We start from the raw sequence: 227310 nt of genomic DNA, 5'->3' as shown, positions 1-227310 counted from the left end.
AATGACATCTACAAAGGGGCTCATCGGAGCCCCTTTATCCTTTCTTTAAGCGGCTAATGACCTTTTGCTGTACACAACGAGCAACCATACGTGGCATCTTCAGGCTGCGCCGCGGAGAATTGTGGTTGTTTGTGGCTTAGCTGAGTTTAATGGCAAAGATTCCGGATAACGATGGTTCGTTTCAGATAGACAGACACCGTTTTGGCTGGAATGCGTGAATGTTGATCAGTATGATTGCGAGCAGCATCGCCAGTTAAGATTTGCTGAGAGGACAATATGGATGTTACTGAAGAGGCTTTGTTGAGTTCTGGCTTTACGCGATCTGACTTGCAGAAGATTAAGAACAACGTTGAAAGCTATGGTGGAACATTGGGGGAAGCAATTCAGGATCTGGCTAATCGATTCAGGGTTGTTTTATGGATAACATCATCTTGCCTATTGGTTTTTATCATTCTTGTGTTGTTTTCATCGAAAGAAAATATAATTAGCGGTGGAATATCAATACTCATCACTGTCTTCATCGTTACATTTATTCAGCCGCCAGTCTTGTCTTACAAATCCTGGCGGTTCTGGACAAAACATAAAGTTTAACACTCTGCGTCCTGGACGACCCATCGTATTCACCTTGCTCCTTTTCTACGACCTGTTTTATCTCCTCGATAAATTTGATACGCGTCAGGGCATCATGTAAATAAAATGCTGACAACCGATTTGCTGTTTCGAACAGTTTTCGGGCTTCCAGATTCACCATCGTATCTGAACATGTTCTGTTACAGCCCCTGTTAAGCAGAGCAATATCCATCATGCATCCTTTTCCATAAATGTATGGTTGTTTTACGTACAGCATAGTCAGGGGCAACGGTAAATGCCTTGTCAGAGGCTGATTTTGCCCGAGTGAACCTGGTAGAGGGTGAAGTCGCATGCACTCAATGTCGGTTTTATCATGCTTGATGGTAAATTTCCGAACGGAGGACGGTCTATACCTCGACGAGGAGCTTGTCCGCTTTGTGCCAAGAGCGGACGTTGCTCCAGTATGGAGCAGGGCCGTATATCTTCAGACCTTAAATCAGAACAGTATCGTATTTCACATAGTTTAATTAAATACCTAAGCGATATCGCTGTTCATCCGATAGTGGATTTTTTATAGCCTCTTGATACGCGGCCTCACATTTGAGCCAAAATTCATGGTGGGATATACGTAACTCAGCTCCAACAAGTGCATCAAATCTAACCCAAAAAAGATATCTCACAGCACCCAAACTTAACAAGCTCTGGAAACATGTTGGATTGTGTGTTTTTGAGTCAAAAAGGACAATAAGTCCTCCATGTCTAGCAAAACCATGTTCTCCGCATGTATCTCGATAAGTCAGGTAGATTGGATCTACATCAATTTGTAGAAAGATAATGTTCCTACTCGTTTTTCCTATAGCAAATTCGCAAGCTTCTAATGGGCGAGGGCCGCCTGCTTCTGCAATTTGGCAGCATAAAATTTTGGAAAAGTATCTAAACACATTGAGGTAGGCTTCTGAGTCCAAATTATACTGTGGCATATTAAACACCTCAGAAGGGTCCCTGCCTTCTGATAACAGCGATGAAACTAAAGTGTGAAATCGATCAAATTCCTGATCTGCAGGCTGTGTACGAGAGCCATTGCATAAAGAGCACATTCGTGCCGAAAAATGGAAAGCCTTAGACTTAGGACCTTGTGCTGTACGAAGAATGCCGCCATCATCAAAATCTCCAATGACCATTGCATTACTTCCAAAAATTTTTCTCAACACCGAAGCTTTTATTTTGTGCTCTCCGGTGAGAGAACCACTAGACCCGCATAAGCAACAGCCTTCTGTCTGATATGAGTTGAAGAATATTTCCATTAAGACCACCAAATGTGTATGACATTCCTTAGAGGTAGAGGCTTAGTCAGCAACAAGATAAGTATCCCACAAAGTCGCGCTATTGACATTTAAATCCCCTTTTAATCTATGAGTTAACGTCCGCTCCTCGCTCATAGCAGCCATTTCCCAGCCCCAATCGCGAAAGCAACCTCAACGCAACCCTAAAAACCTCAAAGGGGCCCATCCAGCCCCTTTCCCTCACCACCCTCTAAGCAGCTAACCAAGCCTGCCCGCACTCAGTGCGCCACAATTCGCGGCTCCTTCACAAACTCCGCCAGTAGCCAGATCATATCGTGCAGCAGCCCCGTAAGCTCTTTCGCAACGTTCGCGGGCAATGTCCCCCCTTTAACGGCCTGGGTAAGTGCCAGCGCATAGTCTATCTGGGTAGCGGTGTCGTGCCAGCAGTCCGGCACGCAGGAGGTCATTTTTTCTCCCACAATCAACTGTTCAATAAGGTTCGGCGGGAGATCGGCATCGCAGAGTTCGCGCAGTCGATGAAGCGCTTGCAGCAGGCGCTCGCAGAGTGCAGTGCTAATCACGCTATCATCGCTTTCGACCAGCACGGTCACCAGCGCGGCGCAGTTATCAGCAACGTCAAAAAGATCGGCGTCAACCGGAAGGGGTCGGGTAATAAGCTGCTGAATAATGTTTTCGTCAGATTGCAGGTAAGACAGGGTTGGGATAGTAGCCATAAGGCATCCTCAGTGTATGAAATTGAATTAACCACCCGATGAGTTCCTACGCTCGAGGGGGCAGCGCTGACGGAGGTAGGAATACCGCCCACAGAGAAAACGGCCAGCCTTAACGGCTGCTCCGCCAGCGCCACCGTGATTTTAACGGCATATGCACTGTTGCGACAAAATAAAGTCGCACTGTGAGATCCGGGTTCCTACACCCGATTGCGGATGTGCCGCAACGCCGTCACTTTACGGCCCAGGTAACCGGAATAAAAGCATTAACCCTCATTTTCACCGGGTTACTTTTAGGTTTGCGAGGCTCCTTCCAGAAAGACGGTATCACTTCCCCAATCCAGCGCACTCACCACCCAATTTTGCCCCGACCTCTTTCACAAAACTGATGTATTGTTTTTAAACCATTCATTCCAGTGCAGGACACCTGACCCATGATCACCATCCTCGGCAAAACCACCTCCATCAACGTGCGTAAAGTCCTCTGGACCTGCGAAGAAGCCGGAATTGCATATCAGCAGGAAGATTACGGCAGTGGATTTGCCTCGACGGAAACGGACGCCTTCCGCGCCCTGAACCCCAACGCCATGGTGCCGGTGCTGATCGACGGCGATTTTGTGCTGTGGGAATCGAATTCAATCTGCCGCTACCTGGTGCGCAAAGCCGGACGCGATGACCTGCTGCCATCGCAGCCGCAGGCCTGCGCTAACATCGAGCGCTGGATGGACTGGCAGGCAACCGAATTCAACAACGCCTGGCGCTATGTCTTCCCGGCGCTGGGGCGCAAAAACCCGGACTATAACGATCCCGCGCGGATTGCCGCCGGGATAAAAGAGTGGAACCACTGCATCGGCATTCTGGAGCAGCAGTTGCAGCGCACCGGCGCCTTTACTGCGGGCGAAACGTTTACGCTTGCAGATGTAGTGTTGGGGCTGTCGGTGAACCGCTGGAAAATGACGCCTTTTGACAAACCCGCTGTGCCTGCCATTGATGCCTGGTTTGAACGTCTTAATCAGCGCCCGGCATTTTTGCGACACGGAAATAACGGCATGGTCTGAATTCCCCACGGCCCTATATTCAGCAAGGATATTTTATTTAATTACAAAACCCTGCATGTCGTCAGAGGGAATAATAATTAAGCCATATCCTGGACTGTCCGTTGTATCGCTTTGCTAGCCTGACGTTTCAGGCAAAGCTCACCCCGGAGGTATTCTTGCTGATTAAACTCAAAAAAGAACGAACGCATCAGGAGGATCGCCGGTTAGCCCTCTGGCTGGCGACATCCGCCGGCTTGCTCAACGCCATCGCCCTTGGGGCATTTGGCTTTTTCCCCTCTCACATGACCGGCAATACCTCACAATTATCCAGCGAAGTCTCTTCCACCGATCTTAACGATATTATTTTCTTTGGCTCCATTATTCTGGCGTTTGTCACGGGTGCCATTCTTGCGCGCATTATTGTTATCTGGGGCATTATCCATAATATCCGGCTGGTTTTTTGCCAGATCCTGTTTGTCGAAGGGTTATTACTGACCGGTATTTCGGTATACGAAATGTATTTCCATGCCCTCACCAGCAACCGCACGATTATTATCTTTCTCTGTGGTCTAATGGGGATCCACAATTCCACCTCCACCCAGCTTTCCAGCGGACGGGTGAGATCGACGCACATTACCGGAACGCTGACGGACGCGGGGATATCGCTGGCCTCGGTAGTCGTGGCGATACTGCGCCGGGACTACTCCAAAGATACAGCGGCGCAGAAAAGCCAGCTTAAAACCCACTTAACCACCCTGTTCTCGTTTATTACCGGCGGTATCGCAGGGTTGCTCCTGTTCCGGTGGATTGGGTTTAATGCGATGCTGGCGCTGGGTGTAATACTGGCGCTGGTATCCGTTTGTTCCATGATTACCATCGCGGTGCGCGTGCGCAAAGTTCGCGCAGCACTCGGCCGATAATCAAAACGCAGAGGGCAGAATGTCGCGACAATTGTGACACCGTCACTTTCATGAAGTCGCTTTAGGACTATTCTGCCCTCACTCAGCCAGCCCTTACCTCATAAGGCTTAATCAAGGTTGTCACTAGTTTCATAGGGTTACTGATTGTCCCCCTTCGCTGGAACCCTTCCCAAACGCTTGCTATAGGTCAACTACCCCTGCCGAAACATGGCATAACAACAGGCAACCGCTGATTGCGATAACGCATGCGCACAGGGAGACACACCGCAATGCATCCATTACTCAAACGCTCGCTGCTGTTTGTCGGCGCCATAATCGTGGTTCTGGCCCTCCTCACCTGGGGCATTGGGCTGGAGACGATCAAGGCGCGTCAGGTTGACCTGGTTTACCTCGGGCAACAGCATTTAATTCTCGTATTTTCCTCGATGTTCTTCGCACTGCTGGTTGGCATTCCGGCGGGTATCCTGCTCAGCCGCCCGGCGGCGCGTGGGGTAGCCGAATACGTGATGCAAATCTTCAACGTCGGCAACACCCTGCCGCCGCTGGCCGTTCTGGCGCTGGCGATGGTGGTGATTGGCATTGGCGATACGCCAGCCATCATCGCCCTGTTTCTTGCCTCGCTGCTGCCGATTGTGCGCAATACCTACGCCGGGCTGTGCTCGGTGCCTTCGTCGTTACTGGAAGCGGCCAACGGGATTGGGATGACCAAATGGCAGCGTCTGCGCCAGGTGGAGTTACCTAACGCCTGGCCGGTGATGCTCTCGGGCATCCGCATCGCCACCGCCATTAATGTGGGTACAGCTCCGCTGGCCTTCCTGATTGGCGCCAGCAGCTACGGCGAGCTGATTTTCCCCGGCATCTACCTGAACGACTTCCCGACGCTGATCCTGGGCGCGGCGGCCACCGCGCTGTTTGCCCTGATCCTCGACACCCTGCTGGCTGCGCTGGGTCGCGTGATGAGTCCCCATCTCGCTCGATAACAATAACAAGGAGCTTTCATGAGACTAATATCCGGCCTGACGGCGCTGTGTGCCGCGGCGCTCTTCACCAGCCAGGCAATAGCCGCCCCGCTGATTCTGGCGACCAAGAGCTTTACCGAGCAGCATATTCTCTCGGCCATGACCGTGCAGTACCTGCAAAAGAAAGGGTTCCAGGTGCAGCCGCAAACCAATATTGCGACCGTTATCTCCCGAAACGCGATGATCAACAAACAGATTGATATGACCTGGGAGTACACCGGTACGTCGTTGATCATCTTTAACCACATCAACAAGCGCATGTCGCCGCAGGAGTCTTACGAGACGGTTAAGCGTCTGGACGCGAAACACGGTCTGGTCTGGCTCAAACCCGCCGATATGAACAACACCTATGCCTTCGCCATGCAGCGTAAACGCGCCGAAGCGGAACATATCAACACCATGTCTGAGATGGTGGCGAAGATTGAGCAGGTGCGTAAAACCAACCCGGACAAAAACTGGCTGCTGGGACTGGATCTTGAGTTTGCCGGGCGCAGCGATGGGATGAAGCCGCTGCAGAAGGCCTACAACATGGAGCTGGACCGTCCGCAGATCCGCCAGATGGATCCCGGCCTGGTGTATAACGCGGTGCGCGACGGTTTTGTTGATGCCGGGCTGATCTACACCACCGACGGCCGCGTGAAAGGTTTCGACCTCAAAGTACTGGAAGATGATAAAGGCTTCTTCCCGAGCTATGCCGTCACCCCGGTGGTGCGTAAAGACACGCTGGAGGCGAACCCGGGGCTGGAAGAGGCGCTAAACACCCTCTCCGCCCAGCTCAACAACGACGTTATCACCGAGCTGAACAAGAAGGTGGATATCGATCATCAGTCACCGCAGCAGGTCGCCCGTGATTTCCTGCGTAGCAATAAGCTGTTGTAGGAGGCGCTATGGAGACGATTCACTACATTCTGGATAACTGGGATTACCTGTTAACCCTGACGCTGCAGCATCTGTGGCTGGTGGCGCTGGCGGTTGGCCTGGCCATTATTATCGGCGTTCCGCTCGGCATTTTAATTGTCCGTCACAAATGGCTGGCGACACCGGTGCTGGGCATCGCGACCATCGTGCTGACCATTCCGTCCATCGCCCTGTTTGGCCTGATGATCCCGCTGTTTTCGCTGATCGGTCAGGGCATTGGTGCCCTGCCCGCCATTACCGCGGTGTTTCTCTACTCGCTGCTGCCGATAGTACGCAACACCCATACCGCGCTGGACAGCCTGCCGCCGGGTCTGCGTGAGGCCGGACGCGGCATCGGCATGACCTTCTGGCAGCGGCTGCGCTGGGTTGAAATTCCCATGGCGCTACCGGTGATTTTCGGCGGCATCCGCACCGCCGTGGTGATGAACATCGGCGTAATGGCGATTGCCGCCGTGATTGGCGCGGGCGGCCTGGGCCTGCTGCTGCTTAACGGCATCGGCGGGAGCGATATCCGCATGTTGATTGCAGGGGCGCTGATGATTTGTCTTTTAGCGATTGTGCTCGACTGGCTGCTGCACCGTCTGCAGGTGGTACTGACTCCGAAGGGGATTCGATAATGATAAAACTGGAAAACCTCACCAAACATTTTTCACAGAAGCACGGCCAGACCTTTAAGGCCGTCGACAACGTCAACCTGAACGTGCCCGAAGGGGAAATGTGCGTCCTGCTCGGCCCGTCCGGCTGCGGGAAAACCACCACCCTTAAGATGATCAACCGCCTGATTACGCCAAGCAGCGGCACGATCCTGATTAACGGTGAAGACACCAGCGGGATGGATACGGTGACGCTGCGCCGCAACATCGGCTACGTGATTCAGCAAATTGGCCTGTTCCCGAACATGACCATCGAAGAGAACATTACCGTGGTGCCGCGCATGCTGGGCTGGGATAAAGCCCGGTGTAAAACCCGTGCCGAAGAGCTGATGGATATGGTGGCGCTGGATCCGCGTAAGTTTCTTCACCGCTATCCGCGCGAGATGTCCGGCGGCCAGCAGCAGCGTATCGGCGTGATCCGCGCGCTGGCGGCAGATCCGCCAGTGCTGCTGATGGATGAGCCCTTCGGCGCGGTGGACCCCATCAACCGTGAAGTGATCCAGAACCAGTTTCTGGAGATGCAGCGCAAGCTGAAGAAAACGGTGATGCTGGTCAGCCACGATATCGATGAAGCCCTGAAGCTGGGCGATCGTATCGCCGTTTTCCGTCAGGGGAAGATTGTCCAGTGCGCCAGCCCAGACGAGCTGCTGGCGAAGCCGGCGAACGAGTTTGTCGGCTCGTTTGTGGGTCAGGACCGCACCCTGAAGCGCCTGCTGCTGGTGTCGGCAGGCGACGTCACCGACCAGCAACCTACTATCACGGTACGCGGCTCTACCCCGCTTCCAGAGGCCTTTGCCACCATGGATGATAACGATATCCGCGCCATCACCGTGGTGGACGAACACGGTAAACCGCTGGGGTTTGTGAAACGCCGGGAAGCGCGCAACGCCAGCGGCACCTGTGCCGATATCCTGCATCCATTCCGTATGACCGGCAAAGCGGAAGATAACCTGCGCGTGGTGCTCTCCCGCCTGTATGAAAGCAACACCAGCTGGATGCCGATTGTGGATGAAGAGGGTCGCTATAACGGCGAGATTTCGCAGGACTATATCGCGGAGTACCTCAGCTCAGGGCGTACGCGCAGGGCGCTGAATATTCACAGTGAGAGTTGAGAATTATATTTTAATACAGACCAGAAAAGCCCCTTTCGGGGCTTATGTTGGCCTCACCAGCGAATTTCAGAAGTGAGAATAAAAGCGACATCTTTCACCATATCGTCAAGATCGTAATTTGCTGTCATTCGTATAACCCCACGTTACGATTCAATTCGTGAATTTTAACCGTGGCAGCTTCTATCTGGCTTTACGTTGCACTATGTATTTTTAATGCTGGCTTTATTGCATGTGAGCACAAAAAAGCCCCTTCCGGGGCTTCTGATAAGCATTACCAGCGAAGCTCTGACGTTGGCATGAAGGTTACAGACCTCACGCTATCCGCTACGTCATAGTTAATCTGCATGCTCGTAGGATTTACGTACCCTTTTGCCTCATAAAGATCCGTCCATCCAAAAGAACGCTTCATAATCACCTTAGGGGGAGTGCTTCTTAATGGCTCACCTATATTTTTATGTACCCATTTCCGGTTCATCTTTTTAGTTAAAGGCTTAGGCAAAGCGTTTGGAAACACCCAATCGGCGTTGCCATCTTCCTGAATGGTCAAAGTAAGTGCCTTTAGAATCCTCCCTTCTCGCCAAAAAGATAAAAACACGCCTTCTTTGGCCATATCCAAACTTAAAACAGGAGACCCGGACGCACCTTTTGGAGGCGACTTGTACAAGATTAATTCAGAACCAATCAGTTCTTTGTAGCTTTTCCCTAAATTCTCAATCAGCGCATTAACGTTTATAGTCATTTGTATAATCCCTGCTCACTGTTAAGTCTGTGCATTTTCGCCCTCGCCACCTCAATCTGGCTTTCTGTTGCACCATGTGCTTTTAGCGCTGGTTTGATAGCATCCAAATTGCGATCAAGTGCCGCGCGCAGATTTCTTGAATCAAGTTCGATTTGTGCCAGAGTATTACGGCCCCCATACGTTTCACTTATTTTTTGATGCACTTCTTTGGGAATCACTATTGCTGCAACATCATCAGCTAATTTGCAGATATCTCTTGGATCAACATCAGGATAGAGCGCCGTTAAATATGCTTCAACAGCCGCCCTTGACGGCATGTGATCCGCCTCATACATCCCCTGCCGCGAACGGCGTTTAAAGTCACTGTATAGCTCGACTTCCAGAAACTCCACCGGCGGTTTGCTCAGGTAGATATAAATCGGCGGCAGGTCAGGGAACGGCAGGATCAGAATGTAATCCGCGAAACGCTTTTCTTCCTGTGCCGGGCTGGTGGTCGCCGTTATGCCGGTGTTAACGGGCAGCGGGTCAACCACAACTGGGTTCGGTAGCACCGGCCGCGCCTGGTTGCCGGTATTCCACGGTTTTTTATCGTCTGTCCGGTCAGGCGTCCACACGATGGTGATGTGCGATTCTTCCTCCGTGGTGAACGTGTACGCCTGCACCCTGCTGTCGTACTCCATTTTTCTGACGCGCACACTGTCCCGGCCAGGCGGTGTGTGCCAGCCATGCGGCACCGGGTTCCCCCTGCTGTCGTTCTCCCACGTATAGCGAACACGGCTTGGGGCTTCACGCATCTGCGCGAGGCGCATACGGTCGATAAAATCCTGTTCGCCGTCGTTCAGCCTGCCGGGCATCATTCCCACCAGCAGCCCGGCCACAGGAGCACCCGCTCCCGCGGTGGCTATCTCACCCAGCCCGACGGCACCACGCACCGCCCATGTGCCGTAAGTCAGCGTCCTGCCGCTTATGATTTCCAGCAAGCTTGCACCCGTGGTGGCCGTCTGCACCCGCGCAGCAGTTGCAGCAGCCGCAACGGCGGCCTGATAGTCCATTTCCTCCTGGTTGCCGTTCCACCAGCGATAAAGGGCGCTGCGCTTTTTCGGTCTGGGGATATCCTCTGGCTTTTTCTTTCTGGCGGTCTGTGCGTGCTGCAGGGTGTCTGAATCGGTTGCCGGGTCGCTGGCGGGCATGGCCTGAAAAAATGCCATATCAGCAAAATTAGTATGGGGTTCGCGCTGGTCACCGGCATCATTGCAGCCATCCCCCCGCAGGCAGGATTTTGCAAATACCCGGTTGCGCCCCCTTTCTTCCTCTCTGCGGTTTTCTTCAGCCTGCTTTTCTGCTGCCAGCCTGGCGGCGTGTTCTTCCCTGGCAACATCAACCGGGTCTCGTCCACAGCCCAGCCACTGACCTGCCGGGGCAATCACCCGGTTCGTACCCGGTGGGCAATCACAGTGTACATTTGAACCGTGAACGGCGACGGGTACGCCGTGAAATGTCACCCGTTCCTCACCTGATACAATCACGCCCTTCCTGCCACATTTAGGACAGGGAGTGGTTTTATCACCTACCCTGAGAATTCTGCGTCCAAATTCGGTGCTGTCCGTAATAGACGCAATACACCTGGCACCGGTAGTCGTTTTATCATTCTCAAGCGCCTGTCCCCGGCCAAAATTATCGGTACGGTAACCCATGCGTTACGCTCCGGTAATTAGTAAATTGATTACTCATAAAGAATTCCCTTTTCCTTTTCGTTAATAAAAAAGGAATTTTACTATGAATATGAGTTAACCAGATTTATTCCGCACTTTTGGTTAATATTTAACAACCAAATAAATCACCACTAAAAATAAATAACTTAAATATTTAGAACACCCCTATAAACACTCATTTGCATACTGGTTGAGTTCCTATCACAATAGAATACCGATCTCGTTTACTCGCGACCCATGCAACGTCTTCATACTTACCCCGATATCCGCGCGATGTTTCGCCGGCTTCTGATTGCCACCGTCACGGGCGTACTGGCCGCGCTGGCCGTTGCCGTGTTTCGCCACAGCATGTATCTGCTGGAGTGGCTGTTTCTCAGTAACGACAGCGGCAGCCTGGTGAATGCCGCGGCGGCGTTGTCCCCCTGGCGTCGCATGCTCACGCCTGCTCTTGGCGGCCTGGCAGCCGGATTGTTGCTGTGGGGGTGGCAGCGGCTGACGGCGCAACGCCCGCATGCGCCAACGGATTATATGGAAGCGCTTGAAACGGGTGACGGGCAGTTCGATTACGGTGCCAGCCTGGTCAAATCCCTGGCGTCACTGCTGGTGGTTTCCAGCGGAAGCGCCATCGGGCGTGAAGGGGCGATGATCCTGCTCGCTGCCCTCGCCACCTCCTTGTTTGCGCAGCGCTTTACGCCGAAGTCCGAATGGAAATTATGGATAGCCTGCGGGGCGGCGGCGGGAATGGCCAGCGCCTACCACGCGCCGCTAGCCGGAAGCCTGTTTATTGCGGAAATCCTGTTCGGCACGCTGATGCTCGCCTCGCTCGGCCCGGTAGTCATTGCGGCCGTCGTAGCGCTGCTGACGACGCGTCTGTTAAGCCCCGGCGCCACCACGCTGTATGAGGTGCATCTCAGCGAAACGCTCACTGCGGGCGATTACGGATTAATCGTTATCATCGGTCTGCTGGCGGGCATCTGCGGCCCGCTGCTGATGTGGCTGATGACGGTTAGCCACGCGCTGTTTCTGCGTCTCAAACTCTCACCACCCTGGCAGCTGGCGCTCGGGGGGCTGATCGTCGGGCTGTTGTCGCTTCTCACGCCCAAAGTGTGGGGTAACGGCTATAGCGTGGTGCAGGCCTTTCTGCTCTCACCGCCGCTGCTGTCCGTCATTGCGGGCGTGTTTATCTGTAAGCTGCTGGCGGTACTGGCAAGCAGCGGTTCGGGCGCACCGGGCGGGGTCTTCACACCGACGCTGTTTGTCGGGCTGGCGACAGGAATGCTGTTTGCGCAGCTTTTTGCGCTGTGGCTACCGGGTTCTGAAACGGCGATTTTGCTGGGACTGGCGGGGATGGCGACGTTGCTCGCTGCCACGACGCATGCGCCTATTATGTCGGCGCTGATGGTGTGTGAAATGACCGGGCAGTATTTTCTGCTACCCGGCCTGCTGATTGCCTGCGTTGTTGCGTCCGTACTCTCGCGAACGTTACGCCACGACTCGATCTACGGCCAGCACACTGCCGAGAGCAGAGAGATCGATGTACTGCGCTAGTTCGCGCTGCTCGGCGCGCGGCAAATAAGGCAGTTCGCCCACCAGAGGGCCGGGCAGTTTTTTGCTCAGCACGTCGATGATTTCTGCATAGTGCGCAAGGCCTGGGTTGATGCGGTTTGCCACCCAGCCCACTAACGGCAGGCCGTCATTGGCGATCGCCTGCGCCGTCAGCAGCGCATGGTTGATACACCCTTCCTGGATGCCCACCACCATCACCACCGGCAGTTGCTCCTGCACCACCCACTCGGAAAGTGGACGCAAATCGTTCATCAGGCTGCGCCAGCCGCCCGTGCCTTCAACCACAACGTGATCAACCTTCTCGCTCAGGTTTGCCAGCCCATCCGACAGCAGGGTGTAATTGATCAGCCCGCTGTGCGCCACGCTGCTCTCCTCTTCGCTCAGGGCTATAGGATTGACCGCGTCATAAGGCAGCTCCAGGGATGAGACGCTTTGTAAAACCAGGGCATCTTTATTGCGCAGCCCCTCTGGCGTCTCTTTACTGCCTTTTGCGACCGGTTTGTACCCTGCAACACGTTTACCGCTTGCTGCCAGCGCCTGTAGCAACGCGCGCGATACAACAGTCTTGCCGACAGAGGTATCTGTACCAGTAACAAAGAAACGCTTAAGCATGACTCATTCCACCTCTTGGGTATGCTTCGAAAATATAAACCAGGTAAATAATTCAGTGGGGGAAGTCTACGGGAAGCGTGCGCTATCCGGCTTGAGATAGCGCAATTTTTAGTAAGTCTGTGGAAAAGAGTTAGCCCTGCAGCAGGCGGATCAGTAAGGAGCCGTTATACATTGCATCTTTCACCAGCGCAGCACCGGCCATGGTGCCCTGGTTCGAAAACTGCGTGCTTTCGACCACAATGTTTTTGCTGTAGGCGGGCAGCGCCTGCTGATTAATGCAGGCCGAGATCGCCGGGAAGAGGATATCCGCCGCCTGGCTGAGCGGGGAGCCGATCAGGATTTTTTGCGGGTTAAACAGATTCACCATAATGGCGAGAATGCGCCCGACGTTATTCCCTACGCCAGTAATGATGTCCTTAGCCAGCAGATCGCCCTGCCGCGCCGCTGTGCACAAGGAATCTACCGTCAGGGGTTGCCCGTGCAACGAGGAGCTCATGGACTGGCTGAGCCTCACCTGCGCCAGTTCAAGCACGCTTTCCACGCTGGCAATGGTCTCCAGGCAGCCGTGGTTGCCGCAGTAGCAGCGTTTCCCGTAGGGATCGACCTGCGTGTGGCCGATCTCCACCAGGCTACTGCTGCCCGCATGCAACAGGCGTCCGTCGGTGATGACGCCCGCCCCGACGTTATGGTCGATCACCACCTGAATGACATCCCGCGCCCCGCGTGACGCGCCAAACAGCGCCTCCGCCATAGTCCAGGCGCTGATGTCATGCTGAATGTAGACCGGTACGCCGGTATGGTTTTTCAGGACCTCACCCAGCGGCATCTCTTTAACGTCTTCATAAAACGGCATGCGGTGCACAATGCCGTTCTCGGTATCAATAATGCCCGGCATGGTGATGGCAATCGCCGTTAAGCGTTCAAGCTTCTGCTGGTGACGAATAAAGAAATGATCGATATGCGTGACAATCGCCTCAAGAAGCGGTTGATCAGCGTTAAGCGGCAGCTCCAGCCGGTCTTCCACCACCAGCTTGCTGCTGAGATCGCGCAGCGCAAGAAAGATCTCACCCCGGCTGATGCGCAGCGACAGGTAATGCCACGCTTCCGTCTCCACCACCAGCCCGACCGCCGGACGACCCCGGCTCCCCGGCTCCTGAATCTCCGTCTCCTGAACCAGGTGGGCTTCCAGCATTTCGCGAACAATCTTGGTAATACTGGCGGGAGCCAGTTGGGCCAGGCGCGACAAATCGATACGCGAAACCGGACCAAGCTGATCAATCAGGCGATATACCGCGCCAGCGTTGGTCTGCTTAATCTGATCAATATGCCCTGGCTGACTATCAGCAACCACCTCGTACTCCCTTATTTTCGAGCTTCGAAATAAACTTTGGGCTATGGTGAAGCACTTGCATGGCCGTCGTCAAATATTTACTTAGCCATGTGATTTACTGCACATTTTTGCCCATTTTTCCCTATAAATATCGCCCGGCAGAGGCGGTGATAAGCTGCTTTTTAAAACGCTGTGCCGCATTGCTCTGTTCATGATGTCTGGACCACACCAGCCACATCTCCGATACCGCATCGTCTTCGGCAAGCGGAACCCAGCACATTTCACGCAATTGTACCCGTTTAAAGGAGGCCGGGAGAATAGAAACCCCCAGCCCGGCGGCGACCAGGCCTATTATTGTCATCGCCTCTCCTACCTCCTGGGTAATGACCGGGGCGAGATCGTAGCGGCGCATCAGGCCCAGAATATCGTCATACAGACCGGTTCCCACCTGCGGGTCGAAAAAGACAAACGGCTCTTTCGCCAGCTCCGCCAGCGTGACGGCAGGTTTCGACGCCAGGGGGTGATCGCGCGGGATCATCGCCATCAGCGGCTCGCGCAGGATCACCTGCCACGCCAGCGAGTCCGGCAGTTGAGTGTTGCGCATCAACCCTAAATCCAGCGCCCCTTCATTCAGCGGAGCAATTTGTTCCCGGGTATTAATTTCGCGCGTCTGAATATGCACGTCCGGGAAGTCACGGCGAAACGACGACAGGGTTTGCGAGACGGCGCTGATAAACGGGGCAGACGAGGTAAACCCGATGCGCAATTCACCGGCTTCCCCCAGATAGAGCCGCTCTGCGCGGGCGGCGGCGTCGTCAACCATGCTCAGAATTTGTCGGCTGTCGGCCAGAAACTGCCTGCCTGCCGCCGTCAGGCTCACGCTACGGTTGGTGCGGGCGAGAAGACGGGCGCCAATCTGCTGCTCCAGGATCTGAATTTGCTGGCTGAGCGGCGGCTGCGAAATGTTCAGGCGCGCGGCGGCGCGGCCAAAATGGAGTTCTTCTGCCACCGCGACAAAGTAGCGTAAATGACGCAGTTCGATATTCATATTTTATAAGTATCATTTGAGATTATTAATATATTAGACAGAATATTTACATTTTCCTACCCTGAAGAGGTGGTCATACCCGTCACCAGAAACCACGGGGATGTTTAAGCAAGGAACATGTGTGAGTCGTACATCTACTGTTGATATCGAACCGGCACGCGATATCGATGATTTACCGGCAGCTTCTCAGCCGGCGCAGTTTATTAAACGTGGTACCTCCCAATTTATGCGCGTCACGCTGGCGCTGTTCTCAGCCGGTCTGGCAACCTTTGCCCTGCTCTACTGCGTTCAGCCTATCCTTCCCGTGCTGTCACATGAGTTTGGCGTCTCACCGGCCAGCAGCAGTATTTCTCTCTCTATTTCAACCGGGATGCTGGCTGTCGGCCTGCTTTTTACCGGCCCTCTCTCTGATGCCATTGGGCGTAAACAGGTGATGGTGACCGCGCTGATGCTGGCGTCGGTTTGTACGTTGCTCTCCACCATGATGACCAGCTGGCACGGGATCCTGATGATGCGCGCGCTCATCGGGTTATCCCTGAGCGGCGTGGCGGCGGTCGGGATGACCTATCTCAGCGAAGAGATCCACCCGAGCTTTGTCGCGTTCTCCATGGGGCTGTACATCAGCGGGAACTCCATTGGCGGTATGAGCGGACGCCTGCTGAGCGGCGTGTTTACAGACTTCTTTAACTGGCGCATTGCGCTGGCGGTGATTGGCTGCTTTGCACTGGCCTCTGCGCTGATGTTCTGGAAAATTCTGCCGGAATCACGCCACTTCCGCCCCACCTCCCTGCGTCCGAAAACGCTGTTTATCAACTTCCGCCTGCACTGGCGGGATAAAGGACTGCCGCGGCTGTTCCTGACCGGCTTCCTGCTGATGGGATCGTTCGTCACGCTGTTTAACTATATTGGCTATCGTCTGATGCTTTCGCCGTGGCATCTGAGCCAGGCGGTAGTCGGCCTGCTCTCCGTGGCGTATCTGACAGGGACCTGGAGCTCGCCAAAAGCCGGAGCGATGACCGCCCGCTATGGCCGTGGGCCGGTGATGCTGGTCTCAACCGCCGTGATGTTGCTGGGCCTGTTGCTGACGCTCTTCTCGTCCCTGTGGCTGATTTTCACCGGCATGCTGCTCTTCTCTGCCGGTTTCTTCGCCGCGCATTCCGTTGCCAGCAGCTGGATTGGCCCGCGCGCCCGTCGTGCCAAAGGCCAGGCATCCTCTTTGTATCTGTTTAGCTATTATCTTGGCTCCAGCTTCGCCGGGACGCTGGGCGGTGTGTTCTGGCACAACTACGGCTGGAACGGCGTGGGCGGGTTTATCGCGCTGATGCTCTGCGGGGCACTGCTGGTGGGCGCCAGTCTTCATAAACGTCTGAGATAATCCGCCTGCGGGCTGATATCCGGTAAGACGAGCGATCCAGATAAACGGCACCAGCGTACTGGTGCCGTTTTTACATTCAGGAATCCCAGGCCTGCTCTATCTTAGCGGCTTCAAACTGCGGAGGCGGTTTTCGGAAACGGCGCGTCAGCCATGTCAGATAAAGGACCCCCAGTGCCGCCCAGATGAGGCCAAGCGTCAGGGACGTCGCTTCGAGGTTTATCCACAGCACGCCGACCGTTACGGCACCAATGAGTGGTAGCAGGAGATAGTGGAACCGATCTTTCCACGTTTTGTTCAGCCCCTTACGCCGCCAGAAATGGTTGTACACCGAGAGATTAACAAACGTAAACGCCACCAGCGCGCCAAAGTTGATCAGCGCCGTCGCGGTCACGAGGTCAAAGTACAGGGCCGACAGCGCCACTATCCCTACCATAATGACGTTCAGGGCCGGAGTACGCCATTTCGGATGCACGTAGCCAAACACCCGCTCCGGAAAGACGTTGTCACGCCCCATCACATACAATAAGCGTGAGACGCTGGCGTGTGAGGCCAGGCCTGAAGCGAGCGTATTCACAAACGTGGTACACAGAAACACCGACTGGAAGAGCTTGCCACCCACGTACAGCGCAATTTCCGGCAGCGCGGCGTCCGGGTTCTTGAAGCGCGCAATCGTCGGGAAGAAGAGTTGCATGAAAAACGAGGCAACAATGAATATCAGCCCGCCATACAGTGCGGTCAGGAAAATGGCTTTGGGAATAACCCGCGCCGCGTTTGGCGTCTCTTCCGACAGCGTGGTGACCGCGTCAAACCCGAGGAAAGAGAAGCAGACGATAGTCGCGCCGGTAATAATCGGGATCAGATGTGCGTTCTCGCTGATAAACGGCTGCAGCGACCAGACGGTGCCCACGCCCTCCCCCTTGTGCAGGCCATGCACCACGAGTATGACAAACACCACCATGATGGCGATCTGCACCAGCACAAACAGGGTGTTAAAGTTGGCGACCAAATTAACACTCTTCAGGTTCGCCAGCGTCAGGATCGTCACAAACCCTACCACCCACACCCACGGTGGGACTTCCGGGAACAATGCGGAAAGGTAGATCTTCGCCAGCAGCACGTTGATCATCGGCAGGAAGAGATAGTCCAGCAGCGATGACCAGCCGACCATAAATCCCAGGTGGGGTCCGATCGATTTCTGCGTGTAGGTGTACGCAGAGCCCGCTTCCGGGAACTGTCGTACCAGTTTGCCGTAGCTGATGGCGGTAAACATAACGCCCGCCAGCGCCAGGAGATACGAGGCGGGCACGTGGCCATTGCTGATACCGGACACAATGCCGAAGGTATCAAACACGGTCATGGGGGTAAGGTAAGCCAGCCCCATCATCACCACCTGCCAGAGCTTGAGGGAACTGCGCAGCCGGGTTCTTCCGGCCATGCCCGGCGAATCAAGAGATGTGTTAGTCGCCATAGACCATCCCCCCCATGCTTACCGTGGTTTGCAATCGCGTTGACCTTAACGCAAACCTGCTTAGCAAAGGGGGAAGTTGTAAAGAACATACGCGATCGTACCAGCGCAGCGTCTCTCGCTCGCACTCACAGCAGGCGCCTGACTGGCCCCCTTCGCCCTGCGGATAGTTGAACATCTGCATCATTTCCTACCTCGTCACACAGTGTCGTTAAGAAAGTCCCTGTGCCGCCTGCGCTCCATAACGCGACTCCCGGGAGATAGCTGGCGTGCCAGCGAACAGTTCGGCCAGGCTCCGCGCAGGCCGTTTGGTGATACATATGCAATGAAACAAAGCGGCCCCTGACCGGGGCACGTCATCAGGCGTTTTTCAGCATCCACTCGATTTCAGTTTCGGTAATCAGGCGTTCGAACTGCAGTAACTCATCATTTTTGCAGGCGTGATAGACGTGGCAGAAACGTTCGCCCAGCCGCTCGCGAAGGTGATCGTTTTGCATAAACTCCCACAGCGCATCGCTCTGACGAATCGGGAACGGCAGTCCGTCCTGCTCCAGACCATTGCCTTCAACTTCTTCCTGCAGGGGTAAATCGTTATCCAGCCCGTGTAAAATGCCGGCAAAAATCGCCGCCATCACCAGATACGGATTCGCGTCTGCTCCCGCCACCCGGTATTCGACCCGATGGTTATGGCGATCGCCGCAGGGAATACGCAGGGCAACCGTACGATTATTGTGTCCCCATGACGCCTGCGTCGGCACGTACATTCCCGGCTGGAAACGGCGGTATGAGTTGACGTTCGGCGCCAGCAGCGCCATGGACGCTGGCATCAGATCGATCATCCCGGCCAGCGCGCGTTTCAGCAGCGTGGAATCCTCACCGCTGGCGTCTGCGAACACGTTTTCGCCTCTGTTGTTTTGCATGCTGATGTGGATATGCATCCCGCTGCCCGCATGTTCTTCATACGGCTTTGCCATAAACGTGGCGTGCATCTTGTGTTTTTCCGCCATCTGCCTGACGAGACGTTTTAGCGCCAGCGCATCATCGCAGGCATCCAGCACGTTTTCCGTATGGTGCAGGTTAATCTCAAACTGTCCCGGGGAGGCTTCAGCCACTGCCCCGTCGGCGGGGATCAACTGCAGTTGCGCCAGTTCGTCAATGTCATTCAGCACGTCAGCAAAGTGGTTGAGATTATCAACCGAGTAGACCTGACTCTGCGTGTTACGCACGTCGGTGCCCGGCGCGCAGGGTGGCTGCAGATAGCCGTCGGCATCGCGTTTACGGTCAAGTAAATAGAACTCCAGCTCTACCGCTACCACGGGGAACAGACCGCGCTGGCGCAGCTGCTGCCAGAGTCGGTTGAGTACGTTCCGCGGCTCAACGTCAAAGGGAGCGCCATCTTCATCGACCATGGTGAGCTGCACCTGACCAATGTACTCCGGGTCGGCGGCGGACGGTGTCAGGGTGCCCGGCACCGGCACACAGATACAGTCCGGCTCGCCCAGCTCCTGCCCCAGCCCTGCCTCTTCCACAACGTTACCCAGAATGTCCATGGCGAAAACCGATGCCGGGAAATAGCAGCCTTTTTCAAGTTTGCTCAGTCCGGCAACCGGGATGCGTTTGCCGCGAAAACAGCCGTTCAGGTCGGTCAGGAGGACATCAATAAACTGGGTGTCAGGATACTTTTCTAAATAGCGCTTCACTTCCTGCGTAAAGGCGCTGCCCCGCCTCTCATCCGTGTGCTGCACAAAGTTCTCAACTTCTACGATATTGGTTTCCATGATTTACCACCGTTTTTGGGATTTGCGTTCGCTGCTCTGGACTGTCAAATATAATGTCCACACTATCGAATCTGTATGCAAACAAATTGTTTGTCAAATGTTAAATTAAGTTTGCAAAAGGCAGATCTCATTGCTAGATTGAGAAAATATTGAACGAAAAGGCCGTTTCACAGGCGAGAATGGCCTAAATTTAGTCCACTTTGTGAGGGCGATCATGGAAAATATAATGAACAAGCCAGTTATTGGCGTGGTGATGTGCAGAAACAGGCTTAAGGGTCATGAGACCCAGACCCTGCAAGAAAAGTACCTGAATGCCATTATTAACGCGGGGGGCTTACCTGTTGCCTTACCGCATGCGCTGGCAGAGCCAGAGCTTATTACCGCTCTGCTGCCAACCCTGGACGGAATTTACCTGCCGGGCAGCCCAAGTAACGTGCAGCCGCACCTTTATGGTGAAAACGGCGATGAGCCTGACGCCGATCCCGGGCGAGATCTTCTGAGTATGGCGCTGATTGCTGCCGCGCTCGAAAGGCGCATCCCCATTTTCGCCATCTGCCGGGGGCTGCAGGAAATGGTTGTTGCCACGGGAGGGACGCTGTATCGCCGCCTGTTCGAGCAGAACGACCTGCTTGAGCACCGGGAAGATCCTGAACTGCCGGTTGAGCTACAATACGCCCCTTCTCATGAAGTTCAGGTTCAGGAGGGAGGGCTGCTGTCTCAATTAATACCAGGCTGTAACACATTTTGGGTAAACTCGTTACACGGGCAAGGTGCACGGACGTTAGGACCACGGCTTCGCGTGGAGGCCCGCTCGACGGACGGGCTCGTCGAAGCGGTCAGCGTTCATGACCACCCTTTTGCCCTCGGTGTGCAATGGCACCCCGAATGGAACAGCAGCGAGTACGCCCTGTCACGCATGTTGTTTGAAGGTTTTATCACCGCCTGTCAAAGCCACATTGCCGAGAAGCAACGGCTTTGACCACTACCGTAAAGGAAATGCAACTATGAGCGATGACGGACTGGCGCCAGGGAAACGTCTGTCTGAGATCCGTCAGCAATTGGGTCTCTCGCAGCGGCGTGCCGCCGAACTGTCTGGGTTAACACACAGTGCCATCAGCACCATTGAGCAGGACAAAGTCAGTCCTGCCATCAGTACGCTGCAAAAGCTGCTGAAAGTTTATGGGCTGTCGCTCTCGGAATTCTTTTTGGAACCGGAAAAACCTGATGAACCGCAGGTGGTTATTAATCAGGAAGACCTTATCGAAATAGGCAGTCAGGGGGTTTCGATGAAGCTGGTTCATAACGGAAATCCGAACCGTACGCTGGCGATGATTTTTGAAACTTACCAGCCAGGAACCACGACCGGAGAGAGGATCAAACACCAGGGTGAGGAGATCGGTACGATACTGGAAGGTGAAATAGTGCTGACCATTAATGGCCAGCCTTATCACCTGGTTGCGGGGCAAAGCTATGCCATTAATACCGGCATACCGCACAGCTTCAGCAACACCTCGGCAGGCATCTGCCGCATTATCAGTGCCCACACCCCCACCACGTTCTAATTACCACTCAGTCCCGGCGTAAGTGCGCTTACGCCGGGACAAATAAAAACGATCAATGTCGGCATTCAACGGGTTAATTCCCGGGATGCCCCACGGCTTCGTATTGCCTGAAACGGCCATGACCTTATTTATCTGATTGCGAAAGAAAGGAGTGAATATGCATTTTCAGCACCTGACTTACTGGCAGGATAAAGCAAAAAACAGCGCCATTGAGACCCGGTTATTTATTAACGGTGCCTATTGTGACGCCGCCGATAATGCCACGTTTGAAACCGTCAATCCCGCGACACAACAGACGCTGGCGAACGTGGCCCGGGGCAAGCAGGCGGACGTGGACCGTGCAGTTCAGGCGGCGCGTGAGGTATTTGAGCGCGGTGACTGGTCGCAGGCGTCTCCGGCGCAGCGCAAGGCCGTGCTCAATAAGCTCGCCGATTTAATGGAACGCCACGGCGAAGAGCTGGCCTTACTGGAAACACTGGACACCGGTAAACCCATCCGCCACAGCCTGCGCGACGATATTCCCGGCGCGGCGCGCGCCATTCGCTGGTACGCCGAAGCGGCGGATAAAGTCTACGGCGAAGTGGCACCTACGTGGCCGGGCGAACTGGCGATGATCGTGCGCGAGCCGATCGGGGTGGTTGCGGCCATCGTTCCCTGGAACTTCCCGCTGCTGCTGGCCTGCTGGAAGCTGGGCCCGGCACTGATCGCGGGCAACAGCGTGGTATTGAAACCGTCGGAGAAATCACCACTCACCGCCCTGCGGCTGGCCGGGCTGGCGAAAGAGGCAGGCCTGCCGGACGGCGTGCTGAATATGATAAGCGGTTACGGCCACGAAGCGGGCCAGGCACTGGCACTGCATCCAGAGGTCGAGGTGCTGACGTTTACCGGCTCTACCCGTACCGGCAAGCAGCTGTTGAAGGACGCGGGAGAAAGCAACATGAAGCGCGTCTGGCTGGAGGCGGGCGGCAAGAGCGCCAACATTATCTTTGCCGACTGTCCGGACCTCGACAAAGCCGTGAGCGCGACCGCCGCCGGGATTTTTTATAACCAGGGGCAAGTCTGTATCGCCGGTACCCGCCTGCTGCTCGAAGACAGCATCGCCGATGACTTTCTGGCAAAGCTAAAAGCGCAGGCCCGTCACTGGCAGCCGGGCGATCCGCTCGACCCTGACAGCACGATGGGCATGCTCATCGACGCTGCACATGCCGATACCGTCCACACGTTTATTCGCGAGGGAACCCGAAAAGGTACGCTGCTGCTTGACGGGCGGGAACAAGCATGGCCTTGCGCAGTTGGTCCCACCATTTTTGTCGACATCGATCCTGCCTCCCCGCTGTGTCGGGAAGAGATTTTCGGGCCGGTGCTGGTCGTCACCCGTTTTAAAACCGAAGAGGAAGCCTTAACGCTGGCCAACGACAGTGAATATGGGCTTGGCGCGGCGGTATGGACCCGCGATCTTTCCCGCGCGCACCGCATGAGCCGCCGCCTGAAAGCAGGCTCGGTCTTCGTCAATAACTATAACGACGGCGATATGACCGTACCCTTTGGCGGCTATAAGCAGAGCGGCAACGGTCGCGATAAGTCCCTGCATGCGCTGGAAAAATTTACTGAACTGAAAACCATCTGGATTGCCCTGGAGTCTCAATCATGACCGAACATACCACCAGCTACTACGCGGCCAGCGCGAACGCTTACGAACCTTTCCCGACGCTTAACGAGTCGATCAGCTGTGACGTGTGCGTGGTGGGCGGCGGCTATACCGGCCTCTCCTCCGCGCTGCATCTCGCCGAAATGGGCTACGCCGTGGTGCTCCTTGAAGGGGCGCGCATCGGCTTTGGCGCCAGCGGACGCAACGGCGGCCAGCTGGTTAACTCTTACAGCCGCGATATCGACGTGATTGAGAAAAACTACGGACCCGATGCCGCCAGAGTCCTCGGGAGCATGATGTTTGAAGGCGGGGAGATCATCCGGGAGCGTATCCAGCGCTATCAGATCCAGTGCGACTATCGTCCCGGCGGGCTGTTTGTGGCGCTAAACCATAAGCAACTTGAGACGCTGGAGGAGCAAAAAGCCAACTGGGAACGCTACGGCAACACGCAGCTGGAGTTGCTGGACGCCAGTGCCATCCGCCGGGAGGTCGACAGCGAACGCTATACCGGCGCGCTGCTGGACCGCAGCGGGGGGCATATTCATCCACTGAACCTGGCGATCGGCGAAGCGGACGCGATTCGCCTGAACGGCGGGCGGGTGTATGAACAGTCCCCGGTGACCGCCATTCAGCACACCAGCCCGGCTGTGGTAAGCACGCAGCATGGCCAGGTGACGGCTCGCTACGTGATCGTCGCCGGGAATGCCTACCTGGGCGACAAGATAGAACCGGAACTGGCAAAACGCAGCATGCCCTGCGGCACTCAGGTTGTGACCACCGCCCCGCTGCCGGAAGCGGTCGTCCGCACGCTGATCCCCAATAACTACTGCGTGGAAGATTGTAACTACCTGCTGGATTACTACCGTCTTACCGCCGACAACCGCCTGCTGTACGGCGGTGGCGTCGTCTATGGCGCGCGCGATCCGGACGATGTCGAGCGTCTGGTGATGCCAAAGCTACTGAAAACCTTCCCACAGCTGGCTGGCGTCAAAATCGACTACCGCTGGACGGGCAACTTCCTGCTGACCCTGTCGCGCATGCCGCAGTTTGGTCGTCTGGATAAAAACATCTATTACATGCAGGGCTACAGCGGCCACGGCGTCACCTGCACCCACCTGGCCGGACGGCTGATTTCGGAACTGTTGCGCGGTGACGCTGAGCGCTTTGATGCGTTTGCCAACCTTCCGCACTACCCCTTCCCGGGCGGTCGCAGCCTGCGGATTCCATTCACGGCGATGGGCGCGGCGTATTACAGCCTGCGCGATCGTCTTGGCGTATGAGCGTTTCGACAAAAGGGTATCTGACATGAGTAACCAGGAATTTCATCAGCGTAGACTTTCTGCCACCCCGCGCGGCGTAGGCGTAATGTGTGATTTCTTTGCCCGCACGGCGGAGAATGCCACGCTTACCGACGTGGAAGGCAACGACTATATTGATTTCGCCGCCGGGATCGCGGTACTGAATACCGGCCATCGGCATCCTGAACTGGTGGCCGCAGTGGAAAAACAGCTTCACCAGTTCACCCACACGGCCTACCAGATTGTGCCGTATGAAAGCTACGTTTCATTAGCCGAAAAACTTAACGAGCTGGCTCCGGTGCAGAGCCCGGCCAAAACGGCATTCTTCACAACGGGCGCGGAAGCGGTGGAAAATGCCATTAAAATCGCCCGGGCCCACACCGGCAGACCGGGCGTGATTGCCTTCGGAGGAGGCTTTCACGGTCGAACCTATATGACCATGGCCTTAACCGGCAAGGTCGCGCCTTATAAGCTGGGATTTGGCCCCTTCCCGGGGTCGGTTTATCACGTGCCCTATCCCTCGGAGCTGCACGGCATCACGACGCAGGATGCCATCACGGCGATAGAACGTCTGTTCAAAGCAGACATTGAGGCGAAACAGGTAGCGGCGATTATTTTTGAACCCATTCAGGGTGAAGGCGGCTTCAACGTCGCCCCGCCAGAGCTGGTGGCCGCCATCCGCCGTATCTGTGATGAACACGGGATCGTGATGATTGCCGACGAAGTACAGAGCGGTTTCGCCCGTACGGGGAAACTGTTTGCCATGGAACAATACGCCGACAAGCCCGACCTGATGACGATGGCGAAAAGCCTGGCAGGCGGAATGCCGCTGTCCGGCGTGGTGGGCCGCGCCGAAATCATGGACGCGCCGGCGCCCGGCGGTCTGGGGGGAACCTATGCAGGCAACCCGCTGGCGGTGGCCGCCGCGCACGCGGTGCTGAATATTATCGACAACGAGTCACTGTGCGCCCGCGCCCGGCATCTGGGCGATCGACTGAAAGCCACCCTGGAAGAGATTCAGGGTACCTTCCCTGCGCTCGTGGCGATAAGGGGAAGAGGATCGATGATTGCGGCGGAGTTTTTTGATCCCGAGAGCCGTGCACCTTCGGCCGCCATCGCGCAGGCGATCCAGCAAAAAGCACTCGCCCAGGGCCTGCTGTTATTGATCTGCGGCCAGTACGGCAACGTGATCCGCTTCCTTTATCCGCTGACCATTCCGGATGCCCAGTTCACCCAGGCGCTGGCGATCTTGCAACAGGTTATGCGTGATAAGACCTAAGTAACCACCGAAAACCGTCTCCCGGCATTCCGGAGACGGTTTCAGCGGAGGAGATCGGCTTAGATTTCCTCCGTGTGGGAAATGCTGGGGAATTTGGTCTGTTTCATTGTATGCTCCCTGAAACACATCCCTGGCAAGAGGAAATAAGAATTGCAAAAAACATCCGTCTATCAGTCACTTGTGAAAACCTTCCAGCGTCTCTCCCGCTTCTCGCACCTCTCCTCCATCGCCAGTTGGGACATGTTCACCATGATGCCGCCCGGCGGCAGCGCCGCGCGCGGTGAAGCACTGGCGGAGATGAGCGTCCTGCAACATCAGATCCTGACCGACAAAAAAGTGGGTGAATGGCTGGCTGCAGCGGCAGGTGAAGATTTGAATGACGTCGAACAGGCCAACCTGCGTGAAATGACGCGTCAATATCAGCAGGCCTCGCTGCTGCCGGAATCGCTGGTGGAAGCCAAATCGCTGGCGGGCAGCAAATGTGAGCACGCCTGGCGTACCCAGCGTCCGGCCAATGACTGGCAAGGCTTTTCCGCCAATCTGAAAGAGGTGGTAAAACTCAGCCGTGAAGAGGCGCGTCTGCGCGCGGAGGCAAAAGGTTGCTCACCTTACGATGCGCTGCTGGATATTTTTGAGCCAGACATGACCAGCGCGCGTCTGGACGTGCTCTTTGCCGACATGAAGTCGTGGCTGCCGGATCTGCTGGCAAACGTGGTCGACAAGCAGTCCAGGCAGACATTCGTTCCGCCGCAGGGCCCCTTCCCGACGGCAACGCAGCGTGAGCTGGGGCTGGAAGCCATGAAGATGCTCGGCTTCGATTTCAACGGCGGTCGTCTGGACGTGAGCGCGCACCCGTTCTGCGGCGGCGTGCCGGAAGATGTGCGCATTACCACGCGGTATGACGAAGATGAACTCCTCAGCGCCCTGTTTGGCGTGATCCACGAAACCGGACACGCGCGCTACGAACAGAACCTGCCGCGCGCGTGGGCCGGTCAGCCCGTTGCCCTGGCGCGTTCAACGGCAATCCACGAATCCCAGAGTCTGTTCTTTGAGATGCAGCTTGGCCGCAGCGAGGCGTTCCTGAAACATCTCCTCCCTGCCGTTCATGCCCGTTTTGGCAGCCAGGCGGCGTTTAGCGAAGAGAACTTTATCGCCTGGAACCAGCGCGTGAAGCCGGGCTATATCCGCGTCGATGCTGACGAGGTGAGCTACCCGGCACACGTAGTGCTGCGCTATGAGATTGAGCGGGCGCTGATCAATGGCGATATCGAGGTGGAGGACATCCCGGCCCTGTGGGATGAGAAAATGCAGGCGTGGCTCGGGTTATCCACCAAAGACAACTACCGCAACGGCTGTATGCAGGATATCCACTGGACCGACGGCGGATTCGGTTACTTCCCGTCTTATACGCTGGGGGCGATGTACGCCGCGCAGCTGTTCCATGCCGCGAAAACGGCGCTGCCAGGTCTGCAGGCCTCTATCGCTGACGGGGAGCTGTCGGCCCTGTTTGACTGGCTGCGCCAGAACGTCTGGCAACACGGCAGCCGGTTTACCACATCACAGCTGATCACCCAGGCGACGGGAGAAGATCTGAATATCCGCTACTTCCGTGAACACCTGACCTCGCGTTACCTGTAATGACCCACGCCGGGGAAAGCCCCCGGCGTTGTACAAACGGTTACACGCCGATACCAATCACTCACGGAAACCCCGAATTTACAGGGATATAGTTATTTCAACGGCCCCGCAGTGGGGTTAAATGAAAAACCAAATTCGAGGGTATGAACATGAATAAAGTATTAGCTCTGGTTGTTGCCGCTGCTATGGGTCTGTCTTCTGCTGCGTTCGCTGCTGAGACTACTGCAACTGCTCCTGCTGCCGCTGCACCTGCTGCAACCACCGCTGCACCGGCAAAAACGGTACACCACAAGAAACATCACAAAGCCGCTAAACCTGCTGCTGAGCAAAAAGCGCAGGCGGCTAAAAAGCACCACAAAAAAGCCGTAAAACAAGACGCCGCTAAACCTGCTGTTGAGCAGAAAGCACAGGCCGCCAAAAAGCACCACAAAAAAGCGACTAAACCCGCTGTAGAGCAGAAAGCTCAGGCCGCTAAAAAGCATCACAAAAAAGCAGTAAAACACGAAGCTGCTAAACCAGCTGCTCAGCCAGCTGCGTAAGAGTACAAGCTAAACCGTGCCCTTCGGGGCACGTTGGTAAACCGGCGCTGAACCTTTCAATACAGCGCCGTTTTTTTATCCGGAGGGCGTATGCTGCGACGCTATCGGTTTGAGTTGATCCTTATCCTGCTTATTTTATGCGCGCTCATCGCAAGCCAGTTTTATCTTTCCTGATCGTAGCACGCTGATTTTACTCCCACTTTAGCGCTGTCCCGTCTATAGTATTTTCATAGGGTTCACTTTTAATAATCATAATTACCCCCACCAGAGTGTGATATGCGTAAATCTGTTGTGTTATTACTGGGAACGTTTGCTCTTTTTTCTGGATTCGCGCATGCGGATGATGGCGATGATGACACCATTAGCGCGAAAGAGCTTAAAACGCTGTTTTTCGGTCATGATGATCGTACGCGTGTCGCCGATCCTACCCAGGCCCCGTGGGATGCCATCGGGCAACTGGAAACCGCCAGCGGTAACTTATGCACCGCCACGTTGATTACCCCTCAGCTTGCCCTGACCGCAGGCCATTGCCTGTTGACGCCGCCGGACGGCAAACCCGACAAAGCCGTGGTGCTGCGATTTGTGTCTCAGAAAGGGATGTGGCGCTATGAAATTCACGGGATTGAAGGCCGGGTTGACCCTTCGCTGGGTAAGCGCCTGAAACCGGACGGCGACGGCTGGATAGTCCCGCCCGCTGCGGCCTCCTGGGATTTCGGTCTCATCATTTTGCGCTACCCGCCTTCTGGAATCACTCCACTACCCCTGTTTGATGGCGATAAAGCCGCGCTGACCGCCGCGCTGAAAGCCGTCGATCGCAAGGTGACGCAATCCGGTTATCCGGTCGATCATCTGGATACGCTGTATACCCACACCGACTGCATTGTGACCGGCTGGGCGCAAAACAGCGTACTCTCTCACCAGTGCGATACGTTACCGGGCGACAGTGGCTCACCGCTGATGCTGAAAACGGATAACGGCTGGCAGTTGATTGGTGTGCAGAGTTCAGCCCCGGCGGCCAAAGACCGATGGCGCGCGGATAACCGTGCTCTCTCGGTGACCGGTTTTCGCGACAAGCTGGAAGCGCTGGCACAATAACAGGCCAGCGCCGCCTCGCCTGACGTCATCAGGCGAGTTTTATCATAATCATACCGGCCAGCAGCAATACCAGGCCGATCCAGCCTTTATTATTTAACCGTTGGCCGAAGAGCACCCACCCTGCTGCCAGGGTCGCGGCAATACCAAACCCGCCCCACAGGGCATAGGCTACAGACAGATCGATACCTTTGACCGCCTGAGACAGGGCGCTAAACGCCCCCAGCACAGCGGCAATCGACATCAGACCGTAAACTTTACGGCGAAAACCATCAGAGAATTTCAGAAACACGTTCGCCAGAATTTCCAGAACAATGGCGAACCCCAACCAGGCCGCGTGGATCCATTCAAACTGCTGCATGGGCCTGCTCCTTCTGCGGTTTTGTCGGTTTACGTGTACCCGATTTAATCAGCACAATCCCGACTACCAGCGTCGTCAATCCGGCGATCTTCATTGTTGATAAGGTTTCGTCAAATAACAAAACGCTGAACAGCGTAATCAACAAAATACCGATACCTTCCCAGAGGGCATAAGCCACCCCCAGCGCGATTTTCTTCACCGCAAACGAGAGGAAAATATAGGAAAGCGAAATCATCACCAGCATTAAAATAAAACCGGTGTTGCCATCGCTGACGCTTGCCCATTTCATAGACAGCGTGCCGGTAATTTCAGCGAGAATAGCCAGGGCTAATAAAATCCAGTAAAACATGTTTTTCTCCTGCTTGAGAATATAATCCATCGCGGCTCGCTGCGAACAGCAAACCCAAAAAAGGAAATTAAATCAGATAACTAAGCGCATGGCGCCAGCTCAGGCAGAAGACGTGACTATAGCGCGTTGCGCCAGTGTTGCTCACCGGACAGAAGGAAGAAAGAGGTGGAGAATACAGCAGTATGGTTTGAAGAATACGTCCTGAACAAATTGTCCATAAAATTACAATTATCCGCGGTGTTGCTTCTCGTCTTTGCGGATCAAAATTGTCCTCGGTAGTTAAACACGCTAAATTTGTACCATAAGCCAGGATTTTACTCAAAGTCTTTTCAATTCTTTACCGAGGCCGTTTGACTTCGGTTAGTTTATTAAACGTCTTTCGCCTTTATTATAAATAAAAAAATACGCAGGAATTGCCATGGCTAAACCCATCATTACCCTGAACGGCCTTAAGATTGTGATCATGCTCGGTATGCTGGTGATCATCCTGACGGGCGTTCGTTTTGCCGCCGATATTATCGTGCCTTTTATTCTGGCGCTGTTTATTGCAGTGATCCTTAACCCGCTGGTTCAGCGCATGGTGCGGATACGCATACCGCGCGTGCTGGCGATCACCCTGCTCATCAGCATCATTATTATCGCGATGGTGCTGCTGGTCGCTTATCTGGGCACATCCCTGAATGAACTGGCGCGCACGCTGCCGAAATACCGCTCGTCGCTGGTGATACCGCTGTTGCAGATTGAACCCTGGCTGCAGCGCGCGGGCATTGAGGTCTCCGTGGAGGAACTGCTGAAGTATATCGACCCCAACGCAGCCATGACCCTCGTCACCAGCCTGCTGGCGCAACTCTCCAACGCCATGACCTCTATTTTCCTGCTGTTTTTAACCGTGGTGTTTATGCTGCTGGAGGTGCCGCAACTGCCTGCCAAACTACAGCATATAATGGTTCGGCCGGTGGAAGGCATGGGCGCGATTCAGCGTGCACTGGACAGTGTTTCCCGCTATCTGGTGCTGAAAACGGCGATCAGTCTCGTCACCGGGTGCGTTGTCTGGGGCATGCTGGTTGCGCTGGATGTGCGGTTTGCGTTCGTCTGGGGACTGCTCGCCTTTGCGCTTAACTATATTCCCAACATCGGTTCCGTGCTGGCGGCCATCCCGCCTATTCTGCAGGTGCTGGTTTTCAGTGGTTTGTATGATGCCCTGATTCTGCTGGCCGGTTATCTGGTGATTAACCTGGTCTTCGGAAACATTCTTGAACCGCGCATGATGGGACGCGGGCTTGGGCTTTCGACCCTGGTGGTGTTTTTGTCCCTGATATTCTGGGGTTGGCTGCTCGGCCCCGTTGGCATGCTGCTCTCCGTGCCGCTGACCATCATCGTCAAGATTGCGCTTGAGCAGACGGCGGGCGGGCAAAGTATCGCCGTACTGCTGAGCGATATGAGCCACAGAGGCTGAGCAACCCGTCAGTTAACTTACTCGCGCCAGCCCATTGCTGGCGCCACATGTTTGAGGATCGACTCAATCACATGCGCGTTGTAGTCCACGCCAAGCTGATTCGGTACGGTCAGTAACAGGGTATCCGCTTCGGCTATCGCGTCGTCCTGCTTCAATTGTTCAACCAGCTTGTCGGGCTCTGCCGCATAGCTGCGCCCGAAAATCGCCCGCGTTTTTTCATCCAGATAGCCCACGCTATCGCTGTCGTTGCGGCTGGCCCCGAAATACATCCGGTCACGATCGTCCATCAGGGCAAAGATACTGCGGCTCACCGACACGCGCGGCTGACGGGTATGGCCCGCCTCAGCCCAGGCCTGACGATACGCGCGGATCTGTTTTGCCTGCTGAATATGGAACGGCTCGCCGGTTTCATCGTCTTTCAGCGTTGAGCTTTGCAGGTTCATGCCCAGTTTTGCGGCCCAGACCGCCGTTGCATTTGAACCGGCGCCCCACCAGATGCGGTCGCGTAAACCTTCGGAATGAGGCTCCAGGCGCAGCAGGCCCGGCGGGTTCGGGAACATCGGTTGCGGGTTTGGTTTCGCAAACCCTTCTCCGCGCAGCATCTCAAGCAGCACCTCGGTATGACGACGCGCCATATCCGATTCGTTTTCCCCTTCCTGCGGGACATAGCCAAAGTGACGCCAGCCATCAATCACCTGCTCCGGCGAGCCGCGGCTAATTCCCAGCTGCAAACGCCCGCCAGAGATCAGATCCGCCGCCCCGGCATCCTCCGCCATGTACATTGGGTTTTCATACCGCATGTCGATCACGCCGGTACCGATTTCGATGTTTTTGGTTTTTGCGCCTATCGCCGCAAGCAAGGGGAACGGCGAGCTGAGCTGGCGGGCAAAGTGGTGCACACGGAAATAAGCGCCATCGGCACCCAGCTCTTCAGCGGCCACGGCCAGGTCGATGGACTGCAGCAGCGTGTCCGCTGCGGTTCGGGTACCGGACTGTGGCGACGGCGTCCAGTGACCAAATGATAAAAATCCGATCTTTTTCATAAGGGGTAATCCTGAGAATGTGTTGCGTTTCTTCTACTCTACGCATTACCGGGCAACAATAAATGCCGTTTATTTAACGGAAAGCGTCAAATAAATTGACTGACCTGAGCAGATCGCTATTGCGTTCCATAATGGGATATAATTTCGCTCACTCTTTTCCTGGCAGGTAAAACCGGCAATGGCTCTGATCCCTAAAAACTACGCGCGGCTGGAAAGCGGCTACCGTGAAAAAGCATTAAAAATTTATCCATGGGTCTGTGGGCGCTGCTCACGGGAATTTGTCTATTCCAACCTTCGGGAACTGACGGTTCACCATATCGATCACGACCATACCAATAACCCGGAAGATGGCAGTAACTGGGAGCTGTTATGCCTGTTTTGCCACGATCATGAACACTCGAAGTACACCGAAGCGGATCAGTACGGCACCACCGTTGTCGCGGGAGAAGACGCGCAAAAAGATGTGGGTGTGGCCACCTTTAATCCGTTTGCTGATTTGAAAGCGATGATGAACAAGAAGAAATAATCTTCCAGGAATTTTCTCGCTCCGGCCAGCTCTGTTCACCCGTATACATAGACGTACCAGGTAATGACATAGATGGCCGTAATGATTACCCCGGCTACGCCGAGGAAGATCGCATCTCTCACCTCCACACTAGAATGTCCAGGTGATGGCGGCGGTGACAGCGCCTTCGTTACGTCGCGATACGATCGGACTGTTATTTGCATGCTCCCCAAGCCAGGTGTAGTCGGCACTCAGTACCGTGCCCCAATGGGTATCGAACTGATGACTCCATGTCAGGCTGCTGTCTATACCGTAGAATCCACCGGGCGCTGAATAACGGCTATAACCGGAGCGCTGACTCTGCTGCTGACTGACCCCATACCAGGTATTGAGGTAACGGCTGTCGCCAAACAGGGATGCAGACTGAAAAGCAATCGTGTCCTGACTGGTTTGTAGAGGGAGCAGCGTAACAGAGGCCTGGTAGTTTACCCCCTGACTGTCCGTTACAGGCAGGGTCGCTTTGCCTTCCACACTCAGCCAGGAAGTGATTTGCCAGCCGACCGCCAGCCCGGTATTCAGGCTGGTATCGATCTCTCCCATCCCTTTCAGATTATTCGCTCCCTCGCGCCAGCTGGCGTTTTCGTCCGCCCTCCCCAGGTCGTAACCCAGCGTATGTTCAAGGTACACGCCGCTGTCATTTTGCAGGTCATATCCAATGCCTTTCTGCGCATCAATAAAGAATGCACCTTTGCGCACCTGTAAAACAGGAACCCCTTGCCATACCTGCTTGTCAGAGCCTGAATAACGAGGCGCATAGCGTCCTCCTGCCCCAATCGTCAAATAGTCGGAAGACGTTTGTGCCTCATCGGCGTGTACGCCGGATGCTGCCGTCATCAGAAACGGAACGGTCATATACAGGGCTTTTTTTCTCGCTATCATACTGGTCTCCACTTCTACGTTGTGCGCAGTATGATTTGGCTAAATCAATGAATAGTCGGGATAGTGTTAAGAAACGGTCAAGGTGAACAGATGTTGTCCAGAAGAGTGCTGATTATTGAAGATGATGCCGATGCGGCTGGCGTACTTGAAGCCTATTTACGCCGTGAAAATTACGATGTGAACGTCACGGGGGACGGGCTGGCCGGGCTGGAGATGGCGCAACGCTGGAAACCCGATCTTGTCTTGCTGGATGTCATGCTTCCCGGACTCAACGGAACTGAGGTGCTGGCCAGCCTGCGTCGCAAAAGCGATGTGCCCGTTATCATGGTGACGGCTATGGGCGATACGCCCGATCGCATCGGCGCGTTGAGATACGGGGCTGATGACTATGTCGTTAAACCCTATCATCCAGGTGAAGTCGTGGCACGGGTGCAGGCGGTGCTGCGCCGGAGCAATAAAAACACGCGCGAAGAAGAGATCCTTCGCTGGCAGACGCTGGAGGTGGATGTCACGGCCATTGTGGCGAGCATCATCAATGATGACAACACGCCGCGGGTTCTGGATCTGACCCCAACGGAATTTTCGCTACTGACCACGCTGATGCGTTCACCTTCGCGTCCTTTTTCCCGTCAATATTTACTGGAGCACTGTTTGCCGGAAAGCGAGGCCCTGGAGCGGGTGGTGGATACCCATATTTATAACCTGCGTAAAAAACTCGAAGCCGCGGGTCTTTCCGGCGTGCTGGTTAACGTTCGCGGCGTGGGTTACAGGTTCAGACAGCCATGATAAAGACCCGTCATTCCTCCCTCTGGCGCTGGATTTGCGCGCGCATCCTGGCGCTGGCGATTGGCAGCGTGATTGTTATAGCAGCCTGTATGTGGCTGCGTTACGCCGTGCAGAACTACTGGATAATGGGCAAAATGCCCGCAGCGGTCCGGCAGGAGTTTCTCACGCTCAGCCAGAATCCGCAGTCAAACCCGGCCCGCTTTCACGATATTGTAGACAGCTGGTGGGGGCTCAGTTATTCCACCCCATCTATCGCCTCGGCTGACTGGGTCACCGTGGCTCTGCTGGTGCTGGTGATGATCCCCTTCATTGTGGTAATGGGACTTAAGCACGCACGTCCTCTGGCGCTGCAGTTCAGCTGTCTTCGTGATGCGGCCAAAGATGTGGCCGATGGACAGTTTGGCCGACAGGCAGAGCTGGTGAAAGATGCGCCCGCAGAAATGATCAGCTTTGCGGCTGACTTTAATACCATGACCGGACAACTGGCTCGCTATGAAAAGGAGCTGCGCGCCTCGCACGTTGCCATGGCACATGAGCTGCGCTCTCCCCTGACGGCAGCCATTGGGCGTTTGCAGGGTATGATGGACGGCGTGTTTGACGCCACCCCGGAGCAGTTGGGGATGGTGATGAAACAGCTCCAGCACCTCAACCGGCTGACCGATGAATTGCACCTTCTCTCTCTGGCTGATGCGGGAAATCTTGTGCTTGAAGACAGGCAATTCCGTCTGGATGAGCTGATTCAGGAGCGGGCAGACTGGATAACCCCGCAGGCCGATGCGCATAATTTTACGATAACGTTGCGTAACCCGCGCGCATGCCCCTTCAGAGGCGATGCGTTCCGTATGGGACAGGTATTTACGATCCTCATGGAGAATTCACTCCGCTACGGATGCGAGGGAGGCCATCTGGAGGTGGCCCTGCATTATGCCCAGGGGCAGTACACCCTCGAATTCGCCGATGACGGTCCGGGTGTATCAAAGCACTTTTTACCGGACATGTTTAAGCGATTTAGCCGCGAGGAACAATCACGCGCCCGGCACTCCGGTGGCAGCGGCCTCGGTTTATCAATTGCGCAGGCGATTTGTCAGGCGCATGGGGGAAGTATTAGCGCGTCATTACCAGAAACCGGAGGGCTTCTGGTGCGCATCCAACTGCCCTGGCGCGCTTGTGACGAGGAAAATTCCCGCTCTTGATAAACCCTTGACACAACATCGAATCTTTCTCGATGAACAGCCGATTAAATAACGCCATCCCTTTTCTGGAGCGGCGTTATGTCAGACGAATTCATTCTCTCCCTCCGCCACAGCCTGCATCATGTATACAGCGTGGCGCGCACCCTTTCCTGGCTACACTTTATTCCCCTGGTGATACTTGCCCTGGCTATCTTCCCGCTAACCGGTTGCGGCGATAAACACGAAAACACGCCGCCCCCCGTGCGGGCGGTACGCTACAGTGTGGTGGGTTCAGCGAAAACGCTGCCAGCACTGGAAAGAACCGGTGAGATCCATGCCCATGATGAGACGACGCTGAGTTTCCGTACCGGGGGCAGGATCCTCACGCGCGTCGTCGATATTGGCGATCGGGTTACCGCCGGGCAACTGCTGGCGACCCTCGACAATACCACCGGACAAAATCAGCTCGACGCGGCCACCGCTGACTATGAGGGTGCCAAAGCCTCAGCGCAGATTGCCGCGCTCAACGTCAACAGAATGCAAACGCTGATGTCCACCGGCGCTATAGCCCGCACACAACTCGACACAGCCCGTGCAGACTGGCTTGTCGCCAGCGCGCGTCTGAAAAGTAGCGAGGCGGCACTGCGCAACGCCCGGGAAAGCCTGGGCTGGACCCGCCTTCTCTCGCCGAAGGAAGGCATCATTACCGCGGTCAGCGCCTCTGCGGGCCAGATTGTCAGCGCAGGCCAGTCGGTGCTGACGCTGGCGACCGGTGAAGCCCGCGATGTGGTGTTTGATGTTGCCGCGCCTGATGAGATCCCCTCACCGGATAAGGCCGAATTCCGCGTCGCCTTGCTCAGCGACCCGACGGTCAATGCTTCAGCTCTGTTACGCGATATCACGCCTCAGGCCGATCCCCTGACCCGTACCTGGCGGGTCAGAGCCACCCTGAACAACTCGCCCGCCGCCATGGCACTGGGTGCCAGCGTCACCGTAACCCTGCCCTCCAGTGCCGCGTGCGGTTACGTCCTTCCTGCGTCGGCACTGAGTCGTTACGCAGACAAGCCCGCTGTGTTTGTAATCAACCGGCAATCTCAGGCGCAACTGCGCGTGGTTGTGCCTGCACGTTACACGGCCTCCTCCGTCATCATCGCCTCCGGTCTTGCGCCCGGTGACAGGGTGATTACGGCTGGCGTGAGCAAATTACGCTCAGGAGAACAGGTGATTGCCGGGGAGGAGCAGCCATGAACATGAGAAGCACAAAAGAGACATTTAACCTCTCCGCCTGGGCGCTTAAAAATCAGCAGATGGTCAGTTTCTTTATGCTGCTAGTGATGGCGATGGGCGTGTTCTGTTACGAGCGCCTGCCGCGCAACGAAGATCCGGCGTTTACCATCAAAACGGCCGTGGTCTCCGCGCAATGGCCGGGGGCATCGGTAGCGGACACGACTCGCCTACTGACGGATACGCTTGAGAAAAAGTTACAGGAGATCCCCTGGCTTGATTATATCGAAAGCGAAACCCGGGCAGGACGCACCGTTATTCATGTCAACCTGCGCGATGATACGCCGCCGCAAACGGTGCCGGATATCTGGTACCAGGTGCGGAAGAAAATGCAGGATATCGCCCCGTCCCTGCCAGAAGGCGTTCAGGGCCCTGATGTCAACGACGAATTTGACGACACGTTCGGCACAATTTATGGCTTCATCCCCGAAGGCTATACCCTGCGGGAGGTTCGGGATCGGGTGGAGACACTGCGTCGGGAGCTGATGTCCCTGCCGGATATCGGCAAAACCACCCTGCTGGGTGAACAGCAGGAACAGATGGTTCTGACCTTTTCCCCGGCCCGTCTGGCGGGGATGGGTCTGGATATTCAGCAGGTGGCGGAGGCGCTCAGGGCGCAGAATGCAGTCGTCCCGGCGGGCATCATACGCACGGGGCAGGAGAACATCGCACTCCACGTCAGCGGTGCGCTCAGCTCAGAGGAGAGTTTACGCGCGGTCACGCTGCATATTAACAATCGTTATATCCCCCTGACTGACATTGCCACCCTCACCCGGAAAAGCGCCGAACCGCCCTCACCGGCGTTCCGGGTTAACGGAAAACCGGCTATCGGGCTGGCGATTTCAATGGCGCCGACAGGCAATATGCTGCGCTTTGGCGCCGCGTTGAATCAAAGAGTGGCCGCCCTCAGCGCCGGGCTGCCGCACGGTATCGAGATGGTGAAGGTCGCCGATCAATCCGCGGTAGTCAGCGACGCGGTGAGTGGTTTTATCAGGGTTCTTATTGAAGCGGTGGTTATCGTCCTGGCCGTTTCATTTGTCTCTCTGGGGCTACGGGCGGGGCTGGTTGTGGCTGCGGCAATCCCGCTGGTTCTGGCCATGACCTTCGCCGGAATGATGCTGGCCGGGATTGGCTTGCAGCGCATCTCGCTCGGGGCACTGATTATTGCGCTGGGTCTGCTGGTGGATGACGCCATGATCACCGTGGAAACCATGGTTTCTCGTCTGGAAGCTGGCGATTCCCGTCGGCAAGCGGCAACCCGGGCGTTCACCACGACGGCATTCCCGATGCTCACCGGCACACTGGTGATGATCGCCGGATTTATTCCGGTCGGCTTTGCGGCATCCAGCGCGGGTGAATACTGCTTTTCTCTGTTTGCGGTCGTGCTGATTGCCCTGCTGTGTTCATGGGTGGTCGCGATCCTGTTTTCACCGCTGACCGGAACATGGCTGCTGCCGGAGAACGTCAGGCATCATGCCTCCGGCCCGGGGCGGCTCGCACGCGGGTATCACTGGCTGCTGCGTAAGGTATTGCGCCACCGACTCACCACCGTGCTTTGTGCCCTTGCCGCACTGGGTTTGTCCCTGTACGGGACGACGTTTATGCAAGGCGAGTTTTTTCCCGCTTCCGACAGACCAGAGCTGCTGGTGAGCCTGACGCTTCCGGCCAACGCCTCACAGTCGGAAACGCAAAGAGAGGCCGAAAAGCTGGAGAAGGCGCTGGCAGGCAATAGCAATATCGATCATTACTCAACATACGTGGGATCGGGCGCCATCCGTTTTTATCTGCCAATGGATGTGCTGCTGGAGAATGAAAACAGTGCCCAGTTGGTGGTGGTCGCGAAAAACCTCGCCGCCCGCGACCGTCTGCACGCACAGCTGAACAAGATACTGGCGACGCAATTTAGCGACATCATCACACGCGTATCGCCCCTGGAGCTCGGCCCCCCGGTCGGCTGGCCAATCAAATACCGGGTTAGCGGGCCGGACTATGTGAAGGTTCGGGCGCTGGCGAATCACCTGACGGAAGTGATTGGCCAGTCACCGCTCTCCCGTGAAGTCAACCAGACCGCCGGTGAACCGGAGAGAGTGATTACCCTTGAGGTGAATCAGACGGCAGCCCGGGCTGCGGGCGTGTCGTCAGAAAGTCTGGCCCGGACGCTGAATACGGTCTGGTCCGGCAGCGTCGTGACCTCAATACGGGATAATGACCGGCTGGTGGATGTGGTGCTCCGCGCCAGAGACAGTGAACGTCTTAATCTGGCCACACTGTCGTCACTGACCGTTGAGGGGAACGATGGCAAAAAAATTCCGCTCAGTGCTGTCGCAACGCCGGTCTGGGGTGTGGACGATCCGGTTGTCTGGCGTCGTCAGCGCCTGCCGTTTATCACCGTGCAAACTGACCTTGCGCCGGGACTCAGAGCTGAGGTCGTCTCCGCCGCGCTGCGCCCGGCAGTGGATAAACTGCGTGCCCGCTTGCCTGCGGGCTACAGTATTGAGGAAGGCGGCGCGGTTGCGGAATCCGATAAAGGAAACCGCTCTGTCTTTACCGTTCTTCCGGTGACGCTGGTTATTATGTTGTTATTGCTGATGCTTCAGCTACGCCGCTATTCCCGGATGTTTCTGGCCCTGTTCATGGCCCCGTTTGGCTTACCGGGCATCGTTCTGGCGATGCTGCCGGGCGGAACACCGATGGGGTTCGTCGCCCTGCTGGGCGTGATCGCGCTGGCGGGCATGATCATTCGTAACGCGGTGATCCTGATTGGCGAAGCTGACAGCAATCTGGCTCAGGGGATGACGAACGATGCCGCCATTATCGCAGCCGCAGAGCACCGGGCCAGACCTATCTGTCTGACCGCCTGTGCCGCCATTCTGGGCATGATCCCCATCTCGCACCAGGTATTCTGGGGACCTATGGCGTATGCCATTATCGGGGGGTTGCTGGTCGCGACGCTGGTCACACTCACGGTACTGCCCGCGTCGTTCAGTCTGTTATTACAGTGGGGGGACGGTTTACGCAACCGGCACAGCGTATAAAACCCGGTCTGTGCTGTAAGCGAAATTGTCCCCCGATCCGTTACGCGGCCGTCAGCGCAAAATGGGTTCTCAGGACCTCAGCAATATCCTCTTCCGCCAGTTGCTGTGTCTTTGTGCCATTTGCGGTGATGGTCTTCAGCATATTGCCCAGCAGGATCTGGTGTCCTCCTTCGTTGCCAGGAGGCCGAAGGTCTGATCAATGCGCTGGATGTGCATCGTCGCGATTTATCACGGGCTGGCGGGTACCGCGTTCAGAGCGTCGATGCGTTAATGGTTAGTGACTGGCTGGATCGTCTCTGAATGCCGCATGGTGGCATTCAGAAATTGAAAACGGAAAGATCTTTAATATCGGCGTGTGGATTGGCGTTTTTTACCGCTATCAAAAAAGCAGAGAAATTATGATTAAACATCGTTACGTTCGGGTAAAACTGCACCTGTTTTTCCCTTCCGTTTTCAACATAGCTTACTGACCAGATCCGACGATTATTGACCATCGTCGATCCCGGCTTAATGTTTACTATCCTGGCCAGTTCAACCTGAGTGGTTCTATCCTTCTGAATTTCATAAAAATATCGCTCATCATAAAAATAAACCTTGCGGGAAAAACAATCAAAAAACCACGGGTTAGTGGATATTTTCTTCTTGCCCTGGGCATCTGAAACGATGCGTTTTGGCTGGCGAAATGACCTCACTCCATTCCTTATCACCAGATATAACCCAATAACCGGCAGAGCCATTAATAAAACGCTGATTGCTTCCCGCATATTCACCAATCCCGTTGATCACAGTCATGAGCGAGTATAACGGGTTCGTTCCTGAGAACAACATCCCCCCTGTCAGGGAATAATGCGTGCCGCCCTGAGCTGTGCGAACAGGCTGAAAAACATTTCGTCGGTGGCCTGCATGGCGGTGAACCCGGCCCGACGCAGCTTGCTGCCATCGCCAAACATATCGTAATCCCAGCTAAACACGAAGTCGGCAAACTGTCCGTCGTTCAGCTGCAAAATATCGCTTTCCACCAGCCCGCGAGCTGCGGCGAGTTCGCGCCATACCGCGCGGTAGTCCGTAAACAGCTGCTGAAATGAGAGCCGGACCGGGGGGGCAGACTCCAGTTCAAACCATTGTGCAATGCGTGGCCACAGCTCGCTCCAGCGCCAGATGTCACCGTTATTCACATTGAATGCCTGGTTCTCTGCTACCGGCGACGTGGCGGCCCACACGGTCGCCTCTGCCAGCAATTCACCGTCTGTATGATCAACAATGCTGTGCCAGGTCTGTTCGGCGCCGGGAAAACGCAGCGGTAAATTCAGCGCCTTACACAGCGATGCGTACAGCGCGATGCTCAGGGCAAGATTCATGGCGTTACCCGGCACCGTGCTGCCCACCACGCCCGGCCGGATGGCGCTCCAGTGCCACGCTTTTCCCCGCTGAAAATCGCTAAGCCACCTGAGCTGGGCCGCGTTAAACTCCGCGCCCGGTACGCCGGGATCGCTTTCACGTGCCGGGGTTTTGAACGGGCCAAGATGCGCGCCGTAGACTTTGTAGCCCTGCATCAGGCTGACCGTCTCAAGGGGCGCCGTGTTTTCGAGGTTACTGACCAGATGGCGCAGCATGGTGACGTTCGGTTCAACCATCTCTGTCCAGTTCGCGGCATTGACCCAGGCGCTGTAAAACACATGAGTGATCCCGCTGAGCGATGACAGTGCCCGCGCGCTGTCCTGCGCATCCAGTAAATCAACATTAACCATCGCAATGCCTTCAGGGTGAGATACCGCCTGGCGGCTCAGGCCAATAACCTCCCACTGATTACGCAAAAGCGTTTTGACCAGCTGGTTGCCAACAATCCCGCTGGCGCCAGCGACCAGCGCGACCCTGTGTTGCTGCGTCGTATTCATGGTGTTTCTCCGAAAGGGGTGACAGACACAGTGTGATCTATTATTTTTTTCTGATATATCCCCAAAATCCGATGGCATTTATAAGCAGAATCACGAAATGAATAACAAGCTCAACGCCATTTCCACCTTTCTGCGCGTCGCCGAAGCGGGCTCCTTTTCCGCTGCCGCTCGCCTGGCCGGGATCAAGCAGTCCGCCGTCAGCCAGCAGATCGCCGCCCTTGAGGAAGAGCTCGGTGTGGTATTGCTGCATCGTACAACGCGCAGGATGAAGCTCACCGCGCAGGGTGAGCGTTACCGGCGGGATATGCAGCTTGTGCTGGAGGCCATGCAGGAAGCAGAGCGACGCCTGAACCCGGTTGAGCATCAATATCAGGGGGCCGTACATGTGCAGTTGCCGAGCGGCCTGGGCCAGATCGTGTTGCCGCGCCTGCTGACGCTACAGCGCATGAATCCTGAATTACATCTGCAGGTTTCGCTTGATGACCGCATCGCCGATCTGGTCACCGAAGGGGTGGATGTGGCGCTTCGGCTGAGCGCGGAGCCTCCGCAAACCCATGCCGCACGCGTACTGGCACGCATTGAAACGCCGCTCTTTGCCGCCCCGTCATTCCCGCCGGTCGAGTCCGTGTACGCGCTGGCGGCGCTTCCCCACGTGCGATTCAGCGGCATCCCGCTGGACGCTCCCTTACGCCTGGTTTCTGATGACGAAACGATTGATATAGCAGTGAATACCGTTTTCCGCGCCAATACCAGCGACGCCCTGTTACAGGCGCTGGAGGCAGGCATGGGTATTGGCGGTATGCAACTACCGCTCGCGGCACGGGCGTTGCAAACCGGCACGCTGGTGCAGGTACTCCCCGCGTGGCGGTTACCCGACCGCTTTCTCTATGCGGTTTATCCGGACGCTCGCTTTATTCCACACAGGGTCAGAAGCGTTGTGGGGGTTATAGAACAGCTACTGCCTGAAATAATTAAGAAAAATTAGACTTTCCAGGATGCATACTCGCCAGCGCGCCTTGTTGAACTAAAAATTTTCGACTTTCAACGAGTTCCGGAAAATTCCCCTCCCGTCTCTTGATCGTTCTGGTTAATCATGAATACTGTATATAAACACAGTAATATGAGTTAACCATTATGCAGTTGATCTCTCCTTTGGGGCCTGATGCCACGTTATTGCTTCCGTTGTTTATGGAGCGGGTGCCCTGTGGCTTCCCCAGCCCTGCTCAGGATTATGTCGAGGATAGCCTTGATCTGAACAAGCTGGTGATCAAACACCCCAGCGCGACCTATTTTGTCAGGGTGAGCGGTGATTCGATGATCGGCGCAGGCATCAGCCATGGTGACCTGCTGGTGGTTGACCGTTCGTTAAACGCCGTTCATGGCGATATTGTGATTGCGGCGGTCGCGGGCGAATTTACCGTGAAGGAGTTGCAAACGCATCCGCGTCTTCAGCTCATCCCCCATAATCCTGACTACGCGCCGGTCGTTTTTGCCGCAGAAGACGAGCTGGAGATCTTCGGCGTTGTGACGTTTACCCTGAAAGCTAACCGCCATGTTCGCGCTCGTTGACGTAAACAGTTTTTACACCTCCTGCGAGACGGCGTTTCGGCCCGACCTTAAGGGGAAACCCGTGGTGGTCGTTTCAAACAACGACGGCTGTATCATTTCACGTTCAGCAGAAGCAAAAGCATTGGGGATCGGCATGGCCGGTCCCTACTTCAAGCTGAAGGATGAGCTGAGACGCCAGAAGGTACACGTCTTTAGCTCCAATTATGCGCTGTATGCGGATATGAGCCGCCGGGTGATGACCATTCTCGAAGAGATGGCCCCGAGAGTGGAGATCTACTCGATTGATGAAGCCTTTCTGGATCTGACGGGCGTCAGCCAGTGTATGGCTCTGGAGGCGTTCGGTCAGGCTATCCGCCAGCGCCTGTACAAAGAGACCGGCCTGCTGGTCGGGGTCGGTATCGCGCCCACCAAAACCTTAGCCAAGCTGGCTAACCATGCCGCCAAAACCTGGAAGAAAACCAACGGTGTGGTGGATTTATCGAATATCGATCGTCAGCGTAAATTGCTGTCACTGGTACCGGTCAGCGAAGTGTGGGGCGTCGGGCGCAGGATCAGCAAAAAACTGAATCTGATGGGGATCGAGACTGCCCTGCATCTGGCGGAATGTTCAAGCTGGGTGATCCGTAAACACTTTAATGTCGTGCTGGAAAGAACCGCCCGCGAGTTACGCGGTGAACCGTGTCTGGCGCTGGAAGAGTTTTCGCCAACAAAGCAACAAATCATCTGCAGCCGCTCCTTCGGCAGCCGTATCACCCGGTATGACGATATGCACCAGGCGATCTGCGCCTATGCCGAACGCGCCGCCGAGAAGCTGCGCGAAGAGAAACAGTTTTGCTGCTATATCAGCGTCTTTATTCGCACCAGCCCGCATGCAGAGGACGAGGTTTTTTATGGTAACCAGGCCTCCGGCAAGCTGACGATCCCCACCAACGATACGCGGGATATTATCAGGGTAGCTATCGAGTCATTAAACCGAATCTGGAAAGAGGGACATCGCTATATGAAAGCGGGCGTCATGCTCAGTGACTTTTTTAGTCAGGGCGTGGCGCAACTTAGCCTGTTCGATGAACACCCACCGCGGCCAGACAGTACAGCCCTGATGCAGGTTATCGACCGCCTTAACCGTTCAGGCCGGGGGTCTGTGTGGTTTGCGGGCCAGGGGGCGGTGAAATCCTGGGCGATGAAGCGGGATATGCTGTCGCCCTGCTACACCACGCGCTATTCCGATCTGCCGATCGTTAAATAACAAAGCCCGGATCCCTCCGGGCTCTGTTTATACGTGGTTACACCAGCGCATTTAGCGTAGCCAGCGCGTCGGGCGGTAACACCAGCTCCCCTGCCGCGAGGTTTTGCCGCAGATGCGCCACGGAAGAGGTTCCCGGGATCAGCAGAATGTTCGGAGAACGTTGCAGCAGCCAGGCCAGCGCAACCTGCATCGGTGTCGCCCCCAGGTCGTCCGCCACCGCCTGCAGCCCGGAAGATTGCAGCGGCGTAAAACCGCCCAGCGGGAAGAACGGCACATAAGCAATCCCCTGCTGCGCAAGCGAATCCACCAGCGCATCGTCACTACGGTTCACGATGTTGTACATGTTTTGCACACACACCACGGGCACCATCTTCTGCGCCTCGGCAACCTGCGTGGCGGTGACATTGCTCAGACCAATATGTCGCACCAGCCCTTGCTGCTGTAGCTCTGCCAGGGTGGACAGCGGTTCAGCGATCGAGCCTTCCGCCGGTCCGTGTGCGCTAAACATAATCCGCAGGTTCACCACGTCCAGCACATCCAGCTGCAGATTGCGCAGGTTGTCGTGTACCGCCTGGGTCAGCTCCTGGGCGGAAAAGGCCGGCAACCAGGCGCCTTTATCATCGCGTCGCGCACCGATTTTGGTGACGAGGGTAAGATCGTCCCGGTACGGATGCAGCGCCTCGCGGATCAGCTGGTTAGTCACATGCGGACCATAAAAATCGCTGGTATCGATATGATTCACGCCCGCCGCCACGGCTTCCCGGAGCACCTCCAGCGCGGCATTTTTGTCCTTCGGTGGCCCAAAAACGCCCGGCCCGGCCAGCTGCATTGCGCCGTAACCCAGCCGTTTAACCGTGCGTGTGCCCAGCGCGTATGTCCCGCTTTTATCGATGCTGCTCATGTTCACCTTCCTCATAAAAAAGATCCGGATTTACAACAGGTTCCCGACCAGAACCCATAGTTAAGCGCGAGTTAAATTAAAGTTTAAATTTTAGACGACGATAGTATTTGTGTACCCCTGCACTTTCTTACGGACGACCGCTATGCTGAAAAATCTGCACGTGATTACCGGTATTATCTTTGCTCTCACCATATTCTGCCTGCTACAAGTTGTCACGGGAGGGTTGTTCTACTCTGCCGTCAGCAACGATCGCCATAACTTCCAGAACTCCGGGGTGCTTAATGCCCAGCAGGAGAGCCTGAGCGACAGCGTTAACACCCTCATCAAAACGCGCGTTACCGTGACGCGCGTGGCCATCCGCTATCTGAAAAATCAGCGCGATCCGGCGTCCCTTGAGGCGATCAACAAACTGCTTGGCACCGCGGGTAACTCTCTGGCTAAAGCAGAAGCCTATAACAAACAGTGGCAGGCCCTGCCGCAGGTTAACGGCCAGAGTGCGGCGCTAACCGACGAGATGCTGAAATCCTGGAACCAGATGCACGAAGTGATGCGTCTGTCGATTGAGTATCTGCGTGCCGACAACTATCAGGCCTATGGCGATCTGGATGCGCAGCAGGCACAGGACGATATGGAAGCGGTCTATAACCGCTGGCGCGCCGAAAACAACACGCTGCTGAAAGCCGCGGCCGAAGAGAACCAGAGCAGCTTTACCCAGATGCAATGGACGCTGGCGGCTATATTCCTGGCCGTTATCGCCGTGCTGGTGGTGATCTGGCAGGGATTACAGCACCTGCTGTTAAAACCGCTGCAAACCATTATGAACCATATTCGCACCATTGCGGCGGGCGACCTGACGCAGGATATTACCCTCTCTGGCCGCAATGAGATGGGCCAGCTGGCGGCCGGTCTGCATGAGATGCAGCAATCTCTGGTCACCACGGTCAGCGCCGTACGCGGCAGTACCGACTCCATCTACACCGGCGCAGGCGAAATTGCCGCCGGGAGCAACGATCTTTCCGCCCGTACGGAAGAACAGGCCGCCTCGCTGGAAGAGACCGCGGCCAGCATGGAAGAGCTGACCGCCACGGTGAAACAGAACTCCGACAACGCCCGTCAGGCGACCCTGCTGGCGAAGAACGCGTCTGAAACAGCGGCGCGCGGCGGTCATGTGGTGGATAACGTTGTCCGCACGATGACGGAAATTGCCGACAGTTCGCAGCAAATCGCCCACATCACCGGCGTGATTGACAGCATTGCCTTCCAGACCAACATTCTGGCACTGAATGCCGCGGTAGAAGCCGCACGCGCCGGGGAACAGGGCCGTGGCTTTGCGGTGGTTGCCGGGGAAGTACGTACCCTGGCGAGCCGCAGCGCGCAGGCGGCAAAAGAGATCAAGGGCCTTATCGAGAACTCTGTCAGCCGCGTGAATACCGGCTCTGAGCAGGTCAGCGAAGCCGGTGCAACGATGAAGGAAATTGTGGCGGCGGTCACCCGCGTGACCGATATCATGGGCGAGATTTCATCTGCGTCCGATGAGCAGAGTCGCGGTATTGAACAGGTGAGCCTGGCCGTTTCGCAGATGGACAGCGTCACCCAGCAAAACGCCGCGCTGGTGCAGCAGTCCGCCACGGCGGCAGCGGCGCTGGAAGATCAGTCCGAACAGCTGCGCCAGGCGGTGGCGGCATTTCGTCTGAACGGTAAACAACAGGCCACCGCGCCCCGTACAACGCATGTGAAAACACCACAGCTGTTGCGCCCGGCCACGGCAGGCACCGCCACCGACAGCAACTGGGAAACCTTCTGAGTTCAGCGCGGGCGAGCACCTCGCCCGCGCTAATCCCGTTAACGGCTGCGCTTGGCGTGCCGTTCCCACTACCTGTTTCGCGTCGTTGGATTTTCGCAGTGAAACATAACAGGCCCCGCTGCCGCCGTGATGCGGCAGCGCCACGCAGAAGGCCTGCACTTCCTCAAACTCTGTTAACCAGCGCGCCAGATAGCTACGTATCACGTTAGGATGAGCATTCTGTTCGCGCCCTTTTCCATGAATGATAATCAGATTGCGTAATCCGTCGCGTCCGGCCTGACGAATAAAGGCGTACAGCATCTGGCGGCAACGCTCGGCGGGCTGACGTAACAGGTTCAGGCTGGCCTCGCGGGAGTATTTCCCCGAGCGCAGTTTATCCATTACGCCCTGTTGTATCCCTTCACGCTGAAATGCCAGCGGCTCATCCAGGGGCAGAAGTTCCAGAAAGCCCAGGGTGAGGAAGTTATCCAGCTGCTCGGTATCAATCTCCTGGCGCGCCCGCGTGTTGCGGCTCGGCTGCCAGTGAATATCTGCGCAGCGCTTCAGGGGCTGGACATCCTCCATGGCGTCAAGAAACAGTGATTTGTCGTCAGGGTTCATGGAAATCCTCCGGCTACATCTGAGCCTGTACTATACCTTCGCGGGGGGTGTGCCTCAACAGCCGTTCCCCCGGGTAGGGTGGCGCTGAAAGCAAGCTGATGAATATCAATCGACAGCCGGGGAAAAATTAAACATTACTTAACTCAAACTTCAGCGTAAATAAAACACGAAATTTGGCTTAAACATCCATAAAATCAAACACTCAACCGCCTTTCATTTTGAGAGAAAGCTGTTATAACTTAATTAACCTGCCTCATGGATATAACATCCAGGATATGCGAAGGGATGCACTGCTGTGTGTACTGAAGGGTCTGTCTGATGTCGGACAGGCCCTGTTTTTTATGGATGATGTTTCACGCAGAGACGATTGCCCGCGCCTCTCGTCTGAATTGCGTAATTAACGACTCCGTAAGCGGGGTCTGGCGCGAATCCCGACGCTGAATTAAATAATACGTCGCTTTTGGAAGTGATTCGACAACCGGCAGCATAACCAGACGCCCCGCCAACAGGGGGTCACAACCCAGCTCCTGCGGCAATATGCTTAAAAAATCGCTTTGTGCGACAAGGCTGATACACGACGAAAATGTTTCGCAGACCACGCCAATGCGGGGTATTTGCGAGCGATGGCTAAATACATCCTCTAACTGCTTATAATAACTTCCCCGGGGCGTTGGCATGGTCCAGTTATAATGCAGCAGATCGTTAATGGAGGTTGCTCCCGTCGCCGGATGTCCCTCCCGGCAAAATACGGCAAACGTTTTTTCTAATAGCTTTTCAAACGTAAATTCATGATCGTAAGGACCCTGATAATAGGTATTGATGGTGAAGTCCAGTTCGCCCTGGCGTAATTCATTGATCATTGATACCAGCTGCCCTTCCATAATTCGCACCTTAACCTGCGGATGCTGCGCATGAAAGCGGGTGATAACCGCAGGCATAAGGCTTCGCGAAATACTCGCCCCCATCCCGATATTGATCTGCCCGGCCAGCTCGCCCTGCCGCTGGCGAATGTCATCCTGCGCCGCGCGCAGCTCTTCCAGAATCAGCCTGGCGCGCTGATAGAAGCCTTCACCACACTCGGTTAACGCCACGCCTTTGCTTCGGCGCACAAAGAGCTGCGCCGCCATGCCCTCTTCCAGCTCTTTGATCGATTTGGTCAACGCCGGTTGCGAAAGATTCAGCGTCCTGCTGGCGCCGCGAATGCTGCCCTGACGCGCCACTTCAACGAACGCCCGAATTTGATGAAATTTAATCTGAAATGACATAGCCCGACCGATAACCGTTGTTTATCAGAGTAAAGAAACTGTCATCTACTTTAATGGAAAGGGATGTGAGAGGGTAATTCCTGAACGGTTAAAACTGTGAAAAATCGGTTAGTGATAAGTAAAAACTATCACAGCGTGAAGCAGTTCACATATTTTAATGATGACAGGAACAGATATGGACTCACTGGCACAGTACATCCAAACCTTAGCCCCGCAACTGAGCGCATGGCGTCGCGATTTTCACCATTTTGCCGAATCCGGCTGGGTGGAATTTCGGACTGCCGCGAAGGTCGCGGAGATCCTGGATAGCCTGGGTTATGACCTGGCGATGGGCCGCGACGTGGTGGATGCCGAAAGCCGTATGGGGTTGCCGGATAACGCTACCCTGACGCGAGAATTTGCCCGCGCCCGTGCGCAGGGCGCGCCCGAAAAATGGCTCGCGCCGTTTGAAGGCGGCTTCACCGGCCTGGTTGCCACGCTTAACACCGGCCGTCCCGGCCCGACGCTGGCGTTTCGCGTGGACATGGACGCTCTCGACCTGAGCGAAGCGCTCGACGACAGCCACCGCCCGTTCCGCGACGGCTTTGCCTCCTGCAATCCGGGCATGATGCACGCCTGCGCGCACGACGGCCACACCACGATTGGCCTTGGGCTGGCGCACGTGCTCATGCACAACAAAGCGCAGCTGAACGGCACCATCAGGCTGATCTTCCAGCCTGCCGAAGAAGGCACTCGCGGCGCACGCGCCATGGTGGCCGCCGGGGCACTGGACGGGGTGGACTATTTCACCGCCATTCACATTGGTACCGGGGTGCCTGCCGGGACGGTGATCTGCGGCAGCGATAACTTTATGGCGACAACCAAGTTTGACGCGACGTTTACCGGCGTTGCCGCACACGCAGGCGGTAAACCGGAAGAAGGCCGTAACGCCCTGCTCGCCGCCGCCCAGGCCGCGCTCGCGCTGCACAGCATTGCGCCACACAGCGAAGGGGCTTCCCGGGTGAATGTGGGAGTAATGCAGGCCGGCAGCGGACGCAATGTGGTACCTGCCCATGCCCTGCTTAAGGTCGAAACCCGCGGCGAGAGCGAGGCGATCAATCAGTATGTGTTCGAACGCGCGCAATCCGTCATTACCGGTGCCGCCGCGCTGTACGGCGTGACGGCTGAGATGCGCCTGATGGGGGCTGCCACCGCCAGCGCTCCGACACCTGCCTGGGTGGATTATCTGCGCCAGCAGGCAAGCCAGGTGCCCGGTGTGGAACAGGCCATTGATAAGGTTAAAGCCCCGGCCGGTTCCGAAGACGCCACGCTGATGATGGCCCGGGTGCAAGAAAACGGCGGCATGGCCTCCTATATGGTGTTTGGCACCGATTTGAGCGCCGGACATCACAATGAAAAATTCGACTTTGATGAGCGCGTCATGACCGTCGCTATCGAAACGCTGGCGCGCACTGCGCTGAATTTTCCCTGGACGCGAGGTGTGTAATGCAGGAGAACTACGCTTTTATTGCCGATGCAATCGACACGCGATGTCAGACGTTCACCGACATTGCCGACGAAATCTGGGATCACCCGGAAACCCGCTTTGAAGAGTTCTGGTCCGCAGAGCGGCTGGCCGGCGCACTGGAAGCGGAAGGCTTCACCCTGACCCGTGAGGCTGGCGGCATTCCGAATGCCTTTATCGCCAGCTTCGGTAGCGGTAAACCGGTGATTGCCCTGCTCGGCGAATATGACGCGCTGGCCGGATTAAGCCAGCAGGCACACTGCGCGACGGCACACGCCACCACGCCCGGTGCTAACGGCCACGGCTGCGGGCATAACCTGCTCGGCACCGCGGCGTTTGCAGGTGCCGTTGCGGTGAAAAGCTGGCTGGAGCAGCACGGCGGGAGTGGAACCGTGCGTTTTTACGGTTGTCCCGGCGAAGAAGGCGGTTCCGGTAAAACGTTTATGGTCCGTGAGGGCTTGTTTGACGACGTTGATGCCGCGGTCACCTGGCACCCGGAAGCGTTTGCCGGCATGTTTAACGTCAGTACGCTGGCCAATATCCAGGCCGCCTGGCGCTTTAAGGGCGTGGCGGCGCACGCGGCAAACTCGCCGCATCTGGGGCGCAGCGCGCTGGATGCGGTGACGCTGATGACCACCGGCACCAACTTCCTCAACGAACATATCATCGAGAAAGCACGCGTCCATTACGCCATAACCGATACCGGCGGCATCTCCCCCAACGTGGTGCAGGCGCAGGCCGAAGTGCTGTACCTGATCCGCGCCCCGGAGATGGCCGACGCGCAGCAAATCTACGCGCGCATTGAGAAGATCGCGCAGGGTGCGGCGTTGATGACCGAAACCACCGTCGAGTGTCGCTTTGATAAAGCCTGCTCCAGCTACCTGCCAAACCGCACGCTCGAAGCGGCGATGTATCGCGCCCTGCAACATTACGGCACGCCAGCCTGGACGGAGGAAGAACGCGCCTTTGCCCGGGAGATCCGCGCCACCCTGACGGCAAACGATCTGCAAAACAGCCTCAGAAACATTGCTGCAACCGGGGGGAACGAAGGAAAAGCCTTTGCCCGCCGCCACCAGGAGACCCTGCTGGTGGACGAGGTCGCGCCTTACGCTATCACCGATAACGTGCTGGCTGGCTCCACGGACGTGGGTGATGTTAGCTGGAAGATGCCCGTCGCCCAGTGTTTCAGCCCCTGCTTTACCGTCGGCACGCCGCTGCACACCTGGCAACTGGTGGCTCAGGGGCGAACGTCCATTGCCCATAAAGGCATGCTGCTGGCCGGGAAAGTGATGGGCGCCACCGCGCTACATCTACTGCAGGACGCAGACCTGCTGAAAAAATGTCGTGAAGAGTTCGAACAACAAACACAAGAAAAACCGTACGTGTGTCCGATCCCTGCGGGCGTGACACCGTCACCTTTAAAATAAAAAACACAACACAACAACACAACAGTCCCGAGGAACGCCCATGAGTATGTCATCCATACCTTCGCATTCCCCATCCGGTAAGCTCTATGGCTGGGTTGAAAGGATCGGCAATAAAGTGCCACACCCTTTCCTGCTTTTTATCTGGTTGATCGTGGTTTTGATGGTGGCGACAGCCGTGCTGTCCGCCTTAGGGGTGAGCGTGCGCAGCCCGGCCGATGGCAGCATGGTAAGCGTAAAGAACCTGCTGAGCATTGAAGGGTTGCACTGGTTTTTACCGAATGTGATTAAAAACTTCAGCGGTTTTGCGCCGCTGGGCGCCATTCTGGCGCTGGTGCTGGGGGCCGGACTGGCTGAGCGCGTTGGCCTGCTCCCCGCGCTGATGGTGAAAATGGCTTCTCACGTCAGCGCACGCTACGCCAGCTATATGGTGCTGTTTATTGCGTTTTTCAGCCACATCTCTTCCGATGCCGCGCTGGTAATCATGCCGCCGATGGGGGCGCTGATCTTCCTTGCCGTCGGGCGTCACCCCGTGGCGGGTCTGTTGTCGGCAATTGCCGGTGTGGGATGCGGTTTCACTGCCAATCTGCTGATCGTCACCACCGATGTCCTGCTTTCGGGGATTAGCACCGAGGCGGCGAAAACAATCGATGCGGCCATGCACGTCAGCGTGATCGACAACTGGTACTTTATGGCCAGTTCGGTCATCGTCCTGACGCTTGTTGGCGGGCTGATTACCGATAAGATCATCGAGCCGCGGTTAGGGAAATGGGAAGGCCGTAGTGACGAAAAGCTGGAAACGCTGAGCAAAGAGCAACGCTTTGGCCTGCGCGTCGCCGGGATAGTCTCGCTGGTATTTATCGCGATGGTGGCGCTGATGGTAGTGCCGGAGAACGGTATCCTGCGCGACCAGGTGAAACATACCGTCCTGCCCTCGCCGTTTATTCAGGGCATTGTGCCGCTGATCATTCTGTTTTTCTTTGTCGTGTCGCTCGCATATGGCATCGCCACCGGCAAAATCCGCCGCCAGGCCGATCTGCCGCAGCTGATGATTGAGCCGATGAAGGAGATGGCGGGCTTTATCGTGATGGTCTTCCCGCTGGCCCAGTTCGTCGCCATGTTTAACTGGAGCAACATGGGCAAATTTATGGCCGTTGGCCTGACCGATGCGCTGGAAGCCGCCGGGTTAAGCGGCGTCCCGGCGTTTGTGGGTCTGGCGCTGTTGTCGTCACTGCTGTGCATGTTTATCGCCAGCGGATCCGCCATCTGGTCGATTCTGGCCCCCATTTTCGTGCCGATGTTTATGATGCTGGGCTTCCATCCGGCCTTTGCGCAGATCCTGTTCCGTATCGCCGACTCCTCGGTGATCCCGCTGGCGCCGGTTTCGCCATTCGTACCGCTGTTTTTGGGCTTCCTGCAGCGCTATAAACCGGAGGCGAAGCTGGGTACCTACTATTCGCTGGTTTTACCCTATCCGCTTATCTTTTTAGGGGTATGGCTGGTGATGCTGGTGGCATGGTATCTTGTCGGCCTGCCGATAGGACCGGGTATCTACCCGAGGCTGAATTAAAGGAAAGAGGATGCTGAGATTACTCGAAGATAAAATTGCAACGCCACTTGGGCCGCTGTGGGTTATCGCCGACGAGCAGTTCCATCTGCGTGCCGTGGAATGGGAAGAGCACAGCGATCGCATGGAAGAGCTGCTCAACATCCATTACCGCGCCCAGGGTTTTGAGCGTATCAGTGCCACCAATCCAGGTGGGCTGAGCGACAAGCTGGCGGCGTACTTCGAGGGCGATCTCAGCATCATCAATGACCTGCCAACCGCCACGGCCGGTACGCCATTCCAGCGTGAAGTCTGGCAGGCGCTACGCGATATTCCGTGTGGTCAGGTTATGCACTACGGCCAGCTCGCAGAACAGTTAGGCCGCGCGGGCGCGGCGCGGGCGGTGGGTGCCGCGAACGGTTCTAACCCCGTGAGTATCGTGGTGCCCTGCCATCGTGTGATCGGCCGCAACGGCACCATGACCGGCTATGCCGGCGGTGTGCAGCGCAAGGAGTGGTTACTGCGTCACGAAGGGTATCTTTTGCTGTAGTTCCCAGGCTTTTTGTGCTTAATTTTCTACCGGTTAGGCTAAAAATCCATAATCAAGCTGTGGAATTTCAAGAAGATGGCAACACGTTGCCGTCTCTTGTCCTTATTGATGGTTTGCCAGGCTTACGTACTTACCAAAAAGATGTTAAAATTGACCAATATCAATTAAGGCTTGAGCAAACCTATGATCCCAGAAAAGCGAATTATACGACGCATTCAGTCTGGCGGTTGTGCTATCCATTGCCAGGATTGCAGCATCAGCCAGCTCTGTATCCCGTTTACCCTGAATGAGCATGAGCTTGACCAGCTTGATAACATCATCGAGCGCAAAAAGCCTATTCAGAAAGGGCAGACGCTGTTTAAAGCGGGAGACGAACTGAAATCGCTCTATGCTATCCGTTCTGGCACCATCAAAAGCTATACCATCACCGAACAGGGTGATGAGCAGATCACCGGCTTCCATCTGGCAGGCGATCTGGTCGGCTTTGACGCCATCGGTACTGGCCATCACCCGAGCTTTGCGCAGGCGCTGGAAACCTCAATGGTCTGCGAAATCCCGTTTGAAACGCTGGACGATCTGTCAGGCAAAATGCCAAACCTGCGTCAGCAGATGATGCGTCTGATGAGCGGTGAGATCAAAGGCGATCAGGACATGATCCTGCTGCTGTCCAAAAAGAATGCGGAAGAGCGCCTGGCTGCATTTATCTATAACCTCTCCCGCCGTTTCGCCGAACGTGGTTTCTCTCCACGTGAGTTCCGTCTCACCATGACCCGTGGCGATATTGGTAACTACCTGGGCCTGACCGTGGAAACCATCAGCCGTCTGCTGGGCCGTTTCCAGAAAAGCGGCATGCTGGCCGTTAAAGGTAAATATATCACCATCGAAAACGGTGAAGCGCTGGCTGTTCTTGCCGGCCACGCCCGCAACGTGGCATAAACTCCACGAATGATTGATGCCAGGCCGATAAATTTTTATGATTTATTGGTCTGGCAGGTAAGCACACCACTTCCCGCCCCTGCGACAGACATCCCCCGCTCCTGAAAGGTTCTCGTTGAGGTTAAATTGAGAGAAAGTTTATTTTTCGTTTCAGTTGTTATTGCCTCCGTGACCTTCCTTTTCATCTGGATCATGCTTGTCGGCCCAATGAAGGGAGAGGAAAAAACCTACGTTCAGGACTCCACCACGTTTGCCATCGTGGTGATGGTGCTGTTGTTGATTGCGTTTATCGCGGTGACAACGACGGTGCTATTCTTCTGAGATATTTTCATGAATTATTGATCTGGCAAAACCTTACCTCTGTTTCATTCAGGATATATAGGTTACTCTTTTAATTACAGACTGTGGTGACAGTAGTAAGGAGACCTGTATGGCAAAGTATCAAAACATGCTGGTAGCTATCGATCCTAATCAGGACGATCAGCCGGCATTACGACGTGCTGTGTATTTACATCAACGGATTGGTGGCAAAATCAAAGCGTTTTTGCCGATCTATGACTTCTCGTATGAGATGACCACCCTTCTGTCGCCTGACGAGCGTACCGCTATGCGTCAGGGAGTGATCAGCCAACGTACCGCGTGGATCCGCGAACAGGCGAAGTACTACCTTGAAGCGGGTGTGCCTATCGATATTAAAGTGGTCTGGCATAACCGCCCCTTTGAAGCGATTATCCAGGAGGTGGTCGCCGGTGGGCACGATCTGCTGCTGAAAATGGCGCACCAGCACGACAAACTGGAATCCGTGATCTTCACGCCGACAGACTGGCACTTGCTGCGTAAATGCCCTTGCCCGGTCTGGATGGTGAAAGATCAGCCGTGGCCTGAAGGCGGCAAAGCCGTCGTGGCAGTAAACCTGGCAAGCGAAGAGGATTATCACAATTCGCTGAATGAAAAGCTGGTCAAAGAGACGCTGCTGCTTGCCGAGCAGGTTAACCACACCGAAGTGCATCTGGTCGGCGCTTACCCGGTTACCCCTATCAATATTGCCATCGAACTGCCTGAATTTGACCCGAGCGTATATAACGACGCGATCCGCGGACAGCACCTGCTGGCCATGAAAGCGTTGCGCCAGAAGTTCAGCATTGATGAGAACATGACGCATGTCGAGAAAGGGTTGCCTGAAGAGGTGATCCCGGATTTAGCCGAACATCTGCAGGCAGGGATTGTGGTGCTGGGCACCATCGGACGGACCGGTATTTCTGCCGCGTTCCTGGGCAATACCGCGGAACAGGTGATTGACCATCTGCGCTGCGACCTGCTGGTCATTAAGCCGGATGAGTACCAGACACCGGTTGAGCTGGATGACCCGGAAGACGATTAACGTCAGTCTATTCGCCCGCCTCCCCGGCGGGCTTTTCTTATCAGCTCTCGATCGCTGTCTGTGTCTCTTCAGTTGATCGATCCTGCATCCACGGTGCGTGCAACACCATGCTGGGCAGCGCCAGCTTAATCTCCTGGGCGTTCAGCCCTTCGAGAATACGGATATTGATCTCCTGCTGGATATCCATGTATTTGTTGTAATCCGCCGTATTGACAATATGAACCACTTCAAACGTCAGGCGGTCACGGTCAAACCCGAGGAAATGGGCGCGATCGAACTTTGTCTCACCCACATCGGTGATGATCTGCCTGACCATATCCCCCACATAGCGCAGCTTTTCAGGCGGCGTGTCGCTGGCGACGCCAAACGTGAAGACGATGCGACGGGTCTGCATACGTTTATAGTTGTGGAGCGTCTGCTGAAGCAAAATGGCGTTACCGCAAACGATCTGCTCCCCACTCAGGCTACGAATACGGGTCGTTTTTAAGCCTATGTGTTCCACCGTTCCCGCCACGTCGTTGAACACCACGAAATCACCAATTTCAAACGGTTTATCAAAGCCGATAGAAAGCGAAGCGAAGACGTCGCTCAGAATGGTTTGTACGGCGAGGGCGATAGCAATACCCCCTACCCCCAGGCTTGCTACCAGCGCGGTGATGTTGACGCCCGCGTTAGCGAGAATCGACAGCAGCATCACAGACCAGACGATAGCGCGAAGGATAAGGCCGGTGATCACCAGGGTAACCGGATTTTTATGACTGCCGGGGGCCAGCATAACGTGTCGCAGCCACGACACCACGCCCTGATCCAGCCAGAGCGCCACCTGTATCGCGAAGACAAGGAACCAGGCGTGGCTTACGGTGCTAAAGAGCCGGTCGGGTAAATCAACAAAACGCAGGCTGATGAGCAACGCCACGACAAAAAGCAGGAAGCGACTGGTGCGGTTAAGCATATCGGTCAGGATAAAACGCATCCTGTTTGTGGTTGGGTGCTTATCTCCCCAGGTTGTGATCCCTCTCTTAACGAATGCGATCAGGCGCGTCAGAAGCCAGTAGACCAGCAGCGTCACGACGATAACCGTGGCGACGCTTACCCAGAATGTCGGCGTCATCATCAGCTCCAGGATGTCGAAGCGGGACAAAAATTGCATTTCACCTCCTCGTAGTACACAAAGGGTAAAGTATAGACAGAGGAGAAACGCTGACCGCAGAAATAAGAAAACCGCCCCGAAGAGCGGTTTTTGAGGAGAACGCGAATTACAGTGCTTTCAGGATCGCATCCACGCTGGCTTTGGCATCGCCAAACAGCATGTGGGTGTTCTCTTTGAAGAACAGCGGGTTCTGAACGCCAGCGTAGCCGGTGTTCATGGAACGTTTGAAGACAATCACGTTCTGCGCCTTCCACACTTCCAGAACCGGCATCCCGGCGATTGGGCTGCGTGGATCGTCCTGCGCCGCCGGGTTAACGGTGTCGTTGGCGCCAATGACCAGCACGGTGTCGGTGTCGGCGAAATCATCGTTGATCTCGTCCATCTCCAGCACGATGTCGTAAGGCACTTTCGCTTCTGCCAGCAGCACGTTCATGTGGCCTGGCAGACGCCCCGCTACCGGGTGGATGCCAAAGCGCACCTTGATGCCGCGCGCGCGCAGCTTCTCGGTGATTTCAGCAACCGGATACTGCGCCTGCGCCACCGCCATGCCATAGCCTGGGGTGATGATGACCGAGTGCGAGTTTTTCAGCATCTCTGCCGTATCTTCTGCGCTGATCTCACGGTGCTCGCCGACTTCTTCGTCAGAACCGGTCGAGGAGCCGTCAGAGCCAAAACCACCGGCGATAACGCTGATGAATGAGCGGTTCATCGCCTTACACATGATGTAAGACAGAATCGCACCGGAAGAGCCCACCAGCGCACCGGTGACAATCAACAGGTCGTTGCTCAGCATAAAGCCAGCCGCTGCCGCCGCCCAACCGGAGTAGGAGTTCAGCATCGACACCACAACCGGCATATCTGCCCCACCGATGGAGGCCACCAGGTGCCAGCCGAACGCCAGCGCAATGATGGTCATCACCAGTAACGCCAGCACCTGCAGACCTACGCTTTCGGTACGCACAAAGACCACCAGCAGCACAAAGGAGACCACCAGCGCCGCCAGATTCAGCTTATGACGATTTGGCAGCATCAGCGGTTTGGAGGAGATCTTACCGCGCAGCTTACCGAACGCCACAATCGAGCCGGTGAAGGTCACTGCACCGATGAAGATGCCCAGGAACACTTCGGTCAGATGAATGTTGACCAGAATCGGCTCCATGCCCGGTTCGTGGTACAGATAGCTGTTGAAGCCCACCAGCACCGCCGCCAGACCGACGAAGCTGTGCAGGATCGCCACCAGTTCCGGCATTTCGGTCATTTCAACGCGTTTTGCCAGACGAATACCTATCGCCCCGCCGATGATCATCGCCACCAGGATCCAGGCAACGTTGCCGGTATCGGGTCCGAAAATAGTGGCAATCAGCGCAATCGCCATCCCGGCGATACCAAAGTTATTACCCTGCTGAGACGTTTCGTGTTTGGAAAGTCCCGCCAGACTGAAAATAAACAGGATTGCAGCAACAATGTATGCGGCTGTCACTAATCCTCCAGACATATGCTACCCCTTAGCCTTTACGAAACATTTTCAGCATGCGCTGAGTCACGGTGAAGCCACCGAAAATATTGATACTGGCAATCAGCACCGCGATAAAGCTCAGGAAGCTAATCCAGCCGCCGTGACCAATCTGCAGTAACGCCCCGACCACGATGATCCCGGAGATGGCGTTAGTGACCGACATCAATGGCGTGTGTAGTGCATGGGAGACATTCCAGACCACGTAGTAACCCACCACGCAGGAGAGCGCGAAGACGGTAAAGTGGCCGAGGAACTCTTTTGGCGCGACATCGGCCAGCCAGCCAAACAGAATAATCGCCAGCGCCATGAGCGCATATTTACGCCACGGAGACGCCGGTTTAGCAGGCTCTGTGGGTTCTGGCGCCGCTTTCGGTGCAGCCTGAGGCTGGGCGGAAACCTGAATTGGTGGCGCAGGCCAGGTGATTTCGCCTTCACGCACCACGGTCACGCCGCGCACAACCACATCGTCAAAATCAACGGTGATGTTGCCATCTTTCTCTTTGCAGAGCAGTTTCAGCAGGTTAACGAGGTTAGTACCGTACAGCTGGGACGACTGCGTGGGCAGACGGCCAGGCAGATCCGTATAACCAATCACCTTCACGCCGTTGGCGGTCGTGGATACCTGGTTCGGCACGGTATATTCACAGTTGCCGCCGTTTTGCGCGGCCAGGTCGACAATCACGCTGCCCGGCTTCATGGTGTCCACCATCTCACGGGTGATCAGCTTCGGTGCTGGTTTACCCGGGATCAGCGCGGTGGTGACAATAATGTCCACCTCTTTTGCCTGCGCGGCAAAGAGTTCCATTTCCGCTTTGATAAAAGCTTCGGACATCACCTTCGCATAACCATCACCGCTGCCCGCTTCTTCCTTGAAGTCCAGCTCAAGGAACTCGGCGCCCATACTCTGCACCTGCTCCTTCACTTCCGGGCGGGTGTCAAACGCGCGGACGATAGCGCCCAGGCTGTTTGCCGCACCGATAGCCGCCAGGCCTGCCACACCGGCACCAATCACCATCACTTTTGCCGGAGGCACTTTGCCTGCCGCCGTGATCTGACCGGTGAAGAAACGGCCGAATTCGTGGGCGGCTTCGACGATTGCACGGTAACCGGCGATGTTCGCCATTGAACTCAGGGCATCCAGAGACTGCGCGCGCGAAATACGCGGCACGGAGTCCATCGCCATTACCGTCACGCCACGTGCCGCCAGCTTCTCCATCAGCTCTGGGTTTTGGGCAGGCCAGATAAAACTCACCAGCGTGGTGCCCGGGTTCAGCAGCTCAATCTCGCTCTCTTGCGGCGCATTCACCTTCAGAATAACGGGTGATTGCCAGACTTCAGCACCGTCCACCACGTCCGCACCAGCCTGAATAAAGGCCTCGTCCTCGAAACTCGCCAGTTTGCCCGCGCCGCTTTCAATGGCGACGGTAAAACCCAGTTTAAGCAGTTGCTCCACCGTTTTTGGTGTCGCCGCTACGCGGGTTTCATTGGCAAACCGTTCTTTTGGTACCCCAATACGCATAGTTTTCCCTTCCATCGGTTTTTGATGATGGTTTATCGATAAATGCCCGCAGTTGCATCAAATTTCGCCATCCTTAGAGCGGCGGCAAATGAGTAACCCCGGAAAATAAAACAGTGACAAACTTTCTATAACCTACTGAAAATAGCGCCTGCGATCTACCGCCTGAAAACACTATTTCTTACATTATCTGTGAAAAATAAGCGAACGGCCTCGCTGACAGAGATATTTACCTTAAATTCATCCTCAGAACCGATAAATCGCGCAAGCGAAGCGGTAAAAACATGATATAGCGCCATATGAGATCAACTTATTAACATTAAATTAACTTGTAAAAGTCATATGCTTTATCACTTTTGCTTGTCAAACGCCTGTTTTTTCAACATATCACTAAATGTTATCGAATCAGATCCTTCGGTGAGCACAGGCTGTGAAAAATGGCGCAGACAGCAACAGGTTTTAAATGCCATAATCGGGACCGTCTCAAATTAACAACAATACCAGTACATGGTTTGCGCAAGGCGAAGGATTATTTTTATGAAGCTTAAGAACACACTCCTGGCGTCCGCACTTCTTTCCGCGACCGCCCTGTCTGCGAATGCCGCGACAGAGTTAACGCCGGAGCAAGCGGCAGCGTTAAAACCTTTTGACCATACGGTCATTGTGGGTCGTTACAACTCTATTGGCGATGCCGTCACCGCTGCATCAAAAGCCGCTGATAAAAACGGCGCAGCGTCGTTTTACGTGCTTGACCAGTCCGATCAAGGCAATAGCGGCAACCAGCGCGTGACCATTGCGCTGTACAAAGAGAATGCGCCAAAAGCTGACGCGCCGAAAAACCGCGTGATCAACGGCGTCGTTGAACTGCCTAAAGATCAGGCGATTGAGCTGGAACCGTATGACACCGTTACCGTTCAGGGCTTCTACCGCAGCCAGCCAGAAGTGAACGATGCCATCACCAAAGCCGCGAAACAGAAAGGGGCTTACTCGTTCTACATCGTGCGTCAGGTAGATGCTAACCAGGGTGGCAACCAGCGTATTACCGCGTTCATCTATAAAGAAGATGCGAAAAAACGCGTTCTGCAAAGCCCGGATGCCATCCCTGCTGATTCAGAAGCCGGTCGCGCAGCGTTAGCGAAAGGCGGCGAAGAAGCGAAAAAAGTCGAAATTCCAGGCGTAGCAACCTCCGCAGCGCCAAGCGCTGAAGTGGGCCGTTTCTTTGAGACGCAATCCACGAAAGGTGGCCGTTACTCCGTTACCCTGCCAGACGGCACCAAAGTTGAAGAGCTGAACAACGCCACGGCTGCGCAGATGGTGCCGTTCGATAGCATCAAGTTTACCGGCAACTATGGCAACGGTACGGAAGTCTCTTATCAGGTCGCGAAGCGTGCGGCGAAGAAAGGGGCGAAGTACTACCACATCACCCGCCAGTGGCAGGAACGTGGTAACAACATGACCATCAGCGCCGATCTGTACAAGTAACAAAACCCTTCATTAAAGGCGGCTCAGTGCCGCCTTTTTTTGTTACTTTTTTTGAATTTCTGCTACACATCATTGCATGCGTTCGTGACACTCCGTAAAATCCCGCGCCTTAGTGTGATCCACCATTTTTATGCGCCTGTGCGAAATAATTATTCTGGATTTGGACCTTTCATAACAGGAAGCCAATGGAAAAGAAACTTGGCCTGAGTGCTTTAACTGCACTCGTTTTAAGCTCAATGCTGGGTGCGGGGGTATTCAGTTTACCGCAGAATATGGCGGCCGTCGCAAGCCCTGCCGCGCTACTGATTGGCTGGGGGATTACCGGCGTTGGCATTTTGCTGCTGGCCTTCGCCATGCTGCTGCTGACCCGTATTCGTCCCGATCTCGATGGCGGTATTTTCACCTACGCGCGGGCCGGTTTTGGGGAACTGATTGGCTTCTGTTCCGCGTGGGGTTACTGGCTGTGTGCGGTGATCGCTAACGTCTCCTATCTGGTTATTGTCTTCTCGGCGCTCAGTTTCTTTACCGATACGCCCGAGCTGCGTCTCTTTGGTGACGGCAACACCTGGCAGTCGATTGTCGGGGCGTCGGTGCTGCTGTGGGTCGTACACTGGCTCATTTTGCGCGGCGTCCAGACAGCGGCAAGCATTAACCTGGTGGCGACGCTGGCCAAACTGGTTCCGCTCGGGCTGTTTATCGTGCTGGCGTTTATGGCATTCCGTCTGGATGTATTTAAACTCGATTTCACTGGCCTTGCGCTGGGCGTCCCCGTCTGGGAGCAGGTGAAAAACACCATGCTGATCACCCTGTGGGTTTTCATTGGTGTTGAAGGTGCGGTGGTGGTCTCTGCCCGCGCGCGCAATAAGCGCGACGTCGGACGCGCCACGCTGCTGGCGGTGCTGGCGGCCCTCGGTGTCTATCTGCTGGTGACGCTGCTGTCGCTGGGTGTGGTGGCTCGTCCTGAACTGGCCGAAATGCGTAACCCATCCATGGCCGGTCTGATGGTCAAAATGCTCGGTAGCTGGGGCGATGTGGTCATTGCCGCGGGGCTGATTATCTCCGTCTGCGGGGCTTATCTGAGCTGGACCATCATGGCGGCAGAAGTGCCTTTCCTGGCTGCCACGCACAAAGCGTTTCCGCGTCTGTTTGCCCGGCAGAATAAAAACAGTGCGCCGTCAGCGTCACTCTGGCTGACGAATATCAGCGTTCAGGTCTGCCTGGTGCTGATCTGGCTCACAGGTTCGGACTATAACACCCTGCTGACCATCGCCTCGGAGATGATTCTGGTACCCTATTTCTTAGTGGGTGCGTATCTGTTAAAAATCGCCACCCGCCCGGCGCATTATGCGGTAGGGATCGGCGCCTGTATTTACGGTTTGTGGTTGTTGTATGCTTCCGGGCCTATGCATCTGCTGCTGTCGGTGGTGTTGTATGCGCCGGGCCTGCTGGTGTTTATCTATGCCCGCCGTACTCATCAGCTGGAGAACGCGCTTAAACGCCGTGAAATGGCCCTCATCGGGCTGTTACTGGTTGCTGCCGTACCGGCAACCTGGATGTTAATGGGATAACCCTGCGTTTCCCATTGTTGAACTGAAAAGGAGAATACGATGGGAACTGCGCAGCATCGCCCAATACTGATCACCGGCGGAGGCCGTCGTATCGGCCTCGCCCTCGCCCATCACTTTCTCAACCTTCGCCACCCGGTCATTGTCAGTTACCGCACGGAATACCCCTCGATAGACGGGCTACGAAAAGCGGGGGCAACCTGTATACAGGCTGATTTCTCCACCGACGATGGCATTCTTGCCTTTGCGGATAAGGTCAAATCAACGACCCACGGTCTGCGGGCGATTATCCATAACGCCAGCGCATGGCTTGCAGAAAAACCCGGTACGTCGCTCAGCGAAACGCTCGCCTGTATGCTGCAGATCCACGTCAATGCCCCCTATTTGCTTAACCATGCCCTGCAGGATCTGCTGCGCGGCCACGGCCATGCCGCGGGTGACATTATTCATTTCACCGATTATGTGGTGGAGCGCGGGAGCGACAAACACATCGCTTATGCGGCGAGTAAAGCCGCACTGGATAACATGACGCGTTCATTTGCCCGTAAGCTGGCACCAGAGGTCAAGGTGAACGCCATCGCCCCGGCGATGATTTTATTCAACGAGGGCGATGATGCCGAGTATCGTCAGCAGGCGCTGAATAAATCCCTGATGAAAATCGCCCCTGGCGAGAAAGAGGTGATCGACCTTATCGATTATCTGCTCACCAGCTGTTACGTCACCGGCAGAACCTTTGCCGTGGACGGCGGGCGACCGCTGCGCTAGTGATAGCGGCTCCAGAAGAAAATCAGCACCCAGGCGCTGAGCCCCCAGCAGACCACCGCCCCGCCCAGCGCCAGGGGAAGCCGCAGAAAGCCCGTGAAATACCACAAGGACAACAGGTAGAGAAAGTAAGGGATGATTGACCACATGCCAAACACAATGGTGGTGCGCAGCGCCTCAGTGCCGCGTTCCGAGGCGACAATGTAGTGTGCAATGAGCGCAAACGTCGGGAAGAGCGGAATCAGCCCGGCAATGTAGTAATTTTTGGTTTTTGCCAGTACGCCAATCAATAACACCACCAGCGCGCCCAGCGCGGCTTTTATCGCCAGCCCCATGCTTTTTCCTATAACAATCAAGTAACAATAACAGCCAGAATAACGGAACTGACGTTAATTTTGAAAGATTAATGGAAGGTTAAGGTTACGCGGTGTATGTTGGCATTTTTCGCGATAACAGACGTTGTATGAATAAGATTGTTTATGTAGAAGATGAGCCCGAAGTGGGACAATTGATCGCCGCTTATCTGGGTAAACATGATATGGACGTTATTGTTGAGCCACGTGGCGATCGCGCCGAAGAGGTCGTGGTGCGTGAAAACCCGGACCTGGTGCTGCTGGATATCATGTTGCCCGGCAAAGACGGGATGACGCTGTGCCGCGACCTGCGCGCTCAGTGGGATGGCCCTATCGTGCTGCTGACCTCACTGGACAGCGACATGAACCATATTCTGTCGCTGGAGATGGGGGCCAATGACTACATTCTTAAAACCACGCCGCCTGCCGTTCTGCTCGCCCGTCTGCGCCTGCATTTGCGCCAGCATGCCAGCAGTGAACGCGAGGTGCCGGCGCAGTCCCTCATGCCGCATAAAGCGATGCGGTTTGGCACGTTATCCATCGATCCTATTAACCGCCAGGTCCTGCTTTCCGGTGAGCTTATCGCGCTCTCTACCGCCGATTTTGACCTGCTCTGGGAGCTGGCCACTCATGCGGGGCAGATTATGGACCGTGACGCGTTGCTGAAAAACCTGCGCGGCGTAAGTTACGATGGAATGGATCGCAGTGTTGACGTGGCTATTTCGCGACTGCGTAAGAAACTGCAGGACAACGCCACCGAGCCGTACCGCATCAAAACCGTGCGTAACAAGGGTTATCTGTTCGCCCCGCACGCCTGGGAAACCTGATCGCGTTGGCAAAATAGCATAACCTGCGCGAAATGAAGGCATTACACGACAATGCCCTGACTTTCGCGCGTTAATTTGCCCGTTGGCGCAACAATTAACTTGCTAAGCCAGCGAACTCATCCATAATTACTTTTCCTGCATTCCTTCTTGAGCTCGCACCGGGCCCGCCACATAAACGTTTTTATCGCGACGCTTTCGCTACCTCTCTCCCATAAAATCTTGAAATGAGGATTTAAGCCTATGACATATGTATAGCTACCATGACGTAGAAGCCATCAAAACCAATCTTGAATGGATTGTTAATCAGGCAACGCTTAACCAAGCCTCCCCCACGCGTGCCGACCAAAAAGCCCTCTTTGATCTTCTGGAACTGATTCAGTCTTACGAAATATTGTTGGATTTAATTAACGAATTCGGAAGCGCCGTGATTGATGCGGAGATCGCGGAAGGCCTGAGCGTGACAGAAAAACTCATCGCCAAAATCAAAAGAAGTACTCACGCCATGTAACAAACCTCGGCACGGCTCAGATAATACGTTTGTCGTGCGTGATGGTGGTGAAAACACCGGAAGGTTTTTCATGTATATTCTGCATGTATCGTTTTTTCGGTGAGATTTAATGAAAAAGCTTTTTGTGCAGTTTTATCTTTTGCTGTTTGTCTGCTTCCTGGTGATGACCATGCTGGTCGGGCTGGTCTATAAGTTCACTGCCGAACGAGCGGGCAGGCAGTCGCTGGACGATCTGATGAAAAGCTCACTTTATCTGATGCGCAGCGAACTGCGTGAAATTCCACCACATGACTGGGCGAGAACCTTAAAAGAGCTGGATTTGAACCTGTCGTTCGATCTGCGCATTGAACCGCTGAAGGATTTCGATTTAGATCCGCCTGCCATGCAGCGCCTGCGTGACGGGGATATCGTGGCACTGGATGAGAAATACACCTTTATCCAGCGCATTCCGCGCAGTCATTATGTGCTGGCCGTAGGGCCGGTGCCTTATCTCTATTATCTGCACCAGATGCGCCTGCTGGATATGGCTCTGATGGCCTTTATCGCCATTTCACTCGCCTTCCCGGTCTTTATCTGGATGCGCCCACACTGGCAGGACATGCTGAAACTGGAATCCGCCGCACAGCGCTTTGGCGAGGGGCATCTTACCGAGCGTATTCACTTTGACAGCGGGTCCAGCTTTGAACGTCTGGGGGTGGCATTTAACCAGATGGCCGATAACATCAACGCCCTGATTGCCAGTAAAAAACAGCTGATCGACGGGATTGCTCATGAGCTGCGCACGCCGCTGGTGCGTCTGCGCTATCGGCTGGAGATGAGCGAAAACCTTACGGCGGCAGAGTCTCAGGCGTTAAACCGCGACATCGGCCAGCTTGAAGCGCTCATTGAGGAGCTGCTCACCTATGCTCGTCTTGACCGTCCACAAAATGAACTGCACCTCAGTACCCCGGATCTGCCGACGTGGATCCAAACCCATATTGATGACGTCCAGAGCGTCAATCCGCAACGCACCCTGTTAACGCGCGTCACGCCGGGTGATTACGGCGCGCTGGACATGCGCCTGATGGAACGCGTGCTGGATAATCTGATGAACAACGCCATGCGCTACAGCGAGAGCACGCTGCGGATTGGCCTGGACTTGCAGGACAATCAGGCCCGTCTGACGGTGGAAGACGATGGCCCCGGCATCGCCCCGGATGCGCGTGAAACCGTGTTCGAGCCGTTTGTGCGTCTCGACCCGAGCCGCGACCGTGCGACGGGAGGGTGTGGTCTGGGACTGGCGATTGTCCACTCTATCGCGCAGGCGATGGGCGGCACGGTGCAGTGCGGGGAGAGTGAACTCGGCGGCGCATGCTTCTGCTTTAGCTGGCCGGTGTACCATAACATCGCCCTTCCCGTTCCTGCCTGACCTTAACCGCACGCTGGCCTGACCCGGCGTGCTGTGCTATACCATGAGTATGTTGTAACTAATGGGGATTCACATGGCGACATACGATCTTATCGAAAGGCTGAACAGCACCTTTCGGGAGATGGAGCATGAGCTGTTAACGCTAACCGAGCGCCTGCAGGCCTGCCGCCTGTTGGCTGCGCGGGTCTTTACCCTGCCGGAGGTGGCAAAAGGCGCAGAGCACGATCCGCTGCAAACCATCGACGTCAAACAGCATATCGGTCAATCCGCGCGGGATCTGGCGCTACAGCACTATCGTCGCCTGTTTATTCAGCAGCAGTCAGAAAACCGCAGCAGCAAGGCGGCCGTTCGCCTGCCGGGGGTGATCTGTCTGCAAACGGACGCCGAAACCCGTGAGGCGCTGGAAACCCAGATTACGCACATCAATACCCTGAAAGCGGCATTTGAAAAGATCATTACCGAAGAGTCAGGCCTGGCGCCAGCCGCCCGCTTTGAGTGGGTGCACCGCCAGCTTCCGGGTTTAATCACCCTGAATGCCTACCGTACGCTGACGGTACTGCGTCAGCCCGCCACGCTGCGCTTCGGCTGGGCCAACAAGCACATTATCAAAAACTTTACCCGGGATGAGATCCTGGCCCAGCTGGAAAAGAGCCTGAAAGCGCCGCGCACCGTGGCTCCGTGGTCGCGCGAGCAGTGGATTGAGCGCCTGGAGCAGGAGTATCACAGCATCGCGTCATTGCCCGTTGAAACGCGCCTTAAGATTAAACGCCCGGTGAAGGTGCAGCCTATCGCCCGCGTCTGGTATTCAGGCCAGCAAAAGCAGATCCAGTATGCCTGCCCAACGCCGCTGATTGCGCTCTATGATGCCGATCAGGGCGCCGTGGTACCGGACATTGGCGAACTGCTGAATTACGATGCGGAAAACGTTCAGCATCGCTATAAGCCTCAGGCGCAGCCGCTGCAGCTGATTATTCCCCGGCTGCACCTGTATGTGGCGACGTGACTATTTCAGGCTGCCGACCATCGCTTCAGGGCGGACCCAGGCATCAAACTCGGCTTCCGTGAGGTAGCCAAGCGCCAGCGCAGAGGCTTTCAGCGTCAGCCCCTCTTTATGCGCCTTTTTGGCGATCTCAGCGGCTTTGTCGTAGCCGATATGGGTATTGAGGGCGGTCACCAGCATCAGCGACTCATTGAGCAACTGGCTGATTCGCTCGCGGTTCGGCTCGATGCCGGAGGCGCAATGCGCGTTGAAACTCTCCATGCCGTCCGCCAGCAGACGTACAGACTGAAGCACATTGTGGATAACCATCGGACGATAGACGTTCAGCTCGAAATTGCCTGACGCACCGCCCATGTTGACGGCCACATCATTTCCCAGCACCTGACAGCAGAGCATAGTCATGGCTTCACACTGCGTCGGGTTCACTTTGCCCGGCATAATGGAGCTACCCGGTTCATTTTCCGGGATGCTGATTTCACCAATACCGCAGCGCGGGCCAGAGGCCAGCCAGCGCACATCGTTGGCGATTTTCATCAGTGATGCCGCCAGCCCTTTCAGCGCACCATGCGTGTGAACCAGCGCGTCGCAGGTTGCCAGCGCCTCAAACTTATTGGGCGCGGTAACAAACGGTTGCCCGGTAATCGCGGCCAGCTCTTCCGCCACGCGCACCGCGTACTCCGGATGGGTATTTAGCCCCGTCCCCACCGCCGTGCCGCCCAGCGCCAGCTCAGAGAGATGTGGCAGGCTGTGCTCAATGTGTTTGAGATTGTGTTCCAGCATCGCCACCCAGCCGGATATCTCCTGCCCAAGGGTCAGCGGCGTGGCATCCTGCAGGTGGGTACGCCCGATTTTGACGATATCGCTGAAGGCCCGTGCTTTCTCGTTAAGGGTGCTTTTAAGCACATTTAGCTGCGGGATCAGCTGTTCACGGATGGCAATCACCGCCGCCACGTGCATTGCCGTCGGGAAGACATCGTTGGAGCTCTGGCTCTTGTTAACGTCATCGTTCGGGTGAACCTTACGCTCCATACCGCGCACGCCGCCCAGCAACTCGCTTGCCCGGTTGGCCAGCACTTCATTCATGTTCATGTTGCTCTGCGTGCCAGAGCCGGTCTGCCAGATGGCCAGGGGGAATTCGTCGGGATGCTTGCCCGCCAGCACTTCGTCGGCGGCACTGATGATGGCGTTGGCTTTGTCAGCCGCCAGCAGGCCCAGATCCAGATTCACTTTGGCGGCGGCACGTTTGGTCAGCGCCAGCGCCTGAATCAGCGAAACGGGCATTTTCTCTGTCGAAATACGGAAATGTTCCAGCGAGCGCTGGGTTTGCGCCCCCCAGAGTTTGTCGGCCGGAACGTCGATCGCGCCCATCGAATCTTTCTCACGGCGATGCGTTGTCATTACTTTCTCCTTGATAATTAAAGATGGGATTGCTCACATGCTTAAGAGATAAGTATTGATGACTTCTGAGAAACGTTATGGCGCTTTGTGCGCTCTTTTTGTTGTCGGGTGACGTAGCCGCCACCCGGCTTTTTAGCTTACTTCACACATGCCGAACACTGAGAGGACTGGATCTGCTTGAAGAAGTCATTGCCTTTGTCATCCACCAGGATAAACGCCGGGAAATCTTCCACTTCAATTTTCCAGATCGCTTCCATACCCAGTTCCGGGTATTCCACGCACTCCAGGCTCTTGATGCTGCCCTGCGCCAGTACGGCCGCCGGACCACCGATACTGCCCAGGTAGAACCCGCCATGCTTGTGGCACGCATCCGTCACCTGCTGGCTGCGGTTGCCTTTCGCCAGCATGATCATGCTGCCGCCGTTGGCCTGGAGCTGGTCAACATAGGAGTCCATACGGCCTGCGGTGGTTGGGCCTAATGAGCCGGAGGCATAACCCTCTGGCGTTTTCGCCGGGCCCGCGTAGTAGATCGGATGATCTTTGATGTACTGCGGCAACCCTTCGCCGTTGTCCAGGCGCTCTTTCAGCTTCGCATGGGCGATGTCGCGGCCGACGATGATCGTGCCGTTCAGGGAGAGACGCGTCGAGACCGGGTACTGAGACAGCTGCGCCAGAATCTCTTTCATCGGACGGTTCAGATCAACGCGAACCGCTTCACCTTCACCGGCTTTACGCAACTCTTCCGGAATGTATTTACCCGGGTTGTTCTCCAGTTTTTCGATCCACACGCCTTCACGGTTGATCTTCGCTTTGATGTTACGATCCGCCGAACATGAGACGCCCATACCCACCGGGCAGGATGCGCCGTGACGCGGCAGACGGATCACACGCACGTCGTGAGCAAAGTATTTACCGCCGAACTGTGCGCCGAGCCCCAGATTACGCGCTTCTTCCAGCAGCTCCTGCTCAAGCTGAACATCACGGAACGCCTGGCCGTGTTCGTTCCCTTCGGTTGGCAGGCCGTCGTAGTATTTGGTCGATGCCAGCTTCACGGTTTTCAGCGTCGCTTCCGCCGACGTGCCGCCAATGACAAAGGCGATATGGTATGGCGGGCAGGCTGCAGTCCCGAGGGTACGCATTTTTTCCACCAGGTAGTTCTTCAGCTTGCCCGGTGTGAGCAGCGCTTTCGTTTCCTGGTAGAGGTAGGTTTTGTTGGCTGAACCGCCGCCTTTCGCGATGCAAAGGAATTTGTACTCATCGCCGTCCACGCTGTAGAGGTCAATTTGCGCAGGCAGGTTGGTGCCGGTGTTGACCTCTTTATACATATCCAGCGCCGCGTTTTGCGAGTAGCGCAGGTTGTCTTCGGTGTAAGTGTTGTAGACACCGTGCGCCAGCGCGGCTTCATCGCCGCCACCGGTCCAGACACGCTGGCCTTTTTTACCCACGATGATGGCCGTACCGGTGTCCTGGCAGGTCGGCAGAATGCCTTTTGCCGCGATATCGGAGTTACGCAGGAACTGCAGCGCGACATACTTATCGTTTTCGCTGGCCTCCGGGTCGCTGAGAATATCGGCCACCTGCTGCTGATGCGCAGGACGAAGCATAAACGAGGCGTCGTGGAAGGCGTGCTGCGCCAGTAAGGTCAGCGCCTGCGGATCGACCTTGAGGATCTCCTGCCCTTCAAACTCAGAGACAGAGACATGATCGCGGGTTAACAGGTAATATTCGGTCTGATCCTTACCGAGCGGGAAAGGATCCTGGTAATGAAAGGGTTTGTTCGACATTGTTCTCTCACTTACTGCGTCGGTCTGATTATTCAGGGCAGATGTTCCGCTGCCCGGCTTAAAAGCGAGTCAGCTTATCCTACACAATTTTTTAACAAAAACTGAGACTAGTACGACTTTTTACATCCGCAGGTTACTTCCAGGTGGTTTATTGCTTTAATACCCGGAGTTTATTCCACATTTGAATCAGGGCTTGATAATGCAAAAACTCATCAACTCAGTGCAAAACTACGCCTGGGGAAGTAAAACTGCGTTAACGGAACTCTACGGTATCGCGAACCCGGACAACCTGCCGATGGCAGAACTGTGGATGGGCGCCCACCCGAAGAGCAGCTCAAAAGTTGAAGATGCCAGCGGCCAGGTGCGCGCGCTGCGCGACGTAATTGATGCCGATAAAGCCACGCTGCTGGGTAACAGCGTGGCCAACCGTTTTGGCGAGCTGCCGTTCCTGTTTAAGGTGCTGTGTGCCGATCAACCTCTCTCCATCCAGGTTCACCCGAACAAGAAAGCCTCTGAAATTGGCTTTGCAAAAGAGAATGCGGCCGGTATCCCATTAGATGCCGCCGAGCGTAACTATAAAGATCCGAACCACAAGCCGGAGCTGGTCTTTGCGCTGACCCCTTTCCTGGCGATGAACGCGTTTCGCGAGTTCTCCGAGATCATCTCTCTGCTGCAGCCGGTCGCAGGAGCGCATAACGCTATCGCGCATTTCCTGGCAAATCCGAACGCGGAAAGCCTGAGCCAGCTGTTCGCCAGCCTGCTCAACATGCAGGGCGACGAGAAATCCCACGCCCTGGCGGTGCTGAAAGCGGCGCTGGACGGCCAGCAGGGCGAACCATGGGACACCATCCGTCTGATTTCTGCGTTTTACCCGGACGACAGCGGCCTGTTCTCCCCGCTGCTGCTGAACGTGGTGAAGCTAAACCCGGGCGAAGCCATGTTCCTGTTCGCGGAAACGCCGCATGCCTATCTGCAGGGTGTGGCGCTGGAGGTAATGGCCAACTCGGACAACGTACTGCGCGCGGGTCTGACGCCGAAATATATCGACATCCCTGAACTGGTGGCTAACGTGAAGTTTGTGGCAAAACCTGCTGCCGAGCTGCTTACTCAGCCCGTCAAAAATGGCGCAGAGCTGGACTTCCCTATTCCGGTTGACGATTTTGCTTTCTCCCTGCACGACCTCAGCCAGACCGAAACGACCATCGCGCAGGAGAGCGCGGCGATCCTGTTCTGCGTTGAGGGTGAAGCGACACTGCATAAAGGCGAACAGCGTCTGGTGCTTAAGCCGGGTGAGTCAGCATTCGTTGCTGCTAATGAGTCCCCGGTCAGCGTGAGCGGTACCGGTCGCCTGGCGCGCGTATTTAATAAGCTTTAGACAATACTGAATTTTTTAACAACTCTTGCTAAGCTAGTGGCAGGCTTTATATCTCCGGGCGGTTTCTACCGCCTGGTTTCATTTTAGGGATAGTCGCAATGAAAAAATCGGTCGTAGCGGTAGGCGTGATTGTAGCGTTAGGCGTAGTCTGGACGGGAGCATCCTGGTTTACCGGGAAGCAGCTGGAGAGCCGTCTGGCTGAGATGGTGGCACAGGCTAACAGCCAAATTAAGCGTGGCGCACCGGAAGCGGGTGTAGAGCTGAGCTATCAGAATTATGAGCGCGGGGTATTCACCAGCCATATGCAGCTTGTGGTGAAGCCCGTTGCCGGAAATGAAAATGGCTGGCTGAAGCCGGGCCAGACGGTGGTGCTGGATGAGGTGGTAAGTCACGGTCCGTTCCCGCTGGCGCAGCTGAAGTCCTTTAACCTGATCCCATCAATGGCGTCCGTTCACACCGTGCTGGTGAATAACGACTTAACTAAGCCGCTGTTCGATCTGGCAAAAAATGAATCGCCTTTCGCGGTTGATACCCGCATCAGCTATGCCGGTGACACCCGCTCGAATATCGCGCTGAAGGCGCTGAACTACGAGAAAGAGAACGAGAAAGTCACCTTCAGCGGTGGCAACTTCACCGTAGATGCTGACCGCGAAGGGAACGTGCTCTCCCTGACAGGGGAAGCGCAAAGCGGTCTGGTCAACGCCGTTAACGAATACGATCAGAAGGTACAAATTACCTTCAACAATTTGAAAGCCGACGGCAACAGCCGCATGACCGACTTCAAAGAGCGTATCGGCGATCAGAAACTCTCGATCGATAAAATTGCCATTGCGATTGAAGGTAAAGAGATGGCCGTGCTGGAAGGCATGGACGTTGATGGTAAATCGGATGTCTCCAAAGACGGTAAGAGCATCAATACTCAGCTGGATTACACCCTGAAGAGCCTGAAAGTGCAGAATCAGGACCTGGGTACCGGCAAGCTTTCGCTGAAGATCGGCAATATTGACGGTCAGGCATGGCATGAATTCAGCCAGAAATACAGCAAAGAGAGCCAGGCGCTGCTGACCGATGCCGCGCTGCAGCAGAACCCGGAAGTGTATCAGCAGCAGGCGATGGCCGTGCTGTTCAACAACCTGCCTATTCTGCTCAAAGGTGAACCGGTGATCACCGTCGCTCCGCTGAGCTGGAAAAACAGCAAAGGCGAAACCAGCTTTAACCTGTCTCTGTTCCTGAAAGATCCGGCAACCGCAACGGGCGAACCGCAAACGCTGGCGCAGGAAGTGGATCGCAGCGTGAAGTCACTGGACAGCAAGCTGACGATCCCAATGGACATGGCAACCGAGTTTATGACTCAGATTGCGAAGCTTGAAGGGTACGGCGATGACGATGCCGGTAAGCTGGCAAACCAGCAGGTGAAAGGCCTGGCGGCGATGGGCCAGATGTTCCGTATCACCAAGGTGGACGACAACACGATTTCCACCAGCCTGCAGTATGCCAACGGCCAGGTGACGCTCAACGGTGACAAAATGCCGCTGGAGGACTTTGTCGGCATGTTTGGTATGCCTGCCCTGGGCATGCCGGAACCGGCTGAACCAGCAGCGCCAGCCGAACCTGCGGCGCCACAGCAGTAAACGACAAAACCCCTCGCATGAGGGGTTTTTTATTGCCGGGTGGCGGCGATGCCTTATCTGGCCTACGCTCCGCAACGTGCTCTGGGTTATTTCACCGTGACTAACCGCGCCGCCACAATCTGGTGCCCGACCTGCACGTCTGTTTTTTCGATGCGCTGCATGATCCTGTCCGCCAGCGTGTAGCCCATCTCCCGTGCGGGCGTGGTGGCCCAGACAATGGGCAGATCGTCCAGCGCATTTTCACCAACGTCGGCAAATGCCCCTAACGCCACCTGATGGCCGAAGAAGGTTTCAACACCCCCCTCACCGCTCTGACGCCCGGCACGGATCAGACCAAACCAGGCCCCCATCGCAATCACATCGTTATAGCAAATCACGGCGCTTATCGTCGGACTGCTGCTTAACAGTGCACCGATCGCTTCTGCGGCTTTTTTCTGACTGGATTCACACTCTACCACCCACTCGCTGTGGAACGGTAAACCGTATTTAATCAGCGTCGCGCAATAACCGCCCACCCGTTCGGCGCGGGTCAGCGACGAGCTTTTTCCGCCGAGCCAGGCAATCCGCTGATGCCCGCGACGAATAAGATGCTCGGTCAACATTTGAGCCGCCTGCATGTTGTCTGGCCGCAGGGTATCGGCTTCATCCAGATAACTGGCGCGCGACGCAAAGACCAGCGGCACCCCTTTAGCGGCCGCGCGCTCGCATAATTCACTACTCACGCCCGATGCTCCGGCAACAATCACACCGTCAACGCCCTGGGTGAGCAGCATGTCGAGCCGGGAAAGAAGCTGGTCCGGCTCGCGCCCGCCGTGGAGCAGAAACACCATTCGTCCCTGCGCCTCCAGCGCTTCGGTTAACCCGGCGGTCAGTTCGGCGTAAAAGGGTGAAGTCAGGTCACGCACGATCAGGCCAATCACGCCGCTTTGTCCCCCGCGCAGGGCCGACGCCTGACGGTTACGCACAAAACCCAGTTGTTCAACGGCGTCGTTAACCCGCTGACCGGTCGCGGGAGAGATACGCCCTTTTCCACTCAGGACCAGTGAAACGGTGCTGACGGAAACCCCCGCCGCCAGCGCGACATCGTTGATGGTGATCTTTTTCGCTACAGCCATGTGTTGGCGTGACTCCATGATAATGAGATCGGTAAAACGTTTTATCAATACGTTATCTTTATACTACCAGTGAAAGGCTGAGAATGTGATTCAGCGCGCACTAAACTTTGATAAAACGTTTTATCTTCTCGCAGCATTGAAGCAGACAAACTGATTTTAACAATAAAGGAGTCGTTTTATGACGGCGAAAACAGCACAAAAAATATCGCTGTGGGAATTTTTCCAGCAACTGGGTAAAACCTTTATGCTGCCCGTGGCGCTTCTCTCGTTCTGCGGGATTATGCTCGGGATCGGCAGCTCGCTCAGCAGTAAGGACGTCATTACGCTGATCCCGTTCCTCGGTACCCCTGTGCTGCAGGCGATCTTTATCTGGATGAGTAAGGTCGGCTCCTTTGCCTTCAGTTTCCTGCCCGTGATGTTCTGTATCGCCATCCCGCTGGGCCTGGCGCGTGAGAATAAAGGCGTGGCGGCGTTCGCCGGTTTTGTGGGCTACGCGGTGATGAACCTTGCGGTGAACTTCTGGCTGACCGCCAAAGGCATCCTGCCCACTACCGATGCTGCGGTGCTGAAAGCCAACAACATTCAGAGCGTGATTGGTATTCAGTCTATCGACACCGGGATCCTCGGCGCGGTGATCGCGGGGGTCATTATCTGGATGCTGCATGAGCGCTTCCACAATATCCGCCTCCCCGATGCCCTGGCATTCTTCGGCGGCACCCGCTTCGTGCCAATTATTACTCTCGTGGTCATGGGGCTGTTTGGTCTGGTCATCCCGCTGATCTGGCCGGTCTTTGCGCTCGGTATCAACGGTATTGGCCGTATCATTAACGGCGCGGGCGATTTCGGCCCGATGATCTTCGGTACCGGCGAACGTCTGCTGCTGCCGTTTGGCCTGCAACATATTCTGGTGGCGCTGATTCGCTTCACCGAAGCAGGCGGCACCATGGAAGTGTGCGGTCATGATGTAAGCGGTGCCCTGACCATCTTCCAGGCGCAGCTGAGCTGCCCAACCACTCATGGCTTCTCTGAGAGTGCGACCCGCTTCCTGTCACAGGGTAAAATGCCGGCCTTCCTCGGCGGTCTGCCAGGCGCGGCGCTGGCGATGTACCACTGCGCCCGACCTGAAAATCGTCACAAAATTAAAGGGCTGTTGATTTCCGGGGTAATCGCCTGCGTTGTAGGCGGTACGACTGAGCCTATCGAATTCCTGTTCCTGTTTGTCGCGCCGGTGCTGTATCTCATCCACGCGGTGCTGACCGGTCTGGGCTTTACCGTGATGGCGGTGCTGGGTGTCACCATCGGTAACACCGACGGCAACGTAATTGATTTCGTGGTGTTCGGCATCCTGCATGGTTTGTCCACCAAGTGGTATCTGGTGCCGGTCGTGGCGGCGATCTGGTTCGTGGTGTACTACGGTATCTTCCGCTTCGCCATCACCCGCTTTAATCTGAAAACGCCAGGCCGCGATGCCGAAACCGCCACCAGCGTGGAACAGGCCGTTGCCGGTACAGTGGGTAAATCGGGTTATAACACGCCGGCAATTCTGGCGGCGCTGGGCGGTGCGGATAACATTACTTCTCTGGATAACTGCATTACCCGTCTGCGTCTGTCGGTGGCGGATATGTCGAAAGTGGATACCAATGCCCTGAAAGCCAACCGGGCAATTGGCGTGGTACAGTTGAATCAGCACAATTTGCAGGTGGTTATCGGCCCGCAGGTGCAGTCGGTCAAAGATGAACTGGCCACCCTGATGCGCACAGTCGAAGCCTGATGCCTCACCCCCTCACGCTGAGGGGGTTTTACTTTAAGGACCTACGTCATGTTTGATTTCTCGACCGTTGTCGATCGCCACGGCACCTGGTGTACACAGTGGGATTATGTTGCCGACCGTTTTGGTGCCGCCGACCTGCTGCCCTTTACGATCTCTGATATGGATTTCGCCACCGCCCCCTGCATTATCGATGCGCTACATCAACGTATTGATCACCGCGTGTTTGGCTACAGCCGCTGGAAAAACGAAGAATTCCTGGCCGCGGTGGCGCACTGGTTCCAGCAACGTTTTAACAGCCGGATTGATACTGAAACCGTTGTTTATGGCCCTTCCGTGATCTATATGGTCTCTGAGCTGATTCGCCTGTGGTCGATGCCGGGAGACGGTGTGGTGGTGCATACCCCGGCTTATGACGCGTTTTATAAAGCCATTGAAGGCAATGCGCGCCGCGTGGTGCCAGTGGCGATGGAAAAACAGGCGACGGGCTGGCAGGGAAATATGGTCGCGCTTGAGGCCGCCCTGGCGAAACCGGAAAACAAAATATTGCTGCTGTGCAGCCCGCAAAACCCGACCGGCAAGGTCTGGACGCAGGAGGAGCTGGCGCAGATGGCTGAACTGTGCGCGCGCTATGACGTGGCGGTGATAAGCGATGAAATTCATATGGACATGGTATGGGGAGAACATCGCCACACGCCATGGAACAGGGTCGCGCGCGGTAAATGGGCACTGCTGACCTCAGGCTCCAAGAGCTTTAATATCCCGGCACTGACCGGCGCATATGGGTTAATAGGCGATGAGGAGAGCCGTAATGCGTATCTGAGCGCGCTAAAAGGCCGTGACGGCCTCTCCTCTCCCTCCGTGCTGGCACTGACGGCGCATATTGCCGCCTATCAGCAGGGTGAGCCGTGGCTTGCCGCGCTGCGCGACTATCTGGAAGAGAACCTGAAATTTATCGCACGTGAAATGAACAGCGCTTTTCCGGTACTAAACTGGACGCCACCCGAGGCGACCTATCTCGCCTGGATTGACCTGCGCCCGTTAAATATTGACGATCGCGCCCTGCAAAACGTACTGATTGAGCAGCAAAAAGTCGCCATCATGCCGGGATATACCTACGGAAACGAAGGCATCGGTTTTATCCGCCTGAATGCCGGCTGCCCGCGCAGCAAGCTGGAACAAGGGGTGCAGCGGCTGATTGCGGGTATCAACACGCTCCTGTAGTTTGTTTGCGCAACGGAATATTCCCTTGCGCAAATAGCTTTTTACCTCGTTTTGTTTTTATAATGTGGCGCACTTTAACCAGAAAAGAGTGCGACCATGATTGATACACGCCTGCCTTTAACAGATATTCATCGTCACCTTGACGGTAACATTCGTGCCCAAACCATCCTCGATCTTGGCCGCCAGTACAATTTAACGCTCCCTGCTCAATCGCTTGAAACCCTGATCCCGCACGTTCAGGTCACCTCTAATGAACCGGATCTGGTCAGTTTTTTGAGCAAACTCGACTGGGGCGTAAAGATGCTGGCCTCACTGGATGCCTGTCGCCGTGTCGCTTTTGAGAACATCGAAGATGCCGCCCGTAACGGCCTGCACTATGTCGAACTGCGCTTTTCGCCAGGCTATATGGCGATGACCCACAGCCTGCCCGTTGCAGGCGTGGTTGAAGCCGTTATTGAAGGTGTCCGTGAAGGGTGCAAAGCCTTCGATGTGCAGGCCCGTTTGATTGGCATCATGAGCCGTACCTTCGGCGAAGCGGCCTGTCTGCAGGAACTGGAAGCGCTGCTGGCGCATCGTGACGCGATCACCGCCGTCGACCTGGCCGGGGATGAACTGGGCTTCCCGGGCAGCCTGTTCCTGTCACATTTCAACCGCGCACGTGATGCCGGCTGGCATGTTACCGTACACGCCGGTGAAGCGGCGGGGCCGGAGAGCATCTGGCAGGCCATCCGTGAACTGGGTGCCGAGCGTATCGGTCACGGTGTAAAAGCGGTGGAAGATCGCGCCCTGATGGACTTCCTGGCCGAGCAACGTATCGGGATTGAATCCTGCCTGACCTCCAATATTCAGACCAGCACCGTGCCCGCGCTGGATAAGCACCCGCTGAAAACCTTCCTTGAGCACGGCGTGCTGGCCTCGCTGAATACCGATGACCCGGCGGTACAGGGCGTGGACATTATCCACGAGTACACTGTCGCCGCACCGCAGGCGGGCCTGAGCCGCGAACAGATCCGCCAGGCGCAGATTAATGGGCTGGAGATGGCCTTCCTCACGCCGGAAGAGAAGCAGGCGCTTCGGGATAAGGTGGCAAACGCGTAACCCCTTTGCCGGGTGGCGGCTACGCCCTACCCGGCCAACAAAACTTATGCCAGACAGAGCGTGGCGCGATGTTTGGCAGATTCAATGCCCAGTTCAATCAACTCCATAATCTGAATCGCCTGACTGGCTGGTACCGGGTTTTCCCCCGTGCCGTTCAGCGCATCACGCACGGCCGCATAATATGCCGGGTAGTTCCCCGGGCTCGTCAGCAAGGTTTCTTCCACCAGCGTCTCCCCCTCCACTTTGGTCACTACCCCGTCTCGCATATCATATCCCCAGTCTTCCTGAGGCAAACGCTCGCCGTTTTTCAGCCGGTCTTCCTGCGGATCCAGACCAAACTTCACATAGCTCCCCCGCGTGCCGTGAATGATATAACGCGCAGATTCCGCAGCCGCAACCATCGTTCCGTGCAGCACTATCCGCCGTTGCGGGTAGCTCAGGATGGCATGAAAATAATCGGTCGTTTGCGCGCCGGGTCTGAGCTGGGCCAGATCGACCGTCATACTCACCGGCAGGCCAAACAGATTCACGGCCTGGTCGAGCAGGTGTGGGGCTAAATCGTACCAGATGCCGCTGCCTGGCCCGGCTTGCTCACGCCAGCGGTTTCGCACCTGCGGCCGGAAACGATCAAAGTGCGATTCAAAGAAGGTTATCTCCCCGAGCGTTCCCTCGCTGAGCAGCGCTTTTACCGTGAGAAAATCGCTGTCCCAGCGGCGGTTATGAAACACCGACAGCAGTCTGCCAAGGCTTTTCGCCAGCGCATCCAGCTCGCGTGCCTGAGACAACGTCACGGTAAAGGGTTTATCGACGACGACATGCTTACCGGCTTCCAGCGCCGCCTTCGCCAGCGGGAAATGGGTGTCGTTCGGCGTGGGGATCACAATTAAATCGATATTCGGATCATTGAAAAGGTGCTTAGGCTCAGAGACAACCGGAACGGTGGGCCAGTCGGCATGCACCTTGGTGGCATCGCTGCTCGACACCGCCGCCAGCGCCATTCCCGGCGTACCGGCAATTAACGGCGCATGGAATGTTTTGCTCGCATACCCGTAACCAATAAGCCCGACACGGATGCTATCACTCATAGTGTTGCCCTCTCCTGTGATGTTCTTATTTCACACTGGCTAACCCGGCCTCATGACAGATTAAGCATGTGCCATATGACTTAAAATAGCATCCTGCTCCGCTTGTTTTTGTTATATGGGGTTAACCCGCTGATTGTGCTTAAGGGAACCGTTCCCAAAGCACTTGCTGTCTCCCCCCTGGCGCTGTAACATTTGCAACCGGTATTTATGGATAAATTACAAACACGAATTATGACGTCAATTATTAATCGAATCATTGAATTAGCGGGATGGATTGTTCTTGGGGTATCGGTCATTTTGCTTGGCGTTGCCAGCCACATCGATAACTACCAACCGCCGGAGCCTGTCACTGTCGCCCAACCTAAGTAACCGGTTACGGTAATAAAGAGTGACATAATATGTCAGTTACTTATTGCCACTCCTGGTGAACACGGTTAACCTTCTCTTCCAGGCATCATCAGATGCCTGAATCTTTCGCAAAGAAAACTCCTAATTTAGTCGCGTTACCTGAGTGGGCAGTTTACGTCTTTATTAATCCGTTTATTATTCAAACGAATTACCTTAACGGGTATGACTCACTTTTATATGGAAACTTATTAATATGACAGTTCAGGACTATTTATTAAAATTTCGCAAGATCAATTCCCTTGAGAGCCTGGAAAAACTGTTTGACCACCTGAACTACACGCTGTCGGATAATCAGGACATCATCAATATGTATCGTGCAGCGGATCATCGCCGTGCGGAGCTGGTCTCCGGTGGCCGTTTGTTTAACGTCGGCGAAGTGCCTAAGTCCGTATGGCGTTACGTTTTATAAGAAAGTAGCCATCCGCGCGAAATGTTATATACTCTCCGCCCTGCAAACTGGCTGTACAACATTTCGCGCAGATTTATGGGAGAGTTCATGACCGCAACGCCTGGAGAAAGAATTGGAGGCTGGTTAATCGCCCCACTGGCATGGCTGCTGGTTGCCTTATTAAGCGCATCACTTGCGCTGCTGCTTTATACCACCGCGCTGGTTACCCCTCATGCAATCCAGACCCTGATGTCGCAAAGTGTGCTGAATATTACGCTGTGGTTCGTGTCGTTCGTCTTCGCCATAGGCATGTGGTACTACACGCTGTGGCTAACCATTGCGTTCTTTAAACGCCGCAAAAATGTGCCTAAGCACTACATCATCTGGCTGCTCGTTTCCGTACTGCTGGCGGTGAAAGCCTTTGCTTTTTCACCGGTTTCGGACGCGCTGGCCGTTCGTCAGCTGCTTTTCCCGTTACTGGCGGCGGCGCTTCTGGTGCCCTATTTCAAGCGTTCGACGCGGGTGAAGAACACCTTCGTGAATCCGTAATAACCTTACAGATAACCTGTTGTCGCCTGTTGTGGTTTATCCGATAATAGGCGGCTTTTTTATTTCAGGCTGAATAATGACCGATTACTTACTGCTCTTTGTCGGCACAGTGCTGGTTAACAACTTCGTTCTGGTGAAGTTCCTTGGCCTGTGTCCGTTTATGGGCGTGTCCAAAAAGCTGGAAACGGCAATGGGCATGGGGCTGGCAACCACCTTCGTGATGACGATGGCGTCCATCTGCGCCTGGTTGATTGATACCTGGATCCTCATCCCGCTGGGTTTAGTCTATCTCCGTACGCTGGCCTTTATTCTGGTCATTGCCGTAGTGGTGCAATTTACCGAAATGGTGGTGCGTAAAACCAGCCCGGCGCTCTATCGCCTGCTGGGTATCTTTCTGCCGTTGATCACCACCAACTGTGCCGTTCTTGGCGTAGCGCTGTTGAACATTAATCTCGGGCATAATTTCATGCAGTCGGCGCTGTACGGTTTTTCTGCCGCCGTCGGTTTCTCGCTGGTGATGGTGCTGTTTGCCTCTATTCGTGAGCGCCTCGCCGCAGCGGATATCCCTGCGCCCTTTCGCGGAAACGCGATTGCGCTGGTGACCGCAGGTTTAATGTCTCTGGCCTTTATGGGCTTTAGTGGTCTGGTGAAGTTGTAATGAATACCATCTGGATTGCCATCGCCTCCATCAGCGTGCTGGGGTTGGTGTTTGGCCTGATTCTGGGTTACGCCTCCCGCCGATTCGCGGTAGAGGACGATCCTGTTGTTGAAAAAATCGATGAGCTTTTGCCGCAAAGCCAGTGTGGGCAGTGCGGCTATCCTGGCTGTCGTCCCTATGCAGAAGCCGTGGGTATTCAGGGTGAGAAAATCAACCGCTGTGCGCCAGGTGGCGAAGCGGTAATGCTGAAAATTGCAGCGCTGCTAAACGTCGACCCGCAACCCATTGATGGCGATGCGCAGGTGCAGGAGCCCGTGCGTGCCCTCGCGGTGATTGACGAAGCGAACTGCATTGGCTGCACCAAGTGTATTCAGGCATGCCCTGTCGACGCCATTGTTGGCGCCACCCGCGCCATGCACACCGTTGTGGCGGATCTGTGCACCGGCTGTAACCTCTGCGTGGCACCCTGCCCGACGCAATGTATTGAGTTGCGCCCGGTTGAAACGACTACCGAAAGCTGGAAGTGGGATCTTCAAACCATTCCGGTTCGCAATATTCCTGTGGAACAACATGCTTAAGTTATTTTCTGCTTTCAGAAAAGAGAAGATTTGGGACTTTGACGGCGGGATCCATCCGCCAGAGATGAAAACCCAGTCCAGCGGCACGCCGCTGCGTCAAATTCCGCTGGCGACCCGTTTCGTCATGCCGCTGAAGCAGCACATTGGCGCTGAGGGTGAGTTGTGCGTTAAAGAAGGCGATACCGTCCTTCGCGGCCAGCCATTGACCTTTGGTCGTGGGCGTATGCTGCCGATCCACGCCCCGACATCCGGTAAAGTGGTGGCGATTACCCCACACACCGTTGCCCATCCGTCAGCCCTCTCCGAACTGAGCGTCATTATTGAAGCCGACGGCGAAGACCGCTGGATCGAACGCGATGGCTGGAGCGACTACCGCGCCCGCAGCCGGGAAGCGCTTATCGACCGTATTCATCAGTTCGGCGTTGCCGGGCTGGGTGGCGCAGGGTTCCCGACCGGCGTCAAACTGCGCGGTGGCGGCGATAAAATTCAGACCCTGATTATTAATGCCGCCGAATGCGAACCCTATATCACCGCCGATGACCGCCTGATGCAGGACTGCGCCGCGCAGGTCGTGGAGGGGATCCGTATCCTCGCCCATGTGCTGCAGCCTCGTGAAGTGCTAATTGGCATTGAGGATAACAAACCGCAGGCCATTTCCATGCTACGCGCGGTGCTCGCCGGTAGCCACGATATCAGCCTGCGCGTCATTCCGACCAAGTACCCGTCGGGCGGGGCAAAACAGCTGACGCAAATACTCACCGGAAAGCAGGTTCCCCACGGCGGCCGCTCGTCGGATATTGGCGTGCTGATGCAAAACGTGGGTACCGCCTACGCCGTGAAACGCGCGGTGATTGACGGTGAACCCCTGACCGAACGCGTGGTGACGCTGACGGGCGAGTCAGTGTCTCGTCCGGGGAACGTCTGGGCGCGTCTGGGCACGCCGGTTCGTCATCTTCTGGAGCAGGCCGGATTCTGTCCCGGCAGCGATCAGATGGTGATCATGGGCGGTCCATTGATGGGCTTTACCCTGCCGTGGCTGGACGTTCCGGTCGTAAAAATCACTAACTGCCTGCTCGCCCCCTCCCCCACCGAAATGGGTGAAGAGCAGGAAGAGAAAGGCTGCATCCGCTGCAGCGCCTGCGCCGATGCCTGCCCGGCCGATCTGCTTCCACAGCAGTTGTACTGGTACAGCAAAGGTCAGCTGCACGATAAAGCGCAAGCGCATAATCTGGCTGACTGCATCGAATGCGGCGCGTGCGCCTGGGTCTGCCCTAGCAACATTCCGCTGGTGCAGTACTTCCGTCAGGAGAAGGCCGAGATTTATGCCATCTCGATGGAAGAAAAACGCGCTGCCGAAGCGAAAGCCCGCTTTGAAGCCCGCCAGGCTCGTCTGGAGCGTGAAAAACTGGCCCGTCAGGAGCGTCATAAGCAGGCTGCCGTTCAGCCAGGCGAGAAAGATCAGGATGCCATTAACGCGGCGCTGGCTCGCGTGCGCGAGAAAAAAGCGACCGCAGCGCAACCTGTGGTGATCTCCGCCGGTGAGAAGCCAGATAACAGCGAAGCCATTGCCGCACGTGAAGCGCGTAAGGCCGCGGCGCGCGCGCGTCAGGCGGAAAAAGCGCAAACTGGGCAACCGGAAGAAACCCGTGTCGATCCGCGTAAAGCGGCCGTTGAAGCGGCCATCGCCCGCGCCAAAGCACGGAAAGCGGGAGAGCAGCAGGTAGTCGTTGAGCAAGAGGCCACAGACCCGCGCAAAGCCGCCGTTGAAGCCGCGATAGCCCGCGCTAAAGCGCGTAAAGCGGCGCAGCAACCGCAACCGGCCACAGAAGAGGCGCCGGTCGATCCGCGTAAAGCGGCTGTCGAAGCGGCCATCGCCCGCGCCAAAGCGCGGAAAGCAGCGCAGCAACAACAACCAGCTGCAGAAGAGGCACCAGTCGATCCGCGCAAAGCCGCTGTCGAAGCGGCCATCGCCCGCGCCAAAGCACGGAAAGCGGCTCAGCAGGAAGTACAACAGCCTGCCGCGAACGACGATCCACGCAAAGCCGCCGTCGCCGCCGCGATTGCACGCGTTCAGGCGAAGAAAGCCGCACAGCAAGCAGTTAACGAGGATTAAATGGTTTTCAGAATCGCAAGTTCCCCTTACACCCATAACCAGCGCCAGACGTCGCGCATTATGATGCTGGTCTGCCTGGCTGCACTGCCGGGTATTGCCGTTCAGTTCTGGTTTTTCGGCTGGGGAACCCTGTTCCAGTTAGCACTGGGCTGTGCCAGCGCCGTAGCGGCCGAAGCGCTGGTGCTGAAGCTGCGTAAGATGAACATTTCCCGTATTCTCAGCGATAACTCCGCTCTGCTGACGGGCCTGCTGCTGGCCATCAGTATTCCGCCGTTTGCGCCGTGGTGGATGATCGTGCTCGGTACGGTGTTTGCGGTGATTATTGCCAAACAGCTGTACGGTGGGCTGGGCCACAATCCCTTTAACCCGGCGATGGTCGGCTACGTGGTACTGCTTATCTCCTTCCCGGTACAAATGACCAGTTGGCTGCCGCCGCACGATATCGCCGCCACGGTGCCGGGTTTTATGGATGCCCTTCAGGTGATCTTTACCGGCCATACGGCGTCCGGTGCCGATATGAATGCGTTGCGTATGGGCGTGGATGGTGTCAGCCAGGCCACACCGCTCGATACGTTTAAAACGTCCCTGCGTGCCGGGCACAGCGTTGAGCAGATCATGCAATCAGCCATCTACAGCGGCGTGCTGGCCGGTGCAGGCTGGCAGTGGGTTAACCTGGCATATCTGTTGGGCGGCCTGTTTCTGCTGCAGCAGAAAGCGATCCGCTGGCATATTCCGGTGAGCTTCCTGGTCACGCTCGCGGTCTGCTCCACGCTGGGCTGGCTCTTCTCTCCTGAATCCCTGGCGAGCCCGCAGATGCATCTGCTCTCTGGCGCCACCATGCTGGGCGCGTTCTTTATTCTGACCGATCCGGTGACCGCCTCGACCACCAATCGCGGTCGTCTGATCTTCGGTGCGCTGGCCGGTCTGCTGGTGTGGCTGATCCGCAGTTTCGGCGGATACCCGGATGGCGTAGCGTTCGCCGTCCTGCTTGCCAACATCACCGTTCCGCTCATTGACTACTACACGCGCCCGCGCGTGTACGGCCATCGGTAAGGGTTTCGCGATGCTGAAAACAATGCAAAAACATGGCGTCACGCTGGCCATTTTCGCTGCTGTCCTCACCGGGATGACGGCACTGGTGAACGAACTGACCAAAACGACCATTGATGAACAGGCCGCGAAGCAGCAACGCGCGCTGTTCGATCAGGTGATGCCGTCTGATTTCTACGATAATGACCTGCAGAAAAGCTGTTTCGTGGTACAGGCGCCGCAGTTAGGTAAAGGCCCGCATCGTCTCTATATCGCCCGTAGAGGCGATAACGCGGTGGGCGTGGTGATGGAGGCCACGGCACCAGACGGGTATTCCGGTGCCATTCAGCTACTTGTGGGTACCGATTTTTCCGGTACCGTGTTGGGTACCCGCGTGACTCAACACCACGAAACGCCGGGCCTTGGGGATAAAATTGAGACACGCCTGAGCGACTGGATTTTGCATTTTGCCGGTAAGGTGATCCACGGCGAAGCGGACCCGACGTTTGCCGTCAAGAAAGATGGCGGCGAGTTTGACCAGTTCACCGGGGCCACCATTACGCCGCGTGCCGTCGTGAATGCCGTAAAACGTGCCGGGTTGTATGCAGAAACGCTGCCTGCGCAGATTAACAATCTTCCAGCCTGTGAGGAGTGAGCATGAGCCAGGTTAAAGAGGTCATTGTCCAGGGGTTGTGGAAGAACAACTCCGCACTGGTACAGCTGCTGGGATTGTGCCCGCTGCTGGCGGTGACATCCACCGCTACCAACGCATTGGGGCTGGGGCTTGCCACCACGCTGGTGCTGACCCTGACCAACCTCTCCATTTCCACCCTGCGCCGCTGGACGCCGTCGGAAATCCGTATTCCGATTTACGTCATGATCATCGCGTCAGTGGTGAGCGTCGTTCAGATGCTGATTAATGCCTACGCGTTCGGTCTGTATCAGTCACTGGGGATTTTTATTCCGCTGATCGTTACCAACTGTATCGTGGTGGGGCGTGCAGAAGCCTTTGCCGTGAAGAACACCCCGGCGATGTCGGCCCTGGATGGTTTCTCAATCGGAATGGGAGCCACCTGCGCGATGTTCGTTCTGGGCTCACTGCGTGAAATTCTTGGCAACGGTACCCTCTTCGACGGCGCAGACGCGCTGCTGGGAAGCTGGGCTAAAGTTTTACGCATCGAGGTGTTTCATACGGATACGCCGTTCCTGCTGGCTATGCTGCCACCGGGTGCGTTTATTGGCCTTGGCATGATGCTGGCGATAAAATACCTGATTGATGAAAAACGTAAGCGCCGCGCGGCTGAGCGCAGCGTGCAGGAAGGGATACCCGGGAAAGCCTCATGAACAAAGAAAAGCGCATTGCGATCCTCACCCGTCTTCGGGACGCAAACCCGCACCCGACGACTGAGCTGAATTTCACTTCGCCGTTTGAGCTGCTGATCGCAGTGCTGCTTTCGGCTCAGGCCACTGACGTGAGCGTGAATAAGGCCACCGCCCTGCTCTATCCGGTGGCCAATACCCCGAAAGCCATGCTGGAGCTGGGCGTGGAAGGGGTGAAGTCTTATATCAAAACCATCGGGCTGTTTAACAGCAAAGCGGAGAACGTCATTAAGACCTGCCGCATTTTGCTGGAGCGTCATGGTGGTGAAGTGCCGGAAGATCGCGAGGCGCTGGAAGCGTTGCCGGGTGTGGGACGTAAAACGGCGAATGTGGTACTGAACACCGCGTTTGGCTGGCCGACCATCGCGGTTGATACCCATATTTTCCGTGTCGCTAACCGAACCAACTTCGCTCCGGGTAAAAATGTCGAACAGGTGGAGGAGAAACTGTTAAAAGTGGTTCCCGCTGAATTCAAAGTCGACTGTCATCACTGGCTTATCCTGCATGGCCGTTATACCTGCATTGCCAGAAAGCCTCGCTGCGGCTCATGTATCATTGAAGATCTCTGCGAATATAAAGAAAAAGTGTATCCCTGAGCGGCGTTATTCTTTTTTACTTTCGCATCATCAAGACCTTACTAAAGGAAGGCTTAACTAAAAACCTTCCTTTAGGCCGCAAGTTGTCCGCATATGTTCTCTTACGCCCTGTCAATTGTTCGGTTATTTAACGCTCAAACAGGTTAATAGTTTTTTCACTACCGAAAATTTCTATACATTTGTGATCGCGATCACTCTGATAACTTCATGTTGATTTTTTGTTGTCAGATCCCACCTAAACCCTTTGCCAGACAAGATGTAATCCTTCAATGGCCGCAGATAAGACCACTCATTTTTCAGAATATGGGCTATATGACTGCATTTAACGGTAAATAGCAGAACATATCGCCAAACAACCCTCTCCGCCGGTTTTTCGCAGTCAAAAAAACCAACAAAACCCATTGTGTAAAATTTAACGCTGAATAACATTTGCAGAAACCGAGGATTATAGCGGCTCAGTTATATGTAACAGATTATTACAAACGTATTGCCAGACGGGTCAGGATAGTGAACATTACCCGCCGTTTCTCCTCCCAATATAACTATAAAGCGGATGGACTCCGGCCATCACGCTATGAACACCCCCGTTAATATGGGATGTAAAAAAAGAGGTATATGTGTCAACTGCAAACAATAAACCAACAGATGAAAGCGTGAGTTTGAACGCTTTTAAACAGCCAAAAGCGTTCTATCTCATCTTCTCTATCGAGTTATGGGAGCGTTTTGGTTATTACGGCCTGCAAGGGATCATGGCGGTTTACCTGGTAAAACAGCTGGGTATGTCCGAAGCCGATTCCATCACGCTGTTCTCTTCATTCAGTGCCCTCGTTTACGGTCTGGTCGCGATTGGCGGCTGGCTTGGTGATAAAGTTCTGGGTACGAAGCGTGTCATTATGCTGGGCGCCATTGTTCTGGCAATCGGCTATGGTCTGGTTGCCTGGTCTGGTCATGACGCAGCCGTAGTCTATATGGGTATGGCAACCATCGCCGTTGGTAATGGATTGTTCAAAGCGAACCCGTCATCCCTGCTCTCTACCTGCTACAGCAAAGATGACCCACGTCTGGACGGTGCATTCACCATGTACTACATGTCCATCAACATTGGTTCATTCTTCTCCATGCTGGCAACCCCATGGCTCGCCGCAAAATTCGGCTGGAGCGTGGCGTTTGCGCTGAGCTTTGTCGGTATGCTGATTACCGTTGTGAACTTCCTGTTCTGCCGTAGCTGGGTTAAGGACTACGGTTCAAAACCTGATTTCGAACCGGTGCATATGGGCAAACTGCTGGCCACCATCGTGGGTGTTGTTATCCTCGCGGCCATCGCCACCTGGTTGCTGCATAACCAGGGTGTTGCACGTGCCGTTCTGGGCGTGGTGGCACTGGGTATCGTCATCATCTTCGCGAAAGAAGCCTTCGCGATGCAGGGTGCGGCCCGTCGCAAGATGATTGTGGCCTTCATCCTGATGCTGGAAGCGATTATCTTCTTCGTGCTCTACAGCCAGATGCCTACCTCGCTGAACTTCTTCGCTATTCGCAACGTTGAGCACTCCATCCTGGGTATCGCGTTCGAGCCGGAGCAGTATCAGGCGCTGAACCCGTTCTGGATCATGATTGGTAGCCCAATTCTGGCGGCTATCTATAACAAGATGGGTGACCGTCTGCCAATGCCGCACAAGTTCGCCATCGGTATGGTGCTGTGCTCTGGTGCGTTCCTCGTGCTGCCACTGGGTACCAAATTTGCGACTGACGCCGGTATCGTCTCCGTTAACTGGCTGATCCTGAGCTATGCCCTGCAGTCTATCGGTGAACTGATGATCTCCGGTCTGGGTCTGGCGATGGTTGCACAGCTGGTGCCACAGCGTCTTATGGGCTTCATCATGGGTAGCTGGTTCCTGACCACTGCCGGTGCAGCCATCATCGCAGGTAAAATCGCAAACCTGATGGCGGTGCCTGAGAACGTGACTGACCCGCTGGTTTCACTGAATGTGTACGGTACCGTCTTCCTGCAGATTGGTATCGCAACGGCGGTTATCGCGGCGCTGATGCTGCTGACGGCACCGAAGCTGAACCGTATGACTCAGGACGACGACAAAGCGACGAAAGCGACCGAAACCGCTACCGCGTAACGTTATTGAGAAACGATGAGCCGCTAATTTATTAGCGGCTTTTTTTTTGTTTGCTTGCGCACTAACATAGCTGAAACCTCAGCAAAAAGGAGTTACCGATGAAACTGTTCTACAAACCGGGCGCGTGCTCTCTTGCTTCCCATATTACCCTGCGCGAGAGCGGCAAAGATTTCACGCTGGACGGCGTTGACCTGATGAAAAAGCGCCTGGAAAACGGCGACGATTTTTTTGCGATTAACCCGAAGGGACAAGTTCCGGCACTGCTTCTGGATGACGGTACCCTGCTGACAGAAGGCGTCGCCATTATGCAGTACCTGGCAGACAGCGTGCCCGATCGCCAGCTGCTGGCCCCGGTAAGTACGGTTTCACGCTATAAAACGCTCGAGTGGCTGAACTACATTGCAACCGAACTGCATAAAGGATTTACGCCACTGTTCCGCCCGGATACGCCGGAAGAGTACAAACCGACCGTTCGCGCCCTGCTGGAGAAAAAGCTGCAGTACGTCAATGAGTCATTGAAGGACGATCAGTATATCTGCGGGGCACGCTTCACCATTGCCGATGCGTATCTCTTTACCGTGCTGCGCTGGGCGCGTGCGGTTAAGCTGAATCTGGACGGGTTAGACCATATCGCAGCATATATGACGCGTATGGCGGAGCGCCCTGCGGTGGCCGCGGCGCTGAAAGCGGAAGGATTGAATTAACCGAGCGGCCTGCGTTGCCGGGTGGCGCTGACGCTTACCCGGCATAGTTTAGAGCTGTGTTGCGCTGAAATAGTGCTCCGGCTGCGCAATACGATCCTGTGCCGCGACCACCTGCAGTTCATATTCCTGCATCTCTTTCGTCGCAATCATAATTTCGTACACCGCTGCAGTCACATGCTCAAGCGCTTCGCGCAGCGTCGCCCCCTGTAGCAGTTTCACCAGCAACAGCCCGCTGGTCACATCTCCCACGCCCACTGGCTGACGCAGGCCAAAATCTACCAGGGGACGGCTGATGTGCCAGGCTTCGTCTTTGGTCACCAGCAGCATCTCAAAGCGGTCTCTGCTCAGCCCTGCACGGGCGAGATGTTTCACCAGCACAATCTCAGGCCCCTGGGCTATCAGTTCACGAGACGCGCTTACCGCCTCTGCGACGCTGTTAACCGGATGCTCGCAAAGGATCTCCAGCTCAATCAGGTTGGGCGCGATGATATCGCTGGCAGGTAACGCATGGCGAACATGGAATTCAGCCACGCCAGGCGCCACAATGCAGCCTTTTTCCGGATGACCCATCACCGGATCGCAGAAGTATTTTGCTGCGGGATTGGCTGCTTTCACCTGGCGAACGATGCCGAGGATATGCTCCCCCTGCTCTGCGGAGCCCAGGTAACCACTCAGAACCGCGTCACAGCGTTTGAGCTGGTCGATATCGGCAATGCCCTGCACGATCTCCGTGAGATGCGAAGGCGGCATCACGCAGCCGGTCCATTTGCCGTATTGTGTATGGTTTGAGAACTGTACGGTATTGAGGGGCCAGACGTTAGCCCCGAGGCGGCGCATCGGGAATTCTGCCGCGCTATTGCCAGCATGTCCAAAAACAACGTGGGACTGAATGGCGAGGATGTTCTTCATTTTATGCTTACCAAACCCTGAAAAAACAAAAAGGGCGTGGTTTCCCACGCCCCTGGAGACTTTTATTTATTTCCAGCAGACCAGACAGTAATTTTTCTTACCGCGACGCAGCAGCGTGTAGCGGCCATACAGGCGATCGCTGTCGGCGAAGGTGTATTCCGGGTCAGCCTGTTTTTCACCGTTGATGGTGATGGCGTTAGACGCAATGGTTTTACGCGCCTGCCCGCGAGACGGCTGCAGCTCAGAGTCCACCAGCGCCTGCATCAGGTCAGCCCCTTTCTCCATCTCAACCATCGGTACGCCATCCTGCGCCAGCTGCTCGAAGTCAGCTTCGCTCAAATCGCTCAGCGTACCGTTGAACAGGCTTGCGGTAATGCGTTTCGCCGCAGCCAGACCTTCTTCACCGTGAACCAGTTTGGTCACTTCATCCGCCAGCACATACTGCGCGCGTGGTGCTTTACCGCTGTTTTTATCTTCTTCTTCCAGGGCGTTGATGGTTTCAATGTCCATGAAGGTGAAGAACTTCAGGAAGCGGTAAACATCGGCGTCCGCGGTGTTGATCCAGAATTGATAGAATTTGTACGGGCTGGTTTTCTTCGGATCGAGCCATACCGCACCGCCTTCGGTTTTACCGAATTTAGTCCCGTCGGCTTTGGTGATCAGCGGCACGGTCAGACCAAACACCTGGTTTTGATGCAGGCGACGTGTCAGATCGATACCGGAAGTAATGTTACCCCACTGGTCAGAACCGCCAATCTGCAGGCAAACGCCGTGCAGTTTGTTCAGACAGGCGAAGTCGTAGCCCTGCAGCAGGTTATAAGAGAATTCAGTAAAGGAGATACCTTGATCGTCACGGTTCAGGCGCTGTTTCACCGCTTCTTTGTTAATCATCTGGTTAACAGAGAAGTGCTTGCCGATGTCACGCAGGAAGGTCAGCACGTTCATGCTGCCAAACCAGTCGTAGTTATTGGCGGCAATCGCGGCGTTATCACCACAGTTGAAGTCGAGGAACGGTGCAACCTGTTTGCGGATCTTATCCACCCACTCCTGCACGGTGTCTTCGGTGTTCAGTTTACGCTCAGCGGCTTTAAAGCTTGGGTCGCCGATCAGACCGGTCGCGCCGCCCACCAGGGCCACAGGCTTATGGCCTGCCATCTGGAAGCGTTTCAGGCATAACAATGGAACAAGATGCCCCAAATGCAAGCTGTCAGCGGTGGGATCAAAGCCGCAATAGAGCGCGATCGGGCCTTGCGCCAGTCGCTCTGCTAACGCTTCCTCGTCCGTCACCTGGGCCACGAGGCCCCGCTCTTGCAATTGTTTAATCAAGTTACTGCTTGCCATCAAATTCTCCATGTATAAACGACTGCACCTTTGCCGGTACACGACTTTTCGCCTGATGCGAAAGGACCATAGAATAAAGCGCAAGCGCGGCGTGCGCTAGCGCTTAAATCAACAAATTTCGGGGATTACGGTGCAAGCCTGTCGATTTTCCAGCCGCCGTTGTCGCGCTGGTATAAAAAGCGGTCGTGCAGGCGATGTTCGCCCCCCTGCCAGAACTCAATCTGCTCGATCGGGATGCGGAAACCGCCCCAGAAGCTGGGCAGTGGAATTTCGCCCTGCTGGAATTTCTGCTTCAGTTCAAGGAATTTGCTTTCCAGCACGCCGCGGGCAGAAATTCGGCTGGACTGTTTTGAGACCCAGGCGCCAATCTGGCTGTCACGCGGGCGGCTGTGGAAGTACTTCACCACTTCCAGCGTGGAAAGGCGCTCCGCTTTGCCTGTGACCATGACCTGGCGTTCCAGCATATGCCACGGGAACAGGAGACTGATTCGGGGGTTGTTCTCTAAATGGTGCGCTTTGCGGCTGCCCAGGTTGGTGTAAAACACCAGCCCTTTCTCGTCATAATGCTTAAGCAGCACGATACGTTGATACGGTTGACCATTTTCATCCACCGTGGCAACCACCATGGCCGTTGGGTCGGCCAGTTTTGCTTCACAGGCCTGTTTCAGCCAGCGTTCAAAAAGCACCAGAGGTTCAGCGGGAAGATCCTGGCGACGCAGGCCGCCTTTGGTGTATTCACGGCGCAGATGCGCAATTTGCTGCAGTTCGTCGTTATCAGACATGGCATTAGGTGACGTTGAGATTGGGTGGCGCTATTGTGCGCCGCCCCTGTGAAAATCTCAACGCTTCGGATTTTCGAGCTGGCAATTGTTCAGCACGATGCGGTCGCGTTTGTAGACGGTGGCGCTGTCACCTTTCGACCAGAAGACATAAATACCGTCGCTGTAGCGCGCGCCGGAGGCGGAGATCCCCTGCTTGAGCGTCAGCAATTTATTGTCATAGACAAAGCTGGCTTCCTGGCGTGGGTTATTAAGCTTGACGGTCAGCGGCTTTTCATCACAGCGATATTCCAGCGTGTCGGTCTGCATGCGCTCAACGAGCTGGTTATAGACGCTGCAGCCTGACAGCAAGACAGGTACAGCAATAAGAAGAAGTTTTTTCATGAGCGTATTCCGAAGACTATCCTGGTCCTGGAGGGCTAACGGGCCCTCCTGTTCCCTTTTATTTTACCGGCGACGCGCTGCGCTGAATTTCAGTTAACTCTGATTATGACGGGGATTGGCCGGGAAAATGGCACCGAGAACACTGGCTTCGCGTGCGCCGGTGACTGAGGGCAAATTCCCCGGTAGCCCGGCAACGGTGCGCCAGGCAAGCCAGGCGAAGGCCAGCGCTTCCATGTCGTCTCCACTGATGCCGGCTTCATCGGTGGTTGTCACTTCGGTGCCCGGCAACAACCCGGCAAGGCGCGCCATCACCAGCGGGTTGCGGCTTCCGCCCCCGCAGACCAGCAGACGTTCGCAGCCACCACTCAAAAGTACCTGTTCTGATATGGAGACCGCCGTGAGCTCGGCCAGCGTCGCCTGAACATCCTGCGGTGCCAGCGCCGGGAACCGAGCCAGCTGACGTTCAAGCCAGCCATAGTTAAAATACTCGCGTCCCGTGCTTTTTGGTGCCGGCAAGGCAAACCAGGGATCGCTAAGCATGGACTGCAGCAGCGGGATAATGACTTTGCCTTCACTCGCCCACTCGGCGTCTTTATCATACGGTTTACCGCACTGACGCCAGATCCAGGCATCCATAAGCATGTTACCCGGGCCAGTATCATATCCCCGTACCGGCTGGCCGGGGATCAGCATCGACAGGTTGGCAATACCGCCAATGTTAAGCACCATACGGCGCTCTGACGGGTGCCCGAGCAACGCCTGGTGGAAGGCCGGCACCAGCGGCGCACCTTGCCCGCCCAGCGCGATGTCGCGACGCCGGAAATCGCCCACGACCGTGACGCCCGTTTTTGCCACAATCTGATTATTATCGCCAATTTGCATGGTATGCGGCGCATCGCCAGTGGGTTCGTGCCAGACGGTCTGCCCGTGACAGCCAATCGCGACCACATCCTGCGGTCGGAGATTCTCTTTATGCATCAGCGCCAGCACCGCATCGGCAAACAGCGCCCCCAGCCTGACATCAAGCTGTCCAAGCTGCGAAAGCGTCAGCTGTTGCCCCTGGCAGATGCTCAGGATCTCCTCTTTCAGCGAAACAGGGATAGGCCAGGTCAGACTTGCCTGTTGTGCCACCATGTTTTCGTCTATGGCGGCCAGAACGACATCTACCCCATCCAGACTGGTGCCTGACATCACACCAATATAGCGACCCGATTTCATGCGCTTTCCTTACGTTGCGTGGGCTAAGGATAACCACTCAACCATAAACAGCCCCGCTTTGCCATCAGGCGATAATATTTTTTAACACTCTCAGTGAGGTAACGCGTCGAAATTTTGTTTATCTCTCGTTAAGTCAAATTCAAGTACAATTTTCCGATTGTTAGTGCAAAGATATGAACGATGGCCCTTTATGCCATATAATTTAGCCATAACGGATGCCCGGATTGGGCGTTTTTGGTGAACAGGAGATTCAAATGATTTTACGTGTACTGGGCGTTTCGCTGATTGGTTTAACTCTGGCTGGCTGTGTGAATGACAGTTCACTTTCTGGCGACGTTTATAGCGCTTCTGAAGCGAAACAGGTTCAGAACGTGACTTACGGTACGATTGTTAACGCACGTCCTGTTCAAATTCAGGGTGGTGACGAGAACAACGTCATGGGTGCCATCGGCGGTGCGGTTCTGGGTGGCTTCCTGGGCAACACCGTAGGCGGTGGTACAGGCCGTTCTCTGGCGACTGCGGCAGGTGCCGTTGCGGGTGGCGTAGCAGGCCAGGGCGTTCAGGGTGCGATGAATAAAACCCAGGGCGTAGAGCTGGAAATCCGTAAAGACGACGGCAGCACCATTATGGTTGTGCAGAAACAGGGCAGCACCCGCTTCTCTGCCGGTCAGCGCGTCGTGCTGGCAAGCAACGGTAGCCAGGTTACCGTTTCTCCGCGTTAATTCATAAAAAGGATGTGGCTGCCAGGCCGCATCCTTTTACAAATAGCATCATTATAATAAATAGTTTTACAAAATTTATTCAGGCAATGAATAATTAACCACGCCGTATCTTGTTCCTGCGCAAAGTATTCCCCTCTCTTTTGCATTAGGCTAATCTCAATTAACTTTTTTATTTATTATTTTCGTTGAAACATACTTATGCTTGCGATCTCCCGGTACGTGAAAAAACCCTATATTCCATTCTGTTTAGGGTGCATTGTCGTCATTGGAATATTACAAATTTTATTTTTAAAACTGGTCGAATGGGTTCCCTCTTTCTCACCGCTTTTATTCCCTACACTCACCATTTTTTTACTGGTATTCCATCTGTTTATTGCCTGCTTTATGGCCATGAAATACTGGTGTGACAGAAGACGGTTGTACCTGATTGCTATCGCTTTTGCCTTTGCCGGTTCAGCCATGCTGATGGTGGGTACGCTTACCGGTTTCCCGGCCTGGCTTGATCTCTACCAGCTCAACGTCGTGGACTATAACGATACGATGATCTTCTTTATGTACCGCCATCTGTTAATGGCGGTACTGATGATTGCGTCGGCCCTGCTATATATCGTCAGGGATAATCCGCTTTCACGTGCGGCGCATATCGCCATTGTTGCCGGTACATTTCTGTTTATGGTGGGCATGGTGCTGTTGGCCTGGCTTAGCTCCAGCCACTCATCATTAATGTCGTTAGACCTGGTGGATAATGAAACCCATCAATTTATGGTTCTCTGGAGCCATGCAATAAATATCGTCTTGATTATTCTTTGGGTGGTGACATTAGCAACGCTAATGGTTATTACCCGCGTACGCAATATTTTTTGGGTGGGCGGTAATTTTTTATGTGTCTGTTATATCGTGACGCTCGCGATGCTATTAGCAGGCGGACACGCGGAGGATATTTCCTGGTATCGAGCGCGCTTATTTGAAACTGTTGCGACGTTATTGATTATTTTTGTTCTGCTTTATGATGTCTTTAGACTCTATCGCGACTCGCATTTGAAATATCAACAGTCGTATCAAAACTCGATTCGCGATCCTCTGACCCGCCTCTACAATCGCAGCTATTTTTACGACTCGCTAAACCAGGCACTCGGAGCCTGTAAAGCCAGCCGTCCGGTTTCGGTTATCGTCAGCGATCTCGACCGCTTCAAGCGCATCAACGACTGCTACGGCCATCTGCAGGGCGACAAAGTGTTGCAGTTTGTGGCGCATCTGCTGATGGATTCCGTACGGCCTCAGGATATTGCCGCACGTATTGGCGGTGAGGAATTTGTGTTGATGTTAACCAACACCCCTTCAGCAGCCGCGTACCAGGTGGCGGAACGCATCCGCCTGAAACTGAGCAGCTTTGATAAGACCAGCAGCGGGGGACAGCTTCCGGAGCCCATTACCATCAGCATGGGCGTCTTTACGGCAACGTCCGTGGAGACGACGGCTGAAGAGTGTGTGGAAAAGGCTGATAAAGCGATGTATGAGGCGAAAGAGACGGGTCGCAACCGGGTGATCGTCTCCAGATGATAAAAGGCCTTGCGAATGCAAGGCCTGATAAGGTCAGGCGTCGCGTGCCTGCAGGTCGTGAATGTTCTGCTCAAGGCGCCCAATCAGACTGATGAGCATTTCAAGCTCGGCAGGGGAAACCCCGGACAGGATCTCACCGCGGGTTTTGGTAATCACTGCTTCCATTTCAGTGATAATGGGAGCCGCTTTCTCAGTGAGTTTAATTCGCTTGGCGCGACGGTCGCTGGCACAGGTTTGCCGGGAGATCAGCCCCTTCTCTTCCAGTTGGTCAAGCGTACGCACCAGCGACGGCTGCTCAATACCAATCGCCTTTGCCAGTTGAATTTGTGACTGGTCGGGCGGCAGCTGATGAATGTTGTGCAGCGTGACCCAATGCGTCTGTGTCAATTCCAGAGGTTTCAGGCGATGGTCAATCAGAGCACGCCAGACGCGTACCAACCTTGCCAGATCAGAACCTAATGGCGATTCCAATTTCATCTCCTTATAATTAGCTTGCTAAGTTATTATACTGATTTTAGAATAGTGTGCAGCATTTGTATTGCCAAAACAAATGCATTACGACATTCATCAAATTTAAAAGTATGACTTACACTGAAAAGTGATGTTCCATCTCATTAAGACAAGCCATCCCGGCATTCTGTTCACTGCAAAGGATCTCTGCTCGTGACGTTTTTTCATCGCTCAGAGGGGCTGCCCCTTCAGGACCTGATCTTCGGTGCATCAGTCTACTTTCCTCCCCTGTTTAAAGCTGTTCTGGTGGGCTTTGTGATCTGGCTTGTCGCACATCGTCTGCTCCGCGACTGGATGTATTCTGGCGAGATCTGGCACCCCATGCTGATGGATCTCTCCCTGTTCGCCCTCTCCGTGTCTCTTGGCCTTGCTGTGCTGATTGTGTGGTGATTATGCCCCTGAAAACGCTGAAGTACTTTTCCACCCTCTTTGTCCTGGCTCTGGCCCTGGTTGCCGGCTGGTGGCTGTGGAATTTTTATATGCAGTCACCCTGGACACGCGACGGTAAAATTCGCGCTGAGCAGGTGAGTATCACCCCGCAGGTATCTGGCAGTATCACGGCGCTTCTGGTTAAGGATAACCAGTTCGTTAAAAAGGGAGATGTTTTATTCCGCATTGACGACACCCCTTACCATATCGCGATCCTAAACGCCCAGGCGCAGCTGGCTAAGGCCCAGACTGAGCTGGCGAAAGCGAACAACGAAGCCACGCGTCGTCGGCATTTATCACAAAACTATATCTCTGCCGAAGACCTGGACACCGCCAACATCAACGTCAAGGCGATGCAGGCCAACGTCAATGTGGCAGAGGCAACGCTCAAACAGGCGCAATGGGAACTGACGCAAACCGTGGTACAGGCCCCTGTCGATGGCTGGGTGACGAACCTCTCTGCCCGCGTGGGTAATTATGCCACCACCGGCCAACCGATTTTCGCGCTGGTCGACAGCCACTCGTTTTACGTCGTGGGCTATTTTGAAGAGACCAAACTTCGCCATATTCGGGAAGGTGCCCCTGCCACAATAACACTTTATAGCGGCTCGCAAAGGTTACAGGGTCACGTTTCCAGCATTGGCCGTGCCATTTACGATCAGAGCGTTGAAACCGATTCAGGCCTGGTTCCCGACATCAAACCTAATGTCCCCTGGGTGCGCCTGGCCCAGCGCGTGCCGGTTCGGGTTGAATTTGACCGCTTACCGCAGGGGTTAACGCTGGTCTCCGGCACAACCTGTACTGTCTCGATCGGAACACCCTGATGAATGCCTTCTCCTGGCGAAATCTGCCGTGGATGAAAGCAACGCGCCCTCAGTGGCGCTACGCCCTGCGCAATGGCATTGCCATGTGCCTTGCGCTGACCGTCGCCTACTATCTGAACCTTGACGAGCCTTACTGGGCCATGACCTCCGCGGCGGTCGTGAGCTTCCCGACCGTTGGCGGAGTGATCAGTAAAAGCCTTGGGCGCATCGCGGGCAGCCTGCTCGGTGCCACTGCGGCGCTGATCATTGCAGGCCATACCCTGAACGATCCGTGGCTTTTTTTACTGAGTATGGCGGCATGGCTGGGATGCTGCACTTGGGCCTGCGCCCACTTTACTAATAACGTCGCCTACGCCTTCCAGCTGGCGGGCTATACCGCCGCGATTATTGCCTTTCCGGTAGTTAACGTTCTCGATACCACCGAGTTATGGGATATCGCCCAGGCGCGCGTCTGTGAAGTTATTGTCGGTATTCTGAGCGGCGGGTTTATGATGATGATCTTGCCCAGCACCTCCGACGGCACCGCGCTTATCACGGCGCTGAAGACCATGCATACCCGCTTGCTGGAACATGCGAGCCTGCTCTGGCAGCCGGATACAAACGATGAGATTCGCCTGGCGCATGAAAAGGTAATTGGTCAGATCCTGACCATGAATCTGTTACGCATTCAGGCCTTCTGGAGCCATTATCGTTTTCGCCGCCAGAATACTCTGCTGAACTACCTGCTTCACCAGCAGCTACGGATGACCAGTGCGATCTCCAGCCTGCGCCGGATGTTACTCAACTGGTCAACGCCACCGGAAAACACCCGCGCCATCATTGAAATGCTGCTCGCAGCCCTTGCCCGCCCGGATGCCGACATCTACACGGTGGCCCGCATTATCGCCCCGCTTGCGCCGAAAGATGAGTACGATTATCGCCACCGCGCCTTCTGGCAGCGTCTGAACTACTTTTGCCGCCTGTATCTGCGCAGCAGTCGCTGGATCAAGGCCGTTGAAAATGCCACGCCGATAACGGAATTCGCCGTTCCCAGTAGCCCGGCGCTGGCGCGGCACACTGACTATCTCGAAGCGCTGTGGAGCGGTTTTCGAACCTTTTGCGCCCTGACGCTGGTGGGGGCATGGAGCATCACCACGCAGTGGGAATCTGGCTCCGCCGCGCTCACGCTGGCCGCCATCAGTTGCGTGCTCTACTCCGTCGCCGCCTCGCCGTTCAACTCGCTTACGCTGCTGCTGCGCACGCTGGTGTTGTTATCGCTGTTCAGCTTTGTGGTCAAGTTCGGCCTGATGGTGCAGATAAGCGACCTGTGGCAGTTCCTGCTGTTTCTGTTTCCGCTGTTAACCACGATGCAGCTTCTGAAGCTGCAAATGCCAAAACTGGCGGGGCTCTGGGGTCAGTTGATTGTCTTTATGGGCTCGTTTATCTCAGTCACAAACCCGCCGGTTTATGATTACGCCGATTTTCTCAATGATAATCTGGCAAAAATCCTGGGCGTGGGTCTGGCGTGGCTGGCTTTTGCCGTATTACGCCCCGGCTCAGACGCGCGTAAAAGCCGACGCCATATCCGCGAGCTTCGTCGGGGGTTTGTCGATCAGCTCAGCCGTAAACCGCATCTGCGTGAAAGTGAGTATGAATCCCTGGTGTACCACCATGTCAGCCAGCTCAATAACAGCCAGGACTCGCTTTCCCGCCGCTGGCTGCTGCGCTGGGGAGTGGTCCTGCTGAACTGTTCCCACGTGGTCTGGCAACTTCGCGCATGGGAGACGCGGTCCGATCCGCTGTCGCAGGTGCGCGACGTGTGCATCTCTCTGCTACGCGATGTGATGAGTGAACGCGGCGTTCAGCAACGCCCGCTGGAAGCGACGCTGACTGAACTGCAGCGGATCTGCGACAGTCTTGCTCACCACCATCAGCCCGCCGCGCGTGATCTAGCGTCGATAATCTGGCGGCTGCACTGTTCCCTCTCGCAGCTGGAACAAGCGCCACCGCCGGGGACGATTGGGGATCAGATCACCCCGCAGGCATAGCGTGCCCCACCACCACCAAGCGGTTTCGGCTGATCGGACATATTGTCGCCGCCGACGTGGATCATTAGCGCCTTGCCTTTCACCTCATCCAGCTTTTTGAGGCGTGGCGCAACAACCGGATCCGTGGCTTTGCCGTCATTATTTACCACCAGCACGGGCAGATCGCCCAGATGGCCCATTCCGTTCGGGCCCTCATGCTTACCGGAATGTTGTGGGTCAAGGTGGCCGCCTGCCGCCTCTGCTGCCGAGGGTTTACCCTCTTTTAACGCGGGCTGACAACTCCCCTTAGCATGAACATGAAAACCATGTTCGCCGGGAGGCAGGGCCTTGAGATCGGGCGCAAATTCCAGTCCTTTGTCGGTTTCAGTGATTTTCACTGTGCCGATGGACTGACCTACGCCCTGCGAGGTGACGAGATTCATTTCTACTTCATCGCTGGCTGCCTGCGCCCCTGCGCAAACAACCAGCGTGACCAGTGCCAGAGCAAAACGCTTCATATGACCTCCGCTGGTTATTTTTTGCCTCTTAAGTGTATACCAGAGGCAAAGATTTCACCGGAAAGACACATTTTTACCGGTTTACGGTACGTCGTAACCGAGCGCAGCTTTGCGGATGCGGAACCACTGCTGACGGCTCATCTGCAGCTCTTCAGCCGCCAGGGCAGAACGGACGCGTTCAATTTTACCGGAACCAATGATCGGTAGCGGTTTCGACGGCAGACGCAGGATCCACGCGTAAACCACCTGTTCGATGTTCTCAGCGTTCAGTTCACGGGCAATGGTTTCCAGCTCATTGCGCAGCGGCTGGAATTCATCGTCATTGAACAGACGACCGCCCCCGAGGCAGGACCACGCCATAGGACGGATGCGTAGCTGTTGCAGCTGATCGAGCGTACCATCCAGCAACAATGGCTGATGCACCGGGGAGATTTCCACCTGGTTGGTGGCCAGGGTAAAGGGCAGACGAGACTGCAGCAGCGCAAACTGCGCCGGGGTAAAGTTTGAGACGCCAAAATGACGCACTTTGCCGCTTTGATGCAGCGTCAGGAAGGCTTCGGCGACCTCATCGGCATCCATTAACGGGTCGGGACGGTGGATCAGCAGCAGGTCGATATGATCCGTCGCCAGGTTCACCAGCGACTGCTCGGCGCTTTTGATGATATGTGCGCTGTCGGTAATGTAATGACCAAGGGTATGTTCAGGTTTTGCCGTCGTGGCAATACCGCATTTGGTGACAATTTCCATCCGCTCACGCAGCGCCGGAACCAGCTTGAGGGCTTCTCCGAACGCCGCTTCACACGCATAGCCGCCATAAATGTCAGCATGATCGACGGTGGTGATCCCTAAATCGAGGTGCTGCTCAATGAAGCTCGCCAGTTGCAGGGGGGACATATTCCAGTCCATCAGGCGCCAGTAACCCATCACAAAGCGGGAGAATTCTGGCCCCTGGGGGGCAAGGGTAATACGCTGAACCATAACATTTTCCTCAAGGAAGTGATGTCATGAGTATACGCAATAAGCGTGTTAAAACAGTGAAGGTTGCTGGGGTTCTTCGGTTTCACCCGGCTTGTTTGCACGTATTTTGCGCAGAAACCGCTGGCGGCAGAGGCGAAGCACCTCCTGCTTTTGCGTGTCGCTGAAATTTTGCCAGTTAAACCGCTCGTCGCGGGTACGCATACACCCACGGCAATAACCGCGTTCATCCACCTGACAAATCCCCCGGCACGGGCTCTGGATGGGGAAAAACTCCAGCTGCTCTGCCACGTTCACCTCCGAATACCGACACTCACCTACAGTGAAGACGTTAAACGCCCCACGTGCAAGGGCTTTACCACAGTTTTGTGGCATTAAGGTTTCACTAATCTTCCCTCTCTATACTCGCCTCATCAATATGATGACAGGTTTCTTTTCGATGTGGTTAACGAAGAAGTTACAGTGTAACGATATAAAATTCACTCTGGGTTGTGCGCTTTTCTTTACGCTGATAAACGCACTGTTTATTCAACGTAGCTGGGCTATTATTGCCCCGGCAAGGCTTCACGATATCCTTTTTGCCGCGTCCGTGCCGCTGGTGCTGTTCTGCGGCTGGGTGATTGTCTTCAGCCTGCTCAATATCCCCTTTATCCGTAAGCCGCTGCTGATCGTCTTAACCGTCGGCTGTGCCGCGGCAACGTACTTTATGTATACCTATGGCGCGGTTATCGATCAGAACATGATTGTTAACGTGTTCGAAACCAACTCCCAGGAAGCCACAGCGCTGGTCACGCCGCAGATGATTCTGTGGATTGTCATAGCAGGACTGGTTCCTTCCGTGGTGTTGGCGATGACGCGTATTCAGACCGGAAAATGGTGGTATGCGCTGCTAATGCGCATTGCCGCCATGCTTGGCGCCCTGCTGGTGATCATCCTCGTCGCCGCCGTGTTTTATAAAGATTATGCGTCGCTGTTTCGCAACAATAAGAGCATCGTCAAGATGGTCACCCCTGCTAACTACGTCAGCGCCATGATGAAATACAGCAAAATGCGCTGGTTCGAAGGTGACCAAACGCTGGTGCGTATAGGTGAAGATGCGCATAAAGGCACGCTGATTGCAGGACAGAACAAGAAAACAGTTCTGGTGCTGGTTGTCGGTGAGGCCTCACGTGCCGCGAACTACTCGCTGAATGGTTACGGCCGTGAAACGAACCCGGAACTGAAAAAACAGGATGTCATCAACTTCCCGCAGGCCACGTCATGCGGTACCGAAACGGCCGTTTCCGTTCCCTGCATGTTCTCCGGGATGACGCGCAGCAAATACGATGCCGACCTGGCGCATCACCAGGAAGGGTTGCTCGATGTGCTCAAACACGCGGGAATCAACCTGCTGTGGCGCGACAATGACGGCGGCTGTAAAGGTGCCTGCGACCGCGTACCCCATACTGATATGACCCAGTGGAACCTGGATCAGTTCTGCAAAGACAAGTCCTGTATTGATGATGTGAACTTCTACCGTCTCGACAACGTGCTGGACGGCCTGAAACAGGACACCGTACTGGTTATCCACCTGATGGGCAGCCACGGCCCGGCTTACTATCACCGTTACCCGGATAATTTCCGCAAATTCACCCCAACCTGCGACACCAATGAGATTCAGGATTGCGATCACCAGGCGCTGATGAATACCTATGACAACACCATTCTGTATACCGACAGCGTGGTCAGCAAAACCATCAATGCGCTGAAGGCACGTCAGGCGAATATGAACACCGCGCTGATTTACCTTTCCGACCACGGCGAATCGCTGGGCGAAAGCGGAATTTATCTGCACGGCACGCCGTACATGCTGGCGCCAGAGCAACAAACGCACATTCCGTTTATGTTCTGGTTATCACCGGACTACGCGAAAAACTTTGGTATCAACGCGCAGTGCCTGCGCGACTACGCAGCAAAAAATGCGGTTTCGCAGGATAATCTGTTCTCTACCGTACTGGGTATGATGGATGTGAAATCAACGGTTTATCAGCAGCAACTGGATATTCTGAACGCATGTCGTCAGTAAACGCCCTTGCAATAGACCGAACGGTCTATTAGAGTTTGGCCATGAGCAGAAATACTGAACACGATACACGCGAACATTTACTGGCGACCGGCGAGCGGCTTTGCATGCATCGCGGGTTTACCGGTATGGGGTTAAGCGAGTTACTTAAAACCGCTGAAGTGCCAAAGGGATCGTTTTATCACTACTTCCGATCCAAAGAGGCGTTTGGCGTGGCGATGCTGGAGAGGCACTATGCCAGCTACCATCAACGCCTGGCCACCCATTTCGCCAGTGGTGAAGGAAACTATCGGGATCGTGTTCTCAACTACTATCAGGAAACGCTGAACCAGTTCTGTCAGCAGGGCATTATCAGTGGTTGCCTGACGGTAAAACTCTCTGCAGAAGTGTGCGATCTCTCCGAAGATATGCGCGCGGCAATGGATAAAGGTGCCAGCGGCGTTATCACCCTGCTGGCGCAGGCGCTTGAGAATGGCCGCCGTGAAAAAACGCTGGCCTTCGCCGGTGAGGCGTTAACCCAGGCGCAGGTTTTATATTCGCTCTGGTTAGGGGCGAACCTGCAGGCCAAAATTTCCCGCAGTGCCGTGCCGCTGGAAAGCGCACTGGCACATGTTAACAGCAGCATTACTGCGCCTGGCGTGTAGCAGGCGTTTTTATTTACTTAATTACTAGTCGACTGGTCTACTCAGGAGTCGTTATGTCAGCTGAAAAACTTTTCACCCCACTGAAAGTGGGCGCCGTCACCGCACCAAACCGCGTGTTTATGGCCCCACTCACCCGTCTGCGCAGTATAGAGCCGGGTGATATCCCAACCCCACTGATGGGTGAATACTATCGTCAGCGCGCCAGCTCTGGCCTCATCATCACTGAAGCCACGCAGATTTCCGCACAGGCGAAGGGATATGCCGGCGCACCAGGCCTGCACAGCCCGGAGCAGATTGCCGCCTGGAAGAAAATCACCGCCGGCGTTCACGCCGAAGAGGGTCGCATTGCGGTTCAGCTGTGGCACACCGGTCGTATCTCTCACAGCAGCATTCAGCCTGGCGGTCAGGTGCCGGTTTCCGCGTCGGCCCTGAATGCGAATACCCGCACTTCCCTGCGCGATGAAAACGGTAACGCGATCCGCGTCGACACCTCAACGCCACGCGCCCTTGAACTGGATGAGATCCCGGGTATCGTGAACGATTTCCGTCAGGCCGTAGCTAACGCCCGCGAAGCCGGTTTTGATCTGGTTGAACTGCACTCCGCGCACGGTTACCTCCTGCACCAGTTCCTTTCACCGTCGTCCAACCACCGCACCGACCAGTACGGCGGCAGCGTCGAAAACCGCGCCCGTCTGGTGCTGGAAGTGGTTGATGCCGTTTGTCAGGAGTGGAGCCCGGACCGTATTGGTATTCGCGTCTCCCCAATCGGTACGTTCCAGAACGTCGACAACGGTCCGAACGAAGAAGCGGACGCGCTGTATCTGATTGAAGAGCTGGCGAAACGCGGTATCGCGTATCTGCACATGTCCGAGCCGGACTGGGCCGGTGGTCAGCCTTACTCTGAGGCTTTCCGCCAGAAAGTGCGCGAGCGTTTCCACGGGGTGATCATCGGTGCGGGGGCCTATACGCCTGAGAAAGCCGAAGATCTGATTAATAAAGGGTTGATCGACGCCGTGGCCTTTGGTCGTGATTACATTGCCAACCCGGACCTGGTTGCCCGTCTGCAGCAGAAAGCAGCGCTGAATCCACAGCGCCCGGAAAGCTTCTACGGCGGCGGCGCGGAAGGCTATACCGACTACCCTACGCTGTAATCTCTCCGTTGTGCATTGATAGCGGCGGCCTTTCGCCGCTATACTAAAACATCGTTTCTGTTCAAAAAGATATTCTACTCCATTGGTTAATGAGGAAATTATGCGCCTACTTCACACCATGCTGCGCGTTGGCGATCTGCAACGTTCCATCGATTTCTACACTAACGTACTGGGTATGAAGCTGCTGCGCACCAGCGAAAACCCGGAATACAAATACTCGCTGGCATTCGTGGGTTACGGCCCGGAAACGGATGAAGCGGTTATCGAACTGACCTATAACTGGGGCGTCGACAGCTATGAGCTGGGCACGGCGTATGGCCACATCGCGCTGGAAGTGGACAACGCGGCAGAAGCCTGTGAACGCATTCGCAGCAACGGTGGCAACGTCACGCGTGAAGCGGGCCCGGTAAAAGGCGGCACCACCGTGATTGCGTTTGTTGAAGATCCAGACGGTTATAAAATCGAGCTGATTGAAGCCAAAGACGCCGGTCGCGGTCTGGGCAACTGATCCCTCAGGGCGCACTGTGCGCCCGTTGTTTTACTGCATCCCACGCCAAAATTTGCCATAATGCGCTCTGCTTTTTTCCCCTTGTAAGAGACCCTGATGTCCGATAACGCTCAACTTACCGGTCTGTGCGACCGTTTTCGTGGTTTTTATCCTGTTGTCATTGATGTCGAAACAGCCGGATTTAACGCTAAAACCGATGCGCTGCTTGAAATTGCCGCCATCACGCTGAAGATGGATGAAGAGGGCTGGCTTACACCGGACACCACGCTGCATTTCCACGTTGAGCCCTTTGAAGGCGCAAACCTGCAGCCAGAGGCGCTGGCGTTTAATGGCATCGATCCGCATAACCCGCTGCGCGGTGCGGTGAGCGAATATGACGCGCTGCACGCCATTTTCAAAATGGTGCGTAAAGGCATGAAAGAGAGCAACTGCAGCCGTGCCATTATGGTGGCGCATAACGCCACGTTCGATCACAGCTTTACGATGGCCGCCGCCGAGCGAGCCTCTCTTAAGCGTAACCCCTTCCACCCGTTTGTGACCTTTGACACCGCCGCACTGAGTGGCCTGGCGCTGGGACAAACGGTCTTGTCAAAAGCCTGTATTACGGCCGGGATTGAGTTTGACGGCACGCAGGCGCACTCCGCGCTGTATGATACGGAGCGCACCGCAGAGCTGTTCTGTGAAATAGTCAACCGCTGGAAGCGTCTGGGCGGCTGGCCGCTGGCGATGGGCGACAGCGAAGAATAAAAAAAAGCGACCTCTTAAGGTCGCTTTTTTATTTGCGCAGAAAATTACTCTGCGTCCGGCTCTTCGGTTTTGTACTTCGCCGCCGTCTCTTTGATCAGCTGCTGCAGTTCGCCGCGCTGATACATTTCAATCAGGATATCGCAACCGCCAACCAGTTCACCGTCGACCCACAGCTGCGGGAACGTCGGCCAGTTCGCGTATTTTGGCAGCTCAGCGCGGATGTCCGGGTTTTGCAGGATATCAACGTAAGCAAAACGTTCACCACAGGCAGACAGCGCCTGAACCGCTTGCGCGGAGAAGCCACAGCTTGGCAGCTTCGGAGAACCTTTCATATACAGCAGAATTGGGTTTTCAGCGATCTGGCGCTGGATTTTTTCAATAGTGGTGCTCATGTCTTGCTTCCTTTAACTTCTGTTACGGCATTAGTCTGACATTGTAGCGGTTCAGACTGGCATCGGAAAATAACATTTTTGTCACGTATAGCTATTTTATCGCGAGTGGCGAAAAGTTGCATTGTAAATGGTGCTTAACCCTGCGGCAGGCAGGGTTTTGCTTAGGGTGTGAACAATTGTGCGACAAATCGATGAATTTTTTTGCACTTGCTAACGAAACAGGTTTTTAGATTGAAAAATGCTATTAACTTCTCGGGTTTTTATGGATTAGAATCGACGGGCTTTGTAAATCACACGCGGGTATTATTGATGACCTGCATTTATCAGGGGACTGCCCAGTGGCGCGGATAAATAAAATCTCGATCACGCTCTGTGCTTTACTGTTTACATCACTCTCTTTCACGCCAGCGGCAAACGCCTCTCAACAGGCGCGGCACTCTGCTGTGCAAAAAACGCATCTGGCAAAAACCACAGAACGTAAAAAAAAGACTACCAGTAAGAACGAAAAGAAAAAAACAACCGCTCAAACGAAAAAGACCGCCTCCAGCAAATCGAAATCAACATCTTCCCGCACTGCCCTCGCATCGAAACGTAAAGCCTCAAAAACTGCTGCCAACCTCGTAACGGAAAAATGCACCACGCGCAAAGGGCATAAAGCCAAATGCACGAAAGTGACAAAAATTGCCGACGCGCATAAGGTTCGGGTACAGAAAGCGCAAAAAACGGCGATGAATAAACTGATGGGGCAAATTGGCAAACCGTATCGCTGGGGTGGTACCTCTCCCCGCACCGGTTTTGACTGCAGCGGGCTGGTGTATTACGCCTATAAAGATCTGGTGAAATTCCGCATTCCGCGTACCGCCAATGAAATGTACCACCTGCGCGACGCCGCCCCCGTTAACCGTGGCGAGCTGCAAAATGGCGATCTGGTCTTCTTCCGCACCCAGGGTCGCGGTACGGCTGATCACGTCGGCGTGTATGTGGGTAACGGGAAGTTTATTCAGTCCCCACGAAGCGGCCAGGACATTCAGATCACCTCGCTTAGCGAAGACTACTGGGTGCGTCACTACGTCGGCGCACGCCGCGTCATGACGCCGAAAACCATCCGCTAAACCCTGCTCTGCCGTCACTACGGCAGGGTAAGTTCCTCTTTTGCATACCCTTTCAATTTGCTATCCTGTCCTTGTTGTCTGTGTGGTTATTGGCAACGCAAAATACAATAAGGAGAGAAGCAATGTCGTTCGAATTACCTGCACTACCGTATGCAAAAGACGCCCTGGCACCGCACATTTCTGCGGAAACCCTGGAATATCATTACGGCAAACATCACCAGACCTATGTCACCAACCTGAACAACCTGATCAAGGGCACCGATTTTGAAGGCAAAACGCTGGAAGAGATCGTCCGCAGTTCAGACGGTGGCGTATTCAACAACGCTGCTCAGGTGTGGAACCACACCTTCTACTGGCACTGCCTGGCACCAAATGCTGGCGGCGAGCCGACCGGCGAACTGGCTGCTGCGATTAACGCCGCCTTTGGCAGCTTTGCGGAGTTCAAAGCGAAATTTACCGATGCCGCAATCAAAAACTTCGGTTCTGGCTGGACATGGCTGGTAAAAGAGGCCGATGGCAAACTGGCTATCGTCTCCACGTCTAACGCGGGTACACCACTGACCACCAGCGCGACACCGCTGATGACCGTGGATGTCTGGGAACACGCGTACTACATTGATTACCGTAACGCGCGTCCTAACTACCTGGAGCACTTCTGGGCACTGGTTAACTGGGACTTTGTGGCGAAGAACTTCGCCGCGTAAGAGAGACGCAGAAGGGTTTCCCCTTCTGCGTTTTTTTATTCGGCAGCACAGGCCGCTTCAGGCTGTTTACGACCCGACATCATCACTAACAGCAGGCCAAGCGCGGCAATAATGGCCCCCATCACCGGCACAAAGCTGTATCCCAGACCACCCGAAATAACAGCACCGCCCGCAGCGGCACCGAGCGCATTGCCCAGATTGAACGCGCCAATATTCACCGACGATGAGAGGCCCGGCGCCTCATGCGCGACACGCATTACACGCATCTGCAGCGGCGGAACCACGGCAAAGGTGGCCGCACCCCAGACGACCATCGCAATGGCCGCGCCATACTCATTACGCGCCAGCCAGGGAATGGCAATCATGATGACAATCAGCAGGGTCAGAAAACCCTTCAGCGTTCCGCTCACGGAGCGGTCAGCAAATTTCCCGCCCAGATAGTTACCAATCGAGAAGCCCACGCCAATCAGCACCAGCATCGCGGTGATAAAGATCGGCGTCGCGTGAGTGATGTCATGCAGCACCGGCGAAATATAGGTGTAAAGGGTAAACATCGCCCCGGCACCCAGCACGGTGGTGAGCAGTGCCGAGAGCACCTGCGGGCGCATCAGTACCGACAGCTCTTTACGTACCTCAGGCCGCTCACCAGCGCTGCCTTTCGGCAGAGAGAAGAACAACGCCACCATCGCGACAACGCCCAGTACGGCGGTTGCGAGGAACGACATACGCCAGCCAATGACCTCACCCAGCCAGGTGGCCGCAGGAACGCCGCCAATGTTGGCGATGGTCAGGCCCATAAACATGGTTGCCACGGCACTCGCCTGCTTGTGTTTGGGCACCACGCTTGCCGCCACCACCGACCCCAGCCCAAAGAAAGCGCCGTGGTTAAGGCTTGTCAGGATACGTGACAGCATCAGCGTGGTGTAATCAGGCGAAATGGCGGAGAGCACGTTGCCAAGGGTAAAGATAGCCATCAGGAAAATCAGCGCATTGCGGCGCGCTCGGTGGGAAAGCAACAGCGTCATCAGCGGTGCCCCTACCATCACACCAATGGCATAGGCGCTGATTAACATCCCGGCTGCAGGGATAGAGACGTCCACACCGCGGGCGATAACCGGTAAGAGTCCCATAGGGGAAAATTCAGTGGTGCCAATCCCAAAAGCGCCAATCGCCAGGGCCAGCAGGGGAAAATTGATTTTCATGCGTCAACTCCGGATGCCGTGTCATGTGGTGACACAGAACAAAGAAGCCGAAAGCATGACATCAATCACAAAAAATGAGAAGTTAACAAATTGGCAAAAGATTTTTGCCGGAGATGTAACAATCAGGGCAAGCGGGAGAGAGCGAACGCCCCCTCCGCGTAAATCAGTGCAGTGCAGCCGTCAGACCTGCAGCAACAATCAGCGCCAGCACAATAACGGTGGTGAACAGCGAAAACTTCAGATCGGAACTCATCAATTTTTCTCCTTTTAATCCCCCCACGAAAAGTGAGCTTGCTCATTTTTACACAATTTACGTCAAAAATCTTCCAGGATTTAAACGGATAACCACTTTAGCTCTTCCCCTTTTCATCAAGATAGGACAAAATTCCACGCTAAATTTATTAGCGTACCGGCCATTGACCCCCTCCTGACGTCCCGTGTCGTTTTCCTGGCGTGCCGCAATTCAAGATTGCGTGATAAGGGTGAGAGAAGGCAAACGTTTACCTTCAAGGTTTTCAGGAGTTTAGGATATGGTCTGGAGTGACATTTAATGGCAACAATTAAAGACGTAGCAAAACGCGCAAACGTTTCCACTACAACCGTATCACATGTAATTAACAAAACCCGCTTCGTGGCGGAAGAGACGCGCAACGCCGTCTGGGCGGCAATCAAAGAGCTGCACTACTCGCCGAGTGCCGTTGCGCGTAGCCTTAAAGTTAATCACACCAAATCCATTGGTTTGCTGGCGACCAGCAGTGAAGCGGCCTATTTTGCCGAAATCATCGAAGCGGTTGAGAAAAACTGCTTCCAGAAAGGCTATACCCTTATCCTCGGCAACGCGTGGAACAATATTGAAAAACAGCGCGCCTATCTGTCGATGATGGCGCAAAAACGCGTGGATGGCCTTCTGGTGATGTGTTCCGAATACCCGGAATCTGTCCTTTCCATGCTGGAAGAGTATCGTCATATCCCAATGGTGGTGATGGACTGGGGCGAAGCGCGCGCCGACTTTACCGACTCCGTCATCGATAACGCCTTCGAAGGCGGTTATATGGCGGGCCGCTATCTGATTGAACGCGGTCACCGTGAAATTGGCGTGATCCCGGGGCCGCTCGAGCGCAACACCGGTGCTGGCCGTCTGGCCGGGTTTATGAAGGCGATGGAAGAAGCGCTGATCACCGTGCCGGAAAACTGGATCGTGCAGGGCGACTTTGAGCCGGAGTCTGGCTACCGCGCCATGCAGCAGATCGTTTCTCAGCCGCATCGTCCAACGGCGGTGTTCTGCGGCGGGGACATCATGGCGATGGGGGCTCTGTGTGCAGCCGATGAGCTGGGCCTGCGCGTGCCGCAGGATATTTCCGTGATCGGCTATGACAACGTGCGCAACGCGCGCTTCTTCACGCCTGCGCTGACCACCATCCACCAGCCTAAGGACTCCCTCGGTGAAACGGCCTTCAATATGCTGATGGACAGGATCGTCAACAAACGTGAAGAGTCGCAGTCCATTGAAGTTCACCCGCGCCTTATCGAGCGCCGTTCCGTTGCGGATGGTCCATTCCGCGACTACCGTCGTTAATCTCGTGTGGAGCCAGCTAAGCTGGCTCCCGTAGCCATTCCCGGTTAAGCGTTTCGCTGTCTCCCAGATAATCCAGTAGCCATGCCATGGCGGGCGACACATCATTTTGTTGCCATGTCAGGCAGCAGGCCGCATCCGGGAACGGATTCTCCAGCGTCAGCTCGACCCATTCACCGGTATCGATTCTCGGCTTAGCGAAATGGACGGGAACCATCGCGACGCACAGCCCGGCGCTGAGGCAGGTCGCGGAGGATTCCCAGTCCGGCGCCACCACCCGCCGCTGGTTATCAAGAAGCCAAGTGATACGTTTTGGCAACGAGCGCGAGGTATCCTCCAGCACCAGCGACGGCCAGTTGCGCAGCGTGTCGTCACTCAGCGGTCCCTCCAGGGCAGCCAGCGGATGATCGTGTGCCACGACGCATTTCCAGCTCAACATGCCCATATCGCGAAACGCATAGCGCCCCCCGACGGGGATCGCCTGGGTTGCGCCAATCGCCATCTCTGCCCTGCCGTCCGCCAGCGCGTCCCAGACCCCGTTGAATACCTCCTGCGAGACACGAAGTTCAACGTCTGAAAAATGGCGATAGAAATCCACGATCATCTGCCGGGTACGCTCCGGCTTAACGATATTGTCCACGGCGATGGAAAGATGTCCGCGCCAGCCGTTGGCGATCTGCTGGCACTGTTCGCGGGTGATCTGCATTTTTTTGATAACAGAACGCCCTTCTTTCAAAAACCACGCGCCAGCAGGCGTTAATTCCACATCGCGATGCCGCCGTTCGAACAGCGGAACCGCCAGCCACTCTTCAAGCTGCCGCACCGTGTAGCTGATAGCCGAAGGGACGCGGTGCAACTCCTGTGCCGCACCGCTAAAGCTGCCGTTACGCGCGACAGCATCCACCACTTCAAGAGAATAATCTGACCACATTTTCTGCCTGCAAAAAATTTGAATGCAACCGCCAAATATTAGCGTTTCACAACCCGCTTTGCACTCCCTACACTCTGCGCCAGTGTCTACCTGCCTCCTCAAGGAGAATAAAACAATGCAACCCAGGAATGGATTTTTAGTCTGGCTCGGCGGTTTGAGCGTGCTGGGCTTTTTGGCCACCGATATGTACCTGCCCGCGTTTGCGGCGATGCAGGAAGATCTGCAAACGCCAGCCGCGGCCATCAGCGCCAGCCTGAGTTTGTTTCTCGCCGGTTTTGCCATCGCACAGCTGCTCTGGGGCCCGCTCTCCGATCGCTTCGGGCGTAAACCGGTGTTGTTGCTGGGCCTGGCCATTTTTGCCGCAGGCTGTCTGGGAATGTTGTGGGTACGCGATGCGACCTGGCTGCTGGTGCTGCGCTTTGTGCAGGCCGTCGGCGTCTGTGCCGCGGCGGTAACCTGGCAGGCTCTCGTGACCGACTACTACCCGGCCAACCGTACCAACCGCATTTTCGCCACCATTATGCCGCTGGTTGGCCTGTCACCCGCCCTCGCTCCCCTGCTGGGCAGCTGGATCCTCGCGCACTTTGACTGGCAGGCCATTTTTGCCACGCTGTTTGCCATCACCCTGGTACTGATGCTGCCAGCGTTTGCCCTCAAGCCCGCGCATAAAAAAGAGGTGCATGCTGACGCCAAACCGATCACGTTCCTCTCCCTGCTGAGCGCCAAAGCGTATCGTGGTAACGTCCTGGTCTATGCCGCCTGCTCGGCGAGCTTCTTCGCCTGGCTCACCGGCTCGCCGTTTATTCTGCACGATATGGGGTACAGCCCGGCCGCCATTGGTCTGAGCTATGTCCCACAGACCATCGCCTTCCTGCTGGGCGGATACGGCTGCCGTGCGGCGCTGCAGAAATGGGAAGGTCAGCAGATGCTGCCCTGGCTGCTGGCGCTGTTTGCCTTGAGCGTGGGCGCCACCTGGGCCGTTGGGTTTATCCCAGGCGTCGGTCTGGCGGAGATTTTGATTCCGTTCTGCGTGATGGCGGTGGCTAACGGTGCCATTTATCCTATCGTGGTCGCACAGGCGTTACGTCCTTTCCCGCAGGCGACAGGACGCGCCGCGGCGCTGCAAAATACCCTGCAGCTCGGCCTGTGCTTCCTGGCAAGCCTGGTGGTGTCAGCGCTGATTGCCACCCCGCTGTTGACTACCACCAGCGTGATGCTGGTCACCGTTGCGCTGGCAGTAATGGGTTATCGCATGCAATCCGCCGCACAGCGCGAGCTTGAGAACCATGCTCAGGCGGAGACGTCGCACGCGTAATCACTGGGGAAAATATGTAACATTTCAGTGATTAGGTTGCTAAGAATTTTCTATTGAATCACCAAATTTTGAGGCCTATACTAAATTTGGTTCGATTAAATACGATAAATATTAAGTGTTAACGGGAGCCGGAGTGCTCCCGTTTTACCATGGAAGGCATTTCGGCAAGGGTTATCTCCCTTCCTCTGTTCTACGTCGGATACTAGCCTCGCGGTATTTACCGTGAGATTTCTCACAAACCATAAAAAGCGTCTACGCTGTTTGAAGGTTCTGATCACAGTAAGGTGATGGAGAAGCTATGAGTTCATCGTGTATAGAAGAAGTCAGCGTTCCGGACGATAACTGGTCCCGGATCGTCAGTGAACTGTTAGGTCGTGCAGGCATCACTATCAACGGATCTTCACCCTCCGATCCGCAGGTCAAACATCCCGATTTTTTTAAACGCGTGCTGCGCGAGGGATCGTTAGGGCTGGGCGAAAGCTATATGGATGGCTGGTGGGATTGCGAGCGGCTGGATATTTTCTTTGCCAGCGTGTTGCGCGCCGGTCTGGAGAACCAGCTCCCCCGCAATATAAAAGATACGTTGCGCGTCGCCTCCGCCCGTTTGTTCAATCTGCAAAGCAAAAAACGGGCGTGGATCGTGGGCAAAGAGCACTACGACCTCGGTAACGATTTGTTCAGCCGCATGCTGGATCCCTTCATGCAATACTCCTGCGCCTACTGGAAAAAGGCGACAACCCTCGAAGAAGCCCAGCAGGATAAACTGCGTCTGATTAGCGAGAAACTGCAGCTGCAGCCCGGTATGCGTGTGCTGGATATCGGCTGCGGCTGGGGCGGTCTGGCGTATTTTATGGCGAAGCACTACGGCGTCAGCGTGGTCGGCGTAACCATTTCAGCCGAACAGCAAAAAATGGCCCGGGAGCGCTGCCATGGTCTCGACGTTGATATCCGGCTGCAGGATTACCGCGACCTCAACGAGCAGTTTGATCGCATTGTTTCCGTGGGCATGTTTGAGCACGTGGGGCCGAAAAATTACGACACCTATTTTGAGGTGGTGGATCGTAATTTAAAACCCGACGGCATTTTCCTGCTGCACACCATAGGCTCTAAGCGCACGGACAATAACGTTGACCCGTGGATCAATAAATACATCTTTCCGAATGGCTGTTTGCCTTCCGTTCGCCAGATTGCCAACGCCAGCGAAAGCCACTTCATTATGGAAGACTGGCATAACTTTGGCGCGGATTACGACACCACGCTTATGGCGTGGCATGAACGTTTCCAGAAAGCGTGGCCTGAGATTGCAGACAACTATTCTGAACGATTTAAACGGATGTTCAGCTATTATCTGAATGCCTGCGCAGGTGCGTTCCGCGCGCGTGATATTCAGCTCTGGCAGGTGGTCTTCAGTCGCGGGATTGAACACGGCTTACGTGTGCCGCGCTAAAAAATAACCCCGGGTATCCGGGGTTATTTTTTTATTCTTCTTCGGTGGCCTTTATTATGGCCGCCTCTTTCGCCGCCAGCACACGCTCGACGGTATCTACGACCGCCTGGGTTTGCGGATCGATTTCGATATTCACACGCTGCCCCAGTTTTTTCGCCCCCAGCGTCGTACGCTGTAGCGTTTCCGGAATTAAATGCACGCAAAAACGCGTCGGCGTCACTTCTCCGACCGTCAGGCTAATCCCATCAATACCAATAAATCCTTTATACAGGATGTATTTCATTAATGACGGATCCTGCACTTTAAACCAGATTTGACGGTTATTTTCAGAGGTGACAATTTTCGCCACTTCGGCGGTGGTCATGATATGGCCCGACATCAGGTGGCCGCCAATTTCATCGCTGAACTTCGCCGCACGCTCTACGTTTACGGTATCGCCCACCACCAGTTCGCCCAGGTTGGTGATACGCAGCGTTTCTTTCATTAAATCAAAGCTAATCTGGTTGCCGTTAATTTCGGTCACCGTCAGGCAGCAGCCGTTATGCGCAACCGAGGCACCGGTTTCGATGCCATCCAGCATATATTCTGGCAGCTCAACGACGTGGGTACGGAAATTAGGTTTTTCATCAATGGACACCACTTTAGCGGTGCCCTGCACAATACCAGTAAACATGCTTACAACTCCTGTATTTTCCGGACGGTGGTGACACCGTTTAATCCCACCACAATAACAGTTGGAAATACAGGTTGCCAGAGCAGCGCATTTTCTGGCGATTTTTTCACTAGATTAATAGCTAAAGCCCGCTACAATAGCTGGCACCCCCTCTGCTTTTTCTTCTTGCTGCCAGTTACGGCGGCTTTTTTAGTCTCTCATATAACTACAAAATAAAGGTGTTCACGTGCAGAAGTACATGAATGAAGCGCGGCAGTTATTGGCACTGGCTATCCCGGTGATCATCGCGCAGGTGGCCCAGACCGCAATGGGATTTGTGGATACGGTGATGGCCGGTGGCTACAGCGCCACCGATATGGCCGCCGTGGCAATCGGAACCTCTATCTGGCTTCCGGCCATTCTCTTCGGTCACGGCCTGCTGCTGGCACTCACGCCGGTTATCGCCCAGCTGAATGGTTCCGGACGACGTGAACGTATCGCCCATCAGGTGCGCCAGGGCTTTTGGCTGGCTGGATTTGTCTCCGTACTGATTATGATCGTGCTCTGGAACGCCGGGCATATCATTCGCGCCATGCATAATATCGACCCGGCTCTGGCAGACAAGGCCGTGGGGTATCTGCGCGCCCTGCTCTGGGGTGTCCCGGGTTATCTCTTCTTCCAGGTGGCGCGTAACCAGTGCGAAGGCCTGGCAAAAACCAAGCCGGGGATGGTCATGGGCTTTATCGGCCTGCTGGTCAACATTCCGGTGAACTATATCTTTATTTACGGCCATTTTGGCATGCCGGAGCTTGGCGGCGTAGGCTGTGGCGTGGCAACAGCGGCGGTATACTGGGTGATGTTCTTTAGCATACTTACCTTTGTTAAACACGCCCGCTCCCTGCGTGATATCCGTAATGAGCGTTCATTCAGCACGCCGGACTGGCACATTATGATGCGTCTGGTACAGCTGGGGCTGCCCATTGCGCTGGCACTGTTCTTCGAAGTGACTCTGTTTGCCGTGGTCGCCCTGCTGGTCTCGCCGCTGGGCATTGTGAACGTGGCCGGACACCAGATTGCGCTGAACTTCAGCTCGCTGATGTTCGTCCTGCCGATGTCGCTGGCGGCCGCGGTCACCATCCGCGTCGGCTTTCGTCTGGGGCAAGGTTCAACCCTTGATGCACAAACGGCTGCGCGCACCGGGCTCGGCGTGGGTGTCTGTATGGCGGTCTGCACCGCGCTTTTCACCGTCGCACTGCGGGAGCAAATTGCCCTGCTCTATAATGACAACCCGGAAGTGGTGATGCTGGCATCGCATCTGATGCTGCTGGCAGCGGTATACCAGATCTCTGACTCCATCCAGGTGATCGGCAGCGGCGTACTGCGTGGCTATAAAGATACCCGCTCCATCTTCTTTATTACCTTCATCGCCTACTGGGTGTTGGGTCTGCCGAGCGGTTATATTCTCGCGCTCACCGATCTGGTGGTGGATCGTATGGGGCCCGCGGGGTTCTGGATCGGCTTTATCATCGGTCTGACCTCTGCGGCTATCATGATGATGCTGCGTATGCGCTTCCTGCAGCGTCAGCCATCCACGGTAATTTTGCAACGCGCCGCACGTTAAATACACAGTAGCCGCCTGCTGGCGGCTACTTTCTCTTCACTTTGCGCGGTAATGAAGCAATCGCGTGAAATCAGAGAGAAAAATGCATTTTGCCTCTTGCCACTGCGGTGCTGTGCCGCTAATATTCGTCCCCGTTGTCACCGACAACACGTTGCGTTCATAGCTCAGTTGGTTAGAGCACCACCTTGACATGGTGGGGGTCGTTGGTTCGAGTCCAATTGAACGCACCATTCTGCGTCCGTAGCTCAGTTGGTTAGAGCACCACCTTGACATGGTGGGGGTCGGTGGTTCGAGTCCACTCGGACGCACCATTTCAATCCTGAAATGGTGCAAATCCTCTTCTTGTAGTCTGAATAATCCCAATCGCCTGATTTTTTACGCTTTCTCCTGCTACGCTTTTCATATGACAAAAAAAAGCAGGAACAGTGTCGATGAAAAAAATCGCCATTATCGGCTCCGGCCCCACAGGGATTTACACCTTTTACGCGCTCCTGAAGCATAAAACGCCACTGGCCGTTTCCATTTTCGAAAAAGCCGAGGAAGCGGGCGTGGGCATGCCCTATCGAATTGATGAAAACTCGCGTCTGATGCTGGCGAATATTGCCAGCATTGAAATCCCACCCGTTTTTATGACCTACCTCGACTGGTTAAAAGAACAGAGTGCAGCCCATCTCGCCCGCTATCACGTCGATAAAGCTTCCCTGCACGACCGGCAGTTTCTGCCCCGGATCCTGCTGGGGGAATATTTTCGCGACAGTTTTCTGAGAGTGGTCAAAGAGGCCCGCAGGCTGGGATTTCAGGTCGATATCCATGAATCCGCCGAGGTGACGGATATCGCCACCGACAAAGACGGCGTTACGCTTTCGGTAAATAAGAGCCGCTTACCTGAACGCTTCAACCTTGCCGTCATCGCCACCGGCCACGTCTGGCCTGATGAGGATGAGGCCACGCGCACCTTCTTCCCAAGCCCCTGGTCCGGGTTGATGGACGCCGATATCCCAGCCTGTCGGGTGGGGATTAAGGGGACCTCATTAAGCGGACTGGACGCCGCCATGGCGGTTGTTATGCAGCATGGCGCCTTTGTTGATGACAAATTCGTTCTGGATAAAGGCAGCGAGGCGTTAAAAATAGTCCTCATGTCCCGGACAGGCATTCTGCCTGAGGCCGATTTTTACTGCCCTATTCCTTACGAGCCGCTGTCGGTATTAACTGAATTTGTCGTTGAGAATGAAATCGCCAAAGGGTCTGACGGCCTGCTGGATCGTATTTTTGCCCTGATGGTAAAAGAGCTGGAACTCGCCGACCCGGCATGGTGTGAGAAAATCGGGCTGCGCGCCCTGGATGCGGACACCCTTCGCGATGCCTGGTTTGAGGACCGCAAACAGCACGGCCCGTTTAGCTGGGCAGAAGCCAATCTGAATGAGGTCGAACGCAACAAACGTGAGCGGCGAACGGTGCCCTGGCGCTACACCGTGCTTCGGTTGCACGAGGTGGTTCAGGAGATCGTGCCGCATCTTAATGAGCAGGACCGGGAACGTTTCAAACAGGGACTGGCGCGGGTGTTTATTGACAACTACGCCGCCATTCCACCGCAGTCTATCCGTCGGCTGCTTGCGCTGCGCGAGGCCGGGATCATCAGCGTTGTCGCATTAGGTGATGATTACACGCTGGATGTCGGTCGCGCCCAGACGGCGATCGCGACTGAAGACAACACCTATCTCTTTGACGTGTTTATTGATGCCCGCGGGCAAAAACCGCTGAAAACAGAGGATCTGCCTTTCCCGACACTGCGCAAACAGCTGCAGGCGACAGGCGACGAGATCCCTGATATTGGCGAGGATTACACGCTTAAAGCACCAGAAACGGTGCGCGGGAGAATCGCGTTTGGCGCGATACCGTGGCTGATGCACGATCATCCCTTCGTTCAGGGACTGGCCGAGTGTGCGGAGATTGCCGGGTCGATGGCGAAAGCGGCGGAAAAACCTGCTTCTGGGTTACGCAGGAGATTGCCGTATTTCGATAGCTGACAGGGCTTCCATGCCCTGATCGTCATTATTCGAAGAACACTTCCGGGTTCTCTGACAGAGAAACGAAGGTTTTCGTCGCTTTATCCAGCGCACGAATTTCACCGCTCTCAATGTCATACACCCAGCCGTGCAGGCGAAGGGCGTTATTGCGCAGACCCACAGCAACGGATGGATGGGTCTTGATATTGCTCAGCTGCGCAAAGACGTTCTCCTGCACCATCGCATTCACTTTGTCGATCGGCTGATCCCAGCTTTTCTTCTCCACCACCGCTTTAGCGGCATCAGAATAACGCAGCCAGTGGGAGACGGCAGGCATCGGCTCGAGGTTCGCGTTATCCGCAATCGCCTTCATCGCCCCACAGTTGGAGTGACCGCAAATCACGATATCCGTCACGCCCAGCGCCACAACGGCATATTCGATGGTTGCGGAGACACCGCCCGGCTCTGGCCCGAACGGTGGCACAATGTTGCCAGCATTTCGAATGACAAAGAGCTGTCCTGGCTCTTGCTGAGTGACCAGTTCTGGTACCAGACGGCTGTCGGAGCATGAGATGAACAGCGCTTTGGGATTCTGGCTGGACGCTAAACTGCGGAAGAGCTCTTTACGTTGCGGGAAAATCTCTTTTTGAAAGTTGAGGAAACCTTCAATGATATGTTGCATAGCAATTTCTCTTTTATCTGTTGTAGTTTAGGTATGATCGGGATCACACTCATGAAGTTTACCCATCGTGCTTTACCTGAGACAAGCAATATATTTCTGGCCCGACTGCTGCACAATCTCGTCCGCGTTTGCCGGGATGTTTTGTCCCTCAAAGGCACCGTACAGGCGGGCAAATTTTTTGCCTTCCAGAAGTCCGGTAATCCGCTCAACGGTGCGGGCTGGCAGCGGCAGCATATTCGGGTAGCTCCACATAAACGAAACGGCGTCTTTTCCGGGCGTGACCTGAAGAATATCCCCCGCCAGCAATACGCCTTCGCCCTCCTGCCAGTGCAGCACCGTACCGCCTGCAAAATGCCCCCCCAGACGCAACAAGGTGACCGACGGAAATAGTTCCAGCGTATCCCCTTCCCAGAACTGAATGGCAGGACTGCCGCGCATGACCCACTCTCTGTCGCTGGCGTGCAGGTACACCGGTGCATTAAATGCCGCAGCCCATGTCTGCATGGTGGTGTAATAGTGTGGGTGCGAGATCGCAATCGCGCTGATGCCGCCGAGCGCGGTAATGAGCGTTTTGGTTGCCGGGTCGAGGTTGGCAATACAGTCCCAGAGAATATTGCCGTGTGGGGTACGCAAAAGCAGCGCGCGCTGGTTAATCGCAAAGGCAGGCACCGTTTTGATACTCAACAGCTGTGGCTCCAGCTGCTGCCATTTGTTGCTGTGGGTGGAAGTCACGGTAGCAAAGTCAATCCACGCCTGGCCGCTGTGCGGAACATACTGGCGTTCATCCTCGCAAATCGGGCATGTTTCCGGCGTGGTGTCATACGCAGTACCGCAGGTTTTGCAGAGTGTCATCATATGCATTCCTCAGCCATAAAGCAGAGAGTATGGCAGGGATTATCCATATGTGCTGCGAGGTACATTGCTGGCCTTTTTTGCCCTATACTGTGCCAGTATCAAAAACTGAATAAAGCAGGTGCCACATGGAAATTGATCTCGAAAACCTGGTCTTTAACGGACTGGATGAAGCAGAAGAGCGTAATGCGGAACGTCTGGACGACGCAGATAAAAAAGCCCAGGCGATTGTTGCAGATGACGACTGCGGCGATGCCTGCAAGATCTGATGAAAAAGCACCGGATAACCCGGTGCTTTTTTTATGTTACTTTTTCAGCCCGTCAATGGCCGCCTGCGCGCAGGCTTCATCAAGATGACCGCCCGGCGCACCGCCGATGCCAATCGCCCCGATCACCTCATCGCCCTCTTTCACCGGCAGGCCGCCCGCCAGCAGCAGGAAGCCCGGAATATCACGCATGTTTTGCGCGCCGGCGTTGCTCTGCGCCGCTTCCATCACTTTGCCTGAGGCATTCTTTGCGCTGAGCGCCGTCCAGGCTTTCATTTCGCTGGCTTTAACCGTATGAGGACCGGCATTGTCCGTACGCTGCACGGCTTTCACCACGCCCGCACGGTCAACCACGGTGACCGTCACCTGATAATTCTTTGCCGTACACGCCTGAATGGCGGACGTGGCCAGCGCATTCGCCTGCGCCAGCGAGAGACTCTTTTGGTTTAACGTATCGGCCTGTGCCGTCAGACTTACGCTACCTGCGGCCAGTGCCGCAACCATCAATAATTTTTTCATCGCACTTCCTCGTGTGTTGGGATACGTGGCAGAGCGTACCCCGCCGGGCGATGAAACATAATTCGGTTGAATACGCACTCAACCTGGTAGTTATACGGATTGCAATTTATCGTATTCGCGTATTGCCTGAACCAGACTGCCGACGCCAAGCTTGGTAAACGCCGCCGCGCGGTGCGCTTCCACCGTCCGTGGCGAGAGATTCAGCCGGGCGGCCACCTCTTTGTTGCTGAGCCCTTTCATCAACTCCCCCAGCACCTCATGCTCCCGCGCGGTTAATTGTGCGAAGCGCGCTTTCACCCGGGAGGTTTCCTGCCAGCCGGCAAACCGGCGCTGACTCTCCTCAAAGGCTAACCCTACCGTTTCGATAAGCTTATCGGCATCCAGCGGCTTGGTGAAAAACTCAAACACGCCGTTACGAAATGCCCTGCGACAGGCATCTACGGTCCCGTGCCCGGTCATGATGATCACCGGCAGCAGGGGCCAGGGCCATTTCCCCTCCTCAAGCCAGGTGAGCCCGCCTTTGCCCGGCATCCGCATATCCAGCAGCATGCAGCCTACCAGCTCTGTATCCCGTGCATGGGCCGCGGTAAAGGCATCAACGCTTTCAAACGTCCTGACCGGCCACCTCATGCCCGAAAGCAAAAACGCCATCGATTCTCTGATGGATTCATCATCATCAATCAGCCAGATTGTGTTATCCAACTGTAGCCTCCTTTCCGTTTGCCAGTTGTAGCCGGATCTGTGCCCCGCCCTGCGGCGCATTGCCCAGCGTAATCGATCCATTCATACGCGTCATTAATGATTCCGTTAAGGTCATTCCCAGGCCTATGCCCTCTTCCCGGCCGCTGTAAAACGGCATAAAGGCATTCTGTAATGCCTCCGGGCTGAAGCCAGGCCCGCCGTCCGTCACGGTAATCTGAATGCCGCTCTCGGTTTTGTGGCTTTCAATCTTTACCCAGCCAGCAGGACTCGCCTGTTGGGCCTGAATCGCATTGCTGAGCAGATTATGCAGCACCTGCTCCAGCCAGAGCGGGTCGGCCAGCACGGTGGTGGCCCCGGGGGCAAACGCATGGCTGACCGAGATATGCTCAGCCCTGCGCTCATGCTCAAGTAAGTTCACCACCTGCAGCCAGCATGCTGCCAGATCGGTTTCCCGCAGAGTGACTTTCTCCTTCACAACGTGCTCGCGAAAACGGGTTAATAATGCGCTAATACGCTGCGTTTGCGTCAGCGCAGCCGACAGCGCCTGCGACACGGCCTGGCCGTTTTCCTGCTGTAACTGACGCTGCGCGCCCTGGATCCACGTCTGGACGGCGGTCAGCGGCTGGTTTATCTCATGCACAATACCGGCGGTGATCTCCCCCAGGGTATTGAGCCTGGCGTGCTGGTAATAGCGCGCCCTTTGCTCGGCGTCTTTACGTGCTTTACGCTGCCAGAGCACCACGTTTGCCAGCGCAATCACTATCCCCCAGCCGATAAACAGTAAAGGGTAAACAGACCAGGAGACGCCAAACCAGTCCGGCCGGGAATCCGCTTCAAGCGTAAAAGGTTGCGTATGTTGCGGGAAGGTGCGTTGCCAGTGCCAGAATGCGTCAGAGGGCCGTTCTTCTCTGGTCGGTATGAAGCGGATCCCCAGATGGGTAAACGGATGATGCGCATTCAGAATCGGGCCGAGATCCACCCGCACGCGGATCTGACGCCAGGGGTTATAAAGCCAGTACTGCATCTCGTGGGCAGGCTCCACCCGCGCCGCATCCAGTGGGCGTCCCGTCGTTTTTTCCAGGGCGAGCAGATGGGGGAATTTTTTGCGCAAGGCGGCAATGTCTTCATCGCCATTCAGAAGCGGTAAGACCGATTCATTTTGCGTCAGGACCGCGCTTAATTCGGAAAATAACGCCGAGAACTCACGGTCTCGTTCCCAGAACTGACGGCGAATTTGTTCGGCGTAGAGCAGTACGCCGCAGAGTGTGCACGCTATCGCCCAAAGAACGATAGCGCGTTTCATCATGCTGTTGGTGGTCATTGCGTTAACAGGGGCAGTGGCGAATGCCGAGACCTTACCAGCTAACCCTGTTAAGAACAAAAAAACGTGGGGTCAGACCTCCGGCGTATGTTTAAAGCCAGTCAGCATGAGCATTAACCCGTCTGGTGATGAGGCTGGTTCAAACTGATAATGATTCCCCTGGCGATCGCCACCGATATACCACGAGATCTCGGTTTTCCCTTCCGCCAGCGCCTTACGCACGGCTTTATCCACGTCGACCATCCGGTATTCACGAACATGGTTCAGATAAAGCACGGCATCGGAACGGTAATTACAGGCCGGACGCGACGACCACTTCACGGTCGCAGGATCCCAGTCATTACTGGCCGGATAAAAGAAAATCTGATCGGCTCCATTGTTTTCTACCTTCCCACCGAAAATACGGATGCGGTATTTAAACAAGGATGGATCCTGCCCGGCGGGCAGCGGCGGGATATGGAATTTTACCAGGCTTAGCGTCTCGCTATTTTTTGTGCGTCCACCGTTCTGCCAGTTATCTTCTACCAGTAACACCTGCGGTGAAGGTTGAGTGATGTTCGGTTCAAGACTGCTGAGCCAGACATTGGCCTTCGCCATAGAATAACCATAGGGCACGGTTGAACCACAATCCATACCGCGGTTCATGCAGCGTTCGGTCATAAAGCGGGCGGCATCGTCCGTCCAGCCGTTCATGAAATCGGCATGCGCCGTATAGAGGCTACCCCAGCGTTCTTCACGTTCAGCCCCCTGCATCACCGGATCGAGCGACAGTTGCGCCTGACGGGTGTCCAGGCGGGTAATACCATGCAGCACGTAAGCCACATTCATATTAACCGTTGGAATTTTTACCGGGAACGCGCTCGGGCACTGGCCGTTAACGTCATACGCCGCATTGGCCAGACCGTGGTCGGGCTTCAGATTCACGCCGTCCCAGCAGTTCGGAAATTGAATGCCAATATTAAACTGGACGGCATCGTTAGCTTTACGCAGCCCGCACACCTCCCCGATTTTGCTGCTATAGCCATTCCCGTTCGCGCATAAAAAGCTGATATGGGGGTTGGGCGTGCTGCCGTGATGATCCCCGGCGAGCAGCGACAGCCCGGCCGGGAACGGGTGCAAGGGATAGGCATCAACCTTCGAGGCCTGATAATAGGTTTTTTGATAGGCCGGTTTGACCACCGTTCCGTCGGGTAATCTCAGAGAAGGCGCCCAGTAGGCAGAGCCGTCGGCCTTGTTATCACAGGTCGTCTCTTCATGCTGGCGCAAGGTTTCCCGGGTTGAAAAGGCATCGGTATGGGTATTGCCAAAGAAATCGTGCCACATGGCCTGGTTGGGCATACCAAACATCATGATGGCGTCATCGCCGAGGGTGTGGGAGTAACTGCAGACCACATGCGCCTGTGGCCCGGCATGGGCCGCCTGCATGGCAATCAGTAACGCGGTGGCTAAAAGGGCGGGCGTGAATACAGTCCGTTTCATCTTCATCTCCATCTGTGAAAGGAGATATTGGTAACAAAACGGCCTGCGTTAACCGAGGATTTCCCAGCGTATTTTTCCGCTCATCCACGCTTTACAGCATCGATGCACAGCTCATTCCAGTACATTTCGCGCGTGCGGCGCAGTTCAGCGTGACGTTTTATCATGGAACCACTCCGGGTCAATGTTGGCCACGTCCACGCCATACAGACTGGCGACAGGCAGTATCGACTCAAGAACACGTTGCGCGCTGTTCTCCGCATTCACGGGCCGGGTCGCAAAAAACCGCCGTAACGTGCTTATCCACTTTTTCATCGTCTGTACCCCTCTCGCTTTACCTGACTTCAGTAAAACACGCCTCCATCAGGAAGGGGAAATAACAATAACGACAGTTAATATGCAGGATTTGAGTAACTCGCGAAACGCAGGTGCCTTACCCGGCCAGCGCTTTAACCACTGTCTCCATCGCCTGGGTGGTTAACTCGCTCCGTTTTACGCGCTGGTTCGCCAGCGCCGTACGCAGTACCCCGGCAATCACGATATGCTTGGGCTCCTGCCCTAAGTCACGCATCTCCAGAACGACCTTCCCTACCACCCGACACATCTCCTGGTACAACTCTTCGTCTTTGGTCACATTGCCCATGGCGATCCACTCCGTTGCCCTAAACCGTCAGCTTAAATGATCCCTCGCCCGGATACAAAAAAGAAGCCCGGCGAGAAACTCACCGGGCTTCCTAAGCTAAATCAATTAATTAGTTATTTACCGGGATCACCGCGCCTTTGTACTTGGTGCGGATCCAGTCCTGAATCTCTTTGGAGTGCAGCACGTTCACCAGCGCAACGATATCTTTCTTCTTCTCGTCACCGCGATGCACGGTAATGATATTGGCATACGGGTTGTTTTCACCGCTCTCAACTGCAATCGGGTCGTGAACCGGATCCAGACCGGCGTCAATCGCGTAGTTGGCGTTGATCACAACCGCCGCGCCTTCATCGTTGTTATACATCTGCGGCAGCAGAGACGCTTCCACGTTAGGGGTGAACTGCAGCTTTTTCGGGTTCTCCACGATGTCGCTGATGCGCGCGGTCACTTTGTCGATGCCAGGCTTCAGCTTGATCACCCCTTCTTTTTCGAAGATAGAGAGAATACGCCCCTCTTCAGAAACGGCATCACGCATGATGATTTTGCCGCCTTCCGGCAGGTCTTTCAGCGACTTGTATTTTTTGGAGTAGATGCCGATGGGCTCGATGTGGATCGCGCCTGCGCTGACAAAATCATAGTCCTTATCGCCTTCGTGATCTTTCAGCACGCTGTTCAGATAAGGGATGTGCTGGAAGTAGTTCGCGTCAATGTCATGACCCGCCAGGGCAGTGTTGGGCAGAATGTAGTCCTGGAACGGTTTGATCTCCAGGTCGATACCCTGCTTCGCCAGAATCGGCTTCGCCTGTTCAAGAATTTCAGCATGTGGCGTATTGGACGCGCCCACGGTGAGGGTGTCAGCCCAGGAGGCAAAGCTCAGGGCGCTGAGGGTTGCTGCGGCGATCAGTGTCAGTGTCTTTTTCATGATGATGGTTCCTGTGTGTATTTATTAGCGTTTATCTAACAGTGAGGTAATGATGTCGCCGCAGAACTGGATAACAAAAACGATGATCAAAATGGTCACCGTTGCCACCAGCGTGACGTCACCATGGTTGCGCTGGAATCCTTCCAGATAAGCCAGATTTCCCAACCCACCGGCGCCAATCACCCCGGCCATTGCGCTGTAGCTCACCAGCGCAATCAGCGTCACCGTAATACCAGAAACCAGTGCGGGTGATGATTCCGGCAGTAAAACCCGAAACACTAAGGTGCTCAGTCGTGCCCCCATTGAGCGCGTTGCTTCTATGACCCCTTTGTCCACTTCACGCAGGGCGATCTCCACCAGGCGGGCGTAGAACGGTGCGGCGCCCACAATCAGGGCAGGCAGTGCCGCATTAGCTCCCAGGATGGTGCCAACAACGGTCTTGGTGAACGGGATCAGCAAAACAATCAGAATGATGAACGGGATAGAGCGGAACACGTTCACCACAATCGAAATGACGCTATAGACCGTGCGGTTGTGGAACAATCCGCCGCGGGCGGTTAAAAACAGCGCCAGACCCAGTACGATCCCCAGCACAAAGGTCGCCACACCGGAGAGCGCGGTCATGTACAGCGTCTCAAGCGTTGCCGCCCAGAGCTGATCCCACTTCAGATGCGGAAAGAGATTCTCAGCCATGTTTAATCACCTCGCCTTCAATATCGCTGTGCTTCAGGTCGGCGAGGATATTGTTCAGTTGTTCATCGGATGCCACCACGTGTACCCACAGTTGGCCAAACACGCCGTGCGCCGTCTGGGTCATTTTTCCGTGCAGAATGTTAAACGGCAGGCCGTAGCGCAGCGTCAATTCACCCACAATCGGTTTATGTGTGCTGTGCCCGGTGAAGGTCAGACGGATGACCGTCCCTTCCAGATCGTTTGCCAGCTCGGTATTAAAGGTCTCTTCCTCGGCGTACTGGCTCACCTGGCGGACAAACTGCTGCGTAATCGGCTGCTGCGGATGGGTAAAAACGCTCAGCACGTCGCCCTCTTCCACCACTTTACCGTTCTCCATCACCGCCACCCGGTCACAGATTTTGCGCACCACGTGCATCTCGTGGGTGATGAGGACGATGGTCAGCCTGAAACGACGGTTTATGTCCAGCAGCAGATCGAGGATCTGATCGGTGGTCTGTGGGTCGAGCGCAGAGGTGGCTTCGTCACAGAGCAATACATCCGGGTTGTTCGCCAGCGCACGCGCAATGCCCACGCGCTGCTTTTGCCCGCCGCTCAGCTGCGACGGATACGCATTTTCGCGGCCTTTCAGCCCGACCAGTTCCACCAGCTCGGCCACGCGGGCCTGAATCCTGGCCTTTGGCACCCCGGCGATCTGCATCGAAAAGGCAATGTTTTCCGCTACCGTTCGCGACCACAGCAGGTTGAAGTGCTGGAACACCATGCTGATCTTCAGACGCGCCTGTCGCAGCGCTTCCCCCTTTGCGGCAGAAATGTCCTGACCGTTAATGGTCACGCTGCCGCTGCTCGGTTTTTCCAGGCCATTTAACAGGCGGATAAGCGTACTTTTCCCCGCGCCGCTGTAGCCAATAATGCCGTATATCTGCCCCTGCTCAATCGTCAGATTGACGTTATCAACGGCCGTGAGCGCCACCTTGCCGTTGTCAAAGACCTTCGAAATATTGCTGAGAACAATCATTCTTAATCGTTATCCGTCCGCCCTGGCGGTTTAGAAGTATGGATGTCCAAACGATAGTAATCAGCCGTTACTTGCTTTTAAATGAACAAAAAAGCATGTGTTATAACCAGTGGGAATAAACACTGCCTGTCGCGGGCGAGACCCGTTTAGACCAATTTCAGCAATGTTTATCTGCACGATGCATATGTCAGGGGCGACCCACGCCAAAAACGCGCATTTTTTCAACATATTCTGTTGATATAGCCATCCTCACATCCGGAGCACTTTACGTCTTGCTATCCTGACATCCAAAAACACCATTTATATTCTTTTCTGTTCTAAAAAGCAGAGATTCGTTCTTTCTTGCGAAATTTTCACCGCTCTATCATCCCGTCATGACCTCCTGAAAGGAAAAACCCATGACGATTTACCACTCCGTCACTGAACTGATTGGCCAAACACCCGTTATCCAGCTGCATAAACTGGACACCGGCCTCTGCTCGCTGTTTCTGAAACTGGAGAACCAGAACCCGGGTGGCTCTATAAAGGACCGCGTGGCGCTGTCGATGATTAATGAAGCGGAGCGCACCGGCCAGCTGCAGCCGGGCGGCACGATTATTGAGGCCACGGCGGGAAATACCGGCCTGGGTCTGGCCCTGATCGCCGCCCAGAAAGGCTATTCGCTGATCCTGGTGGTACCGGACAAAATGAGCCGCGAGAAAATCTTCCACCTTCGCGCGCTGGGTGCCCAGGTGGTACTGACGCGTTCGGACGTCAATAAGGGCCATCCCGCCTATTACCAGGATTACGCCCGGCGTCTGGCGAGTGAACTGCCCGGCGCGTTTTACATCGACCAGTTCAACAACGAAGCCAATCCGCTGGCGCACCGTACCACCACCGCGCCGGAGCTGTTTGAACAGCTTAACGGCAGGATCGACGCCATCGTGGTGGGCGTGGGATCAGGAGGCACGCTGGGTGGCCTGCAGGCGTGGTTCGCCGAACACTCGCCGCACACGGAGTTTGTCCTCGCAGACCCGGCAGGATCGGTTCTGGCCGACCAGGTGGAAACCGGACGCTACCGCGACGCGGGCTCCTGGCTGGTTGAGGGAATTGGCGAAGACTTTATTCCGCCACTGGCCCACATTGACGGGGTGAATCGCGCCTGGCGCATCACCGACCGCGACGCGTTCGCCACCGCGCGCGAGCTGCTGAAAACGGAAGGCATTCTGGCTGGCTCCTCCAGCGGAACCCTGCTGGCAGCCGCGCTGAAGTATTGCCAGGCACAGACCACGCCGAAACGCGTGGTGACCTTCGCCTGCGACAGCGGCAACAAATACCTCTCAAAGATGTTCAACGATGACTGGATGCGTCAGCAGGGGCTGATGTCCCGCCCGCAGGCAGGCGATCTCTCTGACTACATTGCGCTGCGCCACGACGAGGGCGCCACCGTCACCGCCGCCCCGGACGACACGCTTTCCACCGTACTGGCACGCATGCGCCTGTATGACATCTCGCAGCTGCCGGTGCTGGAGAACGGCAAGGTGGTAGGCATTATTGATGAGTGGGATCTGCTGCGCCACATTGGCGGCGACGGGGCTCGCTTTGCCCTCCCCGTCACGGCGGCCATGACGCAACAGGTGGAGATTCTTGATAAGCACGCGCCGGAAAGCGCCCTGCACGCCATCTTTGACCGCGGTCTGGTGGCGGTGATTAATGACAATGACCGTTTTCTGGGTCTGATCACCCGCAGCGACCTCCTCACCGCCTGGCGCAACCGTCTACAGCAATAAGGAAACAAAAATGAAAAATCTCGCCACGCTCAGCGTACACAGCGGCCAGGTTAACGATCAACACGGCGCGGTCATGCCGCCCATTTATGCCACCTCGACGTTTGCGCAACCGTCGCCGGGGGAGCATACCGGCTACGAATATTCCCGTAGCGGCAATCCTACCCGCCATGCGCTGGAAACTGCCATCGCCGAACTGGAAGGCGGTACGCGCGGCTATGCTTTTGCCTCCGGTCTGGCCGCCATTTCCACCGTACTGGAGTTGCTGGATAAAGACAGCCATATCGTCGCCATTGATGACGTCTATGGCGGCACCTACCGTCTGATTGAAAACGTGCGTAAGCGCAGCACCGGGCTGCGGGTCAGCTGGGTAAAGCCCGACGATCTGGCCGCGCTGGAAGCCGCCATTGGCCCCCAAACGCGCATGATCTGGGTGGAGACGCCGACTAACCCGCTGCTGAAACTGGCCGACCTGGCAGCCATCGGGGCCATTGCCCGCCGCCATAACGTGATAAGCGTGGCGGATAATACCTTCGCCTCCCCGGTCATTCACCGTCCGCTGGAGCTGGGTTTTGATATCGTAGTACACTCCGCCACCAAATACCTGAACGGCCATTCCGACGTGGTAGCCGGGCTGGCGGTGGTGGGCGATAACCCGGCGCTGGCGGAACGGTTGGGTTATCTGCAAAACGCCATCGGCGGCGTGCTCGATCCCTTCAGCAGTTTTCTGACGCTGCGCGGAATGCGTACCCTGGCTCTGCGGATGGAAAAGCACAGCAGCAACGCGCTGGCGATTGCGCAATGGCTTGCGCAGCAGCCGCAGGTCGAAAAGGTGTTCTATCCGGGGCTGGATTCGCACCCGCACTATCAGCTCGCCCGCAGGCAAATGGCGCTGCCGGGCGGGATGATTTCCGTCGTGGTGAAAGGCGATGCGCAACGTGCGACGGAGGTGATCCGCAAGCTGAAGCTGTTCACCCTCGCAGAAAGTCTCGGCGGTGTGGAAAGCCTGGTGAGTCAGCCCTACAGCATGACTCACGCCTCTATTCCGCGCGAGCAGCGTCTGGCTAACGGCATTGTGCCGCAGTTGATCCGCCTGTCCGTTGGGATCGAAGAGGCAGACGATCTGATTGCCGATCTGAGTCAGGCGCTGGAAAAATAAGTGAAAGGCGGCAGGCCCCTCGCCTGTCGCCATAAGTTGTCATTATGCCTTAACGCATTGATAACAATATTATGTGAAACTGCACAGATTATTTCTGAAACACCGTTTCCATTTTCCTTTTATCTTAAAATCAGCGTATAATGCGCGCCAAATCCCTGGTGAATGGTTTCAGCGCTTGGAATACAAAAAACAACGTACAACTTCTCCTCTCCTTCGTTGGGCTGTCACTCAGGCACACTTTCTTCTGCACGCTCATTTGATGTCTCCTATCCTTAGTGCGTGTCATATACTCTTTTGCAACACAGGTTTGACTCCGCGGCGGTGCGCCCCCGGAGCGAGATTTCCATATCCTTCCCAACTTAAAGACTAAGACTGTCATGAAAAAGACGAAAATTGTTTGTACCATCGGCCCGAAAACCGAATCTGAAGAGATGCTGACCAAAATGCTGGACGCCGGCATGAACGTTATGCGTCTGAACTTCTCTCACGGTGACTACGCTGAACATGGTCAGCGTATCCAGAACTTGCGCAACGTCATGAGCAAGACCGGTAAAAAAGCCGCCATCCTGCTGGATACCAAAGGTCCTGAAATCCGCACCATCAAACTGGAAGGCGGTAACGACGTCTCCCTGAAAGCGGGCCAGACCTTCACCTTCACCACTGACAAGTCTGTGGTCGGTAACAGCGAAATCGTTGCGGTAACCTATGAAGGCTTCACCAGCGATCTGTCTGTGGGTAACACCGTGCTGGTAGACGATGGTCTGATCGGAATGGAAGTCACCGCCATCGAAGGCAACAAAGTCATCTGTAAAGTGCTGAACAACGGCGACCTGGGCGAAAACAAAGGCGTTAACCTGCCAGGCGTTTCCATCGCGCTGCCAGCACTGGCTGAAAAAGACAAGCAAGACCTGATCTTCGGCTGCGAGCAAGGCGTTGATTTCGTTGCTGCCTCCTTCATCCGTAAACGTTCCGACGTGGTTGAAATCCGTGAGCACCTGAAAGCGCACGGCGGCGAGAAGATCCAGATCATCTCCAAAATCGAAAACCAGGAAGGCCTGAACAACTTCGACGAAATCCTCGAAGCGTCTGACGGTATCATGGTTGCGCGTGGCGACCTGGGTGTTGAAATCCCGGTAGAAGAAGTGATCTTCGCGCAGAAGATGATGATCGAGAAATGTGTCCGCGCACGTAAAGTGGTTATCACTGCCACCCAGATGCTGGACTCCATGATCAAAAACCCACGTCCAACCCGCGCTGAAGCAGGCGACGTGGCGAACGCCATCCTCGACGGTACTGATGCCGTCATGCTGTCTGGCGAATCCGCGAAAGGTAAATATCCGCTGGAAGCGGTGTCCATCATGGCCACCATCTGCGAACGTACTGACCGCGTGATGACCAGTCGTCTGGACTTCAACAACGACAGCCGCAAACTGCGCATCACTGAAGCAGTCTGCCGCGGTGCGGTAGAAACGGCTGAGAAGCTGGAAGCGCCACTGATCGTGGTTGCAACGCAGGGCGGTAAATCTGCGCGTGCCGTACGTAAATACTTCCCGGATGCTACCATCCTGGCGCTGACCACCAATGAAACCACTGCGCGTCAGCTGGTGCTGAGCAAAGGTGTTGTTGCGCACCTGGTGAAAGAGATCGCCTCTACTGACGATTTCTATATTCAGGGTAAAGAACTGGCGCTGGAAAGCGGCCTGGCACAGAAAGGCGACGTGGTGGTAATGGTATCGGGTGCACTGGTACCGAGTGGTACAACCAATACCGCATCTGTTCACGTGCTGTAATAATGTTCAAACGAATTAGTTTTTGATAAAAAGCGTCCTTCGGGGCGCTTTTTTTATTCGTGGTATTAGCCAACTCTATTCAAAAAGCAAATCGGGTTTTTCTATTTAATCGCGATTTATGTAAGACGAATCCGATGAAAAATGCCTTTTTTAACATAGCTTTTTCGACAAAAATGCCGAATTCGTTGCTTCTTTGAGCGAACGATCAAAAATAGGCGTATTCCCATCAAAAAAATATTCTCAACCCAAAAAAGTTTGTGTAATACTTGTAACGCTACATGGAGATTAACTCAATCTAGAGGGTATTAATAATGAATCGTACTAAACTGGTACTGGGCGCGGTAATCCTGGGTTCTACTCTGCTGGCAGGTTGCTCCAGCAACGCTAAAATCGATCAGCTGTCTTCTGACGTTCAGACTCTGAACGCTAAAGTTGACCAGCTGAGCAACGACGTGAACGCAATGCGTTCCGACGTTCAGGCTGCTAAAGACGACGCAGCTCGCGCTAACCAGCGTCTGGACAACCAGGCTACTAAATACCGTAAGTAATAGTACCTGTTAATAAAATGGCGCACATTGTGCGCCATTTTTTTTGCCTGCGTCAAACGTCCTACTGCGTCACCTTCTCACCATCCTCTTCCGTTACCGCAGCAGAGACACGGCTGTTCTGTACGGACTGCACGTTGTTGCTGGCCGACGGGCCGTTAGCCGCCGATACGGCGACCGGGATCCCCGCCCGGCGCGACAAGGCTTTATCAATAAGCGCTTTGTCACTTCCTGCCTGAGAAACAAACGAGGCAAAGTCAGCGGAATGGGTAATAGGTGTAATCTGCGGGTTTTCTCCCTCCACCTGCGCCAGCGGACGATGTACTTCAATATAGCGTTTGCCATCCGGCTCGACGGAGAACTTCACCGGCTCATTGATAATCTGTACCCGCGTGCCGACCCGCACCTGTTCGAACAGGGCTTTAATGTCCGGAGCGTTCATGCGCATACAGCCTGAACTCACCCGCAGGCCAACGCTGTCCGGCGCACTGGTACCGTGGATGAGATATTCCCCATTGCCCACGCCTAAACGCAGTGCAAAGCGTCCCAGCGGGTTATTTGGCCCGGCGGGTACGACCGGCGGCAATTTAATGCCCTGTTCCAGAGAGCGCGCTCTGATGCCCGGCGTCGGGGTCCAGGTTGGATTAGGGATCTTCTGACTCACGCGGGTCGTCGTGACCGGCGTCTCCAGCCCCAGCTGTCCAATCCCCAGCGGGAAAACCTGAACAATATTTCCCCCCGGCGGATAGTAGTAGAGCCGTAACTCGGCCAGGTTCACCACAATACCTTCGCGTGGCGTGTCCGGAAGCAGCATCTGGGATGGAATGGTAATCACCGTTCCCGGCGCAGGGTTTACCGGCGCAATGGTATTATTGGTTTCAAGGATGAGCTGTGCCGCAGTATTAAACCGACGTGCGATGGTCTGAAGTTTGGTATCCCCTTCCTGTATTGTGTAGGTTTGATTTTGCCCAATCAGACGGCTGCCTGCGGGCGGTAACGGATAATCCATCGCACTGGCCGAATTAAGAGCGCCGAGCGAACCAAGGAGTAAGAATGTTATTAGAGACGCGCGCTTCATGCTGAGATTCCTTATTCACTGACAGAACGCCAGAAAGCTGAAAAACCAGCGAGGCGGGAACCACCTCGCGAAACAGAATGAATGCTGTCCTGTAAGTCTAGCTAATGATTGCAGCTTTGGCGCGGATGGCGCGAATCATCGCTTCCAGCCCCTGGGAGCGGGACGGGGTGAGGTGTTGGGTCAGGGCCATTTTTTCAAACCACGGGCGCACATCAAAGGCGACAATATCCTGTGCGGACATCTGGTGGTAGAGAATAAAGACCACGGCGATAAGCCCTTTCACAATCGCGGCATCGCTGTCGCCGTGCAATTCAATCGTACCGTCGCCCTTTTGCTCCATCACAATCCACACCTGGCTCTGGCAGCCCTGAATAATATTATCCGGGTTATGCGCCGCTTCACTGAGCGGCGGCAAACGCTGCCCCAGCTCAATAATATAGAGATACTTTTCTTCCCAGTTTGCGCAACGTCCGAAGTTACGCAGTAATTTATCTTTGTCCGGCAACTCTGCCATTGTTCGCTTCTCCGTTAGCCCAGCAACTGGTGAATGCGTTTTAGCCCCGCCACCAGCCTGTCGACCTCTTCCGTTGTGTTGTACATTACCAGCGACGCGCGGCACATTGCCGGGACCTGATAAAATGCCATCAGCGGCATGGCACAGTGGTGCCCCGTACGCACGGCCACGCCATAGTTATCGAGGAAACTGCCCACGTCATAGGCATGGTGTTTTCCCAGATTGAACGCAATCACGCCCTGCCGGTTGGCCGGGCCATACAGGGTCAACTCGGGCACGCTGGCAAGCTCCTGCAGCGCGTAGTGCATCAGCATCTGCTCATACTCCTGGATGGCCTCAAGGCCAATGGAGGAGACATAAGAGAGAGCAGCCCCAAGCCCGATAATCCCGCCGGTATTGGGCGTACCAGCCTCAAAACGCCACGGCGCGCGCGCGTAGGTGGTCCCTTCCGACAGGCTGACGGTGGCGATCATCGAGCCGCCCCCTTCCCACGGCGGCATGGCCTGCAAAATATCGTCTTTCACATACAACACGCCGATCCCGGTTGGGCCATAAAGCTTATGCCCGGAGAAGACGTAAAAATCGCAGTCCAGCGCCTGAACATCCACCGCGTGATGCATCACCGCCTGAGCGCCATCAATCAGGACCTTCGCGCCCGCCCGGTGGGCTTTTTCGACGATCTCTGCCACCGGGTTTTCAGTGCCCAGCACGTTAGAGACCTGGGTTATCGCCACCAGCCGCGTGCGGTCGTCCAGCAGGGCATCAAGGTGCTCAAGCTGAAGCGTGCCGTCCTGATTCAACGGGATCACCCGTAGCGCAGCACCCACACGCTCACAGAGCATCTGCCACGGCACGATATTGGCGTGGTGTTCCATCTCGGTGATGATGATGTTATCGCCCGCGTGGACCTGCGCACTGCCCCAGCTGTTGGCGACAAGGTTGATCCCTTCCGTCGTGCCGCGCACAAACACCAGCTCTTCCGGCGAGCGCGCATTCAGAAAAGCGGCCACCTGGGTGCGGACGTTCTCCATACGCTGGGTCGCCTCTGCGCTCAGCGTATGAATACCGCGATGCACGGCGGCGTAACCGTGTCGGTAGAATTCGGCTTCTGCATCCACCACCTGATTCGGTTTTTGCGCGCTGGCAGCGCTGTCGAGATAGGCCAGCGGCAGTCCATTCACTTCACGGGTCAGAACCGGGAAATCGGCCCGTACTTTCTCTACGGGAAAACTCATGCTGCGCCTCCAGGCAGACGCTGACCAATACGGGCCAGCACCTGCTGTTTTAACAGGCCATCGTCCAGCGCCTCCGTCAGCTCTGCGGCAAAGGCGTAGATAATCATTTTCTGCGCCGCCTGCTGGTCAATACCGCGCGAACGCAAATAGAACATCTGTTCATCGTCAATGCGCCCGACCGTGGCGCCGTGGCTGCATTTTACGTCGTCGGCATAGATCTCCAGCTGCGGCTTGGTGTCCACTTCTGCCAGGCGCCCCAGCAGCAGGTTGTTGTTGGTCATCTGCCCGTCGGTCTTAATGGCGTGCTGCGCCACATTGATCAGACCGTTAAACACCGCGCGGCCTTTGTCGCTGACAATGGTTTTGTGCAGCTGGCGGCTGTTGCAGTAGCCTTTGTTGTGCTCAAGCCAGGTCCGCGTATCACACACTTCCGATTTGACCGGCATCGCCAGGCTGTTGATGCGCAGGGTGGTGTTCTCGCCGTTAAGCTGCGTGCTGGTATTGTGACGCAGTACCGCGCCCCCCAGCAGGAAGCTGTGGCTGTATGCCGCTGCATCTTGTCCAAGCAGGATATCGTTATGCGCAAAGTGGTGACTCTGCGGGTTCTCGAATGCCAGCTTGATATGGTGCAGCTGAGCGTTGGCGGCGACATTCATCGTCAGGCGCGCCCCGGTAAAGTGGCGGGTATCGTTGAGGCTGACGTAATGTTCAATAATCGTGGCTTCCGCCCCCTCCGCCAGCTCCAGATGGTGGCGATAGTGCGCAGTATTGATTTCATCGCCGTCCAGGCCCTGGGTGATGTGCATCAGCAGCAGCGGTTTCGCCGGGCGCTGGTTTCGCTTCACGTGAATCTGCGTCACACTCTGCGCCAGGCTCTCGGTAAGGTGCAGAAAGACCTCCGGCTGCACGGGTGCCGTCAGGCCCTGGCGCTCATCATTAATAGTGATCGTATAACCGCTCTCGTCGGTGCTGTCGCTCAGATCAGGACGGAACTGGCCGTCGACAAACACCAGGCGCAGGGCATCCACATTCAGCGCCAGTGCATCGCGCTGCGTCGGTGTGATATCCGCCCGTTGCGAGACAAATTCAGCGTTCAGCAGGCCCTCAAGCGGCGTGTACTTCCAGTTCTCATGTTTACGCGTGGGTAAACCGAGGCGCAGCATCTGTTGCAGGTGCTGTTGTGCCTGCTCAGAACGCCTTCCGCCCTGCGCTTCAAACAGGCGGTGCCACTGCTGGAGCGCATTACTGCTGTTCGGTAAGCCAGCCATAACCCTGCTCCTCCAGTTGTTTGACCAGCGTGAAATCACCGGATTTCACAATGCGCCCCTGGTAAAGCACGTGGACGTAATCCGGTTTGATGTAGTCAAGAATACGCTGATAGTGGGTAACGATAATGAATGACCGTTTGCCGTCGCGCAGAGAATTCACCCCGTCGGCGACAATCTTGAGGGCATCGATATCCAGACCGGAATCGGTCTCATCCAGAATGCACAGTTCAGGTTCAAGCACCGCCATCTGCAGAATGTCGTTGCGCTTCTTCTCGCCGCCGGAGAAGCCGACGTTCACCGAGCGGGTCAGCAGATCTTCCGGCATTTTCAGCAGCTTGATCTTCTCTTCCATCAGGTCCTGAAAATCAAAACGATCCAGCGCCTCCAGGCCACGGTATTTGCGTACCGCGTTGAGCGCCGTTTGCAGGAAGAACTGATTACTGACGCCCGGAATTTCGACCGGATACTGGAAAGCCATAAAAATGCCCTCCCCCGCGCGCTCTTCCGGCGACATCTCCAGCAAATCTTTGCCGTTAAACTCAACCGAGCCGTTGGTCACTTCGTAATCTTCGCGTCCCGCCAGCGTCGCTGAAAGCGTACTTTTCCCGGAGCCATTCGGCCCCATAATGGCGTGGACTTCACCCGGCTTGACGTCAAAATTGAGGCCACGCAGGATGGCTTTGTCTTCCACGCTAACCTGTAAATCTTTAATACTTAACATGTGCTTTCCTTAACCGACGCTGTGTTCAAGACTAATGGCGAGGAGTTTCTGGGCTTCAACGGCAAATTCCAGCGGCAGTTCAGAGAACACGTCCTTACAGAAGCCGTTGACAATCATCGAGATGGCATCTTCTTCACTGATCCCGCGCTGCAGGCAGTAGAAGAGCTGATCTTCCCCGATACGCGACGTTGTCGCCTCATGCTCAAGCTGGGCGCTGTTGTTGCGACACTCCACGTACGGGAAGGTATGCGCGCCGCAGTCTGCGCCAATCAGCATGGAGTCACACTGGGTAAAGTTTCGCGCGTTGGTAGCTGTTGGCATGATTTTCACCAGCCCGCGATAGCTGTTCTGGCTGTGTCCGGCGGAGATACCTTTTGAGATGATGGTCGATTTGGTGTTTTTACCAATGTGGATCATCTTGGTGCCGGTATCCGCCTGCTGATGGCCGCTGGTCAGCGCAACGGAATAAAACTCGCCGATGGAGTTATCCCCGCGCAAAATACAGCTCGGATACTTCCAGGTAATGGCCGAGCCGGTTTCAGACTGGGTCCAGGACATCTTGCTGTTTTCGCCTTCGCACAGCGCACGCTTGGTGACGAAGTTGAGGATACCGCCGGTATTACCGTCGCCCGGGAACCAGTTCTGCACCGTGGAGTATTTCACTTCGGCGTCTTTATGGATGATGACTTCAACCACCGCGGCGTGGAGCTGATAGCTGTCGCGCACCGGCGCGGAACACCCTTCGATGTAGCTGACGTAGCTGCCTTCGTCCGCCACCAGAATGGTGCGCTCGAACTGGCCGGTCTTTTCCGCGTTGATGCGGAAATAGGTCGACAGCTCCATTGGACAACGTACCCCTTTCGGCACGTAGATGAAGGTGCCGTCTGAGGCGACCGCTGCGTTGAGCGCCGCGAAGAAGTTGTCGTTAGACGGTACCACGGTGCCAATGTACTTTTTCACCAGTTCCGGGTGATCGTGGATCGCTTCGCCGAAAGAGCAGAAAATGATCCCCTGTTCCGCCAGCTTCTCACGGTAGGTGGTTGCCACCGAGACAGAGTCAAAAATGGCGTCCACCGCCACCTCTTTCCCTTCGCGAACCGGCACGCCAAGCTGGTTAAACGCCTCTTCCACCTCTTTACTCAGGAAGCTATTATCCGCCCCGGTTTGCTGTACCGCGCCGGGCTGCGAGGCGCAGGTGTCGTCACAGCTGCCGCAGGAAGGTGCAGAGTAGTAGCTGTAATCCTGATAATTCAACTTATCGTAGTGGGCTTTCAGCCAGTGCGGCTCTTCCATCTCCAGCCAGGCCCGGTAAGCGCTCAGGCGGAATTCGAGCATCCACTCCGGCTCGTTACGTTTGGCTGAAATTGCGCGCACGACATCTTCATTGATGCCCTTTGCCAGTTCATCAGTTTGCAGCTGGGTGAAGAACCCCTCTTTATAGTTGAGGTGTCCGCCGCTCCAGGTATTTACTTCACTCGTTGCTTCAGTATTACGAGACATAGTACCGCCTATACCCCAAAGCTTTCGCCGCAGCCACATTCGTTCTGGGCTTTCGGGTTATGAAATTTGAATAACTGGTTTAAACCTTCACGCACGTAGTCCACTTCGGTGCCGTCGATAAACGGCATCGCCTGAAGCGCGACATACAGTTTTGCGCCATCCGTTTCAAACACCAGATCATCTTTTTCGGGTTCGGTGACGGTGTCGAGCACATAACCAAACCCCGCGCAGCCGGTCTGCTTGACCCCTAAACGCACACCGAGGATCTCTGGCTTTTTCGCCACCAGCTCATGAATATGTGCCGCCGCCGCTGGCGTGAGCGTTAAACCGCGCCAGGCGAAATCGGCAGGGTTAAAGGTTTCTGAATGCAGTTCCATAGGTCCACCTCATCTGATAAGCCATCAGGCATAACACCATGTTAGTGATAACGATTCTCACTTCAACCCTCTGACAGCAGGGGCATTAGGCTTAATCGCCCTTTTTGCCTGGTTTTATTAAGCATAGACCCTGTGAGAGGATGCTGGCGGGATGGATTTAATTGTTCAATGCATTGATTAATAATGCATTTCGCTGCGTCGCTCGTCTGATTAAAAGGAAAAGCAAAATATGCATCGGAAATGCCTATTTTTGAGATAGCTTCTTTAATGGCGTACACACCATCATGAAGATGCGATTTGGTGCATAGAAAGATGGCCAGCCCATCCACTAACACAGCGAGATAGCACTTTTCGACAGTAAACAATCTAATAATTAGGGTCTTTTTCTGAAAACATACCCTAACTCTGGATCGCATAATTAATCGCTGTAGAATTAACCACACACATTTCAAGGACTTTGGGTGTTACATGGCGTTACAGGGAAAGATGATTCTAAACGGCGCAGATTACGCACCTTTCAATCTGTTTGGAGTGGGCGTGTTCATGGCGCATTCCGGGTTGGGGGCCAGCAGAAACAATGCCAGTTGCGGGCATGTCGCAAACACTGGTTCTATCCCCCCAGGAAAATACTGGATTGTAGATCGCAGGGAAGGCAATTGGTTTTCGCAAAAAAAAGAAGAGATTCACGATATAGCTAATAGATTTGTTGGCCGAAATGCTTTTGGTAAATCTGACTGGTTTGCTTTGTGGCGTGAAGACTGGGGCATTGATGATTACACATGGATAGAAAGCGTAAAACGTGGAAATTTTCGACTGCATCCCGGTACGGTTTCAAAAGGATGCATAACTATCGCCAATATGTCTGATTTTGCGATGATTCGTAACGCCCTAATGAGTACATCACTTATTCAGGTTCCATGCATGCGGTCACTAATGGCGCGGGGATGGGTGGAGGTGGTAGCGGGTGGCTACGTTAAAAAACCTTGTATGTAGGGCAAGTAAAATTATTTATTTTCTCATTTTATTGCTTATTGTTGGTTATATGCTACCAGGACCTGAATTATATGTTGATTATGATTTAGCCAGAAAAACAGCAATGTTTATCAACGGAAATGAGAATGCAGAATCAATGTATGACGCCTATTCATTTATTGACTGGATTACAATGCTAATTATTATTAGCCCTTTTTATATTTTAACAATGAAGTTAATCAAAAAAATAAGGAGAAAATAAAATGCCTATACCTCCATATATGTGGCTTAAAGACGATGGCGGTGCAGATATCAAAGGATCTGTTGACGTACAAGATCGTGAAGGAAGTATTGAAATTATCGGCCTGAGCCACGGTATAAATTTACCCGTTGACAGCGCAAACGGCAAAATCACCGGCACCCGCCAGTACTCATCCATGATGATTGAAAAAGAGGTTGATAGTTCTACGCCATATCTTTACAAGGCTGCAGCAACCGGGCAGACGCTGAAAAGCGCAGAAATCAGGTTTTACCATATCAATGATGCAGGCCAGGAGGTTTGCTATTACACCGTTCTTATGGAGAATGTGAAACTAACTGGCGTCCATTGCAGCGTTCCGAATATAAAACTGGCTGGCAACGATAAAATGAATCACATTGAAAGCGTCAGCATTCAATATGAAAAAATCACCTGGAGAATTATTGACGGCAATATTCAATTTTCAGATGCATGGAATGAGCGCCACACAAGCTGAGTATTTTTGTGGGGAAAGGGACAAAAAAGAAAAAGGCCCTCAAGGCCTCTGATGATTAATGATGAAAGGCGACGGAAAAACCCTGTTCACGCCAGTGATCGAGCTGTTCCTGCTGACGGGGCGTGGGCGATTTTCCCGTCCAGACAAAGAGTTTCTGCCCGGGGAAGAGTTCGGGACGCGGTGAATCAATAGGCTCTGCAAGCACGTCGATATGCCAGCCCTTATTGGCTAAGCGCGCGGCTTCAAGCCACAGATGAGTGCGGTCGTCGCACTCCCAACCGATGAGCAACGCATCTTTACCAGCTTTTTTACGCGATTCTGCCAGGCTTGCCACGGCGAATTCGATCAGCACACCATCAAACAGGCTCGCCATGTGGCGCACCGTATTTTGATCCTGATTCATGCGCTGCCTTACGGGGGTAATAATGTTGTCGATCAGCGCATCCATGGCGTGATCGCGGCGAAACTCGCCAATTTTTGCGCGCAGTTTTGCCGGGCTGGCATAGCGCAAAACGGTCATCATCTCTTCCTGGAAAGCGGCCCAGTTGCCCTGGGTCATCACTTCCTTGTTTTCCAGCAAGGCTTTTACTTTCCCCACCGAAACGCCTGATTTCATCAGACGTTTGATCTCTTCAATACGCAGGATATCCTCGTCGTCGAACTGACGATGACCCCCTTCGCTGCGCTGCGGCTTCAACAAACCATAACGGCGCTGCCAGGCACGCAGCGTAACGGGGTTGATACCGCATCGTTCGGCGACTTCGCCGATACTGTAATAGGCCATTAACTCCCTCACGCTCAATACTTCCATACCCAACCACAGCAACCTTATCAGATTGTACAAGCTATTTGTATAACTAAGACCTCAGTTTAAAACAGGTGAATGATGAGGCCACCATCCACGCCGTTAACTCTATTGTTGTCTAAATTCCACCTTACGTACAGTTAACTCTGCCAAAGGTTGTACAGCTTTATCACAATCCAGACTTTTTCTCGGGCCACGAAATTGCCGGAATGCCGCCATGTCGGGGGCTGGCAAACAGATGCCCCTGGAACTGGGAAATTCCCGCAGATTCCAGCCACATCCACTCCTCAGCCTTCTCTACGCCAACGGCGCAGAACTGAATTTCCAGCGAGGAACAGCACTTGATAATCGCCTGAATGATGGCCTGACGCGGACCGCTTTTATGCACATCCAGCACCAGATCGCGATTAATCTTAATTCTGTCCGGCTGGAACTGGGCCAGCAACTGCAGCCCGGCAAAACCGGCCCCGAAGTGATCGATCGTCACGCTGATACCGGCACTTTTTAACTGCCGGACCGAATGGGTAAACTCATCGAAGCGCGAGATGGCTTCACTTTCGGTGAATTCCACCACAATTTGCTCCGGCACAAAGCCGTTCGCGTCGATAGCGGTGAGCAGGAAATCGACGGCATGCGGGACATTGACCAGCGTCATGGGCAACAGGTTAATCGACAGCGTCTGATTCTGTAGCCCCAGCGCACTGGCCATGGAGAGCGCAACCTGTTTGCTGTGCAAATCTGCTGCGTAGACCTCTTCGCGCGGAAGAGCCGCAAAATAGGCCCGTGGCGAGTCGCCGGATGGCGTGCGCAGCAGGGCCTCCCAGGAGACCACCTCCTGCATAAAGGGATCCACAATCGGCTGAAATGCAAAGCTGCAGTCCGCCCCTTTTGCTACCACCGGCGGTTGTGCGGATAACGGCGTCTCCTCGGGGATAAAATCCCAGGCATCGGCGGGCGGCAATTCAAAATAGTTGGCCTTCTCCGTTGCCTCAACGAACGTGCGGAAGAACTGCAGCGGACGATCGTTATAGGTCAGCTGATAGCGGGTCGTGCCCTTATTAAGCACCTGCTGAAGAACATCTTCCCGGTCGAAGTGACGCAAATCAAAGAGCTCCATCCCAACATTGCCAAAACGCCGGGAAGGTCCGTGATCGCGCATCAGTTCCACCACATTGTGGTGACGCGGATCGCGGCAGATCTGCTCATAAATGGCGGTCACGTTTTCGACTGGCCCTTCGAGCAACTGAAAAAAGTGCGTGCCGTTAAACAACAGGATCCCCGTGACGTCGGATTGTCGGTTTTTACTATCTGCAGCAGCGACCATGGTTTCCAGCGCTTTCACCGGAACGTCATCGCAGATATGGCTGCGGTATATGATGGTTGTCAGCATGCTTTTCCTGGAGGGGTTAGGGGTTTGGCCACGAAAACGCGTGGATAGAGTTCTGTTATAGCATATTAATTGTCAGGCAAATAATTTACGTCTCAATGATTTAGGACGTTTATGACCCGAGTTTTCGATGTTGTACAACTTAACCACGACGCTTCAAGTTGTACAATATATTCTGTTACGATACCGTTACAAACCCCATCAATAACCCCCTGAAATGTAAAAAGTTTATAAAATATATCATAAAATATTTAAAAATCTGTACATTTTTAATGTACAGATTTGGGATTTGTGTATACCTTAAATGTAACGTTAGTGATTACTAAATTTTACAGGAGCGAAACATGCAACAGAACGGTTACGTCGCAGATTCTGCCGCCGCTATTGCGCAGTACTTCGAAAAAGCCGCGCTTCCAACGCAACAGGAAACGCTGGGTGAAGTTGTGGTTGAAATTCTTAGCGACGGGCGAAACCTCAACCGCAAGTCGCTCTGCACCAAACTCTTAAGTCGCCTCGAAAAGGCCGAAGGGCCGGAAGAGGAACAGCATTACCACATGCTGCTTGGTTTGCTCTTCGAACGGTAACGTTATGAATCGCAGTGACGCTGAAAGACTCACAGACCAGCTTATCGGTGAAGCCGTGCTTTCCCTCCTGAAAGAACGGGGGCCACTGACGACCGATTCTCTGGTACAGCGTCTGCGTAAAATGCAAATACATGAAAAGGATCCCCGGCGGCGGGAGACACTGGCGAGGGTGATAGCCGACATCGGCTCAAAAAACAGCGCCTTTATACGTCGCAGAACCGCGCAAGGACGATTAATCAGAGAGGGATCTCTCAAGGATAACAGAGACAATGTAGTGCCGTTATTTGGTGATGGAAAACCGTCCAATCCCAGGAAAATACATTGACTGCAATTTAACAGCTACGGTGAGAACAAATGAGACAGAATATTCAGCCACAACCCGAATACCATTCGGCTTTTCTGGACAGCGCTTTGTCGGAGTATTTCCGCCACGCTGGCGATCGTTTTGCTGAAGAATCCGCGATTTTTTCTACTGCAGTACGTTGTGTCCTGGCCACGGAAGGTCACCTTACCAACAAAGCGATCATTCTCTGGCTGATCCAGACGCTGGAAGCGACGGATGACGTGGTTCAGGCCGACGTCATTCGTAAAACGCTGGAAATTGTTGTGGGTTACACAATGGACGACCTTTAAAATTAGCTAACGTGTCATCGTCATAACTGTCGACCAGCCTGACGATGACACCCCTCCCCCCCTCATAACACCCTGTGAAACACGCATCGTAAAGATGGCACACTTCCTGCTTACTCCTCTTTACGGGATCGGGCTCTCCGGTCATCTTGCTTCATTTCTTAACAGGTCTGTTATTGATGAAAAAAATCGCCAGCGTCTGCCCTTACTGTGGTGCAGGCTGTAAATTAAACCTCGTTGTTGAAAATAACCGTATTATCCGTGCCGAAGCCGCAGACGGCGTAACCAATCAGGGCACCTTGTGCCTGAAAGGCTTTTACGGCTGGGACTTCCTTAACGATACCCGCTTGCTCACCCCTCGCCTGACGCAACCGATGATTCGCTACCACAAAGGCGAACCCTTTACCCCGGTCACCTGGGACGAGGCCATTCGTTATACCGCCAACAAGCTTAAAAACATTAAAGCGCAGTTCGGCCCGCGGTCCATCATGACCACCGGCTCTTCCCGGGGGACGGGCAATGAAACCAACTATGTGATGCAGAAATTCGCCCGTGCGGTACTCCATACCAACAACGTGGACTGCTGCGCACGCGTCTGCCACGGGCCTTCCGTGGCGGGCTTGCAGGAAACGCTGGGCAACGGCGCGATGAGTAATTCCATTAACGACATTGAACACTCAAAATGCCTGCTGGTTTTCGGATACAACTGCGCCGATTCCCATCCTATTGTCGCCCGCCGCGTGCTGAAAGCCCGTGAGAACGGTGCGAAAATTATCGTCTGCGATCCGCGTCGGATTGAAACAGCCCGCATTGCCGACCAACATCTGCAACTGAAAAACGGCAGCAATATGGCACTGGTTAACGCCTTTGGCTATGTGCTGCTGGAAGAGGAGTTGTACGACAAAAACTACGTCGCACGCTTCACGGAGGGGCTTGAGGCCTACCGGCAGACAGTGAAAGAATACGCGCCAGAGAAGGTCGAACATCTGACCGGCATTCCCGCCCACGATGTCCGCCAGGCGATGCGCACTTTCGCAGCGGCCCCCTCCGCGACCGTGATGTGGGGAATGGGCGTCACACAGTTTGGTCAGGCCGTAGATGTGGTAAAAGGGCTTTCGAGTCTGGCGCTGTTAACCGGTAATCTTGGTCGCCCTGCCGTCGGCGTCGGTCCCGTTCGCGGACAAAATAACGTGCAGGGAGCGTGTGACATGGGCGTATTGCCCAATATGTTCCCCGGCTATCAGGACGTGACGGACCCGGCTGTCAGGCAGAAGTTCGCCGATGCCTGGGGAATTGACGTTACGGTAATGGACGATCGCGTCGGCACGCGTATTACCGAGGTGCCGCATCTCGCCCTGGAAGGTAAAGTCAAAGCCTATTACATCATGGGGGAAGACCCGCTGCAGACCGAGGCCGACCTGGGCCTGGTGCGCAGCGGCTTTGAGGCGCTCGACTTTGTGGTGGTACAGGACATCTTCATGACCAAAACGGCGGAAGTGGCGGATGTTCTGTTACCCGCCACCTCGTGGGGCGAACACGGGGGCGTCTTTACCTGTGCCGATCGTGGCTTCCAGCGTTTCGGCAAGGCCATTGAGGCCAGCGGCAACGTAAAACGCGACTGGGAGATCATCAGCCTGCTGGCGACAGAAATGGGCTATCCGATGCACTACACCTCAAACCAGCAGATCTGGGATGAGATGCGCGCGCTGTGTCCGCTGTTCTACGGCGTAACATACGCAAAAATGGGCGAAATGGGCCATGTCCAGTGGCCATGCCCAACGCTCGATCACCCCGGCACACCGTACCTGTACAAAGATAATCACTTCGACACGCCAACCGGCAAAGGGCAACTGTTTGCCGCGCCCTGGCGAGCGCCCGCTGAAACACCTGACGAAGACTATCCTCTGGTGCTCTGCACGGTGCGCGAAGTGGGACATTACTCCTGTCGTTCCATGACCGGAAACTGCGCCGCGCTGCAAAGCCTGGCCGACGAACCGGGTCGGGTACAATTGAACCCGGCGGATGCGGAACAACGCGGTATCACTGACGGGCAACTGGTCTGGGTGCGTTCGCGCCGCGGCAAAGTGATTACCCGCGCCAGCCTCAGCGAACGCATCAACCCCGGGGCTGTATATATGACCTATCAGTGGTGGATTGGTGCCTGCAACGAACTGACGCAGGATAATCTTGATCCCATCTCCAAAACGCCGGAAACGAAGTACTGCGCGGTACAGCTGGACGCCATTGAGGATCAACGCTGGGCTGAGGACTTTGCGGCATCGGCGTACCAGTCCATGAAGTCCCGGCTGATCAGTGCGGTGAATGTCTGAGAAAATGCCGGGTGGCGCTGCGCTTACCCGGCCTACGTTACGGGCGTTTATCCAATCAACAGCAGGCAGGATAAATCATCGCCGCCATTGATTTTATCAATCGCAGCGTCCATGCGGGCATCAATGGTGTTATTGTGCATGGTCTTTTCGGAGAGGCTGGCGATGGTTTTCATTACCACCTGTTGGTCGATTTCGCCCTGCATCGATCTCACGCTGAGGATGAATTTGATATAGAAAAAGTCCAGCACGATACGATAAAACTGACGCATCATCGTCGCCATGTTTTTGCCGGGGAAATAGCTGCTGTAGAGTTTGTACAGCAGGTAATTGCGTAACACGTAAGGTTCTGACAAACAGGAATCCTCACATAATTTGTGCCACTGCTGATTAATCGCGTCGAATTTCGTCTCCAGTTCCGCCGCGTCGCTAATACCGGCAACATCCAGGTATGCGGCAATTTGCTGATGCCCTTCAAGAATAAAACCGTCCCGGGCTGAATCTTTTGCAACATGCGTTCCCATGACGGACAACGCCAGATATTTCATTGCGTTTGACTTCGCCAGATGACCGGAATCCATCAGCGATTTTTCGCTTTGCAACTCATTGAGAAGCGCTTCGTAGAAATTTTCCACTTCAGCAAATTTATTATGCAGATCAAAGTTAACGTGCTGGAGACAAAGAATAAACTGCGCCAGCGCCATCAAATTTTCTTCTATATTACGGGATGGCGACTGGATTAAATTCCAGGCGAAAAGATGGATCACCTGTTGAGTCTGCGAGACAGACTGGCGCTGCCCAATCAAATTGGTTTTATAGCCCGCCACGAGCTCATCCTGCTCCTGAAGCAGCATCGCAGACGGGTCAAACAGCACCCGCCGCACCACCTCCGGGCAGGAGAGCGTCATCGTGTGCCGTGTCTCATCCTGGTAGCGAGTTGAACTCCGGGGGTATGTGCTGCAGGTATGCGAAAGCGCCTCTTCCCCCAGATCGCGGTGGACCATGCAGAGCTTGTTTTCATCGATAAAAGGACAGTCCCCTTTTTCGTTTAACTTCACTCTGGAGTAGCTGTTCTTACCCTTTCGCTGAAGGATAAGGTTCTTTTTGGCAATGGCGGCAATCTCTGTGTGCGAGGAGAGAACGTATTTCTGATGAGTTTTCTTGTCGATAGCGATTGTCCAGCCACGACAACATGACATTAAGCATTCTGGCCCAACACACTTAAATTTACAGACAAAAATCGGCTTGATGGTTTTATGAATTTGCATAGCGAAGGCGTCATTATATAAAGCATAAAAAATACCATGACGCGCGCGCTATGCTAAAGGCGCATAACGGCGCACAAATTCAGGTAATTTACAGTATCAAAGAGAATGCGAGATAGTCACCGAGCCGGTTTGGGTAACTGTTCCTCTGCACCATTCGGCGAATAAGGGCAATCAGTTCAAAATCGGTTCGCAGATTAAATTTTTGCATCATTACATACTTTTGCGTAAAAACGGTTTTATCGCTGATCTTCAGCGCATGCGCGATCTGCACTACCGATAATCCCCGGTAAAAATTGGCCATAATGCGTTTTTGCTGGGGTGATAATATTTTATGCTGACACTCTGAGCAGCTTTTTTGCTTCCAGCTGTTCCCCGCCAGCTCTGCGCGGTACCAGGCGATGAACAGCACCTGGCTTATCCGATCAAGCGAAGCACGACGCGAAATAAAAATAATATCGTTAAAGCAGGAGGGTAAGGCAGAAAAATGATATTCATCTTCTACCAATCCGATCACAATCCCTTTCTGGCGCGCCTGTAATTCGGGAAAACAGACCAGCGCCTCCCCCATACAAAACGAGAGAACGATAATATCGGCGGCACTGACGTTATCACGGCTAAGCTCCGCCTCGAAATGAATCTGCTGCTTAAAATTACGCAAAAAGAATTCCACAAAGAAACACTGCAGCCCATGGTGAAAAAATTGGTCTGTCTCTTGAATCAGAATATTCAACATAGCAAATACCGATGTAGTTCAGTCAATAAGCGTTATTAACGCGCGGGATTGTTAATTGTATTGCATGGTCATCACAACAACTGCGCTGACACTGCCCGGCGTCGCGCCACCGGTTACAGATTTTACCGAAGCCTGCATGGCCATGGTCGCCGTTCTGTCCGGCGCAATATTTTGCGTTATGCTGGACCCGGTCCCCTTCAGCGTTCCCGTTGCGGCCTCACGCATGGCTATCGCCACGTTTGTCGCCGAGCCGCTGTTCATGTAGTAGTCCGCACCGGCCGCCGGATCGGGGGCGCCGGTGAACGAGACCGTGACGCTGCGGGTCCCCGCCGGGCACTGGGTAAATTGCAAATTAAACGGCACCGGATCGGATGTCGATCCCGGCGTCGCCATATTAGTCGCCTGTATATTTCCAAGATTAATATCCAGGTTTGCGCTCCCGCCATTAAATACGCAGGGCGAGGCGATGATATTTCCCGTCACGCCCAGATTAACGCTATCAGCTGCAATGACGTTCCAGCTGAATGCAAGGAGGAACATCCCTCTCCTGAAGGGTAATTTCATCATTTCACCTGTTACTGGTAGGTCAAATTAAGGGTGGCGGAGGCATTTGCCGAGCCGGACTCAACGGATGTTAATGTCTGGTAATAGCGTGCCGTTAACGGGAGCGTCTCCTGCCCGCCTGCAGACTGTTTTAATAAAAGACGGCTGTTTAACGTCAGCGGCGAGCCATTATAGAGAAGCTGCACGCCAACGCCTTTTGCGGTGCCGCTGTTTCCCTGCCCTGTTAATGCCATTACGCTGGTATTCGCACTGTCCGGGTTCTGTATTCCGCTCAGGGAAACCGAAATATTGGTGCCGGCACTGCAGTTCAACCCGAGGTTTTGCGTATTCTGCGCAACTGCTGGCGTGGTCCCCACCACTGAGCCAAATGCTGCGGCTGAAATATCACCAATCGGGAACGTCAGCTGCGGCGTGGTGATGGTGCAGGCCAGTGCGTTGATTGTGCCGCCGGTCAGCTGCACGGTTAACCCGTCACGGTAAATACCATCGCTGCCCTGCAGCGTCACCGCCCCTATGGGGCCTGGCGTTAAGGCCCCGGACGATACCGGGCCGGTCACCACCAGCTCGACCCAGCCCCCGTACCAGACCACATACGAGGTCTGCGCACTATACGAGAACGTATTGCTCGGGTTCTCAAAATAGGCATTTGATGAAAGCCGAATGCCAATCCCGCTAACGTTGGTGTTGTAAACATGATTACCGTAGCTGCTCAGCGCGGCATTGTTGTATCGCATGCTAAAACCCAGCATAAGCGGATTGGTACACCCGCTAAGGTAGGTGCCGGTACTGCTCGCCGCGCCGGAAAAAATCACCGTGCCGACAGGCGCATCGCGCTGAACATTAATTGTGCCCACCGACAGCGTAGAAAGCTGAGGCGTAATGGTGGTGCAGGTCCCGGCCCGGGCGATATGCCATGCACAAAGACAGCACAGCAGTAATAACATGTTGATCCGTTTCATCTTAATGCTCCTGGCGACACGAGACGCTGATGTCCGTGATGCCGCCGTATTGCGCTCCATTCGGCAGGCTAAAATCTGCCCGACACTGCTGGTGAGGTTGATGTCCCCATGTTGCCAGGACCGTGCCCTGGTCGCGCAGGCCGGTTAAATAGACCTGGCCGCGATCGCCCACGATAAAGCTGCTCTTGTCATCATCCGCCAGGGTAACAACCGCGCCAAACGGCACGAACTGCTCAGGCGTCGTCAACGTCATCAGCACCCGGCGTCCGACTTTGGACAAATAATCGGCTTTCACCACCGCGCCGCGCGTAGGCGTGACCGTGCGGGTGTTGATCTCCAGTTCCACATCGTCAGGCATATTTTCCGGATCGAGAGTGAGATCGTTTTTGCGGTATACGGAGAGGTTATTCACCACCGTATAGCCCCGGAAATCCGTTCGCACGCCGGACTGATTACGAATATTCACGCCGTGCGCGCCCGGGGCTTTGATTAACGCGTTGGTTTCCCCCAGCGGCTGAGACAGCGTCACGCCATCAGCATGCGCGAGGATCCCCCCTGCAAACCATAGCTAAGGCGCTCGCTATGTTTGTCGTACCCATAGCCCGCCGTAACTTCCCCGTACGTGCCTTTATAGTCGCCGTTGAGCGTACCGGTGTAACCCACGCCATCCGTACCGTAACCCTGCTGGATATTCCAGCTCAGGGCGCTATTGTCGAGGGCCACCCCGTTCATGCCGATACTGTGCGTCGTGCCACTGTTCTTACTGGCGTTCAGGCCATAGTTAGCCCACGTCTGCGGCAGAAATTTATCCAGCGGTACGCTAACGGTCAGCGCCAGAAGCTGGTCGTTAGCGTAGGTCTTTGTACTTCCACTGCCGGACGCCGGGCTGCCATTTTTGCTGTATGTCCAGCTCACGCCATAGCTGATGTTGTGCCAGTCATTGTTGTAGCCGACACTCCACGACGCCATGGGTCTGTCAGCGTTCCAGTAATTTTCCCGCGCGGCGCTGAGCGTCAGCGCGCCCCGGTCACCGCCCAGCGTCTGACTCATGGTGAGCTCCAGACGGTTACGCCGTCGGTCCTGAAGTGCGCCGCTGTTCCCCCAGGAGTCCAGCACGTCCTGGAGTCCGTAATAGCCGCGCGTTGAATAACGGTACCCCGCAATCGAAAAGTTGGTGCCGGTATTAATGACGTTCTTGCTGTAACGCGCTCGCCAGGACTGCCCCTGCGTTTTTGCAGTATTGGCCGGCGTTGACCAGGCCTGGGTGACATCGACGGAAAGCGCGCCGAAATCCCCCATGTTTTTACCGGCGCCGACCGCAAGCGACTGATATTTGCTGGCACCCTGCCCCCCGCCATAGATCGTGATGCCCTTCTGAAGCCCATAAATCGCGGCGATCTGCCCGAACGGGGTTTTCTCCACGCTGCTGTTGTAGGCGCGATACTGCCCACCGGTGAGGGCATATTTCAGTCGCCCTTCGCGCTGCAATACCGGTACCGAGGCATACGGCAGCGTGAAATGCTGCTCGCTGCCATCGGCCTCTTTGATGGTCACGTCTAAATCGCCCGCGCCGCCGGTGGGATACATATCGTTAATTTCAAACGCGCCCGGCGCCACGTAGCTTTGGTAGATCTGATAGCCATTCTGGCGAATCACCACCTGAGCATTGGTGCGCGCGATCCCGCGGACCACTGGGGCATAGCCTTTCAGGGAATCCGGTAACATGTCATCATCCGAGGCCAGCTGAACCCCTCGAAAAGGCACGCTGTCAAAGACATCCGCCGGGGCGGAACTATCACCAAGGGTAAGCTGCGCTTTCAGGGGAATAACGGCACGTTGCAGATAGCTGTAGACCGTGTCCCATCGAGCTTTCCCCGTGCCATCCCGTGACCAGGTGGTGTAGTTGCGTAGACGCCACGGGCCAATATTTATCCCCGGACGCAGGTTCGCATACTGGCTGTTGCTGCTGGCCCCCTCACCCGCTTTCGCCCGGCTGTTCGCGCCGCTGAGGCTGTAATTGAGCATGGCTGCCGTTATCCCCTCATCCCACATCTCCGGCGGCACATAGCCTCTTGCCGGCAGATCGATGGCGGCCTGCGGAATACTCAACACCAGACGCTGGGCACCAAACTGGAAATCGGCACTTGCATGGGGAATCGCCTGAAGATTGACGCATTCACCGTGTCCTGCACTGAGCGCAGGAAATAATGCCGTTTTCACCCCCCAGCGTTTTAATTGCGCAAGACTCAGACAAGGCTGCAATGACGCATCGCCGTTGTCGGCTTTGCTCGCGGTAAACTGAATATCCCCCGTCTCCAGAAACGCGTCGTCGACAATAATATCGACATGGTAGATCCCCGCTGCCTGCGAGCCTGATTCAAAGGCCGACAAATCGGCTTTATCCATGCCTGGATTATCCAGCTCAATTAATTCGGTGTTAAAGGCAACACTGGCATAGAGCGAGGTTGAGGATCCGCCAAACGCTAAGGCGATAAACATCGCCAGGCGTGCGGGTTTCATCGTGTTATTTACCGTCATTGCGAATTACCGGGTTAATGCAGGCGTTGCCGTTTGTGAAAGGATCACAAACTGGCTTGATGTAATACGCCGGGACTGCCATAGTCGTTAATAATTTTAAACGTGAGTGAATCTCCCCTTGCCTCATTGGGTAATACAAACCGGGCTGAGGCACCGGGTAACACGTAGGTCACATCGTCCAGCTTTTTCCCCCCCAGCGTAATTTCATTAAAATTGACGACATATTGCGTGGGGTTGTTGACCTGAATTTCATTCCCGGCGCGTTGCCAGGTTAATTTATTAGCCTGTTCTTCTGGCGTAGACGCCCGCAAACTTTCTGGCCGGTAGATCAGTTTGATGCGCGTTTTCACTGCTATTTGCAGGGCGTTCGTCTGTTTTGATGCTGAAGGGATCGCTTTAATATTCAGCCAAAATAAACTTTCCTGCTGCTGAGGCAGTGCACCCGCCATCACAATTCGCTCGACGTTTTTTTGCCCGCCATCCAGTCGGTATAACGGTGGGGTAATAATAAAAGGCGCTTTACCTGAATTAACTTCCGGCACATCTATCCATGACTGAATTAAATAAGGCGTCGCGTCAGGATTATTAATGCTTATTGACGCCTCTTTTTTTGTCCCATCGAAAATGATACGGGTGCCGCCAATAATCACTCCGGCCTGCGCTGTGCTCAGCGTCAGTGCTGACAGCGCTACGGCCAGTCCGGTTGTGTTGATAAAACGCATTGTAAACCTCATACCACAAAGGGGCCGGGATGGCCCCCTGCACATTGCTGCAAACGATTAGTTGTAAACCACGGAGAAGTTAGCGACAGAATTAGCCGGACCGGCGGTGACAGTCGCTGCGGTGGAAATATACTGAGCGTAGAAACTCAGGGTATTATCCGCGGTGCTGCTGAGCACATAGCTGTAGCTGTTGCTGCCGTGAAGCGGCAGATCCGCCTTATCCGCACTCATCAGGTTGATTGCCACTCCGGTCGCCGCTCCCGCCGCGGACGAATCAATCGCCAGCAGGCTGGAATTGGTGGCATCTGGCGTACCATCAAAGCGAACCTTCGCGTTAGTCACCGTCACCGGGCAATTTTTCAACACGATATTAAATTGCGTGGCTGCGGTTCTGGCCCCGGTGGTTGGAAACTCGGTCTTATAATAATCACCTAATACCACCACCTGGTTCTGCGAAGCCACATCAACGTCACAGGCGGAATCCAGAATATTTCCGTTAAAATTAACGGTACCTGCTGCGGCGAAAGCGTGGGTTGCTGTCAGGGCGGAACCCACTGCCAGCAGGGTTATCATCATTTTATTTTTCATCATCAAATCCTGTATCACTTTATTTATTACTGAAATCCAGATTACATAATTCGGGCTTCATCAGCCGATGACCGAAATTTATACAACTCTTTTTCGGCACACAATCTATTTTGAGGTCTAGCTGTAGACTTCTCTTTAACAAAATAAATACATTTCAGTTTTGAAATTTCTTAAGCCTTTCTATTTCCAGTCTACTTTTAGACCCCTAATTTACGTCCTTAGAATTCATATAATTAGGCTCGTCATTTACTGCGGTCTATTTTTGGACCCGTCTTAAATATTACACGACTCGCTGTTTTTTAAGATAATTCTCTATATCGATCAAATAATGATCGCGTCCGTGAGTGAGGTATCTGATGAACACCCGAATGGCTCCCAGTCTCGATAATGAAAAAGCCACCGTGCTTACGGCTAAACCCTATAAGCACATCGAGAAATTAATTGATCATCTTCTTCCATTGGCAGAGAGGCGCATACTGTCCCGGGGGGAAGTGCTCCACTATTATGCAAACGACGTGCGTCAGTGTTTTTTATTGCTCCAGGGCAGCGTGGCGTTGCACCGTCGGGGAGATGGCATCGTCTTAAATTCTGAATCCGCGCCGTTTATTCTTGGCGTGAGTAGCCAGTTCTCCTCAGAGCACCTGTATGTCAGGGCGCTGGAGACCTCCGAACTCGCCGGGGTTTCGCTGGAGCGTTTTAACGGCGTGATTGCGCAACACAATTTGTGGGAGCCGTTTTCGCATCTGCTGATCTATACCGCCTCCCGGGTCTATGAGCACTGCTCGCGGATCTCGCAGATGTCGGCCTATGACATCATCCGTTTTCAGCTGGTTGAATTGATGCAGGAGCCCGAAGCAATACGGCTGAACACCACGGCGGCCGCCTATATACAAAGTCGCACCTGGCTTTCGCGTAGCGGGATAATGCGGATCCTGGCCGAACTGCGCACCGGGAAGTACATTACGATGGAGCGAGGCGTGCTGCTTGATGTCCACCATCTGCCGCGGAAATACTGATTCAGGTGATGTCGGTAATAAGGAGTAACGCTATAATCAGAAAGATGATTCTTTCAGGTTCAGGTTATGTCCTCCACAGAAAAACCCCATCGTGGTTCTCCCTATGCGCAAGCGCTGATTACGCACTTACAACCTTACTCTACTGTCCGTCATCTCGATCGCGGGGAGCAGCTGGATCTGGTGGTTGATGGCCGGGGAATGAGTTATTTGATTCTGGAAGGGACCGTTGCCATTTACCGACGCAGCGACAATCTGATGCTGTCGACCGCGAAAAGCCCGGCGTTATTTGGAGTGGCTAATATTAATGACATCTTTTTTGACGACTACCTGAAAACGGTGACCACCTGCAAGATTGGAACGCTGACCGCAGAGCAACTCCACGTCATTATCCAGGAGAAGGCGCTGTGGGGGTTGATATCAAACCACCTGATGTTTATGTACAACCGGCTCTATAACACCGTCATGCCAAAGGGTGCTCCGACGGCCTATGAGATGATCCGCCAGCAGCTGATGTTATTAATGAATGAAGATGAATCTTATCGCCGGGAGATAACCGCAGAACGCTACATTCGCGATAAAACCCAGCTTTCCCGCAGCGGCGTGATGCGTATCCTGGCCGATCTCAAAACGGGGGGCTTTATTGAAATGGAAGATGGCAGGCTGATTAAAATCAATAAACTTCCCGCCCGGTACTGAATTGCAGACACAAAAAAGGCCGCGCTCGCGGCCTTTTCATTCTCTCAATGGACGTGAACGCCCAAGCGCCAGGCAAAATAGATCTCTTCTTTCAGTTCATTCGAAGAGAGCGCCAGCAAATCTGTAAACTCCAGTTCAAGCTGTTTCAGCTTTTTCAGGTACTGCGCCGGAGACAGGTTGCTGTTATCGCGACGTAAATATTCAATTGCCAGTTGCGTTGGGGTTATTTCAGTATCCATGATGTCCTCACTTGTGTACAAATCCTGACCAGTATATCACAACACCCTGGCGAGATTTTGACCAAATGCAAAAACATCAGGAAATTTACACTACCGCCGTCGTCAGCCTGGATGAGCAGCACAGCCGATCCTGCTCATCGAGAATATCAATCTGCCACACCTGATGACGGCTACCGGCGTGCAGCGCGCGGCAAATACCGCGCACCCGCCCGCTGCGCACCGAGCGAATATGGTTGGCGTTCACCTCAAGCCCGACGACCTTCTGCTCCCCTTCGGTGCAGAGATACCCCGCCACCGAGCCCAGGGTTTCGGCCAGCACCACGGACGCACCGCCGTGCAGTAAACCAAACGGCTGGTGCGTACGATGATCGACAGGCATGGTGGCCTCCAGATCATCTTCCCCAATGCGGATAAACTGGATATCCAGCAACCCGACCATATTCCCCTCGCCCATGGCGTTTAATGCCTGTAGCGTGACGGCACGTTTCCAGATCATCCGATAATCTCCAGTAAAGCCTGTAACGGATGGCGTACCCCGTTACCTTCAACACGTTTCACCTGGCTGCGGCAGGAGTAGCCCGTTGCCAGGCAGCGGTTTCGCGGCAAGCGCTGCATCGCCTGATGCCATGACAGCTCGTAAATACCGAGCGAGTTGGCGTGATTCTTCACTTCATGCCCGTAAGTGCCTGCCATGCCGCAGCAACCGACGCTGACACTCTCCAGCTTCGCGCCAAAGCGGGCAAAAATAGAGGCCCATTGCGCAGGTGCGCCCGGCAGCGCGGTGACTTCGGTACAGTGGCCAAACAGGTACCACGGCTCACCGCTGACCTCCATGGCGCTGGTCTGCTCGAGAGCCGCCGGCAGCCACTCGTGCACCAGCATAACGTGGAACGCCCCGCGTTTATCGCCCAGCGTCTGCTTATATTCATCGCGATAGCAGAGCACCAGCGCCGGATCGACACCCACCATCGGCATGCCCAGCCCGGCGACCCGGTTAAGGAAATCAGACGTTTTTTGCGCCGTTTTCGCGAAGCGGTTGAGGAAGCCTTTAATGTGTTGCGCCTTACCGTTAGGTGAGAACGGCAGAACCACCGGCTGATACCCCAGTTTTTCCGCCAGACGGACAAAATCGGCCACCACCTGCGCGTCGTAATAGCTGGTAAACGGATCCTGCACCACCAGCACCACCTTCGCTTTTTGCTCAGGACTTAACGCCTCAAGCTGCTCCAGGGTCATGTTTGCCGAGCGGTGCCCCACCAGCTGACGCTGCAGCGACGGCACCGAGAGCAGCGGCAGATCCACCATCCCGATATGTTTTTCGGAAAGCTTGCGCACCAGCGGCTGATTGATAAAGAAGTTGAACGTCTTTGGCGCGCGGGCCATCAGCGGGGCATAGCTCTCCACCGTTGCCACCAGATGGTCGCGCATTGGGCGCAGATAGCGCGTGTGGTAGAGCTGCAGGAAGCGCGAGCGGAACTCCGGTACGTCTATCTTAATCGGGCACTGGGTCGAACAGGCTTTACAGGCCAGACAGCCGGACATGGCCTCTTTCACCTCATGGGAGAAATCATACTCGCCCTTATTCGCATGCCAGCTGTTGCGGGTGCGCTCAATCAGGGAACGCAGGCTGGCCCGTTTTTCCGGCAACTCCTGCTCCAGCTTGAGCGGGTCGATACCGCGATCGGCCAGCAAACGCAGCCATTCGCGTACCAGCGTCGCCCGCCCTTTTGGCGAATGAATGCGGTTGCTGGTGATTTTCATCGACGGGCACATCGGGCTTTTCACGTCGAAGTTAAAGCACAGGCCGTTGCCGTTACACTCCAGCGCCCCGCGCCAGGACGCGCGCACGGCAATCGGGATTTGTCTGTCGTACGTGCCGCGCTTGACGGCATCCACCTGCAGCATGGGCGCGTCCACGCCTTCCGGCGGGCAAATTTTCCCCGGATTGAGACGGTTATTGGGATCGAACGCCGCTTTGACCTTGCGCAGCTCGCCGAAGAGCTGTTCACCAAAGAACGCCGGGCTGTACTCGGCGCGGAACCCTTTTCCGTGTTCCCCCCACAGCAGGCCGCCATATTTCGCGGTTAAGGCCACCACCTCATCGGAGATCTGTTTCATCAGGATCTCCTGCTGCGGATCGCACATGTCCAGGGCCGGACGCACATGCAGCACCCCGGCATCAACGTGGCCGAACATGCCATAGCTCAGGCCGTGGCTGTCCAGCAGCGCACGGAATTCAACGATATAATCCGCCAGATGCTCAGGAGGGACGCAGGTATCTTCGGCAAACGGAATCGGCTTCGCGGCGCCTTTGGCATTGCCGAGCAGCCCCACCGCTTTTTTACGCATCGCGTAGATACGCTCAATGCCGGCCAGGTCGTTACAGAGCTGCCAGCCAATGACCCCACCTTCGCCGTGGGCGATCAGTTCATCAAGCCGCTGACAGAGCGTGGTCACCTGGCTATCGATAAGTTCTGCATCGTCTCCGGCAAATTCAACGATGTTAAGCCCAAGCATCTCTTTGTCCGGCACATCGGTAATCAGCTCCCGCACCGAGTGCCAGACGATATCTTCCCGCGCCAGATTAAGCACCTTCGAGTCAACGGTTTCCACCGACAGCGCCTGCGCCTCCACCATAAACGGGGCATTACGCAGCGCGGAATCAAAGGAGTCATATTTGACGTTCACCAGGCGGCGCACTTTGGGCAGCCGGGTGATATCCAGCCGCGCCTCGGTAATAAACGCCAGCGTTCCTTCGGAGCCGGTCAGCACACGGGTCAAATCAAACTGGGTCAGTTCGTCGTTAAAGACGTGACGCAGGTCGTAACCGGTCAGGAAACGGTTCAGTTTGGGGAATTTGTCGAGGATCAGCTGGCGGTTATCGCGACAGCGTTCCAGCACGGTGCGATAGATGCGCCCGCTTGCGGTGTTCTCTTTACCCAGCGTTTCCGCCAGCTCGACCGGCACAGGCTGGGTATCCAGGATATCGCCGCCCAGCAGCACCGCCCGTACGCCCAGAACGTGATCGGAGGTTTTTCCGTAGACCAGCGAACCCTGCCCGGAGGCATCGGTGTTGATCATCCCGCCGATGGTTGCCCGGTTGCTGGTAGAAAGCTCGGGCGCAAAAAAGTAGCCGTAGGGCTTCAGATACTGGTTGAGCTGATCCTTAATCACGCCCGCTTCAACGCGAACCCATCCCTCTTCAGGATTGATCTCGATGATGCGGTTCATATAGCGCGACATATCAATGATGATGCCCTGGTTCAGGGCCTGGCCATTTGTTCCGGTGCCGCCGCCGCGCGGGGTGAACACCAGAGCGCTAAAACGCTCTTGTGTCGCCAGCCGGGCAATCAGCGCCACATCGGCCGTTGAACGTGGAAAGACGACTGCATCGGGAAGAAGCTGGTAAATACTGTTATCGGTCGCCATCGTCAGCCTGTCGGCATAGTTCGTGGCGGTATCACCTGTAAAACCCTGTTGCTCCAGTGCCTGCAAAAAATTAAGCACCAGCTGAACGACGCCAGGTGCTTGAGAAATCTGTGGGATCATGACTGTCGACCCTAATTAGAGTAGTGTGAAATCGTTTGCGTTGTGTCTGGAAAGTTTTATCACATTTTTTTCTTATGTGCTTCGCTGAATTACGGGCAAAATCCGCCTGTCAAAAATCGCTGATATCATTAATGATTAGAGTGACGCGGTTATCCGTTCCCGCCAGCCTCGCTGGTGTTTATTAAGGAAAGTTTCATTTATGGTCAATCTTCGCCAGCCCAGGGATGTTGCGCAAATTTTGCTGTCGGTGCTGTTTCTGGCCCTCATGATTATTGCGTGTCTGTGGATTGTTCAACCTTTCATACTTGGCTTCGCCTGGGCCGCAACGGTGGTCGTGGCGACCTGGCCGGTGCTGTTACGTTTGCAGAAACTGCTGTTTGGCCGCCGTGGTCTTGCGGTACTGGTCATGACCCTGCTGCTGTTCCTGCTGTTTATTATTCCGATTGCGCTGCTGGTGAACAGCCTTGTCGATTCCAGTGGCCCGGTTATTCGCGCCGTCACCAGCGGTGATTTAACGCTGCCGGATCTCGCCTGGCTGAACAGCATTCCGGTGGTAGGCGCCAAACTTTACAGCGGCTGGCATAGCCTGCTGGAGATGGGCGGCAGCGCGTTGATGGCGAAAGTGCGTCCGTATATTGGCACCACCACCACCTGGTTTGTGGGTCAGGCGGCACATATTGGCCGCTTTATGATGCACTGTGCGCTGATGCTGGTCTTCAGCGCCCTGCTCTACTGGCGCGGTGAGCAGGTAGCGTTGGGCGTTCGCCATTTCGCCACCCGACTGGCCGGTAAACGCGGCGATGCCGCAGTTCTGCTGGCGGCGCAGGCCGTGCGGGCGGTTGCGCTTGGGGTGGTCGTCACGGCGCTGGTGCAGGCGGTGCTGGGCGGTATTGGCCTGGCCATTTCTGGCGTGCCGTACGCTACCGTCTTTACGGTGGTGATGCTGATGACCTGTCTTGCACAACTGGGGCCGTTGCTGGTGCTGGTCCCCAGCATCATCTGGCTTTACTGGACGGGGGATACCACGTGGGGAACCGTTCTGCTGGTCTGGAGCTGCGTGGTCGGCACCATGGATAACGTGATTCGTCCCATCCTCATCCGCATGGGCGCGGACCTGCCGCTGATCCTGATCCTCTCCGGCGTCATTGGCGGGTTAATCGCCTTTGGGATGATCGGTCTGTTTATTGGACCGGTGCTGCTTGCCGTCACCTGGCGTCTCTTCTCCGCCTGGGTACACGAAGTGCCGCCGCCGGGAACTGACCCGGATGTGATTTTGAGCGAACTCGAAGAGCTGGAAGAGAAGAATACGCAGTAAAAGGGATTGCCGGGTGGCGTTGACGCTTACCCGGCCTACATTCTCCTTGGTAATACTTAAATGTTGCTAAACTATTTATTCGTTGCGCACTGGTCCGACCCGCCTTTTTTGCTCTAAGTCCGCTATTCACCTCAAGAAATCTTTACTTCTCTTTAACTATTGAGACGAATCTGATCGACGCTCAAGGTTGGCATGCCTACTATTAGCTCACGGTTATAAATCAACACCTTGATTTATAAGCATGGAAATCCCCTGAGTGAAACAACGAATTGCTGTGTGTAGTCTTTGCCCATCTCCCACGATGGGCTTTTTTTTATCCTGGCTACGCGTGCTGAACCTGACAGGTGCTTAGCATGCGCCATTCAGCAGGCAGCACCCGCGTCTCTCCCGTCACATTGACCGTCACCACGTCGCGAATATCCGCCGACGATGCTCCCACCTGTAGCTCAAACTCGCCCGGCTCGACAATGCGTTTGCCGTCCCGACGGGTAAAGTTGAACATCTCCACGGGCAGCGTAAAGGTGAGCGTGGCCGTTTCGCCCGGCGCGAGCGCCACGCGCTGGAACGCTTTCAGCTCCTGAAGCGGCCGCACCTGCGTGGCAACCTTATCCCGGACGTACACCTGCACCACCTCGCTGCCGCTGCGTTCACCGCGGTTGGTGACGTCAATACTCAACACAACCTCGCCGTCCACCGGTAAGCTGTTTTGCGCGAGGCGTGCTGCGCCCCAGTTAAATTGCGTCCAGCCAAGGCCGAAACCAAAGGGATAGCGGGAGCCAAAGTGGAACGCGAATGGCGTGCCGCCGCTTTTCAGCTTGTGGTTGTAGTAGTACGGCATGGCGCCCGCACTTTTCGGCACGCTCACCACCAGACGTCCCTGCGGCTCCGCGCGGCCGGTTAACACATCGGCAATTGCCCAGCCCCCTTCCTGCCCAGGTGCCCAGGCCATCATCAGCGCCGCGACCTTATCTTCCAGCCCCTGAAGATTGTACGGCCGCCCACCGGTCATCACGACAATCACCGGTTTGCCCGTGGCGACCAGGGCTTCCAGCAGTTGTTGCTGAACGCCAGGCAGATGCAGGGAATCGGTATCGGATCCTTCCCCTACCGTGCCGCTCTGGAACAAACCGGCGAGGTCGCCGACGCAGGCCACCACCACGTCGCTCTCCTGCGCGGCGTTCACGGCTTCGGGGATCAGCGCGGTACTTTGCGACACCGGCGACTGCTGCATCGGTTTGCCCCCGCTGTCACCCGGGAAGACCGGCGCGCCCGCCATTCGTTTTTCGATGATGTGACACCCTTTGGCATAACGCACGTTCGACGCGCCCAGATAGTGCTCCAGCGCCGCGCGCAGGGTCGTCACCTGCGACGTTTCGTCAACCATATCGCTGATAATCAAATGCACCGGGAAGCTGTAGCCGCTGAGCAACGCCAGCGGATCGTCCGCCGTGGGTCCCACCACCGCCACGCGGGGTTTGCCGCCGAGAGGCAAAATGCCGTTATTCTCCAGCAGCGTCAGCGAACGGGTCGCCACCTCACGTGCAACCTGCCGGGTGGTCTCATTTTGCAAATCAATGCCACTTTCATCGGCATACGGTTTTTCAAACAGGCCGAGACGGAATTTTTCGGTCAGCACGCGTCCTACAATCTCGTCCACTTTCGCCATGGAGATCAGACCACGCTCAACGGCCTCGGCCAGATGGCGGGCGCAGTCATCTTTCGGCAGCTCAACATCAAGCCCGGCGTTAAAGGCCAGCGCGGCGGATTCGGTCGCATCATGCGAGACCCCGTGATGCTGATGCAGCAGGCTGACGCCGCCATAGTCCGCCACAACGATCCCGTCAAAGCCCCACTGTTCGCGCAGGACGGTGGTCAGCAGGAAGTGGTCACTGTGCCCCGGCTGATTGTCGATATCGTGGTAGGCAGGCATCACCGACCCGGCATTGGCCAGCTTCACCGCCATTTCAAACGGCAGCAGGAAGGTATCATTCAGTTCGCTAAAGCCCAGATGAACCGGGGCATGGTTGCGCGCTCCCTCGCTGAACGAGTGGCCCACATAGTGCTTAAGCGTGGCCAGCAGATCGCGTTTATCGCCCTGCAGCCCTTTAACGTAGGCCGTGGCCATCACGCCCACCAGCCAGGGATCTTCGCCAAAGGTCTCTTCCGTGCGCCCCCAGCGCACATCACGGGAGACATCCAGCACCGGGGCCAGCCCCTGCTGGCAGCCCACGGACCGCGCCTCTTTGCCTATCTGCTCGGCTGCCCGCTGTACCAGCGCCGGATCCCAGGTTGAACCGTAGTTGAGCGATGACGGGAACAGCGTGGCCGCTTTGCACAACAACCCCACCAGACACTCCTCATGGAACAGCGCCGGAATGCCGAGCCGCGTCTCTTCCATCATCATCCGCTGCAGACGGTTGGCGGCGCGCACGCCGGTTTGCGCATCAACGATATGGGTACCCAGCGGACGGGTAATCTGCCCGACGCCCAGCTTAAGCCGTTCGCTGAGCGAGGCCTGTTCACTCACCCCCGCGAATTCATCACTCAAGTCGCTGCGTTCACGGTGGTTGCCGTTTTCATCGAGGATCAGCCAGTACGCGTGCATCTGGGCGAACTTCTCTTCCGGGGTCATGCGTGCCAGCAAGTCGGCGACGCGCTCGTGCACGGGACGTCCCGCGTCCTTATAGATTGCAGTCATGTTTTACTCCTGTAGGGCGGAAGGGGCAGCCGGGCTGAGTTGCCCTGCTTCTGGCCGCACGTCGCGCTTGCTGGCCAGTTCGCGGGCGATGGAATCCACCAGCCGACTGTTGAGTTTGTAGATGGCAAGCAGCGCGACCATGCAGAGGAACAGCACGCACGGAATGAGGGTAAACAGTGCGTTAATGGTCGTGAGTACGTGCGGCGTCTGGGTTGCCTGGCCTGGCGCGTAATCCACCATCCCGAGCACCCAACCCACCACTGCCCCACCCAACGCCAGACCAAATTTGATGGCGAACAGCGCGGTGGAGAAGACCAGACCATCGAGCCGGCGACCGCTGCGGTGCTCTTCATAGTCGACCACATCGGAGAACATGGTCCACTGCAGCGGCGTGGTCAGGTTCTGGATGAAGCTAAAGACAATATTGAGGCCGAAAATCAGCCAGACCTGTGAAGGCGGCAGGAAGAAGATCAGCGCCCCAAAAATCACGAAGGAAATAATGGTCCACTGATAGGCACGTACGCGGTCAAATTTCCCCAGCAGCCGTTCGGATAATAATGCGCCACTTAAGGAGGCCACCATCCCGGAGACGATAAAGGCAAACACCAGTTCCGGACGCAACAGCACATAATTCACGTAATACATCGTGGCAGAGCCGCGCGTCACGACCGCCGTTAACAGCAAAATATTAAACAGGAACACAATTCGCCACTGGCTGTTCCCGGCCAGCAGTTTTAAATCGGTGAGCATGGAGCCAGAAGTATCATTCCGCGGAGAATAGCGCTCGCGGGTCATCAGGAAGCAGCAGAAGAATAAAATAATCCCCAGTAATCCCATCAGGCTCATGGCATAGAAATAGCCTTTCTGTACGTTGCCCTGTCCAAGATGCGAAACCAACGGCAAAGCGATAACCGTCACAATCAACCCGCCGATAAACGACAGGCCAAAGCGCCACGACTGCAGCGAATGGCGCTCGCGCGGATCCAGCGTCAGCGCGCCCGGCATGGCGCAGTAAGGGACGTTAATGGCGGAATAGATGAGGCTTAAAATCCCGTAGGTCACACAGGCATAGACGATTTTCGCCGTGGGCCCGACGTCGGGAACGTAGAACGTAATGAGGCAGCTTACGCCAAACGGAATGGCAAACCACAGCAGCCATGGACGGAAACGACCGTGACGCGTTTGGGTGCGATCCACCAGCGCGCCGATACAGGGATCAATAAAGGCATCGACCACGCGTACCACTAAAAACATGGTGCCCATAATGGCCGCGGGTAAACCGAAAACGTCTGTATAGAAATAAGCAAGAAATAACGTCGCTGTTTGCCAGACCAGCGCACTGGCCATATCACCTAAGCCATAACCTATTTTATCTTTGGTACGCAGTACAGAGGAGATTGTCATTTGTTATTTGCCTTTTTATCAGGTTAAAACGTATTTCAACCAGTTGCGCAAAATCCTGTTGATTTGCGCGGTAAGGCTCAAGTATTAGCAACCCTTTGTGTGCTAACAATTGTCTAAATTAACAGACAAATTATGATATTTGGTTTTTTACTTTATTTGTGATGGGGAGCAAATATAAGCGGAAATAAAAAAGGCGAGGATTATTTCCCTCGCCTTTTCAGATACGGAAGACGTTACTTGTTCAGTTCAGCCAGGCTCAGCCAGGTTTGCACCACGGTGTCCGGGTTGAGGGAAAGACTGTCGATCCCCTCTTCCATCAGCCAGGCCGCGAAGTCTTCATGGTCAGAAGGGCCCTGGCCACAAATCCCGACGTATTTACCCTGTTTCTTCGCCGCACGGATGGACATCGACAGCAGGGCTTTCACCGCCTCGTTGCGTTCGTCGAACAGCTCAGAGACCACGCCGGAATCACGGTCCAGACCCAGCGTCAGCTGCGTCATGTCGTTCGAACCGATAGAGAAGCCGTCGAAGTGCTCCAGGAACTGCTCTGCCAGCAGGGCGTTGGACGGGATCTCACACATCATGATGATCTTCAGCCCATTTTCGCCGCGCTTCAGCCCCTGACGCGCCAGCTCGTCCACCACCGCTTTCGCCTGGTCCACGGTACGTACGAACGGGATCATGATCTCAACGTTAGTCAGCCCCATGTCGTTGCGCACGCGTTTTACCGCTTCACATTCCAGCGCGAAGCAGTCGCGGAAGCTGTCGGAGACATAACGTCCGGCCCCACGGAAGCCCAGCATCGGGTTCTCTTCTTCCGGCTCGTAACGCTCGCCGCCCACCAGGTTGGCGTATTCGTTAGACTTAAAGTCCGACAGACGCACGATCACGCGCTTCGGATAAAACGCCGCACCGAGCGTCGCGATCCCTTCGGTCAGACGGCCAACATAAAACTCTTTCGGCGAGTCGTAGCCTTTCATCATCTCGCGAATTTCGTTCTGCAGCTTTGCGTCCTGGTCGTCAAATTCCAGCAGCGCGCGCGGGTGAACGCCAATCATACGGTTGATGATGAATTCCAGACGCGCCAGGCCCACGCCTTCGTTCGGCAGGCAGGCGAAGTCAAACGCGCGGTCCGGGTTACCGACGTTCATCATGATCTTCAGCGGCAGGTCCGGCATGGTATCGACGCTGGAGCTTTTCACGCTGAAGTCAAGGATGTCAGCATACACGTAGCCGGTATCCCCTTCGGCACAGGAGACGGTCACGTTCTGTCCGTCCTTCATGCGTTCGGTTGCGTCACCGCACCCGACAACCGCCGGGATCCCCAGCTCGCGGGCGATGATCGCCGCGTGACAGGTACGCCCGCCACGGTTGGTGACGATAGCCGCGGCTTTCTTCATGATCGGTTCCCAGTCCGGGTCGGTCATGTCGGTTACCAGCACGTCGCCCGGTTCAATACGGTTCATCTCGCTGATATCGTGGATCACTTTCACCGGACCGGCACCAATGCGGTGACCAATCGCGCGACCTTCCGCCACGATTTTGCCCTGCGCGTGGAGGGTATAACGCTCCATCACCTGGCCGCGGGAGCGAACCGTTTCCGGGCGCGCCTGGACGATGAACAGCTTGCCGGTGTGACCGTCTTTGGCCCATTCGATGTCCATCGGACGGCCGTAGTGTTTTTCAATCTGCACCGCCTGCTTCGCCAGCTCCTGCACTTCGGCGTCGGTCAGGGAGAAGCGGTCGCGCAGCTCCTGCGGTACATCTTCAATCTTCACCTGCTTGCCATGCTCCTGGGTCGGGGCATAGATCATGCGGATTTTTTTCGAGCCCATGGTGCGGCGAACTACCGCCGGACGGTTAGCGGCAAGCGTCGGTTTGTGGACGTAGAATTCGTCAGGGTTCACAGCCCCCTGCACCACCATCTCACCCAGGCCCCACGCGGAGGTGATGAATACCACCTGGTCGAAGCCGGACTCGGTATCAATGGAGAACATCACGCCGGAAGAGCCCACGTCGGAACGCACCATACGCTGTACGCCCGCAGAGAGCGCGACGCCGCGATGGTCATAGCCCTGATGCACGCGATAGGAGATAGCGCGATCGTTAAACAGGGAGGCGAACACGTGTTTCACCGCCACCAGCACCGCGTCATACCCCTGAACGTTCAGGAAGGTTTCCTGCTGTCCGGCGAACGAGGCATCCGGCATGTCTTCTGCGGTTGCAGAGGAGCGCACGGCGAAAGAGGCCTGCGCATCATCAGCGGAGAGCTGGTTGTACGCATCGTGAATGGCTTTTTCCAGTTCCGGCTGGAAAGGTGTGTCGATAATCCACTGGCGGATCTGCGCCCCGGCTTTAGCAAGCGCGGTAACGTCATCAATATCCGTTTTATCCAGCAGGTCGTAAATGCGCTGGTTTACACCGCTCTGGTCTAAAAACAGGTTAAACGCATCGGCGGTCGTGGCAAACCCGTTTGGTACGGAGACACCCATACCGGACAGATTTGTAATCATTTCACCCAGGGAGGCATTTTTGCCCCCAACTCTGTCTACATCATTCATGCCGAGTTGGTTATACCAAAGCACCAGCGGTGACGAGCCATTGTTGGACATCGAAACAATCCTTTTGTGATATTTGATCGGAGTAAGAAACACCTGACTACGTATTTATACTGGCATATTTATTTACGCTAAAAAAACGGTGAATCGTGTAAGCAATTTAAATTTTCAACTTTTCGGATACTTTCCCTCCACCGGATAAGCCGATGATTCCTATATATTCAGCCAAAAACCACAAAAATGACGTCGCTATTTGAAAAATGAAATCCACTTTTCAGGAAAATCAAAAACACCATTTCATTTTAAATTCAGATAACTTCTTTGCTGTGCAATTAACTTTTTTAATTTATGCTTTCAGACAATTAGGTCCGATATTCAGGGTGGATAAAATGGATAATGCTGTCGATCGCCACGTTTTTTATATTTCTGATGGTACGGCGATTACCGCCGAGGTGCTGGGGCATGCGGTGATGTCACAGTTCCCCGTTTCGATTAACAGCATCACGCTGCCGTTTGTGGAAAATGAGAGCCGCGCGCGGGCGGTCAAGGACCAGATTGATGCCATTTACCAGCAGACGGGCGTACGGCCGCTGGTGTTCTACTCCATCGTGATCCCGGAAATTCGCAACATCATTCTGCAAAGCGAAGGCTTTTGTCAGGATATCGTGCAGGCGCTGGTGGCCCCGCTGCAGAGCGAGCTGAAGCTCGACCCGACCCCCATCGCCCACCGAACCCACGGGCTGAACCCCGGCAACCTGACCAAATACGATGCGCGTATCGCCGCCATTGACTACACCCTGGCGCATGACGACGGCATCTCGCTGCGAAACCTCGACCAGGCGCAGGTCATTTTGCTGGGCGTCTCGCGCTGCGGCAAAACCCCTACCAGCCTCTACCTGGCGATGCAGTTTGGTATTCGTGCCGCCAACTACCCGTTCATTGCCGATGATATGGACAATCTGGTGCTGCCTGCCGCCCTGAAGCCGCTGCAGCACAAGCTGTTCGGGCTGACCATTAATCCGGAGCGCCTTGCCGCCATCCGCGAAGAGCGCCGCGAGAACAGCCGCTACGCCTCCATGCGCCAGTGTCGAATGGAGGTCTCCGAAGTGGAAGCACTGTACCGCAAAAACCAGATCCCGTGGCTGAACAGCACCAACTATTCGGTCGAAGAGATCGCCACCAAAATTCTCGACATCATGGGCCTTAATCGTCGCATGTACTAATATGCTAGTACATTAGCTCAGATTCAGGTATCATCCACCACATCCTCGGGGCGGAGCCGCCCCGAACTTGAAATCAGCAGGGATTGGTTTAAGGTGATGCCCATCACTTCCCGGTAGTCTGCCGATGAAGCCAAAAATTTCTGAGACATTCCATGAATAAAACCGACGAACTCCGCACAGCGCGCATTGACAGCCTGGTTACACCGGCTGAACTGGCACAGCGGCATCCACTTTCCGCAGGCGTTGCGGAGCATGTTACGGCCTCGCGCCGACGCATTGAAAAAATTCTTAATGGTGAAGACAAACGTCTTCTGGTGGTAATTGGCCCCTGCTCGATCCATGACCTGGACGCGGCGATGGATTATGCAAAACGGCTACAGGGGCTGCGGGAACAACACCAGCATCGCCTTGAGATCGTGATGCGGACCTACTTTGAAAAACCCCGTACCGTGGTGGGCTGGAAAGGATTAATTTCAGACCCCGATCTCAACGGCAGCTATCGCGTTAACCATGGGATTGAGCTGGCACGTAAGCTGCTTTTGCAGGTGAATGAGCTGGGCGTTCCCACGGCCACCGAGTTTCTCGATATGGTGACCGGCCAGTTTATCGCCGATCTGATCAGCTGGGGCGCGATTGGCGCGCGGACCACCGAGAGCCAGATCCACCGTGAAATGGCCTCTGCCCTCTCCTGCCCGGTCGGGTTTAAAAACGGAACCGATGGCAACACCCGGATTGCGGTCGATGCGATCCGCGCTGCGCGTGCCAGCCACATGTTCCTCTCGCCGGATAAGAGCGGTCAGATGACCATCTACCAGACCAGCGGCAACCCGTACGGGCATATCATTATGCGCGGCGGCAAGAAACCGAACTATCACGCCGGGGATATCGCCGCGGCCTGTGAAACGCTGGCCGAGTTCGATCTGCCGGAACATCTGGTGGTGGACTTCAGCCACGGTAACTGTCAGAAACAGCACCGTCGCCAGCTGGATGTCTGCGATGAGATCTGCCAGCAGATCCGCAGCGGTTCAAGCGCCATTGCGGGCATTATGGCCGAAAGCTTTATCCGCGAAGGCACGCAGAAAATCGTGTCGGGTCAGCCGCTGGTTTACGGCCAGTCGATCACCGACCCGTGCCTGAGCTGGGAAGACAGCGAACTGCTGCTGGAGAAGCTGGCGTCGGCGATCGATACGCGCTTCTAACCCCCCGCCGGGTGGCGCTGCGCTTACCCGGCCTACGATCCGTGCCCTTCTCCCTCTCCCTGTGGGAGAGGGTCGGGGTGAGGGCATCTGACCGCACTTCACCCACAAATTTGATCCTCTCACCCTTTTTTCACAAAAACGCTTGCCGCGAATTTGCAGTTTATTGATAATGATTATCATTGTTACATTGATTGTTATTTATAAACATTATGTCACGTACGGATAACACTGCGGCAACGCCGCCAAAAACAGACACAGTATCCGCCCCCGCCGAGCGTCGCATTGACAGCAAAACCCTGCTGGGCGATGAGGGACGGGTCATTATCGAGCATGACGGTCAACGCTACCTGCTGCGCCAGACCCATGCCGGAAAATTGATCCTCACAAAATAAACAACACAAAAACTCCGCCAGCCACCCAGGTGAACCCCAGGCAGCCAGCACTTTCAATTCTTAATGGAGAGTTGCTATGCCACACCTGCCTTCCGCGCCTTTACGTCCGTCACTTCTGGCGCTGGCGATTGTCAGCACCCTGCCGGGCGTCGCGTTTGCTACCACAGATGAAATGACCGTGACCGCCACGGGTAACGCCCGTAGCGCCTTCGAAGCCCCCATGATGGTGAGCGTGATTGACGCCAGCACACCGGATAAACAAACTGCCAGCTCGGCAGCCGACCTGCTGCGTAACGTCCCCGGCCTGACGCTCGATGGCACCGGACGCACCAACGGCCAGGACGTTAACCTGCGCGGTTATGACCGTCGCGGCGTGCTGGTACTGGTTGACGGCGTGCGCCAGGGAACCGACACCGGCCACCTGAACAGCACGTTCCTCGATCCGGCGCTGATTAAACGTATCGAAGTGGTGCGCGGTCCGTCGGCCCTGCTATACGGCAGTGGCGCGCTGGGCGGTGTGATTGCCTATGAGACCGTCGATGCCAAAGATCTGCTGGAGCCGGGTAAAAACAGCGGCTATCGGGTGTTCGCTACCGGTGCGACGGGCGATCACAGCATCGGCATGGGGGCCAGCGCCTATGGTCGCACCGATACCCTGGACGGGCTGCTCTCCTGGTCTAGCCGGGATCGTGGCGATCTGCGCCAGAGTGACGGCACCACCGCCCCAAACGACGAATCCATTCAGAACATGCTGGCGAAGGGCAGCTGGAAAATCGACGCGGCACAGAGCCTGAGCGGCTCCCTGCGCTATTACAATAACGCTGCACAGGAGCCGAAAAACCCGCAAACCAGTACAGCAGACAGCAGCAGTAACCCGCTGACCGACCGCTCCACCATCCAGCGTGACGCGCAGCTCGGCTATCACCTTGCTCCACAGGGTAACGACTGGCTGAACGCCGACGCGAAAATTTACTGGTCCGAAGCGCGTATCAACGCCCAGAACATCGACGGCAGCGGTGAGTTTCGCAAACAGACCACCAAAGGCGGCAAAGTGGAGAACCGCACCCGCCTGTTCAGCGATTCCTTTGCCTCACATCTGCTGACCTACGGCGGTGAGTATTATCGTCAGGAGCAACGCCCGGGCGGGGCAACAACGGGCTTCCCGCAGGCACAAATCGATTTCAGCTCCGGCTGGCTGCAGGATGAAATCACCCTGCGCGACCTCCCCGTGACCCTTCTTGGCGGCACGCGCTACGACAACTACCGCGGCAGCAGCGACGGCTACAAGGATGTGGATGCCGATAAGTGGTCCTCCCGCGCCGGGTTAACCGTCAGCCCGACCGACTGGCTGATGCTGTTCGGCTCTTACGCGCAGGCGTTCCGCGCGCCAACCATGGGCGAAATGTATAACGACGCCAAACACTTCTCCATTGGCCGCTTCTATACCAACTACTGGGTGCCCAACCCCAATCTGCGCCCGGAAACCAACGAAACGCAGGAGTATGGTTTTGGTCTGCGCTTTGATGATCTGATGCTGGCCAACGATGCACTGGAGTTTAAAGCCAGCTATTTCGATACCAACGCCAAAGACTACATCTCCACCACCGTCGATTTTGCGGCGGCGACCACCATGTCATATAACGTCCCGAACGCCAAAATCTGGGGCTGGGACGTGATGGCGAAATACTCCGCCGACCTGTTCAATCTCGACCTCGCCTATAACCGCACGCGCGGAAAAGATACCGACACGGGCGAGTACATTTCCAGCATTAACCCGGATACCGTCACCAGCAAGCTGGATATTCCGCTGGCACAAAGCGGCTTCTCCGTCGGCTGGATCGGCACCTTTGTCGATCGCTCAACGCACATCAGCAGCAGCTACAGCGAGCAACCCGGCTACGCGGTTAACGATTTCTACGTGAGCTACACCGGCCAGGCGCAGCTTAAAGGCGTCACCACGACGCTGGTGCTGGGCAACGCCTTCGACAAACAATACTGGTCGCCACAGGGCATTCCGCAGGATGGCCGAAACGGGAAGATTTTCGTCAGTTATCAATGGTAATCCCCGCCCCGGCTGGCCGGGGCAATGCTTTGAGAGGAAAAGACAATGAATCACTACACACGCTGGCTTGAGCTAAAAGAAGAAAATCCGGGTAAGTACGCGCGCGACATTGCAGGTTTAATGAACATCAGCGAAGCCGAGCTGACCTTCGCCCGTGTGGGCCATGACGCCTGGCGCCTGCGCGGTGACGTCCGCGAGATCCTGGCCGCGCTGGAAGCGGTGGGCGAAACCAAATGCATCTGCCGCAACGACTACGCCGTTCACGAGCAGGTCGGCGCCTTTACCCATCAACACCTGAGCGGCCACGCCGGACTGATCCTCAACCCGCGCGCGCTGGATCTGCGCCTGTTCCTTAACCAGTGGGCGAGCGTATTTCATATCAGCGAGGCCACCGCCCACGGCGAGCGGCAGAGCATTCAGTTCTTCGACCACCAGGGCGACGCCCTGCTGAAGGTTTACGCCACGGATAACACCGACCTCACCGCCTGGGGCGATCTGCTCACCCGCTTTATCTTTGCCGGGAATCCGCCGCTGGCGTTGAAAACGGCCGATGTCCCGGCTCACGCTGAAAACCCGGACGCCTCGCTCGTGGACACAGAGTGGCGTGCCATGACCGACGTGCATCAGTTCTTCAGCCTGCTCAAGCGTCACAACCTCAGCCGCCAGCAGGCGTTTCGCCTGGTGGGCGACGATCTGGCTTGCAGGGTCGACAACACCGCGCTGGCCCAGCTGCTGGAAACGGCGCGCCAGGACGGGAACGAAATCATGATTTTCGTCGGCAACCGCGGCTGCGTGCAGATCTTCACCGGCGTGGTGGAAAAACTGATGCCGATGAAGGGCTGGCTGAACATCTTCAACCCGGCTTTCACCCTCCATCTGCTGGAAGGCGCCATCGCCGAATCCTGGGTCACGCGCAAACCGACGGCTGACGGGCATGTCACCAGCCTGGAGCTGTTTGCCACCGACGGCACGCAGATTGCCCAGCTGTACGGCCAGCGGAGCGAAGGCGAACCCGAGCAGAGTCAGTGGCGCAGCCAGATCGACGCCTTAACGGCAAAAGGGCTGGCCGCATGAAAAAATGGCTTGCCCTGATCAGCGCCCTGCCGCTGCTGGCACTTGCTGCGCCGCAGGAGAAAATCGTCGCGCTCGGCGGCGACGTCACCGAGATTGTCTATGCGCTCGGCGCGGCATCTTCGCTGGTGGCACGCGACAGCACCAGCCAGTGGCCACAGGCGGCGAACACGCTGCCGGACGTGGGCTATCTGCGCCAGCTAAATGCCGAAGGCATTTTGTCCATGCGCCCCACGCTGGTGCTGGCCAGTGCACAGGCACAGCCGTCTCTGGCGTTAAAACAGGTAGAGCAGAGTCACGTCAGGGTGATCACCGTTCCGGCAGGCAATGACCTCAGTGTTATCGATGAAAAGGTTCGGGTTATTGCTGAGGCGACGCACCACGAGGCAGAAGGGGAAACGCTGCGCAACTCGCTGCGTCAGGCGCTGTCGGCGCTTCCCGCGTCACCGCTCAATAAACGGGTGCTGTTTATTCTCAACCACGGCGGGATGACCGCGATGGCCGCCGGGCAACAAACCGCAGCGGATGCTGCCATTCGTGCGGCAGGGCTGCAGAACGCGATGCAGGGTTTCACTCGCTATCAGCCGCTGTCTCAGGAAGGCGTTATCGCCAGCCAGCCCGACCTGGTGGTGATCTCGCAGGATGGCGTGAACGCTCTGGGTGGGGCGGATGCGGTGTGGCAACTGCCCGGTCTGGCGCAAACTCCAGCGGGACGTCACCGCCAGATGCTGGCCATCGACGATATGGCGCTGCTGGGCTTTAGCGTGCGAACGCCACAGGCGATCCAGCAGTTACGCCGTAAAGCGGAGCAACTGCCCTGATGTCCCGACGCGCCGTACTGGCATTGTGGTTGCTGGCCGCGCTGCTGGCCGTCATGACGCTGGCGGCCAGCGGTGTGGGCGCGTTGCGCCTGCCGGTCAGCCTGCTGTGGACCGGCAGCGACGACGCGCTGCGTCAGATCTGGCTGACGATCCGCCTGCCCCGCGTGCTGCTGGCGCTGGCAATCGGCGGCTCACTGGCGCTGGCGGGCTGTGTGATGCAGGGACTGTTTCGTAACCCGCTGGCCGATCCGGGCCTGCTGGGGATCAGCAGCGGCGCAGCACTCGCCGTTGCGCTGTGGGTGGTTATTCCGCTCTCGCTGCCCGCGCTGGTGATGCTGTACGCCCCGATGCTGGCGGCGTTTCTCGGCGCGCTGGCCGCGACTTTCGTCATTTTCCTGCTTAGCCGGCAACGTGACAGTTCCCTGTCGCGACTGCTGCTGGTGGGGATTGCCATCAATGCCCTGTGCGGGGCGGCCGTCGGCGTGCTGTCATGGCTCAGTAATGATGCCCAGCTTCGCCAGCTCTCACTCTGGGGCATGGGCAGCCTCGGCCAGGCGCAGTGGTCAACGCTGCTGGCCGTCTGCTCGCTGATGGTTCCCACCATGCTGGTTATCTGGCGCCTGGCTGGTGCCCTCAACCTGTTGCAGCTTGGCGAGGAAGAGGCGCACTACCTCGGGGTGGAGGTGGCCGTTGTACAGCGGCTCCTGCTGCTGTGCAGCGCCCTGCTGGTGGCCGCCGCGGTGGCCGTCAGCGGTGTCATCGGCTTTGTTGGCCTTGTGGTGCCACACCTGGTGCGCATGTGGCTGGGGGCCGACCACCGGGCGGTGATCCCCGGCTCAGTACTGGCCGGTGCGTTACTGTTGCTGGCTGCCGATACGCTGGCGCGTACCCTGGTCGCCCCGGCGGAAATGCCGGTCGGTTTATTGACCAGTCTTCTCGGTGCGCCGTGGTTCCTGTGGCTTATCTTTCGTCGCGGAGGTGCGCATGGCTGAACGCTACTGTGCGGAAAATATTGTCTTTCACGCCGGGCAACGGACGCTGATCGACGACGTGTCGCTGACCCTCTCTCAGGGCGAACTGGTGGCGTTGATTGGCCCCAACGGTGCCGGGAAATCGACCTTGTTACGCCTGCTTACCGGCTATCTCAAACCCGCGAGCGGACGGTGCAGTCTGGCGGGAACGCCGCTTACGGCCTGGCCGCCGGACAGACTCTCCCGCTACCGGGCGGTCATGCGCCAGAATACCCAGCTCGGATTCGACTGGCCGGTAGAAGCGGTGATCGGGATGGGGCGTGCGCCGTGGACGCGACGCCCTGAGGCGTCGGTGATTGAGGAGGTGATGGCTATCTCCGGCTGTTTACCGCTGGCGGGCAGGCAGTTTGCGGCGCTCTCCGGCGGGGAGCAGCAACGCGTCCAACTCGCCCGCGCGCTGGCACAGCTCTGGTGCGACGGTGCGCCGCGCGGCTGGCTGTTTCTGGATGAACCCACGTCCGCGCTGGATCTTTACCACCAGCAGCATCTGCTGCGCCTGCTCTCTTCCCTGACCCGTCGGGGGCATTTGCATGTCTGTATTGTGCTGCACGATCTCAATCTGGCGGCGCTGTGGGCGGATCGGATCTTGCTGTTACATAACGGCAAAATGGTCGCTCAGGGGGCCCCGGAGGCGGTTCTGCAGGCCGATACGCTGACGCGCTGGTACGGCGCGCAGGTGCAGGTTGGCCGACACCCGGCTCATGCTGCACCTCAGGTGTTTCTCGTCCCCTGATCGGGCTGATAAAAATCTTTCAGGGTTTCCAGCAGGGCATGCGCCGCTTTTGAGAGCTGCGTGTGCCCTGGATGGATCACCCCGATACATTTTTCTATCGGCGGGCTGTCCAGCGGAATACAGACCGCACCCAGCGATGTCATTTGCGCCTCGCACAGCGCCGGTACGGCACTGCCGCCCAGCCCGCTGGCGACCATCCTTCCTACCGTCACCAGCTGATGGCTCTCCAGCGCCACCTCCAGCTTGCGGCCGCTACGGGCCAGCTCCTCTTCCATCATCAGGCGCACCGCCGAGGGGCGCTGCAGGGTAATGAAATCCAGCGTCAGCAGTTCATTCCAGGAGAGGCGTTTTTTCATCGCAAGGGGGGACGCTTTCGGCACAATGGCGACAAACCGGTCGAGGCCCAGCGGCGTAAACAGCAGGTTATGCGTCGGCGCCGGTTCAAAGGCGATCCCCATCTCGACCCGCCCTTCCCGCACCATCTCAATCACCTGTTCGTTGATGACATCATGCACGGTGACGTTGATCCCGGCATGGCGATCGCGAAACGCTTTCAGCACCTCCGGCAGGACGTTAGCCGCAAACGACGGCATGGCCGCGACCGAGATTTTGCCGCGCTGCAGCGTAAAGCACTGGTGCATTGCCTCTTCAACGTTATCCCAGTCAGCCAGCAGCTGCCGCGCCATCGGTAAAAAGGTTTCGCCCTCCTGCGTCAGGGTGACCTTACGCGTGCTTCGCTGCAGCAGCGGGCCTCCCAGCGCATCCTCCAGCCCTTTAATCGTCAGGCTGAGGGCAGGCTGAGAAAGATTTAACCGTTCGCTGGCGTGCGCAAAATTGAGAGTGTGAGCTACCGCTAAAAACGCGCGTAACTGTTTGACACTCATTCTCATTTTTCATCCTGTTAACTAATTGAAAAAATTTAGTTAACAGGAAATTAATAAAAAAACCAAATGAGTGGGTCACAAATTCAAAATTAACAAAAGAGTCGTCGCCCCCAATGATACCGCCACGGACAACAGGAGGGATGGCTATGGCAGGACTGGATAAACGCGTCGACAGCTATGCGCAGGCGCTGGAAGGGCTGACGGACGGGATGACATTGCTGGCGGGCGGCTTTGGCCTGTGCGGTATTCCTGAAAATCTGATTGCGGAAGTCAAACGCCGTCAGGTGCAGGGCCTGACGGTGGTATCGAACAACTGCGGCGTGGATGGTTTCGGGCTCGGGCTGCTGCTGGAGACACGCCAGGTGCGGAAGGTGGTGGCGTCTTACGTCGGCGAGAACGCGCTGTTCGAACAGCAGGTGCTGAGCGGCGAGCTGGAGGTTGAGCTGACGCCCCAGGGCACGCTGGCCGAAAAGGTGCGCGCGGGCGGGGCCGGTATTCCGGCATTTTACACGGCCACCGGCTATGGCACGCCCGTGGCCGCCGGGAAAGAGGTACGTCAGTTTGCCGGTAAGCACTACATCCTTGAAGAGGCCATTACAGGCGATTTTGCGCTGATCAAAGGCTGGAAAGCGGACTGGTACGGCAACGTCATCTACCGCCACACCGCGCAAAATTTCAACCCGCTGATGGCCACCGCAGGACGGATAACCGTGGTGGAGGTGGAAGAGATTGTCCCGCCGGGTGAGCTGCCGCCGTCCGCCATTCACACCCCGGGAATTTACGTCGACAGGCTGATTGTCGGCCAGTTTGAGAAACGCATTGAACAGCACACGCTGCGCGCAGAGGGAGTCTGACCATGTTAACCCGCGAACAGATGGCCATGCGCGTCGCCCGTGAGCTGCGCGACGGTTACTACGTCAACCTGGGGATCGGTATCCCGACGCTGGTGGCGAACTACATCCCCGCCGGCATGGACGTGATGCTCCAGTCAGAAAACGGACTGCTGGGGATGGGGGAATTTCCCGATGCGCAGAGCCTTGATGCCGACATGATTAACGCCGGTAAGCAGACCGTCACCGCGCGAACCGGTGCCGCCATTTTCGACTCGGCCCAGTCCTTCGCCATGATCCGGGGGGGTCACGTCGACCTCACGGTGCTCGGGGCGTTTGAGGTGGACATGGAAGGCAACATCGCCTCGTGGATGATCCCCGGAAAGATGGTGAAAGGCATGGGCGGCGCCATGGATCTTGTCGCCGGGGCGCAGAACATCATTGTCGTGATGACCCACGCGTCGAAGAGCGGTGAGTCCAAACTGCTGTCGCGCTGCACGCTACCGCTCACCGGCGTGGGCTGCATCCGCCGGGTGTTAACCGACCTGGCCCTGCTGGAAATTAAAGACGGTGCGTTCATTCTGCGTGAATACGCCCCCGGCGTCGGCATTGACGAGATCGTCAGCAAAACTGCCGGAAAAATCATCGTGGCGGACGACGTTCGCGAAATGCGCTTTAGCTGAGGACTCAACATGAAAAACGTCATGATAGTCGGGGCAACGCGAACGCCGATTGGCAGTTTTCGCGGTTCGCTCTCTCCCCTTTCCGCCGTTGAACTTGGTGCTGTCGCGGTGCGCCGCCTGCTTGAAGAGAGCTCGCTTTCGGCAGGTGACACAGACGAACTGATTTTTGGGCAGGTGCTGACGGCAGGCTGCGGACAAAACCCGGCACGTCAGACGGCTATCGCCGCCGGACTGCCCGTCAGTACCCCTGCCACCACGGTCAATCTGGTCTGTGGCGCGGGGCTGAAGGCGGTACAGCTTGCGGCACAGGCTATCCGCTGTGGAGACGCAGAGGTGGTGATCGCGGGCGGTCAGGAGAGCATGAGCAATGCCCCTTACCTGCTGGATGGCGCCCGTTCCGGGCTGCGTTTTGGCCACACGGGCCTGCAGGACAGCATGATCGTCGACGGCCTGTGGGATGCGTTTAACGATTACCACATGGGGATCACCGCGGAAAACGTCGCCCGGCAGTACGGCATTTCACGCGAACAGCAGGATGCCTTCGCCGCCGGGTCACAGCAAAAGGCGGCGTCTGCCATCGAATCTGCTCGCTTTGAGGCCGAGATTACCCCGGTAACGGTGAAACAGGGCAAGAAGCCGCCATTGGTGATTCGTCATGACGAACAACCCCGGCCAGGAACCACCGCAGAGCAGCTTGCGCAACTGCGCCCCGCGTTTCGCCAGGAGGACGGCACGGTCACGGCGGGGAATGCCTCCACCCTGAACGATGGCGCCGCCGCGGTGTTGATGATGAGCGAAGAAAAAGCGCGGGCGAGCGGACTACCGGTGCTGGGCCGGATCGTGAGCTACGCCGTTACCGGGGTCGACCCGTCCGTAATGGGCATCGGCCCCGTCAGCGCCTGCCAGACCGCGCTGGCGCGGGCAGGCTGGACGCTGGATGAGGTGGATCTCATCGAAGCCAACGAAGCTTTTGCCGCGCAGGCGCTGGCGGTTGGTAACCTGCTTGGCTGGGATGCGCGCAAGGTGAACGTTAACGGTGGCGCTATCGCGCTGGGCCATCCGATTGGTGCATCCGGCTGTCGGATCCTTGTGACGCTGCTGCATGAGATGCAGCGCCGTGACGCCAAAAAAGGGCTGGTCACTCTGTGCATAGGCGGCGGGCAAGGCATTGCGCTGACCGTCGAGCGTTAAACCTCTCGTGAGTACCCGAATATAACAACAGTAAGGAGTCGCAATGAGTGTGTTAATTGCCCTGGCGGCGCTGGCGCTGCTGATGCTGGCGGCCTATCGCGGATATAGCGTTATTCTTTTTGCGCCCATTGCGGCGCTGGGTGCCGTGCTGTTAACCGACCCGGGCGCTGTCGGCCCGACGTTTACCGGCCTGTTTATGGAAAAGATGGTGGGCTTCGTCAAGCTCTACTTCCCGGTGTTCCTGCTGGGCGCCGTGTTTGGCAAACTGATTGAACTCTCCGGCTTCTCACGCTCCATTGTTGCCGCAGCGATTCAAATCCTTGGCCGCCGCCACGCCATTCCGGTGATTGTGCTGGTCTGCGCACTGTTAACCTACGGCGGCGTGTCGCTCTTTGTGGTGGCGTTTGCCGTTTATCCTTTCGCCGCCGAACTGTTTCGCCAGAGCGGGATCCCCAAACGGCTGATCCCGGCGACCGTGGCGCTGGGGGCGTTCTCGTTCACCATGGACGCCCTGCCCGGCACGCCGCAGATCCAGAATATTATCCCCACCAGCTTCTTCGGCACTAATGCCTGGGCTGCCCCCTGGCTGGGGCTGATTGGCTCGCTGTTTATTATCTGCTTTGGCCTGCTCTGGCTGGAGCGCCAGCGGCGGAAAGCGCTCAATAACAATGAAGGTTACGGCACGGATCTGAAAAACGAACCGGAAACGCCGGACAACATTAACCTTCCCCATCCGCTGATTGCAATTTCCCCCCTGCTGGTGGTGGGGATCCTCAACCTGCTGTTTACCCGCTGGATCCCCGGCTGGTATGGCACCAGCCACGAGCTGACCCTGCCCGGACTGGCAAAGCCGATTGTGACCGAGGTCAGCAAGATCACCGCCATCTGGGCCGTGGAAGCTGCGCTGATTTCCGGTATCGTGCTGGTGCTGATCTTTGGTTTTCGCAACATCCGGGGACGTCTGGCGGAAGGCAGCCGGACGGCAGTGAGCGGCGCGATCCTGGCGGCGATGAATACCGCCTCGGAATATGGTTTCGGTGCAGTTATCGCCGCCCTGCCCGGCTTTCTGGTCTTATCCCACGCGCTGGCGGCTATTCCGAACCCGTTACTGAATGAAGCGATCAGCGTAACCGTTCTCGCCGGGATCACCGGTTCGGCTTCAGGTGGGATGAGCATTGCGCTGGCGGCCATGGCAGATAGCTTTGTCGCCGCCGCCCATGCCGCGAATATTCCGCTGGAGGTCCTGCACCGGGTGGCTTCTATGGCCAGCGGTGGCATGGATACACTCCCCCATAACGGCGCGGTGATTACGCTGCTGGCCATCACCGGTCTTAGCCATCGTCAGGCCTATGGCGGTATTTTCGCCATCACGATCATCAAAAGTCTGGCGGTGCTTTTTGTCATTGCCGTGTTCTATCTCACCGGCATTGTGTAAGGAGAATAAAATGAATCTGAACGGTAAAACGGCGCTGGTGACCGGCTCGACCAGCGGTATTGGTCTGGGCATCGCCCGCGTACTGGCAAAGGCCGGAGCGCAGCTGATCCTCAACGGTTTTGGCGACAGTGACGCAGCAAGAGAAGAGATCGCCCGGCTGGGGAAAAAACCGGGTTATCACGATGCAGATCTGCGTGACGCTCTGCAAATCGACGCGATGATGCGCTACGCCGACACGCAGTTCGGCGGAGTGGATATTCTTATCAATAATGCCGGGATACAGCATGTCGCCCCGGTTGAGGCGTTCCCGGTGGAGAAATGGAACGACATTATTGCCATTAACCTGTCGTCGGTGTTTCACACCAGCCGACTGGCGCTGCCTGCAATGCGCGAGAAAAACTGGGGACGCATCATTAATATCGCCTCCGTGCATGGGCTGGTGGCGTCAAAAGAGAAGTCAGCCTATGTCGCCGCCAAGCATGGGGTGGTCGGTTTTACAAAATCCCTGGCGCTGGAGACTGCCCGCACCGGTATTACTGCTAACGCCATCTGCCCGGGATGGGTGCTTACGCCGCTGGTTCAGCAGCAGATCGACAAACGTATCGCAGAAGGTGTGCCTGCGGATCGGGCGCGCGAGCAGTTGCTTGCGGAGAAACAGCCATCAGGAGAGTTTGTTACGCCAGAACAGCTGGGTGAACTGGCGCTGTTTTTATGTAGCGACAGCGCCGTGCACGTGCGGGGCGCGGCGTGGAATATGGATGGCGGGTGGGTCGCCCAGTGACGTATCGGCCGGGCAAGCCTGTGCTTCCCGGCCAAAACATTAGCTTGAGCAGCTGACCTCCAGCCGCTTGCCCCAGTCAGGCGGGCGGCTGACATAATCGTCGTCCCGGTCGGCAAACGGCGTGCGCAACGCTACGTGCAGCCGGTGTAATTCCGCATACTCACCTTGCTCCGCCTGCTCAATCGCCCGCTGCGCCAGCCAGTTGCGCAAGACCATCGCCGGGTTCGCCGCGTTCATCTGCGCCTGCCGGGTCGCGTCATCCACCTGCTCTTGTTGCAGGCGCGCGCGGTAAGTGGCAAACCAGTCGTCAAACGCCTGTCGGTCGATAAACTCATCGCGCAGCGGTGAGGCAGCGCTATGCTGCTCTGTCTGGCCGAGCATACGGAAGGTACGGGTATAGTCGCTGCCCTCACGCGCCATGAGCGCAAACAAGCCATTCAGAATAGCGTTATCGCCCTTCTCCTGCGTCATCAGCCCCAGCTTGTTGCGCATCAGCGTGCCGTATTCGCGCAGCAATGTCTCCTGATAGCCGTCGAGCGCATCATTCAGGGCATCAACGTCGATAAACGGCGACAGGGATTGCGCCAGACGCTGCAGATTCCACAGCCCCACCGCCGGCTGATTGTCAAAGCTGTAGCGCCCCTGATAGTCCGAGTGGTTGCAGATATACCCCGGCTGGTAGTCATCGAGAAAACCAAACGGACCGTAATCAAAGGACAGCCCCAGAATTGACATGTTGTCGGTGTTCATCACGCCATGAGCAAAGCCTACGGACTGCCAGCGGGCAATCATGATTGCCGTGCGGGCAACCACATCGCGGAACCAGAGGTGGTATTTGTCGGCCTCGTCCTGTAACTGCGGCCAGTGCCGTCGGATGGCGTAATCGGCAAGCTGGCGTACTTTTTCCGGCTCGCGGCGATAATAAAAGTGTTCAAAATGGCCGAAACGCAGATGGCTTTGCGCAATGCGCATCAGCATCGCGCCTTTCTCTACCGTTTCGCGAACCACCGGGGTGTCACTGGTCACTATCGTCAGCGCGCGCGTGGTGGGAATACCCAGCGCATGCATCGCTTCCGACGCCAGACTTTCACGAATGGTTGAGCGCAGTACCGCGCGCCCGTCGCCCATGCGTGAATAGGGTGTGAGACCCGCCCCTTTCAGGTGCCAGTCGACCGTCTCTCCGCCGGGAAGCTGTTGTTCGCCGAGCAGGATCCCACGGCCGTCCCCCAGCTGTCCCGCCCAGACGCCAAACTGGTGTCCGCTATAGACCTGAGCGAGGGGCTGCATGCCATCGAGCAGCGTTTCCCCTCCCCAGACGCCCGCGCCGTCTGAAGGCTGGAACATTTCCGGTGGGATAGCCAGGTCGTTCGCCAGCGAATCGTTATGCCAGACAAGACGGGAATGATGTAATGGTGTTGGTTTGAGTGCGGTATAAAAACCCGGCAACTCGTCATGCCAGTGCGCAGTAAAAGACAGGGTCATAAGTCCTCCTGCTTTTAGTGTAGAGGGTTTACCCGGACTTAAACACGGGCGAAAGAAAGGGTTATCACTGAACCAGCGTGGTGACGCGCTCTGCAGTTACGGCAGGCCACAGCGCCCCCTGCATGGCACCAAAGTTGAAGGATAAAACGCGCTGCAACAGGGCATGATCGTCAATACCGGCGACGAGCACAGACTGACAATGTGACGTTATTTGCCACAGAATAGCGCGCATAAAGGGCTCAAAAGAAAGCGCTGCCGCGTGCTGCTGGATAAACCCTTTGTCCAGAATGACACGTTTAAACAAACCATCATAAACGGCTTTAAGCGAGGCTTCACCGGCACCAAAGTTTGCCAGCACCAGCGGAAAATGAATCGCCATTCTCGCCAGTTCAGGATCGTCTTTTCCGTTATTTAAACCTGGATAATTCTCATTAACAGTAAACTCAAGAAACGGATAACGCTCAAGTATTGAAACAGCGTTCCCATTACTTAATAAAAACTCAACTATTACAGGTGTAATATTGATCCATGCAATTAACTGATGCTGAATAAAAAACAGTTTGCAGGTATCAAGCAATTGCAGTTTTTCTTGAAACAACGCTAACTCTTCTGCCGGAGTCAGACGCGGGATAACGAGTTCAGTGGGGATCCGTACATCGCTGCCGACGCCAGTAAAGTTAACCGTCACCTCTAATCCTTTAAGCTCACCGGCATTATTGCGGGCAGGCTGGAGCAACAGTTCAGACTGGTAGGCATTATCTAACGTAATAATCATTGCACTCGCCCCGCATTAAAGATGAGAGAGGACATCCTGGAGCAATTGCTGACACAATTCCACTGTCTTGATTTTAATAAGTTTAATTTCATTAGATCCGTATTAATTTTCAGATTTATCCCTGAATCTAAAATAATCTTATCCTGGTTGCTGCGTAATAGCCAGTTTTAGATAAAACAGACACATAAGGACATAAGTAATTTGTTGTAAATTTAACTTTAATCATCTTATTTGCAAAAAAACGGCATGGTTTAATTGTGCCATGCCGTCAGAAATGCGTGGTCGGTGGCGGACTAAATACGTCGTGCCTGCCAGAAATTTTTACGCCAGTAAACATTATCGAGCGAAGAACGCATCACCCCACGACTGGTCGAGGCATGAATAAACTGGTTATCCGTATCATAAATGCCAACATGCAGACCACTTTCACCCGAGCCGGTTTTGAAAAAAACCAGGTCGCCGGGTAACAACTCATCTTTATCAATTTCGGTACCGATTTCAGCCTGTTTGCGCGTTTCGCGTGGAAGCTGCAAATCAAACTTATCCCGGAACGTCATCAGCACAAAGCCGGAGCAATCCACCCCACCGCGACTCATGCCACCGTAGCGATACGGTGTCCCGCGCCAGTTGCTCAGCTGATCGTTCAGGCTGGCAATCACGGTGATTGAATCTGAAAGTCGTGGGTTAGGCGGCGGTGCGCGATGGCTACTGCATCCCGCAAGAAATAACGCTGCCACCATGAGAAACCAGAATCGCATGTCCAGACGAATCCTCTGCTTTTTTTATTCTTTTCGTAATTTAGCGTGCAATGGCGCTAACAGGCAAGAAACGGTTACTCGTGTGCGGTAGAAATCAGCATCTTATGCCCTTCGATATCCAGCCTGCGGAACGGCATATGGTAAGCACGAGCGAGATTTGGCGGCGTAAGGACGCTATCGCGCGTGCCGCTGGCAATCATCTTCCCGCGCGCCAGAAGCCATACGCTGTGCGCATGGCGCAGCGTATGGTTAAGGTCATGGCTGCTCATCACCACGGCAATGCCTTGTTGACACAGCGCGCTGAGGAGCGTGTCCAGCGCCGCCTGTTGCGCCACGTCCAGACCGCTCATCGGCTCGTCCAGCAACAACAGTCGCCCGTGAGGGTTGCCCGCCGGATGGATCTGAAGGATCACCGCCGCCAGACGGACGCGCTGCCACTCGCCACCGGAAAGCTGGCTGGCATGCCGGGAAAGTTTGTCCTCTAACCCCAACGCTGCCGCCACTTCGGTGAGCAGCGCGGTCTGCTGTTTATCGTGCAGATGCAGCATCAGATAGTGCCAGACCGGCATCGCAAACGGCGGGACCTGCTGCTGAACAAGGTAGCTCCGCCGGTGCGCCAGCGCGACCGCCGACCAGTCACCAAGGGGGCTATCGAGCAAGGTGATCGAGCCTGGCCCGACTGTCAGCCCCGCCATGCGCGCCAGCAGCGTACTCTTCCCTGCCCCGTTCGGCCCCACCAGATGCAGGATTTCACCTGCACGGATGGCCGCCGTCACCGGCTCCAGACGCCCCGTCTCGGCAACGTCCGTGAGCTGCATCAGCTGCGTCATTATTTCGCCAGCGCCAGCTTGATTGACTCCATGACGATAGGATCTTCAGGCGTCATATCCGGAGAAAAACGCTGAACGACCTGGCCGTCACGACCAATCAGGAATTTTTCGAAATTCCACAGGATGTCGTCCGGATAGAGCGGTGCTCGCCCTTTGCTGGCCATACGCTCGTAAAAGCCACTGCCTTCCGGTGCCACGGCGGTCGGCGCGGCGGCCACCAGTTTGGCATACAGCGGGTGACGATTTTCGCCATTCACATCAATTTTGCTGAACATCGGGAACGTCACGCCATAGGTGGTGCTGCAAAACGTTTTGATCTCCTCTTCGCTGCCCGGCTCCTGACCCAGGAACTGATTGCACGGGAAGCCCAGTACGGTAAAGCCGTCTTTCTCCCAGGCTTTCTGAATGTTCTCCAGCTGCTCGTACTGCGGCGTCAGACCACATTTGGAGGCTACGTTCACAATGAGCAACACGTTGCCTTTGTAGCGTTCCAGGGTGGTTTTGTCCCCGTCGATGGTGGTCACTTCGGTATTCAGAATATCAGACTGCATAGCATTTCCTCAGGTTATCGATTTAACGTCCAGCTTTTAATAGTAGCCAGATAAACACCGGCGCGCCCAGCGTGGCGGTGACCACACCGATGGGCAACTCAGCGGCGTTCAGGGCGAGCCTGGCGATGATATCCGCCACCAGCAGCGTTGCCGCACCGGCCACTGCCGAGGCGGGAAGTAAGATTCGATGGTCGGTGATGCCACACAGACGCAGCATGTGCGGGATAACCAGCCCGATAAAGCCAATCGCCCCCGCCAGCGCCACGCTCACTCCCACCAGCCAGCCGATTGCAATCACCAGCGCGTTGCGCCAGACGCCAATCGGCATCCCGAGCTGGCGGGCTGAGGTTTCACCAAGAGCGAGAATATTCAGCGGCTGCGACTGCACGCCCGCCCACAGTATGACCGGGACCAGCAGCACCATCAGCCAGCCCTGCCGCCAGTCTACGCCGCCAAACCCGCCCATCATCCAGTACATCAGCTGACGCAGATCGAACGAGGTGGAGAAGTAGACCGCCCAGGTCATCAACGCGCTGCAGATGATCCCCAACGCAACCCCGGCAAGCAGCAGCCGACTGGTTGATAAATGGCGTCGTGCGAAGCGCAGGAGAATAAGGGTGATCAGCAATGCCCCGAAAATGGCGCTGAGGCTAACGCCCCAGGGGGAAAGCGCCCCACCGCCGAGCATCACCGCGGCAATCAGCCCTACACCGGCGCCATTTGAGACACCGAGCAGCCCCGGCTCTGCCAGAGGGTTTTCAAACAACGCCTGCATAATGGTGCCTGAGAGCGCCAGCGCGGCACCGACCAGGATCACCGCCAGCGTGCGCGGCAGACGAATTTGCCAGACGAAAAGCTGCCCTTCAGGACCAAACCAGCGTGCCGGGCTTAGCCACTGGTCGCCGGCACACAGGCTGAAACCGGCGGCAACAAAAAGCAGCAGCACCAGCAAAAGCAGGCGGCGTCGATCGGAACGCTGTTGGCGATGGGCAAAATCAAGCATGTGTACGGTTTTATTAGCGTGAGATGTAATTGATTTTACGGCGGGTTTGCCAGCGAGAGCAAAGAAAAAAGGCCGCGAAAGCGGCCTTTTTAGTTAGTTCATATTACTCTGTTTTGGGCGTTGCGTTTTCGACACGGCTTTTTAACTTCTGTCCGGGTCTGAAGGTCACCACGCGGCGGGCTGTAATGGGAATATCTTCCCCCGTCTTCGGGTTACGGCCCGGACGTTGGTTTTTGTCTCGCAAATCAAAATTGCCAAAGCCGGAGAGTTTTACCTGCTCACCATTTTCCAGAGCACGACGGATCTCTTCGAAAAACAGCTCTACCAGCTCTTTGGCATCCCGTTTGCTAAGCCCAAGCTTATCAAACAGATATTCTGACATTTCAGCTTTTGTAAGCGCCATAGGTTCAATCCCTCAATGATGCCTGGAATCGCTCTTTTAATGCCTCTACACATTTGGCGACGGTAGCGGCAATCTCCTCTTCTTCGAGTGTACGGCTGGTATCCTGAAGGATAAGGCTGATAGCGAGGCTCTTGAAACCTTCTGCTACGCCCTTGCCGCGGTACACGTCAAATAAGTTTACGCCAACTACCTGATTTACGCCAACTTTCTTACACTCGGCCAAAATATCTGCTGCAGGCACGTTTTCAGCGACCACAACCGCGATATCACGGCGGTTTGCCGGGAAGCGAGAGACGTCCTGCGCCTGTGGAATCACGCGGTCTGCAACCGGACTCCATTCCAGCTCAAACACGATGGTACGGCCGTTCAGGTCCAGTTTACGTTCCAGCTCAGGATGAACAACGCCAATAAAACCAATGCGTTTGCCCGCTAAATAGATAGCCGCACTTTGACCCGGATGGAGCGCCGGAATGGCTTCTGCACGGAATTCAATTTCAGATAATTTACCGGTCAGATCGAGAATTGCTTCCAGATCGCCCTTCATATCGTAGAAATCAACCGTGCCTTTTGCCAGGTCCCAGTGCTCTTCATAGCGATTACCGCTGATGGCGCCAGCCAGCATGAGATCCTGACGGATGCCTAAATTTGCCTGATTATCCGGCACAAAGCGCAAACCGCTTTCGAAAATTCGCACACGGTTTTGCTGACGATTCTGGTTGTAGACAATCGTGCCCAGCAGGCCGGTCCACAGAGACAGGCGCATCGCCGACATCTCGCTGGAGATCGGGCTTGGCAGGATCAGCGCCTCCTGGCCTGGATGGATCAGCTGCTGCAGCTTAGGATCGACAAAGCTGTAGGTGATCACTTCCTGATAACCTTTGTCGTTCAGCATGGTTTTCACACGCTTCAGGGAGAGATCGGCTTCACGGTGGGAGCCCATCACCAGACCGGCCTGTACCGGCTCGTCAGGGATGTTGTTGTAGCCGTAGACGCGGGCCACTTCTTCCACCAGATCTTCTTCAATCTCCATGTCGAAACGCCATGATGGCGCAACGGCTTTCCACTCGTCCTGCCCTTCCGTCACGTCGCAACCCAGACGCTTCAGAATATCGGTGACCTGTGCATCGGCAACGTGGTGGCCAATCAGGCGATCCAATTTGCTGCGACGCAGGGTAATGGTCGCGCGCTTCGGCAGGGTGTCTTCGTTGGTTACATCAATAACCGGGCCCGCTTCGCCGCCGCAGATGTCGATCAGCAGACGGGTCGCACGTTCCATCGCTTTGTACTGCAGCGCCGGGTCAACGCCGCGCTCGTAGCGGTGAGAGGCATCGGTGTGCAGACCATGACGACGCGCACGACCGGTAATAGAGAGCGGGCTGAAGAAGGCACATTCCAGCAGAACGTTTTGCGTTTCATCGTTCACGCCAGAGTGTCCGCCACCGAAGATCCCGCCCATCGCCAGCGCCTTACCGTGATCGGCAATCACCAGCGTGTCGGCATTCAGTTTTGCTTCGCTGCCGTCCAGCAGAACCAGGGTTTCACCCTCTTTCGCCATACGCACGATAATCCCGCCGTCGATACGATCTTTATCGAACGCGTGCATTGGCTGGCCCAGTTCCAGCAGAACATAGTTGGTCACGTCAACAACCGCATCGATAGAACGGATACCGCAGCGACGCAGTTTTTCTTTCATCCACAGCGGGGTTGGCGCTTTGACGTTGATACCTTTCACCACACGACCGAGGTAGCGTGGGCAGGCCTCAGGCGCGTCTACCTGAATAGGCAGGACGTCGCTGATGATAGCAGCAACCGGGACAATCTCCGGCGCGTTCAGTTCGGTCTGGTTCAGCACCGCAACATCGCGGGCCACGCCGATAATCCCTAAGCAATCCGCACGGTTTGGCGTCACGCTGATTTCGATGGTGTTGTCATCGAGCTTCAGGTATTCGCGGATATCGGTGCCGATTGGCGCATCCAGCGGCAGTTCAATAATGCCGTTGTGATCGTCGGAAATACCCAGCTCGGAGAACGAGCACAGCATGCCTTCAGACGGCTCGCCGCGCAGTTTGGCCGCTTTAATTTTGAAATCGCCCGGCAGCACCGCGCCGACAGTCGCCACGGCCACTTTCAGACCCTGACGGCAGTTTGGCGCGCCGCAGACGATATCCAGCAGACGATCGCCACCCACATTAACTTTGGTGACGCGCAATTTGTCAGCGTTAGGGTGCTGACCACATTCAACCACTTCGCCCACGACCACGCCGGTGAAGGCGCCAGAAACCGGCTCTACACCGTCAACTTCCAGACCCGCCATGGTGATCTGGTTGGAAAGCGCTTCGCTGTCCAGCGTGGTGTTCACCCATTCGCGTAACCACAGTTCACTGAATTTCATTGTTCTGTCCTGCCCTTATTTAAACTGTTTGAGGAAACGCAGATCGTTTTCGAAGAATGCACGCAAATCGGTCACGCCATAACGCAGCATGGTCAGACGCTCCATGCCCATCCCAAACGCAAAGCCGGAGTAAACTTCCGGGTCAATACCCACGTTGCGCAGTACGTTCGGATGCACCATGCCGCAGCCCAGCACTTCCAGCCATTTGCCGTTTTTGCCCATCACGTCCACTTCCGCAGACGGTTCGGTGAACGGAAAATAGGACGGACGGAAACGAACCTGCAGATCTTCCTCAAAGAAGTTGTTCAGGAAGTCGTGCAGCGTGCCTTTCAGGTTGGTGAAGCTGATGTTTTTATCAACGATCAGCCCTTCCATCTGGTGGAACATTGGGGTGTGGGTCTGATCGTAATCGTTACGGTAGACGCGGCCCGGTGCAATGATACGGATCGGGGGTTCCTGCTCCTTCATGGTACGGATCTGTACGCCGGAGGTCTGAGTACGCAGCAGACGGGTGGCGTCGAACCAGAAAGTGTCGTGGTCAGCACGTGCCGGATGATGGCCTGGAATGTTCAGAGCGTCGAAGTTATGGTAATCATCTTCGATTTCCGGGCCAGTCGCCACGGTAAAGCCGAGCTCACCGAAGAAACTTTCAATACGATCGATGGTGCGGGTCACCGGATGCAGGCCACCGTTTTCGATACGGCGCCCAGGCAGAGAAACATCGATCGTCTCTGCCGCCAGACGCGCATTCAGCACGGCACTTTCCAGCGCCGCTTTACGCGCGTTCAGAGCCTGTTGAACCTGCTCTTTGGCTTCGTTTATCACCGCACCGGCTGCCGGGCGCTCTTCCGGCGGCAACTCACGCAGGGTAGTCATTTGAAGGGTCAGATGCCCTTTCTTACCCAAATATTCGACGCGGACATTGTCTAACGCGGCAACATCTGAGGCCTGATTAATGGCGGCTGTTGCACTGGCAACCAGCTCTGCGAGATGTGACATGATTTTCCTCATTATGTCGGTACAGACACCGATTTGGTGGACGTATTCTCTCAAATTCAGGCACAAAAAAAGCCTCCATCGGGAGGCTTATCTGGCGCTGTTTTTCGTTTCATCTTTCACGCGCTAGCCTCCTGAAGTCAGGTGCTAAAGTAAAAGAAGAAGCGGAAAATAGCAGCATTCATGCTTGCGTTACCTTGTGTGGTAAAAACCGTTAAGACCTTATTGAAAAGCCTGCACGGATAAAAGTCAATCTTCTGATAAGGTTATACCCTAAATAATTCGGAACGAACGCAGCCAACGCAGGTACAGCTTGAAGTATGGCGGGTATATGAAAAGAGGGAGCCAGGCCCCCTCTCTCAACTGGCTTATGCCAGTGCTGCTTTCGCTTTTTCGACCAGCGCGGTGAACGCGACTTTGTCGAATACTGCGATGTCAGCCAGGATCTTACGGTCGATTTCAACAGAGGCTTTTTTCAGGCCGTTGATGAATTTGCTGTAAGAAATACCGTTCTGACGTGCTGCTGCGTTGATACGCGCAATCCACAGTTGACGGAACTGACGCTTACGCTGACGACGGTCACGGTAAGCGTACTGACCTGCTTTGATAACAGCCTGGAAGGCAACGCGGTATACGCGTGAACGCGCACCGTAGTAGCCTTTAGCTTGTTTCAAAATTTTCTTGTGACGTGCACGTGCAATTACACCACGTTTTACGCGAGCCATGTGTGCTCTCCTGTATCTATTCTAAGTTAAAAAAGTTAAACGTTAACGACTTATGCGTACGGCAGGCACGCGATAACCAGGCCCAGATCGCCTTTAGAAACCATGGCTTTTGGACGCAGGTGACGTTTACGCTTGGTAGCTTTCTTAGTCAGAATGTGACGCAGGTTAGCGTGCTTATGCTTAAAACCACCTTTACCGGTTTTTTTGAAGCGCTTAGCAGCACCGCGTACGGTCTTAATTTTTGGCATTTTAATAACTTCCACTTCGCATTGTTAAATAAACGAAACATAGGCGAGCAAAACCTATGAGGCCCGAAGGCTCCACAGATTTTGCTGCTTGAAGGCCTTACTGTTTCTTCTTAGGAGCGAGCACCATGATCATCTGGCGGCCTTCGATCTTCGTAGGGAAGGATTCGACTACTGCCAGTTCACTCAGATCGTCACGGACGCGGTTAAGCACTTCCATACCAATCTGTTGGTGGGCCATTTCACGACCGCGGAAACGCAGTGTGATCTTGGCCTTATCGCCATCTTCCAGAAAGCGAATCAGGCTGCGGAGTTTTACCTGATAATCGCCATCGTCGGTACCAGGACGGAATTTAATTTCCTTAACCTGGATAACTTTTTGCTTCTTCTTCTGTTCCTTAGAAGACTTACTTTTTTCATAAAGGAACTTGCCGTAGTCCATGATACGACAAACTGGCGGTTCGGCGTTAGGGCTGATTTCAACTAAATCTACTCCAGCTTCTTCAGCTTTTTCGATTGCTTCTCTCAGACTCACAATCCCCAGCTGCTCGCCTTCCAGACCTGTTAAGCGAACTTCCTGGGCGCGAATCTCGCCATTGATACGATTCGGACGTGCCGTTTGAACTCGTTTTCCGCCTTTAATACCTTATTCCTCCAGTTGTTGAAGACTGCGGCTGCGAATCTCTTGTTGCAGCTTCTCAATCACTTCACTTACGTCCAGGCTGCCCAGGTCTTTACCACGGCGGGTGCGAACGGCAACTTTGCCTGCTTCCACCTCTTTATCACCACAGACCAACATATACGGGACACGACGTAAAGTGTGCTCGCGGATTTTAAAGCCAATCTTCTCATTTCTCAAGTCTGCTTTTACGCGAATGCCCGCATTTTGTAGTTTCTGCGTCAATTCTTTAACGTAATCCGCCTGAGAATCGGTAATGTTCATGACCACTACCTGCACCGGCGCAAGCCAGGTTGGGAAGAAGCCCGCGAACTCTTCGGTCAGGATGCCAATGAAGCGCTCCAGAGAACCGAGAATAGCACGGTGAATCATTACAGGGACCTGACGCTCGTTGTCTTCGCCAACATAAGAGGCGCTTAAACGCTGAGGCAGGGAGAAGTCCAGCTGTACTGTGCCGCACTGCCAAGCTCTGTCGAGACAGTCATACAGGGTAAATTCAATTTTCGGACCGTAGAAGGCGCCCTCACCCAGCTGGTATTCAAACGGAATTCCGTTCTCTTCCAGCGCCACGGCGAGATCCGCTTCTGCACGATCCCAGGTCTCATCGCTACCGATACGTTTTTCCGGACGCGTTGAGAGTTTGACCACGATCTTCTCGAAGCCAAAGGTACTGTACATATCGTAGACCATACGAATACAGGCGTTAACTTCATCACGTACCTGATCTTCAGTACAGAAGATATGCGCATCATCCTGCGTAAAGCCACGAACACGCATCAGACCGTGCAGCGCACCTGATGGCTCGTTACGGTGGCAGCTACCGAACTCTGCCATACGCAGCGGCAGATCGCGGTAAGATTTCAGACCCTGGTTAAAGATCTGAACGTGGCCCGGGCAGTTCATTGGCTTGATGCAGTATTCACGGTTCTCAGAAGAGGTGGTGAACATCGCATCTTTGTAGTTGTCCCAGTGGCCGGTTTTTTCCCACAGCACACGGTCCATCATGAACGGACCTTTCACTTCCTGATACTGGTACTCTTTCAGCTTGGAACGCACGAAGGTTTCCAGTTCACGGAAAATAGTCCAGCCGTCGTTATGCCAGAAGACCATACCCGGTGCTTCTTCCTGCATATGGTACAGGTCAAGCTGTTTACCGATTTTACGGTGGTCACGCTTTGCCGCCTCTTCCAGGCGCTGCAGGTAGGCGTTCAGGGCTTTTTTATCTGCCCACGCGGTACCATAAATACGCTGCAACATCTTGTTGTTGCTATCGCCACGCCAGTAGGCGCCAGCAATTTTCATCAGTTTGAAGTGATGGCAGAAGCGCATGTTCGGCACGTGCGGCCCGCGGCACATGTCGATGTATTCCTGGTGATGATACAAGCCAGGCTTGTCATCATGAGCAATGTTCTCATCAAGAATAGAGACTTTATAGCTCTCGCCACGCTTCACGAAGGTTTCACGCGCTTCGTGCCAGCTGACTTTCTTCTTAATGACGTCATAGTTGGTTTCGGCGAGCTCGTGCATACGTTTCTCGAGCGCGTCGATATCTTCCTGGGTCAGGGTGTGGTCAAGGTCAACGTCGTAGTAGAAGCCGTTGTCGATAACCGGGCCGATCGCCATTTTGGTGTTTGGCCACAGCTGTTTGATGGCATGACCTAACAGGTGCGCACAGGAGTGACGAATGATCTCCAGACCTTCTTCATCTTTTGCGGTGATGATAGAGAGTTGCGCGTCGTTTTCGATCAGATCGGATGCATCAACCAGCTCACCGTTCACACGGCCCGCGATGGTCGCTTTCGCGAGTCCAGGACCGATGTCCAGGGCAACATCCATTGGGCTAACGGCGTGGTCGAAATGGCGTTGGCTGCCATCAGGAAGAGTAATTACAGGCATTTTATATCCTTATTTGCAGTGATGCCCCACACATAAGAGCATATACAAAGAAAATAATCATAGTTTAACAAGAGATTACGACACCATCTGACCAACAATCGTCAAATTGGCTCGTCATCCTGCACCTGCCAAAATCAGAATAATGCCGGTTTACGGCAGGCTTTCTAATGGTAACACTAATGACAGGGCGTATGCACCCTCTGCGACCAGTTTGAACGTATGAGGGCACGATCGCCTGCCAGAGCTCGCAATACCCGATTGTTGAGCTATTCTTGAACAGGTCCTGACACAGCCATGAGGCATCACATGAATGTATCCAGTAGAACCGTAGTGATATTGAATATACTTTCTGCTGCCGGTTTAGCGTTGATCCTTGCCGAGAGATTTCATTGGTTCTAGCCCAACCGATGATGTGGCATAACCTTCTGTCCCCGACAGCGAGTATTTTGATAGACTGAAGGCATCAACAGACAAGGATTAGGTTATGCCAACAAAACGATTTGCCGTCAAACACTGGAAAATGGTGCTGGTCTTAATTGCCATCTGCGGTGCAATGCTGCTATTGCGTTGGGCGGCGATGATTTGGGGCTAAGCGGGAATTTGACGCAACGGCGTACAGAATAAAACACGTTATCGATATTCCACCTGTTTTTCGTCAAGGCGAAATACAGGTGGAATAATGGCGTACACAATTACCTGTCAGGACCATTCACCTGCTACCAGTTTATGTACATCAAACGCGTCATTCATTGATTGACCGGTAGACGGCGCGCCCGGCGCGATGTTTGACCCGGCTTCAACGTCAGAAGCGTGAGTCATTACAACCTGACTGGCATCATCTGCAGCGAATACACCAAACGAAAGTGCAGAAAGCACCATGGCTGCAGCAGTATTTTTGATTTTTTTCATACTATTATTCTCTTTCTGAAGACATGCAATACTTCTCAAGGCAAATAAATGCCTGTGTATTGAGTATAACGCTGGTTCATCCTTTTGCCTCGCCTGGTTATTATCAATTTGTGTCAAATAAACAGAATGCGGTCTGGCCAGGATGAATTATGAAGAAAATAAGAAGATTTTTGAGGACCAAGTATTTTAAAACGGCGTTTAATATAAAACAGCACAGTTTCTGAAAATAAAAAACGGGCCGAAATAATCGGCCCGTCTGCATTACATCTTATAGCCCAGTGAAACGGTGGTTCTGCGGTCGGTATGATCCGGCGCAGTCTCTGGAGGCGAAGAGTTCCAGGTCACGTTATAGGCCACTTTCAGGCCAAAGTGTTCGTTGATGTCCACATTCAGCGCTGTCTCAGAGTTCAGCGTTGTGTCCTCGGCGCCAAACACAGAAACACCCTGGGTGAACTTCGTGTTGTCGGTCATCTGCCAGGCGTAGGTGCCAGACGCATAGCCGAGCGGTTGCGTTTTGGTATCGCCGTCGGTGAACTCGTCATAACGGACACCCGGACCGAATTCGAAGCGGAAGCTATGAACCGGACCGTTCAGGAACTGACGACCATAACCTGCGGTGAACACATCGCGTTGACGATAGCCGTTGTAGCGGTCAGTCAGCCAGCTTGCCTGGCCAAACAGGTAGTCATAGTCAGTCATGTTGTAACGGCTACGTCCACCTACCGCGTATTTCTCGGAGGAGCGTTCATCGTTAGCGGAGGTGTTGCTGGCGTTTCCCCACAGAGACCAGGCGGTGGTGTTACCGTACCAGGTCAACGTGCTATCCGCCGTCAGAGAGGAGCTTTTCGTGTTACCGGATTGCGCCAGGTACCCGGCGTTCAAATTACCTTCAAAAGGTTTTTTCGCCGCGGTGGGATCGTCCATGACAGTAAAAACGGAATCATCAGCGGTTGCGCTCATAGCCGCAAACACGCCACCCGCCAGCATCAGTGCAGCGGGCACTGTCTTCAAAAGCTTCATTTTATTAAGGAGTCCGTACAACAAAAAAAGAGACCACACGGTCCCGGAAACTTTCTTGAGGATCAATGACAAGGCGTCCAGAGAAAGGTAACAAATTATAAAAAGCCGCAAATAACATAGCAATGTTTTCTTATTTCATTTTTTGAATAAGAACGATCCCAAAATGCGTTTTATTTTATATATCGCTTAGCCTTCGCTTTGTCATTATTCATATTGAAAATCATACTGTTATTTACATTGCCTTCCTGCCAAATGGTGCCAGACTAAAAGGAACCCACGCTAAAAGGAGGTAATGATGGTTTCTATCTACACTCTCACGCTCTCCCCTTCCCTCGATTCCGCCACCCTCACGCCGCAGATTTACCCGGAAGGTAAACTCCGCTGCAGTGCCCCGGTGTTTGAGCCCGGCGGCGGGGGGATCAACGTGGCACGCGCCATCACCCATCTCGGTGGGAAAGCCACGGCGATATTCCCCGCAGGCGGTGCCACCGGCGAACATCTCGTCTCTCTGCTGGCAGATGAACAGGTCGCCGTGGAGACGGTCGATGCCAAAGACTGGACACGTCAAAATCTGCACGTGCACGTGGAGTCCAGCGGAGAGCAATATCGCTTTGTGATGCCAGGCGCCAGACTGAGCGACGATGAGTTCCGTCAGCTTGAAGAGAAAGTGCTGACGATTGAAAGCGGTTCACTGCTGGTCATCAGCGGCAGTCTGCCACCCGGTGTCAGTACGGAAAAGCTGACGGCGCTCATTCGGGCCGCACAGCAGCGCGGCATCCGCTGTATTGTAGACAGTAGCGGCGAGGCGTTGCAGGCAGCGTTAGAGCCGGGCAATCTTGAGCTGGTCAAACCAAACCAGAAAGAGCTGAGCGCGCTGGTTAACCGCGAACTCACTCAGCCAGATGATGTGCGCAGCGCGGCCCAGGAGCTGGTGCGCACGGGTAAAGCGCGGCGCGTGGTGGTCTCTCTTGGTCCACAAGGGGCGCTGGCCGTGGATGAAACGGGGTCAGTGCAGGTTGTCCCGCCGCCGATGAAAAGCCAGAGCACCGTAGGCGCAGGCGACAGCATGGTTGGGGCAATGACGCTAAAACTGGCGCAGGGCGCGACGCTGCTGGAGATGACGCGCTACGGCGTGGCGGCAGGTAGCGCGGCAACCATCAACCAGGGAACGCGACTGTGTTCGCTGGCCGATACGCAAAAAATTGTCGATTACCTGTCCCGAAATTAACCCGCTTTCCCCTTCGCGCTGAAGGGGAAATGCAGTGCAAAGTCGCCAAACACACACTATCGACTATGCTAAGAAAACTTTCATGATAACAATGAGGTGAATTATGAGCAGTGGTGACATCACCCGCTACGTCGTTACCGTCAACATTCATGAAGCGTCGCTGACCGAGCTGAATGAGCTTAACAACGCCTTTACCCGGGCCAATTTCCTGCTCACGCTGACGGATGAAGAAGGCAATATTCATGATTTAGGCACGCTGGCATTCGGCCTGATAAGCGCCCTCAGCGAAGAGGAGGTTCGCGCGCTGGCGGAAAGCCTGGCTGAGAGCGTGACAGATAAACCTGCCGAAATTGATGTGGATACCTGGGAAACCTGGCAGAAAAAAGAACAATAAGTGCCCTGCATGAAGGTAAACCGCTCAGGTGTGCGTTAGTTCGTATTTTTTTACCGCAGTTATGCGCTAACTTTATGATCTGGCAGACAACATGGGAGAGAGATCATGTGGCAGGCTATCAGTCATCTTTTACGTGAACAACTGGGCGAAGGTGAAATTGAACTGCGTAACGAACTGCCAGGCGGAGAGATCCACGCCGCATGGCATATACGCTACTCAGGGCGCGATCTCTTCGTAAAATGCGACGAGCGAGAGTTGCTCCCGATTTTCACCGCCGAAGCCGATCAACTGGAACTGTTGTCGCGCAGCAAAACGGTCACCGTCCCGGAGGTGCTGGCCGTGGGCAGCGACCGCGACTACAGCTTTCTGGTGATGGAATATCTCCCTGCCCGTCCGCTGGATGCCCACAATGCGTTTATTCTGGGACAGCAGATAGCGCGCCTGCATCAATGGAGCGACCAGCCGCAGTTTGGTCTCGACTTTGATAACGATCTCTCCACCACACCACAACCGAATGCCTGGCAACGCCGCTGGTCGACCTTTTTTGCCGAGCAGCGTATCGGCTGGCAGCTTGAGCTCGCCGCCGAGAAAGGCCTCGAATTTGGCAACATTGATGCTATCGTCGAGCATATACAGCAGCGCCTGGCCTCTCATCAGCCTCAGCCTTCTTTGCTGCACGGCGATTTGTGGTCCGATAACTGCGCGCTGGGCCCCAATGGGCCGTATATATACGATCCGGCCTGCTACTGGGGCGACAGAGAGTGCGACCTCGCCATGTTGCCCCTCCACCCCGAGCAGCCGCCACAAATTTATGACGGCTATCAGTCAATCTCCCCCTTACCGCAGGGCTTCCTTGACCGCCAGCCGGTGTATCAGCTTTATACCCTGATGAACCGCGCAATCCTGTTTGGGGGTGAGCATCTGGTGAACGCACAGCGGGCGCTTGAGCGCGTACTGGCCGCGTGAAGGCAGGTCGGGTGGCCTCAGGCCACCCTGTGATTATAAAAAGCCGAGCAGTGAGAAAAAGAAGTAGCCCGCCACAATAATGATCGCCGGCAGGACATAGAGCGGAAAGATTTGCAGGAAGATAGAGTGACGTGGCACCACGATGCGGGACTCGATCTGTTCACGCGTCATCCCTTCCGGGCCTTTGGCCTGTTCCAGAATCATCTGGTCTTCCACCCCTTCACGTAAAAAACGGGTCTGACGGCTCATGCGTGCGCCTGACGCCTGTAACGCCATGGCGATAAAAATCAGCGCATAAATCACCCAAAACCCGATATTCAGCTGCTGGTGAAAGTCCGGCGTGGGCGAGTTGAACCAGAAGATATTCAAAAATGGCGTGTTAAAACGCATCATCTCAATCATGACATGCGCAAAATCAAGCATGACCGCATTGATACCCGGCTGTTTTTCGCTGTGATCGTACATAAACTTGAGCACAGAAATCAGCGTAGAAATAACGGCAGGAATAAAAATCACCCAGCCAGCAACCCGTTTTAAGACAGCAATGCGTCCAGCTTGTTGATACGTCATCAGTTCCTCTTCATAAAGACGCGTTATTTGTGGCTAAGTCTACCTCCTGACCGTCATTTTCGCCCGATCTTTAAAGGCAATATGCTAAATTGCAGATTGTACTTAGCACGTATCGTCTGTCGTACACCCTTAATAAGGAGACGTTGTGATGTCGACACCGCGCCAAATTCTTGCCGCTATTTTTGACATGGATGGATTACTGATCGATTCCGAACCGCTCTGGGATCGTGCTGAACTGGACGTCATGGCCAGCCTCGGCGTCGATATCAGCCGCCGCCATGAACTTCCGGATACGCTGGGCTTGCGTATCGATATGGTGGTTGACCTGTGGTATGCCCATCAGCCATGGGTGGGCCCGGATCGCGATGAGGTCACCGCCCGCATTATCAGCCGCGCCATTGCGCTGGTGGAAGAGTCCAGGCCGCTGCTGCCGGGCGTCCGTGAAGCTGTCGCCCTGTGCAAGGCGCAGGGGCTGAAGGTGGGACTGGCCTCCGCCTCCCCGCTGCACATGCTGGAAAAAGTGCTCACCATGTTCGAGCTGCGTGACAGTTTCGATGCGCTGGCCTCTGCGGAAAAGCTCCCCTACAGTAAGCCCCATCCCCAGGTGTATATGGACTGTGCCGCTAAGCTCGGTCTTGATCCACTAACTTGCGTGGCGCTGGAAGATTCCGTTAACGGCATGGTGGCCTCTAAAGCTGCGCGGATGCGTTCCATTGTCGTTCCTGCTGAAGAGGGCCGACACGATCCCCGTTTTGCGCTTGCCGACGTGAAGCTAAACTCCCTGGCTGACCTGACGGTGCAACACCTGCGAGGCGAATAAACGCTCTGTTTCAGGCAGCCTCGTGCTGCCTGAAAATAAAATAAAACACCGTTCCATTTCTGTTGCATTTCTCACGCCCGACTCCTATTCTAAGTTTCAGAACGACAATCACCTGCTTCTGAGGCGCGAATGATACTGGATACCTTTACTCTTTCAGGAAAAGTGGCCATCGTCACCGGATGCGATACCGGTCTGGGGCAAGGCATGGCCATCGCGCTGGCACAGGCGGGCTGCGATATCGTGGGCGTAAACCGTAAAGCGCCTGAGCAAACAGCGGCCATCGTGACGGCGCTCGGCAGACGGTTTACGGCCATTCGGGCCGACCTCGGCCAGCAGGCGAGTCTTCAGGGTGTTGTGGAGCATGCCGTGGCTGAGATGGGGCGCGTCGATATTCTGGTGAATAACGCCGGGACGATTAGCCGGGAAGATGCGCTGGCGTTCACGGAAAAGGACTGGGATGAGGTGATCGACCTCAATCTGAAATCCGTCTTTTTCCTCTCACAGGCCGTGGCAAAGCAGTTTATCGCCCAGGGTCAGGGTGGGAAAATCATCAACATCGCCTCAATGCTTTCCTTCCAGGGCGGCATCCGCGTGCCCTCTTATACCGCCTCAAAAAGTGGCGTGCTGGGGATCACCCGTCTGCTGGCGAACGAGTGGGCGGCGCATGGTATTAACGTCAACGCTATCGCACCGGGTTACATGGCGACCAATAATACGCAGCAGCTGCGTGATGACGAGCAGCGTAGCCAGGAAATCCTTGACCGCATTCCTGCCGGGCGTTGGGGCATACCGGAAGATCTGCAGGGCCCGGTGGTGTTTTTGGCCTCCACCGCCTCAGACTACGTGAACGGCCATACCCTGGCCGTCGACGGGGGCTGGCTGGCACGTTGACCCGCTTTGTGACATAGAGTTACACCGTCACCTCTTTCGCCTACTGTATAAAAACCCTATACTGTATGAATCGACAGTTTCCTGGGTTTTATCATGACGGCGGAAGGCCACCTGCTTTTTTCCATTGCGTGCGCAGTATTTGCCAAAAACGCTGAGCTTACCCCCGTGCTTGCACAGGGGGACTGGTGGCATATTGTTCCTTCTGCCGTGCTGACCTGCCTGTTACCCGACATCGACCATCCTAAATCTTTTCTTGGGCAACGCCTGAAGTGGATCTCAAAACCAATCGCCCGTGCGTTTGGCCATCGCGGGTTTACGCACAGCCTGCTGGCCGTGTTTGCCCTGCTGACGCTGTTCTATTTAAAAGTACCTGAAAGCTGGATAGTGCCCGCCGATGCCATTCAGGGCATGGTGCTGGGTTATTTGAGTCATATTCTCGCCGATATGCTGACGCCTGCTGGCGTGCCGCTGCTGTGGCCCTGCCGCTGGCGTTTCCGCCTGCCTGTTCTCGTTCCCCAGAAAGGGAATCAGCTTGAGCGCGTGTTGTGCATGGCTCTGTTCGCCTATGCCGTCTGGATGCCGCAGACATTGCCCGAAAACAGTGCAGTGCGCTGGTCATCTCAGATGATCAATTCGCTGCAATTTCAGTTCAATCGCTTTATTCATCACCAGATTGAACAGTAAACCAGCAAAATTATCGCATTTGTCATAACCCATTCCATTTGGATATAAGCGCGACATCACACTTCTGCTAACCTTGCGCCAACAGGACCGGTAAAAACCGGCCACATAATAAATCAGGAGAACGGGGATGAATTTTCCACTCATCGCGAACATTGTCGTGTTCGTTATATTGCTATTGCTTCTCGCCCAGGCGCGTCACAAACAGTGGAGCCTGGCGAAGAAAGTGCTGGTGGGTCTGGTCATGGGTGTCGTGTTTGGCCTGGCCTTACATGCCGTCTACGGCTCCGATAGCCCGATACTGAAAGACTCCATTCAGTGGTTCAATATTGTCGGTAACGGCTATGTCCAGTTGCTGCAGATGATCGTCATGCCGCTGGTATTTGCCTCTATTCTGAGCGCTGTTGCTCGTCTGCATAACGCTACGCAGTTGGGTAAAATCAGTTTCCTGACCATCGGTACGCTGCTGTTTACCACGCTGATTGCTGCGCTGGTGGGGGTGCTGGTGACCAACCTGTTCGGCCTGACCGCCGAGGGTCTGGTTCAGGGTACAGCTGAAACCGCGCGCCTGACCGCAATTCAGACCAACTACGTGGGTAAAGTCGCTGACCTGACGGTGCCGCAGATGGTGCTCTCCTTCATTCCGAAGAACCCGTTTGCTGACCTGACAGGCGCCAGCCCAACTTCCATCATCAGCGTGGTGATTTTCGCTGCCTTCCTGGGCGTGGCGGCACTGAAACTGCTGAAAGACGATGCGCCGAAAGGCGAGCGCGTGCTGACCGCTATCGATACCCTGCAAAGCTGGGTGATGAAGCTGGTTCGTCTGGTGATGCAGCTGACCCCTTACGGTGTTCTGGCACTGATGACCAAAGTGGTTGCTGGCTCTAACCTGCAGGACATCATTAAGCTTGGCAGCTTCGTTGTCGCCTCTTATCTGGGTCTGGGCATTATGTTTGTCGTACACGGCATTCTGCTGGGTGTGAACGGCGTAAGCCCGCTGAAATACTTCCGTAAAGTCTGGCCGGTGCTGACCTTTGCCTTCACCAGCCGTTCCAGCGCCGCATCTATTCCGCTGAACGTCGAAGCGCAGACTCGTCGCCTGGGTGTACCTGAGTCTATTGCCAGCTTCTCGGCCTCCTTTGGTGCCACGATTGGTCAGAACGGGTGTGCGGGTCTCTACCCGGCGATGCTGGCCGTGATGGTTGCGCCAACGGTTGGGATCAATCCGCTGGATCCGGTCTGGATTGCTACGCTGGTCGGTATTGTCACCATTAGCTCCGCAGGCGTTGCGGGCGTGGGCGGCGGTGCTACCTTCGCCGCGCTGATTGTTCTGCCTGCGCTGGGCCTGCCGGTGACGCTGGTGGCCCTGCTGATCTCCGTTGAACCGCTGATCGACATGGGGCGTACCGCACTGAACGTGAGCGGCTCAATGACGGCCGGTACGCTGACCAGCCAGTGGCTGAAGCAGACCGACAAAGCCATCCTGGATAGTGAAGACGACGCCGAGCTGGCGCACCGTTAATCATTGAAAATAAAAAAACCGCCATCAGGCGGTTTTTTTATACGTGTTATTTTTCAAACTTCTTCATCCTGTCGAATTTGTACCGCCCACCGCTGGGCCGCTTCCGGCACGGTAAACACCGGGGAACGACGGAAATGCTCGCCAATCAGCACAAAGGCCACATATTTGCCACGTAACTGCCAGACATCGCGATAGCCATCCACCTTCAGCGCATGTTCAGGGGGAGCGGGTTCGACACGGGGCACGTAGCTAATAACCTGGCGATTTTGTTGACGAAGAGGTTTCATAAGCGACTGGTTCATTAAAGCACATTCTGAAAGCAGGAAATTTCTATGATAGCCGATCCTGCCCCCACGCGTCGCGTCTTGCGTGTGGTGGACCGCCTCTTTTACTAAGGCGGTGTCTGAAAAAGCTGAGTTCGCCTGCCCTTTCCGTACATTGTTCTATAGTTAACAGGGTTTTTTAGGAATGAATAAAGGAGAAGCGTGCAATGTCGAACAAAGATAACACACATCAATCACCCATTCATGGCACTGAAGAATCACAGCCGGGTATGGACTCCCTTGCACCTGAAGATGGCTCTCATCGCCCTTCACCGGGTCCCTCAGCCCCTGGCGAGCAGCCGACCGCGCCCGGTAGTATGAAATCGCCGGACACCGGCAATGAGAAACTAAAATCACTCGAGCCACACCGCAAAGGCGGAGAAGGCTATGCGTTGACCACCAATCAGGGGGTGCGCATCGCTGACGATCAGAATTCCCTGCGCGCGGGATCCCGCGGACCGACTCTGCTGGAAGACTTCATCCTGCGGGAAAAAATTACCCACTTTGACCATGAGCGTATCCCGGAGCGTATCGTGCACGCGCGCGGTTCCGCCGCTCACGGCTATTTCCAGCCCTACAAGAGCCTGAAGGAAATCACCAAAGCTGACTTCCTTTCAGACCCGGATAAGATCACCCCCGTGTTTGTGCGCTTTTCCACCGTGCAGGGTGGCGCAGGTTCGGCTGATACCGTGCGAGATATTCGCGGCTTTGCCACCAAGTTTTATACCGAAGAGGGTATCTTCGACCTGGTCGGCAATAACACCCCGGTCTTTTTCATTCAGGATGCGCATAAATTTCCTGACTTTGTCCATGCGGTAAAACCGGAGCCCCACTGGGCGATACCGCAGGGACAAAGTGCGCATGACACCTTCTGGGACTATGTCTCCCTGCAACCCGAGACGTTACACAACGTGATGTGGGCGATGTCTGACCGCGGGATCCCGCGCAGCTATCGCACCATGGAAGGGTTTGGCATTCATACCTTCCGGATGATCAACGCCGAGGGCAAAGCGACGTTTGTCCGTTTCCACTGGAAACCGGTCGCCGGGAAAGCCTCGCTGGTGTGGGATGAAGCCCAGAAGCTGACCGGGCGCGATCCGGACTTCCATCGCCGCGAGCTGTGGGAATCCATTGAAGCGGGCGACTTCCCGGAATATGAGCTGGGGTTACAGCTGATCCCGGAAGAGGACGAATTCAAATTCGATTTTGACCTGCTGGATCCGACCAAACTGATCCCCGAGGAGCTGGTACCGGTTCAGCTGGTGGGCAAAATGGTGCTTAACCGCAACCCGGATAACTTCTTTGCCGAGAACGAACAGGCGGCCTTCCACCCCGGGCATATCGTCCCGGGCCTGGATTTCACCAACGATCCGCTGCTGCAGGGGCGACTGTTCTCCTACACCGATACGCAGATCAGCCGACTCGGCGGGCCGAACTTCCATGAAATTCCGATTAACCGCCCCACCTGTCCGTACCACAATTTCCAGCGCGACGGGATGCATCGTCAGGATATTGATACCAACCCGGCCAACTATGAGCCGAACTCCATCAACGATAACTGGCCGCGCGAAACGCCTCCTGGCCCGAAACGGGGTGGATTTGAGTCGTATCAGGAACGTGTGGACGGCAACAAAATCCGCGAGCGCAGCCCGTCATTTGGAGAGTATTACGCCCACCCTCGCCTGTTCTGGAACAGCCAGACACCGATTGAGCAGCAGCATATTATCGGCGGCTTCAGCTTTGAACTGAGCAAGGTTGTGCGGACCTACATCCGCGAGCGCGTGGTCGATCAGCTGGCACACATTGATATTCAACTCGCCCAGAGCGTGGCCGATAACCTCGGCATTACGCTGACGGATGAGCAACGCAATCTTGCCCCGCCAAAAGAGGTCAACGGGGTGAAAAAAGATCCGGCGCTCAGCCTGTACGCGGTACCGGGAGGCTCGATTAAAGGCCGGGTGGTGGCGATCCTGCTTAACGACAAAACTCGCGCCAGCGACGTGCTGGGGATCATGCAGGCGCTGAAAACCAAAGGCGTACACGCCAAATTGCTCTACTCCCGAATGGGTGAAGTGACTGCCGATGACGGGTCAGTGCTGCCGGTTGCCGCCACCTTTGCCGGTGCGCCATCCCTGACAGTGGACGCGGTGATTGTGCCGTGCGGCGATATTGCCAGCCTGCTGAGCAACGGTGACGCGGTCTATTATCTGCTTGAAGCCTATAAGCATCTGAAACCGATCGCCCTTTCCGGTGATGCGCGACAGTTTAAAGCACGCCTGAACGTGGCCGATCAGGGTGAAGACGGGATTGTGGAAGGCGATAACGTCGACGACGCGTTTATGACGAAGCTGTTTGATCTGCTAGCCGCGCACCGCGTCTGGTCGCGCAGCAGCAAGATTGACCAGATACCGGCGTAAAAAAAGCCGGGTGGCGCTTGCGCTTACCCGGCCTACATTTCGACTGGTTTTGTAGGCCCGGTAAGGCGAAGCCGCCACTGGGCTTTGTCTTAAAGATCCCCGAAAGTCCCCAACCGATACCCGCGCTCGGCAATCGCGTATTTCAGCGACGGCGACGTCAGCACCTCCAGCTCCGCCAGGCGCGGCCAGCAGTAGGCGCTCTTACGGACGGTGTTATCGACAAACGCAGGATGCGCCATCACCTCCAGCGACCGTTCCCCCCGGGCTGCGGAATCATCCAGCACCTTCAGGAACAGCGCTTCGTCGATCTCCTCACCGTAAAATGCGCTGCTGAACCCCTCCGATGTGGTCACGGCAAAGTCCGGCAACCCGCGCACGTCACGATCCACACGCATCGCCACGCCTTTACGCTGAGCAAAATCCGCAACGAGCGGAAAAATCGCCGGGATCATATGCACATGATGATGGCTGTCGATATGGGTTGGTTCGCGACCAAAGAGGTCAACAAAACGGTTGTACTGACAGTCCAGCTCGCGGGCAATCTCTTCGAGCGGCAGCGCGTCCTGCTCCGCCAGTTCCCAAATCCATTTCCCGAGTTGCCCGTCACGCGTCAGGCCCGGCATCGCTGAAAGCGGCCTCCCCAGCGTCAACACAAAGTGCATGCCCACGCCCAGCTCAGGCGCTTCACGGCTCAACTGCGCCGCGTGCTCTATCGCCTCTCCATTCACCAGCGCGGTGGTCGAGGTCACCACACCCCGTCGGCAGGCTTCAACAATGCCGTAGTTTTGCCCCTTAGACAGGCCAAAATCATCAGCATTGACGATCAGCAGGTTTTCCATCGCACGTCCTCTTAACGGTGTTGATGCTTGAGCTTCTCAACCGTGGCGGCAAAGTTTGGCAGCCATTTTTCATGCGCCAGTATCATCTCGCTGGCCAGCCCTTCCGCATCGCGGTCGGAATGCACCAGCGGGCTGAGGTTCAGCGCCAGCAGCACGTCATTCAACTCACCGCTCAGCGCAGCGTTGCTGGCCGCCACTTCAAACCCTTTGATGGTATGGATGAGCCCCATCACTTTGTCATCAAAGTGGGTAATACGCGGATGCGGTTTTGCCCCCTCACGGCCCAGGATACAGGTCATCTCTACGGCCCAGTCGGCCGGGATATTGTCGATATGGCCATGGTGCGGCACATTGACGTAGTGCTCAGCCTGCTTGTCATTGTAAATGGCGTTGATCACTTCGCACGCCGCGTCGGAATAGTACGCTCCACCGCGCTGTTCAAGCTCTTTCGGCTTCACGTTCAGGTTTGGATCTTTATACAAATCAAACAGCTGCTTTTCAACTTTCTGCACAACCTGAGCGCGGGCACCGCCTTTATAGTACTCGCCCATTTCGATGGCCAGCATCTCTTTCTGCTTGAAGTAGTAAAGCAGATACGAGCATGGCAGCAGATTCAGGGAACGGATGAGCCCTTCGCTGAACGGCAGGTCGAAGATATTTTTTACGGATGCTGCGGTCAGGCGGCCGGAAGCCACGCCGTCCAGCAGTTCAGCAAAGCGAGACTGGCCGTTTACTATCACATCTCTGATGAACACCATGTGGTTGAGACCGAACAGATCAATAGAGAGATCGTCGTTGTCGGTCAGCTCCAGCACGTCGCGGATGAACATCTTCATGCCAATCGGAATATTGCAGACGCCGATAAAACGCTTGAAGTTGGTATGGCGATAGACCGCCTCGGTGACCATCCCGGCCGGGTTGGTAAAGTTAATCACCCATGCGTTCGGGCAGATCGCCTGCACATCTTTGATGATGTCGAAAATGACCGGGATGGTGCGCAAACCTTTAAACAGGCCGCCCGCGCCGTTGGTTTCCTGTCCCAGATAGCCGTGGCTCAGCGGAATGCGTTCGTCCAGTTCACGCGCTTTGAGCTGGCCCACGCGCAGCTGAGTGGTAACGAAGTCAGCGTCCTGCAATGCCAGGCGACGATCGAGGGTTTTATGCACGGTTAAGGGCACACCGGCTTTTTCTACCATCCGCTGGCACAGGTCAAAAATAATATTTAGCTTTTCCTGCCCTTCTTCAACATCCACCAGCCATAATTCACTGACCGGTAATTCATGATAACGTTTCAGGAAACCTTCCAGTAATTCCGGGGTATAGCTGCTGCCGCCGCCAATGGTCACGACTTTTAATTTCTTTTGCATAACATCTCCCTTAGCGTATCAGGTTAATCGCCTGCAAGGTATAGCGGACTCTTCCCGCTATTTGGGCAAGCAATCAAGTCAATATTCGTGGCGAATAAACTCGCCAGGCACTAATTAATTACCGTCAAATTCTTCCGGTAACTGTTTGGTGTGAATGAGGTAAATTTCTTAAAGGTTTTAATAAACAGGCTGGGGCTACTGTAACCGGACTCATAAGCAATATCGGTGACAGAGTAGTTGGTAATTTCCAGCTGTTTTTTGGCAAAATTAATGCGGATTTCATTAATAATTTGCACGGGTGTTTTACGATAATAACGCTGTGTCGCCCGGGTCAGGTATTCCTGGGATTTTCCGGACAGTGACACCATATTTTCCAGAGCATTCTCGCTGAACTGCCCTTTGTCGTGCATCAACTCGACGGTACTGCGCAGCCATTGCGGAATGTCGTCGCTCACCTGCTGCTCTTCGCGGTGATGGCGAAGGCGGTTCATCACATAGAACGTCACGGTTTCAATAAATTCATCGAACTCATTGTCGCGGAAGTTGAGCGAGGCGATCACCGTTTCGATCCAGGTCATAAATTCGTTTTTCACGCGATAGACCTGTGACGCCACAAAGCAGAACGGCACCAGCGGCAGATAGTGTTTCTCAAAGAAACGTCTGCTGACGCCAACATTCAGAATACGGGTGGCCCCAAATTCGTAAAAGCTCTGGTGATAAGATCCCATCGGCAGGAAAACAAAATCACCGCGCTCCAGCAGGACACGCTTGCCGTTAATCTCCTGATAGTAGCGGCCGGTCAGAACAATCGTGAACTCGTAGTAGTCATGCTGATGCAGACCACTGGCGCTCTCCGTCTTGTTGTAAATAACCACGTGAAAATTCTTGCCATTAAACAGCTGCTGTTCAAGTGCGGTTTTAATTTCCATCGTGCTGACCTCCTGCTACTCAGTCTGACTTACTGCAGCTTCTCGTGAAGCTCAATTAACTCTGCCACCAGCTCGCGTGCCAGCATCGAGGTCATCAGGTGATCCTGTGCATGCACCAGCACCAGGCTGACTTTCATCTTCCCTTCCCCCTGGTCGCCTTCGATAAGCTTAGTCTGCACCAGGTGCGCTTCATTCAGCGCGATACGGGATTGATCCATCATGGTCTTAGCGGCGGCAAAATCGCCCTGCTTGGCCTGCTTCAGGGCGGCATACGCCAGGCTACGTGCTTGCCCGGAGTTGATGATAAGCCCCATCACCACTTCTTCCAGATCGCTCTCTACGGCGTCTTCGGCTACGATACTATCCAAATCTAACATCTTTAAGCTCCTTTTCGCTGGCGCGGGTTACCCCGCGCCAGGCAATATTTAGAATTTCAGTGCGAGGGCGATATCCTCTTCGCTCTCTTCTTCATCAATCACGGTCGCGGCTTTGTTGGCTATCGCCACGAATGGCATGTAGAGCAGTGTTGCAATCCCGAGGTTGAATATCGCCAGCAGGAAGGCCGCGACGCTACCGTTGGTGTTGAAGAACGCCCCCAGCCCCGCCGGCATGGTCCACGGCGCAATGTTGGTAACAGGCGGGATAATGCCCAGGTAATAGGCCGTCAGAGTGATCCCCGCAAGCAGCGGCTGAATCAGGACGAATGGAATGAACATCACCGGGTTCATGATGATAGGCAGACCAAACAGAATCGGCTCGTTAATCTGGAAGATGCCTGACGGCAGCGCCAGCTTCGCAACCTGACGATGGTCAGCGCGACGAGAGACAATAAAGACCGCGATGATCAGACCCAGCGTCGCCCCGGTACCCCCCAGGAAGATATAAGAGTCCAGCATCGGCTTCGCCCACACATGGAAGGTTTTACCGGCTGCCAGCGCCGCATCAACGGAGCCGTACTGCTGATAAAGTGCAACGTTTTCCAGTGCCCATGGGGTCATGATACCGCTGTCCAGCGCGGCCAGTGCCAGTGAACCATGTACGCCGAAGAACCACAGCAGGGAGGTGAAAATCACGTACGCCCAACCGACCACGCCACCCATCGACGCCAGCGGCGTAGAGATAGAGTCCATGATGATCTGGTGGAAGTTTGTGCCCCAGTGAGAGAGCGCCCAGGCAATAATCCCCATGATGGAGAGAATAATGAAGCCTGGAATCAACGCGGAAAATGAACGGGAAACGGAGCCCGGTACGCTATCCGGCAGGCGAATTACCCAGTTGCGACGGATAATAAAGGTGAACATCTCGGCAACCACCAGACCGATAACGATACCGGAAATAATGTTTGCCCCACCCAGCCAGTTGGCACCCACAGCATAAGCTTCACCCACGCTGTATGGGGTGACGGTCATAAAGGCGGCAACGGACAATAACCCCGCGGCCAGCGGATCCACCTTACGTTCTTCGGCTAATGCCATCCCAATAAAGAAAGGCGCCATCAGCGACATAATACCCAACGTACCGTTATATACGTTGCCGCCGATGGCTTTAAAACCGTTAAGGGTTTCAATGGTTGAAGCGTCTAACCGAATTCCTAATGAATAAAAAAAGGAACCTTCACCAAAGCTCAGAAAAACGTTGTTAATTAAAACGAACATTGCCCCGGCCAGCGTCAACGGCATTAATTTAATAAAGCCGTTTTTGATGGCGTTAACGTGAGGCTGCTTTCCTATTTTAACAGCAAAAGGAAGGAGTACCTTTTCAAGTGAAGCGATGACTTTACTCATAGGAAAATACCCTTAAATGCCGCAACGTATGTCGCGGCGTATTGTGTGTGAAATAACTCTTTGACGGGAAAAATAAAAATTAATTAGCAGCTTTTTTAATTGCTGCCACAGCAGCTTTCAGTACACCTAAACCATCAATCTTACCGTACAGCCCTGAGTCGATAACCTCGACCGGTTTATTCGGTAACAGACGTTGAATTTCTGGCAACATGTAAGCGATCTGCGGACCCAGTAAAATAACATCTGCGGTCTGGCCTTTTTCACCCGCCAGCGTTTCCGGGAACGCTTCGATCACCACCGGCACTTCATACTTTTCGGCCTGTGCACGCATCTTCGACACCAGCAGTGACGTTGACATGCCTGCAGAGCAGAACAGGTAGATATGTTTCTTTTCCATCATGATTTCCCTCTTTTATGACTACCTGCCGTCTCGCTATCACTCGACTCGCTCTCCTGGCTGACAGGTAATGTGCTGACTGTTGTTTATCGTTGGAGTGAGTATACGTAATGGTACAGAGGGGGGATAATTCTGCACAGGCCTAAATTGTCTCTCATTGACCTGGCTTGTTGACTACCTTCACATTTCAGGCAAATAATTCGCGCAAAGAAATAAGATTTACGTATGCATAAAAAAACCGGCCCAAAGGCCGGCTTGTTAACATCCTCAGGCAAGCAGGGTTACTGCGCCTTAGGTGCTTGCGGATCGGTATCGTATTCAGCACAGGTCTGGTAACCGGAATTGATGACGTGACCGGTGTCATCCAGAGCAACAAAGTATGTTTCTGCCTTACCATCACGTTGACCCAGGATATAGGTCTGGCAGGTACCACGCGCATGGATCATGGTCACTTCTGACGAAGGCTTACCGGCAATCGCAGCCACCTGCGAACGGGTCATGCCTTTTTTGACATCTTTTACTACCGGCTGTGTAAACTGATCTTTGGTGCGATCGTAAGCCGTACACCCTGCCAGCATAGTCAGTACCGCCGCTGCGCTAAGAATTCCTGCTACGTTCTTGTTCATATTCCGTCCTCTTGTTTATCAGCGTGTTATCTAAGCATGGGATAAAAAGTACTATTGTTCAACTTTGCGAGTTACGCCAGACGAATTTCGGAAAATTCCAATAAAACAACGATAAGCTGCTAAAACGCCGCAAAATAGCGCACTCGAAACTGTGATCCTTGTCGTTTTACGCCTGAAGGGTTAGTTTTAACAGTTAACACATTCTGTTTATGGTCTGCATATGGAGGGCGTGATGGCTCTGCAACACGAGATTATTCAGTCGCTGGGCGCGAAGCCTGCGGTAGATGCAAATGAAGAGATCCGCCGAAGCGTTGATTTTTTAAAATCCTATTTAAAAACGAACTCGTTTCTGAAAACGCTGGTACTGGGCATCAGCGGCGGACAGGACTCGACGCTGACCGGCAAACTCTGCCAGATGGCCATTTCAGAGCTGCGCGAAGAGACGGGAGATGAAGCGCTGCAGTTTATCGCCGTGCGTCTTCCGTATGGCGTGCAGGCAGACGAACAGGATTGTCAGGATGCCATCGCCTTTATCCAGCCAGACCGCGTACTGACGGTCAATATCAAAGGATCGGTGCTGGCGAGTGAGCAGGCGCTGCGTGAAGCGGGCATTGAGCTGAGCGATTTTGTGCGCGGCAATGAAAAAGCGCGCGAACGTATGAAAGCGCAGTACAGCATCGCAGGCATGACCAAAGGCGTGGTTGTCGGGACCGATCACGCGGCAGAAGCCATCACCGGTTTCTTCACCAAATATGGCGACGGGGGCACCGACATTAACCCTATCTTCCGTTTGAACAAGCGTCAGGGTAAACAGTTGCTGGCTGCGCTGGGCTGCCCGGAGCATTTATACAAGAAAGCGCCAACGGCGGATCTGGAAGACGATCGCCCTTCCCTGCCGGATGAAGCGGCGCTCGGTGTGACCTATGACAACATCGATGATTATCTGGAAGGCAAGAAACTGGACGAGAGTATCGCGAAGATTATCGAAGGCTGGTATCTGAAAACCGAGCACAAACGCCGCCCACCCATTACCGTGTTTGACGATTTCTGGAAGAAATAAAAGCAAAACGGTAACCCAGGTTACCGTTTTTAGTGTTTGCGCCCTCTCCCGAGGGAGAGGGTTGGGGTGAGAGCATCAGGCGACCCGGCTCTTTTTTAACCACCCCACACCTGCTACACTGTATAGCTGAACAGTATATGGAGTCGTATGTGAGCAGGCGTCAATCTGCCCCGCGTCTGGAGTTTGAAGCGGCGGCTATCTATGAATATCCCGAACATCTCCGCCCCTGGCTTGAGGAATTGCCTAAACAGCCGGGCGTGTACATCTTTCATGGCGAAAGCGACACTCTGCCGCTCTATATCGGCAAAAGCGTGAATATTCGCAGCCGGGTGCTGTCCCATCTGCGCACGCCGGACGAAGCCGCCATGCTCCGCCAGTCGCGACGCATCAGCTGGTATCCGACGGCAGGGGAAATGGGAGCGCTCTTACTGGAAGCCCGGCTGATCAAAGAGCAACAGCCCTTGTTTAATAAGCGTCTGCGCCGCAATCGTCAGCTCTGCTCGCTGCAGATAACCGCGGGCAAACCGCAGGTTGTCTATGCGCGCGACGTCGATTTTTCGCACGCACCGAATCTGTACGGCCTGTTCGCCAACAAACGTGCTGCGCTACAGGCGCTGCAAACGCTGGCGGACGAGCAGCAGCTTTGCTACAGCCTGCTGGGGCTGGAGGCCACCACTCGTGGACGCGCCTGTTTCCGCTCTGCGCTCAAACGCTGTGCGGGTGCCTGCTGCGGCAAAGAGAGCGTCGAGGATCATCACGCCCGGCTTCTTGGCGGGCTGGCGGCCATCAGCGTGAAGTGCTGGCCATGGGAAGGGGCCGTTGCGCTAAAAGAGGTGGGAGAGACAATGACACAGTACCACATTGTTCATAACTGGTTCTGGCTGGGGGCGGTCGATAATCTGCAGGAGGCCGCCACCCTGTTACGCACACCCGCCGGCTTCGACCATGATGGCTACAAAATTCTCTGTAAGCCCGTGCTGACCGGCGAGTTTGACGTTATTGTGCTTAATGACCAGGCAGCCAGTTGATTTCGCTGAATAATAACCTGCCGTGCGATTCCAGCAAACGCAGGGTGTGGGTTCCCTCCTCCCAGCTCGCGCCCTGATCGGCTGTCAGCAATTTATCCCCCAGCTGCCACGCACCGCTTAAGACGAAGACCACACCCCCGCGTGAGCCAAAGGTAGTGAAGGTGCGGTCCGCCACCCGCACTTTCGCCTGGCAGCAATCCCGCCGGGTCATGATGTTGAAGTCCATCGACATCTGCCCGTCGCTTAACAGCGCTTTTACCGGCTGGTCGCCGGAAAAACAAAAGGGCTGATGGTGCTTCAGGGTATGGCAAAACGCCTGACCGGCATCGAGCGTCACTTCCCCCCCTTCCAGCAGGGTGATAACCCGGTCAACACCGGGAAAGGAGGAGAATTCGCCATTGCTGGCGATCGTCGCAATGCTGGCACGCCAGAAAAAATCGCGCGTCGCGGGAGGAAAACAACAAATTTCGCGCGTCTCACCAGCACCATTGCGCCAGAGACTGACCGGCATTTTACGGATATCAAAGAACTCCATCACCACTCCTGAATGGCGCAACGAGCGCCAGGGCAAGGATATCGCTATCGTTGCTGTCTTGTTTGTTATGATTGAATAGTTACAGACGTAGTATCGGCAGCAGAGCGGGCAAGCCTTAGCGGGACGCTGATAAAAAATCTAACGTCATGAATTCTCTGAAGCGATGACAGGAGAATACCGCGCCTGTTGCGGCAGACAAGAGGGTAAGAAAGAAAAAACCGCCGGTCCTGTCCACAGCATTTGCGCTTTTGTAGACAGGATCCCGGCGGTCTTAAGAGAGTGAACCGATTATTCGGTTGGTGCTGGCATTTTACCTTCCATTGCCGGACGTTCTGTCAGACGCTTCTCAAAATTGGCATTAAATTGTTTTTTCTGTTCCGGCGTCAGAATGTTGTAGATCTTGTTCTGGGTTTCCATATGAGCCAGCATGCGGGCTTTATGCTGCTCAGCCATTTTGTCGATCTGCGCTTCGGCTTTTGCCTTATCGAAGCTGTCGCTGGCGATAATGTCATGCATCGCGCGGCGCTCTTCCAGCGGAGGACGTTTCATCTGGTCACGCTGGCTTTTCATGATGTCGCGGATCTGCTGTTTCTGCGCATCCGTCAGGTTCAGATCTTTGAACATCATCATCTCGTGCATACCCGGCTTGCCTTTGTGATGCATCATCATTTTGCCTTCAGCAGGCGCGGCAGTGGTGGTTGCGGTATCTGCGGCGAACGCCATGCTGGTAGCGCCCAGAGCCAGGGTAGAAGCAACAAACAGTGCAGTAAACTTACGCATAATTTATTTCCTTACTTTCAGTTATTCTTCGGCGCTATGCCGTGTTGACGAGATTAACTTTACGGGGTTTATCGTCAATTAGTCAGAGCAACGGTAAAACAATGAAAGTGTAAAAAACAAATTTTCGCCAAATATGGAGGAAATAAGGATAAAGCGTGGAGAGTTGCAACAAAAATATGCAATAAGCTGATTATTAAGAGATTGTGCAGAAGTATAACCAACTGCCGTTTAATAATAAAGCAATTATCCAGGAATATTCTGCAAAGAAAATGCGATCGCCTTAATCGCTAAGAATATAGTTTTAATATTCCCCTCCCGCAGACAGGAGGGGACACGATCAGGACACTTTTTCCAGCATCAGCCCGGCCCGCAGACCAAAGGCTACCGACGGGTTGGGGAACAGCACATATTCGGTTGTTTTCTGCACCTCATAGCGCTCGTCGCCGTCCTCCGCCAGTAATGCCCCCTTGCGAAACGGCGTAAAATTGAGCGTGTGGGCCGCCATGTGTAGCTGGAAAGCCTCGCTACGGCGGGTGATCTGCTGCACAACCCGATAACGCTCGACGGGCTGGCTGGTGTGCTCCGGCACCGTCCCCCCCAGCAGCGCATGCAGCGCAAGATGCGTCGGGGCAAAGCGCGTAAGATCGTTTTGCCCAAACGGCAGCGCTTTTCCCAGCTCCAGCGTGCAGGCCAGCGCGCCGAAGCGTTCGCAGGTAAAGTGCGTGAAGGTCCCCCCCGGCGACTGATGGAAGACCAGCGCTTCCAGCCCCGCATCCCCCAGCCAGCGCAGAAAATCTTCCTCCCAGGGCTGATTACGCTGCGGCAGTACGCCAAAACGCACGTGATACGAGGCGCGGATCGCCGTATGCAGATCGAGATGCCAGCGCGATGGCCCCGCGTCGGTGAAAAAGGAGGTGACAATCTGCTCCAGCCACTGCGCCCGTGCCGTTTCATCACTTTGTGGGAATTGCGACCAGCGGCCACCGAACATGCGGTTGATGTCGCTCACCAGATAGCGTTTGTTTTGCGCCAGCGCAGGCGGGTTTCCCAGAACCACCAGCAGACGGCAGTGCAGCGCGATCTCCCCGCTATACAACGCGCGCAGCAGCAGGTCGACAATCTCGACGGGCGCCGTTTCATTGCCGTGAATGCCGGTTGAGAGCAGAAGCGACAGTTCACTCCTGGCGGTCGGTGTCAGTTCAAGCACGCCGCGCCCCAGCCACCGCCAGTGGAATGAGGGGCCCTCCCCCTCACGTTGTGAGGGCGTTTCGTCGGCCAGCGTCAGCGCCAGTAAATTTTCCATAGCGCCTCCTTTAGCGCTGGAACGGGTAAACCGAACCCAGTTGCAGGATTGAGGTTAACGCGTCGAGCGCCTCGCGGCCTTCGCGCAGCAGCTGCGGGTCAACCAGATCGGCCTGCGTTAACCGGTCGCGATAGTAGCGATCCACCCAGTCGTTCAGGGTATTAAACAGCGTCTCATTCATCATCACTGCCGGGTTAACGGCCTGCATTTCGTCAGGCGTCAGCACCACGCGCAGGCGTAAACAGGCCGGACCGCCCCCGTTTGCCATGCTCTCGCGCAGATCAAAGACGCGCAGTTCCGCAATCGGGTTATCGGCTTTCACCAGTTCAGTCAGATAACGCCACACGCCCGGGTGATCGCTGGACTCCTGCGGCAGCACCAGCATCATGCTGCCATCGTCCCGGCTCAACAGCTGGCTGTTAAAGAGGTAGGTCTCAACCGCATCCTGCACGCTCACCGCCTGCGTCGGCACCTGAATCGGCGTAAACCCGGGCACGCGTTCATGCAGCGTGGCGAGGAGTTTCTCCTGATGGGCGAACGCCTGCTCGTGGCAGAACAGAACCTGGCGGTTAGAGACGGCAATCACGTCGTTATGGAACACGCCCTGGTCGATCACATGCGGGTTCTGCTGGGCAAAAATCACCTGCGACGGATTGACCTGATTCAGACGCGCCACGGCCTGGCTTGCCGCCAGCGTCTGGCGGGCCGGGTAGCGGGTTGGCGCTGAATGGCCGCCCTCTTCCCGCCCGTAAATAAACAGCTGTAACCCCGGTTCGCCGTAATCGCCGCCCAGACGGTTATGGTTGGCAGCACCTTCATCACCAAACATCGCCACCTGCGGCAGAGCCGGATGGACAGCAAAATGGGCGTCATTATGGAAAATGGCGCGCAGCACGCGCTCCGTGGTCTCCGCTTCGGTGGCGCGGTGGAATTTGTTGTTCAGGTTCGCCACCGTCAAATGGACCTTGCCATCCAGCGTATCGGCAGAGGGTGCGACGGTCGCCGCATTGGCCACCCACATTGAGGAGGCAGAACTCGCCGCCGAGAGCAGGTGTGGCGTCTGCGTTCCCGCTTTCTCCACCACCTGTTCATCAGTGCCGCTAAAACCAAGCTGACGTAACACCGCCACGTTTGGACGCTCCTGCGGCGGGATCACCGCCTGCGGAAAACCCGCGTCCGATAGCGCCTTCATTTTCAGCAGCCCCTGCTTTGCCGCCAGTTTCGGGTTGGAGACCTGAAAACGGTGTTTCGTCGAGGCTTCATTACCAAAGGAGAGCCCGGCATAGTGGTGCGTCAGTCCCACCAGGCCGTCAAAATTGACTTCACGCGCTTTCATGGCGATCTCCCTGACTAAAATCCAGACCCGGACTCAGCGTTTCCGGCAGCGTCAGCGCAGGTGTTTCCAGGCTCGCCATCGGCCACGCGCAGTAATCTGCGGCATACCACGCGCTGGCGCGATGGTTCCCGGAAGCTCCTACGCCGCCAAACGGGGCGGTACTCGCGGCACCGGTCAGCGGTTTGTTCCAGTTAACAATCCCGGCGCGCGCTTCGAGCAGCAGCTGATCAAACTTCTCGCGCTGCGGTGAAATCAGACCGCTCGACAGGCCGTAGCGGGTGTTGTTGGCCATCGCAATGGCACTGTCAAAATCGTCATAGCGCCAGACGCACAGCAGCGGTCCAAAGACCTCTTCATCCGGCACGTTGCTCGCGCCGCTCATCTCAACAATGCCTGGCGTCAGCAGCGACGTGCCCGGCTGAACCTGCTTCGGCTCCAGCAAGGTTTTCGCGCCGCGTGAGACATGGTCCTGCCAGGCTTTCAGAACGTTCAGCGCCGCCTGTTCGGAGATGAGCCCGCCGATAAACGGCTGCGGGTCGGCATCCCACGTCGCAGGCACCAGACGCGCGCTCACCTCAACCAGACGCCTGAGGAACGCATCGCCCTGCGCCCCGCGCTTCACCAGCAGACGACGCGCACAGGTGCAGCGCTGGCCGGCAGTAATAAAGGCCGACTGGATGGTCAGGTGGACTGCCGCGTCCATATCATCAGGATCTTCCACAATGAGCGGGTTGTTCCCCCCCATCTCCAGCGCCAGAATTTTTTCCGGCTGCCCGGCCAACTGGCGATGCAGCTGATAGCCCGTCCCGGCGCTGCCGGTAAACAGCAGGCCATCAATATCACTTAACGCGCTCAGCGCCTGGCCGGTTTCACGCCCGCCCTGCACCAGGTTCAGCACGCCCGGCGGCAAACCCGCCTGCTCCCAGAGCTTCACCGCCACCTCACCGGTCAGCGGCGTTAATTCACTCGGTTTGAAAATGACGCTATTTCCCGCCAGCAGTGCGGGCACAATATGCCCGTTTGGCAGATGCCCCGGGAAGTTGTAGGGGCCAAACACCGCCAGTACGCCGTGGGGGCGATGGCGCAGCGTGGCCGCGCCGTCAGCCATTTCGGTATGCTGCTCGCCGGTGCGGGTATGGTACGCCTTTACCGAGATGGCGATTTTGTTGATCATCGCCGTCACTTCAGTCGCCGCTTCCCAGCGTGGCTTGCTGGTCTCCAGGGCGATCGTGCGGGTCAGCTCGGTTTTATTCGCTTCCAGCAGAGAGGCAAACTTTTCGACAATCCCCTGGCGCACAGTGAACGGCTGTTTCGCCCACGCCGGAAACGCGCGGCGCGCGGCGTGGCAGGCCTGTTCAACCTGCCCGGCGCTGGCATCATTACCTTTCCAGAGCACCTCGTTGCCGACCGGATTGGTCTTCACTCGCTGTTCGCCTTCGCCCGTTACCCAGTCTCCGTTGATCCATAAAGTCATGCTGTTTTCTCCTCAGGGCAGAGTCGCACCAGGCGAACCGTATCGCCGGCATTACATTTCAGGGCATCCAGTTCTGCAGCCGTCAGCACCAGACGTTCACATTTCGGGTTGGTACGCACCAGCATGGCGCGGAAGTTGGTGTAATTTTCGTTCGCCACCAGGCACGCCGGCCAGTCACCCGGCGCGGGCTGACCTTCAGAGACGTCAACCAGTCGGCTTTTACGGATCGCGCGCACGCGGTCGATGTCGCACTCCAGCGTCGGCCCACCGTCAAAGATGTCGACATAGTTACGGTAGCGGAAGCCTTCTTTTTCCAGCACCGCGCGGGCAGGCGCCGTTTGCGGATGGACTTCGCCAATCACCGCCTGCGCTTCCGGGGTTAAGAAATGGGTATAGATAGGGTGTTTCGGCATCAGCTCAGCGATAAACGCTTTCTGCCCGGTGCCGCACAGATAGTCTGCCCGGCTGAACTCCATCGAGAAGAAACGCTCGCCCAGGCTCTCCCAGAACGGCGAATAGCCTTTATCGTCGATCACACCGCGCATTTCGGCCACCACCTTTTCGTTAAAACGATCGCGGAAAGCGGCCATAAACATAAAGCGCGATTTGGAGAGCAGATACCCGTTGCCCTCTTTACGCCACGCCGGATCAAGGAACAGCGTGCAAAGCTCGCTGGCACCGGTGTGGTCATTACAGAGAAACAGCGTCGGCAGCGCGTTATAGACGTTCAGCTCTTTTGAGGCATGAACCATGGTGCCCACGCGGTAGTTGTACCACGGGTCATTAAGACCAACGGCCACTTCGATGGCGCAGATCCCGGCTACGGTCCCCGTGTCGGTATCTTCCAGCACGAACACATAGCCCTGTTCGCTTTTTGGCAACGTCCCCTGCCAGGTTTGCAGGGCGCGCTCAATGCGCGCCGACAGCGTTTTTTCATCGGCAGGAAGCGAGGTCAGCCCGCCCCCCGTCTTACCGGCAAGCTGCATGAGCCCGGCGAGATCGCCGCGCTCAACGGGACGGATGACCATCATGATGACACCCCGGATTTCACACGTTCACAGGCCAGCGCAAAACGGTCTAAACCGGTGCTCACCTCTTCCTCGCTGACAATCAGCGCAGGGGCAAAACGCACCACGTTGGCACCGGCAATCAGCACCATCACGCCCTGTTTCGCCGCTTCCTGTGAAATAAGTTTAGCTTTTCCGGCAAACTCCGGCGTCAGTTCGCAGCCAATTAACAGCCCCAGGCCGCGAATCTCTTTAAACAGACCGGTCTTGCTGTTAATGGCGTTCAGACGCTCCACAAACCAGTCGTGACGCTGTTTAACCCCCTTCAACACTTCCGGGGTATTGATGATATCCAGAACCTGTCCGGCCACGGCCGTTGCCAGCGGGTTACCGCCATAAGTGGTGCCATGCGTGCCCACGACCATTACGCTGGCGAATTTATCGGTGGTCAGCATCGCGCCAATCGGGAAGCCGCCGCCCAGCGCTTTCGCCGTTGAGAGAACGTCCGGCGTTACGCCGTAGTGCATATACGCATACAGCTCACCGGTACGGCCAACGCCGGTCTGCACTTCATCGAAAATCAGTACCGCGTTATGACGATCGCACAGTTCGCGCAGCCCCTGAAGGAACGCTTTCTGTGCGGGCAGCACACCGCCTTCTCCCTGCATTGGCTCGACGATCACCGCGCAGGTGGTGTCGTCGATCAGCTCGCGGGCTGACTGCAGATCGTTATACACCCCGTGGCGGATATCCGGCGGCAGCGGCGCAAAGTCCTGCGAGTAGGACGGCTGCCCCCCTGCGCTGACGGTAAAGAGCGTGCGGCCATGGAACGCGTTCTTAAAGGCCACAATCCCGCTCTTGTGCACACCGAATTTATCGTGCGCATATTTGCGTGCCAGCTTCAGCGTCGCTTCGTTCGCCTCCGCGCCCGAGTTGCAGAAAAAGACTTTCTCCGCAAACGTCGCGTCGATCAGTTTTTTCGCCAGACGCAGCGCCGGTTCGTTGGTATAGCCGTTCCCGGTGTGCCAGAACTTCGCCGCCTGGTCGTTTAACGCCTGGCGCAGCGCCGGGTGTGCATGGCCCAGCGCGTTAACCGCAATCCCGCCCGCAAAGTCGATATACTCTTTACCCTGCTGATCCCACAGGCGCGAGCCTTCCCCACGAACCGGAATAAAAGCCGCCGGAGCGTAAACCGGCATCATCCATTCATCGAAATTTTCACGCGTAATTGACAGAGACATAGCGACCTCATCCGGTAAATAAAAGGTTATTTGAATGTTAAATAATTGAGTGTTTGCACTGTGAATGTAGATTGCAGCCTTCGTGCCAGCCAGCGATAAAAATGCATAAACGGGTGGGGGTAACAGAATATCAATAAGTTACAATATGGAGTTATTCACTGTTAGTGCATAAAAAGTGAATATTTTTACGACAAGCGGCGCTTTGCCGCATGAAAATCAGAAAGAGTATGCAGAGGCCAAATATAATTCTGGAATTGTGATCGCTCGCGAAATTTATCGGCCATTTACGCCCCTTTTAAGGGCGAAGCGCGTCAGAATGGTGCAAATATTGCACCGTTGGCATTATCTGTCGCAGTTATTGGTCAATCCCCGTAACAGACGACGCAAATTCTGCTACCATCCATGCACTATTCACCTTGCACTGGCAGCGACTATGAAATTTGTCTCTTTTAATATCAACGGCCTGCGTGCCCGCCCTCACCAGCTTGAAGCGATTGTTGAACAACATCAGCCTGATGTGATCGGCCTGCAGGAGACAAAAGTTCACGACGATATGTTTCCCCTCGAAGAGGTGGTGAAACTGGGTTACAACGTCTTTTATCACGGGCAGAAAGGGCATTACGGCGTTGCCCTGCTGACCAAAGAGACGCCGGTTTCCGTCCGCCGCGGCTTCCCGGGTGATGGCGAAGAAGCGCAGCGCCGGATCATCATGGCGGAAATTCCTTCAGCGCTCGGCAATATCACCGTGATCAACGGCTATTTCCCGCAGGGGGAGAGCCGTGACCATGAGACCAAATTCCCGGCGAAAGCGAAGTTTTATCAGGATCTGCAGGATTACCTGACCACCGAACTGAAAAAAGAGAATCCGGTGCTGATCATGGGCGACATGAATATTAGCCCGACCGATCTGGATATCGGCATTGGTGAAGAGAACCGCAAACGCTGGTTGCGCACCGGCAAATGTTCATTCCTGCCGGAAGAGCGCGAGTGGATGGATCGCCTGCTGAGCTGGGGTCTGGTGGATACCTTCCGCACGGCTAACCCGGACACCCAGGATCGCTTCTCATGGTTCGATTACCGCTCAAAAGGCTTTGATGACAACCGCGGGCTGCGCATAGACCTGCTGCTGGCAAGCTCCCCGCTGGCGGAACGCTGCATTGAAACCGGGATCGACTACGATATCCGCAGCATGGAAAAACCGTCGGACCACGCGCCGGTGTGGGCGAAATTCAAGCTGTAACCCCGTGTGAACATTCGAAAAATTGTCGTACTGTGCGCCCTGCTGGGCGCCTTTATGCTGACGTGGCTCACTCTTCCTCCGGGCACGCTCTCTCTTGAAACCATCAAAACGCATCAGCAGACCTTGCTCGCCTGCGTCGAACACGCCCCGCAGCAAAGTGCGCTGATCTTTTTTGCGCTCTATGTGGTGGTTTCCGCCCTCTCTATCCCCGGTGCCGCGATACTGACTCTGCTGGGCGGCGCGCTGTTTACGCTGTGGAAGGGGACGCTGCTGGTGTCGTTTGCCTCCACGCTCGGCGCCACGCTCGCGATGCTCGCCAGCCGTTATCTGCTGCGCGACTGGGTTCAGCGACGGTTTGCCCAACAGATGAAAACGGTGAACGCCGGGATG

Annotated in this window: 222 protein-coding genes, 2 tRNA genes, 1 other RNA gene, 4 pseudogenes and 1 other annotated feature (1 of these 230 cut by a window edge); of the genes and pseudogenes, 120 read left to right on the top strand and 109 right to left on the bottom strand. The window is 55.3% G+C overall.

From position 1 onward, the window contains the following. Nucleotides 1-628: 628 nt before the first annotated feature. From ACQG19_RS11125 to ACQG19_RS11115, 3 genes and pseudogenes are all read right to left on the bottom strand, one after another. A pseudogene (locus ACQG19_RS11125) lies at nucleotides 629-802 on the bottom strand (DUF4225 domain-containing protein); the annotation flags it as partial. A gap of 295 nt (nucleotides 803-1097) precedes the next feature. Continuing rightward, nucleotides 1098-1874: a hypothetical protein gene (locus ACQG19_RS11120; protein ID WP_222168328.1), complete on the bottom strand. Its 777-nt coding sequence runs from the start codon at nucleotides 1872-1874 to the stop codon at nucleotides 1098-1100. A 257-nt stretch (nucleotides 1875-2131) separates the two neighbouring features. Next, nucleotides 2132-2587: a hypothetical protein gene (locus tag ACQG19_RS11115; RefSeq protein ID WP_095907758.1), complete on the bottom strand. Its 456-nt coding sequence runs from the start codon at nucleotides 2585-2587 to the stop codon at nucleotides 2132-2134. 431 nt (nucleotides 2588-3018) lie between these two features. On the opposite strand from ACQG19_RS11115, the gene ACQG19_RS11110 reads away from it, so the two are divergent. From ACQG19_RS11110 to osmV, 6 genes are all read left to right on the top strand, one after another. Continuing rightward, nucleotides 3019-3642, top strand: a complete 624-nt coding sequence (locus tag ACQG19_RS11110) for a glutathione S-transferase family protein (RefSeq protein WP_040023135.1) — start codon at nucleotides 3019-3021, stop codon at nucleotides 3640-3642. A gap of 155 nt (nucleotides 3643-3797) precedes the next feature. Further along, the gene (locus ACQG19_RS11105) at nucleotides 3798-4541 is read left to right on the top strand and encodes a YoaK family protein (protein WP_246932062.1); all 744 of its coding nucleotides are present in this window, start codon (nucleotides 3798-3800) and stop codon (nucleotides 4539-4541) included. 269 nt (nucleotides 4542-4810) lie between these two features. After that, entirely contained in the window at nucleotides 4811-5521 is a 711-nt protein-coding gene (gene osmY, locus ACQG19_RS11100; RefSeq protein ID WP_205918095.1) for an osmoprotectant ABC transporter permease OsmY, read from the top strand. An 18-nt stretch (nucleotides 5522-5539) separates the two neighbouring features. After that, the gene (osmX, locus tag ACQG19_RS11095) at nucleotides 5540-6439 is read left to right on the top strand and encodes a glycine betaine ABC transporter substrate-binding protein (protein WP_222168326.1); all 900 of its coding nucleotides are present in this window, start codon (nucleotides 5540-5542) and stop codon (nucleotides 6437-6439) included. 8 nt (nucleotides 6440-6447) lie between these two features. After that, complete coding sequence (gene osmW / locus ACQG19_RS11090) at nucleotides 6448-7095, top strand: osmoprotectant ABC transporter permease OsmW (protein WP_006808875.1); 648 nt, start codon at nucleotides 6448-6450, stop codon at nucleotides 7093-7095. Further along, complete coding sequence (osmV, locus tag ACQG19_RS11085; protein WP_029882806.1) at nucleotides 7095-8243, top strand: osmoprotectant ABC transporter ATP-binding protein OsmV; 1149 nt, start codon at nucleotides 7095-7097, stop codon at nucleotides 8241-8243. Before osmW ends, osmV begins: the two co-directional genes overlap by 1 nt. Nucleotides 8244-8514: 271 nt before the next feature. Here the strand turns inward: osmV and ACQG19_RS11080 are convergent, their stop codons facing one another. Together ACQG19_RS11080 and ACQG19_RS11075 are read right to left on the bottom strand one after the other, a co-directional pair. Continuing rightward, nucleotides 8515-8982: a DUF6392 family protein gene (locus ACQG19_RS11080; RefSeq protein ID WP_102752614.1), complete on the bottom strand. Its 468-nt coding sequence runs from the start codon at nucleotides 8980-8982 to the stop codon at nucleotides 8515-8517. Continuing rightward, entirely contained in the window at nucleotides 8979-10676 is a 1698-nt protein-coding gene (locus ACQG19_RS11075) for an S-type pyocin domain-containing protein (RefSeq protein WP_102752615.1), read from the bottom strand. The genes ACQG19_RS11080 and ACQG19_RS11075 overlap by 4 nt, the downstream gene beginning before the upstream one ends. A 255-nt stretch (nucleotides 10677-10931) precedes the next feature. Between ACQG19_RS11075 and clcB the strand changes: the two genes are divergently transcribed. Then, nucleotides 10932-12242, top strand: a complete 1311-nt coding sequence (gene clcB, locus ACQG19_RS11070; protein WP_102752616.1) for a voltage-gated ClC-type chloride channel ClcB — start codon at nucleotides 10932-10934, stop codon at nucleotides 12240-12242. Here the strand turns inward: clcB and bioD are convergent. From bioD to ACQG19_RS11055, 3 genes are all read right to left on the bottom strand, one after another. Then, complete coding sequence (bioD, locus tag ACQG19_RS11065; RefSeq protein ID WP_013096826.1) at nucleotides 12177-12872, bottom strand: dethiobiotin synthase; 696 nt, start codon at nucleotides 12870-12872, stop codon at nucleotides 12177-12179. The two genes, clcB and bioD, sit on opposite strands and share 66 nt — an antisense overlap. 130 nt (nucleotides 12873-13002) lie before the next feature. After that, entirely contained in the window at nucleotides 13003-14223 is a 1221-nt protein-coding gene (gene mlc / locus ACQG19_RS11060; RefSeq protein ID WP_013096827.1) for a sugar metabolism global transcriptional regulator Mlc, read from the bottom strand. Between the two features lie 121 nt (nucleotides 14224-14344). Beyond that, on the bottom strand, nucleotides 14345-15250 hold the full coding sequence (locus ACQG19_RS11055) for a LysR family transcriptional regulator (RefSeq protein ID WP_023620317.1): 906 nt from the start codon (nucleotides 15248-15250) through the stop codon (nucleotides 14345-14347). A gap of 121 nt (nucleotides 15251-15371) precedes the next feature. Here ACQG19_RS11055 and ACQG19_RS11050 point away from each other — a divergent pair, with 121 nt between their 5' ends. Continuing rightward, on the top strand, nucleotides 15372-16625 hold the full coding sequence (locus ACQG19_RS11050; protein WP_013096829.1) for an MFS transporter: 1254 nt from the start codon (nucleotides 15372-15374) through the stop codon (nucleotides 16623-16625). A gap of 76 nt (nucleotides 16626-16701) precedes the next feature. On the opposite strand, the gene ACQG19_RS11045 is transcribed toward ACQG19_RS11050, so the two are convergent. From ACQG19_RS11045 to ACQG19_RS11035, 3 genes are all read right to left on the bottom strand, one after another. Continuing rightward, nucleotides 16702-18093, bottom strand: coding sequence for an APC family permease (locus ACQG19_RS11045; RefSeq protein ID WP_013096830.1), 1392 nt, complete (start codon nucleotides 18091-18093; stop codon nucleotides 16702-16704). Continuing rightward, nucleotides 18083-18268, bottom strand: a complete 186-nt coding sequence (locus tag ACQG19_RS11040; RefSeq protein ID WP_418250462.1) for a hypothetical protein — start codon at nucleotides 18266-18268, stop codon at nucleotides 18083-18085. The genes ACQG19_RS11045 and ACQG19_RS11040 overlap by 11 nt, the downstream gene beginning before the upstream one ends. A 181-nt stretch (nucleotides 18269-18449) precedes the next feature. Continuing rightward, a complete protein-coding gene (locus tag ACQG19_RS11035) occupies nucleotides 18450-19868 on the bottom strand; it encodes a glutamine synthetase family protein (protein ID WP_045295903.1) in 1419 nt (472 codons plus the stop codon). 214 nt (nucleotides 19869-20082) lie between these two features. Here ACQG19_RS11035 and puuD point away from each other — a divergent pair, with 214 nt between their 5' ends. From puuD to ACQG19_RS10995, 8 genes are all read left to right on the top strand, one after another. Then, nucleotides 20083-20847: a gamma-glutamyl-gamma-aminobutyrate hydrolase gene (gene puuD / locus ACQG19_RS11030; RefSeq protein ID WP_014831700.1), complete on the top strand. Its 765-nt coding sequence runs from the start codon at nucleotides 20083-20085 to the stop codon at nucleotides 20845-20847. Nucleotides 20848-20872: 25 nt separating this feature from the next. Beyond that, nucleotides 20873-21430: an HTH-type transcriptional regulator PuuR gene (puuR, locus tag ACQG19_RS11025; protein WP_246932060.1), complete on the top strand. Its 558-nt coding sequence runs from the start codon at nucleotides 20873-20875 to the stop codon at nucleotides 21428-21430. 157 nt (nucleotides 21431-21587) lie between these two features. Beyond that, the gene (gene puuC / locus ACQG19_RS11020) at nucleotides 21588-23081 is read left to right on the top strand and encodes an aldehyde dehydrogenase PuuC (protein WP_246932058.1); all 1494 of its coding nucleotides are present in this window, start codon (nucleotides 21588-21590) and stop codon (nucleotides 23079-23081) included. Next, nucleotides 23078-24358 carry an NAD(P)/FAD-dependent oxidoreductase gene (locus ACQG19_RS11015; RefSeq protein WP_222168323.1) on the top strand — a complete coding sequence of 427 codons (1281 nt, stop codon included), beginning with the start codon at nucleotides 23078-23080 and terminating at the stop codon, nucleotides 24356-24358. Before puuC ends, ACQG19_RS11015 begins: the two co-directional genes overlap by 4 nt. 25 nt (nucleotides 24359-24383) lie before the next feature. Further along, nucleotides 24384-25655 (top strand): 4-aminobutyrate transaminase, encoded by a 1272-nt coding sequence (gene puuE / locus ACQG19_RS11010; RefSeq protein ID WP_222168322.1) that lies wholly within the window; start codon nucleotides 24384-24386, stop codon nucleotides 25653-25655. Between the two features lie 150 nt (nucleotides 25656-25805). Next, nucleotides 25806-27293 (top strand): carboxypeptidase M32, encoded by a 1488-nt coding sequence (locus ACQG19_RS11005; RefSeq protein WP_246932056.1) that lies wholly within the window; start codon nucleotides 25806-25808, stop codon nucleotides 27291-27293. 149 nt (nucleotides 27294-27442) lie between these two features. Next, the gene (asr, locus tag ACQG19_RS11000) at nucleotides 27443-27832 is read left to right on the top strand and encodes an acid resistance repetitive basic protein Asr (RefSeq protein ID WP_013096840.1); all 390 of its coding nucleotides are present in this window, start codon (nucleotides 27443-27445) and stop codon (nucleotides 27830-27832) included. Between the two features lie 276 nt (nucleotides 27833-28108). After that, complete coding sequence (locus ACQG19_RS10995) at nucleotides 28109-28927, top strand: trypsin-like serine peptidase (protein WP_013096841.1); 819 nt, start codon at nucleotides 28109-28111, stop codon at nucleotides 28925-28927. A 28-nt stretch (nucleotides 28928-28955) separates the two neighbouring features. Here the strand turns inward: ACQG19_RS10995 and mdtI are convergent, their stop codons facing one another. From mdtI to ACQG19_RS10980, 3 genes and pseudogenes are all read right to left on the bottom strand, one after another. Then, entirely contained in the window at nucleotides 28956-29285 is a 330-nt protein-coding gene (gene mdtI / locus ACQG19_RS10990; protein ID WP_013096842.1) for a multidrug/spermidine efflux SMR transporter subunit MdtI, read from the bottom strand. Beyond that, nucleotides 29272-29634 (bottom strand): multidrug/spermidine efflux SMR transporter subunit MdtJ, encoded by a 363-nt coding sequence (gene mdtJ / locus ACQG19_RS10985; protein WP_129251611.1) that lies wholly within the window; start codon nucleotides 29632-29634, stop codon nucleotides 29272-29274. The genes mdtI and mdtJ overlap by 14 nt, the downstream gene beginning before the upstream one ends. Nucleotides 29635-29750: 116 nt before the next feature. Next, nucleotides 29751-29921 (bottom strand): annotated as a pseudogene (locus ACQG19_RS10980) (hypothetical protein). A gap of 131 nt (nucleotides 29922-30052) precedes the next feature. Between ACQG19_RS10980 and ACQG19_RS10975 the strand changes: the two are divergent. Beyond that, nucleotides 30053-31090 (top strand): AI-2E family transporter, encoded by a 1038-nt coding sequence (locus ACQG19_RS10975; protein ID WP_020688252.1) that lies wholly within the window; start codon nucleotides 30053-30055, stop codon nucleotides 31088-31090. 17 nt (nucleotides 31091-31107) lie between these two features. Here ACQG19_RS10975 and ACQG19_RS10970 read toward each other — a convergent pair whose 3' ends face one another. Beyond that, nucleotides 31108-32133, bottom strand: a complete 1026-nt coding sequence (locus tag ACQG19_RS10970; protein WP_013096845.1) for an LLM class flavin-dependent oxidoreductase — start codon at nucleotides 32131-32133, stop codon at nucleotides 31108-31110. A gap of 178 nt (nucleotides 32134-32311) precedes the next feature. Between ACQG19_RS10970 and yajD the strand changes: the two genes are divergently transcribed. Further along, entirely contained in the window at nucleotides 32312-32659 is a 348-nt protein-coding gene (gene yajD, locus ACQG19_RS10965) for an HNH nuclease YajD (RefSeq protein WP_006808895.1), read from the top strand. Between the two features lie 129 nt (nucleotides 32660-32788). Here the strand turns inward: yajD and ACQG19_RS10960 are convergent, their stop codons facing one another. Next, nucleotides 32789-33577, bottom strand: a complete 789-nt coding sequence (locus ACQG19_RS10960) for a MipA/OmpV family protein (protein ID WP_013096846.1) — start codon at nucleotides 33575-33577, stop codon at nucleotides 32789-32791. 90 nt (nucleotides 33578-33667) lie between these two features. On the opposite strand from ACQG19_RS10960, the gene ACQG19_RS10955 reads away from it, so the two are divergent. The 4 genes from ACQG19_RS10955 (at nucleotide 33668) to ACQG19_RS10940 (ending at nucleotide 39854) form a co-directional block, all read left to right on the top strand. Then, on the top strand, nucleotides 33668-34363 hold the full coding sequence (locus tag ACQG19_RS10955) for a response regulator (RefSeq protein WP_013096847.1): 696 nt from the start codon (nucleotides 33668-33670) through the stop codon (nucleotides 34361-34363). Continuing rightward, nucleotides 34360-35556, top strand: coding sequence for a sensor histidine kinase (locus tag ACQG19_RS10950; RefSeq protein ID WP_013096848.1), 1197 nt, complete (start codon nucleotides 34360-34362; stop codon nucleotides 35554-35556). The genes ACQG19_RS10955 and ACQG19_RS10950 overlap by 4 nt, the downstream gene beginning before the upstream one ends. Before the next feature lie 78 nt (nucleotides 35557-35634). Next, complete coding sequence (locus ACQG19_RS10945) at nucleotides 35635-36783, top strand: efflux RND transporter periplasmic adaptor subunit (protein ID WP_058679532.1); 1149 nt, start codon at nucleotides 35635-35637, stop codon at nucleotides 36781-36783. Continuing rightward, the gene (locus ACQG19_RS10940) at nucleotides 36780-39854 is read left to right on the top strand and encodes an efflux RND transporter permease subunit (RefSeq protein ID WP_013096850.1); all 3075 of its coding nucleotides are present in this window, start codon (nucleotides 36780-36782) and stop codon (nucleotides 39852-39854) included. The genes ACQG19_RS10945 and ACQG19_RS10940 overlap by 4 nt, the downstream gene beginning before the upstream one ends. A 317-nt stretch (nucleotides 39855-40171) precedes the next feature. On the opposite strand, the gene ACQG19_RS10935 is transcribed toward ACQG19_RS10940, so the two are convergent. Beyond that, nucleotides 40172-40618 carry a hypothetical protein gene (locus tag ACQG19_RS10935; protein ID WP_045295893.1) on the bottom strand — a complete coding sequence of 149 codons (447 nt, stop codon included), beginning with the start codon at nucleotides 40616-40618 and terminating at the stop codon, nucleotides 40172-40174. A gap of 72 nt (nucleotides 40619-40690) precedes the next feature. Beyond that, nucleotides 40691-41749, bottom strand: coding sequence for an SDR family oxidoreductase (locus ACQG19_RS10930; RefSeq protein ID WP_048971264.1), 1059 nt, complete (start codon nucleotides 41747-41749; stop codon nucleotides 40691-40693). A gap of 97 nt (nucleotides 41750-41846) precedes the next feature. Here ACQG19_RS10930 and ACQG19_RS10925 point away from each other — a divergent pair, with 97 nt between their 5' ends. From ACQG19_RS10925 to umuC, 3 genes are all read left to right on the top strand, one after another. After that, entirely contained in the window at nucleotides 41847-42734 is an 888-nt protein-coding gene (locus tag ACQG19_RS10925) for a LysR family transcriptional regulator (protein ID WP_048971262.1), read from the top strand. 149 nt (nucleotides 42735-42883) lie between these two features. Then, on the top strand, nucleotides 42884-43318 hold the full coding sequence (gene umuD, locus ACQG19_RS10920) for a translesion error-prone DNA polymerase V autoproteolytic subunit (RefSeq protein ID WP_029882790.1): 435 nt from the start codon (nucleotides 42884-42886) through the stop codon (nucleotides 43316-43318). Further along, nucleotides 43302-44564, top strand: a complete 1263-nt coding sequence (umuC, locus tag ACQG19_RS10915; RefSeq protein ID WP_038419254.1) for a translesion error-prone DNA polymerase V subunit UmuC — start codon at nucleotides 43302-43304, stop codon at nucleotides 44562-44564. The genes umuD and umuC overlap by 17 nt, the downstream gene beginning before the upstream one ends. 37 nt (nucleotides 44565-44601) lie before the next feature. On the opposite strand, the gene ACQG19_RS10910 is transcribed toward umuC, so the two are convergent. Then, nucleotides 44602-45465, bottom strand: a complete 864-nt coding sequence (locus ACQG19_RS10910) for an aldo/keto reductase family oxidoreductase (RefSeq protein WP_013096857.1) — start codon at nucleotides 45463-45465, stop codon at nucleotides 44602-44604. A 142-nt stretch (nucleotides 45466-45607) separates the two neighbouring features. On the opposite strand from ACQG19_RS10910, the gene tcp reads away from it, so the two are divergent. Further along, entirely contained in the window at nucleotides 45608-47269 is a 1662-nt protein-coding gene (tcp, locus tag ACQG19_RS10905; RefSeq protein WP_013096858.1) for a methyl-accepting chemotaxis citrate transducer, read from the top strand. A 38-nt stretch (nucleotides 47270-47307) separates the two neighbouring features. Here tcp and smrA read toward each other — a convergent pair. Together smrA and ACQG19_RS10895 are read right to left on the bottom strand one after the other, a co-directional pair. Then, nucleotides 47308-47869: pseudogene (gene smrA / locus ACQG19_RS10900) on the bottom strand (DNA endonuclease SmrA). 353 nt (nucleotides 47870-48222) lie between these two features. After that, nucleotides 48223-49134, bottom strand: a complete 912-nt coding sequence (locus ACQG19_RS10895; protein ID WP_426725878.1) for a LysR family transcriptional regulator — start codon at nucleotides 49132-49134, stop codon at nucleotides 48223-48225. 175 nt (nucleotides 49135-49309) lie between these two features. Between ACQG19_RS10895 and ACQG19_RS10890 the strand changes: the two genes are divergently transcribed. From ACQG19_RS10890 to uspE, 7 genes are all read left to right on the top strand, one after another. Continuing rightward, nucleotides 49310-50620, top strand: coding sequence for a M20 family metallo-hydrolase (locus ACQG19_RS10890; RefSeq protein ID WP_013096861.1), 1311 nt, complete (start codon nucleotides 49310-49312; stop codon nucleotides 50618-50620). Then, nucleotides 50620-52065: a M20 family metallopeptidase gene (locus ACQG19_RS10885; protein WP_013096862.1), complete on the top strand. Its 1446-nt coding sequence runs from the start codon at nucleotides 50620-50622 to the stop codon at nucleotides 52063-52065. Before ACQG19_RS10890 ends, ACQG19_RS10885 begins: the two co-directional genes overlap by 1 nt. A gap of 40 nt (nucleotides 52066-52105) precedes the next feature. After that, nucleotides 52106-53632, top strand: a complete 1527-nt coding sequence (abgT, locus tag ACQG19_RS10880) for a p-aminobenzoyl-glutamate transporter (RefSeq protein WP_013096863.1) — start codon at nucleotides 52106-52108, stop codon at nucleotides 53630-53632. A gap of 10 nt (nucleotides 53633-53642) precedes the next feature. Continuing rightward, nucleotides 53643-54158 (top strand): methylated-DNA--[protein]-cysteine S-methyltransferase, encoded by a 516-nt coding sequence (gene ogt, locus ACQG19_RS10875; protein ID WP_013096864.1) that lies wholly within the window; start codon nucleotides 53643-53645, stop codon nucleotides 54156-54158. Between the two features lie 183 nt (nucleotides 54159-54341). Next, the gene (fnr, locus tag ACQG19_RS10870) at nucleotides 54342-55094 is read left to right on the top strand and encodes a fumarate/nitrate reduction transcriptional regulator Fnr (RefSeq protein WP_006174991.1); all 753 of its coding nucleotides are present in this window, start codon (nucleotides 54342-54344) and stop codon (nucleotides 55092-55094) included. A 168-nt stretch (nucleotides 55095-55262) separates the two neighbouring features. Then, a complete protein-coding gene (locus ACQG19_RS10865; RefSeq protein ID WP_023620353.1) occupies nucleotides 55263-55415 on the top strand; it encodes a hypothetical protein in 153 nt (50 codons plus the stop codon). 109 nt (nucleotides 55416-55524) lie between these two features. Beyond that, nucleotides 55525-56475, top strand: a complete 951-nt coding sequence (uspE, locus tag ACQG19_RS10860) for a universal stress protein UspE (RefSeq protein WP_013096866.1) — start codon at nucleotides 55525-55527, stop codon at nucleotides 56473-56475. A 40-nt stretch (nucleotides 56476-56515) separates the two neighbouring features. On the opposite strand, the gene ACQG19_RS10855 is transcribed toward uspE, so the two are convergent. The 3 genes from ACQG19_RS10855 to pntA all read right to left on the bottom strand — a co-directional run bounded on the left by ACQG19_RS10855 (nucleotide 56516) and on the right by pntA (nucleotide 60660). Then, nucleotides 56516-57625, bottom strand: coding sequence for a mechanosensitive ion channel family protein (locus ACQG19_RS10855; protein WP_013096867.1), 1110 nt, complete (start codon nucleotides 57623-57625; stop codon nucleotides 56516-56518). A gap of 106 nt (nucleotides 57626-57731) precedes the next feature. Continuing rightward, the gene (gene pntB / locus ACQG19_RS10850; RefSeq protein WP_013096868.1) at nucleotides 57732-59120 is read right to left on the bottom strand and encodes a Re/Si-specific NAD(P)(+) transhydrogenase subunit beta; all 1389 of its coding nucleotides are present in this window, start codon (nucleotides 59118-59120) and stop codon (nucleotides 57732-57734) included. A 10-nt stretch (nucleotides 59121-59130) separates the two neighbouring features. Further along, on the bottom strand, nucleotides 59131-60660 hold the full coding sequence (pntA, locus tag ACQG19_RS10845; RefSeq protein WP_013096869.1) for a Re/Si-specific NAD(P)(+) transhydrogenase subunit alpha: 1530 nt from the start codon (nucleotides 60658-60660) through the stop codon (nucleotides 59131-59133). 534 nt (nucleotides 60661-61194) lie between these two features. On the opposite strand from pntA, the gene ydgH reads away from it, so the two are divergent. The 3 genes from ydgH (at nucleotide 61195) to folM (ending at nucleotide 64469) form a co-directional block, all read left to right on the top strand. After that, nucleotides 61195-62139, top strand: a complete 945-nt coding sequence (gene ydgH, locus ACQG19_RS10840) for a DUF1471 family protein YdgH (protein WP_013096870.1) — start codon at nucleotides 61195-61197, stop codon at nucleotides 62137-62139. A 185-nt stretch (nucleotides 62140-62324) separates the two neighbouring features. Next, the gene (locus ACQG19_RS10835) at nucleotides 62325-63707 is read left to right on the top strand and encodes an amino acid permease (RefSeq protein ID WP_013096871.1); all 1383 of its coding nucleotides are present in this window, start codon (nucleotides 62325-62327) and stop codon (nucleotides 63705-63707) included. A 39-nt stretch (nucleotides 63708-63746) separates the two neighbouring features. Continuing rightward, nucleotides 63747-64469, top strand: coding sequence for a dihydromonapterin reductase (gene folM / locus ACQG19_RS10830; RefSeq protein WP_013096872.1), 723 nt, complete (start codon nucleotides 63747-63749; stop codon nucleotides 64467-64469). On the opposite strand, the gene ACQG19_RS10825 is transcribed toward folM, so the two are convergent. Further along, nucleotides 64466-64801 carry a GlpM family protein gene (locus tag ACQG19_RS10825; RefSeq protein WP_013096873.1) on the bottom strand — a complete coding sequence of 112 codons (336 nt, stop codon included), beginning with the start codon at nucleotides 64799-64801 and terminating at the stop codon, nucleotides 64466-64468. The genes folM and ACQG19_RS10825 overlap by 4 nt on opposite strands. Nucleotides 64802-64929: 128 nt before the next feature. Between ACQG19_RS10825 and rstA the strand changes: the two genes are divergently transcribed. The 4 genes from rstA (at nucleotide 64930) to tus (ending at nucleotide 68565) form a co-directional block, all read left to right on the top strand. After that, nucleotides 64930-65646, top strand: a complete 717-nt coding sequence (gene rstA, locus ACQG19_RS10820; RefSeq protein WP_095427160.1) for a two-component system response regulator RstA — start codon at nucleotides 64930-64932, stop codon at nucleotides 65644-65646. A gap of 247 nt (nucleotides 65647-65893) precedes the next feature. Continuing rightward, on the top strand, nucleotides 65894-66154 hold the full coding sequence (locus ACQG19_RS10815; protein ID WP_038980410.1) for a hypothetical protein: 261 nt from the start codon (nucleotides 65894-65896) through the stop codon (nucleotides 66152-66154). A gap of 109 nt (nucleotides 66155-66263) precedes the next feature. After that, nucleotides 66264-67562: a two-component system sensor histidine kinase RstB gene (gene rstB / locus ACQG19_RS10810; protein WP_013096876.1), complete on the top strand. Its 1299-nt coding sequence runs from the start codon at nucleotides 66264-66266 to the stop codon at nucleotides 67560-67562. A gap of 73 nt (nucleotides 67563-67635) precedes the next feature. Continuing rightward, nucleotides 67636-68565: a DNA replication terminus site-binding protein gene (gene tus, locus ACQG19_RS10805; RefSeq protein ID WP_013096877.1), complete on the top strand. Its 930-nt coding sequence runs from the start codon at nucleotides 67636-67638 to the stop codon at nucleotides 68563-68565. On the opposite strand, the gene fumC is transcribed toward tus, so the two are convergent. Next, nucleotides 68566-69960: a class II fumarate hydratase gene (gene fumC / locus ACQG19_RS10800; RefSeq protein ID WP_194500209.1), complete on the bottom strand. Its 1395-nt coding sequence runs from the start codon at nucleotides 69958-69960 to the stop codon at nucleotides 68566-68568. It lies immediately after the preceding gene. 137 nt (nucleotides 69961-70097) lie between these two features. After that, nucleotides 70098-71744: a class I fumarate hydratase FumA gene (fumA, locus tag ACQG19_RS10795; RefSeq protein WP_038419230.1), complete on the bottom strand. Its 1647-nt coding sequence runs from the start codon at nucleotides 71742-71744 to the stop codon at nucleotides 70098-70100. 199 nt (nucleotides 71745-71943) lie between these two features. On the opposite strand from fumA, the gene manA reads away from it, so the two are divergent. Next, on the top strand, nucleotides 71944-73119 hold the full coding sequence (gene manA, locus ACQG19_RS10790; protein ID WP_013096880.1) for a mannose-6-phosphate isomerase: 1176 nt from the start codon (nucleotides 71944-71946) through the stop codon (nucleotides 73117-73119). Nucleotides 73120-73217: 98 nt separating this feature from the next. Further along, nucleotides 73218-74750: a YdgA family protein gene (locus ACQG19_RS10785; RefSeq protein WP_013096881.1), complete on the top strand. Its 1533-nt coding sequence runs from the start codon at nucleotides 73218-73220 to the stop codon at nucleotides 74748-74750. Between the two features lie 86 nt (nucleotides 74751-74836). Here ACQG19_RS10785 and ACQG19_RS10780 read toward each other — a convergent pair whose 3' ends face one another. After that, nucleotides 74837-75865, bottom strand: a complete 1029-nt coding sequence (locus ACQG19_RS10780) for a Mal regulon transcriptional regulator MalI (protein WP_194500210.1) — start codon at nucleotides 75863-75865, stop codon at nucleotides 74837-74839. Between the two features lie 178 nt (nucleotides 75866-76043). On the opposite strand from ACQG19_RS10780, the gene malX reads away from it, so the two are divergent. The 3 genes from malX (at nucleotide 76044) to add (ending at nucleotide 79955) form a co-directional block, all read left to right on the top strand. Continuing rightward, nucleotides 76044-77636: a maltose/glucose-specific PTS transporter subunit IIBC gene (gene malX, locus ACQG19_RS10775; RefSeq protein ID WP_020688287.1), complete on the top strand. Its 1593-nt coding sequence runs from the start codon at nucleotides 76044-76046 to the stop codon at nucleotides 77634-77636. 48 nt (nucleotides 77637-77684) lie between these two features. Next, on the top strand, nucleotides 77685-78857 hold the full coding sequence (locus ACQG19_RS10770; RefSeq protein ID WP_148791130.1) for a MalY/PatB family protein: 1173 nt from the start codon (nucleotides 77685-77687) through the stop codon (nucleotides 78855-78857). A gap of 96 nt (nucleotides 78858-78953) precedes the next feature. After that, nucleotides 78954-79955, top strand: a complete 1002-nt coding sequence (gene add / locus ACQG19_RS10765) for an adenosine deaminase (protein WP_013096893.1) — start codon at nucleotides 78954-78956, stop codon at nucleotides 79953-79955. A 44-nt stretch (nucleotides 79956-79999) separates the two neighbouring features. Here the strand turns inward: add and ACQG19_RS10760 are convergent, their stop codons facing one another. Continuing rightward, nucleotides 80000-81040, bottom strand: coding sequence for an oxidoreductase (locus tag ACQG19_RS10760; protein ID WP_013096894.1), 1041 nt, complete (start codon nucleotides 81038-81040; stop codon nucleotides 80000-80002). A 243-nt stretch (nucleotides 81041-81283) separates the two neighbouring features. Here ACQG19_RS10760 and blr point away from each other — a divergent pair, with 243 nt between their 5' ends. From blr to gstA, 12 genes are all read left to right on the top strand, one after another. Continuing rightward, nucleotides 81284-81409 (top strand): division septum protein Blr, encoded by a 126-nt coding sequence (blr, locus tag ACQG19_RS10755; protein ID WP_168112406.1) that lies wholly within the window; start codon nucleotides 81284-81286, stop codon nucleotides 81407-81409. 232 nt (nucleotides 81410-81641) lie between these two features. Next, nucleotides 81642-81857: a transcription modulator YdgT gene (gene ydgT, locus ACQG19_RS10750; RefSeq protein ID WP_013096896.1), complete on the top strand. Its 216-nt coding sequence runs from the start codon at nucleotides 81642-81644 to the stop codon at nucleotides 81855-81857. A gap of 87 nt (nucleotides 81858-81944) precedes the next feature. Then, nucleotides 81945-82385 (top strand): DUF2569 domain-containing protein, encoded by a 441-nt coding sequence (locus tag ACQG19_RS10745; RefSeq protein ID WP_013096897.1) that lies wholly within the window; start codon nucleotides 81945-81947, stop codon nucleotides 82383-82385. 76 nt (nucleotides 82386-82461) lie between these two features. Beyond that, a complete protein-coding gene (rsxA, locus tag ACQG19_RS10740; protein ID WP_013096898.1) occupies nucleotides 82462-83043 on the top strand; it encodes an electron transport complex subunit RsxA in 582 nt (193 codons plus the stop codon). Then, the gene (rsxB, locus tag ACQG19_RS10735) at nucleotides 83043-83621 is read left to right on the top strand and encodes an electron transport complex subunit RsxB (protein WP_013096899.1); all 579 of its coding nucleotides are present in this window, start codon (nucleotides 83043-83045) and stop codon (nucleotides 83619-83621) included. The genes rsxA and rsxB overlap by 1 nt, the downstream gene beginning before the upstream one ends. After that, entirely contained in the window at nucleotides 83614-85734 is a 2121-nt protein-coding gene (rsxC, locus tag ACQG19_RS10730) for an electron transport complex subunit RsxC (protein WP_095427164.1), read from the top strand. The genes rsxB and rsxC overlap by 8 nt, the downstream gene beginning before the upstream one ends. Beyond that, the gene (rsxD, locus tag ACQG19_RS10725; protein ID WP_038980391.1) at nucleotides 85735-86787 is read left to right on the top strand and encodes an electron transport complex subunit RsxD; all 1053 of its coding nucleotides are present in this window, start codon (nucleotides 85735-85737) and stop codon (nucleotides 86785-86787) included. A 10-nt stretch (nucleotides 86788-86797) separates the two neighbouring features. Then, on the top strand, nucleotides 86798-87418 hold the full coding sequence (gene rsxG, locus ACQG19_RS10720; RefSeq protein ID WP_246932055.1) for an electron transport complex subunit RsxG: 621 nt from the start codon (nucleotides 86798-86800) through the stop codon (nucleotides 87416-87418). 2 nt (nucleotides 87419-87420) lie between these two features. Beyond that, on the top strand, nucleotides 87421-88107 hold the full coding sequence (locus ACQG19_RS10715) for an electron transport complex subunit E (RefSeq protein WP_023622212.1): 687 nt from the start codon (nucleotides 87421-87423) through the stop codon (nucleotides 88105-88107). Beyond that, a complete protein-coding gene (nth, locus tag ACQG19_RS10710) occupies nucleotides 88104-88739 on the top strand; it encodes an endonuclease III (RefSeq protein WP_020688297.1) in 636 nt (211 codons plus the stop codon). The genes ACQG19_RS10715 and nth overlap by 4 nt, the downstream gene beginning before the upstream one ends. 617 nt (nucleotides 88740-89356) lie before the next feature. Next, the gene (dtpA, locus tag ACQG19_RS10705) at nucleotides 89357-90865 is read left to right on the top strand and encodes a dipeptide/tripeptide permease DtpA (RefSeq protein ID WP_013096905.1); all 1509 of its coding nucleotides are present in this window, start codon (nucleotides 89357-89359) and stop codon (nucleotides 90863-90865) included. A 98-nt stretch (nucleotides 90866-90963) separates the two neighbouring features. Next, nucleotides 90964-91569: a glutathione transferase GstA gene (gene gstA / locus ACQG19_RS10700; RefSeq protein WP_013096906.1), complete on the top strand. Its 606-nt coding sequence runs from the start codon at nucleotides 90964-90966 to the stop codon at nucleotides 91567-91569. A gap of 48 nt (nucleotides 91570-91617) precedes the next feature. Here the strand turns inward: gstA and pdxY are convergent, their stop codons facing one another. The 5 genes from pdxY to anmK all read right to left on the bottom strand — a co-directional run bounded on the left by pdxY (nucleotide 91618) and on the right by anmK (nucleotide 96200). Further along, on the bottom strand, nucleotides 91618-92478 hold the full coding sequence (gene pdxY / locus ACQG19_RS10695; protein ID WP_013096907.1) for a pyridoxal kinase PdxY: 861 nt from the start codon (nucleotides 92476-92478) through the stop codon (nucleotides 91618-91620). 66 nt (nucleotides 92479-92544) lie between these two features. Next, entirely contained in the window at nucleotides 92545-93819 is a 1275-nt protein-coding gene (tyrS, locus tag ACQG19_RS10690; RefSeq protein WP_014831636.1) for a tyrosine--tRNA ligase, read from the bottom strand. Between the two features lie 125 nt (nucleotides 93820-93944). Then, nucleotides 93945-94601, bottom strand: coding sequence for a pyridoxamine 5'-phosphate oxidase (gene pdxH / locus ACQG19_RS10685; RefSeq protein WP_013096909.1), 657 nt, complete (start codon nucleotides 94599-94601; stop codon nucleotides 93945-93947). Between the two features lie 57 nt (nucleotides 94602-94658). After that, nucleotides 94659-94982: a C-type lysozyme inhibitor gene (mliC, locus tag ACQG19_RS10680; RefSeq protein ID WP_013096910.1), complete on the bottom strand. Its 324-nt coding sequence runs from the start codon at nucleotides 94980-94982 to the stop codon at nucleotides 94659-94661. A gap of 93 nt (nucleotides 94983-95075) precedes the next feature. Continuing rightward, nucleotides 95076-96200, bottom strand: a complete 1125-nt coding sequence (gene anmK, locus ACQG19_RS10675; RefSeq protein ID WP_038980382.1) for an anhydro-N-acetylmuramic acid kinase — start codon at nucleotides 96198-96200, stop codon at nucleotides 95076-95078. Between the two features lie 254 nt (nucleotides 96201-96454). Here anmK and slyB point away from each other — a divergent pair, with 254 nt between their 5' ends. Beyond that, on the top strand, nucleotides 96455-96922 hold the full coding sequence (gene slyB / locus ACQG19_RS10670; protein ID WP_013096912.1) for an outer membrane lipoprotein SlyB: 468 nt from the start codon (nucleotides 96455-96457) through the stop codon (nucleotides 96920-96922). A gap of 198 nt (nucleotides 96923-97120) precedes the next feature. Continuing rightward, entirely contained in the window at nucleotides 97121-98482 is a 1362-nt protein-coding gene (locus ACQG19_RS10665) for a sensor domain-containing diguanylate cyclase (RefSeq protein WP_062934332.1), read from the top strand. Nucleotides 98483-98515: 33 nt separating this feature from the next. Here ACQG19_RS10665 and slyA read toward each other — a convergent pair whose 3' ends face one another. Continuing rightward, complete coding sequence (slyA, locus tag ACQG19_RS10660; protein WP_020688303.1) at nucleotides 98516-98959, bottom strand: transcriptional regulator SlyA; 444 nt, start codon at nucleotides 98957-98959, stop codon at nucleotides 98516-98518. A 186-nt stretch (nucleotides 98960-99145) separates the two neighbouring features. Here slyA and ACQG19_RS10655 point away from each other — a divergent pair, with 186 nt between their 5' ends. From ACQG19_RS10655 to ACQG19_RS10645, 3 genes are read left to right on the top strand one after another with little or no spacing between them, the layout of a single operon-like run. Then, nucleotides 99146-99382 carry a DUF1656 domain-containing protein gene (locus ACQG19_RS10655; protein WP_013096914.1) on the top strand — a complete coding sequence of 79 codons (237 nt, stop codon included), beginning with the start codon at nucleotides 99146-99148 and terminating at the stop codon, nucleotides 99380-99382. A gap of 2 nt (nucleotides 99383-99384) precedes the next feature. Then, the gene (locus tag ACQG19_RS10650; RefSeq protein WP_013096915.1) at nucleotides 99385-100245 is read left to right on the top strand and encodes an efflux RND transporter periplasmic adaptor subunit; all 861 of its coding nucleotides are present in this window, start codon (nucleotides 99385-99387) and stop codon (nucleotides 100243-100245) included. Beyond that, nucleotides 100245-102272: an FUSC family protein gene (locus ACQG19_RS10645; protein ID WP_062934331.1), complete on the top strand. Its 2028-nt coding sequence runs from the start codon at nucleotides 100245-100247 to the stop codon at nucleotides 102270-102272. Before ACQG19_RS10650 ends, ACQG19_RS10645 begins: the two co-directional genes overlap by 1 nt. Here ACQG19_RS10645 and sodC read toward each other — a convergent pair. The 3 genes from sodC to ACQG19_RS10630 form a co-directional block, all read right to left on the bottom strand. Further along, complete coding sequence (gene sodC, locus ACQG19_RS10640) at nucleotides 102251-102769, bottom strand: superoxide dismutase [Cu-Zn] SodC (RefSeq protein WP_013096917.1); 519 nt, start codon at nucleotides 102767-102769, stop codon at nucleotides 102251-102253. The two genes, ACQG19_RS10645 and sodC, sit on opposite strands and share 22 nt — an antisense overlap. Nucleotides 102770-102850: 81 nt before the next feature. Beyond that, nucleotides 102851-103747: an aldo/keto reductase gene (locus ACQG19_RS10635; protein WP_038980380.1), complete on the bottom strand. Its 897-nt coding sequence runs from the start codon at nucleotides 103745-103747 to the stop codon at nucleotides 102851-102853. Nucleotides 103748-103795: 48 nt separating this feature from the next. Continuing rightward, a complete protein-coding gene (locus ACQG19_RS10630) occupies nucleotides 103796-104035 on the bottom strand; it encodes a DUF1289 domain-containing protein (protein WP_013096919.1) in 240 nt (79 codons plus the stop codon). Nucleotides 104036-104183: 148 nt separating this feature from the next. Between ACQG19_RS10630 and eptA the strand changes: the two genes are divergently transcribed. The 5 genes from eptA (at nucleotide 104184) to rnt (ending at nucleotide 108856) form a co-directional block, all read left to right on the top strand. Then, on the top strand, nucleotides 104184-105809 hold the full coding sequence (gene eptA / locus ACQG19_RS10625; protein WP_246932052.1) for a phosphoethanolamine transferase EptA: 1626 nt from the start codon (nucleotides 104184-104186) through the stop codon (nucleotides 105807-105809). Between the two features lie 41 nt (nucleotides 105810-105850). Beyond that, a complete protein-coding gene (locus ACQG19_RS10620; protein WP_246932050.1) occupies nucleotides 105851-106450 on the top strand; it encodes a TetR/AcrR family transcriptional regulator in 600 nt (199 codons plus the stop codon). Nucleotides 106451-106503: 53 nt separating this feature from the next. Then, on the top strand, nucleotides 106504-107601 hold the full coding sequence (locus ACQG19_RS10615) for an alkene reductase (RefSeq protein ID WP_350389306.1): 1098 nt from the start codon (nucleotides 106504-106506) through the stop codon (nucleotides 107599-107601). Nucleotides 107602-107701: 100 nt separating this feature from the next. After that, nucleotides 107702-108109: a lactoylglutathione lyase gene (gene gloA / locus ACQG19_RS10610; protein ID WP_013096923.1), complete on the top strand. Its 408-nt coding sequence runs from the start codon at nucleotides 107702-107704 to the stop codon at nucleotides 108107-108109. 96 nt (nucleotides 108110-108205) lie between these two features. After that, entirely contained in the window at nucleotides 108206-108856 is a 651-nt protein-coding gene (gene rnt, locus ACQG19_RS10605) for a ribonuclease T (RefSeq protein WP_013096924.1), read from the top strand. Nucleotides 108857-108900: 44 nt separating this feature from the next. On the opposite strand, the gene grxD is transcribed toward rnt, so the two are convergent. Next, nucleotides 108901-109248, bottom strand: coding sequence for a monothiol glutaredoxin 4 (gene grxD / locus ACQG19_RS10600; protein ID WP_003832760.1), 348 nt, complete (start codon nucleotides 109246-109248; stop codon nucleotides 108901-108903). Between the two features lie 338 nt (nucleotides 109249-109586). Between grxD and ACQG19_RS10595 the strand changes: the two genes are divergently transcribed. Both ACQG19_RS10595 and sodB read left to right on the top strand, forming a co-directional pair. Then, nucleotides 109587-110360, top strand: coding sequence for a C40 family peptidase (locus ACQG19_RS10595; protein WP_029882772.1), 774 nt, complete (start codon nucleotides 109587-109589; stop codon nucleotides 110358-110360). A gap of 122 nt (nucleotides 110361-110482) precedes the next feature. Continuing rightward, complete coding sequence (sodB, locus tag ACQG19_RS10590; protein ID WP_029882771.1) at nucleotides 110483-111064, top strand: superoxide dismutase [Fe]; 582 nt, start codon at nucleotides 110483-110485, stop codon at nucleotides 111062-111064. A gap of 35 nt (nucleotides 111065-111099) precedes the next feature. Here the strand turns inward: sodB and ACQG19_RS10585 are convergent, their stop codons facing one another. Both ACQG19_RS10585 and ACQG19_RS10580 read right to left on the bottom strand, forming a co-directional pair. Then, nucleotides 111100-112266 carry an MFS transporter gene (locus ACQG19_RS10585; RefSeq protein ID WP_038419208.1) on the bottom strand — a complete coding sequence of 389 codons (1167 nt, stop codon included), beginning with the start codon at nucleotides 112264-112266 and terminating at the stop codon, nucleotides 111100-111102. Nucleotides 112267-112429: 163 nt separating this feature from the next. Beyond that, a complete protein-coding gene (locus ACQG19_RS10580) occupies nucleotides 112430-112519 on the bottom strand; it encodes a YnhF family membrane protein (RefSeq protein ID WP_020688313.1) in 90 nt (29 codons plus the stop codon). A gap of 297 nt (nucleotides 112520-112816) precedes the next feature. On the opposite strand from ACQG19_RS10580, the gene purR reads away from it, so the two are divergent. After that, nucleotides 112817-113842, top strand: a complete 1026-nt coding sequence (gene purR / locus ACQG19_RS10575; protein ID WP_013096929.1) for an HTH-type transcriptional repressor PurR — start codon at nucleotides 112817-112819, stop codon at nucleotides 113840-113842. Between the two features lie 16 nt (nucleotides 113843-113858). On the opposite strand, the gene punR is transcribed toward purR, so the two are convergent. After that, a complete protein-coding gene (punR, locus tag ACQG19_RS10570) occupies nucleotides 113859-114770 on the bottom strand; it encodes a DNA-binding transcriptional activator PunR (RefSeq protein WP_013096930.1) in 912 nt (303 codons plus the stop codon). Nucleotides 114771-114885: 115 nt separating this feature from the next. On the opposite strand from punR, the gene punC reads away from it, so the two are divergent. Continuing rightward, entirely contained in the window at nucleotides 114886-116085 is a 1200-nt protein-coding gene (gene punC, locus ACQG19_RS10565; RefSeq protein WP_129327502.1) for a purine nucleoside transporter PunC, read from the top strand. A gap of 298 nt (nucleotides 116086-116383) precedes the next feature. Continuing rightward, nucleotides 116384-117532 (top strand): cyclopropane fatty acyl phospholipid synthase, encoded by a 1149-nt coding sequence (cfa, locus tag ACQG19_RS10560; RefSeq protein ID WP_129327503.1) that lies wholly within the window; start codon nucleotides 116384-116386, stop codon nucleotides 117530-117532. Between the two features lie 31 nt (nucleotides 117533-117563). Here the strand turns inward: cfa and ACQG19_RS10555 are convergent, their stop codons facing one another. Continuing rightward, on the bottom strand, nucleotides 117564-118205 hold the full coding sequence (locus ACQG19_RS10555) for a riboflavin synthase (protein ID WP_013096933.1): 642 nt from the start codon (nucleotides 118203-118205) through the stop codon (nucleotides 117564-117566). 226 nt (nucleotides 118206-118431) lie between these two features. On the opposite strand from ACQG19_RS10555, the gene mdtK reads away from it, so the two are divergent. The 4 genes from mdtK (at nucleotide 118432) to ACQG19_RS10535 (ending at nucleotide 121832) form a co-directional block, all read left to right on the top strand. Next, a complete protein-coding gene (gene mdtK / locus ACQG19_RS10550) occupies nucleotides 118432-119805 on the top strand; it encodes an MdtK family multidrug efflux MATE transporter (protein ID WP_013096934.1) in 1374 nt (457 codons plus the stop codon). 153 nt (nucleotides 119806-119958) lie between these two features. Further along, nucleotides 119959-120035: transfer RNA gene (locus ACQG19_RS10545), tRNA-Val, on the top strand. A gap of 4 nt (nucleotides 120036-120039) precedes the next feature. Then, nucleotides 120040-120116 (top strand) — tRNA-Val (locus ACQG19_RS10540). Between the two features lie 120 nt (nucleotides 120117-120236). After that, nucleotides 120237-121832 (top strand): FAD-NAD(P)-binding protein, encoded by a 1596-nt coding sequence (locus ACQG19_RS10535; protein WP_350389307.1) that lies wholly within the window; start codon nucleotides 120237-120239, stop codon nucleotides 121830-121832. 25 nt (nucleotides 121833-121857) lie between these two features. Here ACQG19_RS10535 and ACQG19_RS10530 read toward each other — a convergent pair whose 3' ends face one another. After that, the gene (locus ACQG19_RS10530; RefSeq protein ID WP_013096936.1) at nucleotides 121858-122493 is read right to left on the bottom strand and encodes a carbonic anhydrase; all 636 of its coding nucleotides are present in this window, start codon (nucleotides 122491-122493) and stop codon (nucleotides 121858-121860) included. Between the two features lie 72 nt (nucleotides 122494-122565). Then, the gene (locus ACQG19_RS10525; RefSeq protein ID WP_063252492.1) at nucleotides 122566-123348 is read right to left on the bottom strand and encodes a hypothetical protein; all 783 of its coding nucleotides are present in this window, start codon (nucleotides 123346-123348) and stop codon (nucleotides 122566-122568) included. A 125-nt stretch (nucleotides 123349-123473) separates the two neighbouring features. Here ACQG19_RS10525 and ACQG19_RS10520 point away from each other — a divergent pair, with 125 nt between their 5' ends. After that, nucleotides 123474-123614, top strand: a complete 141-nt coding sequence (locus ACQG19_RS10520) for a hypothetical protein (RefSeq protein WP_013096938.1) — start codon at nucleotides 123474-123476, stop codon at nucleotides 123612-123614. Between the two features lie 36 nt (nucleotides 123615-123650). Here the strand turns inward: ACQG19_RS10520 and ACQG19_RS10515 are convergent, their stop codons facing one another. The 9 genes from ACQG19_RS10515 to ACQG19_RS10475 all read right to left on the bottom strand — a co-directional run bounded on the left by ACQG19_RS10515 (nucleotide 123651) and on the right by ACQG19_RS10475 (nucleotide 130902). Next, nucleotides 123651-124130: a GlcG/HbpS family heme-binding protein gene (locus ACQG19_RS10515; protein WP_038419202.1), complete on the bottom strand. Its 480-nt coding sequence runs from the start codon at nucleotides 124128-124130 to the stop codon at nucleotides 123651-123653. A gap of 90 nt (nucleotides 124131-124220) precedes the next feature. Then, nucleotides 124221-124832, bottom strand: coding sequence for a response regulator transcription factor (locus ACQG19_RS10510; protein ID WP_045295864.1), 612 nt, complete (start codon nucleotides 124830-124832; stop codon nucleotides 124221-124223). Then, complete coding sequence (locus tag ACQG19_RS10505; RefSeq protein WP_045295863.1) at nucleotides 124825-126153, bottom strand: sensor histidine kinase; 1329 nt, start codon at nucleotides 126151-126153, stop codon at nucleotides 124825-124827. The genes ACQG19_RS10510 and ACQG19_RS10505 overlap by 8 nt, the downstream gene beginning before the upstream one ends. Nucleotides 126154-126225: 72 nt before the next feature. Continuing rightward, the gene (locus ACQG19_RS10500; protein WP_045295861.1) at nucleotides 126226-127632 is read right to left on the bottom strand and encodes a DUF1996 domain-containing protein; all 1407 of its coding nucleotides are present in this window, start codon (nucleotides 127630-127632) and stop codon (nucleotides 126226-126228) included. Between the two features lie 144 nt (nucleotides 127633-127776). Then, nucleotides 127777-127944, bottom strand: coding sequence for a hypothetical protein (locus ACQG19_RS10495; RefSeq protein ID WP_014831607.1), 168 nt, complete (start codon nucleotides 127942-127944; stop codon nucleotides 127777-127779). A 118-nt stretch (nucleotides 127945-128062) separates the two neighbouring features. After that, nucleotides 128063-128272 carry a fumarate hydratase FumD gene (fumD, locus tag ACQG19_RS10490; RefSeq protein ID WP_013096944.1) on the bottom strand — a complete coding sequence of 70 codons (210 nt, stop codon included), beginning with the start codon at nucleotides 128270-128272 and terminating at the stop codon, nucleotides 128063-128065. Between the two features lie 109 nt (nucleotides 128273-128381). Beyond that, nucleotides 128382-129194 (bottom strand): MetQ/NlpA family ABC transporter substrate-binding protein, encoded by an 813-nt coding sequence (locus tag ACQG19_RS10485; RefSeq protein ID WP_013096945.1) that lies wholly within the window; start codon nucleotides 129192-129194, stop codon nucleotides 128382-128384. A gap of 24 nt (nucleotides 129195-129218) precedes the next feature. After that, the gene (locus tag ACQG19_RS10480) at nucleotides 129219-129887 is read right to left on the bottom strand and encodes a methionine ABC transporter permease (RefSeq protein ID WP_013096946.1); all 669 of its coding nucleotides are present in this window, start codon (nucleotides 129885-129887) and stop codon (nucleotides 129219-129221) included. Beyond that, the gene (locus ACQG19_RS10475) at nucleotides 129880-130902 is read right to left on the bottom strand and encodes a methionine ABC transporter ATP-binding protein (RefSeq protein ID WP_020688322.1); all 1023 of its coding nucleotides are present in this window, start codon (nucleotides 130900-130902) and stop codon (nucleotides 129880-129882) included. Before ACQG19_RS10475 ends, ACQG19_RS10480 begins: the two co-directional genes overlap by 8 nt. 398 nt (nucleotides 130903-131300) lie before the next feature. Here ACQG19_RS10475 and ACQG19_RS10470 point away from each other — a divergent pair, with 398 nt between their 5' ends. The 5 genes from ACQG19_RS10470 (at nucleotide 131301) to lpp (ending at nucleotide 136165) form a co-directional block, all read left to right on the top strand. Then, the gene (locus ACQG19_RS10470) at nucleotides 131301-132671 is read left to right on the top strand and encodes a pyridoxal-phosphate dependent enzyme (protein WP_013096948.1); all 1371 of its coding nucleotides are present in this window, start codon (nucleotides 131301-131303) and stop codon (nucleotides 132669-132671) included. A 10-nt stretch (nucleotides 132672-132681) separates the two neighbouring features. Next, nucleotides 132682-133827: a trans-sulfuration enzyme family protein gene (locus tag ACQG19_RS10465; protein WP_029883873.1), complete on the top strand. Its 1146-nt coding sequence runs from the start codon at nucleotides 132682-132684 to the stop codon at nucleotides 133825-133827. 73 nt (nucleotides 133828-133900) lie between these two features. After that, nucleotides 133901-134197, top strand: coding sequence for a hypothetical protein (locus ACQG19_RS10460; RefSeq protein WP_418250441.1), 297 nt, complete (start codon nucleotides 133901-133903; stop codon nucleotides 134195-134197). Between the two features lie 7 nt (nucleotides 134198-134204). Next, nucleotides 134205-135617 carry a pyruvate kinase PykF gene (gene pykF, locus ACQG19_RS10455; RefSeq protein WP_013096950.1) on the top strand — a complete coding sequence of 471 codons (1413 nt, stop codon included), beginning with the start codon at nucleotides 134205-134207 and terminating at the stop codon, nucleotides 135615-135617. Nucleotides 135618-135928: 311 nt separating this feature from the next. Then, nucleotides 135929-136165, top strand: coding sequence for a murein lipoprotein Lpp (lpp, locus tag ACQG19_RS10450; protein WP_001082307.1), 237 nt, complete (start codon nucleotides 135929-135931; stop codon nucleotides 136163-136165). Nucleotides 136166-136226: 61 nt separating this feature from the next. On the opposite strand, the gene ldtE is transcribed toward lpp, so the two are convergent. The 7 genes from ldtE to sufA all read right to left on the bottom strand — a co-directional run bounded on the left by ldtE (nucleotide 136227) and on the right by sufA (nucleotide 142855). Continuing rightward, nucleotides 136227-137240: a L,D-transpeptidase LdtE gene (gene ldtE / locus ACQG19_RS10445; protein WP_038419196.1), complete on the bottom strand. Its 1014-nt coding sequence runs from the start codon at nucleotides 137238-137240 to the stop codon at nucleotides 136227-136229. A 97-nt stretch (nucleotides 137241-137337) separates the two neighbouring features. After that, nucleotides 137338-137754 carry a cysteine desulfuration protein SufE gene (sufE, locus tag ACQG19_RS10440; protein WP_013096952.1) on the bottom strand — a complete coding sequence of 139 codons (417 nt, stop codon included), beginning with the start codon at nucleotides 137752-137754 and terminating at the stop codon, nucleotides 137338-137340. A gap of 14 nt (nucleotides 137755-137768) precedes the next feature. Further along, nucleotides 137769-138989 carry a cysteine desulfurase SufS gene (gene sufS / locus ACQG19_RS10435; RefSeq protein ID WP_038419195.1) on the bottom strand — a complete coding sequence of 407 codons (1221 nt, stop codon included), beginning with the start codon at nucleotides 138987-138989 and terminating at the stop codon, nucleotides 137769-137771. After that, a complete protein-coding gene (gene sufD, locus ACQG19_RS10430) occupies nucleotides 138986-140257 on the bottom strand; it encodes a Fe-S cluster assembly protein SufD (RefSeq protein WP_038980321.1) in 1272 nt (423 codons plus the stop codon). The genes sufS and sufD overlap by 4 nt, the downstream gene beginning before the upstream one ends. Further along, nucleotides 140232-140978, bottom strand: a complete 747-nt coding sequence (gene sufC / locus ACQG19_RS10425; protein WP_013096955.1) for a Fe-S cluster assembly ATPase SufC — start codon at nucleotides 140976-140978, stop codon at nucleotides 140232-140234. Before sufC ends, sufD begins: the two co-directional genes overlap by 26 nt. 9 nt (nucleotides 140979-140987) lie before the next feature. Continuing rightward, nucleotides 140988-142478, bottom strand: coding sequence for a Fe-S cluster assembly protein SufB (gene sufB, locus ACQG19_RS10420; protein WP_013096956.1), 1491 nt, complete (start codon nucleotides 142476-142478; stop codon nucleotides 140988-140990). An 8-nt stretch (nucleotides 142479-142486) separates the two neighbouring features. Beyond that, nucleotides 142487-142855, bottom strand: coding sequence for a Fe-S cluster assembly scaffold SufA (sufA, locus tag ACQG19_RS10415; protein ID WP_008500631.1), 369 nt, complete (start codon nucleotides 142853-142855; stop codon nucleotides 142487-142489). 468 nt (nucleotides 142856-143323) lie between these two features. Here sufA and ACQG19_RS10410 point away from each other — a divergent pair, with 468 nt between their 5' ends. From ACQG19_RS10410 to ACQG19_RS10400, 3 genes are read left to right on the top strand one after another with little or no spacing between them, the layout of a single operon-like run. Next, a complete protein-coding gene (locus ACQG19_RS10410; protein WP_058651506.1) occupies nucleotides 143324-143848 on the top strand; it encodes a DUF2778 domain-containing protein in 525 nt (174 codons plus the stop codon). Continuing rightward, complete coding sequence (locus ACQG19_RS10405) at nucleotides 143820-144089, top strand: hypothetical protein (protein WP_065180196.1); 270 nt, start codon at nucleotides 143820-143822, stop codon at nucleotides 144087-144089. Before ACQG19_RS10410 ends, ACQG19_RS10405 begins: the two co-directional genes overlap by 29 nt. 1 nt (nucleotide 144090) lies before the next feature. Then, nucleotides 144091-144582 carry an Hcp family type VI secretion system effector gene (locus tag ACQG19_RS10400; protein WP_222168308.1) on the top strand — a complete coding sequence of 164 codons (492 nt, stop codon included), beginning with the start codon at nucleotides 144091-144093 and terminating at the stop codon, nucleotides 144580-144582. Nucleotides 144583-144637: 55 nt separating this feature from the next. On the opposite strand, the gene ACQG19_RS10395 is transcribed toward ACQG19_RS10400, so the two are convergent. Further along, the gene (locus tag ACQG19_RS10395; RefSeq protein WP_013096958.1) at nucleotides 144638-145366 is read right to left on the bottom strand and encodes a MerR family transcriptional regulator; all 729 of its coding nucleotides are present in this window, start codon (nucleotides 145364-145366) and stop codon (nucleotides 144638-144640) included. Between the two features lie 190 nt (nucleotides 145367-145556). Further along, a complete protein-coding gene (locus tag ACQG19_RS10390) occupies nucleotides 145557-146777 on the bottom strand; it encodes a diguanylate phosphodiesterase (protein WP_013096959.1) in 1221 nt (406 codons plus the stop codon). 341 nt (nucleotides 146778-147118) lie between these two features. Here ACQG19_RS10390 and ycgZ point away from each other — a divergent pair, with 341 nt between their 5' ends. From ycgZ to fdhF, 4 genes are all read left to right on the top strand, one after another. Next, entirely contained in the window at nucleotides 147119-147358 is a 240-nt protein-coding gene (ycgZ, locus tag ACQG19_RS10385; protein WP_013096960.1) for a regulatory protein YcgZ, read from the top strand. Nucleotides 147359-147362: 4 nt separating this feature from the next. After that, on the top strand, nucleotides 147363-147683 hold the full coding sequence (locus tag ACQG19_RS10380; protein ID WP_045295851.1) for a hypothetical protein: 321 nt from the start codon (nucleotides 147363-147365) through the stop codon (nucleotides 147681-147683). Between the two features lie 29 nt (nucleotides 147684-147712). Then, entirely contained in the window at nucleotides 147713-147991 is a 279-nt protein-coding gene (locus ACQG19_RS10375) for a biofilm development regulator YmgB/AriR family protein (protein ID WP_013096961.1), read from the top strand. A 176-nt stretch (nucleotides 147992-148167) separates the two neighbouring features. Beyond that, complete coding sequence (gene fdhF, locus ACQG19_RS10370; protein ID WP_222168307.1) at nucleotides 148168-150318, top strand: formate dehydrogenase subunit alpha; 2151 nt, start codon at nucleotides 148168-148170, stop codon at nucleotides 150316-150318. 47 nt (nucleotides 150319-150365) lie between these two features. Here fdhF and fliB read toward each other — a convergent pair whose 3' ends face one another. From fliB to ACQG19_RS10335, 7 genes and pseudogenes are all read right to left on the bottom strand, one after another. Beyond that, a complete protein-coding gene (gene fliB / locus ACQG19_RS10365; RefSeq protein ID WP_222168306.1) occupies nucleotides 150366-151583 on the bottom strand; it encodes a flagellin lysine-N-methylase in 1218 nt (405 codons plus the stop codon). Between the two features lie 88 nt (nucleotides 151584-151671). Next, entirely contained in the window at nucleotides 151672-152316 is a 645-nt protein-coding gene (locus ACQG19_RS10360) for a helix-turn-helix transcriptional regulator (protein ID WP_246932042.1), read from the bottom strand. A 51-nt stretch (nucleotides 152317-152367) separates the two neighbouring features. After that, nucleotides 152368-152856, bottom strand: a complete 489-nt coding sequence (locus ACQG19_RS10355; RefSeq protein ID WP_222168305.1) for a fimbrial protein — start codon at nucleotides 152854-152856, stop codon at nucleotides 152368-152370. 35 nt (nucleotides 152857-152891) lie between these two features. Further along, entirely contained in the window at nucleotides 152892-153839 is a 948-nt protein-coding gene (locus ACQG19_RS10350; protein ID WP_062857234.1) for a fimbrial protein, read from the bottom strand. A 1-nt stretch (nucleotide 153840) separates the two neighbouring features. Continuing rightward, nucleotides 153841-156377, bottom strand: a pseudogene (locus tag ACQG19_RS10345) (fimbria/pilus outer membrane usher protein). A gap of 44 nt (nucleotides 156378-156421) precedes the next feature. After that, nucleotides 156422-157099 (bottom strand): fimbrial biogenesis chaperone, encoded by a 678-nt coding sequence (locus ACQG19_RS10340; protein ID WP_246932040.1) that lies wholly within the window; start codon nucleotides 157097-157099, stop codon nucleotides 156422-156424. Nucleotides 157100-157156: 57 nt separating this feature from the next. Further along, nucleotides 157157-157687, bottom strand: coding sequence for a fimbrial protein (locus ACQG19_RS10335; protein ID WP_029882031.1), 531 nt, complete (start codon nucleotides 157685-157687; stop codon nucleotides 157157-157159). A 356-nt stretch (nucleotides 157688-158043) separates the two neighbouring features. Here ACQG19_RS10335 and ACQG19_RS10330 point away from each other — a divergent pair, with 356 nt between their 5' ends. Both ACQG19_RS10330 and ACQG19_RS10325 read left to right on the top strand, forming a co-directional pair. Further along, entirely contained in the window at nucleotides 158044-158703 is a 660-nt protein-coding gene (locus tag ACQG19_RS10330) for a helix-turn-helix domain-containing protein (RefSeq protein ID WP_013096970.1), read from the top strand. A 66-nt stretch (nucleotides 158704-158769) separates the two neighbouring features. Beyond that, entirely contained in the window at nucleotides 158770-159399 is a 630-nt protein-coding gene (locus ACQG19_RS10325) for a helix-turn-helix domain-containing protein (protein WP_062934311.1), read from the top strand. 44 nt (nucleotides 159400-159443) lie between these two features. On the opposite strand, the gene ACQG19_RS10320 is transcribed toward ACQG19_RS10325, so the two are convergent. The 3 genes from ACQG19_RS10320 to ydiJ form a co-directional block, all read right to left on the bottom strand. Next, nucleotides 159444-159638 carry a YdiH family protein gene (locus tag ACQG19_RS10320; RefSeq protein ID WP_013096972.1) on the bottom strand — a complete coding sequence of 65 codons (195 nt, stop codon included), beginning with the start codon at nucleotides 159636-159638 and terminating at the stop codon, nucleotides 159444-159446. A gap of 85 nt (nucleotides 159639-159723) precedes the next feature. Beyond that, nucleotides 159724-160134 (bottom strand): 1,4-dihydroxy-2-naphthoyl-CoA hydrolase, encoded by a 411-nt coding sequence (menI, locus tag ACQG19_RS10315; RefSeq protein ID WP_023620692.1) that lies wholly within the window; start codon nucleotides 160132-160134, stop codon nucleotides 159724-159726. Further along, nucleotides 160131-163187: a D-2-hydroxyglutarate dehydrogenase YdiJ gene (gene ydiJ / locus ACQG19_RS10310; protein ID WP_020688342.1), complete on the bottom strand. Its 3057-nt coding sequence runs from the start codon at nucleotides 163185-163187 to the stop codon at nucleotides 160131-160133. The genes menI and ydiJ overlap by 4 nt, the downstream gene beginning before the upstream one ends. Nucleotides 163188-163386: 199 nt before the next feature. Here ydiJ and ydiK point away from each other — a divergent pair, with 199 nt between their 5' ends. Beyond that, nucleotides 163387-164502 (top strand): AI-2E family transporter YdiK, encoded by a 1116-nt coding sequence (gene ydiK, locus ACQG19_RS10305; RefSeq protein ID WP_013096976.1) that lies wholly within the window; start codon nucleotides 163387-163389, stop codon nucleotides 164500-164502. A gap of 209 nt (nucleotides 164503-164711) precedes the next feature. Then, nucleotides 164712-164819: antisense sRNA RprA (rprA, locus tag ACQG19_RS10300), an RNA gene on the top strand. Between the two features lie 5 nt (nucleotides 164820-164824). Here rprA and ACQG19_RS10295 read toward each other — a convergent pair. The 3 genes from ACQG19_RS10295 to ppsA form a co-directional block, all read right to left on the bottom strand. After that, nucleotides 164825-167200, bottom strand: a complete 2376-nt coding sequence (locus tag ACQG19_RS10295; RefSeq protein ID WP_038419179.1) for a glycoside hydrolase family 3 N-terminal domain-containing protein — start codon at nucleotides 167198-167200, stop codon at nucleotides 164825-164827. A 3-nt stretch (nucleotides 167201-167203) separates the two neighbouring features. Beyond that, nucleotides 167204-168604, bottom strand: coding sequence for an MFS transporter (locus ACQG19_RS10290; RefSeq protein ID WP_013096978.1), 1401 nt, complete (start codon nucleotides 168602-168604; stop codon nucleotides 167204-167206). 233 nt (nucleotides 168605-168837) lie between these two features. After that, a complete protein-coding gene (ppsA, locus tag ACQG19_RS10285) occupies nucleotides 168838-171216 on the bottom strand; it encodes a phosphoenolpyruvate synthase (protein ID WP_020688345.1) in 2379 nt (792 codons plus the stop codon). A gap of 335 nt (nucleotides 171217-171551) precedes the next feature. Between ppsA and ppsR the strand changes: the two genes are divergently transcribed. The 8 genes from ppsR to ACQG19_RS10245 all read left to right on the top strand — a co-directional run bounded on the left by ppsR (nucleotide 171552) and on the right by ACQG19_RS10245 (nucleotide 179694). Continuing rightward, entirely contained in the window at nucleotides 171552-172385 is an 834-nt protein-coding gene (gene ppsR, locus ACQG19_RS10280) for a posphoenolpyruvate synthetase regulatory kinase/phosphorylase PpsR (protein WP_023620693.1), read from the top strand. 152 nt (nucleotides 172386-172537) lie between these two features. Then, nucleotides 172538-173584 carry a 3-deoxy-7-phosphoheptulonate synthase AroH gene (aroH, locus tag ACQG19_RS10275; RefSeq protein ID WP_045295841.1) on the top strand — a complete coding sequence of 349 codons (1047 nt, stop codon included), beginning with the start codon at nucleotides 172538-172540 and terminating at the stop codon, nucleotides 173582-173584. Nucleotides 173585-173793: 209 nt separating this feature from the next. After that, entirely contained in the window at nucleotides 173794-173976 is a 183-nt protein-coding gene (hemP, locus tag ACQG19_RS10270; protein ID WP_013096982.1) for a hemin uptake protein HemP, read from the top strand. Between the two features lie 76 nt (nucleotides 173977-174052). After that, nucleotides 174053-176038 carry a TonB-dependent hemoglobin/transferrin/lactoferrin family receptor gene (locus tag ACQG19_RS10265; RefSeq protein WP_246932038.1) on the top strand — a complete coding sequence of 662 codons (1986 nt, stop codon included), beginning with the start codon at nucleotides 174053-174055 and terminating at the stop codon, nucleotides 176036-176038. 45 nt (nucleotides 176039-176083) lie between these two features. Next, entirely contained in the window at nucleotides 176084-177112 is a 1029-nt protein-coding gene (chuS, locus tag ACQG19_RS10260) for a hematinate-forming heme oxygenase ChuS (protein WP_058679429.1), read from the top strand. Further along, nucleotides 177109-177930 carry a heme/hemin ABC transporter substrate-binding protein gene (locus ACQG19_RS10255; protein WP_058679430.1) on the top strand — a complete coding sequence of 274 codons (822 nt, stop codon included), beginning with the start codon at nucleotides 177109-177111 and terminating at the stop codon, nucleotides 177928-177930. Before chuS ends, ACQG19_RS10255 begins: the two co-directional genes overlap by 4 nt. Next, complete coding sequence (locus tag ACQG19_RS10250) at nucleotides 177930-178922, top strand: FecCD family ABC transporter permease (protein ID WP_038980287.1); 993 nt, start codon at nucleotides 177930-177932, stop codon at nucleotides 178920-178922. Before ACQG19_RS10255 ends, ACQG19_RS10250 begins: the two co-directional genes overlap by 1 nt. After that, entirely contained in the window at nucleotides 178915-179694 is a 780-nt protein-coding gene (locus tag ACQG19_RS10245; protein WP_045902866.1) for a heme ABC transporter ATP-binding protein, read from the top strand. Before ACQG19_RS10250 ends, ACQG19_RS10245 begins: the two co-directional genes overlap by 8 nt. Here the strand turns inward: ACQG19_RS10245 and ACQG19_RS10240 are convergent. Beyond that, the gene (locus ACQG19_RS10240; RefSeq protein WP_045295835.1) at nucleotides 179673-180584 is read right to left on the bottom strand and encodes a LysR family transcriptional regulator; all 912 of its coding nucleotides are present in this window, start codon (nucleotides 180582-180584) and stop codon (nucleotides 179673-179675) included. The genes ACQG19_RS10245 and ACQG19_RS10240 overlap by 22 nt on opposite strands. Nucleotides 180585-180724: 140 nt before the next feature. On the opposite strand from ACQG19_RS10240, the gene ACQG19_RS10235 reads away from it, so the two are divergent. Genes ACQG19_RS10235 through ACQG19_RS10215 form a run of 5 tightly spaced genes read left to right on the top strand, consistent with a single transcriptional unit; the run spans nucleotide 180725 to nucleotide 185498 of the window. Beyond that, nucleotides 180725-181432 (top strand): CoA transferase subunit A, encoded by a 708-nt coding sequence (locus ACQG19_RS10235; RefSeq protein WP_108453530.1) that lies wholly within the window; start codon nucleotides 180725-180727, stop codon nucleotides 181430-181432. A 2-nt stretch (nucleotides 181433-181434) separates the two neighbouring features. Next, the gene (locus tag ACQG19_RS10230; protein WP_013096990.1) at nucleotides 181435-182091 is read left to right on the top strand and encodes a 3-oxoacid CoA-transferase subunit B; all 657 of its coding nucleotides are present in this window, start codon (nucleotides 181435-181437) and stop codon (nucleotides 182089-182091) included. Nucleotides 182092-182100: 9 nt separating this feature from the next. Continuing rightward, nucleotides 182101-183282, top strand: a complete 1182-nt coding sequence (locus ACQG19_RS10225; RefSeq protein ID WP_038980282.1) for an acetyl-CoA C-acetyltransferase — start codon at nucleotides 182101-182103, stop codon at nucleotides 183280-183282. 43 nt (nucleotides 183283-183325) lie between these two features. Next, nucleotides 183326-184717 carry a GntP family permease gene (locus ACQG19_RS10220; protein WP_013096992.1) on the top strand — a complete coding sequence of 464 codons (1392 nt, stop codon included), beginning with the start codon at nucleotides 183326-183328 and terminating at the stop codon, nucleotides 184715-184717. Between the two features lie 10 nt (nucleotides 184718-184727). Beyond that, complete coding sequence (locus ACQG19_RS10215) at nucleotides 184728-185498, top strand: 3-hydroxybutyrate dehydrogenase (protein WP_013096993.1); 771 nt, start codon at nucleotides 184728-184730, stop codon at nucleotides 185496-185498. A gap of 39 nt (nucleotides 185499-185537) precedes the next feature. Here the strand turns inward: ACQG19_RS10215 and selO are convergent, their stop codons facing one another. From selO to thrS, 14 genes are all read right to left on the bottom strand, one after another. Then, nucleotides 185538-186980 carry a protein adenylyltransferase SelO gene (selO, locus tag ACQG19_RS10210; RefSeq protein WP_048971563.1) on the bottom strand — a complete coding sequence of 481 codons (1443 nt, stop codon included), beginning with the start codon at nucleotides 186978-186980 and terminating at the stop codon, nucleotides 185538-185540. A 64-nt stretch (nucleotides 186981-187044) separates the two neighbouring features. Beyond that, complete coding sequence (locus ACQG19_RS10205) at nucleotides 187045-187755, bottom strand: EAL domain-containing protein (protein ID WP_020688361.1); 711 nt, start codon at nucleotides 187753-187755, stop codon at nucleotides 187045-187047. Nucleotides 187756-188048: 293 nt separating this feature from the next. Continuing rightward, entirely contained in the window at nucleotides 188049-188513 is a 465-nt protein-coding gene (locus ACQG19_RS10200; RefSeq protein ID WP_023620702.1) for a C40 family peptidase, read from the bottom strand. A 74-nt stretch (nucleotides 188514-188587) separates the two neighbouring features. Beyond that, on the bottom strand, nucleotides 188588-189343 hold the full coding sequence (gene btuD, locus ACQG19_RS10195) for a vitamin B12 ABC transporter ATP-binding protein BtuD (protein WP_045902862.1): 756 nt from the start codon (nucleotides 189341-189343) through the stop codon (nucleotides 188588-188590). Next, on the bottom strand, nucleotides 189343-189894 hold the full coding sequence (locus ACQG19_RS10190) for a glutathione peroxidase (RefSeq protein WP_020688363.1): 552 nt from the start codon (nucleotides 189892-189894) through the stop codon (nucleotides 189343-189345). Before ACQG19_RS10190 ends, btuD begins: the two co-directional genes overlap by 1 nt. Before the next feature lie 22 nt (nucleotides 189895-189916). Further along, nucleotides 189917-190897, bottom strand: a complete 981-nt coding sequence (gene btuC / locus ACQG19_RS10185; RefSeq protein WP_222168296.1) for a vitamin B12 ABC transporter permease BtuC — start codon at nucleotides 190895-190897, stop codon at nucleotides 189917-189919. A 103-nt stretch (nucleotides 190898-191000) separates the two neighbouring features. After that, on the bottom strand, nucleotides 191001-191300 hold the full coding sequence (gene ihfA, locus ACQG19_RS10180) for an integration host factor subunit alpha (protein WP_013097001.1): 300 nt from the start codon (nucleotides 191298-191300) through the stop codon (nucleotides 191001-191003). Between the two features lie 4 nt (nucleotides 191301-191304). Continuing rightward, nucleotides 191305-193692: a phenylalanine--tRNA ligase subunit beta gene (gene pheT / locus ACQG19_RS10175; protein ID WP_222168295.1), complete on the bottom strand. Its 2388-nt coding sequence runs from the start codon at nucleotides 193690-193692 to the stop codon at nucleotides 191305-191307. A gap of 15 nt (nucleotides 193693-193707) precedes the next feature. Next, nucleotides 193708-194691 carry a phenylalanine--tRNA ligase subunit alpha gene (gene pheS / locus ACQG19_RS10170; protein WP_013097003.1) on the bottom strand — a complete coding sequence of 328 codons (984 nt, stop codon included), beginning with the start codon at nucleotides 194689-194691 and terminating at the stop codon, nucleotides 193708-193710. Nucleotides 194692-194753: 62 nt separating this feature from the next. After that, nucleotides 194754-194878 (bottom strand) — a sequence feature (Phe leader region). Next, on the bottom strand, nucleotides 194829-194873 hold the full coding sequence (pheM, locus tag ACQG19_RS10165) for a pheST operon leader peptide PheM (protein ID WP_001386830.1): 45 nt from the start codon (nucleotides 194871-194873) through the stop codon (nucleotides 194829-194831). (Overlaps the previous feature by 45 nt.) 178 nt (nucleotides 194879-195056) lie before the next feature. Next, nucleotides 195057-195413, bottom strand: coding sequence for a 50S ribosomal protein L20 (gene rplT, locus ACQG19_RS10160; protein WP_000124850.1), 357 nt, complete (start codon nucleotides 195411-195413; stop codon nucleotides 195057-195059). Between the two features lie 50 nt (nucleotides 195414-195463). Further along, nucleotides 195464-195661 carry a 50S ribosomal protein L35 gene (gene rpmI, locus ACQG19_RS10155; RefSeq protein WP_001124225.1) on the bottom strand — a complete coding sequence of 66 codons (198 nt, stop codon included), beginning with the start codon at nucleotides 195659-195661 and terminating at the stop codon, nucleotides 195464-195466. A gap of 97 nt (nucleotides 195662-195758) precedes the next feature. Beyond that, entirely contained in the window at nucleotides 195759-196301 is a 543-nt protein-coding gene (gene infC, locus ACQG19_RS10150; RefSeq protein WP_023616141.1) for a translation initiation factor IF-3, read from the bottom strand. A gap of 3 nt (nucleotides 196302-196304) precedes the next feature. After that, nucleotides 196305-198233 (bottom strand): threonine--tRNA ligase, encoded by a 1929-nt coding sequence (gene thrS, locus ACQG19_RS10145; RefSeq protein ID WP_013097005.1) that lies wholly within the window; start codon nucleotides 198231-198233, stop codon nucleotides 196305-196307. A 294-nt stretch (nucleotides 198234-198527) separates the two neighbouring features. Here thrS and yncL point away from each other — a divergent pair, with 294 nt between their 5' ends. Continuing rightward, nucleotides 198528-198632, top strand: a complete 105-nt coding sequence (gene yncL / locus ACQG19_RS10140; protein ID WP_071829997.1) for a stress response membrane protein YncL — start codon at nucleotides 198528-198530, stop codon at nucleotides 198630-198632. Between the two features lie 85 nt (nucleotides 198633-198717). Further along, nucleotides 198718-198825, top strand: coding sequence for a small membrane protein YniD (yniD, locus tag ACQG19_RS10135; RefSeq protein WP_008500658.1), 108 nt, complete (start codon nucleotides 198718-198720; stop codon nucleotides 198823-198825). 107 nt (nucleotides 198826-198932) lie between these two features. On the opposite strand, the gene ACQG19_RS10130 is transcribed toward yniD, so the two are convergent. After that, entirely contained in the window at nucleotides 198933-199142 is a 210-nt protein-coding gene (locus tag ACQG19_RS10130; protein ID WP_139936859.1) for a hypothetical protein, read from the bottom strand. Nucleotides 199143-199403: 261 nt separating this feature from the next. Continuing rightward, on the bottom strand, nucleotides 199404-200162 hold the full coding sequence (locus tag ACQG19_RS10125; RefSeq protein ID WP_013097007.1) for a DUF481 domain-containing protein: 759 nt from the start codon (nucleotides 200160-200162) through the stop codon (nucleotides 199404-199406). A gap of 295 nt (nucleotides 200163-200457) precedes the next feature. On the opposite strand from ACQG19_RS10125, the gene pfkB reads away from it, so the two are divergent. The 3 genes from pfkB (at nucleotide 200458) to ACQG19_RS10110 (ending at nucleotide 202750) form a co-directional block, all read left to right on the top strand. Further along, entirely contained in the window at nucleotides 200458-201390 is a 933-nt protein-coding gene (gene pfkB, locus ACQG19_RS10120) for a 6-phosphofructokinase II (protein ID WP_045902858.1), read from the top strand. 103 nt (nucleotides 201391-201493) lie between these two features. After that, nucleotides 201494-201784 (top strand): type V toxin-antitoxin system endoribonuclease antitoxin GhoS, encoded by a 291-nt coding sequence (ghoS, locus tag ACQG19_RS10115; protein WP_013097009.1) that lies wholly within the window; start codon nucleotides 201494-201496, stop codon nucleotides 201782-201784. A 105-nt stretch (nucleotides 201785-201889) separates the two neighbouring features. After that, nucleotides 201890-202750, top strand: coding sequence for a fructosamine kinase family protein (locus ACQG19_RS10110; protein WP_013097010.1), 861 nt, complete (start codon nucleotides 201890-201892; stop codon nucleotides 202748-202750). Nucleotides 202751-202783: 33 nt separating this feature from the next. Here the strand turns inward: ACQG19_RS10110 and ACQG19_RS10105 are convergent, their stop codons facing one another. Next, nucleotides 202784-203320: a YniB family protein gene (locus tag ACQG19_RS10105; RefSeq protein WP_246932036.1), complete on the bottom strand. Its 537-nt coding sequence runs from the start codon at nucleotides 203318-203320 to the stop codon at nucleotides 202784-202786. 148 nt (nucleotides 203321-203468) lie between these two features. Here ACQG19_RS10105 and hxpB point away from each other — a divergent pair, with 148 nt between their 5' ends. The 4 genes from hxpB to tcyP all read left to right on the top strand — a co-directional run bounded on the left by hxpB (nucleotide 203469) and on the right by tcyP (nucleotide 207234). Continuing rightward, entirely contained in the window at nucleotides 203469-204140 is a 672-nt protein-coding gene (gene hxpB, locus ACQG19_RS10100) for a hexitol phosphatase HxpB (RefSeq protein WP_013097012.1), read from the top strand. A gap of 129 nt (nucleotides 204141-204269) precedes the next feature. Then, on the top strand, nucleotides 204270-205031 hold the full coding sequence (gene kduD / locus ACQG19_RS10095; protein ID WP_426725877.1) for a 2-dehydro-3-deoxy-D-gluconate 5-dehydrogenase KduD: 762 nt from the start codon (nucleotides 204270-204272) through the stop codon (nucleotides 205029-205031). Between the two features lie 93 nt (nucleotides 205032-205124). After that, the gene (locus tag ACQG19_RS10090) at nucleotides 205125-205715 is read left to right on the top strand and encodes a metal-dependent hydrolase (RefSeq protein ID WP_013097014.1); all 591 of its coding nucleotides are present in this window, start codon (nucleotides 205125-205127) and stop codon (nucleotides 205713-205715) included. A gap of 127 nt (nucleotides 205716-205842) precedes the next feature. After that, entirely contained in the window at nucleotides 205843-207234 is a 1392-nt protein-coding gene (gene tcyP / locus ACQG19_RS10085) for a cystine/sulfocysteine:cation symporter (protein WP_038419159.1), read from the top strand. Nucleotides 207235-207287: 53 nt separating this feature from the next. Here tcyP and cedA read toward each other — a convergent pair whose 3' ends face one another. Next, nucleotides 207288-207536: a cell division activator CedA gene (gene cedA / locus ACQG19_RS10080; RefSeq protein ID WP_071829998.1), complete on the bottom strand. Its 249-nt coding sequence runs from the start codon at nucleotides 207534-207536 to the stop codon at nucleotides 207288-207290. A gap of 188 nt (nucleotides 207537-207724) precedes the next feature. Between cedA and katE the strand changes: the two genes are divergently transcribed. Continuing rightward, entirely contained in the window at nucleotides 207725-209974 is a 2250-nt protein-coding gene (gene katE, locus ACQG19_RS10075) for a catalase HPII (RefSeq protein WP_058651488.1), read from the top strand. 89 nt (nucleotides 209975-210063) lie between these two features. Here katE and chbG read toward each other — a convergent pair whose 3' ends face one another. From chbG to osmE, 7 genes are all read right to left on the bottom strand, one after another. Next, nucleotides 210064-210813 (bottom strand): chitin disaccharide deacetylase, encoded by a 750-nt coding sequence (gene chbG / locus ACQG19_RS10070; RefSeq protein WP_058651487.1) that lies wholly within the window; start codon nucleotides 210811-210813, stop codon nucleotides 210064-210066. Between the two features lie 11 nt (nucleotides 210814-210824). Next, the gene (locus tag ACQG19_RS10065; RefSeq protein ID WP_029882007.1) at nucleotides 210825-212180 is read right to left on the bottom strand and encodes a 6-phospho-beta-glucosidase; all 1356 of its coding nucleotides are present in this window, start codon (nucleotides 212178-212180) and stop codon (nucleotides 210825-210827) included. A gap of 110 nt (nucleotides 212181-212290) precedes the next feature. After that, on the bottom strand, nucleotides 212291-213109 hold the full coding sequence (gene chbR / locus ACQG19_RS10060) for a transcriptional regulator ChbR (protein WP_013097020.1): 819 nt from the start codon (nucleotides 213107-213109) through the stop codon (nucleotides 212291-212293). A gap of 29 nt (nucleotides 213110-213138) precedes the next feature. After that, nucleotides 213139-213486, bottom strand: coding sequence for a PTS N,N'-diacetylchitobiose transporter subunit IIA (chbA, locus tag ACQG19_RS10055; protein WP_058651486.1), 348 nt, complete (start codon nucleotides 213484-213486; stop codon nucleotides 213139-213141). Nucleotides 213487-213534: 48 nt separating this feature from the next. Next, nucleotides 213535-214893, bottom strand: a complete 1359-nt coding sequence (chbC, locus tag ACQG19_RS10050; RefSeq protein ID WP_013097022.1) for a PTS N,N'-diacetylchitobiose transporter subunit IIC — start codon at nucleotides 214891-214893, stop codon at nucleotides 213535-213537. A gap of 79 nt (nucleotides 214894-214972) precedes the next feature. Beyond that, nucleotides 214973-215290, bottom strand: coding sequence for a PTS N,N'-diacetylchitobiose transporter subunit IIB (chbB, locus tag ACQG19_RS10045; protein ID WP_013097023.1), 318 nt, complete (start codon nucleotides 215288-215290; stop codon nucleotides 214973-214975). A 281-nt stretch (nucleotides 215291-215571) separates the two neighbouring features. Continuing rightward, the gene (gene osmE, locus ACQG19_RS10040) at nucleotides 215572-215916 is read right to left on the bottom strand and encodes an osmotically-inducible lipoprotein OsmE (protein WP_003857836.1); all 345 of its coding nucleotides are present in this window, start codon (nucleotides 215914-215916) and stop codon (nucleotides 215572-215574) included. Between the two features lie 232 nt (nucleotides 215917-216148). Between osmE and nadE the strand changes: the two genes are divergently transcribed. Both nadE and cho read left to right on the top strand, forming a co-directional pair. Beyond that, nucleotides 216149-216976: an ammonia-dependent NAD(+) synthetase gene (gene nadE / locus ACQG19_RS10035; protein WP_246932032.1), complete on the top strand. Its 828-nt coding sequence runs from the start codon at nucleotides 216149-216151 to the stop codon at nucleotides 216974-216976. 149 nt (nucleotides 216977-217125) lie between these two features. Further along, complete coding sequence (gene cho, locus ACQG19_RS10030) at nucleotides 217126-218004, top strand: excinuclease Cho (RefSeq protein ID WP_013097025.1); 879 nt, start codon at nucleotides 217126-217128, stop codon at nucleotides 218002-218004. Here cho and ves read toward each other — a convergent pair. The 7 genes from ves to astC form a co-directional block, all read right to left on the bottom strand. After that, nucleotides 217982-218539, bottom strand: coding sequence for an environmental stress-induced protein Ves (gene ves, locus ACQG19_RS10025; protein ID WP_013097026.1), 558 nt, complete (start codon nucleotides 218537-218539; stop codon nucleotides 217982-217984). The two genes, cho and ves, sit on opposite strands and share 23 nt — an antisense overlap. A 288-nt stretch (nucleotides 218540-218827) precedes the next feature. Beyond that, the gene (gene spy / locus ACQG19_RS10020) at nucleotides 218828-219319 is read right to left on the bottom strand and encodes an ATP-independent periplasmic protein-refolding chaperone Spy (protein ID WP_014831529.1); all 492 of its coding nucleotides are present in this window, start codon (nucleotides 219317-219319) and stop codon (nucleotides 218828-218830) included. A 337-nt stretch (nucleotides 219320-219656) separates the two neighbouring features. Then, nucleotides 219657-220622 (bottom strand): succinylglutamate desuccinylase, encoded by a 966-nt coding sequence (gene astE / locus ACQG19_RS10015; protein WP_062934293.1) that lies wholly within the window; start codon nucleotides 220620-220622, stop codon nucleotides 219657-219659. A gap of 10 nt (nucleotides 220623-220632) precedes the next feature. After that, nucleotides 220633-221958 (bottom strand): N-succinylarginine dihydrolase, encoded by a 1326-nt coding sequence (astB, locus tag ACQG19_RS10010; protein WP_095427197.1) that lies wholly within the window; start codon nucleotides 221956-221958, stop codon nucleotides 220633-220635. Beyond that, the gene (gene astD, locus ACQG19_RS10005) at nucleotides 221945-223432 is read right to left on the bottom strand and encodes a succinylglutamate-semialdehyde dehydrogenase (RefSeq protein ID WP_048971543.1); all 1488 of its coding nucleotides are present in this window, start codon (nucleotides 223430-223432) and stop codon (nucleotides 221945-221947) included. The genes astB and astD overlap by 14 nt, the downstream gene beginning before the upstream one ends. Beyond that, nucleotides 223429-224463, bottom strand: a complete 1035-nt coding sequence (gene astA / locus ACQG19_RS10000; protein WP_014831525.1) for an arginine N-succinyltransferase — start codon at nucleotides 224461-224463, stop codon at nucleotides 223429-223431. The genes astD and astA overlap by 4 nt, the downstream gene beginning before the upstream one ends. Further along, a complete protein-coding gene (gene astC, locus ACQG19_RS09995) occupies nucleotides 224460-225680 on the bottom strand; it encodes a succinylornithine/acetylornithine transaminase (RefSeq protein WP_426725876.1) in 1221 nt (406 codons plus the stop codon). Before astC ends, astA begins: the two co-directional genes overlap by 4 nt. 433 nt (nucleotides 225681-226113) lie before the next feature. Between astC and xthA the strand changes: the two genes are divergently transcribed. Then, nucleotides 226114-226920 carry an exodeoxyribonuclease III gene (xthA, locus tag ACQG19_RS09990; protein WP_013097033.1) on the top strand — a complete coding sequence of 269 codons (807 nt, stop codon included), beginning with the start codon at nucleotides 226114-226116 and terminating at the stop codon, nucleotides 226918-226920. Between the two features lie 6 nt (nucleotides 226921-226926). Next, nucleotides 226927-227310, top strand: partial view of a TVP38/TMEM64 family protein gene (locus tag ACQG19_RS09985; RefSeq protein ID WP_038979894.1) — the 5' portion only. The gene runs 300 nt beyond the window's last position; the window shows 384 of its 684 coding nt (coding positions 1-384); its start codon is at nucleotides 226927-226929; the stop codon falls past the right edge of the window.

The organism is Enterobacter cloacae complex sp. 277I4 (genome assembly GCF_050031465.1).
Classification (GTDB): Bacteria; Pseudomonadota; Gammaproteobacteria; order Enterobacterales; family Enterobacteriaceae; genus Enterobacter; species Enterobacter cloacae.
This window is presented reverse-complemented; position numbering and strand designations above follow the sequence as displayed.

Excerpts from the sequence above, each read along its gene's own strand:
- spy (WP_014831529.1), bottom strand. The coding sequence starts at position 219,319 with ATGCGTAAGTTTACTGCACTGTTTGTTGCTTCTACCCTGGCTCTGGGC.
- ACQG19_RS10815 (WP_038980410.1), top strand. The coding sequence starts at position 65,894 with ATGTATAGCTACCATGACGTAGAAGCCATCAAAACCAATCTTGAATGG.
- ACQG19_RS11120 (WP_222168328.1), bottom strand. The coding sequence starts at position 1,874 with ATGGAAATATTCTTCAACTCATATCAGACAGAAGGCTGTTGCTTATGC.
- ACQG19_RS10110 (WP_013097010.1), top strand. The coding sequence starts at position 201,890 with ATGTGGCAGGCTATCAGTCATCTTTTACGTGAACAACTGGGCGAAGGT.
- ACQG19_RS10320 (WP_013096972.1), bottom strand. The coding sequence starts at position 159,638 with ATGGATACTGAAATAACCCCAACGCAACTGGCAATTGAATATTTACGT.
- ACQG19_RS10580 (WP_020688313.1), bottom strand. The coding sequence starts at position 112,519 with ATGAGTTCCGATCTGAAGTTTTCGCTGTTCACCACCGTTATTGTGCTG.
- selO (WP_048971563.1), bottom strand. The coding sequence starts at position 186,980 with ATGACCCTGTCTTTTACTGCGCACTGGCATGACGAGTTGCCGGGTTTT.
- ACQG19_RS11015 (WP_222168323.1), top strand. The coding sequence starts at position 23,078 with ATGACCGAACATACCACCAGCTACTACGCGGCCAGCGCGAACGCTTAC.
- ACQG19_RS10520 (WP_013096938.1), top strand. The coding sequence starts at position 123,474 with ATGGAAATTGATCTCGAAAACCTGGTCTTTAACGGACTGGATGAAGCA.
- pykF (WP_013096950.1), top strand. The coding sequence starts at position 134,205 with ATGAAAAAGACGAAAATTGTTTGTACCATCGGCCCGAAAACCGAATCT.
- menI (WP_023620692.1), bottom strand. The coding sequence starts at position 160,134 with ATGATCTGGAAACGTGCCGTCACGCTACAGGCATTAAACGCCATGGGC.
- puuR (WP_246932060.1), top strand. The coding sequence starts at position 20,873 with ATGAGCGATGACGGACTGGCGCCAGGGAAACGTCTGTCTGAGATCCGT.
- ACQG19_RS10940 (WP_013096850.1), top strand. The coding sequence starts at position 36,780 with ATGAACATGAGAAGCACAAAAGAGACATTTAACCTCTCCGCCTGGGCG.
- fdhF (WP_222168307.1), top strand. The coding sequence starts at position 148,168 with ATGAAAAAAATCGCCAGCGTCTGCCCTTACTGTGGTGCAGGCTGTAAA.
- slyA (WP_020688303.1), bottom strand. The coding sequence starts at position 98,959 with ATGAAATTGGAATCGCCATTAGGTTCTGATCTGGCAAGGTTGGTACGC.
- rsxG (WP_246932055.1), top strand. The coding sequence starts at position 86,798 with ATGCTGAAAACAATGCAAAAACATGGCGTCACGCTGGCCATTTTCGCT.
- astE (WP_062934293.1), bottom strand. The coding sequence starts at position 220,622 with ATGGAAAATTTACTGGCGCTGACGCTGGCCGACGAAACGCCCTCACAA.
- pheT (WP_222168295.1), bottom strand. The coding sequence starts at position 193,692 with ATGAAATTCAGTGAACTGTGGTTACGCGAATGGGTGAACACCACGCTG.
- kduD (WP_426725877.1), top strand. The coding sequence starts at position 204,270 with ATGATACTGGATACCTTTACTCTTTCAGGAAAAGTGGCCATCGTCACC.
- ACQG19_RS10235 (WP_108453530.1), top strand. The coding sequence starts at position 180,725 with ATGGCAGGACTGGATAAACGCGTCGACAGCTATGCGCAGGCGCTGGAA.
- puuC (WP_246932058.1), top strand. The coding sequence starts at position 21,588 with ATGCATTTTCAGCACCTGACTTACTGGCAGGATAAAGCAAAAAACAGC.
- ydiJ (WP_020688342.1), bottom strand. The coding sequence starts at position 163,187 with ATGATCCCACAGATTTCTCAAGCACCTGGCGTCGTTCAGCTGGTGCTT.
- osmY (WP_205918095.1), top strand. The coding sequence starts at position 4,811 with ATGCATCCATTACTCAAACGCTCGCTGCTGTTTGTCGGCGCCATAATC.
- ACQG19_RS10780 (WP_194500210.1), bottom strand. The coding sequence starts at position 75,865 with ATGGCTGTAGCGAAAAAGATCACCATCAACGATGTCGCGCTGGCGGCG.
- ACQG19_RS10890 (WP_013096861.1), top strand. The coding sequence starts at position 49,310 with ATGGACTCACTGGCACAGTACATCCAAACCTTAGCCCCGCAACTGAGC.
- ACQG19_RS11110 (WP_040023135.1), top strand. The coding sequence starts at position 3,019 with ATGATCACCATCCTCGGCAAAACCACCTCCATCAACGTGCGTAAAGTC.
- ACQG19_RS10355 (WP_222168305.1), bottom strand. The coding sequence starts at position 152,856 with ATGTTCCTCCTTGCATTCAGCTGGAACGTCATTGCAGCTGATAGCGTT.
- ACQG19_RS10360 (WP_246932042.1), bottom strand. The coding sequence starts at position 152,316 with ATGTTGAATATTCTGATTCAAGAGACAGACCAATTTTTTCACCATGGG.
- ACQG19_RS10265 (WP_246932038.1), top strand. The coding sequence starts at position 174,053 with ATGCCACACCTGCCTTCCGCGCCTTTACGTCCGTCACTTCTGGCGCTG.
- ACQG19_RS10530 (WP_013096936.1), bottom strand. The coding sequence starts at position 122,493 with ATGCAACATATCATTGAAGGTTTCCTCAACTTTCAAAAAGAGATTTTC.
- nth (WP_020688297.1), top strand. The coding sequence starts at position 88,104 with ATGAACAAAGAAAAGCGCATTGCGATCCTCACCCGTCTTCGGGACGCA.
- rplT (WP_000124850.1), bottom strand. The coding sequence starts at position 195,413 with ATGGCTCGCGTAAAACGTGGTGTAATTGCACGTGCACGTCACAAGAAA.
- ACQG19_RS10375 (WP_013096961.1), top strand. The coding sequence starts at position 147,713 with ATGAGACAGAATATTCAGCCACAACCCGAATACCATTCGGCTTTTCTG.
- astB (WP_095427197.1), bottom strand. The coding sequence starts at position 221,958 with ATGAAAGCGCGTGAAGTCAATTTTGACGGCCTGGTGGGACTGACGCAC.
- rpmI (WP_001124225.1), bottom strand. The coding sequence starts at position 195,661 with ATGCCAAAAATTAAGACCGTACGCGGTGCTGCTAAGCGCTTCAAAAAA.
- manA (WP_013096880.1), top strand. The coding sequence starts at position 71,944 with ATGCAAAAACTCATCAACTCAGTGCAAAACTACGCCTGGGGAAGTAAA.
- ACQG19_RS10665 (WP_062934332.1), top strand. The coding sequence starts at position 97,121 with ATGCTTGCGATCTCCCGGTACGTGAAAAAACCCTATATTCCATTCTGT.
- ACQG19_RS10090 (WP_013097014.1), top strand. The coding sequence starts at position 205,125 with ATGACGGCGGAAGGCCACCTGCTTTTTTCCATTGCGTGCGCAGTATTT.
- ACQG19_RS10620 (WP_246932050.1), top strand. The coding sequence starts at position 105,851 with ATGAGCAGAAATACTGAACACGATACACGCGAACATTTACTGGCGACC.
- chbR (WP_013097020.1), bottom strand. The coding sequence starts at position 213,109 with ATGGAAATTAAAACCGCACTTGAACAGCAGCTGTTTAATGGCAAGAAT.
- rnt (WP_013096924.1), top strand. The coding sequence starts at position 108,206 with ATGTCCGATAACGCTCAACTTACCGGTCTGTGCGACCGTTTTCGTGGT.
- fliB (WP_222168306.1), bottom strand. The coding sequence starts at position 151,583 with ATGCAAATTCATAAAACCATCAAGCCGATTTTTGTCTGTAAATTTAAG.
- mliC (WP_013096910.1), bottom strand. The coding sequence starts at position 94,982 with ATGAAAAAACTTCTTCTTATTGCTGTACCTGTCTTGCTGTCAGGCTGC.
- slyB (WP_013096912.1), top strand. The coding sequence starts at position 96,455 with ATGATTTTACGTGTACTGGGCGTTTCGCTGATTGGTTTAACTCTGGCT.
- ACQG19_RS10615 (WP_350389306.1), top strand. The coding sequence starts at position 106,504 with ATGTCAGCTGAAAAACTTTTCACCCCACTGAAAGTGGGCGCCGTCACC.
- ACQG19_RS10480 (WP_013096946.1), bottom strand. The coding sequence starts at position 129,887 with ATGGCTGAGAATCTCTTTCCGCATCTGAAGTGGGATCAGCTCTGGGCG.
- hemP (WP_013096982.1), top strand. The coding sequence starts at position 173,794 with ATGTCACGTACGGATAACACTGCGGCAACGCCGCCAAAAACAGACACA.
- sufC (WP_013096955.1), bottom strand. The coding sequence starts at position 140,978 with ATGTTAAGTATTAAAGATTTACAGGTTAGCGTGGAAGACAAAGCCATC.
- chbG (WP_058651487.1), bottom strand. The coding sequence starts at position 210,813 with ATGGAAAACCTGCTGATCGTCAATGCTGATGATTTTGGCCTGTCTAAG.
- ACQG19_RS10995 (WP_013096841.1), top strand. The coding sequence starts at position 28,109 with ATGCGTAAATCTGTTGTGTTATTACTGGGAACGTTTGCTCTTTTTTCT.
- ACQG19_RS10485 (WP_013096945.1), bottom strand. The coding sequence starts at position 129,194 with ATGAAAAAGACACTGACACTGATCGCCGCAGCAACCCTCAGCGCCCTG.
- pdxY (WP_013096907.1), bottom strand. The coding sequence starts at position 92,478 with ATGAAGAACATCCTCGCCATTCAGTCCCACGTTGTTTTTGGACATGCT.
- ycgZ (WP_013096960.1), top strand. The coding sequence starts at position 147,119 with ATGCAACAGAACGGTTACGTCGCAGATTCTGCCGCCGCTATTGCGCAG.
- rstA (WP_095427160.1), top strand. The coding sequence starts at position 64,930 with ATGAATAAGATTGTTTATGTAGAAGATGAGCCCGAAGTGGGACAATTG.
- ACQG19_RS10760 (WP_013096894.1), bottom strand. The coding sequence starts at position 81,040 with ATGAGTGATAGCATCCGTGTCGGGCTTATTGGTTACGGGTATGCGAGC.
- ACQG19_RS10220 (WP_013096992.1), top strand. The coding sequence starts at position 183,326 with ATGAGTGTGTTAATTGCCCTGGCGGCGCTGGCGCTGCTGATGCTGGCG.
- sufA (WP_008500631.1), bottom strand. The coding sequence starts at position 142,855 with ATGGAACTGCATTCAGAAACCTTTAACCCTGCCGATTTCGCCTGGCGC.
- ACQG19_RS10380 (WP_045295851.1), top strand. The coding sequence starts at position 147,363 with ATGAATCGCAGTGACGCTGAAAGACTCACAGACCAGCTTATCGGTGAA.
- ACQG19_RS10105 (WP_246932036.1), bottom strand. The coding sequence starts at position 203,320 with ATGACGTATCAACAAGCTGGACGCATTGCTGTCTTAAAACGGGTTGCT.
- tus (WP_013096877.1), top strand. The coding sequence starts at position 67,636 with ATGGCGACATACGATCTTATCGAAAGGCTGAACAGCACCTTTCGGGAG.
- purR (WP_013096929.1), top strand. The coding sequence starts at position 112,817 with ATGGCAACAATTAAAGACGTAGCAAAACGCGCAAACGTTTCCACTACA.
- ACQG19_RS10395 (WP_013096958.1), bottom strand. The coding sequence starts at position 145,366 with ATGGCCTATTACAGTATCGGCGAAGTCGCCGAACGATGCGGTATCAAC.
- ACQG19_RS10125 (WP_013097007.1), bottom strand. The coding sequence starts at position 200,162 with ATGAAGCTTTTGAAGACAGTGCCCGCTGCACTGATGCTGGCGGGTGGC.
- ACQG19_RS10525 (WP_063252492.1), bottom strand. The coding sequence starts at position 123,348 with ATGATGACACTCTGCAAAACCTGCGGTACTGCGTATGACACCACGCCG.
- pntB (WP_013096868.1), bottom strand. The coding sequence starts at position 59,120 with ATGTCTGGAGGATTAGTGACAGCCGCATACATTGTTGCTGCAATCCTG.
- sodC (WP_013096917.1), bottom strand. The coding sequence starts at position 102,769 with ATGAAGCGTTTTGCTCTGGCACTGGTCACGCTGGTTGTTTGCGCAGGG.
- ACQG19_RS10205 (WP_020688361.1), bottom strand. The coding sequence starts at position 187,755 with ATGATTATTACGTTAGATAATGCCTACCAGTCTGAACTGTTGCTCCAG.
- pheS (WP_013097003.1), bottom strand. The coding sequence starts at position 194,691 with ATGTCACATCTCGCAGAGCTGGTTGCCAGTGCAACAGCCGCCATTAAT.
- ACQG19_RS10500 (WP_045295861.1), bottom strand. The coding sequence starts at position 127,632 with ATGAAACGGACTGTATTCACGCCCGCCCTTTTAGCCACCGCGTTACTG.
- ACQG19_RS10535 (WP_350389307.1), top strand. The coding sequence starts at position 120,237 with ATGAAAAAAATCGCCATTATCGGCTCCGGCCCCACAGGGATTTACACC.
- ACQG19_RS10190 (WP_020688363.1), bottom strand. The coding sequence starts at position 189,894 with ATGCAGTCTGATATTCTGAATACCGAAGTGACCACCATCGACGGGGAC.
- ACQG19_RS10970 (WP_013096845.1), bottom strand. The coding sequence starts at position 32,133 with ATGAAAAAGATCGGATTTTTATCATTTGGTCACTGGACGCCGTCGCCA.
- gstA (WP_013096906.1), top strand. The coding sequence starts at position 90,964 with ATGAAACTGTTCTACAAACCGGGCGCGTGCTCTCTTGCTTCCCATATT.
- ACQG19_RS10945 (WP_058679532.1), top strand. The coding sequence starts at position 35,635 with ATGTCAGACGAATTCATTCTCTCCCTCCGCCACAGCCTGCATCATGTA.
- ACQG19_RS10975 (WP_020688252.1), top strand. The coding sequence starts at position 30,053 with ATGGCTAAACCCATCATTACCCTGAACGGCCTTAAGATTGTGATCATG.
- yniD (WP_008500658.1), top strand. The coding sequence starts at position 198,718 with ATGCCAACAAAACGATTTGCCGTCAAACACTGGAAAATGGTGCTGGTC.
- btuC (WP_222168296.1), bottom strand. The coding sequence starts at position 190,897 with ATGCTTGATTTTGCCCATCGCCAACAGCGTTCCGATCGACGCCGCCTG.
- folM (WP_013096872.1), top strand. The coding sequence starts at position 63,747 with ATGGGAACTGCGCAGCATCGCCCAATACTGATCACCGGCGGAGGCCGT.
- ACQG19_RS10340 (WP_246932040.1), bottom strand. The coding sequence starts at position 157,099 with ATGCGTTTTATCAACACAACCGGACTGGCCGTAGCGCTGTCAGCACTG.
- fumD (WP_013096944.1), bottom strand. The coding sequence starts at position 128,272 with ATGGGCAATGTGACCAAAGACGAAGAGTTGTACCAGGAGATGTGTCGG.
- punC (WP_129327502.1), top strand. The coding sequence starts at position 114,886 with ATGCAACCCAGGAATGGATTTTTAGTCTGGCTCGGCGGTTTGAGCGTG.
- pdxH (WP_013096909.1), bottom strand. The coding sequence starts at position 94,601 with ATGTCTGATAACGACGAACTGCAGCAAATTGCGCATCTGCGCCGTGAA.
- ACQG19_RS10950 (WP_013096848.1), top strand. The coding sequence starts at position 34,360 with ATGATAAAGACCCGTCATTCCTCCCTCTGGCGCTGGATTTGCGCGCGC.
- ACQG19_RS10130 (WP_139936859.1), bottom strand. The coding sequence starts at position 199,142 with ATGAAAAAAATCAAAAATACTGCTGCAGCCATGGTGCTTTCTGCACTT.
- ACQG19_RS10895 (WP_426725878.1), bottom strand. The coding sequence starts at position 49,134 with ATGTCATTTCAGATTAAATTTCATCAAATTCGGGCGTTCGTTGAAGTG.
- ACQG19_RS10290 (WP_013096978.1), bottom strand. The coding sequence starts at position 168,604 with ATGACAATCTCCTCTGTACTGCGTACCAAAGATAAAATAGGTTATGGC.
- osmX (WP_222168326.1), top strand. The coding sequence starts at position 5,540 with ATGAGACTAATATCCGGCCTGACGGCGCTGTGTGCCGCGGCGCTCTTC.
- ACQG19_RS10325 (WP_062934311.1), top strand. The coding sequence starts at position 158,770 with ATGTCCTCCACAGAAAAACCCCATCGTGGTTCTCCCTATGCGCAAGCG.
- ACQG19_RS11035 (WP_045295903.1), bottom strand. The coding sequence starts at position 19,868 with ATGGAAACCAATATCGTAGAAGTTGAGAACTTTGTGCAGCACACGGAT.
- ACQG19_RS10245 (WP_045902866.1), top strand. The coding sequence starts at position 178,915 with ATGGCTGAACGCTACTGTGCGGAAAATATTGTCTTTCACGCCGGGCAA.
- ACQG19_RS10465 (WP_029883873.1), top strand. The coding sequence starts at position 132,682 with ATGAAAAATCTCGCCACGCTCAGCGTACACAGCGGCCAGGTTAACGAT.
- ACQG19_RS10230 (WP_013096990.1), top strand. The coding sequence starts at position 181,435 with ATGTTAACCCGCGAACAGATGGCCATGCGCGTCGCCCGTGAGCTGCGC.
- ACQG19_RS10745 (WP_013096897.1), top strand. The coding sequence starts at position 81,945 with ATGACCGCAACGCCTGGAGAAAGAATTGGAGGCTGGTTAATCGCCCCA.
- ACQG19_RS11045 (WP_013096830.1), bottom strand. The coding sequence starts at position 18,093 with ATGGCGACTAACACATCTCTTGATTCGCCGGGCATGGCCGGAAGAACC.
- astA (WP_014831525.1), bottom strand. The coding sequence starts at position 224,463 with ATGATGGTCATCCGTCCCGTTGAGCGCGGCGATCTCGCCGGGCTCATG.
- ACQG19_RS10785 (WP_013096881.1), top strand. The coding sequence starts at position 73,218 with ATGAAAAAATCGGTCGTAGCGGTAGGCGTGATTGTAGCGTTAGGCGTA.
- lpp (WP_001082307.1), top strand. The coding sequence starts at position 135,929 with ATGAATCGTACTAAACTGGTACTGGGCGCGGTAATCCTGGGTTCTACT.
- ACQG19_RS10200 (WP_023620702.1), bottom strand. The coding sequence starts at position 188,513 with ATGCGATTCTGGTTTCTCATGGTGGCAGCGTTATTTCTTGCGGGATGC.
- astC (WP_426725876.1), bottom strand. The coding sequence starts at position 225,680 with ATGTCTCTGTCAATTACGCGTGAAAATTTCGATGAATGGATGATGCCG.
- tyrS (WP_014831636.1), bottom strand. The coding sequence starts at position 93,819 with ATGGCAAGCAGTAACTTGATTAAACAATTGCAAGAGCGGGGCCTCGTG.
- ACQG19_RS10410 (WP_058651506.1), top strand. The coding sequence starts at position 143,324 with ATGGCGTTACAGGGAAAGATGATTCTAAACGGCGCAGATTACGCACCT.
- ACQG19_RS10910 (WP_013096857.1), bottom strand. The coding sequence starts at position 45,465 with ATGAGCAGCATCGATAAAAGCGGGACATACGCGCTGGGCACACGCACG.
- ACQG19_RS10495 (WP_014831607.1), bottom strand. The coding sequence starts at position 127,944 with ATGAAAAAGTGGATAAGCACGTTACGGCGGTTTTTTGCGACCCGGCCC.
- ACQG19_RS10960 (WP_013096846.1), bottom strand. The coding sequence starts at position 33,577 with ATGATAGCGAGAAAAAAAGCCCTGTATATGACCGTTCCGTTTCTGATG.
- ACQG19_RS11055 (WP_023620317.1), bottom strand. The coding sequence starts at position 15,250 with ATGAATATCGAACTGCGTCATTTACGCTACTTTGTCGCGGTGGCAGAA.
- puuD (WP_014831700.1), top strand. The coding sequence starts at position 20,083 with ATGGAAAATATAATGAACAAGCCAGTTATTGGCGTGGTGATGTGCAGA.
- ACQG19_RS10475 (WP_020688322.1), bottom strand. The coding sequence starts at position 130,902 with ATGATTGTTCTCAGCAATATTTCGAAGGTCTTTGACAACGGCAAGGTG.
- uspE (WP_013096866.1), top strand. The coding sequence starts at position 55,525 with ATGGCAAAGTATCAAAACATGCTGGTAGCTATCGATCCTAATCAGGAC.
- mdtI (WP_013096842.1), bottom strand. The coding sequence starts at position 29,285 with ATGCAGCAGTTTGAATGGATCCACGCGGCCTGGTTGGGGTTCGCCATT.
- sufD (WP_038980321.1), bottom strand. The coding sequence starts at position 140,257 with ATGGCTGGCTTACCGAACAGCAGTAATGCGCTCCAGCAGTGGCACCGC.
- grxD (WP_003832760.1), bottom strand. The coding sequence starts at position 109,248 with ATGAGCACCACTATTGAAAAAATCCAGCGCCAGATCGCTGAAAACCCA.
- thrS (WP_013097005.1), bottom strand. The coding sequence starts at position 198,233 with ATGCCTGTAATTACTCTTCCTGATGGCAGCCAACGCCATTTCGACCAC.
- umuD (WP_029882790.1), top strand. The coding sequence starts at position 42,884 with ATGCAGTTGATCTCTCCTTTGGGGCCTGATGCCACGTTATTGCTTCCG.
- malX (WP_020688287.1), top strand. The coding sequence starts at position 76,044 with ATGACGGCGAAAACAGCACAAAAAATATCGCTGTGGGAATTTTTCCAG.
- ACQG19_RS10715 (WP_023622212.1), top strand. The coding sequence starts at position 87,421 with ATGAGCCAGGTTAAAGAGGTCATTGTCCAGGGGTTGTGGAAGAACAAC.
- ACQG19_RS10855 (WP_013096867.1), bottom strand. The coding sequence starts at position 57,625 with ATGCAATTTTTGTCCCGCTTCGACATCCTGGAGCTGATGATGACGCCG.
- rsxC (WP_095427164.1), top strand. The coding sequence starts at position 83,614 with ATGCTTAAGTTATTTTCTGCTTTCAGAAAAGAGAAGATTTGGGACTTT.
- ACQG19_RS10470 (WP_013096948.1), top strand. The coding sequence starts at position 131,301 with ATGACGATTTACCACTCCGTCACTGAACTGATTGGCCAAACACCCGTT.
- osmV (WP_029882806.1), top strand. The coding sequence starts at position 7,095 with ATGATAAAACTGGAAAACCTCACCAAACATTTTTCACAGAAGCACGGC.
- ACQG19_RS10925 (WP_048971262.1), top strand. The coding sequence starts at position 41,847 with ATGAATAACAAGCTCAACGCCATTTCCACCTTTCTGCGCGTCGCCGAA.
- sufB (WP_013096956.1), bottom strand. The coding sequence starts at position 142,478 with ATGTCTCGTAATACTGAAGCAACGAGTGAAGTAAATACCTGGAGCGGC.
- bioD (WP_013096826.1), bottom strand. The coding sequence starts at position 12,872 with ATGCTTAAGCGTTTCTTTGTTACTGGTACAGATACCTCTGTCGGCAAG.
- ghoS (WP_013097009.1), top strand. The coding sequence starts at position 201,494 with ATGAGCAGTGGTGACATCACCCGCTACGTCGTTACCGTCAACATTCAT.
- ACQG19_RS10225 (WP_038980282.1), top strand. The coding sequence starts at position 182,101 with ATGAAAAACGTCATGATAGTCGGGGCAACGCGAACGCCGATTGGCAGT.
- ACQG19_RS10955 (WP_013096847.1), top strand. The coding sequence starts at position 33,668 with ATGTTGTCCAGAAGAGTGCTGATTATTGAAGATGATGCCGATGCGGCT.
- gloA (WP_013096923.1), top strand. The coding sequence starts at position 107,702 with ATGCGCCTACTTCACACCATGCTGCGCGTTGGCGATCTGCAACGTTCC.
- anmK (WP_038980382.1), bottom strand. The coding sequence starts at position 96,200 with ATGAAATCGGGTCGCTATATTGGTGTGATGTCAGGCACCAGTCTGGAT.
- ACQG19_RS10555 (WP_013096933.1), bottom strand. The coding sequence starts at position 118,205 with ATGTTTACTGGTATTGTGCAGGGCACCGCTAAAGTGGTGTCCATTGAT.
- ACQG19_RS10650 (WP_013096915.1), top strand. The coding sequence starts at position 99,385 with ATGCCCCTGAAAACGCTGAAGTACTTTTCCACCCTCTTTGTCCTGGCT.
- rsxD (WP_038980391.1), top strand. The coding sequence starts at position 85,735 with ATGGTTTTCAGAATCGCAAGTTCCCCTTACACCCATAACCAGCGCCAG.
- ves (WP_013097026.1), bottom strand. The coding sequence starts at position 218,539 with ATGGAGTTCTTTGATATCCGTAAAATGCCGGTCAGTCTCTGGCGCAAT.
- clcB (WP_102752616.1), top strand. The coding sequence starts at position 10,932 with ATGCAACGTCTTCATACTTACCCCGATATCCGCGCGATGTTTCGCCGG.
- sufS (WP_038419195.1), bottom strand. The coding sequence starts at position 138,989 with ATGAGTTTTCCCGTAGAGAAAGTACGGGCCGATTTCCCGGTTCTGACC.
- chbC (WP_013097022.1), bottom strand. The coding sequence starts at position 214,893 with ATGAGTAAAGTCATCGCTTCACTTGAAAAGGTACTCCTTCCTTTTGCT.
- ACQG19_RS10930 (WP_048971264.1), bottom strand. The coding sequence starts at position 41,749 with ATGAATACGACGCAGCAACACAGGGTCGCGCTGGTCGCTGGCGCCAGC.
- ACQG19_RS10505 (WP_045295863.1), bottom strand. The coding sequence starts at position 126,153 with ATGACCACCAACAGCATGATGAAACGCGCTATCGTTCTTTGGGCGATA.
- tcp (WP_013096858.1), top strand. The coding sequence starts at position 45,608 with ATGCTGAAAAATCTGCACGTGATTACCGGTATTATCTTTGCTCTCACC.
- ppsR (WP_023620693.1), top strand. The coding sequence starts at position 171,552 with ATGGATAATGCTGTCGATCGCCACGTTTTTTATATTTCTGATGGTACG.
- ACQG19_RS11040 (WP_418250462.1), bottom strand. The coding sequence starts at position 18,268 with ATGTTCAACTATCCGCAGGGCGAAGGGGGCCAGTCAGGCGCCTGCTGT.
- cfa (WP_129327503.1), top strand. The coding sequence starts at position 116,384 with ATGAGTTCATCGTGTATAGAAGAAGTCAGCGTTCCGGACGATAACTGG.
- ACQG19_RS10885 (WP_013096862.1), top strand. The coding sequence starts at position 50,620 with ATGCAGGAGAACTACGCTTTTATTGCCGATGCAATCGACACGCGATGT.
- katE (WP_058651488.1), top strand. The coding sequence starts at position 207,725 with ATGTCGAACAAAGATAACACACATCAATCACCCATTCATGGCACTGAA.
- hxpB (WP_013097012.1), top strand. The coding sequence starts at position 203,469 with ATGTCGACACCGCGCCAAATTCTTGCCGCTATTTTTGACATGGATGGA.
- rsxA (WP_013096898.1), top strand. The coding sequence starts at position 82,462 with ATGACCGATTACTTACTGCTCTTTGTCGGCACAGTGCTGGTTAACAAC.
- puuE (WP_222168322.1), top strand. The coding sequence starts at position 24,384 with ATGAGTAACCAGGAATTTCATCAGCGTAGACTTTCTGCCACCCCGCGC.
- ACQG19_RS10215 (WP_013096993.1), top strand. The coding sequence starts at position 184,728 with ATGAATCTGAACGGTAAAACGGCGCTGGTGACCGGCTCGACCAGCGGT.
- abgT (WP_013096863.1), top strand. The coding sequence starts at position 52,106 with ATGAGTATGTCATCCATACCTTCGCATTCCCCATCCGGTAAGCTCTAT.
- fumA (WP_038419230.1), bottom strand. The coding sequence starts at position 71,744 with ATGTCGAACAAACCCTTTCATTACCAGGATCCTTTCCCGCTCGGTAAG.
- ydgH (WP_013096870.1), top strand. The coding sequence starts at position 61,195 with ATGAAGCTTAAGAACACACTCCTGGCGTCCGCACTTCTTTCCGCGACC.
- cedA (WP_071829998.1), bottom strand. The coding sequence starts at position 207,536 with ATGAACCAGTCGCTTATGAAACCTCTTCGTCAACAAAATCGCCAGGTT.
- ACQG19_RS10390 (WP_013096959.1), bottom strand. The coding sequence starts at position 146,777 with ATGCTGACAACCATCATATACCGCAGCCATATCTGCGATGACGTTCCG.
- ACQG19_RS10240 (WP_045295835.1), bottom strand. The coding sequence starts at position 180,584 with ATGAGAATGAGTGTCAAACAGTTACGCGCGTTTTTAGCGGTAGCTCAC.
- ldtE (WP_038419196.1), bottom strand. The coding sequence starts at position 137,240 with ATGAAGCGCGCGTCTCTAATAACATTCTTACTCCTTGGTTCGCTCGGC.
- chbB (WP_013097023.1), bottom strand. The coding sequence starts at position 215,290 with ATGGAAAAGAAACATATCTACCTGTTCTGCTCTGCAGGCATGTCAACG.
- nadE (WP_246932032.1), top strand. The coding sequence starts at position 216,149 with ATGGCTCTGCAACACGAGATTATTCAGTCGCTGGGCGCGAAGCCTGCG.
- chuS (WP_058679429.1), top strand. The coding sequence starts at position 176,084 with ATGAATCACTACACACGCTGGCTTGAGCTAAAAGAAGAAAATCCGGGT.
- sufE (WP_013096952.1), bottom strand. The coding sequence starts at position 137,754 with ATGGCAGAGTTGCCGGACAAAGATAAATTACTGCGTAACTTCGGACGT.
- osmW (WP_006808875.1), top strand. The coding sequence starts at position 6,448 with ATGGAGACGATTCACTACATTCTGGATAACTGGGATTACCTGTTAACC.
- aroH (WP_045295841.1), top strand. The coding sequence starts at position 172,538 with ATGAATAAAACCGACGAACTCCGCACAGCGCGCATTGACAGCCTGGTT.
- ppsA (WP_020688345.1), bottom strand. The coding sequence starts at position 171,216 with ATGTCCAACAATGGCTCGTCACCGCTGGTGCTTTGGTATAACCAACTC.
- punR (WP_013096930.1), bottom strand. The coding sequence starts at position 114,770 with ATGTGGTCAGATTATTCTCTTGAAGTGGTGGATGCTGTCGCGCGTAAC.
- ydiK (WP_013096976.1), top strand. The coding sequence starts at position 163,387 with ATGGTCAATCTTCGCCAGCCCAGGGATGTTGCGCAAATTTTGCTGTCG.
- osmE (WP_003857836.1), bottom strand. The coding sequence starts at position 215,916 with ATGAACAAGAACGTAGCAGGAATTCTTAGCGCAGCGGCGGTACTGACT.
- ACQG19_RS10295 (WP_038419179.1), bottom strand. The coding sequence starts at position 167,200 with ATGACTGCAATCTATAAGGACGCGGGACGTCCCGTGCACGAGCGCGTC.
- eptA (WP_246932052.1), top strand. The coding sequence starts at position 104,184 with ATGTGGTTAACGAAGAAGTTACAGTGTAACGATATAAAATTCACTCTG.
- add (WP_013096893.1), top strand. The coding sequence starts at position 78,954 with ATGATTGATACACGCCTGCCTTTAACAGATATTCATCGTCACCTTGAC.
- ACQG19_RS10935 (WP_045295893.1), bottom strand. The coding sequence starts at position 40,618 with ATGCGGGAAGCAATCAGCGTTTTATTAATGGCTCTGCCGGTTATTGGG.
- ACQG19_RS10825 (WP_013096873.1), bottom strand. The coding sequence starts at position 64,801 with ATGGGGCTGGCGATAAAAGCCGCGCTGGGCGCGCTGGTGGTGTTATTG.
- ACQG19_RS10335 (WP_029882031.1), bottom strand. The coding sequence starts at position 157,687 with ATGAAAAATAAAATGATGATAACCCTGCTGGCAGTGGGTTCCGCCCTG.
- asr (WP_013096840.1), top strand. The coding sequence starts at position 27,443 with ATGAATAAAGTATTAGCTCTGGTTGTTGCCGCTGCTATGGGTCTGTCT.
- ogt (WP_013096864.1), top strand. The coding sequence starts at position 53,643 with ATGCTGAGATTACTCGAAGATAAAATTGCAACGCCACTTGGGCCGCTG.
- ACQG19_RS11075 (WP_102752615.1), bottom strand. The coding sequence starts at position 10,676 with ATGGGTTACCGTACCGATAATTTTGGCCGGGGACAGGCGCTTGAGAAT.
- yajD (WP_006808895.1), top strand. The coding sequence starts at position 32,312 with ATGGCTCTGATCCCTAAAAACTACGCGCGGCTGGAAAGCGGCTACCGT.
- ydgT (WP_013096896.1), top strand. The coding sequence starts at position 81,642 with ATGACAGTTCAGGACTATTTATTAAAATTTCGCAAGATCAATTCCCTT.
- ACQG19_RS10065 (WP_029882007.1), bottom strand. The coding sequence starts at position 212,180 with ATGCAAAAGAAATTAAAAGTCGTGACCATTGGCGGCGGCAGCAGCTAT.
- umuC (WP_038419254.1), top strand. The coding sequence starts at position 43,302 with ATGTTCGCGCTCGTTGACGTAAACAGTTTTTACACCTCCTGCGAGACG.
- ACQG19_RS10350 (WP_062857234.1), bottom strand. The coding sequence starts at position 153,839 with ATGAAACGGATCAACATGTTATTACTGCTGTGCTGTCTTTGTGCATGG.
- sodB (WP_029882771.1), top strand. The coding sequence starts at position 110,483 with ATGTCGTTCGAATTACCTGCACTACCGTATGCAAAAGACGCCCTGGCA.
- ACQG19_RS10255 (WP_058679430.1), top strand. The coding sequence starts at position 177,109 with ATGAAAAAATGGCTTGCCCTGATCAGCGCCCTGCCGCTGCTGGCACTT.
- pntA (WP_013096869.1), bottom strand. The coding sequence starts at position 60,660 with ATGCGTATTGGGGTACCAAAAGAACGGTTTGCCAATGAAACCCGCGTA.
- ACQG19_RS10515 (WP_038419202.1), bottom strand. The coding sequence starts at position 124,130 with ATGAAAAAATTATTGATGGTTGCGGCACTGGCCGCAGGTAGCGTAAGT.
- astD (WP_048971543.1), bottom strand. The coding sequence starts at position 223,432 with ATGACTTTATGGATCAACGGAGACTGGGTAACGGGCGAAGGCGAACAG.
- ACQG19_RS10835 (WP_013096871.1), top strand. The coding sequence starts at position 62,325 with ATGGAAAAGAAACTTGGCCTGAGTGCTTTAACTGCACTCGTTTTAAGC.
- btuD (WP_045902862.1), bottom strand. The coding sequence starts at position 189,343 with ATGACGCAGCTGATGCAGCTCACGGACGTTGCCGAGACGGGGCGTCTG.
- ACQG19_RS10250 (WP_038980287.1), top strand. The coding sequence starts at position 177,930 with ATGTCCCGACGCGCCGTACTGGCATTGTGGTTGCTGGCCGCGCTGCTG.
- xthA (WP_013097033.1), top strand. The coding sequence starts at position 226,114 with ATGAAATTTGTCTCTTTTAATATCAACGGCCTGCGTGCCCGCCCTCAC.
- ACQG19_RS10585 (WP_038419208.1), bottom strand. The coding sequence starts at position 112,266 with ATGAAAATCAATTTTCCCCTGCTGGCCCTGGCGATTGGCGCTTTTGGG.
- ACQG19_RS10400 (WP_222168308.1), top strand. The coding sequence starts at position 144,091 with ATGCCTATACCTCCATATATGTGGCTTAAAGACGATGGCGGTGCAGAT.
- ihfA (WP_013097001.1), bottom strand. The coding sequence starts at position 191,300 with ATGGCGCTTACAAAAGCTGAAATGTCAGAATATCTGTTTGATAAGCTT.
- pfkB (WP_045902858.1), top strand. The coding sequence starts at position 200,458 with ATGGTTTCTATCTACACTCTCACGCTCTCCCCTTCCCTCGATTCCGCC.
- ACQG19_RS10770 (WP_148791130.1), top strand. The coding sequence starts at position 77,685 with ATGTTTGATTTCTCGACCGTTGTCGATCGCCACGGCACCTGGTGTACA.
- fnr (WP_006174991.1), top strand. The coding sequence starts at position 54,342 with ATGATCCCAGAAAAGCGAATTATACGACGCATTCAGTCTGGCGGTTGT.
- ACQG19_RS11115 (WP_095907758.1), bottom strand. The coding sequence starts at position 2,587 with ATGGCTACTATCCCAACCCTGTCTTACCTGCAATCTGACGAAAACATT.
- mdtJ (WP_129251611.1), bottom strand. The coding sequence starts at position 29,634 with ATGTTTTACTGGATTTTATTAGCCCTGGCTATTCTCGCTGAAATTACC.
- ACQG19_RS10635 (WP_038980380.1), bottom strand. The coding sequence starts at position 103,747 with ATGGTTCAGCGTATTACCCTTGCCCCCCAGGGGCCAGAATTCTCCCGC.
- rstB (WP_013096876.1), top strand. The coding sequence starts at position 66,264 with ATGAAAAAGCTTTTTGTGCAGTTTTATCTTTTGCTGTTTGTCTGCTTC.
- ACQG19_RS10645 (WP_062934331.1), top strand. The coding sequence starts at position 100,245 with ATGAATGCCTTCTCCTGGCGAAATCTGCCGTGGATGAAAGCAACGCGC.
- tcyP (WP_038419159.1), top strand. The coding sequence starts at position 205,843 with ATGAATTTTCCACTCATCGCGAACATTGTCGTGTTCGTTATATTGCTA.
- ACQG19_RS10330 (WP_013096970.1), top strand. The coding sequence starts at position 158,044 with ATGAACACCCGAATGGCTCCCAGTCTCGATAATGAAAAAGCCACCGTG.
- ACQG19_RS11080 (WP_102752614.1), bottom strand. The coding sequence starts at position 8,982 with ATGACTATAAACGTTAATGCGCTGATTGAGAATTTAGGGAAAAGCTAC.
- fumC (WP_194500209.1), bottom strand. The coding sequence starts at position 69,960 with ATGACAACGCATCGCCGTGAGAAAGATTCGATGGGCGCGATCGACGTT.
- rsxB (WP_013096899.1), top strand. The coding sequence starts at position 83,043 with ATGAATACCATCTGGATTGCCATCGCCTCCATCAGCGTGCTGGGGTTG.
- chbA (WP_058651486.1), bottom strand. The coding sequence starts at position 213,486 with ATGTTAGATTTGGATAGTATCGTAGCCGAAGACGCCGTAGAGAGCGAT.
- yncL (WP_071829997.1), top strand. The coding sequence starts at position 198,528 with ATGAGGCATCACATGAATGTATCCAGTAGAACCGTAGTGATATTGAAT.